The following is a 230686-nucleotide window of genomic DNA, read 5'->3' as shown; positions in this document are numbered from 1 at the left end:
CCGAGCCAGCAGAAGTACCCGTAAGAACGTCGTCGAACAGCCTCGGAGTGACCCGTGATTCCCGGTGGTGGCCAGCCCGATATGCAGCAGCTGCTTCAGCAGGCCCAGAAGATGCAGCAGGATCTAGCCCAGGCTCAGGAGGAGCTGGCGCGGACCGAGGTCGACGGCCAGGCCGGAGGCGGTCTTGTCAAGGCGACCGTCACGGGCTCGGGCGAACTGCGTGGCCTGGCGATCGATCCGAAGGCCGTCGATCCCGAGGACACCGAGACCCTCGCGGATCTGATCGTCGCCGCGGTGCACGCGGCGAACGAGAACGCGTCCGTGCTCCAGCAGCAGAAGCTCGGCCCGCTGGCCCAGGGTCTCGGCGGTATGCCGGGCCTCGGCATGTGACTTTCACGAAGGCGGTGAAGCCCGCAGGGTCTGTGAGCTTCTGAGAGAACCCCGCAGCAACTACCGTGTGTTCCAGAGCAGAACGAGAGGCGTTCCGTGTACGAAGGCGTGGTCCAGGACCTCATCGACGAGTTGGGCAGGCTGCCCGGCGTCGGTCCCAAGAGCGCGCAGCGGATCGCCTTTCACATCCTCCAGGCCGAGCCGACCGACGTCCGCCGCCTCGCGCATGCACTGCTCGAAGTGAAGGACAAGGTCCGGTTCTGCTCGGTGTGCGGCAATGTCGCGCAGGAGGAGCTCTGCGGTATCTGCCGGGACACCCGTCGTGACCAGTCGGTCATCTGTGTCGTCGAGGAGCCGAAGGACGTCGTCGCGGTCGAGCGGACCCGCGAATTCCGCGGCCGTTACCACGTGCTCGGCGGCGCCATCAGCCCTATCGAGGGTGTCGGCCCCGACGACCTCCGGATCCGGGAACTGCTGGCCAGGCTCGCGGACGGCAGCATCACCGAGCTCATCCTGGCGACCGACCCCAATCTGGAGGGTGAGGCCACGGCGACGTACCTCGCTCGCATGATCAAACCGATGGGTTTGAAGGTCACACGACTGGCCAGTGGTCTACCTGTTGGGGGAGACCTGGAATACGCGGACGAGGTCACGCTCGGTCGTGCCTTTGAGGGGAGACGACTACTCGATGTCTGACGCCACGCTCAACGAGGTCAAAGAGGACCCGAACGACTTCACGGTTCAGATCGCCGACCAGGTCGAGTCCTTCATCGTCGCCGTCACCGAGGTGGCGAAGGGCGACGAGCCGGACAGCGCCGTGCCGTTCCTGCTGTTGGAGATCTCTCAGCTGCTTCTCGCGGGTGGCCGCCTCGGCGCGCACGAGGACATTCTCCCGGCCGACCGCTACGAGCCGGACCTGGGCCCCGAGCCCGATGTCGACGATCTGCGGGAACGCTTCGCCGCGCTGCTCGAACCGATCGATGTCTACTCCGAGGTCTTCGACCCCTACGAGCCGCGCAAGGCCCCCGTCGCCTGCCGCATCAGCGACGACCTCGCCGACATCGTCACCGACCTCCGCCACGGCATGGCCCACTACCGTGCGGGCCGCGTCACCGAGGCGATGTGGTGGTGGCAGTTCTCCTACTTCTCCAACTGGGGCTCCACCGCGTCGGCGGCCCTCCGCGCTCTCCAGTCCCTGGTGGCCCATGTCCGCCTCGACCAGCCGCTCCCCGCGCTCGACGGCCTCGACACGGACCAGGACCTGAGCGAGGACGTCCTGGCGGAGGAGGCGGGCCGGGTCATGGCCGAGGAGATCGCCGGACCTCTGGGGCTGGGCAGGGTCCGCGCGGCGGAGCTCTGACGCTCTGAGAGGGCGCCGCCGCGGGCGCCGGGTGATGACGGGTGCGGGTCCCGCGGTAGCACCCTCGTGGAACCCCATGGGCACCCGCGTCGTGCCGTCGTGGATGGGTACCGTCGAACGCGTCGGGCTGCCTCTCCAAGCATCGTGCCGCCGCACAGGCTTGTGCCGTAGTGCCCGCGTCGTGCCGTGACGTCCCGCGCGGGGCCAAGTACCCGCACGCAGGGCCGGGGGCCGTACCTCCGCACGTCACCGCCTGGGCGTCTTTGACCGGGATCACCGGCCGGCACCGGCGCGAGAGCGGCTCGGGTCGGTTGGCCGCGTGCGGTTGAGCGGATCCGCGCCGGTCCCTCACGGCGGGTGCGCCGGTCTGCCCGGCGTCTCTCATGGTCCGGCAACCGGCGCTCCCTGGTAGCCGCACGACCGCCGTCGTCACCCTCTCGGCCCTCCCCGCCGCCCCGCGGGGCCCCCGCGCTCCGCCCCGCAGCGCTGCGTGCTCACGACTTCTTCACGTTTCAGCAAAACCCGAACTCTCCGCAGGCCGTGGGGTGTTACGGCGGGTAAAGGTCGTGGCCGGACGAACTCGCGGGTCATGTCCAAGCGTTAACAAGCTATTGACACGCTCTCGTCAGGAGCGGAACACTCCGATTTGGGAGAGCGCTCTCCCGCCCCTACGTTTCCGCACTGCCGCAGGAAGAGGTCTCCATGCCATGGAGGTCGAGAACCCTCACAGGGCTGCTACCGACTGCCGTAGCCCGCCCGTGGTTCCGGCTCTTTTTTCGAGCTCAGATGAGAGAGCGCTCTCCCAAAAAATCGGTCCTCCACCCCACAGGTGACGTATGAATCCCCCCGCAACTCCCCCCACCCACGGCTTCTCCCGGCGCGCGGCCCTCGGCGGCATCGCGGCCCTGGCCGCCGCTCCCGTCCTGGCCGGCAACGCGGCCGCCGCGGCGCCACGCACCGCACGGCCCGCGACGGCAGCAGAAGCGAACCCCGACCTCGGCCCCAATGTCCTGATCTTCGACCCGTCGATGGCGATCGGCGACATCCAGGCCAAGGTCAGCTCCGTCTTCGGCACCCAGGAGTCGAACCAGTTCGGTACCGAGCGGTTCGCCCTGCTCTTCAAGCCGGGGACCTATCAGGGCCTCGACATCAACGTCGGTTTCTACACCCATGTCGCGGGGCTCGGACTCTCCCCGGACGATGTGGACATCCACGGACTGGTGCATGTCGAGGCCGACTGGATGCAGGGCAACGCCACGCAGAACTTCTGGCGTTCGGCCGAGAACCTCTCGGTGACCCCCAGCGGCGGATCGAACCGCTGGGCGGTCTCGCAGGCGGCACCGCTGCGCCGGGTTCACATCCGCGGCGAGGTCCCGCTGTGGAACGGTTACGACGGCTGGGCCAGCGGCGGCTTCATGGCCGACTGCAAGGTGGACGGCCGTGTCGTGTCCGGCTCGCAGCAGCAGTGGCTCACCCGTAACAGCGAACTGGGTGAGTGGGCCGGTTCCGTCTGGAACATGGTCTTCGTAGGTGTCGACGGAGCTCCCGCGCAGCATTTCCCGGATCCCTCGTACACCGTTGTCGACAACGCGCCCGCCATGCGCGAGAAGCCCTTCCTCCACATCGACGGGTCCGGCGCCTACCAGGTGTTCGTACCGGCCCTGCGGTCAGCGGCCCGTGGCATCACCTGGGGCGGCGGCGCCAAGGGTGAGTCGATACCGCTGAGCGAGTTCCACATCGCCAGGGAGGGCGACTCCGCCGCCTCCATCAACTCCGCGCTCGCCTCGGGCAAACATCTGCTGGTGACACCTGGTGTGTACACGATCGACGACACCATCAGAGTGACCAGGCCGGGCACCGTGGTGCTGGGGCTCGGGATCGCCACGCTCGTCCCGGAAGGCGGTGTCACCGCGATCTCAGTCGCGGATGTCGACGGCGTCAAGATCTCCGGGCTGCTGGTCGACGCCGGCACCACCAACTCCGCGGTACTGGTGGAGGTCGGCCCGCAGGGATCGTCGGCCGATCACTCGTCGGACCCCACCGTCCTCCAGGACGTCTTCGTCCGGATCGGCGGGGTGGTCGCCGGCAAGGCCACCACCAGCGTGGTCGTCAACAGCAACAACGTCATCGGCGACAACCTCTGGCTGTGGCGCGCGGACCACGGTGCCGGTGTCGGCTGGGAGGCCAACACCAGCGACACCGGGCTGATCGTCAACGGCGCCGGCGTCCTGATGTACGGACTGTTCGTCGAGCACCACCAGAAGACCGAGGTGGTCTGGAACGGCAACGGCGGCCGCACGTACTTCTTCCAGAACGAGATGCCCTACGACCCGCCGGGCCAGGCCGCCTGGAAGGACGGTGGCCGCAACGGCTATGCCGCGTACCGGGTCGCGGATGCGGTGACCTCGCACGAGGCCTGGGGGCTCGGCAGTTACTGCCTCTTCCTGGCCGACCCGTCGATCGTCTCGGACTCGGCGATCGTCGCTCCGGAAGCGGCGGGGGTGAAATTCCACGACATGGTCACCGTCTCGCTCGGCAACGACGGAACGATCAGCCATGTCGTCAACGGCACCGGCGATCCGGTGAACAACGACAACACCGGCATCTCCTACCTCGTCAGCTACCCGTGACCGAGCGTTTCCGGAGAGGGCGCTCCCCCACCCTCTCCGGAAACACGGACGTCTCCCCCCCCACCTCGCCGGTACAGCCCGTACAGAAGGAGAGCGACATGCACCATCCCCCCACCCGTAACCGTCTGCGGACGGTGAAACGCGCGGTCGCCCCGTTCGCCGCCGCAGCGCTCGCCGGCGGTGCGCTGGTCGCTCTGGCGCCGGCCGCCCAGGCGGCCGGAAGCGTCGTCAAAGTCACCGGATCGCAGGGCGACTGGGCGCTGACCGTGGACGGTTCGCCGTACACGATCAAGGGTCTGACCTGGGGCCCGTCCGTCGATGACGCGGCCGACGACATGCCGGACGTGGCCTCCATGGGTGTCAACACCATCCGTACCTGGGGCACCGACGCGACCAGCAAGCCGCTCTTCGACGCCGCGGCGGCCAACGGCGTCAAGGTGATCGCGGGGTTCTGGCTTCAGCCGGGCGGCGGGCCGGGGGCCGGCGGCTGTGTCAACTACCTCACGGATACCGACTACAAGAACAACATGCTCGCCGAATTCCCCAAGTGGGTGGAGACCTACAAGGACAACCCCGGCGTGCTGATGTGGAACGTCGGCAACGAGTCGACGCTGGGCCTGCAGAACTGCTACAGCGGCGACGAGCTGGAGAACCAGCGCAACGCCTACACCACCTTCGTCAACGACATCGCCAAGAAGATCCACGCGGTCGACCCCAACCATCCGGTCACCTCGACCGATGCCTGGACCGGCGCCTGGCCCTACTACAAGAGGAACGCTCCCGACCTCGACCTGTACGCGGTCAACGCCTACAACGCGGTCTGCAATGTGAAGTCGGACTGGGAGCAGGGCGGTTACACCAAGCCCTACATCGTCACCGAGACCGGACCTGCCGGTGAGTGGGAGGTGCCGGACGACGCGAACGGCGTCCCCGACGAGCCGACCGACGCGCAGAAGGCGGCCGGCTACACCAGGGCTTGGAACTGCATCACCGGCCACAAGGGCGTCGCACTCGGCGCCACGATGTTCCACTACGGCACCGAGGACGACTTCGGCGGCGTCTGGTTCAACCTGGTACCCGGCGGGCAGAAGCGGCTGTCGTACTACGCGGTCAAGACGGCGTACGGCGCTGACACCTCGGCCGACAACACCCCGCCGGTGATAACCGGCATGACCGTTGAGGGCGCCACCGACGGGGTCGCGGCGGGCAGCGACGTGAAGATCAGCACCAGGACCACCGACCCGGACGGCGACAGGATCACCTACCAGGTGCTCTTCAGCAGCAACTACATCGACCAGAACAAGGCGCTCGTCCCGGCCGACACCACCGACAACGGCGACGGCACACTGACCGCGAAGGCTCCCGACAAGGTCGGCGTCTACAAGGCCTATGTGAAGGCCACCGACGGCAAGGGCAATGCCGGTATCGAGACGAAGTCGGTGCGCGTGGTGCCGCCGAAGGCCGACGGGACCAACGTCTCCCAGGGCAGGGCCGCCACCGCCTCCTCCTTCCAGACCGACCCGACAGGGGGCTGCCCGTGCGGCGCGGCCAACGCGGTGGACGGCAACACCGCAACCCGCTGGGCAAGCGACTGGAGCGACCCGCAGTGGCTCCAGGTGGATCTGGGGGCCAAGACGACGTTCAAGCATGTCCAGTTGATCTGGGACCCGGCGTACGCCAAGGCGTACGACATCCAGACCTCCGACAACGGCACCGACTGGACCACGGTCACGTCGGTCACCGACGGCAACGGCAACATCGACGACATCGACGTCAGCGGCTCGGGCCGCTATGTGCGCATGCGGGGCACGGCACGGGGCTCCGGCTACGGCTATTCCCTCTACGAGTTCGGCGTCTACAGCTGAGAGGAGCCCGGCGCTCATGTTGAACACACGCCTTCAGCAGGCCCAGCCGTACATGCTCGGTCTGTTCCGTATCGTCATCGGGTTCCTCTTCACCTGCCACGGAGTCGCTTCGCTCTTCGGGCTGCTGGGCAGTGAGAGCGTCCCGGCGGGCACCTGGCCCGGCTGGTACGCCGCGGTCATCCAACTGCTCTGCGGTGCGATGGTGCTGCTCGGACTCGGTACGAGAACGGCGGCGCTGCTGGGCTCCGGTTCCATGGCCTTCGCGTACTTCGACATCCATCAGCGCCGGGGGCTGCTCCCGATGGAGAACGGCGGTGAGGCCGCTGTCTTCTTCTGCTGGGCTCTTCTGCTGATCGTCTTCTCCGGTCCGGGCTCGCCGGCCCTCGACCGGTTGCTCACCTCCTGCCGCGCACGGCGCAGGGGAGAGCGGGACAGGCAGAAGCGGCGCATGGCCGTACCCGTCTGAGGGGGCGGGTACGGCGACGGCCCCCGGTTCCGACTCCCCGGGGGCCGTCGCCATATCGCCGCGCAGCCCGTACCGGCCCAGACCGCAGCCGTGGGCCACCCCTGCCGCGGGCGGGACCCACTCCGGCCCCCGATGACCGGGACGGGCCGCTCAGGCCGACTCGCGCACCACCAGCTCGGGTTCGAAGATCACCGATGTGACCGGGAGGCCGGGCTGTTCGATCCGCTCCTGCAGCAGGCGCGCCATCTCGGCTGCCATCTCCTCCACCGGCTGCCGCACCGTAGTCAGGTGGGGCCGGGACGAGCGGGCCACCGAACTGTCGTCGAACCCCACCACCGCGACGTCCTCGGGTACCCGCTTGCCGTGCTCCCGCAGCACCAGACAGGCGCCCTGCGCCATCAGGTCGTTCGCGGCGAACACCCCGTCCAGATCGGGGTGTTCGGCCAGCAGCCGGGCCATCGCCTCCTCGCCGCTGCGCAGTGTGAAGCTGCCCTCGGCGACCGGGATGTACGGGAACCCCCGCCGGGCCATGGCGTCCTGGAACCCCTCGAGCCGCTCGTGCCCGGCCGCCACGTCCCGCGGCCCCGCGATCGTCACCAGGTTGCGGCAGCCGCGGTCCAGCAGATGCGCCGCGGCCAGCTTCGCACCGTCCTGGTGTGCCAGATCGACGTAGCTGATCGGCACCAGTCCGGCCGGCCGGGCGAACAGCACGGCGGGCAGCCCGGCCGCCGCGATCATCGCGGGCAGCGGGTCCTCGGCATGGGTGGACACGATCAGCGCGCCGTCGGCGCTGCCCTGCCGCAGATAGTTCACCACCTGGTCACGGGCGTCGGGTGTCTCGGCGAACATCAGCACCGGGTGCATCGAGCGCGGCCTCAGATAGCCGACCACCCCGGCGGCCACCCGCCCGAAGAAGGGGTCGGCGAAGACACCTGCGGCGAAGGCGTTCTGCTCGGCCTCGGAGGCGTCGCCGGCTCCGGACACCACCAGCGCGATGGTCTCCGCCCGCCGGGTCACCAGCGCCCTGGCCGCCCGGTTCGGTGTGTAACCGGTCGCGGCCACGGCGTCGCGCACCGCGTCCTGGATCGCCGGGTCGACATTGCGGATGCCGTTGATGACCCGCGAGACGGTCGCCCGGGAGACACCCGCGGCGCGTGCCACGTCTTCCAGGGTGGGCATGGCGGCCGGCGCCTCGGTCTCTCTGCTCATAACCGCACTGTAGTAGGGATGACGTTGGCGGAGAGCGCTCTCCTGCGGAGCGCCCGCCGCCCGGGGCGGTCTGCTCCGGCTTGCCCCGGTACGGCGGCCCCATGGCGTCGCGGCTGCACGGACGTTGTCGTGGCTCTACAGGCCGAACAGCCGCGCCGCGTTGTCATGGCAGACCGCTCGCAGCCAGTCCGTGCCCAGGCCCGTCCGCTCCAGTGCGTGCAGCGCGTCGAGGTAGGAGTACGGGATGTTGGGGAAGTCCGTCCCGAGCAGTACGCGTTCCCGGAGGTCTCCCAGCCGGGGGAGCGCCGCGGACGGGAACGGCGCCGCCGTCTCGGCGAACGGGGTGAACGCCATGGTGGTGTCCAGCATGACGTTCCCGTAGCGCTCGGCCAGCCCGATGAAGTCCTCGTACTCGGGCATCCCGAGGTGTGCGACGACCAGCCGCAGCCGGGGGTGCCTGGCAAGCAGCGCGGCGATCGGCCCGGGTCCGGTGAAGGGGCCGGGCACCGGCCCCGACCCGCAGTGCGTCACCACCGGGACTCCGCTCCCGGCCAGCAGCCCCCATACGCCGTCGAGCACCGGGTCGTTGGGGTCGTAACCGCCGACCTGCAGATGGCACTTGAACACTCGCGCGCCTTGGTCGAGCGCCCGGCGTACGTCGTCGACCGCGCCCGGCTCGGCGAAGAAGGTGGCCGTATGCAGACAGTCCGGTACCCGGGCGGCGAAGTCGGCGGCCCAGTCGTTCAGCCAGCGCGCCATCCCCGGCTTGTGCGGATAGAGCATCGCGGTGAACGCCCGTACCCCGAAGCCGCGCAGCAACTCCAGCCGGCGCTCCTCCTCCTCCCGGTAGGTGATCGGCCATGAACGCCCCACCAGCGGACCTGCCGCGTCGAAGTAGTCCCAGACCTTGGCCAGTACCTGGTCCGGCATGAAGTGGGTGTGTACGTCGATGAGCGCTTCCAGCCCCAGCGACCGCCGGAACGCGGCGATCTCGGCTCGTTCGCTCTCCGCGTCGGACGCCGCGCGGCCGACGGCGTTCTGGCCGGGCATCGGCTTTTCCGGCACCGGGGCTCCTCTCGAGGTGTCTGTGCGGGCGCGGCGCAGCCGCCGGGGATCGTGGACCGATGCCCTTCGCCCGAGCTTGAGATCATCCTCCTGCGGGTCGCGAACCACCGGGCCGGGGCCGCCCGCGCCGCCGGTGGGCCCCACGGGTGAGCGCTTCGGCCTCGCCGGCTCACGCAGCTGGGGACCCTCGCTCCCTGTGAGCGCGCCAAGGGTGTCGAAGCGGACGTGTACGGCGCGGTGTGCTTGCCGATTTCTGCTCTGGCAGAGGGGCGGGAAGGGGTACCCATGGCAAATCCGTGAACAGTTCACGCCGATGTGTTCACGGTGCACTCGATTGAGCGAGCAGTGAACACAACGCGGCAATGTGTTCACGCATTTTTACCCCTACAGCCCGCTCCCCGTCCGTGATCAGGTACGAGGCCGGCGGGCTGCCGGAGGAGCCGAACGCGCCCAGGCGGGTCGGCGGGGGCATCGCGCCGGTCCCGGGCAGCTTGTCGCCCGCGCCGAGAACACCGATGTGGTCCTCGCCGACGCCGACGCCGACGCCGACGCGTGCGCTGAGGCCGCGGTCTGCGCCACGCTGCCCGCCGGAACTGCGGTGTCCGCCACGCTGCGCGCCGCGCCGGGCGTGTCGGACGAGTGAGGGGCCGGAGCCCCGACGGGCCTGCCCGTCGGAGGCCACCGGAGTGTGACCCGCCCCACGTTCCCGAGTGGTCCGAGTCCCTGCGGGCAGGCATGCTCATCGAGCGGCCGTGGAGTTCTCCCGGCGATCATTGAGTGAGCGGGACATCTCATGATGTGATACGCCGGGGGAGCCGTGCGGCCGCTCGTTAGACTGAGCCGACCACAACTGACTGGATCGAGGAGCGCACGTGGGCCTTGTCGTGCAGAAGTACGGAGGCTCCTCCGTAGCCGATGCCGAAGGCATCAAGCGGGTCGCCAAGAGAATCGTCGACGCCAAGAAGAGCGGCAACCAGGTGGTTGTCGTGGTGTCAGCGATGGGCGACACGACGGACGAGTTGATCGATCTTGCCGGGCAGGTGTCACCCATCCCTGCCGGGCGGGAATTCGACATGCTGCTGACCGCCGGAGAGCGGATCTCCATGGCTCTGCTGGCCATGGCGATCAAAAACCTGGGCCACGCGGCCCAGTCGTTCACGGGCAGCCAGGCCGGTGTCATCACCGACTCGGTCCACAACAAAGCGCGGATCATCGACGTCACGCCGGGCCGGATTCGTACCGCGCTCGACGAGGGCAACGTGGCGATCGTCGCCGGCTTCCAGGGTGTGTCCCAGGACAAGAAGGACATCACCACCCTCGGCCGCGGCGGCTCGGACACGACTGCGGTCGCGCTCGCGGCCGCACTCGACGCCGAGGTCTGTGAGATCTACACCGATGTGGACGGTGTCTTCACCGCCGACCCCCGGGTCGTCAAGAAGGCCCGGAAGATCGACAAGATCTCCTTCGAGGACATGCTGGAGCTCGCCAGCTCCGGCTCCAAGGTGCTGCTGCACCGCTGCGTCGAGTACGCGCGCCGTTACAACATCCCGATCCATGTCAGGTCCTCGTTCTCGGGGCTGCAGGGCACATGGGTCAGCAACGATGCACAAGGGGACCGCAAGGTGGAGCAGGCCATCATCTCCGGTGTCGCCCACGACACCTCCGAGGCGAAGATCACGGTCGTCGGCGTTCCCGACAAGCCCGGTGAGGCCGCGGCGATCTTCCGCGCGATCGCGGACAGCCAGGTCAACATCGACATGGTGGTGCAGAACGTCTCCGCCGCGACGACCGGTCTGACCGACATCTCCTTCACGCTTCCCAAGGACGAGGGCCGCAAGGCCGTCGACGCGCTGGAGAAGTCCAAGTCGGTCGTCGGCTTCGAATCGCTGCGCTACGACGACCAGATCGCCAAGATCTCGCTGGTCGGCGCCGGTATGAAGACCAACCCGGGTGTGACGGCGACCTTCTTCGAGGCGCTCTCCGACGCGGGTGTCAACATCGAGCTGATCTCGACGTCCGAGATCCGTATCTCCGTGGTCACCCGGGCCGACGAGGTCAACGAGGCGGTGCGCGCCGTGCACACCGCCTTCGGCCTCGACAGCGACTCCGACGAGGCAGTCGTCTATGGGGGCACCGGTCGATGACCGGTAAGCCGACGCTCGCGGTCGTCGGAGCGACCGGGGCCGTCGGTGCGGTTCTGCTCCAGATGCTGTCGCAGCACGCTGATGTCTGGGGCGACATCAAGCTGATCGCCTCGCCGCGCAGGACCGGCCGCAAGCTGGTCGTGCGCGGCGAGGAGACCGAAGTCCTCCCCCTCACCGAGGAGGCCTTCGACGGCGTCCAGGTGGCCCTCCTCGCCGTGCCCGACGAGGTGGCGGCCCAGTGGGCGCCGATCGCCGCGTCCAAGGGCGTGGTGGTCGTGGACAGTTCGGCCGCCTTCCGCATGGATCCGGATGTGCCCCTTGTGGTCCCCGAGGTCAATCCGCACGCCGTACGGCTCCGGCCGCGGGGAATCATCGCGTCCCCGCACTGCACCACCCTGGCCATGATCGTGGCCCTCGGTGCCCTGCACGCCGAGTTCGGACTGCGTGAGCTGATCGTCTCGACCTACCAGGCGGTGAGCGGCGAGGGAAACCCCGGTATCGAGTCGCTGCGCGCGCAGACCGAGCTGGTCGCCGGCACCGAACTGGGCACCCGCCCCGGTGACGTGCGAAGGGCCGTGGGCGACGGCACGGGTCCCTTCCCGGCTCCCATCGCACTGAACGTCATTCCCTGGTCCGGGTCGGTCGGCCCGGACGGCTGGTCGTCGGAGGAACTGATGATCCGCGACGAGACCCGCAAGGTCCTCGACCGGCCGGCCCTCCCGGTGGTGGCCACCTGTGTGCGTGTCCCGGTCGTCACCACCCACTCGTTGTCCGTGCACGCGCGGTTCGAGAACGACCTCACCATCGCCCGGGCTCACGAGATCCTGGCGACCGCGCCCGGTGTGGTGCTCTTCGACGACCCCGGGTCGGGGGACTTCCCGACACCGGCCGACGCGGTCGGGACCGATCCGGCCTGGGTCGGGCGGGTGCGGCGATCGATGGATGACCCGCAGGCGCTGGAATTCTTCGTCTGTGCGGACAATCTACGCAAAGGCGCCGCATTGAACGCTGCCCAGATCGCCGAGGCCGTGGCCGCGGAATTCCTGGCCCCCGATTCTTTGTAGGATTTATGTGTGCCCGGTGATGAAGATGTTGGTCTGAGCCTCTTGAACTGCGGCGCGTGCCTGTTACACGATTCACTGCCCCGGGTATCTGCGGTCTTCTGCAACCGCAACTGCCCGGGGGAGCGTCTTTGGGTTCGCTCCTTTCCGTTCCCGATGCCGTAGGTGGCATCTCCACAGGAAAAGGGGCATTGGGGGAGATCGGGTACGCATGAGGGCATTGGCCGCATCGTCAAAAACGATGCCATTCGCGTACAACCCTGGCGGGGGGAAGCGTGTCCAACTGGCGTGGCAGAGGTTCTCGATATTGCAGCGGTGTCCGGACGCGGCGGAGTGGTTCGCCCACTCCGGCGCCCTCGCGCACCCGGTGGCATGCCGGTGATCACCCCCGCGCCGGCCACCCGGCCCACCAGGATTCCGTCCCAGAACGGCGAGGGCGCTGACGACGCCATGACCGCGGGCACCACCGTTGATCACCTCACCGAGACCTACCGCGCCCATTACCGGTCGCTGCTCGGACTCGCCGCACTTCTGCTGGACGACACGGCCTCCTGCGAGGACGTCGTGCAGGAGGCGTTCATCCGCGTGCACTCGGCACGCAAACGGGTCAGGGACCCCGAGAAGACACTCGCCTATCTGCGCCAGACCGTGGTCAACCTGTCCCGGTCCGCTCTGCGCCGCCGCATCCTCGGACTGAAGCTTCTCTCCAAGCCGATGCCGGACATGGCGAGCGCCGAGGAAGGTGCGTACGACCTGCTGGAGCGCGACGCGCTGAAGAGCGCCATGCGCAACCTCCAGCGGCGGCAGCGCGAGGTGCTGGTGCTCCGCTATTTCGCCGACATGACCGAGGCGCAGGTCGCCGAGACACTCGGCATATCGCTGGGCTCGGTGAAGGCATACGGTTCGCGCGGAATCGCCGCGCTGCGGGTGGCCATGGAGGCCCCGGCATGAGCAAGGACAGGGACAAGCGGGACGAGCGGTACGGGGGGCCTTCGCGGTCCCTGAACCACCAGGCTGGGAACGAAATGCCGAACGAAGGGCCGGACAGCTCGGTCGACGGCCTCGACGAGAACGAGCTCGCGCTTCGCCGGCTGATGCACGGTGCCGTGCGCGACCTGAGGCCGTCCGACGACGCGCTCGACCATCTGCACAAGGCCGTGCCCGCCCGCCGGGCCCGGCGGCGCCAGGTCGTGGTCGGCGCGGCTGCGGCCGCGCTGCTTGTCGGCACCGCGATCCCGGCCTTCCTGCACGTCGCAGGGGCCGGTGGTGGCGTCAAGGACAACCCCGTCGCGGTGGGACACGGCCCGCGTACCCACAACGGGACCGGTGCGGCCGACGGGGCAGGCAACGGCAAGCAGGGCACGAACTCACCGTCCGGCGGGGGCGGCGCGACGGGCAAGGACGGAGTCAAGGACAAGCCGTCCGGCACCGGCAAGGGCAATCAGGGCGGTGCGGCGGGCGGTGGCTCGGGCGCGTCCGACAAGGCGGTCAAAGGCCTGCCGATGTGCAGCGCCCAGCAACTGGGCGTCACCTCGGCATCGACGGATCCGGCCACCGCGGACGGCACCGTCTACGGCACCTTCCGGGTCTCCAACGTCTCCGGCAGCCAGTGCGCCATCAGGGACGCGGGCACGATGAACTTCCAGGCACTGGGCGCCGCCGACCCGGCCCGGATCACCGTGGTCGACCACACGGCGGGCGACGCGGCAGGCGGGCTGCCCGACCCGTCACAGGAGACCACCGGCCTCGTGCTGGAACCGGCCAAGGCCTACGAGGTGAAGTTCGCCTGGGTTCCGTCGGACACCTGCCCCACCACGGACCCGTCGCCCGACCCGACACCGTCGGGCGGCTCCGAAGGGGCGAGCGGCACCGGCGACGGCGGGACTCCGCCCGACGCCGCCCACACCGATCCGCAGATGCAGTACGCCGACGGGGACACGTCGGACGGCAGCGTGGCGGTGGTCCACGAGGCGGAGCCGGGTGTGCCGGCCGCCGAGGCGACCATCCCCAACGCCTGCGCGGGCACCATCTACCGCACGGGAGTGCTGGACACTTCCTGATCGCTGTCCCGCGACTGTGTCCGGTCCTGCGCCGCGTCCGCAGGTCCCTCCTCGGGCACGAGTCCGAGCGCCAGGTCCCTGGCGGCCTCGGCCTCGCGCCGGATCAGCCGGAACCACATGAAGACGACGAACCCGGCGAAGACGAACCACTCGCCGGTGTAACCGAGATTCTGGAACGACTTGAGGTCCAGCCCACTGTTCTGCGGTGCTGCGGCGGGCACCGGGGTCAGCCCGGCTGAGGCGTGCGGCAGCGTGATCCAGGCGTCGTACACCGGATAGGGCACCAGGTTCACCAGCGACGCGGCACTGATGATCCCGATCTGGCCGCTGGGCAGCCCGCCCGCCGTGTTCGCCCCGTCGGTTCCGCTGTCCTCGGACGCCTGAAGGGATCCGGTGACCGTGACGTCGCCCTTCGGTGCAGACGGCGCCTTCGCCCCTGTGGGCAGCCACCCGCGCACCACCGGCAGCGCCTTGCCGCCCTTCGTCCGGAGCAGGGTGAGTACGTACGACCCCTGCTTGCCGTCCACGACCCGGTCCGGTACCAGGAACTGCTCCGCGTAGTGTCCGGTGGCCGTGGCCTGGCGCCCCGAGGTGTCAAGCCCCACCGGCAGCAGCGTGTCCAGCGGCGCGGAAGCCTGGTGCGCGGGATCGGGCCTGTGTTCGTCGGACTGGTGCGTGGCCACGCGTGCCTCGAACCTGCTCAGCTGCCATGACCCCATGAAGATGCAGAAGGGGATGGCGAGCAGGACGAACACATTGATCCCCCACCAGCGGGGCGTCAGCAGGAACCGGTACACGCCTCTTACCGTACGTGGCGGGTCCGGGGGGCTCTGCCCCGGACCCCGCGTCCCCACGCGCGGTACGCGGCCCGCCCCCCTCCCGGTGACCGCCGGGGGAGGGGACGGCCGAGGTCACGCCATGTGCCGTGCCACGAAGTCCAGCTCGAGCCCCACCTGCTTGACCCGTTCGTCCACCACAAGTGACCCGTGCCCCGCCTCGTACCGGTACACCTCGTGCACCGCCCCGCGAGCGGCCAGCCGCGCCACGTAGTTCTCGACCTGCCGGATCGGGCACCGGGGGTCGTTGACCCCGGCCGAGATGAAGACCGGTGCCCGCACCGCGTCCACATACGTCAGCGGCGACGACGCCGCGTACCGGTCCGGTACGGACTCCGGTGTGCCTCCGAGCAGGGTCCGGTCCATCGCCTTGAGGGTCTCCATCTCGTCGTGGTACGCGGTGACGTAGTCCGCGACCGGCACGGCGGCAAGACCCGCCGCCCAGACGTCCGGCTGGGTGCCGAGGCCGAGCAGCGTGAGATAACCGCCCCACGACCCGCCGGCGAGAACCAGCTTCGCAGGGTCGGCGAGGCCCGACGAGACGGCCCACTCCCGCACAGCGGCGATGTCCTCCAGCTCGATGAGACCGACCCGGTGCTTGAGCGCGTCGGTCCACTCCCGGCCGTAGCCGGTCGAGCCGCGGTAGTTGATCCGGACGACCGCACAGCCGTGATCGATCCATGCCGCCGGCCCGGAAGCGAAGGCGTCGCTGTCGTGCCAGGTCGGCCCGCCGTGCACGTCGAACACGGTCGGGAAGGGTCCGGGCCCCGCCGGCTGCTGCACCAGCGCGTGGATACGGCCGCCGGGACCCTCCACCCAGACATCGCGCACCTCCACCGAGGCCGGTGCCGTCATCCCGGGCGGGTCCAGCACGACCGTCCCGGACGTGGACCGTACGGCGGGCGGGAGCGCGGCCGACGACCAGAGGTATTCGACCGTGCCGTCGGGGCGTGCGGTGGCCCCGGACACCGTGCCAGGGGGTGTCTCGATGCGCACCGGGCGGTGTCCGGCGAGTTCGTAGCGCCACAGTTCGCTGCGCGCCTCGAAGCTGTGCACGATCAGCAGTGCCGATCCGTCCGGATACCACTCGGCGCTCACATCGCCGGGCAGATCGATGTCGAGCGCCGTCTCGGTACCGGTCGCCACGTCCCACACCATCGGCTCCCAGCGGCCCCGCCGCTGATGCCCGACCAGCAGCCGGGTGTCCCCTGCGACCGGTGGGAATCCGAGAACCTCCAGGCCGAGCTCCTTGGTGCCCCCCTTGGTGTCGTCGAGCTCGGCGACCGCGGTGCCGTCCAGCCGCACCACCCGCAGCGCGGCATGCATCGCGTCGCCGTGTTCGGTGTGCTCGATGGCGATGAGTGTCCCGTCGTGCGAGAGGTCGCCGACTCCGGCCGACTCGGGGTGCCGGTAGATCTCCACGGGGGCCGCGCCGGGCCGTACGACATGCACGGTGGACCCGTCCTCGTCGGTCGACCGGCCGACCACAGCGGTCCCGTCCCGCCCGATACCCAGTCCACCGGGGTACGCGGGGGCGAGTCCGGGCGTCGCGGGTTCGTCGGGGCCGCCGTGGAAGGCCTGGCGCATCCAGACGCCGAACTCGTCACCGTCGGTGTCGGCGAACCACCACAGCCACTCGCCGTCGGGCGAGAGCACCCCCTCGGTGGTTCCGTTGGGCCGCTCGGTGGCCTGCCGCTGTTTGCCGCTCGCGCGGTCCCAGGCGTACAGCTCGAATGTTCCGGTCGCGTTGGAGACGAAGAGCGAGCGGTCCGGTGCGTCCTGCGCCCATTCGGGCAGCCCGACCCGCGGAGCCCTGAAGCGCTTTTCCCAGTCCGGCATGGCGTGTGCGTCAGTCATCCGCCCATTGTGGCGGCGCGGCTGTGACGTCAGGGGCCGGGGCGGCCCCATCCCGAGCCGACCGGCATGGCTCCGGGCACCCGGATGCATGGGGCACCTTTCTGTGTGGTCCCGTGGAACGCGGTGCGTTCGCCCGTAAACACCGGGCTCCGGAGGGTGGGGCCGGATGCCTGTTCGCTGGTCCATCACTTCGAGGGAAGCCTGATTCCGTAACCGAACTCGGGGCGCGAGCGTTCCGAAGAAGACTGCAAGAGAAGCCGCAGCCAAGGCGGCCTCCGGTAAGTGTTCTAGGAAAGGCTTGTGTTCATGTCTCGTATCGTTCGGGTGACCGCCCTGTCTGCCATCGCTGCTGCCACGGTGATGGGCGCCGCTTCGGCCGCCTCCGCGGACGCGGGTGCGCACGGCAAGGCCATCGGGTCGCCCGGTGTGCTCTCCGGCAACCTGGTCCAGGCCCCGGTCCACGTTCCGGTCAACGCCTGCGGCAACACCGTGAACCTCGTCGGTGCGCTGAACCCGGCGTTCGGCAACACCTGCGTCAACGCCTGACGGTGAGCTCTCTGTGCCCCGGCAGGTCATGCCTGCCGGGGCACAGTGCTGTCGCCTGCGAGGCTGCGCGGGGGAGCTCCCGTGCGGCTACCAGTGCGTGATCACTGACTCACATTGACGGCGAACCAGTCCACGCTCATATCCGCGCCCGAGCTGATGTCGGCCGAGGGCGACGTGCAGCCGCAGACCTTGTTGGGGTACGAGCCGCCGATCGCGACATCGAAGATCGCGAAGAATCCGTGGTCGACCGCGGCCTTCCAGGTGGCGTCCGACACCTCGTTCTGACTGACCGCGAAGGTCTGGGCGCCGTCGAGGTAGAAGCGCAGCTGCTCGGCGGCCGCATTGCTGCGGTCCACGATCACGGAGTACGTGTGATAGCCGCTCTGGCACCCTGCGCATGCCTGGAGTCCGCTGCTGATGCCGTCCGGGTCGTGGCACTCGCCCGCCCACTGGCCGCAGTGGAAGGTCGTCGAGTGCTGGCTCAGCGCATTGACGTCCTCCATGATGTCCAGCTCACCGATGCTGGGCCAGTTGGTCGCGCCGACCGGGCGGGCGTCGGCGCCCATCGCCCAGAAGGCCGGCCAGTAGCCGAGGCCGCTTGCCGGGTCGGGCTGCTTCAGGGAGGCGCTGATCTCCAGTTGCCCGCCGGCCGGTGCGGCGAAGTCGGTGCGCTGGGTCTCCACCCGGCCCGAAGTCCAGTTCCCCGAAGCGTCCTTGATCGGTTTGATCACCATATGGCCGTCGCCGTCCTGGTAGACGTTGGCGGTCGAGTCGGTAGACGTCTCGATTTCGCCGGTGCCCCAGTTCGCGGCCCCGCCGCCATAGCTGGTGCCCTTGTCGTAGAGCCAGTCCGCAGTGTTGAGGCCGGTGCCGGAAGCTCCGTTGAAGTCATCCTTGAACACGGTGGTCCAGGCGGCTTCGGCGGTTGCCGCCGGTTCGCTCGCCGCTGCGGCACCGGTCGACGCGGTGAGGCCGACGAGACCGGTAACGGGCAGCGAAAGCGCGGCGAGCACGGTCAGCAGCCGCCGACGGGGGCGGCGCCCGGTTTTCGCTGGTCCTGCTGAGAAAGCGATCCTGTACATGGGGGAGGCTGCTTTCTGTTGTGGGGGTTTCGGTCAAAGGCGCGGGCGCGGGGCCGTCGGGCCCGGCCACGGCTGGGGGACCCAGCAGGTGGGGTGGACGGGCGCACGGCGGCCGGGGAGCACCGGATTGCTGAGAGTGTTCTGAGAGCGCTCTCATCTGGCATCGACTGTCAGGCACCTTGCGGTGGCCGGTCAAGAGGCGTGTCAAGTTCACTAGTTGAACCCGTGAGTTGGTCTCCGGGCGTGAACCCGGGGTTTCGGCCCGAGGGGTGAACCCGAGGCTGCAAGCCCGCAGGCTGAACCCCAAGGGGTGTGTCCCCCAACGGACTTGCCGGCGCGGGCGGGATACCGAGGCCGGGGCAGCTCTCGCGGCGGGGCGCCCTCGTCACTACCTGAACAGTCCGTGCCGAAGTGCCCGGCGTGTGCCCGACCACCCTCGCGACGCGCGTGATCCGGCGTGCCGCCCACGCTCTTCCGCACTCCGGGCTGTCCTCAGCCTGCCGTGCGGTCCCTGGTGGACACCGGCCCGGCGGACCGGGTGTCCGGCGGGGAACTCCTCCGTAGGATTGACGTATGACGGCCGATGATCCGGAACGTACCGCTCGCCGCGGGATCCGCGTGTCCGACGCCGAGCGCGAAGCAGTCGTGGAACAGCTGCGGGACGCGGCCGCCGAGGGCCGTATCGATCTCGGCGAGCTGGACACCAGGCTGGCCCTGGCCCTGACCGCCAGGACCTACGGCGACCTGGCGCCGCTGACCGTCGACCTGCCGCCGGTGGTGGCCCCGGTCCTGGCCCCGCCGATCGTGCTCAAGGGCGGGATGCACGGCGCTTCGCGCTCGGGGCGCTGGGAGGTGCCCGTCCGGATCACCCTGCACGGCGGTGTGGGCGGCGCGAAGCTCGACTTCACCCGCACGGACTGCCGGCTGCCCGAGGTGGAGATCGAGGTGCACGGAGAGATGGCCGGGGTGACCATCGTGATCCCCGACGGGTGGGTGGCCGAAACCGATGGGGTCGACCCCGGCATCGGCGGCATGAAGGACCGGACCACCGCCGACCGGCTCCCGGGTACCCCGGTGATCCGCCTGACCGGGGACGGCGGGATGGCGGGCGTGGTGATCCGCCATCCCAACTTCCGCGAACGGCGCAAGCTGAACCGCACAGGCACCGGGCAGTAGATCCCGTACCCGCCGTCGCGCGGCCCGGCCGCCGCGGCGCCCCGCGCCCCGGCAGCCGGCCCGTCCTCAGAGGCCGAACGCGGCGGGATCGCCCGCCAGACCCCTGAAGCGCTCACGCGGATCGTTGATGAGCTTGCGCAGCTTGAGGTCCAGCAGCCCACCGACCGCCGTCACCTCCGCCGAGACGGTGCCGTCGGCCTTCCGGACCGTCTGTTCGATCCGGAATGTCTTGCCCTCGCCCCATACGAAGGCGCAGCTGACGTCGACCTCATCACCGGCCAGCAGCTCACGCTTGTAGCGGATGGTCGTCTCCAGGGCCACCGGGCCGACGCCGCTCGCCAGCAGATCGCTCTGGCTGATGCCGCCGTGCCGGAGCAGCGACCACCGGGCATGCTCGGCGTACTGGAGGTACACGCTCTGGTTGAGATGGCCCTGCGTGTCGGTCTCGTACCCGCGGACACCGATGCGTACGGAAAACGGATCTGCCACGACTTCCCTCTCTGCTTCGCCCGGCCCAGTGGACGCCGACGCGATTGACTGGGTGAAACGTGCCTCAGGCGCCCGAGGCGGTCAGCTCACGTTCCCTCTGTGCCTCGCGGGCGGCGAAGGGACACTGCCAGTCGGCCGGTTTTGGCCGACCGGAGTAGCGGCGGGCCTCGGACAGCTGCTCGTACTCGTGGAGATTGGGATTGATATCGCCCTGCAGCTTGATGTCCTGCTTGCGTATCTTGTCCGCCAGCCGGTCCCACATCCCGGCGCCCTTGATCCGGTCGAACTGCTCATGCGAATTGAAGGCCAGCATCGGATAGGGCGGCCGGCGGCCCCACCGCTGGTGGGTCTCGTGCAGACCGATCACGAAGAAGGGATGGCCGGCCACGCTGAACGCGAACGCTCCGGACTGAGGGTCCGACGAGTAGCCATCGGCCCAGCGATGGGACTCCGCGTCCTGTTCATGGAGCAGCTGCAACTGCTGCCACAGAAGCTCCTCGAACCGCAGCTCATCCACACCACGCGGCTGCGCGAAGGTCGCGACGAAGCTGGTGAACGTCCGGGCGCTCCAGTCCGCCGATCCCACGAATTCCGCGAGATCGAGTGCCATCAGCCGCGCGGACTCCTCGCTCCCCAGCAGGTCGTAGTGCCGATGTGCGATGCCACCCCGGCGCCAGGCGGAGCGGCCCGCCAGGCAGGAGAACCGTTCCCCCAGGATGAACTCCTCGACCTCACCACGCGCATCTGCCGCCATGGCCAGCCTTCCTTCCAAGTACGTGCCTCCTCACTGGGAGATCATTTTTCTTTTGGATCCGGGTGCGCCCACCCCATGCCTGCGGGCTTCCGGCCGCACGCGGAGTCGCGGCCGTCGTGGCCGCACGCGGGCAGGACCGGGTCCGCGGAAAAAGACGGGGGGAGGTCGTCAGGCGATTGTGACGGTAGGAGCCGATCTGCGAAAGCCCGGATTCGCCCCGTCACCAAAGGGTCACGTACTGGGGTGGATCTCGCGCCCGGAACCGGCGTGGTGCACGGGTGGACCCGCGTCCCTGCCGAAAGCTGAGAGTGAACAGTCCATCACTCACCGTAAGGAACCCTGCATATGATTCGCCGTCTCACCGCCGTTGTCGCCGGCGCCCTCGTGGCCGGTGTCCTCGCCGCCGGAGCCGCCTCGGCGGCCCCCGCGCCCACCGACAACGCCACCGGCCTCACCCCGAAGGAGCAGGTCGGCCTGCACTTCGCCAACGAGTTGGTCGGCACCCTGCTGGGTCAGGCGCCGCTCGACAGTGGCCGCTGAGCTTTCACAGCGGGCTTCCGGCGGCTTCCGCCGCTGACACATCAGGGCCGGACTCCTCTGACCGGGGCCGGCCCTGATGCATGCCCGGCCCCGGGAAGAGCCGCCTGTGGTGTCGTTCCACCGGCGCTGTGCGGCAGCAGGAGGTGCGCAAAATGTCGAACAGAATCGTTGACCATCTTGTTGGCTTAGATTTGGGTTCGACAGGCACTCGCTCAGGGAGGGCAACCATGCCGAAGCAAGCCGGCCCGGCCGGTGGTGAGCAGGGCAGGCAGCTGGCGCTGGCTCAATTGCGGCAGGCGATTCTGCGCGGAGAGATGGCGCCCGCCCAGCGGCTGGTGGAGAACGAACTCGCCGAGCAGTTCGAGGTGACGCGGGGCAGTGTCCGAGCCGCGCTGATCGAGCTGGAGTCGGAAGGGCTGGTCGAGCGGATCCGCAACCGCGGGTCGCGGGTGCGGGTGGTGAGTGTTGAGGAAGCTGTCGCCATCACCGAATGCCGGATGGCGCTCGAGGGGCTGTGCGCGGCCAAGGCGGCCGTCGCGGCCAGTGACGAGCAGTTGAACCGGCTCACCGGTGTCGGTGAGGCGATGTCCAGGGCGGTCGCCGGCGGCGAGCCGATGGTCTATTCCGAGCTGAACCACGAACTGCACGCCCTCGTACGGGAGTTCTCCGGCCAGCAGACAGCCGTTTCGCTCCTGGAGCGGCTCAACGGCCAGTTGGTGCGTCACCGGTTCCAGCTCGCGCTGCGACCGGGGCGCCCCCAGCAGTCCCTGAGGGAACACCTGGCCATGATCGAGGCGATCAGGGCCCGGGAACCACAGGCAGCCGAGGCGGCCGTCCGCTCCCATCTGGCGAGCGTGATCGACGCACTGCGTGATTGACACCTGCTGACCAAAGCCCTGGCCGTGGCAGGGCGTTGAGGGCGTACGGGCCCTCAGCGCCCGGGCCCTCCGCGCTACGGTTCGGGTGGCACCCTGCGGAAAGGCGATCGGATGAGGGACACGAGTTCAGAGGCGCTGGTCACCCTCGGACGCTGGTACCTGCGTGATGCCCCTGGTTCTCTCGGCAAGGAGTGGCTGGCCGCCCAGTACCTGAATGCCCACCTGCGTGACCACCCTCGACGGCGGGTTTCCGAGGCCCGGTTCGGCGCCCGGTTCGCTGTCGACACCCAGGACCTGATCCAGCGCTACCTGTACATGTTCGGCGGATGGGAACCGAACATGACCCACTGGCTGAAGAACAGGCTGCGTCCCGGGGACACGTTCGTCGACGTCGGTGCCAATATCGGCTACTTCAGCGTGCTGGCTTCGCGTCTTGTCGGCAGCACGGGCCAGGTGGCGGCCATCGAGGCCTCTCCCGCGTTCCACCGCAGGCTGCTGCAGAATGCCCGGCTCAACGAGTGCGACAACATTCGTGCGGTCAACACGGCCGTTGCCGACACCCGGAAGCTGCTGACCTTCGTCCTCGCCAGCTCCAGCAACATGGGTGCGAACAGCATCGTCCCCTACGAAGGGACCGCGGAATCCACCTTCGAAACCGAGGCCCTTCCACTGGCGGAGGTTCTGCGGACGGAGGAGATCACGACGGCGAGAGTGATCAAAATCGATGTCGAGGGGGCGGAGGGCAGCGCCATCCGGGGCCTGCTGCCTGTCATCGACCAGCTGCGACCTGATGCCGAGATCACCACTGAGGTCACTCCCCACCGGATGACGCAGCTCGGGGACTCTGTCGACGAGCTTCTGGGCGCGATGAAGCGGCGCGGCTTCCACGTGTACCGAATGGCCAACGACTACACCCCGCAGAGCTACGTCGCGGCGCGGCGCCGCCCTCCGCCGGCTCCTGTCCGGTGGCGCGGACCGATCACCGGTGAGAGTGACCTCGTCTTCTCGCGCACCGACGCCGAACTGCTGCCCTGAGACGCTGTCGCCCGGCCTCCCGGGGCCGGGCCAGCGGCATCACGCGTATCTACGAGGTCCCCGTCAGCGGGGACTGACCGGACAGTGCCTGGAAGCGCTCCAGCGCACGCGACCTGGCTTCCACGACTGCCATACGCGTATCGCGCTCGGCCGTATCGGTGTGCGTCGCCTGGCTCGTCACCTGACCTGGCCACTTGCGGTACAGGAGGCCGACGTCGGACGAGAACCAGCCCCGGCTGACCGCGTTCATCGCGAGCAGCAGTCCGGTGTCCTCCGAGGCCGGCAGCGCCATCCAGCCGCCGAGGGCGAAGAGCAGGTCGCGGCGGACGAAGAGCGTCGCGGGGTGGACCTGCGCGCGGTAGTTGTTCGCCTTCCAGTACGCGAGTACCGCTCCGCGCTCGATCGGGCCGTTGTCGGGGTCACCTTCGAAGCCGGCGGTGGAACCATCGGGGAGCAGGTCGAGCACGCGCGACGTCGCCCAGCCCAGGCTCGGGTTCTCTTCGAGGGCGGCGAGGTCGCGAGCCAGTGCGCCCGGCGCCAACTGGTCGTCGGCGTCCAGGACCTTGACGTAGTCGCCGTTCGCGTGGGCGAGAGCCATGGTCCGGGCTACCCCCGGCCCCCCGGCCCGCCCTTGCCGGAATGTCACCCGCTCGTCAGCCGGCACATGCGGAGCGACGTCCGAACCCCTCCCGTCCTCCTGGATCACCCAGTGCCAGTCCCAGCCCTCGGGCAGCTCCTGTATGCAGAGTGATGTGTAGGCGTCCGGCAGGAACGGGGCTGACGGGGCGTGGACGGCGGTAACGATGATGATGCGCCGGCGCACGGCACTCACCACCTTTCCAGATGAGTGGTGAAGTGCTGTGAAGTGCATGGCCGTGCGCTGGCCGGGCAGCGTGATCTACGACCTCTCCACAGCGCGGTCGTCGGTGTCGGACGACGTCCTGCGGAGGGCTGTGAGGGACGAGATGTGAGGCGGCGAGATTGAACGGCGCGCGCCCGGCGCTGAATCGCGTCCGGTAGGAGCGCTCGATGAGCGCGGTGCCCTCTGCGACCCTCATGAGCTCCGCGATGTCGACCGCTCCCTCGATATGACGTCCTCACCATACGACTCCTCAGGAGGCCCTGATGAGTGGGGGAGGTGTGGTCACAATCCCCGCAACTCACGCGGAGTTCGGAACAGGTCTCTTCAGGAGCCGTCGACGGAAAGCCTGCTGATGGCCCGTCGACGGAAGGGCGCGAGAAGGGCCGCCATCGCCGAGAAGACCCGCCGGTATTTCTGGTGTATCGAGATGGTCACGCCCATTTCCCCCGGCGGGAAGCCGGGGGAGGGCAAGGGGTCCATTGCCCTGAATGCGGACCAGCTGCGCCGCTGTGAATCGAGGAGTTCACGCCATTGGATGTCCGGCATCCCCAGGTCGTGGAAGAGCCCGACCGCTGGCGACGGGGGATGCGCCAGCGATCGGGCTGTTTCCCACAGTAACAAGGCTGGTTGGGTGACGGGAGAACTGCTCAGCCGTAAGGAGGGGTTGTGATCGAGATCACGCGACACGCCCAGGCGTGTGGTCCGCACCTGTTACTGACCGCATGGCGGGTCGTACGGCAGGCGTGGCAGATAGTCGTGCCATTTCTTCGGTGTCAGGACACCCCGGGTGACCGAGCAAATACGGCTGATTGCCCTGTCGGCATCCAGGTTCCACAACCGGACGGTATCGGCGCCGCTGGACACTCCGAGCAGGTGGCTGTTCGGGCTGAACGACAAGAAGTTGCCGGTCTTGGCATTAGGGCTCAGTGACTGGCCGATAGGAGTGGCCTTCGACGGGTGGGTGACATTCCAGAGCCGGACCGTGTCGTCGTTGCCGCCGCTCGCCAGCGTGCGCCCGTTCCTGCTGAATGTGAGTGATACGACCGCTTCGGTGTGGCCGGTGAGGGTGGAGCCAAGTTGGGCTGCGTGGAGAGGTTCGGTGACGTTCCAGAGTCGGACCGTGCCGTCGTCGCTTCCGCTGGCCAGAGTTCGACCGTCCGGACTGTAGGCGAGTGCGTTGACGGGGCCCAGGTGGCCCTTGAGAGGTGCGCCGAGTCGGGCGGCGTGGCGTGGGTCGGTCACGTTCCAGAGCTGGATGGCGCCGTCCGCGCTGCCGCCGGCCAGGGTCCGGCCGTCCGGGCTGAAGACGAAGGCGTTGACGTAGCCCTTCTGGCCGGCGAGTGGCGCACCGAGCGAAACGAGGTGAGATGGGTCGCTGACGTCCCACAACCGGATGGTGCGGTCGTCGAGGGCGGTTGCCAGCGTGTGTCCGTCCGGGCTGAAGGCCAGCGCGTCGGGGCCCGCGAATCGTGTCCTCAGCGCGACGGGCGGGCCGTAGGGGACAGGCCGGGTCGGGTCGGTGACGTTCCACAACTGCACCGCGCGGCTTCCGGTCAGCACCGCAAGGGTGCGGCCGTCGGGGGAGAAGAGCAGCGAACGCGCGTCCCCCTTCCCGGGCATGAACGGTTTGCCGAGCAATGCGGGCCGGCTGGGGGACCTCACGTTCCACAGCCGCACCTTCTCGTCGCGTGCGGCGGTGGCGAGCACCCGGCCGTCCGCGCGGAACGCTCCGATTCTGCCCGTCATGTCCGACGCCGGGATCGACCAGAGGCGGGCCTTGTTGTCACCACTCCCGGTGGCGAGGGTCCGGCCGTCAGGACTGAAGCCGACGGCGTACATCTCGCCGCTGCTGCCGGCAAGAGGCTCGCCGACCTGCGCCGGGTATGCGGGATTGCTGACGTTCCACAGGCTCGCCGTGCTGTCGGCACTGCCGGCGGCGAGCATCGTGCCGTCGGGGCTGAAGGCCACCGACCATATGGGGCCGGTGTGACCGGTCAGAGGTGTGCCGAGTTGGGCGGCGTGGCGTGGGTCGGTCACCTTCCAGAGCCGGATGGTGTCGTCCGCGCCGCCGCTGGCGAGCGTGCGGCCGTCGGGGCTGAAGGCCACGGAGTGCACCGTGCCCGTGTGGCCGGTCAGTATCCGGCCGATCGGGCCGGGGTGACGCGGATCAGCCATGTTCCACAGCCGGACCGTGCCGTCGTCGCCGCCGGCTGCCAGCGTCCGTCCGTCGGGACTGAACGCCACCGAGCGCACCGCCGCGGTGTGTCCGGTCAGGGCGCCGATGGCCTTCGGCCGGCTCGGTTCAGCCGTGTCCCACAGCCGCACGGTGTGATCTTCGCTTGCAGCGGCCAGCGTGTGCCCGTCGGGGCTGAAGGCGAGGAGGTACTCCGTGCCCCCATCGCCGGCCAGGGGAGCACCGAGCGGCTGAGGGTGGCTGGGATCCCGAACGTTCCACATACGGATCGTGCCGTCGTCCGATGCGCTGGCGAGGGTGCGCCCGTCCGGACTGAAGACCGCGCTGCTGACCCAACTCCTGTGGCCGGTCAGGGGCTTGCCCAACCGTTTGGGATGAGTGGGGTCTGTCACGTCCCACAGCCGAATGGTCCGGTCGTAGCTCGCCGTGGCCAGAATCCGCCCGTTCGGGCTGAACGAGGTGAGGTAGACGGCGCCGGTGTGGCCGAGGAGCGGGGTGGCCAGCGGCGCGTTGACGATCGAGATCAGCCGATTGCTGGTGGCCTCGTCGCCCGGCCGCAAACGGTGGGCCACGAGATCGAGTTGTGCGGCCAGTGACGGGTCCGTGTACTGGACGCGATCGGCTTCGGCGACCACCTGCTCGAACACGGCGTCGTCCCGCTGCTGCCACGCGATCACCGCCGAACCGACCGCCAGCATCGCCAGGACGACGAGCGCCGACACCGCCCCACGACTGAGCCAGACTGTGCGTCTGCGCAGTCTGGCCGAAGCGGCCAGGAAGTCCACCGCGCTCCGGGTCAGGAACGTGTCACCTGCTGACTTCGCCCAGCTGCGGGTCTGCTCCAGACGGGACCCCCGGTAGAGCATGGACGTGTCGCGATGTGCGGCCTCCCAGGCCCTGCCGTCCTCCTCCAGCTGCTGGCGGAGCAGGTTGTCGTTCCTGTCCTCGTCGATCCAGTCACGCAGGCGGGGCCAGGCGTGCAGCAGAGCTTCATGGGTGATCTCCACGGTCTCCGCGTCGAGAGTCACCAACCGGGCGTGGACCAGCGCTTCGAGCGATTCCTCCGTCCTGTCCGGGTCCGTGGATTCCTCCGCCAGCTGGCGCCGCGTCTCCCGCCTCCGGGTCGCCTGGGTGTCCTCACCCAGCCGGACCAGTCTGAGCAGGAGCAGCCTCGCGGCCGTGCGGGCCGCCGGACCGAGGCTGGACCAGGCGCGCTCCGCGGTCGCCGCGACCGCCCCCTGGATCCCGCCCGCCGCGCCGTAGCCGGCCAGGGTCAGCCTGCCCGCCGTCCGCCGCTGCCAGGTGGCGAGCAGGGCGTGGGAGAGGAGCGGCAGCACCCCCGCGTGTGTCCCGCGGGGGCCGTCGGCGCTCACTTCCCGGACGATCAGCTCCGCCAGCCCCGGTTCGAGTTCCAGACCCACCGCTCTGGCCGGACTCGTCACGGCTTCGCGCAACTCCGCGGTGGTCAGCGGTCCGAGAACCATGTGCCGGTGTTGCAGGGCGTCGGCCAGTTCGGGATATCCGAGGCATTGCTCGTAGAAGTCGGCGCGTATGCCGAGGACCACGAGCACGGGGGCGGGGCCGTCCGGGCCGGTGGCCGTGCACGCGGCATGGAGGAGCTGGACGAAGGCGCGCCTGTTCGCCTCGTCGGAGCAGAGCGTGAACGCCTCCTCGAACTGGTCCACGATGACGACCGGGCGAGCGGAGGAGCACGTTTCACGGTCAGTCCATGCCGAGACGGCTTCCCTCGCCGCGTGGGCGAATCGGCGCGTACCGGGTTCATCCGATGCGAGTTCCCGTTCCGCCGGTTCTTCCGCTGTCGGGAGGACGTGTGCCAGTTCAGGAATCCGGCGCGTCAGCTCTGCGAGGGGATCGCTTCCCGGTACCAGCTGGAGCACCTTCCGCGCCCGGCTGTCACCGTCACCGAGGGCGCCGTTCTGCAATGCGGGCACCACTCCGGCGTTCAGGAGGGAGGATTTTCCCGACCCCGACGCGCCCACGAGCATGACCAGGCCGCCTGTCGTCTCCGCTGCCCGGAGCTGAGCGACGAGGGCGTCCGTGCATCGCTCCCGGCCGAAGAACCACCGGGCGTCCTGCTCGCGGTACGGAGCCAGCCCCCGGTAGGGGCACACACCACCGGGAACGTTCACGGCCTCGCCGGACAGCCGTTGCCTGTCCTCCGCAGACGCCGCGGAGCGGTCACCGACCGGGTCGGCCACCGCCCGCTCCCACAGGCGCTGCCACTGGGCCAGGTCGTACAGTCCTGCGGACACCGGCGCGGTCTGCGCGCGCCGCGCTTGGGGGATCAAAACCTGCAACACCGCTGCGAGGGCGACGAACTGGGCAGGCACGTTCCTGGACCGTCGCCAGTCGCTGATCCGCTGGGCGGACACCCGCACGGCCCGCCCGCGTTCGTCGACCCGCTGGAGCCTGACGACTGCCTCGGACACGCTCTTGAGCGGAGGGTTGCCGGCCTCCCTGTACAGCAGCGCGAGACGTTCCGCCAAGGCTGTGCGTGCGCCGGAGTCGGAACTCAAGGTCTCCACCCTCTGATTCCACCACCCTGGACGTCCGGACCGGAAAACTCAGCCTATCTGCCTGACCTGCGGTTAGCGGTTCGTCCGGGCCCCGGATCCCCCTCACCGGGAGCCATAGCTGGCAGGATCACGACGTAGCAGCGCAGCACCCGGGCGGCGCCCGGATCGGCCACCAGCTCAGCGCTCGGAGAGACACATCATGACGCCGCATGTTCTCGGTCAACTTCCACCGTAGCCACCAGCAGCCACCAGCAGCCACCGGCTGTCTCACCGGCTGAGCCTGCGAGATCCGTGAAGCGGTCCCAACCGGACTGCCGTCGTATCGACCACGGGTCCGCCTTTTCTCGATCCATGCCGGTCCACGGACACGGCGCGGATCGATGCCGCCGCGTTCGGTACCGGTCCCCACGAGGGGAGGGACCGGTACCGAACGGTGCGGCGTATCCCCATGAGGTGGCGGTTCTCCCGCGCCATGCCGCCTTCGTGGACCGGTCTGCGGCCGGTGCGGAGGCGGCCCGCGACCCGGGCAGCTCCTGACCACCGCAGCCCTCCGGACATGGGTCGCCATCAGCAACGATGACGTGGCGCGAGCGCCGGTCTCATCCAGCGGATCTCGTCTGTCGGGTACGCCGGTGGAGTGTTAGCTTGCCCGCGTAACGCGATCATGCGGAGAGCGTCGCCCGGTGCGGGCGGCCGCAACGCTCCGTGTCCAGGGGGGACTTCAGTGGGTCGTCAAGCCGCGGCGCAGCAGCTCCGTGCTGCCACGCCGGAGATCATCGAGGCGTACCGGGCGGCGTTGGGACGGCTCGGCAGTCCGCTCGTCTCCCGTGAGGACATCTGGCGGCAGTGCCGTCACCAGGCGCAGAGCATCGTGGCCGAGTGCGCGCAGGCACTGGAGGCCGGCAAGCACGCGGAGCCCCGGGGGGTCGGGGAGTACTCGCGGCTGCTGGGGGCCCACCGCGTCGTCCAGCAGGTTCCGGTGTCCGAATCGGTGCGGGCGGTGGAGGTGCTCTGGCAGGCCATGCACGGCGCGGTCACGGAGGCCGTCGACCGGGTGCGGGCGGAGGAGCGCCTGGCGGCGACCCAGACGGTGAGCACCGCATTCAGGGACGCGACCGGCAGCCGCCTGTACCAGGGGATCCGGGGATACGAGGAGGCCAATAGGCCGCTCGCTCCCGAGGCGCGGGAGCGAGCCCCAGGAGCGTCTGCGGACGCCGCGCACGCGCCGGTCCTCGACCTGCTGACGCTGCGGGAGCGGCAGATCCTCGAGGCGGTGCGCGACGGCCTGACGAACCGCCTGATAGGCCGGCGGCTCGACATCAGCGAGGCGACCGTCAAGCGCCATCTGCACAACGCGTACCGCAAGCTCGGAACCAGCTCCCGGGTGCAGGCCCTCAACAAGGCCTTCCCCGGTCAGGGCTGATCGCGCGGCGGCGAGCCCGGCCATGGCTCACGCGGCGGCGAGCACACCCAGCGCGACCAGGTTCGCGGTGTACTGCGTGACCATGAACGCCCGGTACGCGTCCCGTCGTTGCTGCCGGTCGGCGCTCGCCCGGCGGGTGTCGCGCACCACCCGGGCGACCACCCACACCGCCCCGGCCGCCAACGGCACCGTACCCACCAGGGCGAGCGGGGCCCACAGGGCCGCCGCCACCGGGCCGGCCACGCCGACCAGTACGGCCCCGGCCGCGGCCAGCGCCCGCGCCGCAGCCATGCCGTGGACGACGGCGACGGTGCGCCGGCCACCGGCCGCATCTCCGCCCGCGTCGCCCAAGTCCTTGACCACGGAGCCGACCAGGGCCATCCATGCGGCCATCACGCAGCCGAACACCACGCCCGTCGCGCTCCACCCGGAGCCGGCCGCCGCGACTCCTGCGGCGTACGAGGTCGCGCCGAGGCCGAACACCACGATCGCGCAGCGCACGCTCGACTGCTTCGCCCGCACCGGGGGAGCCGAGTAGGCACAGCCCAGCAGCAGGAAGCCGGCCACCCACCCGAGCACTCCGTTTCCCGCCAGCACGCCGAGCGTCAGCGCGGCACCGGCCAGCAGGGCCGTGACGGCTCCAGCGGTGCGGACCGGCAGGTCTCCCCGGGCGATCGGCCGCCGGGAGCCGTTGGCCCGGTCCTCCCGCACGTCCGTCACGCCGTTGAGCAGATACGCGCAGGACACGGCACACCACCACGCCGCCATGCCGAGCAGGGTCCGCCAGGGAGCCTGCTGGAGCTGAGCGGTGGACACCGCGCCCACCGCGAACCGCAGAAGAAACACGATCTGCACCGACGGGCGCGCCTCCGACCAGCACAGACGTGCCGTTTCTGCCATGGTGCGCCGGCGCAGATCCAGCACGGGAGCCGGACTGGGAATTCTCGGACAAACCCCGGAATCGATCACGGCCGCAGCCTATGAGCGGCCTCGGATACATCGCCATACAACCATCGGCGTACGGGTGTACATCGGTGTACACCCTCACTGGGCTTTAGGGCGCAATACGTTGTGAGGGCCTGAATTCCTGGGGCAGGATGAGCGGCGCCGCGAATCGGAGAAATGATCCGGATACCGCAGCGCATACGAATGGCAGGCCTACAGGCATGAACAGAAAACGAACCACACAGTATTTCCGGAACTCTCCACGTGGGTTTTCACATGAGAACTGATGAGCGGTCCGAGGCTGCGAAGAACATGGCAGCGATCGGCTCCAGCGGGCATTACGACGGAAAACTCGCCCCGTACGACATCACTGTTTCGCAGGCGCACGTCGCCATGCTCCTGAAGCAGGAGATCCTTCCCGCGGACGCCGCCGCGGAACTCCAGCGCGCTCTGGAGGAGCTCAAGCAGCGGATTCTGGCCGGAGCCGACCTGCTGGACCCCGATGCCGAGGACGTCCACACGGCGATAGAGCAGTATCTGGAGACGCAGATCGGCGCCGACGCGGGCTGGCTGGGAACCGCACGTGCTCGGAACGATCTCGCGGTGACCGCGCTCCGGCTGTGGATCCGCGATCAGGTCATCTCGCTGAGGACGAAGATCCTGGCGTTGACCGAGGCGATGCTCGCGCAGGCCGAGAAGCATGCGGCGACCATCATGCCGGGCTTCTCGCACCTCCAGATCGCGCAACCGATGACCTTCGGTCATGTCTGTCTCGCGTATGCCGAGACATTTCTGCGCGATGCCGAGCGGATCTCCTTCGTACTCACTCTGCAGGACGAGTGCCCCATGGGATCCGCGGCACTGGCCGGCACCGGATTCCCGATCGACCGGGTCACCGTCGCGCGGAGTCTGGGCTTCCGTCAGCCGACGGCGAACTCCCTGGAGAGCGTCGGGGACCGGGGGTTCGCTCTCGATTTCCTGAGCGCCGGCGCATCGGTGGCCCTCAACCTCTCCCGCTTCAGCGCGGAGATCGTCTTCTGGTCGTCGCAGCTCGTCGGCCTCATCACGCTGCCGGACGAACTGGTCAGTGCTTCATCGGCCATGCCGCACAAGCGGAACCCCGACGCGGCGGAGCTCATCCGTGGCAAGAGCGGCAGGGTTCTGGGGAATCTCCACGCGCTGCAGACCGTGGTCAAGGGTCTGCCCCTGAGCTACTTCAGGGATCTGCAGGAGGACAAGGAACCGCTGTTCGACACCGCGGAAACGCTGGCGCTGTCCCTGGACGCCGCTGTCACGCTCGCGACCCTCATGCAGCCGAACACGGACGCGATGCGCTCGGCCACCGATATCGACTTCGTGACCTCGGGCGATCTGGCGGACTGGCTGACGCGTGAGCGCGGTGTGCCGTTCCGCGAAGCGCATCACCTCGTCACTGAGCTGGTGCGTCTGTCCGAGAAGCGGAAGTGCCCGCTCAGCGCATTGCCCCTCGAAGCGCGACGCGATATCGACCCCCGCCTGGCACTGGCCGAATGGCCGGACATATCCATTGAAACCTCGGTCGACTCGCGCGACAGCCAAGGCGGCACATCACCCAAGCGTGTCGCCGAGGCCGCCGCACAACTGCGTTCCCGGCTCGCCGAATTCATCGAGTTCGAAACAGACTTTTCCGACCAGGAAATCATCAAGCAAGAAGGAGAGGTCAAGCGATGACCGCCACCCTGCTGGAGACCCCGGAGCAGCGGCTGCCCGCCATCGACCCGGTCGAAGCAAAGAAGCAGTACTGGCAGGACGGCTACACCATCCTCCGTGGTCTTTATTCGCATGCGGAGATAGAGGCTTACCGGAACGAGGTCAACCGGCTCTGGAGCCTCGACGGCCTGGACGACGACCTCAATCTGCGTACGGAGTTCCGGCGCGGGCCCGACGGCCGCTACACCTTCGACCGCCTCGACCCGGTCCTCGACATTTCGTCGGGGATGACGGACGCCGCGAAGCACCCGGCGCTGCTCTCCGCACTGGAGACCATCCTCGACGGCTCCCCCGAGGTACTCAAGTGCAAGCTGATCCGCAAGGAGCCGGGCACGAACGGCTACATCCCGCACCAGGACTTCCTGTACTGGCGGTGGCTCAACGAGGAACCGGACAAGCTGTGCACGGCGGTGATCAACCTGTACCCGAGCGATGCACGCTCAGGCGGGCTCGGCTTCTATCGCGGCACCCACCACGACCTCCTCCCGGGGCCCGCGGACAACCCCGAGGCGGACTGCGACCCGACGGCGCTGAACGCGTCGGCCATCGACGTCCCCGCGCTGGAAGCCGGTGACGTCCTGGTGTTCCACTCGCTCGCCGTGCACTTCAGCGGTCGCAACGCCGGCGATGTCCCGCGGACCGTGCTGCTGCCGTCGTACTGCGCCACCAACGACACGGGCCTGTACCGGAAGTACTACCAGCGCGAGGTCGCGCGGCGCTGCCAGGAAATGGTCGGCTTCGAGCGCTACTTCGAGCGCAACGGGGACATCTGAGGCCTCGCAGGAATGCGCGGACCTTCTCGACCAGGGCTTCCGGACATGCGGAAGCCCTGGTCCCGTGACCGACTTCCCGCTCGACGCGTTCAAAGGGTGCCTAATCATGCATATTCTTCTGCTTCACCCGGTTTCCCAGTGGTCGCTGAACCGCATCGCGGACATCTGCAGCCGTGAAAGCTGGCCGCTGACGATTCTGACGATCGAAAGCTCGACTGTCGGGGACGGCACTCCGGGGCTGCACGAGTGGATCAGAGTGCCCGAGTTGACGAACTCCGCCGAGGACCTGCTGTCGCAGATCGGGTCACGCCGATTCGGCGCGGTGGTCGCCGGCAACGAATTCGCAGTGATCGCGGCGGACGTACTGGCGCAGGAACTCGGCCTGTTCCACAACGATGTCGACAGGATCCGGGCCTCGCGTGACAAGTCGCTCATGCGGGAGGTCTTCGCCCAGTACGACGTGCCGCAACCACAGGTGATCACCCGGCTCTCCTCGATCGGGGAAAGCCGTGCGTTCGACTGGGAGAACGTGGCCTTTCCGGTGATCGTGAAGCCGATCGACATGGCCATGAGCCTCTTCGTGCGCAAGTGCTCCTCGCAGGACGAGGTGGAGGCCACGCTGGCCAAGATGCTGGACTTCAAGCGGTCGCGGCTCACCAACCTCGCCTACACGCCTGGTGCACTCGTCGAAGAGTTCGCAGACGGCCCGGAGTTCAGCCTTGAGTGCGTCGTGCAGGACGAGAAGATCGTCGCGCACGCACTGACCCAGAAGTTCGTGTCAGCGCCTCCGATATGCCACGAGGTCGGCCATATTTCCGGCAGCGGCATACCCGTGCAGCATCAGGAGGGACTCCTGGGAGCCGCCGAGCGCATCGCGTCGGGCTGGGGCATGGCCCAGGGTGTGATGCACATCGAGTTCAAGATGGATGCCGAGCGGATCAGCGTCATCGAGGCCGCCGCTCGCCCCGTCGGGGGCCATGTGCCGGAGATCGTGGAACTCCAGCACGGGCTGCACCTCGAGGAGGCCTATCTGTACGCCCGGGCCGGCCGTGACTGGAAGGCGCCCGAGCGTGAACCCCGGGGAATCTGGCACGGGATTCGATTCCACTTCGACGAACGTTCCGAAGTGGCAAGGCCCGAGAGCGTCGATGTCGTACGGGACGTCCGCAGCGACGACAACATCGTGCCCGGCGCAGAACATTTCTCGGTGAACCGGCGTGCCGGTCACGCGGTACTCCGCAGCGAATCGTTGCAGGACCTGGACGCATACATCCGCACGCTGTAGGCAGCTCCGCGGCCCGTTCTGATCTCCCAGTGAAAGGTGTGCTCCGGCCATGGAATCCCCCAAGCAGGTAATCGTCGTGGGCGGTGGTCCCGGGCTCTGTGACCGTCTGCGCTCGTCCGGCGCGGACATCACGCTGGTCGACACCCCGACGCGCTACGACGCTGCGCTGATTCCGGTCTCCAGGCGCAGTGTGCTGACCGAGTACGACGATCCGACGCTGATCCCGGTGTTGCAGGCGATCCACCGTGACACCCCGTTCAGCGCGGTGCTCTCGCTGACGGAGCAGGGGTTGCTGCCTGCGGCACGGATCGCCGAGGCGCTCGGCATTCCTGGCATGTCGTCAGAAGTCGTCTCGCGTACGCGGGACAAGTTCGCCATGCGGACCTGGCTTCGGGACAAGGCGTTCTCCACGGTCCCCTGCCAGGTCGTACGGGACGCCGACGGCATTCGGAACTTCGCGGCCGAACACGGGTATCCGGTGATCGTCAAACCGCGGCACGGACAGGGAAGCGAGAGCGTGGCGTGCTTCCGCCGGGCCGGTGACGTGGTGATGCCCCCTGAGACCCTGGACGAGTACATCGCCGAGCCGTTCCTGCCCGGCGCGGAATTCTCGGTCGAAGCGTTCAGCTGCGCCGGCGAGCACCATGCACTGGCAATCACCGGCAAGTTCACCCACGACGACGATCCGGCGAACCCCTTCGTGGAGGTCGGACACGTCGTCCCCGCGCCGCTGGAACCCGGTGCCGCGGCCGCGATCAGGGAGTACGTCGCCGAATTCCTCGACGTCATGGGCATCACCGACGGCTGCAGCCACACAGAACTGCGCCTGACGCCTTCGGGCCCCGAGGTCATCGAGACGCACACCCGGGTCGGCGGAGACTCCATCGCCACGCTCGTCCGGCAGGCCACCGGACACGACCTGCTCGACCTCGCTGTGCGATGGGCCCTCGACCGGGTCGGGCCGCACGAGACGGATCACACGGCCCCCGGTGCCGCGGCCATCCGTTTCTTCACGCCGCCGCCGGGGCGGGTAGCCAAGGTCACCGGAGTGCAACGCTGGCAGGGGCTCCCAGGCATCCTGAAGTTGCATCTCCCCGTGCAGGCAGGGGACCGGATCCACCCAATCCGCAACTCCGGAACACGGGTTGGCTATGTGCTGGCCGCAGCCTCGACCGCTGCACAGGCGATGGAGAAATGCCGGAAAGTCATGGCAGGGGTCCGGATCGATGTCAGCCCGGATCCATCGCATTGAAGTTGATGCGGGAATTCCGACGGCCGGCAGGCGGCTGATCGCGGTGGGCGACGTCCCGCTCGAACTGGCGTACTCGCCCGGCTCGCCCGAAGCGGCCGGTGGCCGTCGCACCCGGTGGCCACGTCGGCAGGGATCGCCCGCATCCGGGCGCCCAGTCGGGCCCGGCAGACGGTCTGTCGCATGCCCTCGAATGACCGAGCCGGCGTAACCCACCCCTCCGTCTCATTAATCGAGAACGCTTGTACTCCGGGATCAAGGGTCAGATACTATGCCTCGGATTCATCGTGTCATTTCCTCTTCGAAGAAAGTCGGCATAGCGCATGCAAGGCGATGCAAGTAAGGGCAGCGGGTTGATTCGGGGCCGTTTCGATGAGGGACTGGACGAGGTGATGGAGCAGATCAATGCTTCCATCGGGTTCGATCGAAAAATGGCGGCGCAGGACATCAAAGGATCGCTCGCCCATGTCGCCATGCTGTGCGAGCAGGACATCATTTCCCAGGCGGACGCTACGGCCATCAAAGACGGCCTGGAGGTAATTCGGGCTGAAATCGCTACCGGGGCATTTGCATACTCGGTTGAGCTCGAAGATATTCACATGAATATCGAGTCCCGCCTTCGTGAGCTCATCGGTGCCACGGCTGGGCGGCTGCACACGGCCCGTAGCCGCAACGACCAGGTCGCCACAAGCTTCCGTCTCTGGGTGCGCGATGCGCACGATCGTACGTCGCAGCTGATCCTGCAGCTCGTCGAGTCCCTGGCCGCGCAGGCCGGGCAGCACGCGGAAACCATCATGCCCGGCTTCACGCACATGCAGAGCGCGCAGCCGATCTCATTCGGTCACCACCTGATGGCGTATGTCGAGATGTTCGGGCGCGATCACGGCCGCTTTCGGGACTCTCGTGAACGCATGAACGAGTCCCCGCTCGGAGCGGCGGCGCTGGCGGGGACCTCGTTCCCGATCGACCGTGGACGCACCGCGGAATTGCTGGGCTTTGCGCGACCGATGCGCAATTCTCTCGATGCTGTATCCGATCGGGATTTCGCCATCGAGTATCTTTCTTCCGCATCCCTCTGCATGACGCATCTCTCACGACTGGCCGAGGAGATCGTGCTGTGGATGTCGCCGCAGTTCGGATTCATTGAGCTTTCGGATGCCTGGACGACCGGCTCCTCCATCATGCCGCAGAAGCGGAATCCAGACGCAGCCGAACTGGTCCGCGGCAAGACCGGTCGCGTCCACGGCGCCCTCATTGGCCTCTTGACGGTGATGAAGGCACTGCCGCTGACGTTTTCCAAGGACATGCAGGAAGACAAGGAAACGACATTCGATGCCGTGGAGACGTTGGAACTGTGCCTGAAGGCCATGATCGGCATGATGGGGGACATGAAGCCGCGAGTGAGTGAGATGCGGGCGGCGGCCGGCACCGCCCACGCGACGGCGACGGACCTGGCCGACTGGTTGACACGTGAGCTGGGCATGCCGTTCCGCGAGGCCCACCACATCACAGGGCGCCTGGTGCGGCTGGCCGATGAACGCAAGTCCAGCCTCGATGAGTTGTCGCTCCAGGAGATGCAGGAAGTCGACCCCCGCATCACTGCGGATGTGTTCACGGTTCTCGGGGTGGAGGACTCCGTGACCTCACGCCGCAGTGTCGGCGGGACCTCACCGGAGCGGGTGGCTCAGGAAGTTGAGGAGTGGCGGTCCCGCCTGGATCGTCTGCGCGCCAAGTGACCACCTATCGCGAAATTTTCGGGATCCGGGAGTTCCGAGTCCTCTTCGTCGTCCGTCTGTTCACGATGACCGGAGTCGTCGTCTCCGGCCTGGCACTCGGCACGGTGATGTACCACGAGACGAGGTCACCATTCCTGACGGCGATCTCCCTCTTCGGGGGACCGCTGGTGCAACTCGTCACCGCGCGCTATCTGCTGGCCTCAGCGGATCTGTTCCGCCCGCGCACCGCGATGATCTGCATGGCGGTCATCGCGACGTCGACTGCCGCGTTGCAGATGCTCCCCGGCCTGAGCTGGTGGATGCGCTTCCTGATTCTCGCCGGCGGTTACGTGGCGATGGCCGCCACGTCCGGCACCGTCGTCGCCCTGTTGTCGGACATCGTGCCGAAGGACGCGTACGTACTGGCCCGCGCGACGATGAACATCACGGTCGGGGGAATGCAGATCGTCGGCAATGCGGCGGGCGCCCTGCTGCTCGCCGTGGTGTCGCCCACGTGGCTGTTCGGGATCGCCGCAACGGTGAGCGTCACCGCGGGTGTCACAGCGAGGATCGGGCTCTTCGACCGTCCGCCACGGGCGGTGGGGAAAGTCGTCGAACGCAGCCGCCGTATCAACCGCGAACTGCTGACGTCGTCCGTTGTCCGGCCCCTCTACCTGATGATGTGGGTGCCCAACGGCCTGGTGGTGGGGTGCGAGGCGTTGTTCATCCCGTATTCCACCGGCCATGCCGGATACCTGCTGGCAGCCGGCGCGGTCGGCATGCTCTGCGGCGACATCGTGGTGGGACGGTTCGTTCCCGAAGCTGTGCGCGACAGGCTGATCCTGCCGCTGCGGGTGCTGCTGGCGGTGCCGTTCCTGGCGTTCCCGCTGTCACTGCCGGTGCCGGTCGCGGCGACGCTGGTCGGGGTCTCCGCCTTCGGCTATTCGGCATCGTTGCCACTGCAGGAGCGGCTGGTCCGGCATACCCGCGAGGACGTGCGGGGTCAGGCGTTCGGTCTCTCCGGAACCGGTGTGATGGTGGGTCAGGCCCTGGGCGCGTTGCTGGCCGGCGGCACCGCCCAGTTGCTCGGTGCGGCGGGCTCGGTGGGATGGGCGATGGCCATGATGGCTGTGCTGTCCCTGCTGGTCACCTGGCTGCTGCGAAAAGGCCTGCGCGATCGAGTGGCCGGCAGTGACCGCGTTGATCAGTGCACCGTGGGCCAGGAAGGTGAGCACGAGGTTGCCGTTCCGGCACACGACGTGGGCGGCCAGGTATCGGCGTGACGCAGACCGGACCGTGTGTGGCGATCACGGACCAGCGCATGGGCCACATGCCACATCGACGGCCCCGCGTTCGGCGGGCCGCCCTCCCGTCACCCCTTGGGCTGCGCGAACGCCTCATGGCCGGACTGACGGTACCGGGAATCCCTGGTTCGGCCGGGCCGTGAACAGGCCTCCACCGCACAGCGCGGCAGGACGCGGGATCTCCGGACTGTGCCTGCGCGTCATCGCTCTGCGGATGCGGATGAGGAGTTGAGGCGCACCACGTCGCGGCCCTTAATATGAGGACCGCCTCGGCCGTACGGGACTAGCTTGGCCGCCTGTCCCGGACGGCCGAGTGCGTTGTCGATCGGGCGTGTCCGAGGGATAAACGGCTCGTGGGGAAGTGACCCGGGTGCCATACGATTGCGGCGGTTCGCAGTTCCGGATCTCATCCGCGTGACCCGGCTGAGCGACCTGAGTGGTCGCGCCCGCTGCACCCTCCCGACCTGGGCCCGCCGTGGCTACGCCACCGGGCGCCGTACGTACGAAATGGAGCATCCAAGGATGGCTCGACACCTGGTAACCAGCGCGCTTCCCTACATCAACGGGATCAAGCACCTGGGCAACATGGTCGGGTCGATGCTTCCGGCGGACGTGTACTCCCGGTACCTCCGCCAGCGCGGTCACGACGTCCTGTACATCTGCGCCACCGATGAGCACGGGACACCGGCCGAGCTGGCGGCCAAGGCGGCCGGGCTGTCGGTGGGGGAATTCTGCGCGCAGGCCCATGACGACCAGAAGGCCGTGTACGACGGTTTCCAGCTGGCCTTCGACTACTTCGGCCGCAGCTCCTCGCGGCAGAACGGCGAGATCACCCAGCACTTCGCGCGGAAGCTGCAGGAGAACGGCTTCATCGAGGAGCGGGCCATCCGCCAGGTGTACTCGCCGGCCGACGGCCGTTTCCTCCCGGACCGGTACGTCGAGGGCACCTGCCCGCACTGCGGCTACGACAAGGCCCGCGGTGACCAGTGCGAGAACTGCACCCGGGTCCTGGACCCGACCGACCTGATCGACCCGCGCTCGGCGATCAGCGGCTCCACGGAGCTGGAGGTCCGCGAGACGAAGCACCTGTTCCTGCTCCAGTCGAAGCTCCAGCACGAGGTCGAGGCGTGGGTGGCGCTCCACGAGGAGCAGTGGCCGCAGCTGTCGTCCTCGATCGCCCGCAAATGGCTGACCGAGGGCCTGAACGACCGGGCCATCACCCGCGATCTGGACTGGGGTGTCCCGGTCCCGGCGGACACCTGGCCGGAGCTCGCGGCCGAGGGCAAGGTCTTCTACGTCTGGTTCGACGCCCCGATCGAGTACATCGGCGCGACGAAGGAGTGGGCGGACGCAGCCCCTGACGGTGAGACGCGGGACTGGAAGTCGTGGTGGTACGAGGCCGACGACACCGTGCGCTACACCCAGTTCATGGCCAAGGACAACGTCCCGTTCCACACGGTGATGTTCCCGGCCACCGAGCTCGGTGTCCGCGAGCCGTGGAAGAAGGTCGACGTCGTCAAGGGCTTCAACTGGCTGACGTACTACGGCGGAAAGTTCTCCACGTCGCAGAAGCGGGGCATCTTCACGGACGCCGCGCTGGAGACGCTGCCGGCCGACTACTGGCGCTACTTCCTGATCGCCAACGCCCCGGAGTCCGACGATTCCTCCTTCACCTGGGAGCACTTCGCCGCCACGGTCAACAAGGATCTGGCCGACACCCTCGGCAACTTCGTCAACCGGGTGCTGTCCTTCTCCCGCAAGCGCTTCGGCGACGATGTCCCCGCGGGGAGCCCGGCGGGCGAGGCGGAGACGCGACTCGGCGAGGAGATCGCACGCCTCCTTGCCGAGTACGAGGAGCACATGGAGACCCTCCAGTACCGCAAGGCCGGATCCGCGCTGCGCGCCCTGTGGTCGGCGGGCAACTCCTACCTGGAGGAGAAGGCCCCCTGGCTGGAGATCAAGACCGACCCCGAGGGCGCGGCTCTGACCCTGCGTACGGCGATGAACCTCATCCACCTGTACGCGGTCGTCTCCGAGCCGTTCATCCCGGCCTCGGCCGCCGCGATGCGCGGTGCCTTCGCCCTGGAGAGCGACACCGTGACCTGGGTGACCCCCGAGCAGGCGACGTCCCTGGACGCCGTCCCGGCCGGTACGGCCTTCACCGTGCCGCCGGTGCTCTTCGCGAAGATCTCGGAGGACGACCTGGAGTCCTACCGTGCGCGCTTCGGCGGAGCTGACGCCTGACGGCGCCTTCCGCGCCCGTCCCGTCTGCGGCTCCGTCCGTCGGCCAAGGGCGCGGAAGTGCCCAGCCGCTTCGGCGGGCGCCGCGTCCCCGAGAGGTTTGATGCCCGTACTCGTTGGCATCGGCCCACAGCACGTATCCGAACCCGGATACTCGCTCGGAGCCGACACCAACCGGCGCCGATCCCCGCATGCGGGGATCGGCACGATCTGCGGGATACGCACAGGGACGGCGCGGCTCCCACCCTCGCTCGTACGCGGGCGAATGGATGCCGTGAACGCGGAGGAGTGGACGCCGCGCGAGCTGCGGCACAGCTTCGTCTCCCCGCTGTCCGACAAGGGCATCCCGCTGGCAGATCTCGCGGCTGGTCGGGTACTCCGGTACGGCCGTCACGGAGGAGGTCTACCGCAAGCGGATCGGGCCGGTGATCCAGACCGGAGCGGTCGCGATGGAGACATCTTCAAGATCGATCCGGGACGGTGGACACTCGGTTAGGCACTCAACACAAAACAGGCCCGGTACTGATCTCTCAGTACCGGGCCTGACCTGCAATTCAGCTGTCGGGGTGGCGGGATTTGAACCCACGACCTCTTCGTCCCGAACGAAGCGCGCTGCCAAGCTGCGCTACACCCCGATTGTCGCTCGCGTGGCGGCGACATCGTTTACTTTAGCGGACCTGCGGCCTGAGACGAAATCCGGTTTCGGGCTCGGGCCCAGTGGCCCGTCAGTGCTGGGGCGTGAGCGTCAGCAGTGTCGCCTCGGGCGCGCAGGCGAACCGGACCGGGGTGTAGCGGTTGGTGCCGCAGCCGGCGGATACGTGCAGGTAGGAGCGATTGCCGCCGAACTCGTGGGCGGAGAGGCCCTTGACCCGGTCGGTGTCCAGGTCGCAGTTGGTGACCAGAGCGCCGTAGAAGGGGATGCACAGCTGCCCGCCGTGGGTGTGCCCCGCGAGGATCAGGGGGTAGCCGTCCGCGGTGAACGCGTCGAGGGCACGGATGTAGGGAGCGTGGACGACTGCGAGGGAGAGGTCGGCGCCCGCCTCGGGGCCGCCCGCGACCTGGGCGTAGCGGTCCCGTTTGATGTGCGGGTCGTCGAGGCCGGTGAAGGCGATCTCCAGACCGTCGAGCTTCAGGCGGCCGCGGGTGTTGGTGAGGTTCACCCAGCCCGCCGCGTCGAAGCCGTCCCGGATGTCCTCCCACGGGTTGCGGACGACGTTGACCGCCGCGTCCTTGCCGTTCAGCCCGTGCTTGCCCTGCACCTTCTCGAGGAGATAGCGGGCCGGGTTACGGAACGAGGGGCCGTAGTAGTCGTTCGAGCCGAAGACGTAGACCCCGGGGAACTCGAGCAGCGGCCCAAGGGCGTCGAGGACCTCGGGGACACCCTCCGGGTCGGAGAGGTTGTCCCCGGTGTTGACCACGAAATCGGGGCGCAGGCCCGCCAGGGACTGCAGCCAGCGCTGCTTCTTGCGCTGCCCCCCGACCATGTGGATGTCGGAGACCTGGAGGACACGCAGCGGCCTCGCGCCCGGTGGGAGCACCGGAACGGTCACCCGCCTCAGACGATACGAGCGGGCCTCGAAGCCGGCGGCATAGGCGATGCCGGCCGCGCCAACGGCCGTGATTCCTGCGGTGACTTTGAGGGGGATCCCATAGCGTGCGCGCATGCGTCCATCGTCGCAGACGGCGGGCCGCGGCAAAATCCGTGGGCGGCTGCGGTCCGGTACCTGCGACACTGGGCCGCATGACCACGCTCAAGTCCAAGCTGCACGCAGAACTCACCGAGGCCATCAGGGCCCGCGACGAGCTGCGCTCATCGACGCTCCGGCTCACCCTCTCCGCGATCACCAACGAAGAGGTCTCGGGCAAGACGGCGCGGGAGCTCTCCGACGACGAGGTGATCAAGGTGATCGCCAAGGAGGCGAAGAAGCGCCGTGAGGCTGCCGAGGCTTTCGAGCAGGGCGGTCGTCACGAGAGCGCCGAACGGGAGAAGGCCGAGGGCGAGCTGCTCGCCACCTACCTGCCGAAGCAGCTGAGCGACGACGAGCTGGGCGAGATCGTCGCGCAGGCCGTCGACGAGGCGAAGGCGGCGGGCGCCGAGGGGCCGCGGGCGATGGGCGCCGTCATGAAGATCGTGAATCCGAAGGTCGCGGGCCTGGCCGAGGGCGGCCGGGTGGCCGCCGAGGTGAAGAAGCGGCTTGCGGGCTGAGGCCCTGGCCGGCTGAGCCGACACGGAAGGGGCGCCCCGGTTCGACCGGGGCGCCCCTCCGCGTACCGCCACGCCGCTCAGCCGCGGCCGGCCCGGTTATCTCCTCGGAGTGCCGTTGTTGCCGCCGATGAAGCCGGGCGGGAAGTAGATGCCGCCGGTGTCGCCGTTGTTGTCACCGCCCGGGTTGTCGCCGCCCCCATTGCCGCCGTTGCCGTTGCCGCCGTTGTCGTTTCCGCCGGTCCCGTTGTTGCCGCCGCCGTGGCGCTTGTGCTTGCCGGAACCGGTGTTGCCGCGCGGGACGTCGACGGCGTTGAAGGACGGTGCGTCGGATCCCAGCGCGCCGGTCATCGCGGTCCGCCAGATGGGGCCGGGGAGGCAGCCACCGCAGACCTTGTCGTAGTACTGCCCTCCGATGCGGATGTTGGACATCGGGATCTGCCTCGAGCCGTCGCTGCCGACCCAGACCGCGGTCGACAGGTTGGGGGTGTAACCGACGAACCAGGCGTTCTTGCGCTCGTCGGTGGTACCGGTCTTCCCCGCGTTGTCACGGTCGCTGAGCCCGGCCGCCTTGCCGGTGCCGTCCTCGACGACACCCTTGAGCATCTGGTTGACGGTGTCCGCGGTGTGCTCGCTCATCGCCTTGTTGCAGGTCGTCTTCGGTACGTTCAGCGTCTTGCCGCCGGGCGCCGTGACCGACTCGATGGCGACCGGGGAGCAGTAGGTCCCGCGGTTGGCGAAGGTCGCGTAGACCGAGGCCATGGACAGCGGGGTGGACTCCTGACCGCCGAGCGTGGTGGCGGCGACGTTCTGCAGCGGCTTGTCGTCGCCGCGGGTGTAGCCGACCTTCTTCGCCATGGTCAGGGTCTCGCAGAGGCCGGTCTTCTGCTCCAGCTTCGCGAAGTAGGTGTTGATCGACTTGCCCAGCGCACTGGACATGTCGAAGGTGCCCTTCTCCGTGGGGAGCTCGTTCTCCACGGACCAGGGCTTGTCGTCCGCGGGCCGGTTGCTGCAGCTGCGGAAACTGTCGCCCGGCAGTGAGATCTGCGAGCCCGTGGTGAAGGACTGGGCCGGGCTGATGCCCTTCTCCAGCGCGGCCGACGCGGTGATGGGCTTGAACGTCGACCCCACCTGGAAGCCGGCGTAGGTGCCGCCCATCCTGTTGTCGACGGAGAGGTTGAGCACGGTCTGGTGCTTGCTGAGGTCCAGGCCGTACGGGCGGGACTGCGCCATCGCCAGGATCTTGCCGGTGCCCGGCTGGACCTGCACCACCGCGTCCGCGATCTTGTCGTCCTTGTTGACCTTGGACGTGGCGGCCTGGTTGGAGGCCGTCTGCGACTTGGGGTCGAGCGTGGTCCTTATGGTGAGGCCGCCAACCGCCCAGAGCTTCTTCCGCTCCGCCTCGGTCTTGCCGAAGGCCGGGTCGGAGAGGAACACCTTCCGCACGTAGTCACAGAAGAAACCCGACCCTGCGACGGCGGTGATGCAGCCGCTCCTGGGCTTGGTGACCTTCAGCTTGATCGGTGTGGCCTTGGCCTTGTCGGCCTCGGCCTGCGAGATGTCGTGGAGGTCGGCCATCCGCTGCAGCACCGTGTCGCGGCGCTTGGTGGCCTCCTCCATGTCGTTCACCGGGTCGTAGCGGGTCGGTGACTGGACCATGCCGCCGAGCAGGGCGGACTCGCTGAGGGTGAGGTCCTTCGCGGACTTGGAGAAGTAGCGGTGGGCGGCGGCCTCGATGCCGTACGCCTGCTCGCCGAAGAAGGTGATGTTGAGATAGTTCTCGAGGATCTTCTTCTTGCCGAGTGTCTCCTCGACCTGGATCGCGTACTTGAGCTCACGGACCTTGCGGCCGAGGCTCTTCTGCTGCGCTTCGGCGACCTTGGTCGGGTCGTCGCCCGCCTCCTCGACGAAGACGTTCTTCACGTACTGCTGGGTGAGGGTCGACGCACCCTGGGCCGCGCCGCCCTCCTGCGCGTTGCGGTTCAGCGCGCGCAGCACACCCTTGAGGTCGATGGCCCCGTGCTCGTAGAAGCGTGCGTCCTCGATGTCGACGATCGCCTTCTGCATGTACGGCGAGATGTCCCTGAGCTTCACGACCGTGCGGTCGCGCTCATAGACCGTGGCGATCTGGCCGCCCTTGGAGTCGAGGATCGAGGTGCGCTGGCTCAGCGGCGGAGTCCTGAGGCTGGCCGGGATGTCGTCGAACCCCTGCACCGTGCCCTTGGCCGCCAGGCCGAACACTCCGGCTGCCGGCAGCGCGATGCCTGCCAGCACAGCTCCGGAGAGCGCGGCGACACCGAGGAATTTGGCGGCCTGCTGGGTCGTGGTGAGACCCCCGCCGGAGCGCTTCTTTGGCATGAGAGGCAGCCTAATCCGTTGGCTGTGGCATTCCGACGGAGCGGGGGCCTCTCGGGATGTTCGAGTACCAAGCCGTGACATCGCACGAAGCGTTCGACGAGCCATCGGCGCGCTCCGGGCCGTCCCTGCGGGCGCTTCGGTGGTCTGACCTGGCGTGTCGCCCTCCGGGCCGCACGGGTGGCGGGATGGCGGGACGGTGGGTTGGCCGGCTGTTCGACGGAGCCGACGTGACGAACCGGCGCCGTGAGGCTGTCCACGTCACTGCCCGCGGGCGTCGATGCGATGGTCGATGCCGATGGTCGTTTCCGATCAGCGTCACTGCCGGGGGAGCGGCATGACCGGCGCGTCGGCGGGGCCGGTGAGCCTCGCCAACCGTCCGGCGGCGTGGTCGTTCGGCGGCGTGGCCGAAGCCCCCACGAGCAGCCCCATTCGCCGGACAGGCGTATATGCCTTGGCCTAAGCTGCACTCAACTGTCACAGCAGTACAGCTCCTGATCAAGCCCCCGGCACCACTTCACCCCTCCCGAATAGGGCGAACTCCTGCCGGTAAATGCCCCGTTGTGTCATCTCGCGCCCCTTGTGGCGCAATAGATCTGCCCAGGTTTGCCAGGCTTGTCACGTATGTCCTTGGCTCACTCCGTTGGGTGATCTGCCGCGTACGCATAGTCCGTTCGGGCCATTCAAGATTGGGCCCACCGGGGGTGTTGCGCTGTGCCCACCTTCCGTAACGTCCTCAACTGGCAGCGGTGAATATGCCGCTGCCGCCGTGGGGGAGCCTCGATTCGGGAGAGGACGGCGCCGGCATGGGCTGGGTAACTGACTGGAGTGCGCAGGCGGCCTGCCGCACTACCGATCCGGACGAACTGTTTGTACAAGGGGCGGCGCAGAACAGGGCCAAGGCGGTGTGCACCGGATGTCCGGTGCGTACGGAGTGCCTGGCGGATGCGCTGGACAACCGCGTCGAGTTCGGCGTGTGGGGTGGTATGACCGAGCGGGAGCGGCGCGCATTGCTGCGCAGACGTCCCACTGTCACCTCATGGCGCCGGCTGCTCGAGACAGCGCGGACCGAGTACGAGCGGAGCACGGGCATTCTGCCCGCGATCGTCTCGGACGACGAAGCATTCGAGGAGACGTACGCCGCGGTGGGGTAGACCGCGTGCAGAACCCGACGAACTCAGGCCGAAGGACCACCGGTCGCGAGGCGATCGCCGATGGTCCGGAGCCCGGCGAGATCGTGCACATCGCCGGGTAGGGCGGCCACTTCCGCCACCGGGACTTCGGGGTGGAGCGCGGTGAATCGGTCGCGGGTGCGCTGTTCGCGTGCGAGCACCTGCATGCGTTCGGCGTGCAGGCGCAGGAGATCGGCGGTGAGGGTGTCGACAGTGGGTTCTGCGGTGCTGGATCCGGTGGGTTCGGGAGGGGTGACCGTGTCGTCACGATCTCCTTTCTTCCCGGCCTCCTGATCCACAATGCGACCGTCTTCAAGATTTTCTGCGGCGGCCAGTGCCCGCTCGGCCGAGAGCCGGGCGGCGCCGCTGCCGTGCACCCGGTTGAGCACCAGACCGGCCAGCGGCATCTCCTCGGCGGCCAGCCGCTCCACGAAGTACGCGGCCTCGCGCAACGCGTCCCGCTCCGGCGCCGCGACCACCAGAAAGGCCGTACCGGGCGCCTGCAACAGCCGGTACGTCGCGTCCGCACGCGTGCGGAATCCGCCGAACATGGTGTCCATCGCGGCCACGAACGTCTGCACATCGCGCAGGAACTGGCCCCCCAGCAGCTTTCCGAGGGTGCCGGTCATCATCGACATGCCGACGTTGAGGAACTTCATGCCGGCCCGGCCCCCGGCCTTCGCAGGGGCCATCAGCAGCCGGATGAATTTCCCGTCGAGGAACGACCCCAGCCGCTTCGGCGCGTCCAGGAAGTCCAGCGCGGAGCGCGAAGGTGGGGTGTCCACGATGATCAGGTCCCACTCGTCCCGCGAGCGGAGCTGACCGAGCTTCTCCATCGCCATGTACTCCTGGGTACCGGCGAACCCGGCGGACAGCGACTGGTAGAAGGGGTTGTCCAGGATTGCTCGGGCCCGCTCACCGTCCGCATGCGCCTCGACGATCTCGTCGAAGGTGCGCTTCATGTCCAGCATCATGGCGTGCAGTTCGCCGTCGCCGGTGGCCTTGATGCCCTCCACCCGCCGCGGGATGTTGTCCAGCGAGTCGATGCCCATCGACTGGGCCAGCCTGCGGGCCGGGTCGATGGTGAGGACGACCGCCCGGCGACCGCGCTCGGCCGCCCGCACACCCAGCGCGGCGGCGGTCGTGGTCTTGCCCACGCCGCCGGAGCCGCAGCACACGATGATGCGGGTCGCCGGGTCGTCGAGCAGCGGGTCGATGTCGAGCGACGGCACCTGGTCCAGGGTCATGTGGTCGTATGCCTCCGCAGTTCCGTCGCGAGCCGGTACAGGCCGGCCAGGTCCATTCCCTCACCCAATAGCGGGAGTTCGTAGGTGGGGAGCTCCAACTCAGCTAGCAGGGAACGCTGTTCGCGCTCGAGCTCCACCCGCTCCGCGTGGTCCGCGGCCTCGGCGAGCAGCGGCGTGACAAGCTTCGCCGATCCGCTCACGCCGGCCCGGGTGAGCGCCTTGGCGACCTCCCTGCGGCGGTCGCCCGACACCGTGCGCACGTCCTTTCCGTCCAGCAGCGCGGGGCGGACCATGTTCACGATGACCTGGCCCACCGGAAGGCCGGCGGAGCGCAGTTCGGCGATGCCGTCGGCGGTCTCCTGCACCGGCATCTCCTCGAGCAGGGTCACCAGGTGGACCGCTGTCTCGGGGGACTTGAGCACCCGCATCACGGCCTGCGCCTGATTGTGTATCGGGCCGATCCTGGCCAGCCCCGCCACCTCGTCGTTGACGTTGAGGAAGCGGGTGATGCGGCCGGTGGGCGGAGCGTCCATCACCACGTGGTCGTAGGCGTACCGCCCGCTCTTGTCCTTGCGTCGTACGGCTTCGCAGGCCTTGCCCGTCAGCAGTACGTCCCGCACTCCGGGTGCGATGGTGGTGGCGAAGTCGATCGCGCCGAGCTTCTTCAGGGCCCGGCCCGCGCTGCCCAGCTTGTAGAACATCTGGAGGTAGTCGAGCAGCGCGCGTTCCGCGTCGATCGCCAGGGCGTACACCTCCCCGCCGCCCGGCGCCACGGCGATCTTCCGCTCCTCGTACGGAAACGCTTCCGTCTCGAAGAGCTGGGCGATGCCCTGTCTGCCCTCGACCTCGACGAGGAGCGTGCGTTTGCCCTCCGTCGCTAGGGCGAGCGCGAGTGCGGCGGCGACCGTGGTCTTTCCGGTCCCGCCCTTGCCGCTCACGACCTGAAGCCTGCTCACGTATTCGAGCCTAACCAGTCAGGCGCGGTACTACTCCGGAGGCCGTGGGTGACAGCGGCTACAGTCGCCGTATGGCCAAATGGGAATACGCGACTGTGCCGCTTCTGGTGCACGCGACAAAGCAGATTCTGGACACCTGGGGCGAAGACGGCTGGGAGCTCGTCCAGGTGGTGCCGGGACCGAACAACCCCGAGCAGCTGGTGGCGTACCTCAAGCGGGAGAAGGGCGCGTGAGCGGGGCCGTCGACGCACGCCTCGCCGAACTGGGACTGACCCTGCCGGCGGTCGTGCCGCCGCTGGCCTCGTATCAGCCGGCCGTGCGGTCGGGCGTGTACGTCTACACATCGGGCCAGCTCCCGATGGTGGACGGCAAGCTTTCGATGGTCGGGAAGGTCGGCGCGGAGGTCACCGCCGATGAGGCCAAGGACCTGGCGCGCACCTGTGCGCTGAACGCGCTGGCCGCTGTGAAGTCGGTCATCGGCGACCTGGACCGGGTGGAGCGGGTCGTGAAGGTCGTGGGCTTCGTGGCGTCGGCTCCGGACTTCACCGGACAGCCGGGCGTCGTCAACGGGGCGAGCGAACTGCTCGGCGAGGTGCTGGGAGAGCGTGGAGTGCACGCGCGCAGCGCGGTGGGTGTGGCGGTGCTGCCGCTGGACGCGCCGGTCGAGGTGGAGATCCAGATCGAGCTCCGGGCAGGCTGAGCGCACCGGGGCCGCCGGTCCACGCCGGCGCCACTGCCCGGGGAAGGCTCCGGGCAGTGGCCCGAGCGATCACCCCTCGAACATCGGCGCGAGACCGGTTAGCCTCCGCGCATGTCCAATGGTCAGTGGTACCCACCGGAATGGCCCGGCCGCATCCGTGCTCTGGCAGCCGGCGACCTCACGCCCGTCCAGCCCCGCAGGGCCGCCACCGTCATGCTGCTCCGCGATGACACCGGCGCAGTCCCCGGTCCCGCCGTGCACATGCTCCGCCGCCGCACCTCCATGGCCTTCGCCGGGGGCGCCTACGCCTATCCGGGCGGTGGGGTGGACCCGCGTGACGACGACCGGGCGGTCGCCTGGGCAGGGCCCAGCAGGGAAGCCTGGGGCACCCGGCTCGGAGTGGACGCGGCCGCCGCGCAGGCGATCGTGTGCGCGGCCGTACGGGAGACCTATGAGGAGGCCGGGGTACTGCTCGCCGGTCCCACCCCGGGCAGCGTGGTCAGCGACCTCTCAGGGGACGACTGGGAGGCGGACCGGGCTGCGCTGGTCGCCCGAGATCTCTCGTTCGCCGACTTCCTGGAGCGCCGCGGCCTGGTACTGCGCTCCGACCTGCTCGGTGCCTGGGCGCGCTGGATCACGCCGGAGTTCGAGCCCAAGCGGTACGACACGTGGTTCTTCGCCGCCGCCCTGCCGAGCGGCCAGCGCACCCGGAACGCTTCGACGGAGGCGGACCGTACCGTGTGGATCCGGCCTGCTGAGGCTGCCGCCGGTTACGACAGGGGAGAGCTGCTGATGATGCCGCCGACGATCTCGACGCTGCGCTCCCTCGAGCCGTACGCGACCGTGGCCGACGCGCTGGCCGGTGCGGACGACCAGGATCTCGAGCCGGTGCTGGCCCGGGCCCGCCTGGAGGCGGGTGAGCTGGTGCTGAGCTGGCCGGGGCACGACGAGTTCACCCGGCGCCTGCCCACGGCCGGAGACCCGGCATGAGTGAAGCAGCGGCCCTCCCAGGCCAGCCCAGGGGCAGTGTCGTCTCGGGGCCTGCATCGCCGCGGGCGGTGAACGTACTCGCGCCCAACGCGTCGGCGATGACGCTCGACGGCACCAATACCTGGATCGTGTGCGAGCCAGGCTCGGAACTGGCGGTCGTCATCGACCCCGGCCCGCTCGACGACGTACACCTCCGGGCCGTGATCGCCACCGCGGAACGGGCGGGCAAGCGGGTCGCCACGACGCTGCTGACCCATGGCCATCCGGACCACGCGGAGGGTGCGGCACGGTTCGCCGAGCTGACGCGGAGCCCGGTCAGAGCCCTGGACCCGGCGCTGCGGCTCGGCGACGAAGGGCTCGCGGCGGGCGACGTCATCACGACGGGCGGTCTGGAACTGCGCGTCGTACCGACCCCGGGGCACACCGAGGATTCCCTCTGCTTCCATCTCCCCGCCGACCGGGCGGTCCTGACGGGTGACACGGTCCTCGGGCGCGGTACGACGGTGGTGGCGCACCCCGAAGGGCGGCTCGGCGACTATCTCGACTCGCTGCGGCGGCTGCGGTCCCTGACCGTGGACGACGGTGTGCACACGGTCCTGCCGGGGCACGGGCCGGTTCTCGAGGACGCCCAGGGAGTGGTCGAGTTCTATCTCGCACACCGGGCGCATCGCCTCGCCCAGGTGGAAACGGCGGCCGAAGGCGGCCTGACCTCGGCACCGGAGATCGTGGCGCAGGTGTATGCGGACGTCGACCGTTCCCTCTGGCCCGCCGCGGAACTCTCGGTGCGGGCGCAGCTGGAGTATCTGCGGGAGCACGGGCTGATCTGAGCCCGGAGGCGGAAACGTGTGAGGGGCGGCCCGCTCGGCGGGCCGCCCCTCACGTGAGCCAGGGTGCTAGCGGGAACGCTTGGCCAGGCGCTCCACGTCCAGCAGGATGACCGCGCGGGCCTCCAGCCGCAGCCAGCCGCGGCCGGCGAAGTCGGCCAGGGCCTTGTTGACCGTCTCCCGTGAGGCGCCGACCAGCTGGGCCAGCTCTTCCTGGGTGAGGTCGTGGACGACGTGAATGCCCTCCTCCGACTGCACGCCGAAGCGGCGGGACAGGTCGAGGAGCGCTCGGGCGACACGGCCCGGGACGTCCGAGAAGACCAGGTCGGACATCTGGTCGTTGGTCTTGCGCAGTCGGCGTGCCACCGCACGCAGCAACGCCGTGGCCACCTCGGGGCGGACGTTCAGCCAGGGCTGGAGGTCGCCGTGGCCCAGGCCGAGGAGCTTGACCTCGGTGAGCGCGGAAGCCGTGGCGGTGCGCGGGCCCGGGTCGAAGAGGGACAGCTCGCCGATCAGCTCGCCGGGACCCAGGACCGCCAGCATGTTCTCGCGGCCGTCGGGGGAAGTGCGGTGCAGCTTTACCTTGCCCTCGGTGACCACATACAGGCGGTCGCCGGGGTCGCCCTCGTGGAAGAGGGCGTCGCCACGGGCGAGCGTCACCTCACTCATCGAGGCGCGCAGCTCAGCGGCCTGCTCGTCATCGAGCGCCGCGAAGAGCGGGGCGCGCCGCAGAACGTCGTCCACGAGTTCTCTCCTTGTCGACCTGCTCAGGGGACCGGCTGACCCCATCATGCCGGACGGGTCAATCAGTGTGATCAGTCACAAGTTTGACGTACCGCCTTTCCGGCTTGTGCGGGAGGGGGCCGATTGGGTTGGTGATTGGCTGTGACCGGGGCGGATGTCGGTGGCTGGCTCTAGTCTGGCCGGGTGTCCAAAACGCCGTGAGAGTACGGGTCAAGGGGGGCTGAACGGGTGCCGGCGAGCAATAATTCTGCTGTGGGCGAACAGTCGCCCACCCGGGCGAAGAAAGCCGTAAACGCGGCCAAACCGGTGAAGGGGCCCTAGATGGCTGAGACGGCTGAGCCATCAGAGGGAGACAAGGGAGCGGAGGGCCACGTGCCTGCGGAGAAGGCCGAACAGAAGCGGAAGCCCGCGAAGAAGGCGGCTGCGCCGCGCACGAGCGCGAAGACGGCGAAGTCCGGTGAGTCTGCCGAGGCGGCGGTCGGCGACGCCGCAGGTGCGCCTGTGCGAGCAGAGTCGTCGAGGGTGCCCGCTAAGACTGCGAAGACATCTGCGAAGTCCTCCAAGGCGCCCGCAAAGGCTGCGAAGGCGCCCGCAAAGTCCGCGAAGACGCCCGTGAAGGCCGCGAAGACGCCCGTGAAGTCCGAACGGGCGGTGAAAGCCGTCAGAATTCCCGCGTCCGAATCCCGCACGGCTCTGGTCCGCCGGGCGCGTCGGATCAACCGGGAGCTCGCCGACGTCTATCCGTACGCCCACCCCGAGCTCGATTTCGAGAACCCCTTCCAGCTGCTGCTGGCCACGGTCCTCTCCGCTCAGACCACCGACCTGCGGGTCAACCAGACGACGCCCGCGCTCTTCGCGGCTTACCCGACGCCCGAGGACATGGCGGCCGCCGACCCCGAGAAGCTGGAACAGATTCTCCGGCCGACCGGCTTCTTCCGGGCGAAGACCAGATCCGTCCTGGGCCTCTCCACGGCGCTGCGGGACAACTTCGGGGGAGAGGTGCCGGGCCGCCTGGAGGATCTGGTGACGCTCCCGGGTGTCGGGCGCAAGACGGCCAACGTGGTGCTGGGGAATGCCTTCGGCGTGCCGGGGATCACGGTGGACACCCACTTCGGACGGCTGGTGCGCCGCTGGAAGTGGACGGCCCAGGAGGATCCGGAGAAGGTCGAGGCGGAGATCTGTGCGCTCTTCCCCAAGAGCGACTGGACGATGCTCTCGCACCGCGTCGTCTTCCACGGCCGCCGGATCTGCCACGCCCGTAAGCCGGCCTGCGGCGCCTGCCCGATCGCACCGCTGTGCCCCTCGTACGGCGAGGGTGAGACCGACCCCGAGAAGGCGCAGAAGCTCCTGAAGTATGAGAAGGGCGGCTATCCCGGTCAGCGGCTGAAGCCCCCGGCCGGCTATCCGGGGCAGCCTGCTCCCCCGCTGGCGGCCGGGTGACAGCGGGACGGAACGATCGGACCGGCCGCAGGCGTTGGGAAAGGCGGGGGTGCCGATGAAGCGCGCTGGAGATACCCACACAGGCCGGGCCCAGGAGGGCCCGGTCGTCGTGACGGACCGCGGCCTGCCCGGATGGCTGGCGCCTGTGGTGAAGGCAGCCGGGACCGTCCAGCCCGAGCAGCTCAGCAGGTTCCTGCCGCCGGAGAGCGGCAGCGGACGGCAGTCCGCCGTGCTGATCCTCTTCGGCGAGGGCGGATCCGGGCCGGAGCTGCTGCTGATGGAGCGAGCCGGCAGCCTGCGGTCGCACGCCGGACAGCCCTCCTTCCCGGGCGGCTCCCTCGACCCGGAGGACGGTGACCCGGAGACCACCGGGCCGCTGCGGGCTGCCCTGCGCGAGGCCGAGGAGGAGACCGGACTCGATCCGTCGGGTGTCCAGCTCTTCGGCGTGCTGCCCCGGCTCTACATCCCGGTCAGCGGTTTCGTCGTGACGCCGGTGCTCGGGTGGTGGCGTGAGCCCACACCGGTGCGGGCCGTGGACAGCGGGGAGACCGCCCGGGTCTTCACGGTCCCCGTGGCGGATCTCACGGACCCCGCCAACCGGGTGACAACCGTCCATCCCAGCGGTCACCGGGGCCCCGCATTTCTGGTCGAATCCGCCCTGGTCTGGGGATTCACCGCCGGAGTGATCGACCGAATCCTGCACTTCTCCGGCTGGGAGCGTCCATGGGACCGCACCAAGCAGGTCCCGCTCGACTGGCGCTCATGACAGGCTGGCCGACGTACTGCGCCACCTGGGGGACGCCGCGAACCGTCGCGGCCCTCCCGGGGACCGCACCACAGGCCGGATGATCGTGACCGGCGACGAAAAGCGAGGCTCACGACGGTGAACGTGCTGGATATCCTGCTGCTGCTGGCCGCCGTGTGGTTCGCGGTCATCGGCTACCGACAGGGTTTCGTCGTCGGCATCCTGTCGGTGATCGGCTTCCTCGGCGGCGGCCTGATCGCCGTCTATCTGCTGCCGATCATCTGGGATCAGCTCACGGAGAAGTCCGACGTCTCCACGGCGGCGACCGTCATCGCCGTCGTTGTCGTGATCGTGTGTGCGTCCGTCGGACAGGCCTTCACCACACATCTGGGCAACAGACTCCGCCGCTTCATCACCTGGTCTCCGGCGCGCGCCCTGGACGCCACCGGCGGCGCGCTGGTCAATGTGTTCGCGATGCTGGCGGTCGCCTGGCTGATCGGATCGGCCTTGGCGGGCACCACGCTGCCCACCCTGGGCAAGGAGGTCCGAAGCTCCAAGGTGCTTCTCGGTGTCTCCCGGGTGGCGCCGCCCCAAGCCAACAACTGGTTCGCCGACTTCTCGTCGGTGCTCGCCCAGAACGGCTTTCCCGAAGTCTTCAGCCCCTTCGCCAACGAACCGATCACCGAGGTCAGCCCGCCCGACCCCGCCCTTGCCAACAGCCCGGTCGTGGAGACCGCGCGGAGGTCCGTCGTCAAGGTCGTCGGCACCGCGCAGAGCTGCAGCAAGGTACTGGAGGGCTCGGGCTTCGTCGTCGCGAACCGCCGGGTGGTCACCAACGCCCACGTGGTCGGCGGTGTCGACGAGCCGACGGTGCAGATCGGCGGCGAGGGCAAGCTGTACGACGCGAAGGTCGTGCTCTACGACTGGGCTCGCGACATCGCCGTGCTGGACGTGCCGGACCTGAACGCCCCCGTGCTGCGGTTCACCGACACCAACCACGACGCCCGCAGCGGCGACAGCGCGATCGTCGCCGGCTTCCCGGAGAACGGCTCGTACGACGTCCGCTCCGCCCGTGTCCGCGGCCGCATCAACGCCAGCGGCCCGGACATCTACCACCGCGGCACGGTGACCCGGGACGTCTACTCACTCTTCACCACCGTCCGCCAGGGGAACTCCGGCGGCCCGCTGCTGACACCCGACGGCCGGGTCTACGGGGTGGTCTTCGCCAAGTCGCTGGACGACACCCATACCGGCTACGCCCTGTCGGCCGACGAGATCCGCCAGGACATCGCCCAGGGCCGCTCGGCGAACCAGCAGGTCGACACCCAGGGATGCGCACTGTGAGGCTCACCGTCATCGGCGGCGGAGGTTTCCGCGTACCGCTGGTGTACGGCGCGCTGCTGCGCGACCACGCGGCCGGCCGGGTCACCCATGTCACGCTGCACGACGTGGACCCGGCCCGGCTGACCGCGGTCGCGCGGGTGCTCGCCGACCAGGCGGCGGGTATGCCGGATGCGCCGGAGGTCCGTACCACCACTGACCTCGACGACGCCCTGCGCGGCGCCGACTTCGTGTTCTCGGCGATCCGGGTCGGCGGTCTCGCGGGCCGTGCCGCCGACGAACGGGTGGCCCTGGCAGAGGGCGTGCTGGGTCAGGAGACCGTCGGCGCGGGCGGGATCGCCTACGGACTGCGGACGGTTCCGGTCGCCGTGGACATCGCCGAACGCGTCGCCAGGATCGCTCCGGACGCCTGGGTCATCAACTTCACCAATCCGGCAGGTCTGGTGACCGAGGCGATGGCCGCGCAGCTCGGCAGCCGGGTCATCGGCATCTGCGACTCACCGGTGGGGCTCGGGCGCAGGGTCGCCCGCACGCTGGGGACCGACCCCGATCGCGCCCGGTTCGACTACGTCGGTCTCAACCATCTGGGATGGCTGCGCGGGCTGTACGCCGGCGTGGCGGACGGCGAGGACGGCGCCGAGCGGAATCTGCTGCCGGCGCTGTTCGAGGACGAGGCGCTGCTGACCTCCTTCGAGGAGGGCAAGCTCTTCGGCGCGGAGTGGCTGCGCACCATCCGCTCGGTGCCCAACGAGTATCTGCACTACTACTACTTCAACCGCGAGACGGTCGCCTCCTACCGGCAGGCCGAACAGACCCGCGGCGCATTCCTCCACGACCAGCAAGCGCGGTTCTACGACCGGATGGCGCACTCCGCGACGCCGGCCTGGCAGGCCTGGGACAGCACGCGCGCCGAGCGTGAGGCGACCTACATGGCGGAGAACCGCGAGACCGCGGGAGCGGGCGAGCGGGCCGCCGACGACCTGGAGTCCGGTGGGTACGAAAAGGTCGCGCTCGCCCTGATGAGGGCCATCGCCAGGGGCGAGGAAACCACGCTCATCCTCAACGTCCCCAACCGCGGCACCCTCGGTGTCCTCGACGCGACAGCCGTCATCGAGGTCCCGTGCAGGGTCGACGCGAACGGTCCGCGGCCGTTGCCGGTCACGCAGCTGGCGGGCCACGAGGCCGGTCTTGTGACCGCCGTGAAGGCCGTCGAACGCTGCGTACTGGAAGCGGCGGAGAGCGGATCGGCGCGGGCGGCAGTGCAGGCGTTCGCACTGCACCCGCTGGTCGATTCCGTGAATGTGGCGAGGCGGCTGCTCGATGGTTACCGGGGTGTCCACCCGGGCCTCGACTACCTCAGGATGCGCTGAACCTCAGAGCGGCCGGTCAAGGCCTGGAATGCCGCAGCCGGGCCGAGACCCAGCGAGCCCGGCGGCGGATTATGCGCGGAATACCGAGACGGGAATCGAGCGCCCGGATACGCGGGCCGCCCCTCTCGTGGGTGCTCGGACCTGTGGTCGAGCGGCGGTTGCGTGCTGCGTCACCGTAGTCGTGCGTCCAGCCCATACCCCGACGTTTGCCCGTGCCTCAAGGTCGGTAATCGCGCCTCGGGGGGCCAATTGGCGTATGCGCCAGGCATTTGGCTGTTCGTAGGACAAGCGTTCCCACGTGGTTGCCGGGTGGTCTACGGCCGGGTCACGAGCACGGGCCGCATCAGGCCCCCGGGAAGGTCTGGTCGGGCCGGGTGCCAGAGCCGCCGTCAGGTCTCCTGCGAAGTCCCGCCGGGCATCCGTTGGGCACCCGTCGTCGCCGCCGGGGCCCACGGTCAGGCGACCGGTTGTCGGATCACCGGTCGGGTCAGCGGTCGTCGGGTCACCGGTCGTCGGGTCACCGGTCGGGCCCTGGCCGGGTCACCGGTCGTCGGGTCACTGGTCAGGTCTGGTCGGGTCACCGGTCAGGTTCCGGATCCCTGAGCCAGTTGATGAGCTCTGCCGAGAAGGCGGCGGGGTCCTCCTCCTGCGGGAAGTGCCCCAGGCCGTCGAACAGCCGCCAGCGATACGGCGCTTCGACGTACTGCCCCGACCCTGCCGCACTGCGGGTGCGCATCACCGGGTCGAGCGATCCGTGCAGATGCAGCGTCGGAACCCGGACCGGGCGCTTCATCCGCCGGTTGAACTGGATGCCGTCGGGACGCGCCAGCGAGCGCACCATCCACCGGTACGGCTCGATCGAACAATGGGCCGTCGAAGGGATCGACATCGCCCGCCGGTACATGTCCACCGCGTTGTCATCGGGCCGCGCGGGCCCCGACCACTCACGTACCAGGCGGCCCACCAGAGCCGCGTCGTCGGCGGTGAGCTGACGCTCCGGCAGCCAGGGCCGCTGGAACCCCCAGATGTAGGACCCGGACCTGCTCTGGCCGAAGTCCGACAGCATCGCGGAGCGCCAGCGCCGCGGGTGGGGCATCGAGGCCACGGCCAGTCGGCGCACCAGCTTCGGCCGCATCACGGCAGCCGTCCATGCCAGATAGCCGCCCAGATCGTGCCCGACCAGCGCGGCATCGGGCTCGCCGAGGGAACGGATCACCCCGGTGATGTCGAGAGCGAGGTTGGCGGGGTCGTATCCCCGGGGCGTACGGTCGCTGCCGCCCACACCCCGCAGATCCATGGCCACCGCACGGAATCCGGCGTCGGCGAGCGCCGTCAGCTGATGCCGCCAGGTCCACCAGAACTGCGGGAACCCGTGCAGGAGCAGTACGAGCGGTCCGTCACCGGCCTCCGTGATGTGAAAGCGGGCACCATTGGCCGCGACATCGCGGTGGATCCAGGGCCCGTCGAGACGTACGACGGAGCCCGATTCGGCAGAAGCGGTCATGCAGACGAGCGTGCCACAGCCGCAGCCCTGTCGGTTACCGCCGGGGTGGCGTTCGCGTTTCCGTTCGGACCGCCGTCCACGATTGCCCTCTCCAGGGCGGGGCGGGGATGCGGCTTGACTCCCTGGAGCACGGCCGCCGTCTCCTTGGCCGACGCGATGGTCTTCTCCGGCGGCTTGACCTTCTTGAACCTGTTGACGGCGAGCAGCGAGAGGATTCCGGCAAGCAGCAGGAACGCTCCGCCCACGATCAGGAACGACCAGGCAAGGCCCATGCCCAGATTGTGGATGCCGTACGCGGCGGCGAAGCTCAGTACCGGCAGGGAGAACAGTGCGAACACTCCTGCTACGGAGATCGCGGCTCCGCCGGTGGCTCCCCGCTTGACGTCCTGGCGCAGTTCGGCCTTGGCCAAGGCGATTTCATCGTGCATCAGGGCGGACATCTCGGCGGTCGCCGATGCGACCAACTGGCCGAGACTGCGCTCGGCGGTGCCGACAGGGCGGCTGGGGTGGCTCATCGCTGAATCCCTCTTCTCTTCCGCGGCGTCTTGCGGCTGCTTCTTGAGCTGTCGTCTGATGTCTTCGTCGTACTGCTTCGTCTTCTCGAACGTTCCGTTCCGCATGCGTGTCTGCACAGGTTCTGTTCCGAGGGTCCGATGTCAGATCATGCCCGACTGGCCCCGTCCCCGCTTGCTGCACCCGTCCGACGGGCGATGTCACGTTCCACCGGGGGGTTCTGACGAGGCGTCTGGAGCGTGCTCCGACCGGAGCTCATCCGACTGTGCTGCCTCGTGCCCCGCCGGGCCTTCCGTGAGACGTTCCGTGGGGTGTGCCGCCGGGGGCTCAGGGGGGAGGCGCTGCGGGGTGCCGCCCCGCCGGAGGTTCTGCGGGTTCGCCCTCACTGTCGTGGAGTGCGCGGTACCGGCGGTTACGCAATCTCAGCAGTACGGAAGAGAACACGGCAGCGATCAGCGAACCCAGCAGCACGGACGCCTTGACCTCACCGGTCAGGGTGCTGTTTCCGGCGAAGGCGAGTTCTCCGATGAGCAGCGAGACGGTGAATCCGATCCCGGCGAGTGCCGACACGGCGAACACATCGGGCCAGGCCAGCTCCTTGTTGAGCTCTGCCCTCGTGAAACGCGCGGTCAGCCAGGTACCGCCGAAGATGCCGACGGTCTTGCCGACGACCAGCCCCAGCACCACGCCCAGGGTCTCCGGACTGCTGAACACATCGACGAGCGCGCTGCCCGAGACGGGTACCCCGGCGGCGAACAGCGCGAACAGAGGTACTGCGATCGCGGCCGAGAACGGGCGGACCAGATGTTCGATGTACTCACCGGGAGAACGAGTCTCGCCTTCGCGGCGGGTGCAGCGGAGCATCAGACCCATGGCGACGCCGGCGACGGTGGCGTGTACTCCGCTGTTGTACATCAGACCCCAGATGATCAGGGCGAGCGGGACGTAGATGTACCAGCCGTGCACGTTCATACGGAGCAGCAGCCAGAAAGCGGCCAGGGCGAGTGCGGCGCCGCCGAGTGCGGCGAGATCGATGTCTTCGGTGAAGAACACCGCGATGATCAGGATGGCGAACAGATCGTCGACGACGGCAAGCGTCAGCAGAAACGCGCGCAACGCCGACGGCAGCGACGTTCCGATCACTGCGAGGACGGCGAGCGCGAACGCGATATCGGTTGCAGTCGGCACCGCCCAGCCGTCCATCGAACCCTCACCGATGGTGTTGACCAGCGCATACACGAGGGCTGGCGTGACCATCCCACAGAGCGCCGCGATGACGGGCAGTGCGGCCCGCCTGGGATCCCGTAGCTCACCCGCGACCAGTTCGCGTTTGAGTTCGATCCCGGCAACGAAAAAGAAGATCGCGATCAGCCCGTCGGCTGCCCAGTGCTCCACGGAGAGATGCAGCCCCAGCTCAACGGGGCCGATATGGAAGGCACCGACCGATCGATAGCTGTCACTCAAAGGGGTGTTGGCCCAGATCAGGGCAACGACCGCAGCGATCAGCAGCAGCACGCCACCGACGGTTTCGGTGCGCAGCGCTTCCGCGAGATAGGTCCGTTCGGGGAGCGGGAGGCGACCGAGGAATGTCCGGCTGGAGCTGGAGCTGGAGCTGGAGCTGGAGCTGGGGTCTGGGCTCGAGCTCGGTTTCGGGTCGGGCGCGGCCACGAGGGGTCCTCCGGTCAGTTGGACAGCACAGAACACATGCCGACCAGACTTCCCGGCGCACCATCGATCTCCGCTACACCGTACTGGGCTGCACCGGGAAGTATCCGATGAGCATCACCCTATGCGGCGACGCCGGTCCGGCACGGCATGTGCGAGGTGCGTCAACCCGGGCCGGACAACCTGCGCCGCCGGGCATTCCCCGCCGTCGGCCGGCGCTCAGCACGCGAACGCTGTGGGGTGGCCGACCCGGGGCGGCCACCGCGGATGGGTGCCACCCCGGGTGGCCTCCCGGACGATGCCCCCCGGTTGACCTCTCCGGACGTTCTCACGCGTGGCTGCCGGCCATCCGGTTGCGGCCACCTGGGAGGGCATCCCCGCTGCCGAGGGCATGGCCGTCATGCTCGGTCACGCACGGCCGGACGTTCACGCGGGACGGCCTGCGGCGCTCGGCCGTCCCGCCTTCGCAGCAGCGATTCACCGCCATGCGGATGGTCGCAGCAGGTCCGAGGATCGACAGCGTCCCAGCGTCCCGAACCTCCGACGATGCAATGTCAGATGGTTCTGTCCCCGGACGCCCGGCTGCTGCAGCCTCGGATGATCCGCTTTCCGGATGCCTCGGCTGCTGCGGCCCCGACGATCCCGCCGCTGCAGCCCCGGCTCAGTCCTCGCTGGACGCGCTGGGCAGCTTCGTCTGGATCAGATCCATCACCGTGGAGTCCGTGAGCGTGGTGACATCGCCCAGTTCACGGTTCTCTGCGACATCCCGCAGCAGGCGCCGCATGATCTTCCCGGACCGTGTCTTGGGCAGTTCGGCCACCGGCAGAACCCGCTTGGGCTTGGCGATCGGCCCGAGCACCGCACCCACGTGATTGCGGAGCTCCGTGGACAGATCGTCGGATTCCGCAGCCGTACCCCGCAGGATCACGAAGCCCACGATCGCCTGTCCCGTGGTCTCGTCGGCGGCGCCGACGACCGCCGCCTCTGCGACTGCCGGGTGCGAGACGAGCGCGGACTCGACCTCGGTGGTCGAGATGTTGTGTCCGGACACCAGCATCACGTCGTCGACCCGGCCCAGCAGCCAGAGGTCGCCGTCGGTGTCCTTCTTGGCGCCGTCGCCTGCGAAGTACTTGCCCTCGAAGCGTGACCAGTACGTGTCGAGGAAGCGCTGGTCGTCGCCCCAGATGGTGCGGAGCATCGACGGCCATGGCTCGGTCAGTACGAGATAGCCACCACCACCGTCCGGTACTTCGCGGGCCTCGTCATCGACGACGGTGGCGGAGATGCCGGGCAGCGCGCGCTGAGCCGATCCGGGCTTGGTGGCCGTCACGCCCGGCAGCGGCGAGATCATCATCGCCCCGGTCTCGGTCTGCCACCAGGTGTCCACGATGGGGCACTTGTCGGCGCCGATGTTCTTCCGGTACCACATCCAGGCCTCGGGGTTGATCGGCTCACCGACCGACCCGAGGACCCGCAGCGACGACAGGTCGAACTTGGCGGGGATGTCGTCTCCCCACTTCATGAACGTACGGATCGCGGTCGGCGCGGTGTAGAGGATCGAGACACCGTACTTCTGGACGATCTCCCAGAACCGGCCCTGGTGCGGGGTGTCCGGGGTGCCCTCGTAGATGACCTGGGTCGCACCGTTGGCGAGCGGCCCGTACACGATGTACGAGTGGCCGGTCACCCAGCCGATGTCGGCCGTGCACCAGTAGACATCGGTCTCCGGCTTCAGGTCGAAGACCGCATGGTGGGTGTACGCGGTCTGGGTCAGATAGCCGCCTGAGGTGTGCAGAATCCCCTTCGGCTTCCCCGTCGTGCCCGAGGTGTAGAGGATGAACAGCGGGTGCTCCGCCTCGAATGCCTCCGGGGTGTGCTCGGTGGACTGACGCGCCACGAACTCGTCCCACCACACGTCCCGGCCCTCGGTCCACGTGGTGTCCTGGCCGGTGCGCCGGACCACGAGCACATGCTCGACCTGCGGGCACTTCGCGACCGCCTCGTCGATCGCCGGCTTCAGCGCGGAAGGCTTCCCGCGCCGGTAGCCGCCGTCGGATGTGATGACCAGTTTGGCGTCGGCGTCCTGGATGCGGGAGGCGACGGCGTCGGCGGAGAAGCCGCCGAAGACCACCGAGTGCGCGGCACCGATACGGGCGCAGGCGAGCATCGCCACAACGGCTTCCGGGATCATCGGCAGATAGACCGCGACCCGGTCACCCTTGGCGATCCCCAGCTCGACGAGAGCATTCGCGGCCTGCGACACCTCGTCCTTGAGCTGCGCGTAGGTGATCGACCGGCTGTCGCCGGGCTCACCCTCGAAGTGGATGGCGACACGGTCGCCGTTGCCGGCCTCGACGTGCCGGTCGACGCAGTTGTAGGCGACGTTGAGCTCACCGTCGGCGAACCACTTCGCGAACGGCGGGTTGGACCAGTCGAGCGTCTCGGTGGGCTCGGTGGCCCAGCTCAGCCGCCTGGCCTGATCAGCCCAGAAACCCAGCCGGTCCGCTGCTGCCTGCTCGTACGCCGCCGCGGTCACGTTGGCGTTCGCGGCCAGCTCGGTGGGCGGCATGAAGCGCCGCTCCTCCTTGAGCAGGTTGGCCAAGCTTTCGTTGCTCACGAGATCGCCCTTTCGATAATGCCTTTATGTCCCAGGCCATAGCTCATCAGCCCGTAGGTCACTCTGACAAGGGCCAGCCATGAGAAATTGGTTTAGACCTATGCTCGGCGACGGTGGTTGAGGTCCGCTCCTTCCTGGCTGCGACCGCCCGAGCGGCGGACTGCTTCGCCTCAGGCGGGAGCCACCTGGGCGAAGACCCCGTCCAGTTCATGGGGATCGGCGAGCAGATACGCCTGGGCCTCACCGACGTGGAAGTACATACCGTGCAGCTCCAGTTTGCCCTCCGTGAGCCGTCTTGCCACCGACTCGTGAGCCCTCAGATGTTCCAGCTGCTGGATGATGTTGGTCAGGCAGAGTTGCTCGATCTCGTCGTCCGGCATCCGCCCGGAGATCCGTGCCCAGGAGTGACCCCGGTTCAGCATCCGCTCGAGGCTGGGACGTCCGTGCCTCAGCCAGCGTTGCAACGGTGTCTGCGGCACATCCGGCGAGGTGTTCAACAGGGCTGTCATCGCTCCACAGCCGGAGTGTCCGCATACGGTGATGGACTCGACACCCAGGATGTCCACCGCGTACTCGATCGCCGCCGCCACCGAGTCGTCGGAGGCCTCTTCTCCGGGCAGTGGTACGAAATTCCCCACATTGCGCACAGTGAACAGATCGCCGGGGCCACTCGATGTGATCATGCTGGTGACCAGCCTGGAGTCGGCGCAGGTGAGAAACAGCTGCGAGGGCCGCTGCCCCTCGCGGGCGAGCCGGGCCAGCTCCTCTCTCACCAGTGGAGCCGTGTTGCGCTGGAATGAACTGAGCCCACTGGTGAGCCGAAGGCTCCCCGGTCCTTTGAGCGCTGTGATGTCAGGTGCGCTGTCCGCCGCCGGAGCCGGCTGCGCGGCGTGGTCGTCGCAGTGGTGATTGCGCCATGGCGTCCAGGGTCTGCAGCAGTTGTGCGCGGCAGACGGGGGCTCGGCGATCCGTGTCCCGGCCCGGCCGGTGACCTCCACCCGGCCGCCCTGCGCGACATGGGTCTCCTGCCAGTGCTGCAGGGTCTCGAAAGCGGCATGGTCCATGAACGAACCGTCCAGCTCCACCACCGCGTGCGCGCCATGTGGCACCTGGCTGAGCGTCCGGCTCAGCCGTGGCACCGCCAAGAAGGTCAACTGGCCACGCGCCCGCAGACGGTGAACGCTGTTTCTCTCCTCCAAGGTGATCCGGGTCCTGGCCAGGCGGTGCAGTGCCAGTCCGACCGCGACCGCGATTCCGATCGCCACCCCTTCCATCACGCCGGCGAGCAGCACCCCGCCAACGGTGGCGACGTACACCAGGAACTCACGGTGCTTGTGAACATTGCGGATGTGCGCGTAGCTCACCATCTGGACGCCGACGACCATCACCAGGGCGGCCAGCGCCGCAAGCGGCACGCACTCCAGGGCGATGGCCAGAAGTCCCGCGGCGAGCAACATCCACAGGCCGTGCAGCACGGTGGAGGCGCGGCCGGTCGCGCCGGCCCGTACATTCGCCGTGCCGCGCACCGCTCCACCGGAGACCGGCATCCCGCCCAGTAGCCCGGATACGGCGTTGGCGATCCCCTGCCCTCGCAACTCACGGTCAAGATCGGTACGGCTGACGGTGTTTCCGGGGCGGTCCGCCGTCAGCTTGTCCACCGCCACTGCCGAGAGAAGTGACTCGAGGCTCGCCACCAGCATCACCGTGAATGTGGCGGTGATCAGTCCGAGTGCCGGGCCGTGCGGCATTTCGGGCAGCAGGTGTGCCGACCAGGAAGGCAGATCCACTCGGGCGATGTCAGGGGCCGCGACCGCGGCCACTGCGGTAGCCGCGGCGACCGAGGTGAGTGCGGCGGGGATCTTGCGCAGTGCCCTGCCCGGGCGGCCGGGGATTCGTGGCCACAGGACCAGTACCGCGATGGTGAGTCCGCCGACCAGCGGTGCGCCCGGGCTGACACGGCTCAACTGCCCGGGTAATGCCAGTGCGTTGGCAACCGCCGAACTCTGCGGCGTACCGCCGAGCACGATATGCAGTTGCGCGAGTGCGATGGCCACGCCGATGCCGGCGAGCGTGCCGTGCACGATGGCGGGGGACACGGCCAGTGCGCCGCGGGCCATCCGCAGGGAACCCAGCAGCAGCTGGAGAAGCCCGGCACCGACGGTGATGGCACAGGTGGTGCGCCAGCCGTAGGACTGGATCAGCCCGGCGGTGACCACGGTCAGACCGGCGGAGGGTCCACTGACCAGCAGCGCGGATCCGCCGAGCAGACCGGCGACGATGCCGCCCACGGCGGCCGCAAGCAGTCCTGCTTCCAGCGGGGCGCCGATGGCGACAGCCAGCCCCAGGGACATGGGGACGGCAATCAGGAAGACCGTGATCGAGGCGGACAGATTGGCTCCCGTGATGCGGAATCGGGGCCTGTGGTCAGGGCGGTTCGAGACGCAGGTAGTCATGGTTCCCGTCTCCTCCGGGGCGGCGCGGTCGCGGAAAAGGGCGACGTGGCCGCAGGTCACGGCTAGCAGTGGCGGGGAGTATCAATTCTTGGTAAATGGATCGTAATCCAAAGCAAAGGATGAATGTGAACATACGGTGCAAATGGTCGATGACTTCACTCGATCCGGTGATCGAATCGCGTGTCTCGACTGAAGTGGCGGAAAGGGGGCGCGGGCAGGGTGCGGCGGAAATGCCCGGAGGGCTGGGTGTCAGCTGACACCCAGCCCTCCGAGGCGCCCGGGCGGGCGCCGACGCACCGTCAAGAAGCGGAAGCCGCCTCGGCATAGCGTTCACCGAGGACGAAGGTGGGATCGACTTGGGCGGCTAGATCGGCACCTGTCTTCTCGTTCCCCCAGCTCTCCGCGTTCCGCAGATGGAAGTGCACCATCTGACGGGTGTAGCGCTCCCAGTCGCGGTCGGCGTAGCTGTCCTCGGCTGCATCCTGCAGAGCCTGGAGGGCCAGCCGGTTACCGGCTTCGAGCAACTCGAAGCGAGGCGGGCGGCCCTTCTCCATCGCCCGGACCCAGTCCGAGTGGCCGAGGGTGACGAGCAGGTCCTCGCCGATCTCGGTGCGCAGGAATTCCAGGTCATCGGCGTCCCGCACCTTGTTCCCGACAACCTTGAGCCCGACGCCGAAGTCGCGCGCGTACTCCTTGTACTGGCGGTACACGGAGACACCCTTCCTGGTGGGCTCGGCCACCAGGAAGGTCAGGTCGAAACGCGTGAACATACCGGAGGCGAACGAGTCCGAACCGGCGGTCATGTCGATGACCACGAACTCCTCGGGCCCGTCAACGAGATGGTTGAGGCAGAGCTCGACCGCGCCGACCTTGGAGTGGTAGCAGGCCACGCCCAGATCGGCCTCGGTGAAAGGCCCCGTCGCCATCAGTTTGATCTCACCGTCGTCAAGCGAGACCGGGCGTGCACAGGCGTCGTACACCGGATTGTCCTCACAGACCCGGAGCAACCGCGACCCCTCGCCGGGTGGCGTGGTTTTGATCATCGTTTCTGCTGAGGTGATACGGGGGTTGGTGCCGCGCAGATAGTCCTTGATCAGCGGCAGGTGTGCCCCCATCGCCGGCAGCGCGGCGGACGCCTGGTCTTCGAGCCCGAGGGCGGCACCCAGATGCTGATTGATATCCGCATCCACGGCGAGGACGGGCGCCTCGTTGGCGGTCAGGTGGCGGATGAAGAGAGAGGACAGCGTGGTCTTGCCGCTGCCGCCCTTCCCTACGAAAGCGATCTTCATGTTCACGAAGAGTAGTTGAGTGAACGCATTGAGTGGGGCAGGTAAGTGAAGAAGACCACTCCAAGGTGGGGTCGCTGCCCGGGACGCGTAGCCTCGCTTGCTATGACTGCGTTCTCCCGGAGGGCAGCCGCCGGATCCCAGGCGACTCCTCCCGATGCTTCAGATCCTCTCGCCGCACTGGGCCAGCTGCCTGGTGTCGGTGACGCCGTGGACTCCGTGCGCAAGGCCGTGGACCAGGTGTACGGGCACAGAGTCATGCGGCGGCGCAGTAGTGAGGTGACGGCGGAAGCGGCTCTGCGTGGGTCGCGCGGCTCAGCAGCCCTGGCTGGAGCGGACTGGGCGCTCGAAGAGGTACGCAGGCGCACTGACTTCAGCGGCGAGCCCGAGGCGCGTACCGTCGGCGCCGCTCTGCGGTTGTCTGCCGAGGCGGGGCAGCTGCTGTCCATCTGGCGCCAGTCCCCGCTGCGCGTGCTGGCGCGGCTGCACCTGGTGGCCGCGGCCGATTCCGGCGACACGGTGGGCCGCCCGCGGCTGGCGGGAGAAAAGGCGGACGAGCCGCTGATTGAGCTCCCTCTCCCCGGCGCCGAAGAAGTGGCTGTAAGGCTGGAGGGTCTGTCTCAACTGGTCATCCGCGGAAGTTCGGCCCCGGCGTTGGTGACGGCGGCCGTCGTGCACGGCGAACTGCTGGCTCTGCGGCCCTTCGGGTCGTGCAACGGCCTGGTCGCGAGGGGAGCCGAGCGGATCGTGCTGATCGGCAGCGGCCTGGATCCCAAGTCGATCTGTCCTGCGGAGGTCGGCCACGCGGAACTCGGACGGGCGGCCTACGTCGCGGCGCTGGACGGTTACGTGTCGGGAACGCCAGAGGGTATGGCGGCGTGGATCGTGCACTGCGGACGCGCGGTGGAACTGGGGGTCCGGGAGTCCACTGCCGTGTGTGAGGCGATGCAGCGCGGCGCGGCGTAGGCCCGCCATCACGCCATTTCGGCCGGATCCTCGGCTGCGGTGTCCGGCATCGTCACGGGCTGGGAGTCCTGCTCCGGTCCGGCGCTGAGACTCAAAGATAAAAAAGGGCGGCGGTACCGATCGGTACCGCCGCTGTCATGTCCGCCGAGTTACCAAGCGTCCTCGTAAATTTGCCCATCAGGTCGGGAACGTGGCCCGTCACCTGGTGCGGCTGGCCCGTAATCGACGGGTCGACGTCGCGTGGGTGCTCGGTTTTCATGCGCGGTCCGTGGGGCCTTCATGCGGTTTCAGGTCATCCTCTCGGACGTCCTTGGTCTCGCGGGCCGTTGAATCCTTTCTACTCCTGTCGCCGAGCAAGGGGAAGCCCCCGCAACAGTTCTTTACTTTCTGGTTCAAATGCGGGCAAAGCTGCCACGTCGCCGACCTGCTCGGCTGCCTCTGTTCGCGTACCAGACAAGGCCGGCGGTAGCCGCTGCCGCGCCGACGGCGGCCGCGGCGACCAGCGCGGGGCGAGTCGGCATCCGCAGTGCCGGCAGCCGCTGCTTCAGCCTGACCGGACGGTTGAAGACGAGAATCGGCCAATCCCTCGACATCGCTTCCCTGCGTAGCGCCCGGTCGGGGTTGACAGCGTGGGGGTGGCCCACCGACTCGAGCATCGGGACATCGGTCGCCGAGTCGCTGTACGCGTAGCAGCGTGACAGGTCGTACCCCTCGGACTCGGCGAGCTCTTTGACGGCCTCGGCTTTGGTCGGGCCATACGCGTAATACTCCACTTCACCCGTGAAGCAGCCGTCCGTGCCCACCACCATCCGGGTGGCGACGACGCGGTCCGCGCCGAGGAGTTCTCCGATGGGCTCGACCACCTCCGCGCCCGAAGTGGAGACGATCACCACATCCCGGCCGGCGGTGTGATGCTCCTCGATGAGCGAGGCGGCTTCGTCGTAGATGATCGGGTCGATCAGATCGTGCAGTGTCTCGGCCACGATCTCCTTGACCTGCTGGACGTTCCAGCCCTTGCAGAGGGCGGAGAGATACGCACGCATCCGCTCCATCTGGTCATGATCCGCGCCACCGGCGAGGAATACGAACTGGGCGTAGGCAGTGCGCAGTACGGCACGGCGGTTGATCAGCCCGCCCTGGTAGAACGACTTGCTGAAGGTCAGCGTCGACGACTTGGCGATGACCGTCTTGTCGAGGTCAAAGAAGGCGGCTGTGCGAGGCGACGAGTGGTTTTCCACAACGCCGAGCATAGGTGCCCGCCATTCGGCTTACGCTGTGGCGCGTGGGTTTGCCTGAGAAGGCCTTCGGGTACACCATGGAAGTCACGGATCGTTCGCGACCGTGCTATCCCCGTCCGGCTCCTCCCCCCCCCGAGTCGGACGTGGGGACGACCCCAGCTCTCCCCCCCGGCTGGGGTCGTCGCATGTCCGGACGCGTTTTCGCCGTGACGTCCGGCCTCGATCGCCTTTCGAGGGTCATGTGGGACACCCTCCTCCGCTGGTCTGAAGCGCCCTCCCCGCCTTGATACCCGTCACTGACAGTAGTCGCCAGGGTGCTCTCCGGATGTCACCGATAAGAGCGACGGACATATTCACAACTGTTGAGTCGTCCACAGTTTTCGAGCAAGATCCACTCAATTTCACGGATCCCTGCACGGTGAATCCCGTCGTGAAGTCCGCAGCTCGTTCGCGGCAGCTTCACGGCTCGAAGGAATCAATGTGAGAGGGGGCGGAAGATCGTGACTGGATCCATCACACCTGACCGGCGGCCGGCCACCGATGGACGGCCCGGCGGGCCGCTGATCGTCACCGAGGACGCGGCTCTCCTGGACGATCTCCTGCGGCTGTGCGCGGCAGCGGGAGCGGAACCAGAAGTTCACCACGGAGTTCCGGAGCGAAGGGGCGGGTGGGACAGCGCCCCCCTGATCCTCGTGGGCGACGACGCGGCTGCCCGGGTGCGGGGCAGCACCCGCAGATCGGGGGTGTACCTCGTGGGGAGGGACCAGGACGACCCCGAAGTCTGGCGGCGGGCTGTGGAGATCGGCGCCGACCACGTGCTGCGGCTGCCCGACGCCGAGAACTGGCTCGTCGAGCGCATCGCCGACGTGGCCGAAGGGGTTGGCCACCAGGCGCTGACCGTCGGGGTGATCGGCGGGCGGGGCGGGGCCGGCGCATCAACACTGGCGTGCGCTCTGGCGGTCACAGCGGTCCGGAGCGGCCAGCGCACCGTGCTCATCGACGGGGACCCACTGGGTGGCGGACTCGATGTGCTCCTCGGCGGTGAACACACGGAAGGCAGACGATGGCCGGATTTCGCCCGCTCCAAAGGGCGGGTCGGCGGAAGTGCGCTCGAGGAATCCCTGCCGGAAGTGCACGGTCTGCGGATCCTCAGCTGGGACAGGACGGACTCGGTGACGATCGCACCCGAGGCGATGCGCGCCGTCCTGGCAGCGGCGCGCCGAGGCGGAGGGGTGGTGGTCGTGGATCTGCCGCGGCGTGTCGACGAAGGTGTCGCAGAGGCTCTGGCCCAGCTGGACCTCGGGCTGCTGGTGGTTCCGGGAGAGCTCAGGGCGGTTGCGGCGGCGGCCCGGGTGGCGTCGATGGTGGGCATGGTCCTGCAGGATCTGCGGGCCGTGGTGCGGGGGCCCTACGCATCGGGTCTAGACGAGGAGTGGGTGGCCCGAGCACTTGAGCTCCCTCTCGTCGGCGAACTCCCCGTCGAGGAAGGGCTGCTCGGCACGGAGCACGGCGCCCCACCGGGCAGCCGGGCACGGGGGCCGCTGGCCAGGTTCTGCACAGCGTTCTGGGAGCAGGCCCTGGCCGGGGGAACCGTCTCATGAGCGGGGGTACGACCGCCGGGGGGACATCGTTCACCGGCGGCACACCGCCCCTGCTGGACGCCGTGAGGCAGCGGCTGGCGGAGAGTGGTGCCGAACCCACTCCGGCTCGGGTAGCTGCGGCGCTGAGGGCCCAGGGGCGGCTGCTCGGCGATACCGAAGTCCTCGGAGCAGCCCGGGAAGTGCGCTCCGAGCTCGTCGGCTCGGGCCCCCTCGAGACGCTGCTCGCCGATCCGACGGTTACCGATGTGCTGGTTGCCGCTCCCGATCGGGTGTGGGTGGACCGGGGTGGTGGACTCGAACTGACAGATGTCGCCTTCCCGGACGCTGCCGCGGTGCGCAGGCTGGCGCAGCGGCTCGCAGCCGTGGCCGGGCGAAGGCTCGACGACGCCAGGCCGTGGGTGGACGCCCGGTTGCCGGACGGCACCCGTATGCATGCCGTGCTGGAACCAGTGGCTATCGGATCGACATGTCTCTCTCTGCGGGTGGTGCGGCCGAAGGCCTTCTCGCTGGCGGAGCTCGTGGCGGCGGGGACGGTCCCGCCGGGCGGTGACCGGGTGCTGAGGGCGCTGATCGACGCCCGGATGTCCTTTCTGGTCAGTGGGGGGACCGGTTCGGGAAAGACAACGCTTCTCTCCTCACTGCTGGGCCTGGTGGGCCCTGCGGAGCGGATTGTGCTCACCGAGGACTCCGCTGAGCTGCGCCCCGACCACCCGCATGTGGTGCGGCTGGAGTCCCGGCCCCCGAACCAGGAGGGCGCGGGCAGGGTGACTCTGCGGGATCTGGTTCGCCAGGCGCTGCGAATGCGGCCCGACCGCCTGGTCGTGGGTGAGGTGCGCGGAGCCGAGGTCACTGAACTGCTCGCCGCTCTGAACACCGGTCACGAGGGCGGCTGCGGGACCGTGCATGCCAACGCCGCCGTCGATGTCCCGGCACGTCTCGAAGCGCTGGGGACGGCTGCCGGGCTGGACCGCGCGGCACTGCACAGTCAGCTGGCATCCGCGCTGGCCGTGGTCGTCCATCTTGTTCGGGACCGGAGTGGACGGCGCAGAGTCGCGGAAGTGCATGTGCTGGAGCGGGACAGCGGCGGGCTTGTCGTGACTGTGCCGGCACTGGTGTGGGGTGCCGATGCCTTCGTCCCCGGGCCGGGCTGGGCGCGCCTGCGATCGATGATCGCAGGCGCGCTGTGACCGCCCTCGCCACGGTGGCGATGCTGTGTGCGGTCTCGGTGCTCAGATTGCTGGCCGTGCGGGAGCGCGGGCTTCGCAGGGCGAGGCTGCTCTTCGCTGGGGGCGCCCACGGCTCGGGCTTGGACGATCCGGGATGGTTCGGCCCGCTCCGGAGCCGGGTGCGCGGGCGGCTGCGGAGAGAGTGGCTGTGCCTGCCGGTGGCAGGGGCGATCGCCGTGTTGGGCGGATCGGTGCTGCCATTGCTTGCAGGGGCACTGGCGGTGCCTCTGCTGGGACGCAAGCTGCGGGGAGCTGCTGAGCTGCGGGAACAGTTGCGGCGAACCGACGCGGTGATCGCGCTCTGCGTGGCGGTGGCGGGTGAGCTGAGGGCTGGCCGGCAGCCGGGGGAGGCGCTGCTCACCGCCGGACGCGGTGCCGGCGCATTGGGGGCGGCGGAAGCCGCGGTACTGGCGGCGGCGCGCTTCGGCGGGGATGTGTCCGAGGCGCTGCGACGGGCGGCGCGAGAACCGGGAGCGGGCGGCCTGGTCGGCGTGGCCGCCTGCTGGCGAGTGTCCGTGGACGGTGGTGCCGGGCTCGCGTCCGGGCTTGACGGGTTGGGGGGCGCTTTACGGGCAGAGCGTGATCAGCGGGCGGACCTCCGGGCCGAGCTGGCCGGCGCCCGCTCGACGGTGGTGGTCCTCGCGCTCCTGCCGATAGGCGGTCTTCTGCTCGGCACTGCTCTGGGCGCGCACCCGCTGTGGACCCTTCTGCACACCCCGGCGGGTTGGTGCTGCCTGCTCGCGGGCGGGGTGCTGGAGGCGGCAGGGCTGTTCTGGGCGGGGCGGATCGTACGGGCAGGGGAGGACGCATGAGCGGGGGAGCCATGGCGGATGGGGTGATTCATGGACTTGGGGGCGCGCTCTGCGCGGTAGGCGCGGTGTCCCAGCTCAGCTACGCGTGGGCGGGACGAAGACGCCGGAGAGCGCTGCTCAGGCGGGCCTCCGCGCTGCTGACAGTGGAGCCCGGACGGCCGAGGCCACGACCGGACTACGGAGCCTGGGTGATGCGCGTGGGGCCGCCGCTCGGCGCGATAGCCGGCGGATACGTACTCGTCGGCGGACTGGCCGGGTTCGTGATCGGCCTTGTCGCTGGTTACGGCGTGTGGCGCTGGCAGCGCGGGCGTAAGCCGTCCGGGCCCGAGGAGGCGCTGACGAAGGCCGCTGCCCGCGAAATGCCGCTTGCTGCAGAGCTCTTGGCAGCCTGTGTCACGGCGGGCGCCGGCCCTCGGGAGGCCGCGGAGGTAGTCGGTGAGTCGCTGGGCGGGCCGGTCGGCAACGCGCTGTCCCGCACTGCGGCAGAGCTTCGCCTCGGCGGGGAACCGGGCGCCGCCTGGGGGCGGTTCGGTTCGATACCGGGTGCCGCGGGTCTGGCCCGCTGTCTGGAGCGGGCGGCCTCAACGGGGGCGCCTGCGGCCGACCCGGTGACCCGACTCGCCGCAGAGCTCAGGGCGGATCGGGCAAGAGCGGCCAAGGGCCGGGCAGGGCGGGCGAGCGTGCTGATCACCGGGCCGGTGGGCCTCTGCTTCCTGCCCGCCTTTCTGGCGGTCGGGGTGGTGCCGGTGGTCATCGGGCTGGCAGACGACCTGCTCAAAGGTCACTGACAGACACGACAGGAGCCAACGATCCAGCCGACGTCCATCGAACGCGGACGTCCCTTCACCACAGATGCCCATTCAACGTATGCGTCCACCGAACGCATACGTCCACCGCACCCACTGGGCCCCGAATCGCGTGGGCCCAGCGATCGGATAGGCCCGATCGGATCACCTGAGTCCGGTGAACTCACCTGCCCGCAGGCCATATAGGCCTTCACATCGGTGCGACACAGGCTTGTGAGCTCGCGCACCGCGTACGTCGCCAGCCATACAGATCACATGAGACACACGGGGGTTGAGATGCAGAACATGCACAGCTTGTGGATCGAGCAGAGCGTACGGAACGCGCGCGACTGGGCGCGTGCCCGGATGCAGTTGCTGCGACCGGGGCCCGGAAGCGACGCCGGGATGTCCACGTCCGAGTACGCGGTGGGAACGATCGCGGCATGTGCCTTCGCGGCGGTGCTTTACAAGGTCGTCACCAGTGCACCGGTTGCCGCCGCACTGCAATCGGTGGTCGAGAAGGCACTGAATGCCAAATTCTGAGGGAGGTGAATCCGATGGGGGAAATCGCCGGGCCGGGAGAGTGCCCCAGGCAGGGAGAGGAGCGGAGAGAGGATCTGTGTCGGCCGAAGCGGCCATGGTGATCCCTGCTCTTGTCTTGTTCACGATGGCGTTGGTCTGGGCGCTGACTGCCGCCTCCGCGCAGATCGAATGCGTGGACGCGGCCCGCGCGGGTGCCCGGGCAGCTGCCAGATCGGAACCGCAGTCAGCTGCGATCGCAGCTGCCCGTTCCGCGGCCCCGCGAGGTGCGCGGATCGCGTTGAGCCGAGCGGGCGAGATATGGCGGGTCCGAGTAGCGGCGACGATGCCGGGCCCGGGTCCTCTCGCCCTGACGCTCGACGCGGAAGCCGTGGCGCTCGCCGAGGACGAGGTGGGCTCCGGCACAGGATCTGAGGCCGATGGGAGGAAGGCCGATGGCAAGACGGACGACCTTGGGAGGGGCGGTGGGACACAGGATGGGAAGGGCAGTCGCAGCGGTGCCTCCACCCGCGACGGGGCTCGGGCTGCACCGAGGGCAGCGGCTCCGGAGAGCGCCGAGTCAGCGGAACGGACCGGAGCCGGCACGGGTCCCGAAACGAAGGAGACGGCGTGAGAGACGCTGGGCAGGGGCAGGGGCAGGGGCAGGGGCAGGGGCAGGGGCAGGCGACAGGGGATTCGCGACCATTTGGGCCACCATGGCCATGACCTCTCTCTGCGTAGTGTTCGCGGCGCTGCTCGCCATGGGCCAGGGGGTGGCTGCCCGTCACCGGGCGGGAGGTGCAGCAGACTTGGCGGCGCTCTCTGCGGCAGACCGGGCGCTGCTCGGACGGGAAGCGGCATGTGGCGCTGCGGCGAAGGTGGCCGGGGCGCAGGGGGCACACATCGTGCGCTGCACCGTGAGCGGCGATATCGCCGACGTCACGGCGCAGGCGGGCTTCGGTCCCTATAGACCGGAGGTCAGGGCGCGGGCCGGTCCGCCTGATGCGGCGGATTCAGCAGGTTCGCCGAGCCGGGAGACGACGGCGGGTCAGGGTTCTCCGGGGTCGTCAGAGCCTCGCCAGGCCCGGCCGTAACGCCACCGGGAGCTTCGCGAAGAAGCTCACCGAGCAGCCGGACGGCGCCCCGTTTGTGGAGCGGGTCGTTGCCGTTGCCGCACTTCGGGGACTGGATGCATGAGGGACAACCCGCATCGCACTCGCAGGAGGCAATGGCCTCGCGGGTCGCGGTGAGCCACTCACGGGCCGTACGGAAGGCCCGCTCGGCGAAGCCGGCCCCGCCGGGGTGGCCGTCGTACACGAAAACGGTGGGCAGCAGGGTGTCCGGGTGCAGTGGGACGGAGACGCCGCCGATGTCCCACCGGTCGCAGGTCGCGAAGAGCGGCAGCATCCCGATGGAGGCGTGCTCGGCCGCGTGCAGGGCACCGGCCAGCTGCTCGGGGTTCACTCGGGCCGCGTCCAGCTGGTCCTCGGTGACCGTCCACCACACCGCCCGGGTACGGAGGGTGCGCGGTGGCAGGTCCAGTTTGGACTCGCCCAGCACCTCGCCGGTGATGAGCCTGCGGCGCAGGAAGGAGACCACCTGATTGGTGACCTCGACCGAGCCGTAGCAGAGCCGCCCGGAACCCCACGGAATCTCGGTATCGGTCTCCAGGACCGAGATGGCTGTGGTGTCCCGTGCCGTCGTCGAATACGGGGGGCTTGCCGCCTCAACGAGGGCGACGGAGTCCTCCAGGTCCAGATGTTCAACCAGATAGCTGCGGCCCTGATGGAGATGGACGGCGCCATCGTGGACGGCAGTGTGGGCCGAGGCTTCGTCGACGGTGCCGAGCAGCCGTCCGGTCCCCGCTTCGACGATTTGGACGGGACTGCCTCCTCCGCCCCGGATGTCTGTGAGATCCGCGGCCCGCTCCCGACGGGTCCAGTACCAGGACTGCCCGCGTCGCCGCAGCAGCTTCGCGGACTCCAGCTGCGGCATGAGACCCGCGGCGGCTGGGCCGAAGAGGTCCATATCGGTCGCGGTGAGAGGGAGTTCCGCAGCAGCCGCACACAGATGGGGAGCCAGGACGTATGGGTTGTCAGGGTCCAGCACGGTGGACTCCACCGGCTGCCGGAACAGCGCTTCGGGGTGGTGGACGAGGTAGGTATCCAGCGGGTCGTCGCGGGCCACCAGGACCGCGAGGGCGCCCTGCCCCGAACGTCCGGCACGGCCTGCCTGCTGCCACAGGGACGCCCTGGTGCCCGGATAGCCCGCGATGACCACGGCGTCGAGGCCGGAGACGTCGATTCCGAGCTCAAGGGCGGTGGTGGCTGCCAGGCCGAGGAGCTCCCCCGAGTGCAGGGCGGACTCGAGGGCCCGGCGCTCCTCCGGTAGATAGCCGCCCCGGTAAGCCGCGACCCGGTGGGCCAGCGAGCGGTCGACCTCTGCAAGGCGTTCCTGGGCGATGACAGCGATGAGTTCGGCGCCACGCCGCGAGCGCACGAAGGCGACCGAGCGGACACCCTGCACGGTCAGATCAGTGAGCAGGTCGGCGGTTTCGGCCGTGGCGGTGCGGCGTACCGGTGCACCCTGCTCACCGTGGAGGTCGGTGAGCGGTGGCTCCCAGAGGGCGAAGACCAGCTCGCCCCGTGGGGAGGCGTCGTCGTCGACCTCATGGACCGGGAGCCCGGTGAGGCGTTCCGCGGACACCCCGGGGTCGGCAGCGGTCGCAGAGGCCAGGAGGAAGACCGGGTCGGCGCCGTAGCGGGCGCACAAACGGCGCAGTCTGCGCACCACCTGGGCGACATGCGAGCCGAAGACGCCCCGGTAGGTGTGGCACTCGTCGATCACGACGAAGCGCAAGGCGCGCAGGAAGGAGGCCCAGCGGGGATGTGAGGGCAGGATCCCGCGGTGCAGCATGTCCGGATTCGTGAGCACGTAGTTGGCGTACTGACGCACCCATTCGCGTTCTTCCACAGGCGTGTCGCCGTCGTAGACCGCGGGCCTGATGCCCGGGCCGAGCGGGGCGGCGAGCTCCCTGAACGTGCGGCGCTGATCGGCGGCGAGGGCCTTGGTCGGCGCGAGATAGAGGGCTGTGGAGCCGCGGCCGTTCGGAGCCTCCGAGCCGTCGAGGAGGGTGGAGAGCACCGGCGCGAGGTAGGCGAGCGACTTGCCGGAAGCGGTGCCCGTGGCGATGATCACGGAGTCGCCGTCGAGCGCGTGCTCAGCAGCTGTGGCTTGATGTACCCATGGATGTTCGATGCCGCGTTCTTGGATGGCAGCGATCACTTCTGGCCGGATGCGGTCCGGCCAGATGGCATGACGTCCCGCACGCGGGGGCAAGTGCTCCGTATGAGTGATGCGCGAAGCCCGGCTCTGCCCTGTGGAGAGACGGTCGAGGACGTCCTGAGGACCGGGTCGCACGCCCGTGTCGTCGGTGGGTCGCCTGAAGCGGTGATTCTTGGCCATCGGCACCGAGTGTGTCACTGGCATGACGGACAATGGACCGAAGGCGTCGTGCATGGCTGCTGGTAAGTGATTGAATGCCATGGCGGCCGGCGATCCGTTCTCTGGCTCCGCCGGGGAGACCACAGGGGGCGGCCGCTCGATAGCAAGGTGCTGGAGGATCCGTGGACCTGTCCCTGTCGACTCGCAATGTGTCCGGACCTGGTGGCGACCGTACGGTCGTCGAGGTCGGTGGCGAGATTGATGTATATACCGCGCCCAAGCTGCGCGAGCAGTTGGTCGAGTTGGTGAACGACGGCAGTTACCACCTGGTCGTCGACATGGAGGGCGTGGACTTCCTCGACTCCACCGGACTCGGCGTGCTCGTAGGCGGCCTGAAGCGTGTGCGTGCCCATGAGGGCTCGCTGCGCCTGGTCTGCAACCAGGAGCGCATTCTCAAGATCTTCCGTATCACCGGTCTGACCAAGGTGTTCCCGATCCACACCACGGTCGACGAAGCCGTCGCGGCAACGGACTGACGGCTCCGGAGGAAGAACAAACAGGGGTGCCGGGCTCTCAGCCCGGTCCCCCTGAGAAGCACGCCCGTACGTCTGAGGGGGATCGCATGGCCACCGTTGAACTCCGTTTCAGCGCCCAGCCCGAACATGTCAGAACGGCCCGTCTGGTGGCGGCCGCTGTGGCGCGCAGGGCCGGGGTCGATGAGGCAGTGCTCGACGAGGTCAGGCTCGCGGTCGGCGAGGCGTGCTCCCGTGCGGTGGGTCTGCACCGCAGCCACGGGATCGTGGCTCCGGTGCGTGTCGCCCTGAACGAGGAGGAGAAGTCGTTCTCCATCGAGGTCGGGGACGAGGTGCCGGGTACGGGCAGTGTTGCTTCCGCGGTTCCCGGGGTGCGCAGCGTCCCGGGCCCGGGAGGCGCCGAACCGTCGTCCGACGCGTCCGCCGACGGCGAGGACGAGATGGGCCTCGCGGTCATCAGTGGTCTTGTCGACGATGTGGAAGTGACATCGAGCGAGTCCGGGGGAGTCATCCGGATGAGCTGGCCGACGGCATCTGCGACGGTCCTTCCGTGATCGTCAATTCCTGGTGTTCCTCTTGATCTATTCTCCTTGATCTCTCTTAAGGCCCTGCTGAGCAGGGCCTTTCGTTTATGTTGGATCTTTATCGCCGATCTTTATCATCAATCAATGCCTTTGCCCCATTACCGGCGCCGAGTGGTTTATTCGGGCGAAGTTCGATTTCGTTTTCCCGTGCCCTGTTTTGATCGGGAACTGCTCCCTACAATCCGTCCACATCTTGAGCTCTGAGCATCAAGGAGGACGAATGGCGGGGATCTTCCACCCACAGCAGTCCGAACACATCACTCCACTCGCGGCCGCGGTACTCACCGACGGCAACAGGATCATCGTCATCGTCATCGCCGTGGTGGCGCTGGCGGCCCTTCTCGTCGCCCAACTGCTCGTGCGCCAAGTGCTGGCGGCCGGCGAGGGCACCGAATCCATGAAACAGATCGCCGCGGCCGTCCAGGAGGGTGCCAACGCCTATCTGGGCAGGCAGTTGCGCACACTCGGCAGCTTCGCAGCCGTTGTGTTCTTCCTGCTTCTCCTGCTTCCGGCCGACGACTGGTCGCAACGCGCCGGGCGTTCCGCGTTCTTCCTGGTCGGTGCGGGATTCTCGGCCGCCACCGGATACATAGGAATGCGTCTCGCGGTGCGGGCGAATGTGCGCGTCGCGGCGGCCGCACGTGAGGCGACTCCAGCCGCCGGTGAGCCGGAAAAGGATCTCACGGCCGTTTCGCACAGAGCCATGAAGATCGCTTTTCGCACGGGCGGTGTGGTCGGCATGTTCACAGTGGGCCTCGGCCTGTTCGGCGCCTCCTGTGTTGTCCTCGTCTACGCCGCCGACGCACCGAAGGTGCTGGAGGGATTCGGTCTGGGCGCCGCCCTCATAGCCATGTTCATGCGTGTCGGCGGCGGTATCTTCACCAAGGCGGCCGATGTCGGCGCCGACCTCGTGGGCAAGGTGGAGCAGGGGATTCCGGAGGACGACCCGCGCAATGCCGCGACCATCGCCGACAACGTCGGTGACAACGTCGGTGACTGCGCAGGCATGGCGGCCGACCTCTTCGAGTCCTACGCCGTGACGCTCGTCGCCGCCCTCATCCTCGGAAAGGCGGCCTTCGGGGACCTCGGCCTCGTCTTTCCACTGATCGTCCCGGCGATCGGTGTGGTCACCGCGATGGCCGGTATCTTCGCGGTCGCTCCTCGGCACACCGACCGCAGCGGCATGTCCGCGATCAACCGCGGATTCTTCCTCTCCGCGGTGATATCCCTGGTCCTGGTGGCCGTCGCGGTCTACGTCTGTCTGCCGTCCTCGTACGACGGCCTGGACGGGGTCACCGACAGCGCCATCAGGGGGCACGGAGGCGACCCCAGGATCCTGGCACTGGTCGCCGTGGCGATCGGTATCGTGCTCGCCGCCCTCATCCAGCAGTTGACCGGATACTTCACCGAGACCAGCCGCCGTCCGGTCCGGGACATCGGCAGGTCCTCGCTGACCGGCGCCGCGACCGTCGTGCTGGCCGGGGTCTCCATCGGGCTGGAATCCGCCGTCTACACCGCCTTCCTCATCGGGCTGGGCGTGTACGGGGCCTTCCTGCTCGGCGGTACGTCGATCATGCTGGCCCTCTTCGCGGTCGCCCTTGCCGGAACAGGGCTGCTCACCACCGTCGGTGTCATCGTCGCCATGGACACCTTCGGCCCGGTGTCCGACAACGCCCAGGGGATCGCCGAGATGTCCGGTGATGTCGAAGGGGCCGGCGCTCAGGTGCTCACCGACCTGGACGCGGTCGGCAACACCACCAAGGCCATCACCAAGGGGATCGCCATCGCCACTGCGGTGCTCGCGGCGTCCGCGCTCTTCGGCTCCTACCGCGACGCGATCGCCACCGCGGTCGATGACGTCCACGCAAAGGCCGGCGAACTGGGTCTCAGCATGGACATCTCGCAGCCCAACAACCTGGTGGGCCTGATGTTCGGCGCCGCGGTGGTGTTTCTCTTCTCGGGACTGGCGGTCAACGCGGTGGCCCGTTCGGCCGGCGCTGTGGTCCACGAGGTGCGGCGGCAGTTCCGCGACCATCCCGGGATCATGGACCGCACCGAGAAACCCGAGTACGGCCGGGTCGTGGACATCTGTACCAAGGACGCGTTGCGGGAACTCACCACTCCGGGCCTGCTCGCGGTGATGGCGCCGATCGCGGTCGGCTTCACCCTCGGCGTGGGCGCGCTCGGATCGTTCCTCGCGGGGGCGATCGGGGCAGGCACCCTGATGGCGGTCTTCCTGGCCAATTCCGGTGGCGCCTGGGACAACGCCAAGAAACTCGTCGAGGACGGCCATCACGGCGGCAAGGGGAGCGACGCCCATGCCGCGACGGTCATCGGCGACACCATCGGTGACCCGTTCAAGGACACCGCGGGCCCGGCTATCAACCCCCTGCTCAAGGTGATGAACCTGGTGGCGCTGCTGATCGCGCCTGCGGTGGTGAAGTTCAGCTACGGCGACGACTCCAGTGCCGCGGTCCGGGCGGTGGTGGCCACGATCGCAGTCGCCGTGATCGCCGGCGCGGTCTACGTGTCCAAACGACGAGGCATCTCGGTGGGCGACGACGGCACGGATGACGAGCCCGGACGAGTCGGCGGACAGCCGGGCCCGGCGGTGGCCTCGTGAGCGTGCGATAACGCCTCATCAGTGCCACAGGCCATCAGGCGCGGGGCGGACAGCGTGAACTGACACGCTGTCCGCCCCGCGCCGTGCGCCTGCGCTGCTTCGGTGCGCCCGTGAGCCTTGTCTCGTCACCCCCTCTTGGTGCAAATGGCTGCAATAACCCCCAGACCGGGCGCACGACACGCGAAGGTCGCCCACTTGGCGTGTATGTTCCGGGGCCGAGAGCCTTGGAAGGGACCAATCCGGTGAACAAGAAGCTTGCAGCCGCACTGTCCGGCGGCGCGGTACTGGTACTGGCCTTGTCGGGCTGCAGTGACGACAGCAGCGACAAGACGAACGACTGGGCCAAGTCGCTCTGTGGTGACATCGGGCCTCAGCTGAAAAAGATCAACAAGGCCAACCAGCAGATCACCGCCGTAGCGGCGGACGGCAAGCCCGCGGACATCCAGAAGGCCGACTCGGCCGCGTTCCAGGATCTGTCCGAGGCGGACGCCGCGATCGCCGCCGACCTCAAGAAGGCGGGGCCTCCGCCCGTTGACAACGGCAAGACGATCCAGCAGGACGCCATCACCGAGCTGACCACCAACTCGAAGGCGTACGCGGACCTGAAGAAGCAGGTCGACGCGTTGAACGTGAAGGACCAGCAGAAGTTCTCCGAGGGCCTGAAGAGCATCGGCGACAACATGAAGAAGATCAACGAGACCGCCTACAAGAGGCTGTTCTCCGGTGACACGGGCAAGGCCCTGCTCAATCAGGACGACTGCAAGGTCGCCACGGTGTCGCCCTCACCCACGGCCACGCCCACCAAGGCGTAACGGCCCGCAGCAGCGGACGCCGGCCAGGCGAACGCCGGGTGAGCGGCCCGGCATCCCACGGATGCCGGGCCGCTCTGCTGCTGATCTCGGTGCGAGCAGCCACAATGGGCGGGTGAGTACGACCAGTCTTCCCGCGCCCGACCGTTCGCCCCTCCTCCGCGACGCGCTGCTCGCCGCCGACTTCACGGTCGACGGACTGCTCGACCTGCTCGGCGCGCCCGCGTACGCCGCGCTGGCCCGAAGCGAGACGGTGCCCGCGCTGCGGGCCACCCGCGGTGCGACACCACTGGAGACAGTGGTGCGGCTCTTCCTGCTGCAGCGGCCGGTGCCCGCCGAAGAGGCCGCCGCTGTGCTGCCGCTCGCGGAATGTGCCGCCGACGGCTGGGTGGTGCAGCAGGGCGAAAGCGTCCGCGCGACGGTGGATGTCCGCCCCTACGGCGGTCCGGAGGGCCAGGACTGGTTCATCGTGTCGGACCTCGGGTGCGCGGTCGGCGGCGCGGGCGGTATCGCCAGCCACGACGAAGGGGTGGTGCTCGGGGTCGGCGGTGCGTCCACCACGCTCGCCGGAATCACCGTTCGCACGCCCGTCGCAAGGGCGCTGGACATCGGCACCGGTTCCGGGATCCAGGCGCTGCACGCCGTCCAGTACGCCACCGGTGTGACGGCCACCGACCTCAACCCCCGGGCGCTGGGATTCACACGGCTCACCCTTGCGCTCTCCGGTGCCCCGGCGGCGGACCTGCGCGAGGGGTCGCTCTTCGCGCCGGTCGATGGCGAAACCTACGATCTGATCGTCTCCAACCCGCCGTTCGTCATCTCTCCCGGTGCCCGCCTCACCTACCGGGACGGCGGAATGGGCGGCGACGACCTCTGCCGCTCACTGGTGCAGGGGGCCGGCGAGCACCTGAACCCCGGGGGCTACGCCCAGTTCCTCGCCAACTGGCAGCATGTGGAGGGCGAGGAATGGCAGGACCGGCTGAGGTCCTGGGTGCCCCGGGGATGTGACGCGTGGATCGTGCAGCGCGAGGTGCAGGACATCACCCAGTACGCCGAGTTGTGGCTGCGTGACAGCGGCGACCACCGCACCGACCCCGATGCCTACGCCGCACGCTACGAGGCGTGGCTGGACGAGTTCGACTCCCGCAGGACCAAGGCCGTCGGCTTCGGCTGGATCACGCTGCACAAGTCGGGTTCGGACCGGCCGTCGATCGTGGCGGAGGAGTGGCCGCACCCGGTTGAGCAGCCGCTCGGCGAGACCGTACGAGCTCACTTCGAGCGCGTGGACCATCTTCGGGCGCATGACGACGCCGCACTGCTGACCGGCCGCTTCAAGCTGGCCGACGAGGTGGTGCAGGAGCAGGTCGGCATGGCGGGCGCGGAGGATCCCGAGCACGTGATCCTCCGCCAGAACCGCGGTATGCGGCGTGCCACCAAGGTGGACACGGTGGGCGCGGGCTTCGCCGGTGCCTGTGACGGAAGGCTCACCGCCGGGCAGATCCTCGACGCCATCGCCCAGTTGCTCGGCGAGGACCCGGTGGTGCTCAGGGACCGCACCCCGCAGTCCATCAGGCTGCTGGTGCAGGAAGGCTTTCTGGAACCCGTCGCACCGGCTGTCTGACCTGAGCCCGTTCCTCTGACCTACGGCGCAGGGCGCGCAGCCCTGATCCGGTCGGGGCCCGCCCGGTCGGCAGCGCGATTCCCGCCATCGGCGTGGTCGCCTCTCCGCTTGGGCGGGAGTCGCGCCACGCTCGGCCCGATGTGAGAAAGGAAGCACTGCCGGGGAGTACCTGGCACGGGGTGGCGTTCCGGTGTTCACCCACAGTTCGCGCCGGTGTCGCCCCGGGGTGCCAGCCTCACCATCCTGGAACTCGGGGACGGGGTGGTACGGACATGGAGAGCGCGCCTGCGGTCTTCGCCGGAACGGTATTCGCACTGTTCGGAGGCGCACTGCTGCTGTGGACGGGGGCCTGCGCGCTCCGTCGCACGCCGGTCGCTCTGGGGTCGGACCCGGTCCGTTCGGCGGCCGTCGCCGCCCTGTGCGGTGTGGTGTTTCTGGGCCTCGGGGTGTGGTGCTTCACCCGGATCTGAGAGGCCAGGATCTGCGGAGAGTCGATGGTTCGGGCACGGAGTGTCACAGGCGCGGAGGGGGTGTGGCGGGAGGGCGGCAGGGGAGCAGTGGGCCGATCCGGGCGGCAGAAAAGGCGGTAGTCGGGTTACCGTTCCAGTGGCCGCTGCGGGCTTTCGCCGTTTGACACGGGGACGGGATGTACCGTCACACTCCGCAGCGAGCATGACCACGAGAGCCGACCGGAGAGAAGAGCGACGTTGTCCCCGACCAGCGAGACCGCACACGGCGGCCGCCGACTCGTCATTGTCGAGTCGCCCGCCAAGGCGAAGACGATCAAGGGCTACCTCGGCCCGGGTTACATCGTCGAAGCGAGCGTCGGGCACATCCGCGACCTCCCGAGCGGTGCCGCCGAGGTGCCGGACAAGTACACCGGTGAGGTGCGCCGCCTCGGGGTGGATGTGGAGAACGACTTCCAGCCGATCTATGTCGTCAACGCGGACAAGAAGGCCCAGGTCAGGAAGTTGAAGGAGCTCCTCGCGGAGTCCGACGAACTCTTCCTCGCCACCGATGAGGACCGCGAGGGCGAAGCCATCGCGTGGCACCTCCAGGAAGTGCTGAAACCCAAGGTCCCGGTCCACCGGATGGTCTTCCACGAGATCACGAAGGAAGCGATCCAGGCCGCAGTCGCCAACCCGCGCGAGCTGAACAAGCGCATGGTCGACGCCCAGGAAACCCGCCGGATCCTCGACCGCCTCTACGGCTACGAGGTCTCGCCGGTCCTGTGGAAGAAGGTCATGCCGCGCCTTTCGGCCGGCCGCGTTCAGTCCGTCGCCACCCGCCTGGTGGTCGAGCGTGAGCGTGAGCGCATCGCGTTCCGCTCCGCCGAGTACTGGGATCTCACCGGAACCTTCTCCACCGGCCGCCAGGGCGATGCGTCCGACCCGTCGACCCTGCTCGCCCGGCTGAATTCGGTGGACGGCCGCCGCGTCGCCCAGGGCCGTGACTTCAATTCGACGGGTCAGCTCAAGAGCGATGTGCTGCATCTCGACGAGGCGAGGGCCAGGGAGCTGGCGGCAGCGCTCGCCGAGACGGCGTTCGCGGTCCGCTCGGTCGAGTCGAAGCCGTACCGCCGCTCTCCGTACGCCCCGTTCCGCACGACGACGCTCCAGCAGGAGGCCAGCCGCAAGCTGGGATTCGGCGCGAAGTCGACCATGCAGGTGGCCCAGAAGCTGTACGAGAACGGCTTCATCACCTATATGCGTACGGACTCCACGACGCTCTCGGACACCGCGATCACCGCGGCCCGCGCCCAGGTCACGCAGCTGTACGGCAGTGACTATCTGCCGGACAAGCCGCGGACCTATGCGGGCAAGGTCAAGAACGCGCAGGAGGCGCACGAGGCGATCCGTCCCTCGGGCGACCGGTTCCGCACGCCCGCCGAGACCGGGCTCACCGGCGACCAGTTCCGGCTCTACGAGCTGATCTGGAAGCGGACCGTTGCCTCCCAGATGAAGGATGCGGTCGGTAACTCGGTCACCGTCAGGATCGCGGGCACCTCGTCGGACGGACGGGTTGCCGAGTTCTCCGCGTCCGGCAAGACGATCACCTTCCACGGCTTCATGAAGGCGTACGTCGAAGGCGCCGACGATCCCAACGCCGAGCTCGACGACCGCGAGCGCAGGCTGCCGCAGGTCGCCGAGGGCGACGCGCTCTCCGCCGAGGAGATCTCCGTCGACGGCCACGCCACCAAGCCGCCGGCCCGTTACACCGAGGCATCCCTGGTCAAGGAGCTGGAAGAACGGGAGATCGGCCGCCCGTCGACCTACGCCTCGATCATCGGCACCATCCTCGACCGCGGCTACGTCTTCAAGAAGGGGACCGCACTCGTCCCCTCGTTCCTCTCCTTCGCCGTGGTCAACCTGCTCGAGAAGCACTTCGGGCACCTCGTCGACTATGACTTCACGGCGCGGATGGAGGACGACCTCGACCGCATCGCACGAGGCGAGGCGCAGTCCGTTCCGTGGCTGAAGCGCTTCTACTTCGGCGAGGGCGACGATGTCGGTGCAGCGTCGGAGGGCGGTGACGGCGATCATCTCGGCGGGCTCAAGGAACTCGTCACCGACCTCGGGGCCATCGACGCCAGGGAGATCTCGTCGTTCCCGGTCGGTGACGGCATCCTGCTGCGCGTCGGCCGCTACGGCCCCTACATCGAGCGCGGTGAGAAGGACTCCGAGAACCACCAGCGGGCGGATGTCCCCGACGACATGGCCCCCGACGAGCTGACGGTCGAGTACGCCGAGGAACTGCTCGCCAAGCCGAGCGGTGATTTCGAGCTGGGCGCCGACCCTGAGTCCGGCCACCAGATCGTGGCGAAGGACGGCAGGTACGGCCCGTATGTCACGGAGATCCTGCCCGAGGGCACCCCGAAGACCGGCAAGAACGCGGTCAAGCCCCGTACCGCCTCGCTCTTCAAGTCGATGAGCCTGGACACCGTGACGCTCGCCGACGCGCTCAAGCTGATGTCGCTGCCCCGGGTCGTCGGCGCGGACGCCGAGGGTGTGGAGATCACCGCGCAGAACGGCCGGTACGGCCCCTATCTGAAGAAGGGCGCCGACTCGCGCTCGCTGGAGACCGAGGACCAGCTCTTCGGCATCACTCTCGAAGAGGCGCTGGCGATCTACGCCCAGCCCAAGCAGCGCGGGCGTGCCGCCGCCAAGCCGCCGCTCAAGGAACTGGGCACCGACCCGGTCAGCGAGCGCCCGGTGGTCGTCAAGGACGGCCGGTTCGGCGCGTATGTCACCGACGGCGAGACCAACGCGACGCTGCGGACCGACGACAGCGTCGAGGACATCACCCCGGAGCGCGGGTACGAGCTGCTCGCCGAGAAGCGCGCCAAGGGACCGGCGAAGAAGACCGCCAAGAAGACCGTCAAGAAGACGGCGAAGAAGGCGCCGGCCAAGAAGGCCACGGCAGCGAAGAAGACCACGACCGCCAAGAAGGCGACCGCTGCCAAGAAGACGACTGCCGCGAAGTCGACGGCCAAGAAGGCAGCGACGAAGAAGTCCGCCGCCGGCGCGACCGCCGACGAGTAGGACGAGCGGGCGGCACAGGGCGGACGGCCGGTGCACGGCGTGTGAAACACGCGCCGTGCACCGGCTCGTTCGCGTTCGGGCGGGCCACGGCGGCCCGCCGGTGACGTTCGATCGGTGCACGCACACAATCGGCCCGCCCAAATGTTCGGGGGGACCGGCGGGGATTTGACCCTTCCGGATAGGCTGGTCGGATGACGCGAGCCGAGCAGCCAACGGTCGTGAGCCCCACCTCCGACGAACTAGCCGCAGACTCACGCGAGCGTGCCGTCCGAGCCCTGTTGCGTATCCCTCCGCTCCGGCGGCTGTGGAGCGCGCAGCTCGTCGGCTCTATCGGCGATTCCCTCGCCCTTCTCGTGCTTCTGCTGCTGTCGTTGCAGGCGGCGGTCTCGCAAGAATCCTTCGGGGGCGGGTACCGCGGTGCCGCCTTCTCCGTAGCAGCCGTCTTCGGCGCGCGGGCCCTGGCCACCCTGCTCTTCGGTGCGGTACTGCTCGGCCCGGTGGCCGCGCTGACCGCGCCGGGCGGGCCACTCGACCGCCGCTGGACCATGATCGGCGCGGACGGTCTCCGGGTCGCGCTGCTGATCATCGCGCCGCTGTGGATCAACTGGACCCCGGACAAGGCACCTGCCGTCCTGCTGGTCACCGTCTTCGTCGCCGGCGTCGCCGAGCGTCTGTGGACGGTCGCCAAGGACAGTGCGATGCCCGCGCTGCTGCCGCCGCCTCCTCCGGAAGGCGCGACGATCCGCCCGCTGCCCGACCACCTCGGAGCCCTGCGCAGCCTCTCGCTCCGCACGGGTTTCGTGGCCGTCCCGGCCGCCGCCGCGACCCTGCTCGCAGCCACGCTCGTCAGTAATCTGCTGGGCGCCGGCATCGACTGGTTCTCGTTGCACCAGGCGGGCCTCGGCTCCTATGTGGCCGCGGGACTGTTCGCCGCTTCCGTGTCGACGCTGTACTTCCTCGAACTCCCCGACGGCCAGGCGCCCCGTGTCCGGTCCCCGCTGGAGGGCCTGCGCCGTCCGACTGCCGGCACAGGTCCCGACAAGGGCCGCACGGGTGCCGTGCCGCTGCTGGTGCTGACCTCGGCCGCGGTGGCCGGAGCCATTGCCTCCGCCGCCGCTGTCGCCGTTCTGCACGCCAAGGACCTCGGCGGCGGCCCGGTCGCCTTCGCTCTGCTGATCCTGGTACTGACCGGGGGCACCGTCCTCGGGATCCGTACCGCCCCCAGGACGCTGCCCGGACTCTCCCGCCGTCGGCTGCTGGCCCTCGCTGTCGGGCTGACAGGTGTGGCGCTGCTGGTGATGGGGCTGGTCCCGGACACGGCCACGGTGCTGCTCATCGCCGCGCTGGCCGGCTGGTCGGCCGGTGTCGCCGCGAACATCGCACACACCCTGGTCGACCTGGAGGCCGAGGACGCCAGGCGGGCCAGGACCACGGACCACCTCCAGGCCGTCGTGCGCGTCGCGATCGCATTCGGTTCCATCGCGGCGCCGCTGGTGGCGGCCGCCATCGGCCCGCACCACCTCGCCAACGGCACCTTCGTCTTCGCGCACGGTGGTGCCGCCTTTACCCTGATGCTGGTCGGCGCGCTGCTGCTGCCGGTGGCCGCGCTGGTGCTCACCAGGGCCGACGACCGTTCGGGCGTATCGCTGCGCCGCGATCTGCGCGATGCGCTGCGCGGTGGCGCCGATCCGCTGCAGTCACCTTCGGCGACCGGCTTCTTCCTCGCTCTCGAGGGCGGCGACGGAGCAGGGAAGTCCACCCAGGTCGAGGCTCTCGCCGACTGGATCCGCGCCAAGGGCCATGAGGTCGTGGTCACCCGTGAGCCGGGCGCGACACCGGTCGGCAAGCGCCTGCGGTCGATCCTGCTCGACGTCTCGTCAGCGGGCCTCTCCCACCGTGCGGAGGCGCTGCTGTACGCCGCCGACCGCGCGGAGCACGTCGACTCGGTCGTCCGCCCCGCGCTGGAGCGAGGCGCCATCGTCATCTCGGACCGGTACATCGACTCGTCGGTGGCCTACCAGGGCGCGGGCCGTGACCTGGCCCCGACCGAGATCGCCCGCATCAACCGCTGGGCCACGGGCGGACTCGTACCGCAATTGACCGTGCTGCTCGACGTCTCTCCGGAGGCCGCACGCGAGCGCTTCACGGAGGCGCCGGACCGGCTGGAGTCGGAGCCCGCGGAATTCCACCAGCGGGTGAGGACCGGGTTCCTCACCCTGGCCTCGGCCGACCCCGCGCGCTACCTGGTGGTGGACGGCGCTCAGGAACCCGAGGAGATCACCACCGTCGTACGCCACCGCCTCGATCAGCTGCTGCCGCTCTCCGATGCGGAGATCACGGCGAGGGAAGAGGCACGGAAGGCCGCTGAGGCGGAAGCCCGCAGGAAGGCCGAGGAGGAAGCGGCCCGCAAGGCGGAGGAGGAGCGCCTGGAGAAGGAGCGCCAGGCACAGCTCGCGAAGCTGCGTGCCGAGGAGGAGGAGCGCAAGCGCCTCGAACTCGAGGAGGCACGGCGTCGCGAGGAGGAGCGGCAGGCCGAGGAGGCCCGCCGGCAGGCCGAGGAGGCCAGGCGCCTCGCCGAGGAGGAGCGGGCCCGCCGCGCCGCCGAGGAACAGGTGCGCGAGCAGGAGCAGGAGCGGCTGCGCCGCCAGAAGGCGGAAGAGGACCGGCTGCGCGCCGAGGCCGAGGAACGCCGCCAGGAGAAGCAGCGCAAGGCGGAAGCGGCGTTGCTGAGGGCCGAGGAAGCACGTCGTGCCGCGGAGGCGGAGGCCACCGCTTCGGCGGCGGCGGCGGAGCGCGCACGGGTGGAGGCTGCGGAGGCCGCCGAAGCCGCCAGGCAGGCGGACAGCGAAACGACTCTGCAGACACCGGCCCCCGGTGCGAACGAGGTGACCCAGCCGGTACCGGAGGTCCGTCCCGAACCGTCCCGCCCGGACACCGGCGCGGAGGCCGACGAGACGACGGTGATCCCGAAGATCGCCGATCCGGACGAGACGAGGGTCATCCCGAGGGCTGCCGATCCGGACGAGACGACGGTACTTCCGCCGGTGCGGGATGCGGCGCCGGAGGACCGGCTGCCGCCGGGTTTCTTCCGCGACGAGGCTCAGAACACTCCTGCGGAGAACCCGAACGAGCGCACCCGCGAGCTCCCGCAGATCGATCCGGACCGGCCTCGGCGCCGTTCGGACTGGGCGGAGGAGACTCCGCTCGACGATCTGCCCTCCCTGGCGGACGAGTTGCTGGGCTCGGACCACGACGAGGACGACCGCCGAGGCCGAGGCCGACGCTGACCCGACCCGGGAGCCCTCCGTTCCCGGGCCCGGTCCGTTTCGCACGGACGGGCTGGTGTGCCGATTCCGGCATCACCAGCCCGTCCGGCGTTCGGGGACAGACGTGATCGCTGCTCCTGACCGGCAGTCCGGGCCACGGTGTGGACCGTACTGTCAGACCGCTGCGCCACAATGAGACGCACAGCGCACAGGAGACACCGAACGGGCGAGACCGCTCACACAGCCCGCATACAGGGACCGCACACAAGGGGGCGAACACATGGCCGTATGGGACGACCTCGTAGGCCAGGACCGCGTGCGGACTCAGCTCGCCGCCGCTGCCCGGGACGCCGACGCGCTGGTCACCGCCAATGCCGCGCGCGCTTCCACCGACGGCATGTCGAAGTCGACCATGACGCATGCGTGGCTGTTCACCGGGCCTCCCGGCTCGGGGCGCTCCACGGCTGCCCGTGCCTTCGCCGCCGCCCTGCAATGCGTCAGCCCCGACCGCGCGCTCGGCGGCGTACCTGGCTGCGGATTCTGCGACGGCTGCCACACGGCCCTGGTCGGTACCCACGCGGATGTCGAGATCGTCCGCACCGAGGGGCTCTCCATCGGTGTGAAGGAGACCAGGGAGCTGGTCCGCCGCGCCCAGCTCTCCCCGGCGGTCGGCCGCTGGCAGGTCATCGTGCTCGAGGACGCCGACCGCCTCACCGAAGGCGCGGGAAACGTCCTGCTGAAAGCTGTCGAGGAACCGGCGCCCCGGACCGTCTGGCTGCTCTGCGCGCCGTCCCTCGAGGATGTGCTGCCGACCATCCGTTCCCGCTGCCGCAATCTCACGCTCGGCACCCCGCCCGTCGACGCCGTCGCCGATCTGCTGGTCAGACGGGACGGAATCGACCCCCAGGCAGCGATGGCGGCGGCCCGTGCCACACAGGGCCACATCGGCCGGGCCCGTCGTCTCGCCACCGATGAACGCGCCCGGGCCCGGCGGGCGACCGTCCTCACGATGCCCTTGCGGGTCGACGACATCGGTGGCTGCCTGAAAGCGGCCCAGGAGCTGGTCGACGCGGCGACGGCGGATGCCAAGGAGGTCGCCGAGGGGGCAGACACCCAGGAGACCGAGGACCTCAGGGCGGCGCTCGGCGGATCGGCCGGCGGTCGGATGCCGCGCGGTACGGCCGGCGCGATGAAGGAGCTGGCCGACCGTCAGAAGCGGCGCTCGACCCGCACCCAGCGCGACAGTCTTGACCTCGCGCTGACCGATCTGACCGGCTTCTACCGCGATGTGCTGGCACTGCAACTGCGCTCCTCGGTGGCCATCGCCAACGAGGACGTGCGCGACGCACTCGACCGGATCGCGCTCAGCTCCAGCCCCGAGCGCACCCTGCGCCGTATCGAGGCGATCAGCGCCTGCCGCCAGGCGCTGGACCGCAACGTCGCGCCCCTGCTCGCGGTCGAGGCGATGGCGGTGTCCCTGCGGGCGGGCTGACCGGGTGGGAGAAGCCGCACTCACTCGTACGAGCGCTCAAGGGGACCTACCGGCAGTGCCCGACTACGCTCCGAGAATGGACTTCAGGCGTCTGCTCTCCGCTTCCACCACCGTGCTGGCCATGGCCGGCCTGCTTGTCTCGGGCTGCTCATCCGGCAAGTCGGCCTCCAGTGCCTCGGCCTCCGCATCCCAGGCGTCCCAGGTGCCGAAGGCCGCTCCTTCCCCGGCCCTGGCTTCGTACTACGGGCAGAAGCTGAAGTGGCAGCCCTGTGGAGCCTCCGGATTCGAGTGCTCCTCCATGAAGGCGCCGCTCGACTACCGGAAGCCCGCGGACGGCGACATCAAACTCGCGGTCTCGCGCAAGAAGGCAACCGGTCCCGGGAAGCGGATCGGCTCCCTCCTGGTCAACCCGGGAGGCCCCGGCGGCTCGGCGATCCAGTACCTCCAGGCTTACGCGGGCATCGGTTATCCCGCGGCGGTCCGCGCCCGCTACGACATGGTGGCCGTCGACCCGCGGGGAGTCGCCCACAGCCAGCCCGTCGAGTGTCTGTCCGGTAAGCAGATGGACGCCTACACCCAGGTCGACCAGACCCCCGACGACACGGCCGAGACCAAGAAGCTCACCACGTCGTATGAGGGCTTCGCCCAGGGCTGCGAGAAGCGGTCCGCCAAGATCCTTCCGCATGTCTCCACGGCGGACGCGGCCCGCGACATGGACATCCTGCGGGCGAATCTCGGCGACAAGAAGCTGAACTACGTCGGCGCCTCGTACGGAACCTTCCTCGGCGCGACCTATGCCGGGCTCTTCCCCAGCCGAGTGGGACGGATGGTCCTCGACGGTGCGATGGACCCGTCGTTGTCGTCGCTGGCGATGAACCGCGACCAGACCGCCGGTTTCGAGACCGCCTTCAAGTCCTTCGCCAAAAACTGCATCACCCACAAGGACTGCCCGCTCGGCACGAAGTCCGCCGCAGACGCCTCGCGCCGCCTCGAGTCCTTCTTCTCCCGCCTCGACGCCAAGCCGGTCCCCACCGGGCAGCGCCGCAAGCTGACCGAGTCGCTCGGCACCATCGGCGTCATCTCCGCCATGTACGACGAAGCCTCCTGGCCCGAGCTGCGTACCGCCCTGACGCATGCGATGGCCGGTGACGGTGCCGGGCTGCTCGCCCTGTCGGACTCGTACTACGAGCGCAGCAGCGATGGTAAGTACGCCAACCTGATGGCCGCCAACGCGGCGGTGAACTGCCTGGACCTGCCCCCCGCCTTCTCGGACCCGGCGGCGGTGAAGGCAGCCCTGCCCTCCTTCGAGAAGGCCTCCCCGGTCTTCGGCGAGGGCTTCGCCTGGGCCGCCCTGAACTGCGCCTACTGGCCCGCCCACGCCACCGGTACCCCCCACCGCATCATCGCGAAGGGCGCGGCCCCGATCGTCGTGGTCGGCACCACCCGGGACCCGGCGACGCCGTACAAATGGGCGAAGTCCCTCGCCTCCCAGCTCGCCTCCGGCACGCTCCTCACCTACGACGGCGACGGTCACACGGCGTACGGCCGGGGCAGCGACTGCATCGACACCGCGATCAACACCTATCTCCTCGAAGGCACCCCGCCCAAGAACGGTGAGAAGTGCTCCTGAAACCCCTCTGACCTGCGTGAACGGGCGCCTGTGGGGGGTGTCGGGAGCACCCCCGGAAACTGTGTAGACTTGGCGTCGCTGCTGACCGCACCATGGTGCGTACGGCATGCCGCCTTAGCTCAGTTGGCCAGAGCAACGCACTCGTAATGCGTAGGTCTCGGGTTCGAATCCCGAAGGCGGCTCCGTGAAAGCCCCAGGACTCACTCGCCGTGACCTGGGGCTTTCGCTTTTTCGTGACCCGGTAGCCCGCAGGGCTGTGGCCTCGGTTGGCGCGTCTCTGGTGGCCGAGCGGCGGCCGAACGAGTGGCGGCCGAGGCAGGTGCGGTCCGGGCAAGGGATGCCCGGCCCGGACGGCTGAGCGCGGGGCCTTCGCGCGTTTGTTCCATTCCTGTCAGGCCCTCTGAGCATCCTTCCGCGTGCGGACCACGAGCGGTTCCCCTGCCGACCGTCATCCCAGGGCCGGCCCGCTGAGCATTCAGTACCCGAACATCGCCGCCGCACCCGTGCCCGCCCGGACGTCCACGCGATTCGCGGCCGTGGGGTCCTTGAACCCCGGGGCCGTGCGGACGTCGGCGTGCGGGGCCTTCGCCGTGACGCGGTAACGGGCACCGGCCGGGACCGTGATCTTCACAGCGCCGGTGGCGAGCGTCACTGAGATGCTCCGTGGTGCCGTGCTGAACCCCATGCTCGCCGATCCCTTTCCGACGGTCGTGGTGACGGTCGGCGACGCAAGGCCGCTCGCCCGGATCGCCCCGCGAGTCGTACGGACGCGCAGCGGGCCGCGGGAGTCCGAGACCTTGAGCCTCGCGGTCTCGCCGCTCAGGTCCAACGGGCCTGCCAGATCTCGCAGATCGGCCAGGCCCGAGGTGAGCCGGGCGGTGACCGGTGTGTTGACCGGGATGTGCAGTTCGACCACGACAGCGGGCGCGAGTCCCTCCGACCAGCCCTGCGAGGGTTCGGTGATCCGCACGTGCAGCGTGTCGCCCTCCCACCTGCGGTCCACGTGCGGTGCCTGCCGCGTCCACGAGCGCGTACTGCGCAGCGACACCTCGCCGGCGGGTCCGGGCCGCACCAGTACCGAGCCACCCGCCCCGTCGATCCGCACCGCCTCGACCCGATGCCGCATCCGTATCTCGTCCGCGCGGGTCGTCGGGCGCAGTAAGGACCAGCTCCAGGCCGCCAACGGCGTCAGCAGGACGAAGGCTGTGAGTACGGACACCGTCCGCCATGTGCGACGCCGCGTCAGCCAGGCGGGGACGTCCGGTGGCAGGCGGTCGACGGGCATGCGCACGAGGATAGCCATGCCGGCCGGGCAGCGGGGCACAGGGCCAGGTCAGGCCCACGGTGAAGCTAGTACCACCACCAAGTCGGATAGCCGAGTTGAGGTGTGGCGCCGCTGCGAAGGCCATCCTCGAATACGTGTTTAGGAGTGAGCAGAAGCTCGACCACCGCACCAGCAGTGACCGAACGAGGGAGCCGGCTGTCATGACCCGTATGGAGCAGATCGCGCTCGCCGCCACGGGGTCGGCCGACGGATTTGCGATGCCCTCCCGTCCGTCCGGCCGGCCGTGCCCCCGAGGCGCGTCCCCTTCCGGCCCGGCCACCAACTCCCGGCGCGGGGCGTCCCCCGTCGTCCCGCGCTGGGTCGGTCCGCTGTTCGCCGGGCTCGGCCTGGCGATGATCCCGTGGGTGGTCTACCTGCACACCAGTCTGGCGGCTACCGCCCACGCCTCCCACTGGGCGTGGACCTGGACCGGGTTGGATGCGCTCGAAGCGCTCGGGCTCGTGTCGACGGGGTTGCTGCTGCGCCGGTGGGACGCGCGTATGTCGCTGACGGCGATGGCCACCTCCGCTCTGCTGGTCGTCGACGCCTGGTTCGACACAATGACGGCTGCGCCCGGAGCGGACCTGCTCTCGGCGATCGCCATGGCCGTGTGCGCGGAGCTTCCCCTCGCGGCGGCGTGCGCCCTGGTCGCCTGGCGGGGTTTCCCGCGCGTGCGGTGAACCGGACACAGCCCGCTGCGGCCCGGCACCCGAGGGGTGCCGGGCCGCAGCGGGCTGTGCGGAGCGGCCGGTGGTCCGTGACGCGGATCAGCGGATCGTGACCGGGATCTCCGAGTACGAGCGGAAGTTGAATTCGGGGCTCAGTTCCGGGGCGCCTGCCAGTGCCAGGTTCGGGAAGCGCTCGGTCAGGGCGCGGAAGACCACGGCGCCCTCGAGGCGGGCGAGGGCCGAACCGAGGCAGAAGTGGACGCCACCGCCGAAGCTGGTGCTCTTCGCTCCGGCGCGCGTGATGTCGAAGGTGTCCGGGTCCGGGAAGCGGAGCGGATCCCGGTTGGCGGCCGCGAGGAACGGGTTGATCTTCATGCCGGCCGGGATCTCCACGCCACCGATCACCACATCCCGGGACGGTGCCCGCGACACCGCCTGCACAGGCGTGTCGTACCGCAGAGCCTCCTCGACCACGGCGGGTCCGAGGGATGGATCGCCCTGGAGCAGAGCCAGTTGACCGGGGTTGCGCAGCAGTGCGAGGGAGCCGTTGGTGATCAGCCCGACCGTGGTGGAGAAGCCTGCCGCGTAGATCAGGATGATCGTCGGGACGAGTTCGTCCTCGGTGAGCCGCTCTTCGCCGTCGCGGGCCGTGACCAGCGCCGAGATCAGGTCCTCGCGGGGCTCCTTGCGGCGGGCCGCGGCCAGTTCCCCGAAGTAGGGCAGCAGCACGCGTGCCGCGTCGTCGGCCCTGTCGAGCGCCACCTCGGGGACGCTCAGGTCGAGCGCGGGCACGATGTCGGCCATCGGGTTGTCCAGCCACGCCCAGTCCGACTCGGGGATGCCGAGCAGCGTGCCGATCACCGCGGACGGCAACGGGAACGCCAGCAGGTTCCGCAGGTTGACCGGACTGCCGTCCGACCCGGCGTCGGCCATGTTGTCGAGGCAGGAGGCAACCAACCTCTCCACTTCGGGGCCGAGTTCCATCACGCGGCGCGGCGAGAAAGCACTGGACACCAGGCGGCGTAGCCGGGTGTGCTCCGGCGGGTTGCGCACGAGCATGGACTCGCCCAGCGTGCGGGTCGCGGGCCGCTCCCGCCAGCCGGGCAGCCCCGGATTCTGCGGGTCGCCGTCGGGAGTCCGCATCACCGGGTCGCGCAGCACGGCCACGCAGTCGTCGTACCCGGTGAGGATCGCGGATCCGGAGCCGGTGATGTGCACGGGCGCGATCGCGCGCAGCCGGGCGTATCGGGAGTAGGGGTCGCGGCGGCCTTCGGGGGTGTACAGGTCCTGGAGGATCGCGTCGCAGGCGGCGCGATCCTCGGATGCCGACGGTTCGGTGCCGGTTCCGCTGGCCACGTCCATGCCGTGGTTCCTTCCTTGTGTGGCCTCGCGGCCGTGAACGGTCCGGGAGTTCCGGTCGATGCCGGTGTCCCGGTGAGTGCGGTGCCGCGCGGGCCATGAAGGAAGAAGAGCCCGCGCGGCACCTCGGGGGGTCACACCGAGGCCTGCTCCATGCGGCGGCGCAGGCTCAGCGGACGCATGTCGGTCCAGACCTGTTCGATGTGGGCGAGGCACTGCTCGCGGGGGCCCTGTGTGCCCTCTGCCCGCCAGCCGGCCGGGAGTTCACGGTTTGCCCACCAGATCGAGTACTGCTCCTCGTCATTGAGGACCACGCGATAGGTTGCGTCGTCGGAGAGATCGTCGGCCATGAGGGCTCCTCGGATTCGGGTCTATTCGCGAAGAGACCATCGAGCAGGCCGCTATACCTTCTCTATCCCTTTGGGCCTCGTCTTCCCGTCTCTCGTCGATATCGGCGGAATATAGCCGCCCCTCCTAGCGTGCCGACGGCGCCGATTCGCGTGCCCGTACGCCGCGGATTACTCAGCCCCTTGACGGAGTACCCGACGCAGGAGGAGACGATCCCGATGGAGAATTCCCGGGCTGCCTGGAAGCCGCTGGAGATCACCCCCGAGGAGGCGGAGACCACGGCGGACGCCGACGGTCTCGCCGCGTACCTGAGCACCCTCGACGACCTGGAGGGTCTGCTCGCCGAGAAGAAGGCTCTGGTCCTCCGGGGGTTCGGTGTCGCGGAGGCCGAACTCGACCCGGTCATGGACCACCTTCTGCCGAACCGGCTCGCGTATGTGCACGGCAACTCGCCGCGCACCAAGGTCGGCAACAACGTCTACACCTCGACCGAGTACCCGGCCGAGTACGTCATCTCCATGCACAACGAGCTGTCGTACGCACACGCCTGGCCCACCCGGTTGCTGTTCACCTGTGTGGTGGCGCCCGCGAGCGGCGGGGCGACGCCCGTCGTCGACGGCACGCTGTGGCTGGCGTCGCTGGATGACGAGGTGCGTGAGGCGTTCGCCGACGGCGTGCGCTACACCCAGAACCTGCACGGCGGCCGTGGGCTCGGCAAGAGCTGGCAGGACACCTTCGAGACCGAGGGCCGCGAAGACGTCGAGGCCTTCCTGCAGGAGACCGAGGCCAGCTGGACGTGGCTGCGCGACGGCGGGCTGCGTGTGTCGCAGGACCGGCCCTCGACAACACGGCACCCGCTGACCGGCGACGAGGTCTGGTTCAACCAGGCCGACCAGTGGCACCCGGCCGGCCTGGGCGACGAGACCGCTGCCGCCCTCGCCAAGGTGCTGCCCGCCGACGAGCTCCCGCAGAACGTGACGTTCGCCGACGGCTCCCCGATCCCCACGCAGTACGTCACGCAGATCCGCGACCGCGGTCTGGAATTCGCCGTGGACGTCGACTGGCACCAGGGCGACCTGCTGCTCATCGACAACGTTCTCGTCGGCCACGGCCGTCGCTCCTACGCCGGGGACCGCCGCATCCTCGTGGCGATGTGCAACTGAGGACGCGAGCAGGACAGGAGGGGAGACCGAGGTGACCCAAGAGAGCGCGACTGAAGCGTCCCTGACCCATCAGACCCTGGAGGTGCTCCTCCGTATCCACCGCGAGGTCCTGGACACCGAACAGGTCCGGGGCGCCGACAACTTCTTCGATCGCGGCGGCAACAGCCTCCTCGGTATCCAGGTCACCCGCCGCATCCGCAGCGAGTTCGGTGTCCGCGTGCCCGCCAAAGCCGTGTTCGCGGCCGCCTCGCTCCAGGACCTCGCCGCCGTCGTCGCGGCGGCCCGCGTCGAAGGAGCCAGGCCGTGAGCGGGCTCATCCACACAGCGGTCACCGCGCAGGCCGAGACTCGGCCCGACGCGGTCGCACTGATCGACGGGGATGTACGCGTCGACTACCGCACGCTCGACGCGGTCGCCGAGACGTACGCGGCGCACCTGGCCGGCCTGGGCATCGGCCCCGGTGATCTGGTTCCCGTGCTGCTGCCGCGTTCGGCGCGGTTTGTCGCCGCGGTCCTGGCCGTGCTCAAGTGCGGGGCCGCCTACGCGGCGCTGGACCGACGCTGGCCGACCGACCGGATCCGCGGCGCGATCCAGACACTGGACGCCCGGGTTGTGGTCACCGAAGGCGACTCCGGCGCGGGTCTCGGCGTGCCGGAGTGGACGCCGCCGGACTTCGCGGACATCGTCCCCGACCCGCGCGGCCGCACCCGCGTCGCGGTCCCGGACTCTGCCGTCGCCATGGTGTTTCTCACGTCCGGCACCACCGGGGAGCCCAAGGGCGTGCTGTCGCCGCACCGGGCGACGACCCGGCTGTTCGGCCCGGGCACGTTCGCCGAGTTCGGGCCCGGCCGGGTGATCCCGCTGGCCGCGCCTGTTCCGTGGGACGCGTTCGCGATGGAGCTGTGGGGGTCTCTCACCACCGGTGGCACGGCCGTCGTGGTCCGCGAGGACGTGCTGTTCCCCGACGATCTGCGCGCCCTCATCGCCGGCCCGGGCGTCGACACGATGTGGCTCACCGCCTCGATGTTCAACCTGTTCGTCGAGGAGGACCCGGACTGCTTCGCCGGTATGCGCCAGGTGCTGACCGGCGGCGAACGTCTGTCACCGCCGCATGTACGGGAGTTCCTCGACGCCCACCCGGAGATCACCCTCATCAACGGGTACGGGCCGGTCGAGAGCTGTGTCTTCGTCACCACGCGAACCGTGCGCCCCGAGGACTGCGATCGGCCGGGCGGGGTGCCGATCGGCTTGCCCGTGCCCCGCACCGACATCCATCTGCTGCAGGGCGGCACGCCTGTGCCGGACGGCACATCGGGGGAGATCTGTGTCTCCGGCGAGGGGCTGGCGGCCGGGTATCTGGCCCGTCCGGAGGCAACTGAGGCCGCGTTCGTCACCGTCGACCTCGACGGGCAGACCCTGCGGCTCTACCGCACCGGTGACCTCGGCGTCCGGGACGCGGACGGCGTCCTGCACTTCCTCGGCCGCGCCGACCGGCAGATCAAGATCTTCGGCCACCGTGTGGAACCCACCGAGATCGAGTCCGTGGCCGCCCGCGTGCCGGGCGTCCGAGCGGCCCACGTGGTCCCGGTGCGCGGCGCCGACGGGTCGTACGAACGGCTCGCCCTCTTCTGTACCGCACTCGGCGACTGGCCCGACCCCGACCCCGCGATCATCCGCAAGGCGCTCGCGGGGGCCCTCCCGCACTACATGGTGCCCGCCACCGTGCGTCTGGTGGACGCCTTCCCCACGACCGCCAACGGAAAGCTCGATCAGGCTGCCCTGCTCGCCCGGTTCACCGCAACGGGCCGCTGAGCGGGCGGCCCGCCCGACCCGAACCCTCCTGACTGACCCCTCACTCAGTGGCCCGGCGACGGGGCGCGATTCCTCATGTCCTGGAGACGCTTCATGTCCAGTTTCCCTACGGGTACCCAGACTGGTACGCACACCCACAAGATCGCCGTGTTCTGCGGTTCCCGTCCCGGCTTGGGCGCCGAACACGTGGCTCTCGCCCACGATTTCGGTGCGGCGATGGCCGCGCGCGGTGCCGGCCTGGTCTACGGCGCGGGCGGCAGCGGCGTCATGCACGCGGTGGCCACCGCCGTGCTGGCCGGCGGTGCCGGTGTCACTGGCATCGTCCCGCACGACCTGCGCGAGCGCGAGAAGTCCACCGGCGTGCACGGCGAGGTCTTCGTCGTCCGCAACATGCACGAACGGAAGGCGCTGATGTACCGGCTGTCCGATGCGTTCGCGGTGCTGCCCGGCGGCATCGGCACCCTTGACGAGGTGATGGAGGTGGCCACCTGGAACCAGCTCGGCTTCCACGCCAAGCCCCTCGTGCTGGTCAACCGTGACGGCTTCTACGATCCGCTGATCCGTCTCCTCGACCACCTCGTCGAGCAGGGCTTCCTCGCTCCCGGCGAGCGCGCTCTCGTCCATGACACGGACGATCTGCGGCACGCGCTGGACCTGCTCGGCTGCCGTCGGGTCCCGGTGCCCGCGCTCACCGACTGATCTGTGCCGCGCGTACGGGAGTGGCCGCACGGTCCCGGACCGTGCGGCCACTCCCGTACGCGCGGCACAGATCAACTGGCGGTGGCCGCATCGTCGATGCGCCGGCGCAGCAGTACACTGATCGCCACGATCGTGGGGTGGTCCCATGCCATGGTGGCCGGGACCTCGATGCCGTACTCGTCCTCGATCTCGCCGGAGAAGGTCAGCGCGGCGAGCGAGTCCATGCCGTAGTCGGTCAGCCGGACATCGATGCGGATCTGTTCGACCGGGATGTTCACATAGTGCGACACGCGTGCACGCAGCCAGGTCTGGATGCCTTCGGTGGTCGTCAGGGGCGCGGCGGAGGAGGTCATGCGGGGTTTCCTTTCCACAAACAGGTGGACGTGTCGGTAGGGGCTGCGCCGGGTGCTCATCGCAGGCTCCGGCCCACGAGGTCGAATGCGCGTAGCGCGTCGTGCCGGGACAGCAGCTCACGGAACAGCGCGTCGGTGACGGCGGTATCGTCGGCGCCCGGCGCGACTGGGTGTCCGAGCCGGGCGGTGAGCCGGCGCAGGGCCGCTGTCAGCCAGGTGTCGTCCGTGAGGAACGGGTCCGCGCGGTGCCGGTTGTGCCACCACACGCCCAGGCAGGCAGCGGCGGCCAGCAGCAGCGCGTACCGCTCGGCGAGCCGGAAGCCGGCGGGGCCGGTCAGCGGGCTGCGTTCGCGGGGCGGCAGTGCGGCGCATGCGTCGCGCAGCGCGGCCAGCTCGGCGCGCAGCACCCGGCAGAGCGGGCCCAGCCGCAGGTCGCCGTTGAGCTCGTCGGCAACGGCGAGGAGGGTGCCGATGAGCCGGTCGTCGGCGGCCGCCGTCATGTCCAGGCGCCCGAGGTCCGCGTCCGGCAGCGGTGTCCCGTACCGGAACAGCTCGGTGGGTGCAGGCCCGGAGACGAACCAGCTGCGCTTGGCCAGCCGCGGCAGTTGCGGGATCAGCATTGCCTGGCAGGGTGTCGCGCCCATGTGCGCCAGCGAGGCCACCGGTAGGTCCCGTGCGTGCTTCTGGAACGTGCCGTAGGGTCCGTCGCGCAGGAACGAGCGGGCGCCGAGGACGACGGACAAGTCGTCGGAGGCGTCCTGGACGAGCTCCGGCACAAGGTACTTGGTGGCGGCAGCGTACGCGCCGGTCTGCCGGGGCAGCAGATGCAACGCCCTGCACGCGGTCGTGGCGAGGCAATCCGAGATCAGCAATTCGGTGAAGGCACTCGTGAGTTGCGACCTGACCAGGGGCAACTCGCCGATCGACGCCCCGTACAGCCGCCGTTCGCGAACGAAACCGGTGACGACGCGGAGTTGGCTGTCGAGGCAGCCCAGCATGGCTGATGTGAGAACGGACTTCGTGACCTGGAAGGCGCGCAGCACCGTCTCCAATGCGGTGCCGGGCTCGCCGACCATCGCCGAGGCGGGGACCGGGCAGTCGCGGAAGTCGACGCCGCTCAGGTGCATCGCGCGGAGGCCGGACGTGCGGAAGCGGGGCAGGAACGCGACGCTGTCGCGCGCCACCGCGTCCATGTCCAGCAGGAACAGCGAATGGTCCCGGCTGCCCGTGCCGTCGCCGGTGCGGGCGAGCACGGTGACCGTGTGCGCCCGGGACACGTTGTTGATGACTTCCTTGCGGCCGGACAGAAGGAAGCCGTTGCCCGACGCGGTCGCCCGGACCCGGGAGCGGACCAGGTCGTGGCCGGTGGCCAGTTCGGTGTAGGCGCCGGCGGACTGGCCGCCGTTCAGCAGGACGTTCGCGAGGTGTCCGCGCTGCGCTTCGGAGCCCGCAGTCCAGACCGGGGCGGCCGCGATCAGGTTGATGCCGCCGAGGCCCAGCGCCAGCGCGCCGTCCCGCCCGAACAGCGGACGCAGCAGCCGCGCCAGAGCGTCCATCTCGCCGAGAGCGCCACCGAGTTCGCGGGGCACGAAAGCGGCCCCGAGCCCGCACGCCTCCAGGGCCGCACGACCGGCGTGCGGCAGCTCGCCGCGCTCGTCGGCGGCGAGAAACGCCTCGTGGCCGAGCGGGTTGGCGCGGTCGCCCGGGTCGCCGAGGAGGGCGTCCAGCGATTCGACAGTCGCGGTCATCGAGTGTTCTCCGTACGCGAGTAGGGCAGCAGCGACGGCAGCAGGCCGTCCTCCGCCTGTGTCAGCAGCACCTGGACCAGCCGCTCCGCCACGTCGTCCGGGCAGGGCTCCTGGAGCTGCGGTGCGAGCCGGTGCAGCAGACCGCTCAGGGCTGCCTCCAGCCACAGCCCCGACTCCCACAGCGCGGCGGTCGCCGTGTCGGGGCGGTCAGCGCCGCGGTTGCGCAGCCACAGCTGGAGCGCGGCGGATGCGGCGACACACCCCGCGTACCGCTCGGCCAGAGCAAACGCCTCCGCGGGCACCCCGGACGCGGCGGGCCGGTGGTCGGCGAGCCGGTCGGTCAGCTCTTCGGTGAACTCCTGCCAGTGCGTCGCCACCTTGGCCAGGGATTCCGGTACGTCGCCCGCGTCCGCCAGCCCGCGCAGTTCGCGGACCGCGTCCGGCAGGGCCTGCACCGGGCTGCACCCAGCGCGCGACAGCAACTCCAGCCGCTCCCGGTCGAACTCGGGCAGTTCCGCCCGCAGGTCGACCGCCGCGAGCAGCCCGGCTGTGTCGGTCCTGCCGCGCCGGTAGCCGCGCGCCAGTACCGGGAAGTGCGCGATCAGTGCCTGGAGGTTGACAACCGTAGAGCCGTCGAAGATGCCGACGATCCGGTGGTCGCGCTGCACCTTCTGGAACCGCCCGTGCCGGTGCGTGTCCCCGGCCAGCAGCGACCGCGACCCCATCACCTTGGCCAGCCGACGGATCAGCCGGTCCACGAGGGTCGGCAGGAGGAACTTCGCGGCAGCGGAGAGGACAGCCAGCTCACCGGGGAGCGCGTGGAGGGAGCGGGCCGTCACGAGCGCCATCGCCTCGGCGAGCAGTAGCTCGGCGTACGAGTCGGCGACCAGACGGCGGGTCTGCGGCAGATCGATCAGCAGGCGGCCGAAGTTGTGCCGCTCGACGGTGTACTCGATGGCCATGCCGAGGGCCTGGTCGGCGGCGCCCAGCGACAGCGACGAGCACAGCGTGCGGGTGAGCTGGAGGCTCTTGAGCACCGTCTCGATGCCGTCACCCTCGCGGCCGACCAGGGCAGCCGCCGGCACTTCGGCACCGTCGAAGGCGATGCCGCTGATGTCGGCGCCGCGGATGCCGTGCAGCGGCGGCGCGGGCAGTGGCCGGTAACGGTCGTGAGGCAGCTCCCGCTTGTCCACGAGCAGCACGCTGAACCCGCGCGCGCCGCCCTTGGCCGAGGTGCGCGCCAGGACGCACAGCAGCCGGCCCCGGGTGGCGTTGTTGATCAGCCACTTCTCGCCGGACAGCCGGTAGCCACCGCCTTCTGTGGGCTCGGCGACCACCTCGCCGGCCAGCAGGTCGCTGCCATGGAGGCGTTCGGTCAGCGCCCATGCCACGACTGCTCCCTCCGCGACGAGTTCACCGAGGCGGCGCGCCTGATCCGGGTCGCCCGCGACCCAGACGCAGACCGAACCGAGGAACGTCTTGCCGTGCGCGATCGCCACGGTCAGGTCGCGGCGGGCGATCACCCGCATCAGGTGCAGTGCCTCGTCGTAGCCGTTGAGGGCGCCGCCGTGCGCCACGGGGACGTAGTGCCGGGGCAGCCCCAGCGCGTCCAACTCCCGGCAGATCTCCAGCGGGAACGTCTCGGCGTCGTCGAGGGCGGCGCTGCGGGCGTACGAGAAGGTGCGGTCCGGGTTCTCCGGGTCACCGAGCAGCCGGTCGAGTGCGGCCCCGGGGCCGGCCGGACCCGGGTCGGTCAGGAGGGGGTGGGTCATGCCGTCGCGCTCCTGGTGTCGTCGGTCCCCGGGTCCCCCGCGCACGCGGTCGCCGTCGGGGTGGCGGCCCGGTGGCGGCGGGCGACCTCCGGGGAGAGGTCCTCGTACACCGTCTTCAGCTCGCCCGCGATGAACAGGTCCCGCATCAGCGAACGGCGCACCTTGCCGCTGGTGGTGCGCCGCACTTGCCCCGGCCGCAGGAAGACGACGTTGGGCACGCGTACGCCGAACTTCTCGCTCAGCTCGCCGCGGACCGTGCGGGCCAGCGCGGGCAGGTCCGCGCGCGGGGTACCGGAGGGCCGGAACTCCTGCATCACGACGATCTGTTCCTCGTCGAACGGCAGCGCGCAAACGCTCCCCTTCAGTCCCTGGAACCCCACGTGCAGGTCACCGACATGGCGCTCGAGGTCGTGCGCGTACAGATTCCGTCCGCGCACCACGAGCACATCCTTGCTGCGCCCGGTCACGTACAGCTCGCCGTCGTGCAGCACGCCGAGGTCGCCGGTGCGCAGGAAGCCCTCCTCGCCTGAGGCGGTGACCGCGTCGAAGGAGCGGGCGTTGTCGTCGGGCCGGTTCCAGTAGCCCGGCGTGACGCTGCCGCCGCGCACCCAGATCTCACCGATGGAGCCGGCGGGCTGTTCGGCCAGTGCGTCGGGGTCGATGATCCGCAGGTCCAGATCGAGCACGCGCCCGCTGCTGACCAGCTGCTGTGCGCCCTCGCCCGCCGTGGAGGTCCGGAAGTTGTGCTGTGCGAGGGCGGCTGGATCGACGGGTGTGACGCGTGGGCCGCGCCCGGTGGGGGTGCCCGCGACGAAGAGGGTCGCCTCGGCAAGGCCGTAGCACGGCAGCAACGCCCCGGACCGGAAGCCGGCCGGCGCGAACCGCTCCTGGAAGCGGGCGAGGGTCGCCGCGTCCAGCGGCTCCGCGCCGTTCAGGGCCCAGCGCACCGACGACAGGTCCAGCTGGGCGAGCTGCTCGTCGGAGAGCTGTCGCACCATCAGGTCGTAGGCGAAGTTCGGCGCCGTGATGAATGTGGAGCGGTGCTCCTGGATCAGGTCGAACCAGGTGTGCGGGCGGCGGATGAAGTCGGTGGGCGCGAACAGCACCACCTCGCAGCCCAGGTACAGCACGGCGAGCAGCATCCCGATGAGGCCCATGTCGTGGTACAGCGGCAGCCAGCTGCACACCCGGGTTCCCTCGTCGACGCCGAGCCAGCCCTCAATGGAGCGCAGATTGTGCATCAGCGCGCCGTGCGTGAGCATCACGCCCTTCGGCTCGCTGGTGGAGCCGGAGGTGTACTGGAGGACCGCGATCGTGTCGTCGGTGAACTGCGGGACCGGGGGGTCGTCGACGGGCCGGCCCGGGCCCGGGTCGATCGCGTCGACGGCGTAGCAGGGCAGGGCGTCGGCGCCCGCCTCGCCCAGCCAGGCCTGCACATCGGTGAGGTGGTGCGCGTCGGTCACCGCGAGCCGGGCACCCGAGTCCTTGGCGATACCCGCCGACCGGGCGCCCTTGGGATCGCCGATGCCCGGCGGCGGTGCGGGCACGGCCACCAGGCCCGCGTGATGGCAGCCGATGAGCGCGGTCACGAAGTCAAGGCCGGTCGGCAGCAGCAGCAGGACCCGGTCGCCGGGCTCGCAGCGCTCCTTGAGCCAGCGGCCGAGGCGCCGCGCCGTGCGGTCCAGGTCGCCGTAGGTGAGCCGTTGCTCGGTCCGGTCGTCCTTCCGGCCGCGTACGAAGATCACGGCGTCCTTGGACGGCTGCCTCCGTGCGTGTGCCGCGATGTGGTCCAGCAGGTTGTCGGCCACGGCCGGCTCCCTTCTCGGGCGGTGTCGATGGGTGTGGGGTCAGCGGCGTACGGACTCCGCAGGTGACCGCTGCGCCGGAGCCCCCCACAGGCGCGCCCGCGCGATGGGGGTGTCCGGGGACGTCGTCGCGATGTCCACGGCGCGCAGGAAGTGGGCGGCCAGCCGGGCGATGCTGTCCGGGTCGAACAGCCAGTCGTCGTAGCGGAAGTCGACGGTCAGGCCGTTGTCCCCGAGCAGGACGTCGACGCCGAGGTCCAGCTGGCCTTCCTGCTGCGGCAGCGGGTACGGCGCCAGCGTCAGGCCGGCGTACGAGGTCGTCGTGTCGGCGTGCGCGGTGTCGAGGAGCGGCCGCAGCGCCTCGTCGAGGCCGCCCGTGGCCAGCAGGTTGAACGTGATGCCGTACACCCGGGGCGACCCGGCCCCCGGCGACCTGCCGGCCCCGCGGGCTACGTGCGCGAACGGATACTCCAGGCCTTGCACCGCCGAACGGACCTGCGCGTGCACGGCCTGCGCGGCATCGCCGAACGTCGTCGTCGGTGTGAACCGTGCCCGCAGTACGACTGTGTTGATGAAGTTGCCGACCATCTCGCGGGTGGCCGGGCGCAGCCGGGTCGTCACCGGGCAGCCGAGCAGGAAGTCCCGCTGCCGGGTCGTCCGGTGCAGCACGCCCTGGAACGCGCCGAGTAGCACCGCGAAGGGCGTGACCCCGGCGGCGCGCGCGGCCCCCGTCAGCAGCTCGGCGGACTCCTTCGGCACGGTCACCCGGCAGGTCGCGCCGGAAAACGACTGCTCGGGCCTGCGCGGCCGGTCCGTCGGCAGCTGCGCGGCGACGGAACCCTCGCAGACCCGCCGCCACTGCTCGGCGAGCCGGGTACCGCGCGCTGATCCGAGCAACGCCTTCTCGCGCTCGACGAGTTCGTCGTGGTGCGCGCGCAGCACCGGCAGTCCGGCCGGGACCCCGGTGACCCGCTCCTCGTAGAGCTTCAGCACATCGCGAAGCAGCAGCGCGTCGGACAGGGCGTCCGTAGCGATGTGATGCCCGGCGACGAGCAACACCGCGTCGTGCGGGTCACGGGTGAGCAGCACGAACCGGAACGCGCCTTGCTCGGCCGGCCGGAACGGGTCGCGGAGTGCTCGCGAGACCGCCTCCGCCAGCTCGTCCTCCGTGGCGCCCGACAGAGGCCGACGATCCAGCCGGGGCGCATGCGCGTCGTCGACGATCCGCACCGGTGCGCCGTCCACCTCGGTGAACAGCGACCGCAGCATCTCGTGCCGCCGCCCCAGTGCGCGCACCGCGTCCCCGAGGGCCGGCACATCGACGGCGGACCGGATTCGTACGGCGATGCCCGTGTGGTACGCGGCGCTGTGCGGCGCAAGCCGGTGCAGGAAGAGCTGGGCCTGTTGTCCGTACGACAAGGGGTGCGCGTCACGCATGGGCGCCGCCTCCCGGCGCGGATGCCGGGGGCCGGGCCGCGGCCCGCGCACTCAGCAGTCGCAGATCGTCGGTGAGGTGCCCGGACATGTCTGCCAGCAACTCCGCCTCGCAGTGTTCCGGATAGAAGTGGTGGCCGGGAAAGAGGCGGCGTTCGAAACGGGACGTGGTCAGATCGGCCCAGGACCTCATCGCCTCAGGGCCCGACTCCTCCTTGTCCTGGGCGCCCGCGTAGCCGACGAGCGGGCAGCTCAACGGTTCGGGCCGCGGCCGCCAGTACGCGCACACCAGGCGCAGGTCGGCGCGGAGCGACGGCATCACCACCTCGGCCAGCGCCGGGTCGTCCAGTGCGGCCATCGCGGAGCTGCCGAGCAGCCGCAGCTCCGCCAGCATCGCCGCGTCGTCCGTCGGCTGCGCCAGCGGCCGGCGCCGGTGCGGGGCGCGGAACGCGGACGCGAACAGGCGCACCGGGCCGAGGCGGTGCCGGGTCTCCAGGCGGTGGGCCACCTCGTAGGCGACGCCCGCGCCCATGCTGTGTCCGAAGAAGGCCAGCGGTACGTCGTCCTCGGCGTACGGCACCAGCGCGTCCGTCACTTGGTCGGCCAGGACGTCCATGGTGTCCACCGGCGCGTCGAGCAGCCGGTGCTGCCGCGCCGGGTAGCAGACGGCGAGCACCTCGACGCCCGCCGGAAGCCGGCGGTGCCAGGGGTGGAAGAAGGCCGGGGTGCCGCCCGCGTGCGGAAAGCACACGAGCCGCAGGGCGGGCCGGGAAGAGCCGCCGCTCCGGTGGAACCAGACGCTGTCCGCTTGGGTCATGGCGGTCATGCTCGAAGGCGCGGCTATATTCCTGCGATATCGCGGATGGCACCCGCACGAAATTCCCTACTGAACCGCCGGATTACGCAAATCGCCGGTGCATTCCCGTTCACGGTCGCCGCTTCCATATAGGCGGGTGATAGGCGACCTCCGCAGTCTGTTTCCCCATCCGGGTTTTCCCCGGACCGATCACCGTCGACGCGCGGGGGAACATCTGTGACGCGGCAACCGCTTCTCCACCACCTTTTCGCGCTGCATGCGCGCCGCTCTCCGGACGCGGTCGCGGTCATCGACGGCGCGACCGTCACCACGGCAGCCCACCTCGACGAGCGGGCCGACCGATGGGCACGGCTGCTGCGTCACCGGGGCGCCGCTCCCGGCACCCGGGTCGGCCTGCGCCTCTCGGCGGGCGCCGACCTGCCGGCCGCGCTGCTCGGCGTCTGGCGCTCGGGCGGCGCGGTGACCCTGCTCGGTCCTGCGGACGCGGGACGGGAAACCGCCTGCGACCTCGTACTGACCGAAGCGGATGGGAACGCGGGGCCGGTGGAGGACGCGGCCGAGGCCCCGGCGACCGCCGGCGAGGCGCTGCTCCACACCGCCGCCGACGGCATCATGCAATCGGTCACCCACGCCACCGCCGTCCGCCAGGCGCAGTGGCTCCTGGACCACGGTGTGGTGACCTCCGACGACCGGCTCGCGCTGCCGCCGACCGGCGAACTCGACGGTCGGCTCTGGACTCTGGGCGCCGCCCTCGTCTGCGGAGCCCCCCTCGTCGTCCTGCCGGCCGGTGCCTGGACCGACGGAGCGGCGCTCACCGAGGCGATGCGCGACAACGGCATCACCGTGCACGCCTGGGACGTGAACGCCCCGCAGGCGCCGTACGGGAAAGCCGCCGCTCTGCGCGCCGTGGTGATCGACGGAATCCCCCATGACAGCGAGCCGTGGTCGTTCCCTGCCGCCACCGCCGTCTGGCGCACGTACGGTACCGGACTCCTGGGCGCCGCCGTCACCGCCCGCAGCGGGACGGGCGGCGGCCCCGGAATCGGCACCCCCCTCGACCCGGAGGGGGTGGTCGTGATCGACGAGTACGGTGAGCCCGTTCCGCCAGGCATCCCGGGCGAGTTGACGGTCCGCACGGCCGTGGCGGCCGGAGCCGAGCGGCTGCTGCCCGACCCGTACAGGCCCGAGGACGGTTGGCTCCACCCGACCGGGCTGCTCGTGCGGCAGCGCGGCGACGACTCGTTCGACCTGCTCGGGCCTGTCGAGGGTGACGCGGCGTCCGATGGCCTGCTCCTTGCGGATGCCGACCGGCCCGCGTACGTCGAGCCGCGCACCGCCGAGGAGCGGCTGGTCGCCGGGGTCTGGGCGGAACTGCTGGAGATGGACGGCATCGGCGTCGACGACGACTTCTTCCAGCTCGGCGGCTACTCCCTCCAACTGGCCGAGCTCGCAGGGCGCCTCGGCCGGGAGACCGGCCGGTCCCTGGAGCTGTCCGACCTGTACGCCGCCGTGACCGTGGAGGCGCAGGCCGCGCTGCTGACCGTGCCCGCCGACGACACGCCGCCCATCGTGGCCGTGGAGCGGGGCGCACCCCTGCCGCTGTCGTTCGGGCAGCGCCGCCTCTGGTTCCTGGACCGGATGCACCCCGAGAGCCCGGAATGGGTCGTCCCGCTGATCCTGCGCGTCCCGGCGAACCTCGCTGAGGGGACCGTACGGTCGGCGCTCGACCTGCTCGCCGTACGCCACACGTCGTTGCGTACCCGCTACCTGAGCCAGGGCAGCGAGCCCGTCCAGATCGTGGAGGAGCCCACCCCCGTTGACCTCCGGATCGTGGACTGCCCGCCGGACGACGCACACGAGGAGGTCGCCCGCGCCTTCGACACCGGCTTCGACCTGGCATCCGGGAAGCTGTGGCGGGCGCTGCTGGTACGGCGCCACGACGATGCCGAGGCGACGCTGTTGGTGACGATCCATCACATCGCATGCGACGGCTGGTCGGCGACTCTTCTGGAACGCGAATTCCGCGCTGTGTGTGCCGTGTTGGAGGCGGGTGAGGAGCCGGAAGCGGCCGCAACCTCGCCGCAGTACGCCGACTTCGCCGTATGGCAGCGGCAGTGGCGTGACAAGGACCGCCTCGCCCCGCAGCTGGACTACTGGCGCCGCGAGCTCGGGGGCGTCGGCGCCCTCGAACTCCCCACGGACCGGCCGCGCCCGGCCGAGCGCGACCCGCGCGGCGGCCTGGTGCCCATCCGGGTGCCCGCGTCGGTCGCGAAGGCCGTCGCGGCGCTGGGCCGGACCCACCAGGCGACCCCGTTCATGACCCTCCTCACGGCCTATGCCACGCTGCTCGCCCGGCACAGCGGGCAGTGGGACATCGCGGTCGGCGTGCCGGTCGCCGGGCGCACGCGCCCCGAGACGGACCGGATGATCGGGTTCTTCCTCAACTCGCTCGTGCTTCGCTGCCGCCTCGACGCCGGAGTGCCGTTCGCCGAGTCCCTCGACCGGGTGCGGCGGACCACTCTGGACGGCTTCGCCCACCAGGACGTCTCCTTCGAGCACCTGGTGGAGGAGTTGCGGCCCGAGCGCGACCTGTCGCGTACGCCGCTCTACCAGGTCGCCTTCAACTTCAACGACGAAGAGGTCGGCGGCGGCATGCCCGGCGACGTCGACAGCGAGCTGCTGCTGCGGCACCGCCGGGTCGCCAAGACCGACCTCACGCTGTACCTGCGGCGCGAGGCCGACGGGGAGCTGACCGGTGTCCTCGAATACGCGACCCAGCTGTTCGAGCACGAGACCGTCGAGAGGCTGGCCGGTCACTTCGGGCGGCTCCTGGAGTCGATCGCCGACGATCCGGGCGCCCGGCTCGGCGAGCTGGACCTGCTGTCCGAGGACGAGCACGCCGCGCTGGACGTCCACCGGACCGGGGCGGCGCGGGACTGGGACGACGCGTCGTTGCTCGACCTGTTCGAGGCGCGGGCGGCCAAGACGCCGGACGCGCTCGCCGTGGTCAGCGGCGAGCAGCGGCTGACGTTCCGCGAGCTGGACGTGCGAGGCAACCGCATCGGGCACCAGCTGGCCGCGGCCGGGGTGGGGCCCGACACGGTCGTCGGGGTGCTGCTGGAGCGTGGACCCGAACTGGTCCCCGCGCTGCTCGGCGTGTGGAAGGCGGGTGCCGCCTATCTGCCGCTCGACCCTGCGGGCCCGGCCGAACGGCTGGCGCACGCGCTGCGCGACAGCGGCGCCGATGTCCTGCTCACCGACACGGCCGCGCAGGGAGCGGCTTGTGACTTCGCCGGCGAGCGGGTCCTGCTGGACCGTGACCGGGACGCCCTCGCGTCCCGTCCCGAGACCTGCCCGCCCCGGGTGTCCGACCCGGAACTCCTGGCCTACGTCATCTACACCTCCGGTTCCACCGGCACCCCCAAGGGCGTGATGGTGACCCGCGGAGGGCTCGCCAATCACCTGCGGTGGGCCGAGGAGGACCTGATCGGGTCCGAGGGCGGGGCGCCGCTGTTCTCCTCGGTGGCCTTCGACCTGCCCGCGACCAACGTGTTCGGGCCTCTGATCGCCGGGCGTCCGGTGCACGTGCTGCCCGCCGGTGACCTGACGGGGCTCGGTGCGGCGCTCGTGGACGGCGGCCCGTACGCCTTCATCAAGCTGACACCGGGGCATCTGGAGATCCTCGGCGACCAGCTCGGTGACGCGGAGGCCGCGGCGCTCGCCGGGACGGTCGTCGTGGCCGGCGAGGAGCTGCCCGGCCGGCTCGCCGAGCGCTGGTCCGAACTCCTCGGTCCCGGACGGCTGCTCAATGAGTACGGGCCTACGGAGACCTCCATCGGCACGCTTGTGCACCCGGTGAACGAGAGGCACACCGGCACGGTCCCCCTGGGTCTGCCACTGCCCCGCACCACGGCGGTGATCCTCGACGTGTCAGGGCACCCGGTCCCGGTCGGCGTCACTGGCGAGCTGTACATCGGCGGCGCGGGCGTCGCCCGCGGCTACCTCGGCCGCCCCGCCCTCACCGCCGACCGCTTCGTGCCCGACCCGTACGGCGCGCCCGGCGGCCGCCTCTACCGCACCGGCGACCTCGCACGCCGCCGCGCCGATGGCGCGGTCGAGTTCCTGGGCCGCGCCGACCAGCAGGTCAAGATTCGCGGATACCGCGTGGAACTGGGCGAGATCGAGGCCCGGTTGCGCGAGCTGCCGGGGGTGCGGGACGCGGTGGTCGTGGTGCACGAACCGAGGCAGGGAGAGCGGGGCCTGGCGGCGTACGTGGTGCCCGGGGAGCCCGACCGGGCCCCCGAACCCGGCACCCTGCGCGAACTGCTTGCCGCCCTGCTGCCCGACTACATGGTGCCCGCCACCTTCACCGCCCTCGACTCCGTGCCGCTCACCGCCAACGGCAAGCTTGACCGGGACGCGTTGCCCACGCCGGACGCGGAGGCCGGCGACGCCGCGTACACGCCGCCGACCGGTGTCGCCGAGGAGCGCATCGCGGCCATGTTCGGCGATCTCCTCGGCGTCGAACGAATCGGCGCAGACGCACACTTCTTCCACCTCGGCGGCCACTCCCTACTCGTCATCCGGCTCGCCGCGCGCCTCCAGGACGAGTTTGACCTCGAACTGTCCGTGCGGACCGTTTTCGAGTCACCGACCGTGCGGCAGCTCGCCGAGGCCGTCGAGGACGCCGTCCGTGCCGAGATCGAGCAGATGTCCGACGCGGAGCTGCTGGCTGCACCGGACACGGCAGGAGACATCGACGCATGAGCATCGCCCTCACCGGATCGTCGGCCACGGCCGCGCCGCCCGTGGACCGCTTCGCGCAGCTCTCCCGCGCCGACCGGCGCGGCCTGCCCAACGGACTCGTCGACGCCTACCCGCTCGCCGAGGCACAGGCCGACGCGCTGGCCCGCGTCCTGACCGCCCCGGCCCCCGCGACCGGCAACCTGATCGCGGTGCGGCGCCAGGTGCTCGGCCGCCCGTTCGCGCTGCATGACCTGCGGCGCGCCCTCCATGCACTGACGGCGGCGCACGACACGCTGCGCACCTCGTTCGCCGTCGAACGCCATCGCGTGCCGCTGCAACTCGTCCACGCCGAAGCGGAGATCCCACTGTCCGTGCACGACCTGCGTGCCCTCGACGAGCCGCGCCGCGCCGCTGTCTTCGGTGCGCACGAGGTCGTCGAGCGCGAGGTCCCGCTGCCGACAGCTCCCCCGCTGCGGCTCGCCGCCCAGCTCGAGACCGACACGGCGCTGCGCCTTGTCCTCACCTACAGCCCGGCCCTGCTCGACGCGGGCAGTGCCGAACGACTGTTGGGCGAGCTGGCGGCGGTGTACGAGAAAGAGGCGTACGAGAAGGAGGCGTTCGGGAGCGGGGGCGTCGCGCCCGCTGTGCCGTACGCCGCGTACGTGGCCGCCGAGCGCGCCGCCCTCGACGACCCGGCCCCGCGCGCCCACTGGCGCCGCGTCGCGGACACCTGTGCGCCGCTGCTTCTGCCCGAGGGCTGGGGCACGCCGGACCACCGTGGGCGACGGCACACCGTGCGGGTTCCGTTCGGTGATCTGTCGGAGGAGCTGCGCACCCTCGGCGACCGGGCCGGCACGCCACTGGGCGCGGTCCTGCTCGCGGCGCACCTGCGGGCACTGGGGTCGCTGACGCCGGACGCGGCCTTCCACACCGCGGTCCGGAACGACGGACGTCCGGAGCAGTCCGGCACGGGGACGGCAAGCGCCGCCGGCCTCCCCGTCCTCTCGGACACGGCGTTCACCACCACCGGAATCCCGAACCGTTCCGGCGCCGTGGCGCTCGCCCCTCTCGCCCTCGGCTCGTACCGCAACACGGTCCCCTTTCCCCACCGCCAAGCAACGGGCACCTGGCGAGAGCTCGTCGCCGCCACCGAGCGCCGAGCGTCGGACACCGAGCCGTACCGCCACTACCCGTGGGCCGCCGTCCGCCGCGCGGCCCGTACCCCCGGCCGGCTTGCCGACGTCCTCTTCGATCCGGATCCCGCTGCCGGCCCCGACCACGACGGCACGGAGTTCCCGCTCGTCGTCCGGGTCTTCAAGGACGCGCTCGTGCTGGACGCGGCGTACGACGCCCTCGACGAAACGCACGCGGAGCTGCTGGCCGGGATCTACCGGGAGGTGCTCGTCGCGATGGCCGATGACCCGGACGGGGATGCCGCCATGAGCCGGATGCCCGGCCCACTCGCCCGGAACGTGCTCGCCGCGGGCGGCCCCCACCGGGCCGGCCACTGTGAGCCGCTCGTTCCGGAGCTGATCGCGGTCCGGGCCGCCGAGAGCCCGGACGCTGTGGCGGTCATTGCGGGGGAGACCACCCTCGACTACCGCACCCTCGGCGCCCACGCCAACCGCATCGCCCACCGACTCCGCGGACTCGGCGCCGGACGGGGCGACTTGGTCGGCGTACTCCTGAATCGCGGGCCCGCGCTGCTCCCCGCGCTGCTCGGTGTTCTCCGCTCAGGTGCCGCCTATGTTCCGCTCGACCCGAGCGTGCCCGACGAGCGGCTCGCCCACATCCTCTCGGTCACCGACGCGCCGCTCATCCTCACCGAGTCGGCGCTCACGTCGCGTATCCCGGCCGTGTACGCGGAGAGGGCCGTCGTCCTCGACTCCACCGCCGAACTCGGTGCCGTCGAACGGCAACCCTCCGACGCGCCCGCCGCCCACCACGGCCCCGACGACCTCGCGTACGTCATCTTCACCTCCGGTTCCACGGGCACCCCCAAGGGCGTCATGCTTCCGCACGGTGCGCTCGCGCAGCTGCTGCACTCCTTCGCCGAGCCGGAGTACACGGGTGACTGGCTCGCCGCGACCTCCGTGTCCTTCGACATCTCCGGGCTGGAGCTGTACCTGCCGTTGATCACCGGCGGCCGCGTGGTTCTCGCGGACGACACGCAGGCCAAGGACCCTGCGGCGCTGCTGCGGCTCGTCGACGAGCACCGGGTGACGCATGTGCAGGCCACCCCGTCCGGCTGGCGGCTGCTGCTGGCCGTCGGGTTCGACCGGCCCACCGTCACCGCGCTCGCCGGGGGCGAGGAATTGCCCGCCCGGCTCGCCGGGGAGTTGCGCTCCAGGGTCAAGGCCCTCACCAATGTCTACGGGCCGACGGAGACGGCCATCTGGTCCGCCTCCTGGCAGGTGGGTCCGCAGGTGACGGCTCAGGCACAGGCCGGAGCAACGGCAGGCATGGCGCTCGGGCAGCCGCTGAACGGTGAGTCCCTCCATGTGCTGGACCAGGCGCTGGAGCCGGTTGTGCCGGGCGTCGCGGGAGAGCTGTGCATCGGTGGTTCCGGGCTTGCCCGCGGCTATCACGGTCGCCCGGCACTCACCGCCGACCGCTTCGTGCCCGACCCGCACGGCACCCCCGGCGCCCGCCTGTACCGCACTGGCGACCTGGCGCGTCGGTACGCCGACGGCACCGTCGAGTTCCTGGGCCGGATCGACACCCAGGTGAAGATCAGCGGCCACCGCATTGAACTCGGCGAGGTCCGCGCGGTGTTGACCGAGCATCCGGCGATCCGGGACGCAGTGATCGTGGTCCGCGAATCGAGCCCCGGCACCAAACGGCTCATCGCCTATGTGGTCGCCGCGGGCCGGACCGACGTGTCGGCGCTGCGCCGCCACCTCGCGGCCAAGCTGCCCGGATACATGATCCCGGCCGCGTTCGTGGCCATCCCGCGGGTGCCGCTGAGCGTCAGCGGCAAGGTCGACCTCGGTGCCCTCCCGGCGCCGGGCGCCGAACAGGGGGCGGCCCGTCGCCCCAGCAATCCCACGGAGGCCCGCGTGGCCGCGCTCTGCGCCGAGGTGCTCGGGCTGCGCGGTCTCGGCCCCGACGACAACGTGTCGCAGCACGGCGCACGGTCCCTGTCGGTCGTCCGGATGCTCATGCGGATCCGCCGCGAGTTCGCGATCGACCTGCCCGTGTCCGCGCTCTTCGAACGACTGACGATCAGCGGTCTCGCCGCGGCGGTTCTCGCCGCGGACCGGGCCGTACCGGGCCCGGACACCGACACCCGCACCGGGCCCCCATTCGACGACGGCTGCACAGCGGCGAGGGAGTACAAGGCATGAGCGTCGACAGCACGCACACAGGCCGGGACGGCCGACAGGAGACCGACTCGCTGCGTGACGAACTGCTGCGCCGCCGGCTCGCCGGCCAGCGCGGCAACCGCAGGTCGGCCATTCGACCCGTTGACCGCAACGGACCGCTCCCGCTGTCCTTCGGGCAGCAGCAGATGTGGTTTCTCAGCCAACTCGCCCCGGACAGCGGCGAATACCTGGTGCCCGTGGTGCTGCGGCTGCGCGGCACCCTTGACACGGACGCGCTCGTCGACGCGTGGGAGCGGCTGCTCGCCCGGCACGAGATCCTCCGTACCCGCTACGAGCTCGCCCCCGGCACCGAGGCCGGGGCACGGCAGGTGATCGACGCGCCGTGTGCCGCCGGGCTGCCCGTCACCGACCTCGGCGCCTTCGACGGTGACGAGCGGGTGCGGCGGCTGCGCGGGCTCGTCGACGAGGAGATCGCGCGACCCGTCGACCTCGGCCGTGAATGGCCCGCCCGGGCCCGGTTGTTCCGGCTCGCCGACGACGAGCACCTGCTCACCGTTACTTTCCACCACATCGCCTGCGATGCCTGGTCGGTCGGCGTGTTCGCCGATGAACTGAGCACGCTCTACCGGTCCGCCACTGTCGGGCCCGTCGAAGAGCTGCCCGAACTCTCCGTCCAGTACGCCGACTTCGCCACCTGGCAGCGGAAGGAGATGAGCGGCGGCACGCTGGAGAAGGAGCTCGGCCACTGGCGTGACCGGCTCGCGGAGCTGAAGCCGCTGGAGCTGCCCACCGACCGGCCACGGCCCGCCGTGCGCGCCTGGTCCGGTGACTCCGTCGCCTTCGACATCCCCGCCGAGGTCGCGGACCGGGCCCAGGAGCTCGCCCGCACGCACGACACCACGCTCTTCACCGTGCTCCTGGCCGCGTTCCAGGGGCTGCTGTCCCGGCACGCCGACCGCACCGACATCCCCGTCGGCATCGTCGTGTCCGGCCGCGCCAGGCCTGAGCTGCAGCGGCTTTTCGGCTACGGCATCAACACGCTCGTCGCGCGCGCCCGCTGGGACGGCGACCCCACGTTCACCGGGCTGCTGGCCCACGTACGCGACACCGTCCTCGACGCCTTCGATCACCAGGCGGTGCCGTTCGCGCAGGTGGTCGACGAGCTGGAGCCCGCGCGCGACCTGTCGCGTACGCCGCTGTTCCAGACCGCGTTCGTGCTGCACGAGAGCCGGGATGCCGCCTTCGACCTGCCGGGTCTTGACACCACGTCGCTGATGGACGACCGGGTCGCCCGGTTCGACCTCACCCTGAACGTGGAGCAGGCGGCGACGGGCCCTCTCCGGGCCCGGCTTTCGTACTCCACCTCGCTCTACGACGGCGCGACCGTCGAGCGCATGGCCGCCCACTTCGCACGGCTGCTCGACGCGGTCACCGCCGACCCGGAGACCCTGGTCACGGCCGTCGACCTGCTGCCCGCGGCTGAGCGCGAGCGGCTCGCCGTCTGGAACGACGCAGCCCGTGCAGCCGACGACATCCGCGCCGTCCTCGACACGTTCACCGGCGCCCTGCCGGAGCGTCTGACGGTCCGGGTGCTCGACGGCCGCGGCGACCTCGCCCCGACAGGCGTGCCCGGAGACGTCTACCTGGGGCCGGTCACCTGCGTCGACGGCCTGCGCGCCCGTTACCTCGCCGACGGCACCCTGGAGATCGTCGACCGTCCCCGGGCCACCCGTCCGAAGAAGGGCGCCGCGCACGTCGCGCCGCGCACGCCGCTGGAGGAGCGCGTCGCCGCCGTGTGGGCGACCACGCTGGGCCGCGACACCGTCGGCGTCGAGGACAACTTCTTCGACCTCGGCGGGGACTCCATGCGTGCCGTGCGGCTCGCGGGCGCGCTGCGCGAGGCCGGGTTCGACGTCAGCATCCGCTCCATCTTCGAAGCCGGCACGGTCGCCGGGCTCGCAGAGTCGCTCGCCGGGCAGGAGCCGGACGCCACCCTCGTCCGCACCGTCGCCGCGTACGAACTGATCGGCGCCGAGGACCGCGACCGGCTCCCGGAGGGCGTCCTCGACGCGTATCCGCTGTCGCAGGTGCAGACCGGCATGATCGTCGAGATGCTCAACCATGCCGAGCGGAACGCCTACCATTCGGTGTCCAACTTCCGGATCCCCGATGAGCGCCCGTTCTCCCCGGGCGCGCTGCGCGGCGCGCTCGACATCGTCGCAGGGCGGCACGAGATCCTGAGGACGTCGGTCGCGCTGACCGAGTTCTCCCAGCCTCTCCAGCTGGTGCACGCCCACGCGGAGATCCCGCTCGCGCTGCACGACCTGCGTGGCCTCGACGAGGAGAGGCTGCGCAAGGCCGGGCTCGACTTCATCGACGAGGAGCGCGGCAGGCCGTTCGACCTGGCGGATGCGCCGCTGCTGCGGGTCACCGTGCACGTGGAGTCGGATGAGGCGTGGCGGATCACGTTCACCCAGTGCCACGCCATCACCGACGGCTGGAGCCTCAACTCCCTGCTGATGGAGCTGCTGAAGACCTACCGGTTCATACGGGACGGCGAGCCATTGCCTGCGTACGATGCCCCGTCGGTGCGGTATGCGGACTACGTCGCCGCCGAGCTCGAGGCGCTGGACAGTGCCGAGGACCTGGAGTTCTGGCAGCGCACCACCTCCGACCACGCGCCGTTCACGCTGCCTGCCGCATGGGGTCAACCCGGCACCAAGGGCGAGCCCTACCGGCTGCAGGTCTCCTTCCACGACCTGGAGGAGCGGCTGCGGCGCCTCGCCGTCGGCTGCGGTGCATCGCTCAAGTCGGTGCTTCTCGCGGCCCACTTGAAGGTGCTGAGCTCCCTGACGGCCGAACCGTCCTTCCACACAGGTCTGGTCACCCACAGCCGTCTCGAGGCGCCCGGTGCCGATCGTGTGCTGGGCATGCACCTCAACAGCGTGCCGTTCCCGGCCGACGGCTCGGCGCGCACCTGGCGCGAGCTGGTCACGCGTACCTTCGCGCGGGAGACCGAGACCTGGGGGCACCGCCGCTACCCGCTGCCGGCGATCCAGCGCGGCGCGAGCCCGGCCGGCACCGGCGACCGGCTGCTGTCCGTCGTCTTCGAGTACCTGGACTTCCACCAGGTCGACTCGGACTCCGTCGACAGCAAGGCCAGCGCGGGCGGCGCCGCCAACGAGTTCGACCTGACCGTCGTCGCCAGCGGCGGATACGTCAACCTGTCCAGCCACACCGACCTGATCAGCCCCGACAACGCCGAGCGCCTCGTCGACATGTACCGGCAGGTCCTCGTCGCGATGGCCGGCGGTCCCGACGGCGACGCCACCGTCGCCTTCCTGCCCGCGACGGAACGCCACCGGCTCCTCGTCGAGCTGGGCGCCACGCCGGGCACCGCGCCCGAACTGCCGGTGTACCGGCTCATCGAGGAGCAGGCCACGGCGACCCCGGACGCGGTCGCCGTCAGCCACCGCGACGGCAAGCTCACCTACGCCGAGCTCGACCAACGGGCCAACCGCATCGCCCACCGGCTGCGCGCTCTCGGCGCGGGCCCCGAAACCCTCGTCGGCGTCCGCCTCGACCGTGGCGTCGACCTGGTGCCCACGCTGCTCGGCGTCTGGAAGTCCGGCGCCGGCTACCTGCCACTCGACCCGTCCGTGCACGGGGCGCGGCTGCGCTACATGCTCGACGACACAGGCGCCCGCCTCGTCGTCACCAGCGGCCCGTACGCCACCGAGCTGGCGGATGTCCACGACGGCACCCTCCTGGTCCTCGACCGCGAGGCCGACCGCGCCGCCGTAGAGGCGCAGCCGGACACCCGGCCCGCCCCACTCTGCGACGGGGACAGCCTCGCGTACGTTATGTACACGTCGGGCTCGACCGGCTCACCCAAGGGCGTCCTGGTACCGCACATCGGTGTCGCCAACTACCTGCTGTGGACCTCCGAGGCGTACGGGGCACACGGCACCGGCGGCGCCCCCGTCTTCTCGTCGATCTCCTTCGACCTGGGCCTGCCCGACCTGTTCGCGCCGCTGCTGCTCGGTCAGACCGTGCATCTGTTGCCGCAGGACATGCCGTCCGATGAGCTCGGCCGGGAACTCGCCGCGGCCGGACCATTCTCGTTCATCAAGCTCACGCCTGGCCATATCGATCTGCTCACCCACCAGTTGACCGGCGAGCAGGCGGCCTCGCTCGCCGGTCTGGTGATCGGCGCCGGCGACAGCTTCAGCTCCCGCCTCGCGCTCCGCTGGCGCGAACTCGCCGGATCTCAGGGCACTCCGCTGGCCGCCGAGTACGGCCCCACCGAGGCATCCGTCGGCAACTCCGGCACCCCGCTGCCCGAGATCCCCGAGCTGGACCTCATGCCCCTGGGCACGCCGGTGCCGAACAGCTCCATGTACGTCTTGGACCGGTGGATGGAGCCGGTGCCGGTCGGGGTGCCCGGCGAGGTGTACATCGGCGGGATCGTCCTGGCCCGCGGCTACCTCGGCAGGCCCGGCCTCTCCGCCGAACGCTTCGTGCCCGACCCGTACGGCGAGAGCGGCTCCCGGCTCTACCGCACCGGCGACCTCGCGCAGTTCCGCGCCGACGGGGCGCTGGAGTTCCTCGGCCGGATCGACCACCAGGTGAAGATCCGCGGTTACCGCGTCGAACTTGGCGAGATCCAGCACGTCCTCGGTCAGCACCCGGCCGTTCAGGAGACCGTCGTCGTGCTGCACGGCACCGGCGGCGACGGCGCGCTCGCCGCGTACGTCGTCGGCACGGACGGACCCGAGGTCGACACGGCCGCACTCCGTGCCCACCTGGACGAGCGGCTGCCCGAGTACATGGTCCCCGCGTCCTTCACGGTCCTCGACCGCATCCCGCTCACCAGCAACGGCAAGCTCGACCGCAGGGCGCTGCCCGCCCCGGACCGCGACGCGTTCGCACACACCGAGCACACCGCGCCGCGCACCCCGCTGGAGCGGCAGCTCGCCGGCGTCTGGGCCGGCATCCTCGGCATCGACGACATCGGCGTCCACGACCGCTTCTTCGACCTCGGCGGGGACTCGATGCGTGCCGTGCGCATGGCGGGCGTGTTGCGCGAGGCCGGGTTCGACGTCGGCATCCGCGAGATCTTCGAGGCCGGCACGGTGGCCCGCCTCGCGGAGGGGCTCGCCGGGCAGGACACAGGCCGGGACCTGACGCGCACCACCGCGCCGTACGAGCTGATCACCGCTGCGGACCGGGCCGCGCTGCCCGACGACGTCCTCGACGCGTATCCGCTGTCGCAGGTGCAGACCGGCATGATCGTCGAGATGCTCAACCACACCGAGCGGAACGCCTACCACTCGGTGACCGGCTTCCGTATCCCCGACGAGCGCCCCTTCTCGTTCCCGGCCCTGCGCAAGGCTCTCGACACGGTCGTCGCACGGCACGAGATCCTGCGAACGTCCATCGCGCTGACGGACTACGCGCAGCCCCTCCAGCTCGTGCACGCCCGCGCGGAGATCCCGCTCGCGCTGCACGACCTGCGCGGCCTCGACGAGCAGCAACAGCAGCAGGCCGGGCTCGACTTCATCGCGGACGAGCGGGGCAGGCCGTTCGATCTGGCGGCGGCACCACTGATGCGCGTGAACGTCCACCTGGAGTCCGACCGGGCCTGGCGGATCACCTTCACGCAGTGCCACGCCATCACCGACGGCTGGAGCTACCACACGCTGCTCATGCAGCTCCTCGAGGTCTACCGGCACATCCGCGACGGCGAACCGGTGCCCCCTTACGACCTGCCGGCCGTGCGGTACGCCGATGTCGTAGCCGCCGAGTTGGAGGCGCTGGAAGACGGCAAGCACCAGACGTACTGGCAGGACGTCGTCAGCCGGCACACCCCCTTCGCGCTGCCGGACGGCTGGGGCCAGGACGGGCCCGACGAGGTATTCCACGTCCGCGTGCCCTTCCACGACCTGGAGGAGCCGCTGCGGAAGCTGGCCAACGAGTGCGGTGCTTCCCTCAAGACGGTCGTCCTGGCCGCCCACCTGAAGGTCCTGAGCAGCCTCACGCCTGAGCCGTTCTTCCACGCCGGCCTGGTCACCCACGCCCGTCTGGAGGCGTCGGGCGGCGACCGGGTACTCGGCATGCACCTCAACAGCGTCCCGTTCCCGGCGGACCGTTCGGCGCGTACGTGGCGTGAGCTGGTGGCGCGTACGTTCGCGCGGGAGACCCGGACCTGGGGGCACCGGCGGTATCCACTGCCCGCGATCCAGCGGCTCGTCGGCAGCGGTGACCGGCTGGTCTCCGTGACGTTCAACTTCCTGGACTTCCACCAGGTCGACGAGTCCGTGGACATGGCCGGAGGGTTCGGTGTCGGCGGCAACGAGTTCGCGATGAGCGTCTTCGCAATCCACGGCCACCTCGTCCTCGGCTCCCGCTCGCAGAACATCAGCCGGGCGAACGCCGAGCGCATGGCGGCCATGTACCGGCAGGTCTTCGAGGCCATCGCGGAGAATCCGGACGGTGACGCGACCGCCTCGTTCCTCCCCGAGCCGGAGCGCACGCGACTACTGACCGAGTGGAACGACACAGGCGTCGACTGGCCGGCCGGCTCGGTCGTCGACGTGATCGAGGAGGCCGCCGAACGGACCCCGGACGCGCCCGCAGTCATCAGCGGCGACCGGCGCCTGACCTTCCGCGAGCTGGACGAGCGGGCCAACCGCATTGCTCACCGGCTCATCGCGCTCGGTGTCGGCGCCGACACCCTCGTCGGCGTCCACCTGGACCGAGGGCCCGATCTGGTCCCCGCGCTGCTCGGCGTGTGGAAGGCGGGCGCCGCCTATCTGCCGCTCGACCCCGCAAACCCGGCGGACCGGCTCGCCCACATGCTCGCCGACAGCGGCGTCCGTGTCCTGGTCGCCCAGTCCACGCTCGCGGGTGCGGCCGGGGGCCACGACACCGTCCGCCTCGATCTCGACCTGGCCCAGGACGCCATCGCCGCCGAGTCCGCGGCCCGGCCGGCCCGTACGAGCGACCCCGACCACCTGGCATACGTCATCTACACGTCCGGGTCCACCGGCCTCCCCAAGGGCGTCATGGTGACCCAGCGCGGCCTGGCCAACCATCTGCGGTGGGCGGCCCGGGACCTGACCGCGGACGAGGGCGGCGCCCCGCTGTTCTCCTCCATCGCATTCGACCTGCCCGCCACCAACCTCTACGTGCCGCTGATGACGGGCCGACCGGTCACCGTGCTGCCCGCCTCCACGGCCCCCGGCGACCTGGGCCGCGAGCTGGTGCAGGCCGGACCGTACGGCTTCATCAAGCTGACGCCCGGCCACCTGGATCTGCTCACGCACCAGCTCGGCTCCGACGAACTGCCGAAGCTGGCCCGGCGCATCCTGGTCGCGGGCGAGGCCCTCCAGCCCCGCACCGCCAACCATTACGTCGCCGCGCTCGGCGCCGGACGGCTCATCAACGAGTACGGCCCGACCGAGACGTCCATCGGCGCGACCGTTCACCCGGTGGACGAAAAGCAGTCCGGCACCGCGCCCCTGGGCCACGCGCTGCCCAACACCTCCACCCATGTGCTGAACGCGTGGCTGGAGCCGGTGCCCGTCGGGGTCCCCGGCGAGGTGTTCATCGGCGGCGTGGGCCTGGCCCGCGGATACCTCGGCCGGGCGGCTCTGACCGCCGAGCGGTTCGTGCCCGACCCGTACGGTGAGAACGGGTCCCGGCTCTACCGCACCGGCGACCTGGGGCGGTTCCGCACGGACGGGGCGTTGGAGTTCCTCGGCCGGATCGACGACCAGGTGAAGATCCGCGGCTATCGCGTCGAACTCGGCGAAATCCAGCACGTGTTGGAGAATCATCCGGCCGTCCGGGAGGCCGTCGTGGTCCTGCACCGCAACGACGACGGCGACGCCTCCCTGGCCGCGTACCTCGTTGCCACGGACAGCACCGCGGCAACCGCGGACACCACCAGGGCGACCGTGGACACGGCCGCACTGCGGGAGCACCTCGCCGGGCGGCTGCCCGAGTACATGGTCCCGGCGTCGTACACCGTCCTCGAGCAGATCCCGCTCACCAGTAACGGCAAGCTCGACCGCCGGGCGCTGCCCGAGCCCGACCGGGGCGCGACTTCACGCACCGAGCACACCGCGCCGCGCACCCCGACCGAGAAGCGGCTCGCCGCGGTCTGGGCCGATGTGCTCGGCCTCGGCACCATCGGCGCCGACGACAACTTCTTCGACCTCGGCGGCCACTCCATCCTGGCCGTACGGATGCTCGCCGCGGCCCGCGAGGCCGGGGTGCCGCTCGCGGTCTGGATGATCTACCAGGCGGGTTCGCTTGCCGAGATGGCGGCACTCGCGGACCGGACCGAGGGGCCTGCGGTGGAGGAGCCGGGGGCCGGCGTGGGCGGTTCCGCGGGGACCGCGGCCGCGGGTCAGACGGAGGCCGGGACGGACGACGCCGAGCTGCTGCAGCTGCTCCCCGTCCAGCTCAGGACCGACGACGAGGCACCCGCCGACCGTACGCTGCGGCTCACGCTGGGCCGACGCCCTGACGCCGACCTGTTGGCCCAGGCGCTGGCGGCGGTCGTAGCGCATCACGATGCGCTGCGGCTGCGGCTGGACCTCCACCCCGGGCGCCGGGGCGGCACGGTCGCCCCGGACGAGTCTGCGTCGCTGCTCGATGCCGTCTCGCTCGCCCATGTCGCGGCCGATGAGCGGTCCGCCGCCCTCACCGCGGCCGTGGCCGATGCGCGTCGCCGCCTCGACCCGGTGGCCGGGCCTGTCGTGCAGGCGGTCCTGTTCGATGTGGGTGAGGACCGGCTTCTCGACACCGAGGTGCTGGCCGAGCTGTGGATCGTGGTTCACGGCACGGCGGCCGACGAGGCATCGCTGACCGTCCTCACCGAAGACCTCAACATCGCGTACGAGCGGCTGGTGTCCGGCAAAACGGTCGAACTGCCGACCGTCGCAACGCCGTTGCGGCAGTGGGCTCGTCGGCTCGCCGCCGAGGCCGTGTCGCCGGAGGTTCTCGACCAGGCCTCCGCCTGGCTGAACCGCAGGCCGGGCGCAGCCCTGCCGCGCGACCGCGCCGAGGCCCGTACCGCCACCGCCCACACGGTGACCACCATGCTCCCGGGCGGCCCGACTGCCGCTCTGCTGGCCGGGCAGGACCCCGAGGCGGCCGTACTGGCCGCGCTCGGCCGGGTGCTCGGCCGCTGGGCCGGCAGTGACCGGCTCGACATCGCCCTGCGCCACGACCCGCGCCAGGACGACACCGCGCTCGCCCGCACGGTGGGTCCGCTCACCGACAGCGTGCCGGTCGGCCTCTGGCTGCCGCGCGGACGTGAACTGCCGCAGCTGCTGCGCTCGGTGGCCCGGCAGCTCACCGCGCTGCCCATGCCCCGCTACGGCTACGGGCTGCTCCGGGACGGCGTCGCCGACCCGGACGCGGCGGCCGAGCTGCGCTCCCAGCCGCACCCCGAGGTCGGGTTCGCCCTCACCCACGTACCGGACCGGCAAGCCGGGGAGACGTTCCTCGCGCACGCCGCGGGCGGCGTCAGCGACGACACCGGCCGTCTGCTGGACGTCGAAGCGATCGTGTCCGGCGGTCAGTTGTATGTCCGCTGGACCCACCGCGGCGACGTCCACGACCCGGTGACGGTACGGCGGCTCGCCGATGAGCACCTGGCCGAGCTGACCGAGCTCGTGGGTGACGGTGACGACGACGGCGGTGCCGGCGGTGGGACTGGAGGCGGGAGCGACGGACCGGGCGGCGGCTCCGGCGGCGGCCGGGGCGCCCCGGGCGGCTCGAACACTCCGGCCGTCAGGCAGCCCGCGGCATCGGGGGTGTCCGAGGTGATGGCCGAGCACGGTATCCCCGGCGCGACCGTCGCCGTGATCCGCGGCGGTGAGCTGGTGTCCGTGGAGAGCCACGGCGTCCTCGACGCGCGGGGGCGGCAGCCGGTGACGCCTGACACGCTGTTCGCGGCGGCGTCCATCACCAAGCACCTCACGACCTTCACGCTGCTGCGACTGATCGCCGAGCGGGGCCTGGACCTCGACGACGACGTCAACCGGCATCTCGTGAACTGGCGCGTTCCGGCGGGCGGTCGGCCTGTGACTCTCCGCCACCTGGTTTCCAACCTGGCCGGCTTCGCCGAGCCCTCACCGGCCCGGCGCTCCGGCTACGACACCGACGAGCCCTGGCCGACCGTCCTCGACATCCTGCACGGGCGCGCCCCGGCGGAGGGGGGGCCGGCGCGGCGGGAGTTCGCGCCGGGTGCCAGATTCCGGCTGAACAACGTCCATTACCTGATCCTTCAGCAGGCCATGGAGGACCTCACCGGGGAGACCTTCCCCGAGGTCGTGCGGCGACTGGTCTTCGCACCGCTCGGTATGCGTGACAGCGGTGTGACCCCGGACCACCCGGAGACCTCCGGCAAGCCGGTCGCGCACGGCCACGACTTGAAGGGAGACCCGTTGCCCGGCGGGCGCCGGGTCTACCCCGAGTCCGCGGCACGCGGGCTGTGGACCACGGCCGCGGACCTGGCGAAGCTCGTCCTTGCGGTACGCGACAGCGCGATCGGACGTGAAGGGGCCTTGGTGTCACAGAATTTGGTGCAGCAGATGCTCACGCCGCACTCCGACCGTCCGTACGGCTGGGGCACGATCATCGACGACACCGGTGTCGACCTCGAGTTCGGACACGGCGGGCAGGCCACCGGCTATCAGGCCATGTTCGGGATCCGGGCGAACGCCGGCGACGGCACCGTCGTCCTCACGAACTCCGTGCACGGCCGATCCCTGGTCACCCATCTGATGGCCAACGGGTGGACCGACTCCGGGCGACTCGCGGGCTTCTGGCAGCGGGCGATGGGCGAGGCGGAGGCCCGCGAGCAGCGGCAGGAAGGCGCCCGCCGGTCATGACGCGCCGCACGCCCTCCGCGGCCGCCGCTCCGCCGGCGGCCGCGGATGCCGGCGCTCCCGTTCCGCTGCGCAGAAACCGCGACTTCATGCGGCTGTGGATGGGCGCGAGCGTCTCGCAGTTCGGTTCACGGGTGGGCCTCACCGCCTTCCCCCTGCTGATCCTTTACCACACCGGATCAGCCTTCCAGTCCGGTCTGGTCGGGTTCGCTGCCGCCCTGCCCAACCTGACCGTGCAGCTCCCGGCGGGTGCGCTCGTCGACCGCTGGGACCGTCGCCGGATCATGCTGTGGTGCAACGTCCTCGGCACGCTCGCCATGACGAGCGTGGCCCTGGCCGTGCTGTCAGGACACATCTGGCTCACGCATCTGATGCTGGCCGCTTTCGTCGACGGCAGCCGCGGCATCTTCGTCGACCTGGCCGAGCGCGCCACCGTCCGCACGGTCGTCACGCGCGACCAACTGCCCGTCGCGCTCTCGCAGAACGAGGCGCGACGGCAGGCCATGGGACTCGCGGGCCAGCCGAGCGGCGGCTTCCTGCTCACCCTCTCGAGTTCGCTGCCCTTCGCGTGCACGGCCGTCGCCGACGCGGTGGCGACGCTCTGCTTCCTGCGGATCAAGGGGAAGCTGAAGGGTGCCCCGCAGGGCCCGGCCCGGCCACTGCTCGCCGATATCAAGGAGGGCATCGGCCGACTGTGGCAGGCCAGGTTCGCGCGCGTCCTGGTCGGCCTGATCGCCGGGTCCAACCTGGTCTTCCAGGCCCTCGTACTCACCGTGATGGTGGTCCTCAAGAACGGCGGTCACTCCCCGTCCACGGTGTCCCTCGTCACCGCGTGCGGGGGCGTCGGCGGGCTGCTCGGCGCGCTGTCCACGCCGGTCGCCCGGCGCAGCAGCATGCGCGCCACGCTGCTGCTGGGTTGCGCCGTGTGGACGCTGCTCGTGCCGCTCACCGCGTATGTCCGCGGGCCGGTCGCGCTGGCGCTGCTGCTGGCCGCCGTCTCCTTCATCTGCGGTCTGCTCAACGTCGCCGCCGGGGTCTACCAGACCCGGAACACCCCCGACGAACTCCAGGGACGCGTCCAGGGCACCGCCCGCTTCCTCGGTTCCGGCGCCAACTCCCTCGGCTCCCTCACCGGCGGCTACCTCCTCGGCGCGGTGGGCATCGCCACCACCGGGCTCTGGATGGGCGCGGTCATGCTGCTGCTCACGCTCCTCGTCCTGGTCCTGCCGGCCGCCCGCGCGGAACGGGATCCATTCCCCGCCGGACCCGGCTCCTCCGTCCTGAAACAGAACGACGACAACACCCGAGGTGATCAACCGTGACCCACCCCTCGCATCCCGCGGGCGTGTTGCCCGACGCCCCGGTGCCGCGGATCAATCGTGGACGGCTGCTGCGTGACCTGGACGTCTTCGCGACGTTCGGGGGACGGGCCGACGGCGGGGTCGACCGGGTCGCCGGGTCCCCGGCGGACGTGGCGGCGCGGGCCTGGCTGATGCGCCGGATCGAGGACGCCGGGCTGCTGACGGACACCGACGAGATCGGCAACGTCTTCGCCCGCTCTCCCGGCGGGACCGGTCCCGCGCTGCTGCTCGGCTCACACACCGACAGCGTGCCCGCGGGTGGCCGGCTCGACGGCTCGTACGGAGTCATCGCCGCCCTGGAGACCCTTCGCACCCTGCGTGAGGCGGGCCACCCGGCTGCCGACCGGGTGCGGATCGCCGGGTTCTGGGACGAGGAGGGCGCCCGGCCCGACTCGGCCGGCGGGCTCACCGGCTCCACCGCGTTCGTCTCCGGCGACGGGCTCCGCGACATCGCCGCGTTCTACGAACTCCACATCGAGCAGGGCCCCCGTATGGAGGCGGCCGGTACTGATCTGACCGTCGTCGAGGGCATCGTCGGCATCGAGCGGCATGAGATCAACGTCTTCGGCGTGCCGAACCATGCGGGCACCACGCCCATGGCCGATCGGGCCGACGCGGGCAGAGCCGCCGCCCGGCTGTTGGCGGGGCTGACGCCGAAACTCGCCGCGATCGACCCGGCGATGGTCTTCAACGTCGGATTCATCGAGTTCCTGCCGGGCGCCCCCAATGTCGTACCCGGACAGGCCCGGCTCACCGTCGAATGGCGCTCCGGACGAGCGTCCGCGCTGCGCCGCGCCTGCGACGAGCTGACCGGGGCCGTGCATGCCGCAGCGGCCGAGGAGAACTGCACGGCGAGCGTCGAGCTCCTCTCGCACAAGGCGATCACCGGCTTCGACAGCGAGGCGGTCAAGGTCCTTCAGGACGCCTGCCTCAAGACCGGCGGTGTCTTCGGTGGCTCACTGCTGAGCTTCGCGGGCCACGACGCGAGCGTGCTGAGCGCGCACGTGCCGACGGCGATGCTGTTCGTCCCGAGTACCGGCGGCATCAGCCACTCCCCGCTGGAGTCCACCCCGGACCGACAACTGGCGCTCGGCTGTCAGGGGTTGCTCCGTTCCGTCGTGGACTGGTACGGCCACCACGCCTGACCGCCGCCCACCGGCCCGCGCGCGCGGAACGGAGCTCCCCACCGAGGCTGGGCTTCCAGGAGTCGTTGCACCACCACAGTTCGGCGCATCGACTTCGAGATCCGTGAGGACCGGCGAAGCCTCAGGGGCTCCAAGAAGCGCACGAGGGAGCGGGAGGCATACTCCCGAGCTCATGCGGCAGGGCCTGAGCAACGGGGAAGCGTGCCGGATCGTCGGGACCGACGAACGGACCGGCCAGAAAATGGCGCAACAGGCGCCCCGCATACGCAAACCGGAAGGCGCTGCCGCCGATCAGCGCAGTGGCAGCGCCCTGCGGGCCGCCCGGTCGGCCCGCGTCCTGCGGACCGGCCGCGCCCGGAAGCCCGCCCCCAGGCCCAGCAGTACGAGCCGCGCTACGCCACCCCCGTGATCCCCGCAGGGATCAACGGCCGCCCGCGCAAAACGCTCGACCGGAGAACCCCGGCCGAGCGCCTGCGTGGACTGCTCGCGGCCTGATGACGCGGCCACGTAGTGCGACGGCTCCTCGAAACCGCCAGGTGGGGGGAGCCCCTTCCGTGTGAGGGGTCGATTGGTCAGGGGCCCCAGGTGTTGTCCACGTGTGTCTCTTCGAATGCGGAGGCACGGAGGGTGTGCGACCCGCCCCCGTTCGGCTCGGGGGTCGCGTGTGCCGCGGCGCTGATGCCGAGAGCACTGGTCATAGAGAGCAAGCAGACCACCAGAGCCCTGATGGAGCGCGCTGACCTTTGCATGCAAATCTCCAGCGGTATGACATCGATACATCGTTCTGCCGGTTGTTCCGGCCTCTCAAGCTTGCCCAGCTCCTGGCTGGTTCGGGACCATTCCTGCTGTCAAGACACTGCAACCGCAGGATGTTGCCAACGTACGCACCCGTTACGTGGACAGATAACGACGTGATTACAAAAGATCTTGCTTGATCGCTATTGGCTCATGAATGATTACCTGCACCATGCGGCGCACGGGGGCGCCGAGGGGGGAGTAGTCGTGGCATTGGATCAGCTCGGCCTCATGCCAGAGGTGGAGGCCCTGTATCGGGCCATGCTTCAGCATCCAGGGCTCGGACTCGACGGTTTGAACGAGCTTTTGGGATGGTCACAGCATCGAACAACTTCTGCCATGGACGAGTTAGCCCGCCTCGCGCTGGTCCGGCCGTCCGCCGTGGTTCCGGGCGAGTTCCGGACCATTCACCCGGAGTTTGGCCTGAATATGCTTCTCCTTCGGCAGCAGCTCGACCTGCAGGATCATCAGCGCCGCGTCGACGACAGCAAGCGCGCCGTGCTCGTTCTCCTCGACCAGGTGGGCGGACTCGGTACGGCGATCGGTGAACCGCAACTGCTGCGGTTGCACGACCTCGACAGCATCCAGCAGCACATCGAGCAGCTCGCCCACGCCTGCACCACGGAGGTCGCGGTCTTCGCGACCGGTGGAGCCCAGACCGGCGAGAGTCTGGAGGCGGCGCGCCCGCTCGACGAGGACGTGCTCGCCCGGGGCGTACGCGTGCGGAACCTCTACCTGGACTCCGCGCGCAACGACCCGCCGACCGTGGACTACGCACACTGGCTCGTCTCCGAGGGCGGCCAGGCCCGCACCACCCCTCACCTGCCGCTGCGCATGGTCATCTACGACCGCCAGTACGCGGTGCTGCCCACCGACCCCGAGGCCGCCGACGCCGGGGCGATCGTGCTCGAGAGCCCCGGCGTGGTCGCCGCGCTGCAGAGCCTGTTCGAGCAGACGTGGCGTCGCTCCACCCCGTTCGACCGGGAGCCGCGGCGCGACGAGGAGGGCCTGTCCGAGCGGGAGCGCGCACTCCTCATTCTGCTGGCGGAGGGAGATACCGACGAGACCGTCGCCAACAAGCTCGCCGTCTCCGTGCGCACCGTCCGCCGCATCACCGCGGAGCTGCTGAAACGACTCGGCGCCCGCTCCCGCTTCCAGGCCGGTGCACTGGCTGCCGAGCGGGGTTGGTTGGATGCGGTCACGCCCGGGAGCTGCTGACCCGCCGCACGGTGTGTGAGCGAGTGACGACACCAAGTAAGAGAAGTTCTATAGGTCCACCCCGGACACTGCACCATGTTCATGGTCCATGCCCGCATCGAGCCGGGTCCTCGCAGTACACGGACACACTCCGTGGACGCCGTCGCCCTGCACCGCCACGTCCTGGCGAGAGCCTCCACGGACGACCTGCTCCAACACGTGTACGTCAGCGTCCATGCCGACGGGGGCGACCTGGTGCTCTTCGTGGCTCAACCCACGCTGCTGGCCTCCGAGTCGGTGGCCAGCCGGCTCACCCTGGCATGTCTGGGCGACAGCCCCGCCACGTCCGGCTGGACCCTCGCCCACTGCGGCGGCACCCTCCCTGGCTCCCTTGCCAGGCGGCTGCTGCTCGGCGAAGGCAGAATACTGCCACTGCAGCCACCTGACGTCGAGGGATACTGACCGACGCCTTCCGCCCCGCACAGAATGTCAACGCCGGACGCATCACGTCCGGTGCCCGGCGTACGGGCAACACGGGGGAACAGGTGAGGACGTCGATGGAGTTCAGGATCCTCGGACCGATAGAGGCATCGAGGAACGGTGACCGAATCGCGCTGTCGGGAATGAAGGCCCAGACCGTTCTGGCGGCACTGCTGCTGGCCCGGGGCCGAGTGGTTTCCGATGCGCGGCTCAGCACCCTGTTGTGGGGCTGGAATCCGCCGGCCACCATGAGCGCGCAGATCTACACATACGTCTCCCGGCTGCGCAAGCGCCTCGGGCCCGAGGTCGACCTGGTGCGGCAGCCGCCCGGTTATCTGATCCTCACGAACGACGCGCGCGTGGACGCCGTCGAGTTCGAACGACTGGACACCGAGGGCCGCCGCGCCCACGCGGAGCGGCGCTTCGACCGGGCCGCCGCTCTGCTGCGGTCCGCGCTGGACCTGTGGCGCGGGCCCGCCCTCGCCAACGTCACCGAGCATCTGGCCGAGGCGGAGCTGCCCCGCCTGGAGGAGGCCTGGACGGCCACGCTGGAACATCGCATCGACGCCGACCTGGCAATCGGCAGGCACCACGATCTGGTGCCCGAACTCGCCGGCCTGGTGGCCCGCTTTCCGGTCCGGGAGTCGCTGCGCGCCCAGTTCATGACCGCCCTGTCCCATTCGGGTCGCCAGTCCGACGCCCTGAACACCTACCACCAGGGCCGCAGACTCCTGGCGGACGAGCTGGGAGTGGACCCCGGCCCCGAACTCACCCGCGCCTACTACGCGGTACTGGAGGGCGACCTCGAACATCCGGCTCAGGCGCGGCTCGTGGCGGTACCTCCCCGGCCCCCGCAGAGCGAGCCCTCCCAGGTGCTCCCGCTCGCTCCGTCGCCGGCAACGATGCCTTCCGCGGGCATCGACCTGGTCGGCCGCGAAGAGGTGTTGGCCGCACTGCGAAGCAGGCTGACGGAGAACATGCCACCCCCGGATCAGCGCGCCCCCGACCCCGGCCGGACCCCACGCCGTGTGCTGCTCACCGGCATGCCGGGCAGCGGAAAGACGGCGCTGGCCCTGAGCGCCGCGACGTCGCTCGCCGCCCAGTACCCGGACGGCCGGCTCTACGCGGACCTCACCCGCCTCGACGGCACTCCCGCGGACGTGCGCCAGGTTCTGCTACGCCTCCTGCGCACGCTCGACCCCGAGGGCGCCCCGCTCGACGAGGGGGGCGAAACCCTCGACGACCTGATCCACCGCTACCGCACCCGCACCGTGGCGCGTCGCATCCTCGTCGTCCTCGATGGAGCCGTCGGCGACCGCCAGATCCAACCCCTGCTCCCAGCGGGCCCCGACGCGGCCGTACTCCTGACCGCCCGCCGCCCGCTCGCCACGGTCCCGCCCACCGGCACGGTGCACATCGGCGCCCTGCCCCGCACGGACTCGCTGTCCTTGCTCGCCGCACTTGTGGGCGCCGACCGCGTCGCCGCCGACCCGGACGCCGCCGAGGAGATCGCCGGTCACTGCGCGGGCCTCCCGCTGGCCCTGCGCATTGCGGGCGCCCGCCTGGCCGCCCGCCCGCACTGGCCGCTGGCCCGGCTCGCGCAGCGTCTCGCACCGTCGTCGACCCGGCTGCGCGAACTCCGGTACGGCGACCTGGACCTGACCCGTGACTTCGCCTCCTGCCTGCCGGGCATCGACGCGCACGACCACGGTCGGCTGGCCCGGCTCTCGGCCGTCACGTCCGGGCCGTTCCGAGCGGGCGCGGGCGCCCGGGCCATGGGCCTGCCGGTGCAGCGGGCGGAGGACTTCTTGGAGGACCTGGTCGACGCGGCCCTCCTGGAGACCGCGGGCCTCGACCGCAAGAGGCGACCGCTCTACCGCTTCCATCCGCTGGTCAGGCTGTTCGCCGCCGCGCTCCCCGACGAGAGCGCGGAAGCCTTCGACGACGCCGTGGCCTGACCGCGCTCCGCTCTTGCCGCGCGCCCGCAGAGCCTGTGACACAAGCTCTCAGCCGCGTACCGCGAACAGCATGTGCCGGTCCGTTCCGGCCAGTTCCTGCGCCTGCTCCGTGACGACCCGGAACCCGCGCCGCCGCAGCCGTCCGACCATGGTGTCGAGCCGGCCCTCGGTGCGGGTACCGGGCTCATCGTGGACCTCCACCGCGATCTGCCGGACCAACTCCCAGTGCCGTTCCTCAAGACCTCGCAGGACATCCGCCTCGGCGCGCTGTACATCGATCTTCAGCAGGTCGATGCGCTCGACGCCTTGTTCGTCGATGACGTCGGACATCCGCCGCACTACGCACTCGTGGGTCACTTCGCGAAGCCGGAAGTCGAGCATCTCGTCGAGGAAGGCGTCGAGCCCGTCGCCGGTCGCTGCTCCTGCCTGCACCATCGACCGGCGCACCAGGGCCCGGTCGGCCGCGGTGTCGGCGTACGAGCGCTGTACGGACATCGTGGAGAAGCCCGGGTAAAAGGTGAAGGGAAGCCGACGTTCCGTGTCGGACAAGCCGTACTCGAAGAGTTTCACGTGCGCGCCGAGCCCGGCGACATTCAGCCGGAGCTTCTCGAAAATCGGGGGCATCGGCTCGAAGGCATACACGGTGGTGTCCGGGCAGATCGAGGCGGCAAAAAGGGAGAACATTCCGATATTGGCGCCCACGTCGAAGATTACGGGGTCTGCGGTGTCCAGCCGTATGCCGCCCGACAGATAGGAGCGATGAATGAATATCTCTTGGTACAACTGTGAAGTTTCATCGCGGTTAAGTCCTGCGATCATGGCCGGATTCTTCATCTCGATGCGTTCCCTCCGCACTCGACTGCTTAGGCAGGGGAGGACCCCACGCCATTCAGACTCGTCCATACACGCCCCGAGGTCATGACCATTGGTATCCGTGGCGAGGTGGTACTGGCTTCACCGCGGAACTACCGAAAGTGCCGCTGCCCGGCCCGCCATGATCACCTATCGTGGGCTCATGCGACCTACCGCCGGCCTACGGCGCCGACTTGGGGGGATCCGGCAGCGCACCGCCTTCCTGACCGCGGGCATTCCGCTGCAGTGCGCGGCGTTCTGTCTCGCGCTCGCGGTGCTGCCGGTGCCGGTGCTCACCGCTGTGCAGCGGCACCGGTTCCGGGCCATGCTCGACATCGTCGTGCCGCCCGCGACGACCGAAGCGATCGCGTCGCGCGGACTGCGTGACCGGCTCGCATCGCCCGTCGTCCGGCGCCAGCTGGGCTACCACCTCTTCGCCGGACCGCTGGTGGCGCTCGGCGCGGTGGGCACACTCGTGCTGGGGGCGCTGGGCGTCGCGGCCGTCACCGTTCTGCTGTGGATCTGGGCCCTGCCCGCCGAGTGGCGCATCGACCACCGCGGCTACCTGAACACCTCCGCGTACATATCGGTGGGCGGGCTGCTGGTCCTGCTCGCCGCGGTCCGGCTGACCGGCGCTCTTGTCCGTGCCGACGGCTACGCCGCCTCGCAGTTGCTCGGTCCGAGCCGCACCGAACAGATGCGGCGCCGCATCGAGAACCTCTCCGAGAGCCGTGCCGGCGTCGTCGACGCCGCCGACCTCGAACGCCGCCGTATCGAACGCGACTTGCACGATGGCGCCCAGCAGCGCCTGGTGTCCCTCGCAGTCAACCTCGGTGTAGCCAGAGCCACGTTGAAGGACCTGCCGCCGGACGTGCGGAAGGTCATCGACGAGGCGCACCGGGAGGCGAAGGAGGCCATCACCGAACTGCAGGACCTGGTACGCGGCCTGCACCCGGCGGTGCTGGAGGACCGCGGCCTGGACGCGGCTCTCACCGGGCTCGCCGCGCGCGTACCTGTTCCGGTGCGTCTGACGGTGGCGGTGGACCCGCGCCCGTCGCCGACCGTGGAGGCGGTCGCCTACTACGTCGTCTCCGAGACGCTGACCAATGTCGTCAAGCACGCTCAGGCCTCCCAAGTGGTCGTGCATGTCGAAAGGAAGAGGGGGACCATGTCCGTGACCGTTGTCGACGACGGGGTAGGGGGCGCCGACCCGTCCGGCGGGACCGGTCTGACCGGGCTCGTGAAGCGGGTCGCGTCCGTGGACGGCTCGCTGGCCATCGACAGCCCCGTCGGCGGGCCCACCACCGTCACCGTGGAGTTGCCGTGCGCGCAGTAGTGGCAGAGGACTCCGTCCTGCTGCGGGTCGGACTCGTCAAGGTCCTGGAAATGGCCGGCTTCGAGGTGGTCGCCGAGGCGGGAGACGAGCGGGGTCTGCTCGCCGCGGTCGAGGAACACCGCCCCGACATCGCGGTCACGGACGTACGGATGCCGCCTACCTACACTTCCGAGGGTGTGCGGGCCGCTCTCGTCATCCGCAAACAGTGGCCGGAGACGGCGGTGCTGCTCCTTTCCCAGTACGTCGAGGAGCAGTACGCCGCCGATCTGCTCGCCAGTGACACGGCCCGCGTCGGCTATCTGCTCAAGCAACGTGTCGCCGATGTCGAGGAGTTCGTGGAGGCGCTGCGCCGGGTCGCCGCGGGCGGCACCGCCCTGGACCCGCAGGTCGTCTCGCAGCTCCTGCTGCGCCGACGCAGCGATCCCCTGGACCGGCTGACGGCGCGCGAGCGCGAGGTGCTGGAGCTGATGGCCGGTGGGCGCTCCAACCTGGGCATCGCCGAGCAGTTGGTGGTGAGCGAGAGCACGGTCGCCAAACACATCAACAACATTCTGGCGAAACTCGACCTGCCCACCGCGGACGCGGACCACCGCCGGGTGCTGGCGGTGCTCCGCTTCCTCGGAATCGCACAGTGAGCGCCGGCCTCATGCGCCGGCGACCCGTGTGGCGATGAGCTGCAGCAGCGGTTTCGGGGCCCCGGCGAGGTACATGTGCTCGCCGGGCAGCTCCACGGTCTCGAAGCCGCGGCCGGCCACCTCGTCCCAGCTCCCGATGGAGTCGAGAGAGACCAGCGTGTCGTTCCGCCCGCGGATCGCGGTGACCGGAACCGGCAGCGGCTTCCGCTCCCGCGGTTCGTACGTCTCGTGCATCCGTACGTCGGCCCGCAGCGCCGGCATCAGCAACTCCCGCATCTCGGAGTCCGCGAACGCCTCGTGCTGGTAACCCGCGAACTCCTTCACCCGCTCCAGGAACACCTCGTCGTCCTCGATGCCGGTGGCCTGCCGCTCCGGCGGGGTCAGCGGCACGATCGGGGTGCCGCTGACGAAGAGGCGCACCACCCGCAGCCCGTCGGTCTCGAGCAGCCGCCGGGTCAGCTCATGGGCGACGAGGGCGCCCAGGCAGTGCCCGAACAGCGTGACGGGGCCGCCGTCCGGCAGCAGGTCCAGCACCTGGGGTACCAGCCCGTCGGCGGCCTCGTGGACATCGGTGTACGGGTCCTCGACGATGCGGCGCTCCCGGCCGGGCAGCAGCAGCGGCAGGACGTCGATGCCGGGGACGCCGAGGTCCTGCCAGGGAGCGTAGAAACTGGCGCCGGCTCCGGCGAAGGGCAGGCAGAGCAGGGGTGTGGCCATGGGGGTCAGCCTTTGCGTGGGGTGGGAGGGAGTGGGCTCGGGGCGCTCATGGCGGTCGACGGCGGGCTCATGGGAGCCGTACGACCTGCGCGGCCCAGGACAGGCCCGCGCCGAAGCCGACGAGGAGTGTGCGGCCGCCGCGGGACACGGCACCGATCTCCCGCAGCCGGTCGATGGCGAGGGGCACGGACGCGGCGGAGGTGTTGCCCGCGTACTGCACATCCCGCGCGATGGCCACATCCGGCGACAGCGCGAGACGGGCGGCGAGCGCATCGGTGATCCGCAGATTGGCCTGATGAGGCACGAACGCGTCCAGCTCGGCGGCGGTGATCCCGGCCGCGGACAGCGCCTTCTCGGCGACGGCAGGGATCTCGCCGACCGCCCAGCGGAACACCTCGGTGCCCGCCATCCGCATGGTCGGCCATGGCAGTTCCGGCTGGTCGCGATGGTCGACCCAGGTCGCAGAGTGTGCGATCAGGTGTCGCTGCCCGCCGTCCGAGCCCCACACGACGGGGCCGATCTCGGCGCGGTCGCCTGGGCCGACGACCATGGCTCCGGCTCCATCGGCGAAGAGGAACGCGGCGGACGAGTCGTACGGGTCGACGATGTCGCTCATCTTGTCCGAGCCGATGAGGAGGACGTGGTCGGCGGTACCACTGCGGACGAGCCCGTCGGCGAGGCCGAGCCCGTAGCAGAATCCGGCGCATGCGGCGTTGAGGTCGAGCGCTGCGGACCCGGTGCCGAGCCGGTGCGCGATCTCGGGAGCGCCGCCCGGGCTCTGTCGGACGTTGGACATGCTGGTGAGCAACACCATGTCCACGCGGTCGGGGGCGACGCCCGCATCGGCGAGCGCCTTGTGGGCCGCCTCGACGGCCATGTCCATCACGGTCTCGCCGGGCTCGGCCCAGCGGCGTTCGACGATGCCGGTACGGCGCCGTATCCAGGCGTCGGAGCGGCCTGTACGGGCCTCCAGTTCATCGTTGCCGACGATCCGTCGTGGCCGATAGGCCCCGATGCCTAGGATCCGGGCACCTCTGCCGGGCCGTTGCTTCATCATGCCGCTCGAGTGTGGGAGCCGCCCCTATCGTGCCCCTATACGCTCCAGCGCTCGACGCCACCATCGCAGCGGGTGACCGCGACGCGGCTGAACCTCCCTTGCGAGACGCACAACCAGAAGGAGCCGCCGATCACGGCTGCCTGGGTCTCCCGGCTCCTGACCCACCACCCCTTCGGCGTGAAGACCACCCGCGGCGCCGCCGCCCGGCCTGGTTCGAGCACGCCCCAGGCCAGCACCTGCCGGCCGCTGTCGGTCACACCGACGCAGGCGCCCCGCAGTAATCGGGTGTCCAGTGACGTGGCCACCAGAACGTCCAGCACGTCATCCCCGGCGTACAACTCCAAGGCGGCCCGCCCCCCGGAGGCGCGGGCCATCCGCACCGACCAGGGGGTGCCCGGAAGCCGAACGGGCGGGACCCCGGCAAGTCTCGACGTCGACAGCGTGTACTCCACTGTGCCCTCTCTCCCGATCCCGATCCCGATCCCGTCATCTCGGACGGGACCCAGTCTTGCCAGGACTGGCGCGCGGGTCTTCAGCGCAGGTAGGTGCATTCACGGTGGTGCTGTCTTCACCACGGCGCTCATCCGGAGGAGCACGGCCAGGAGCCATCGGCGGGGCTTCGGGTGTATCCAGTACCACCACGCTTCTGGGTACCGGCGCTGAGGACAGCAGCCTGTGCCTCCGGAGAGGGTGGGAATGGCAGGGGCGCGCCCACGGAGGACGTCTGCTGACGTGTGCGGCCCGGGGCTTGAACGACGACGCCTCCCGCTACGGGCCGCCCGTCCGACGAGCATCCCGAGAAGGAGACCGCCGACCGTGAAAGCACTGGCGCCCGTCACCCCGAGCACATCCAGGAAGAACCTGTGGCGAGTGGCGGCCGGCGTGTCCGCCACAGCGGCGCTCACCGCTTGGTGGGTCACCGACTCCGCCCCCTACCCGTATGCCCAGCGCTGGCTGCTGGACCTTCCGCTGCCGTTCCTCACGCTGCGTCGTCTCGAACGGATGCTGCGCCCGCAGCCCGGCATGCGGGTGCTCGAGATCGGGCCGGGTACGGGACTCCAGTCACTGCACGTAGCGCCTCGACTCGGTGACGAGGGACGGCTGGACATCGTGGACATCCAGCAGCAGATGCTCGACCACGTGATGGGGAGGGCTTCCGAGAGCGGCATCTCCAATATCGCGCCCACCTTGGCTGATGCCCACGAGCTGCCGTTTCCCGATGCCTGCTTCGATGCCGCCTACCTGGTGACCGCGATCGGCGAGATCCCGGATCCCACGGTGACACTCGGCGAACTGCGCAGGGTACTGAAGCCCGGCGGGCGGCTGATCGTCGGCGAGTTCTTCGACCGCCATCAGATCCGCCCGGCCCAGCTCATCGACCACGCGACCACCGCCGGCCTCCACGTCACCAAGGTCATGGGCCCGCCCTTCGCGTACTACGCACTGCTGCGCCCGTGTGCGGGTGCCCTCTGAGCAGCAAAAAGGCCCTCCCACAGAGAGGGGTGGGGAGAGGCGCCCCCGGTGGGGGACACGGAACCGTACGGCGCCGGAATGCTCGGCCCTCCGCCGGGACCACGGCGTGCACCTTCGTCCCGGCATGCACCCGATGGGGCGCGGGGCGGAAGGCCCGCAGGCGGTGGGGCGGCCCGGGTGCCGGATCGCCGTGCCGAGCGGGATCAGGACGAGCCGGAGCGCCGGCGTCCGGTCTCGGCAGCTCGTGGTGCCACCACTGCTGACAACATTGCTACTGGCAAGTAGGGTCATGGGCCCCAGGAACGGAGCCGTCATGACCCGTACGTTCACCGTGGCCCGCAGCATCCTGATCGAGGCCCCAGCGTCGTCGGTCTACGAGCAGATCAGCAGGCCCGCGCAGATGGGCCGCTGGAGCCCGGAGAACCTCGGGGCGACCGTGCCGGGCGAGGACGAGCCGGCCGGGCTGGGGGTGGTCTTCGACGGGCGGAACAAGCGCGGCCCGTTCCGCTGGACGACCCGTTGCACGGTGACCGTCGCCGAGCCCGGGCGCCACTTCGCCTTCCGTGTCCACGCGATCGGGCTCGGCCGTCCCCTGCTGAGCGCCCCCATCGCCACGTGGGCATACCGCTTCGAGGACGCGGGAAACGGAACGAAGGTGACCGAGACCTGGACGGACGACCGGCGCTCGTGGCCCACCTTCGTGGCCAACACCTTCGACCGGATAGCGACCGGGGGGCGCACCTTCGCCGCGTTCCAGGTCCGCAACATCGAGAGGACCCTGGCCAACCTGAAGCGGGAGCTCGAGGCGGCGCCCCGTTCCTGACGCACGCCCCAGCCGATGAGCGGATGAGCCGCCAGTTATTGAGAGGGCGGGTGCGGACCGGCCCCTCCCGGTAGCCGTACCGCCCGCCGTGGTGACCCTCACTGTGGCGAACCAGCCGCCTACGACCCCGAGTGCGCTTCGGCCCGGGCTTCCACGTCCGGCCGGTGCGTCTTCGCCGCTGCTGCTGCCGCCGCGCCGATCAGCCCGGCGTCCAGGGCGAGCAGGGAGGGCACGATCCGCACCTGCCGGGTGAAGTCGAGCTTCGCGTACCGCGCGAAGTGGCGTCGCAGCGGGCCGAAAAGGAGATCGCCGGCCTGGGCGACCCCGCCGCCGATCACCACCAGGTCCAACTCGACCAGAGCGGCCGTCGCGGCGATTCCGGCCGCCAGCGCTTGCCCCGCACGGTCATAGGCCGCGGTGGCGCGAAGGTCGCCGGTCCGGGCAGCCGCCGCCACCGACTCCGCCGAAGCGGCCGTGCCAGGAGGCGGCGTCCAGCCCGCGTCGAGGGCATGCCGGGTGATCGCCGCGCCGCTGGACAGGCCCTCGACGCAGCCGCGGGCACCACAGGGGCACGGTGCTCCGTCCAGGGCGACACTGATGTGACCGATGTGGCCGGCGTTGCCGGTGGGGCCCTGGTGGAGGGCGCCGTTGAGGATCAGGCCGCCGCCGACGCCGGTGGAGACCACCATGCAGAGCGCGTTGTCGACACCGCGGGCAGCTCCGAGCCAGTGCTCGGCCGCGGCCATGGCGACCGCGTCACCGATCAGCACCGGGCTGACCGACGCGGGCAGGCCCGAGTGTGACCGCACCTCGTCCACCAGCGGAAAGCCACGCCAGGCCGCGATGTTCACCGGGCTCACCGTGCCGGCCGCAGCATCGACGGGACCCGCGCTGCCGATGCCAAGGCAGCTGAGCGAAGCCCAGCGCGGATCGCGCGCCAGCTCGTCGAGGACGGCGGTGACAGCGCCCATCAGCACGGCGGCCGGCTCCCGTGCGGGTGTCGGCCGCTGGGCCCGCAGCAGGACCCGGCCCTCCGTGTCGATCAGCGCACCGGCGATCTTCGTGCCGCCGATGTCGAGTGCCCCGTACACGTGGCTGCCCCCTTCTGCCCGGCTTCCGGCAGGACCCGTCTGCCAGCATGGGCCGAGTCGCTCGACGGGACACTTTGCATGTGTCTGGACAACGTTGTCTAATCGCACCGCGAATGTCACAGTATTTTTAGTAAAAGTTAGGTCATGTAAGGGAGTTGAGGTCATTCATGCTGACCGGGAAAACTGGACCGGTTCAGGATGACGCCTCGCTGTGAAGCATCCGGATGGAGCTGCCCGTATGAAGGACGTCACCCCCCTGACCGAAGGCTGGGCCCTGCGGCACGACTCGTCCCGGGTGCCCGCGCAGGTTCCGGGCTGCGTCCATACCGATCTGCTCACCGCAGGGCTGATACCCGACCCCTTCCTCTCCCGCAACGAGAACGACGTGGGGTGGGTGGGCCGCCGGGACTGGCGGTACGACACCGTGCTAGCTCCGCGCGACAGTGACCATGAGCGCACCGATCTGGTCTTCGACGGGCTCGACACCGCCGCCGCGGTCGTCATCGGCGGCGAAGTGATCGGCCGCACGCGCAACATGCACCGCGGATACCGCTTCGACATCACCGGAAAGCTCGACGCAGAGGACCCGGAGACCGCGGAGACCGCCGGGACCGGACTCTCGGTGCTCTTCACCTCCGCCTACACCGAGGCCGAAGCGGTCCGCGCGCAGCTGGGGGAGCGCCCCAACTCCTATCCGGAGCCCTTTCAGTACATCCGCAAGATGGCTTGTTCGTTCGGCTGGGACTGGGGCCCGACCCTGGTCACCGCAGGTATCTGGAAGCCTGCCAGGCTCGAGCACTGGTCGACGGCCCGTCTCGCCGGGGTACGCCCACTGGTCACCGTCGACGCAGGCACCGGCCGGGTCGAGGTGCGTATCGAGGTCGAACGCACGGCGTCGGGCGCCGGACAGCAGCTCACCGCGGATCTCCGCGTCGGCGACCGGCCGATGGCGTCCGTACGCTTCGACGGCCCGCAGGCCACGGTGACGTCGGAGGTCGCCGGCCCTGCTCTGTGGTGGCCGCGCGGATACGGCGAGCAGCCGTTGTACGACTGCGAGGTGATCCTCAGGGACGGGAGCGGTGCCCCCCTCGACAGCTGGTCGCGCCGCATCGGCTTCCGTACCGTCACCCTCGACACCTCCACCGATGAGCACGGCACCGGCTTCACCCTGGTGGTCAACGGCGAGCGGATCTTCGCCCGCGGGGTCAACTGGATTCCCGACGACGTCTTTCCCTCCCGGATCACCGCCGAGCGTTACCGCGCCCGCCTCACCCAGGCCGCCGAAGCCGGGGTGGACCTGATCAGGGTGTGGGGCGGCGGAATCTACGAGTCCGGCACCTTCTACGAGCTCTGCGACGAACTCGGTCTGATGGTCTGGCAGGACTTTCTCTTCGCCTGCGCCGCCTACCCGGAGGAGCAGCCGCTGCGCTCCGAGGTGGAGGCGGAGGCGAGGGAGAACGTCACCCGGCTCATGCCGCACCCCTCTCTCGTGCTCTGGAACGGCAACAACGAGAATCTCTGGGGCTTTCGCGACTGGCAGTGGGAGGAGGGCCTCGCGGGGAACTCCTGGGGTGAGGGGTACTACCTCGGCCTGCTGCCGCGCATCGTCGCCGAGACCGACCCCACCCGGCCCTACTGGGCGGGCAGTCCCTGGTCGGGCTCCTGGGACCGTCATCCCAACGATCCGGCACATGGCACCTCGCACTCGTGGGAGGTCTGGAACCGCACCGACTACACCGACTATCTCGACCAGTTCCCGCGCTTCGCGGCGGAGTTCGGCTGGCAGGCGCCACCGGCCTACGCCACCCTGCGCCGTGCGCTGCCGGATGAGGTGCCGGCCGCCGACTCGCCCGGCATGCTGCACCACCAGAAGGCGGCCGGCGGCAACGGCAAACTCGACCGGGGCCTGGCCAGGCACTTCGCCGTCCCCGCGGACTTCGACCGCTGGCACTACCTGACCCAGGTCAACCAGGCCCGCGCGGTGGCCACCGGCATCGAGCACTGGCGCGCGCAATGGCCGCTCTGTGCGGGGACCGTCGTCTGGCAGCTCAACGACTGCTGGCCGGTGACCTCCTGGGCCGCCATCGACGGCGACGGACGCGCCAAGCCGCTCCTCCACGAGCTCCGGCGGGTCTACGCGGACCGGCTGCTGACCCTTCAGATACGCGACGGCGGCCTCGCCGCGGTCGCGGTCAACCAGTCGGCAGCGCCGTGGCGACCCGAGGTGAGGCTGCGGCGGATGAGGGCAGACGGCCAGGTGCTCGCCGATGCGGTCCTGGAACCGGCGGCCGGGGCCCGTGCGGTCGCGGCCGCGCCGGTGCCCGCCGGGCTGATCCCGGACGCCGGATCGGCCGATGAGTTCCTGGTGGCCGACGCGAAGGGCCTGCGCGCTGTGCACTTCCCGGTGCGCGACCTTCTGTTCGCCTATCCGGTACCGGATTTCGATGTGGCGCTGGAGCACCACGAGGACCGGGTCGATGTGCGGGTCACGGCCCGGACGCTGGTGCGCGATCTGCTGCTCCAGGCCGACCGTCTCGCCCTCGCGGCCACCGCCGACCGGGGCCTGCTGACGCTGCTGCCAGGGGAAAGCGCCACCATCGGGGTGCGCGGCTGGGACACCCCGGACGCCGGAGCGGCGAGAGCTGCTCTGTTCGCGGTGGAGCCGGCATGAACCGGCCCCGCCCGACGATCAAGGACGTCGCGGCGCAGGCCGGAGTGTCCAAGGCGGCGGTCTCTCTGGCCTTCAACAACAAGCCGGGAGTCTCGGAGACCACCCGCGCGCGCATCATCGAGACGGCGCGGGCGATGGGCTGGGAACCGCACCTCTCCGCACGCTCTCTCACCACGGGCAGTGGGGCCGTGGGTCTCGCCATCCGCCGTCCGTCCCGGCAACTCGGCCTGGAGCCGTTCTACATGGAGTTCATCTCCGGGATGGAGAGCGTCCTCACCGAGCGTGGAGGGGCGCTGCTGCTGCGGCTGGTCCGTGATGCGGACGAGGAGATACGGCTCCAGCGGCACTGGTGGAAGTCGGGGCAGATCGCCGGGTCGGTCCTGGTCGACTTCCAGCAGGACGACCCGCGCGTCCCGGAGCTCGCCCGTATCGGGCTGCCGGCCGTCGCGGTCGCCCATCCGTCGCTGGCCGGACCGTTCGCCGCGCTGTGGACCGACGACGGCACCGCCGTCGGCGACGCGGTCCGCTATCTGGCCGCGCTGGGCCATCGGACCATCGCCAGGGTCGGCGGTTCGGCCCGCCTGGGGCACAGCGTCATCCGCAGTACGGCGTTCGCCACGGCCGTCGCCGGTCTCGGTCTGCCGGAAGGCCGTCAGATGGCGACCGACTTCTCCGGCGCTGCCGGCGCCCGGGCCACCCGTACCCTGCTGGCGTCGGCGGTCCGGCCGACGGCGGTCATCTACGACAACGACCTGATGGCCGTCGCCGGGCTCTCCGTCGCGGCCGAGATGGGCCTGCGCGTCCCCGCGGACGTCTCGCTGCTGGCCTGGGACGACTCTCAGCTCTGCAGGCTGACCCACCCCACGCTGTCCGCGATGAGCCATGACATCCACGCCTTCGGCTCCGACGCGGCCCGTGCGCTGTACGCCGTCCTGGGCGGTGCGCGCGCCGTGTCGCACCAGGCCGCCACGCCGGTGCTCACCCCGCGCGGGTCGACGGCACCGCCCGCGCGCTGACGGCGGGCACGGCCCCCGTCGCCCCGGCGGATGCGGCGGGGCACCGGGCGGCCGACTATGGAAGCAGGACACGTCCCAGGAGGTCGTTTTGTCCGCCGAAGTGGAGGATGCCCTGCCGTACGACGCGGCAGCTCTCACCGCGCTGGTCGGCTCCACCCTCGCGGCGGTCGGCGTGCTCGACCCAGGTCTGCGCTACCTCTATGTCAATCCGGCACTCGCACGGCTCAACGGCATCCCCGCCGCGGATCATCTGGGCCGGACCATCGCCGAGGTCGTTCCCGACGTCGACGCGCACGAGGACATGTTGCGCAGGGTGATCGCGGACGGCCGGCCGAGGGAGGTCACCGCCAGTGGCCGCACCTCCGCCACCGGCTCCGGCGGCACCCGCTACTGGCACGGGGTCTACCACCGGCTGGAACGTCATGGCCGGGTGGTGGGTCTGGTGGGCATCCTGCTGGAGGTCACCGCATCCGTGCAGCAGCAGGAGCGACTGGAGCAGGCCAGGCGGCATCTGGCCCTGCTGGACACCGCGGCCACCAGTATCGGCACCACGCTGGACATGAACACCACCTGCCGGGAGCTCGCCGAGTTCGTGGTGCCCGACCTCGCGGATGCCGCGAGCGTCGAGATCTTCCCGCCCGAGGTCGGCCAGTCCGTACGGCCTGCGCCACCCGGCGTGACCCGGCTGCGCAGGGCGGGGATGGCCGCCCTGCCGCGGCTGAAGAGGGCGGTGCAGCGGTTCGGCGGGCCGGGGGAGTACGTCGACTACCAGGAGGGCGGGGCCATTCCCCGCTGCATCGCGACGAACCAGCCGGTGCTGATCAACATGTACAGCGACGAGCAGATCCTCGTGTCCGCCCCCAACCGCGAGCGGGTCGCCGCCTACCGCGCCCTCGGTTTCCACTCGTCCTGTGTGGTGCCGCTCACCGCCCGGGGGATGCCGCTGGGCACCATGACGCTCGTGCGGGCCGGGGAGTCGCCCGCCTTCACCGAGGACGACGTGGTGGTGGCACGGGAGCTGGCCGGCCGGGCCGCCGTCGATCTGGACCATGCCAGCCGCTATACGCGTGAGCGGGGCATCGCGCTGGAACTGCAGCGCTCACTGCTCTCCGAGCCGTACGAGCCGCACCCGCACGTCGAGGTCGCCACCCGCTATCTGGCTTCGGGTCCCGGTGCGATGGTCGGCGGCGACTGGTTCGACGTGCTGCCGCTGTCCGACGCCCGTCACCTCAAGGCGATCGGCGATGTGATGGGTCACGGGGTCGAGGCGGCCGTCGCCATGAGCCACTACCGTTCGATGCTGCGGATACTGGCCGTCGACGAGCTGCCCCCGCACCGCATCCTGGAGCAGCTGGACCGGATGGTGGAGAAGTCGGGCTTCGACCGCGCCGCCACCTGTCTGCTGGCGATCGTCGACCGGATCCACGGGGTGTGCCAGGTGGCGAGCGCGGGCCATCTGCCGCCGGTTTTCATCGACCCGGGTGCCGGAGCCAGGATCATCGACGTGCCGGTCGGCCCGCCGCTCGGCACCGGGGTCGGCGGGTACGAGTCCGCGATCGTGCCGTGCGGTCCCGGGTCCGTGCTGTTCATCTACACGGACGGCCTGGTGGAGCGGCGGGGCGAGGACATCGATGTGTCCGTGGCGCGGCTGGCCGGCCTCAGGATGCCGGCCAGCGGGCTCCTCAACGATCTGCTGGACGAGGTGCTGGAACGCTTCGGACAGGATGCCGAGGACGACATCGCCGTCCTCGCCTCCCGGATCCGGCAGGGCGCGGATCCGCTGCTTGTCCAGTTGCCTCTGGATCAGGAGTGATTCTCCGCCTGGAACATCCAGCGCTGCTTCTCGAACTCGGCGGTGAGCCCGATCAGCAGATCCTGGGAGACCGGGTCGGGCTTGTCGGTCGCCTCGATCCGCTCCCGCATCCGGGTGATCACGCCGCCCAGCGCATTCACCATCAGGGCGACGACGTCGTCGTCGGAAATCCAGCCGGTGGCCGGCTCGGGCAGCTCGCTCGTCTTGCCCAGCGCGGTGACGCGTCCGTCCGGCGGGACACCGATGGCGGAGCAGCGCTCGGCCACCGTGTCGGCGTAGTCGCGGGCGGCGGTCACCACCTCGTCGAGTTGCAGGTGGACGGAGCGGAATCGCGGGCCCACCACGTTCCAGTGCGCCTGCTTGGCGAGAAGTGAGAGGCCGAGCAGATCCACCAGAGCGCCCTGCAGGGCGTCCCCGGTGGTGTCGCGCGAGTCGGCGGGCAGTGTGCTCTTCACGGTGGCGGTCATCGGTGCGTGCTCCTTACGTGTGTGCTCTTGGCGGTCGGGCCGGCCGGTGCTACCGGCCGGGGGGTTCCGGCCGGCCGGCTGTGTTGCCGTGGCCCTTGAGCTGATGGGGGGTCAGTCGCTCGTCGCTCCTGGGCAGCTCGTTCGACTCCGGATGGTCCAGGACCTCGCCGGGCGGCCCCGCCTCCGGCGGGCGCCGCGGCTGTTCGTCGGGGCGGGGCGGGGCCGGTTCCCTCGACCGGATCCGGATGCCCCACCAGACAGCTGTGATCAGCACGCCGGCGATAACGAGACCGGCGAGGAACGGCGCTGCGCCGGCGAGTCCCATGCTCAGTTCGTACATGGTTCTCCGGCTACCCCGGGATCCGGCGGGCACGCATGAGCCGGCTCCGAGCTCCCGCACACTCCGCTGGACGGCGATGAAACATTTGAGCCGGTCCGGCGCGTCAGTGAGGTGTAAGGACGCACAGGGGGGCGAAGCAACGCATGAGGCAGTCCCGTACGGACGATTTCCGCGAGTTCGCGGTCGGCCGCGCGACTCACCTTTTCCGTTCGGCCTGTCTGCTGACCAGCGGCGACACCCATCTGGCCGAGGATCTGGTGCAGGAGACGCTGGGCCGGATGTACGGGCTGTGGGGCCGGGTGGCGCGGATAGACAATCCGGCCGGCTACGCCCAGACCGTTCTGGTCCGCACGTTCCTGACACACCAGAGGCGGCGGTCGTCGGCCGAGCGCCCCGTGGACGAGGTGCCCGAAGGGCCGGTGTACGGCGGTGAGGACCTGGCCCTGCGGGTCGCGCTGCTCGACGCGCTGAGCCGGCTCGCGCCCAAGGACCGGGCGGTCGTGGTGCTGCGGTACTGGGAGGACCGCAGCATCGAGGAGACCGCCGACGCGCTGCACCTCAGCTCGGCCGCGGTGCGGACCCGTTCCGTACGGGCTCTGGCACGGTTGCGTGAACAACTGGGCGGGAGCCTGACCGAGTTCGCCACCCGCTGAACGCCGCACTCCGGAGACTCTCCTGGATCGCACCACCATGAAGGGGTGGGTTTGTTATGCCTGTTGAAGAATTCGAGGACGGACTGGGCCCGGCTCTGCACCGCGCGGCGGACACCTTCACGCCCGGTGACCGGCCCGCGCTGGTGGAGGACGGGATACGGCGCGGCCGTCGCAGGATGGTGCGCCGCCGCGCCGCGGTGACCGGCAGCGTGCTGGCGCTCGCGCTGATCGGCTCGGCCGGTGCCTGTGCGAGCGGGCTCTTCGCCGACGGCACGCGGACCGGCCGGACCGCGTCGGTTGCGGCCCCGCCGAAGCCGGACACGCGACCGGGCAAGGTATCCGGGCAGCAGATGGTCGCGCTGCTCAAGAACCTCCTCCCGAAAGGCACGTTCAGTGAAGAGGAGGGGCGCGGCACCGACGCCGCGACCGGACCGCTGGCATACGCGGTCTATGACGACGGCCGGGGCAAGTCGGCGATCTCGCTGTCCCTGAGCAGGACCGCGCTGCCCGGATCGTCACCCGCCGGCGACGAGCGGGTCACCTGCCCGGACCGGGCGCTCAGCCGCTACGACGCGTGCACCAGCGAAAAGGTGGGGGGCGGCGCGCAGTTGAGGATCCTCCAGGGCTACGAGTATCCCGATCGTCGGGAGGACACCAAGGACTGGACGGCGACTCTGCTCACTCCCGGCGGCTATCTGGTCGAGGCCAGTGAGTGGAACGCGGCGGCGGAGAAGGGCGCCGAGGTCAGCAGGAAGCTGCCACCGCTGTCTCCCGCCCAGCTGAGGAAACTGGTGACGGCGCAGGCCTGGCGTCCCGCGCTGAAGGCCCTTCCCGCGCCGCAGAAGGAGCAGCCGACCGCCGAAGCGCGGCGGGCGGAGGTCAGCAGCAAGAAGATCCGTGCCCTGCTCACCTCGCTGCTGCCGGACGGGGTGCGGGTGGCCGCCGAGGGAGGGCAGGGGACCGAGTGGGCCTGGATGACCCTCGACGACAAACGCGGCAGGACCTTCCTTGAGATCAACGTGCAGTCCCTGATGACCGATGTCGCGGAGGACTTGGCACGCCGGGCCCAGCATGTCGGGACCCTCGCCGACGGTACCGAGGTCATGACGTCCCAGGGACCCGCGGAGAAGGGCGGCGCGGGGGTCGTGCAGTGGACCGCCGACACGATCCGCCCCGACGGATACCGCGTCGTCCTCCTCGAGATGAACACCGGTTCGCTGCAGGGCGGCTCGGTCACCCGTTCCACCCCGGTGATCACCATGAAGCAGCTGCGGGCCGTCGCGAGCAGCGACAAGTGGCTCGCGCTCCGACCGGGCGCCTAGGCCGGGCCCCGGGACCAGGGCAGGGCGGGCACCCGGCACCGGGGCGGGCGCCTCGCACCGGGGCGGGCACCTGGCATCGGCCCTGCCCGCCGGGCCCGTCGGTCACTTCGCGTCGGCGTAGCACTCCACCACGGCCGTGGTGAACGGAAACCGCACCGGTGTCTCGCCGAAGGCGGTCCGTCCGGCCAGATCACCTGCCGCGCGGATCGCCTCCACCACCTGCTGCGCCTCCTGCTGCGGACAGTGCACGATCACCTCGTCGTGCTGGAAGAAGACCAGCTCGGCCCGGAGGCCTGCGGTGTGCAGGGCCTGCCGCAGCGCGGCAAGCATCAGCAGCGCCCAGTCCGCCGCACTGCCCTGGACCACGAAGTTCCGGGTGAACCGGCCCCAGGCCCTGGCGTCCGACGAAGCGCGCCCCTGCGCCGGATCGTCCCCTCCCTCCTGCGGGATTCCCGCTTCCCCCTCGTCGTCCGACCCGGCGGCCCGCGGGCTGGTGCGGCCGAGCCAGGTGCGGACGAGCCGCCCCTCCTCACCCGCCCTGGCCGCGTCGTCGACGTACGCCACAGCCGCGGGGAATCTGCGCCGCAGTGCGGCGAGATTCTTCAGGCCGTCACCGGAGGTCTGCCCGTAGATCGCGCCGAGCAGTGCGATCTTGGCGTGGTCGCGGTCACCGCTGAAGGCCCACCGGGAGAGCGCGCTGTAGAGGTCCCCTTCGTGGCCCGCCACCTCCATCAGTCCCCGGTCGCGGGAGATCGCCGCGAGCACCCGGGGCTCCATCTGGTCGGCGTCGGCCACCACCAGCCGCCAGCCCTCGTCCGCCACGACGGCGCGCCGGATCACCTTCGGGATCTGCAGCGCCCCGCCGCCGTTGGTCGTCCACCGCCCGGAGACCGTCCCGCCCGGCTGGTACTCCGGTCGGAACCGCCCGTCGCGCACCCAGTCCTGGAGCCACCCCCAGCCGTGCGCCGTCCAGATGCGGTAGAGCTTCTTGTACTGGATCAGCGGCTGCACCGCCGGATGGCCGATCCCCTCGATCTCCCAGCGTCGCGTCGACTTCACCCGGATTCCGGCCTGGGCGAAGGCCTTGATGACATCGGCCGCCAGCTCCGGTCTGACCCGCCGTCCGAACGCGGCGGACACCTCGTCGGCCAGTTCCGCCATCCGGCGCGGCTCCCCGCCGCCCGCATACCTCTCGCCGAGCAACTCGTCGAGTACCGCCCGGTGCACATCGGCCCGCCAGGGCAGCCCGTGGCGGTTCATCTCGGCGGCCACCAGCATGCCCGCCGACTCCGAAGCGGTCAGCAGCCGCATCCGGCCCGGGTGTTCGGCGGTGTCGTGCCGCCGCAGCTGATCCGCGTACACCTCGACCAGGGCCTCGAAGGGGACCTGTGTGGGCGACGGCTCGAAGAGCGAGGACTGGGAGCCCGGCTCGGCGGACCTCGGCCGGGGATCGGGCGGTACTGGGGCGTTGTGCAGCCGCGCCCAGGCGGCCGCCGCGGAGCGCGGCTCGCCGTACCGTCCGGCATGGCCGAGCAGCAGCAGTTCCGCGTCCTCGATGTCGTAACACCGCTCGACGCGCACCCCGGCGGCCAGCAGCCGCGGATAGATCTCGGCCGTCGAGCGCCACACCCACCGCCCGGTCTCCGGCCTCGACCTGACGGACTGGGCCAGATCGGGCTCCCGCAGCACCTCTCCCACCGGCAGGCCGTCGGGACCGAGCCGCGCCAGCTGTGCCCCGCCGCCCTCCACCGCCGCCAGCGCCCACCGCTCGATCATGGGATCGAGTCTCCCAGCCGGCACTGACATCGGGCCGGAGATCCGGCGGGCAGCGGCCGCTCAGGCCACGGCGCGGAACCTGGCTGCCGCCTCGCCGCGGGATCCGACCCCGAGCTTGGTGAGGATGTTGGTGACGTGGAACTTCACCGTCGACTCGCTGATGTGCAGCTCGTCGGCTATGGCACGGTTGCGCTGCCCGAGCGCCAGATGGCCGAGTACCTCGAGCTCCCGGCCGCCGAGCGCGGCCAGCGGATCGGCCGACGGAATCTCCGGTGTACCGAGCGGCACGGTCGCGGTGACCGTCGTCCCCCAGCCGGGCACCGCATCGACCGTGACGCTGCCTCCCACCGCGTCAAGCCGCTCGCTGACCCGGTGCACGGCAAGTGAGCACCGGGTCAGCTCGCCGGGCCCGTCGTCCCGCACGGTCGCGCGCAGTTCACCGCCCGCCAGCTGCCAGCCGACGTGGATCCGGCGCAGCGGAGTCTGTTCCAGTACGGACAGCACGACCGCCCTGACCGCCGCGCGCATCGCATGGGCGGCATTGGCGGGCAACGGCCGGCTGCTGCCGGGCGGCGCGAGTTCGAGCCGGACCTCGCTGTGCCGGAACATCGGTCCCAGCGAACCGGCCAGTGCGGTGAACGCCTCCTCGGCCGGTTCCTCGGTCAGTGCCTGGTCCCGCTCGGCCTCGGCCCGCTGTTCGAGGAGCGCGGTCACCGCGAAATCGGTGGCCCGCGCCCGGGCGGCCGCGTCGTCGAGACCGCGGCTGCGGAGCACCCCGAGCAGTCCGGTCAGCGCGGCTTCGTGCGCGTCCCCGAGTTCGGCGATGATCCGCGCCCGCTCGGCGGCGGTGGCCCGCGACTGCGCCATCGCGCCCGGCACGGCCTCCACGGCCATCCGGTCCGTGTGGCTGGTCAGCAGATCCCAGAGCGCCTGCACGGTCGAGACCGCGTCGTCGCCGAGCACCGCCCCGTCGGTCCTCACGAGCACCAGCAGCGCCCCCTTGGGGGTCGCCGCGCTGCGTACGGCAAGCACCGGCCGGGCTTTCCCGCCGATCCTGGCCTGCCCCTGCCGGGCGGTCCCCGGCGTCACCTCCCCGGACAGCCGGTCCAGCTCGGCCAGGGTGATCCGCCCGGTGACGTCCCGCTCCCCGCACGACTTGAAGGGGGAGTGGGCACACTGCCCCGAGAGTTCGGCCGCCGCGCTGTGCGGTGCGAGGGAGGCCAGTGCGGCGGAGAGCCGCGGCAGGATCTCGGGCAGTGGTCCCCGGACGATCTCGGTCGCGGCGGCCAGTGCGGGGGCCGCGGATCCGGTGAGCTCCATGCCGCTCAGCGTACGGCGGGCACGCTGTCCCGGAGGCTGTACCGAAGGACAGGTGGAACTGTCCGAAAGGCGGGCGGACCGGAGTGCGGCGACGATCAATTCTGGAGCAGGAGATCCACTCGGCCGACAATGGAGGAAGCGTCATGAAAGCGATTGTTTTCGAGGAGTTCGGCGGCCCCGAGGTTCTTGCGTTCACCGACGCGGAGACACCGGACGCGGGCCCGGGGCAGGTCAGGGTGGAGGTGGCAGTGGCCGGGGTGAACGCGCTCGACTACAAGATCCGCCGCGGTTACATGGAGGCCGTCCGGCCCACTCCGCTTCCCGCGATCCCGGGACTCGAGGTGGCCGGGATCGTGGACCAGCTGGGTGAGGGTGTCACCGGACTCGCGGTGGGTGACGAGGTCGTCGGCTGGAGCGCCACCGGGGCGTACGCGCAGTACGCACTCGCCGATGCCGATGCCTTGGTCCGCAAGCCGGCCGGACTCGACTGGGAGACCGCGGTCGCGCTCCCGGTGGCCGGTGAGACCTCGCAGCGGGTGCTCGATCTGCTGGATCTGGCGGAGGGCGAGACCCTGCTGCTGCACGGCGGAGCCGGTGCGGTCGGCTCGATCGCCATCCAGCTGGCGGTATCGCGCGGGGCGACGGTGGTCGCCACCGCTTCCGCGGCCAACCACGACTATCTGCGGGTGCTCGGGGCGATCCCGGTCACCTACGGAGACGGTCTGGCCGAACGGGTGCGGGAGGCCGCACCGCAGGGCGTCGACGCGGTCTTCGACGTGGCGGGCAAGGGCGCCCTGCCCGACTCGATCGAATTGCGCGGGGGCTCGAAGGACCGCATCGTCACCATCGCCGACCCGAAGGCCGCGGAACTGGGTGTGCTGTTCTCGGGCGGCGGTACGGCCCGTCCGCAGGATGGGCTGGCGGAACAGGTCCGGCTCGCCGCGGACGGGGAGCTGCGGGTGGAGGTCGCCCGGGTGTTCGCTCTCGCCGAGGCGAGCGACGGGCAGCGGGTGAGTGAGGAGGGGCACACCCGGGGGAAGCTGGTGCTGAAGGTGTGATCCCGGCCGGGTGTCCGCGGCGGACCGGCCGGCGGGCGGCGGGCCGGCCGGTCACGGACATCCGCGCGGCACGTCCGGCGGGTGTCCGTGGCGCCGTCCCCCGCAGCCCCGGCGGGCGCACGGCGCAGAAGCGGGCTGTCGCCGCCCGTGCGGCGACAGCCCGCGGCACACCCGATGGGCGCCTACGCGCCCATCTTGATCAGCTCGAACGCCGTTCTGCCGTCGAGCGACTCCCGGATGACGTCGGCGTGGCCCGCGTGCCGGGCCGTCTCCCTGATCAGCGTCAGAAGCAGCCATCGCATGGACACCGCTTCCTCGTCCGGGAACCACGGCTGATCGGGCAGCGGAAACGTGTCGTCCAGACTCGGCAGCCCGAGCACGAACTCCTCGGTCCTGGCAGCCACCTTGTCCCAGTAGGCGAGTGTCGACTCGACGGTCTCGTCCCCGACCAGACGGAAGCTATCTCCCCAGGTGCTCTCGTCCCGCTCGGTGTCGGGCGCGACCTGCTGGGCCCGGGCCACCCAGCTCTGCTCGACCTCGGCGACGTGTTTCACCAGCCCCGAGAGCGACAGCTCGCTGGCGCTTGGCTTCGCGGCGGCCTGGGCTTCGGTCAGTCCGTACAGCGCGCGCCTGAGGCCTCCGCGCTCGGCCGTCAGGAAGGACAGCAGCGCGCCGCGCTCGTCGCCGGGTGCCTCTGCGTTGACGTGGGAGACCATGGGGTCCGCCTCTCTCTCGGTACGCAGAACACTACGAACCGTTGCGGACACCTTCTGTCCGCAATGAGAGGCGGGCCGGGAGATCTCAGAACGGGAAGTCCGTCCGGCCGTGCTGCACGGAGATCCACTTCTGGGTGGTGAACGCCTCCACCGTGGAGTCGCCGTTCAGCCGCCCCAGGCCCGAGTACTTCTCGCCGCCGAACGCGACCATCGGCTCGTCCTGGATCGTCGAGTCGTTCACATGCATCATCCCGGTGACGATCCGCTTGGCGAAGCGCACACCCCGCTCGACGTTCCCGGTGTGCACGGCACCACTCAGCCCGAAGGGGGTGTCGTTGGCCAGCCGTACGGCTTCGTCCTCACCGTCGAAGGTGACCAGCAGCACCACGGGTCCGAAGATCTCCTGCCGGTGCAGCGGAGAGCCGGCCGGCAGCCCGGCCAGGACCGTGGGCTCCACCAGGTTGCCCCGGGTGGTGCCGCGGACCAGGGCGGTGGCGCCTTCCGCGAGAGCCTGGTCCACCAGCCCGGTCAGTGCCTCGGCCTGGAAGCTGTTGATCACCGGGCCGATGTCCGTCTCCGGATCGGCGGGGTCGCCGGTCCTCAGTGCCGCGATCCGGGCGGTGAACTTCTCGGTGAACTCATCGGCCACCGCGCTGTCCACCAGGACCCGGTTGGCGGCCGTGCATACCTGGCCCTGATAGGCGAAGCGGCTGAAGACCGCGGCGTCCACCGCGTAGTCGAGATCCGCGTCGTCCAGCACCACCAGGGCGCTGTTGCCGCTGAGTTCGAGGACGGCCCGTTTGAAGTGGCTGCCCGCGACGGCGCCGACATGCCGTCCGACCCGGTCGGAGCCTGCGAAGGAGATCACCTTGGGTACCGGGTGCTCGATGAGCGCGTCACCGATCTCCGCGATATCGGTGACCAGGACATTCAGCAGACCGGCGGGCAGGCCGGCGTCCTCGAAGATCTTGGCGATCAGGCCGCCGCCGACCACCGGCGCGTGCTGGTTCGGCTTGACCACGACCGCGTTGCCCAGCGCCAGCGCCGGCGCGACCGACTTGAGTGTCACCAGGAAGGGGAAGTTGAAGGGACTGATCACACCGATGACACCGACCGGCAGCCGGTAGACCCGGTTCTCCCTGCCGTCCACCGTGGAGGGCAGGATCCGGCCCTCGGGGCGCGGCGCGAGCTGTATCGCCTCGCGCAGGAACTCCATCGCCAGCCGGACTTCGAGCCCGGCCTTCACCCGGGTGCCGCCGAGTTCCTCGGTGATGGCCTCGGCGATCGCGTCCGTGCGCTCCTCGACGATCCTCAGCGCCCGCTCGAGGACCAGCCGGCGGGTGTACGGATTGGTCTCTCCCCAGGACCGCTGCGCGCGCTCGGCGGCTCGGTAGGCCTGATCGACCTCCTCGACGGTCGCCACGGTGATCGCGGCCAGCTTCTCCCCGTTGTAGGGGTTGAAGTCGATGATGTCCCACGAGCCGTTGCCGGTCCGCCACTCGCCGTCGATGTACTGGTGGGCCAGCTCGGTGAAGAAGGACATGTCATCCCCTACTACTGCTGCTACTGCGGGTACAGACCGCTGATGAGAAGTCATCGTACTGACGCATCAGGTGAGTTGGAGCAGACCGCGGAGAACGTCCCGGCTTCCCGGTCCGTCGGGGCTCTCGCCCTGGAGCTCTCTCATCACGGTCTCGTACTGCGCGACCTCTTCGGCTTTGTCCAGATACAGCGCACTGGTCAGCTGCTCGAGATAGACAAGGTCGGACAGATCGGACTCGGGGAAGCGCAGCAGCGTGAAGGCTCCGCTCTCCCCGGCATGACCGCCGAAGTCGAACGGCATCACCTGAAGCGTGACGTTCGGCTGCTCGGATACCTCGATGAGGTGCTGGAGCTGCCCGCGCATCACGGAGCGGTCGCCGTACGGCCTGCGCAGCGCCGCCTCGTCGAGCACCGCGTGGAGCTGGGGCGCGTTCTCCGAGACCAGGACCTTCTGGCGCTCCAGGCGCAGGGCGACCCGGCGGTCGATCTCGGCCGGCGACGCCTTGGGGTTGCCGCGGGTGACGACGGCGTGGGCGTACGCCTCGGTCTGCAGCAGGCCGTGCACGAACTGCACTTCGTAGACCCGGATGAGTGAGGCGGCGCCCTCGAGGCCCACATATGTCTGGAACCAGCCCGGCAGGACATCGCCGTAACTGTGCCACCACCCGGCCAAGTTGGCCTCCCGTGCGAGCCCGAGCAGTGACTCGCGCTCCGCGTCGTCGGCCACTCCGTAGAGCGTGAGCAGATCCTCGACGTCCCTGGCCTTGAAACTCACCCGGCCCAACTCCATGCGGCTGATCTTGGATTCGGACGCGCGGATCGAGTAGCCGGCCGCCTCGCGGGTGATGCCACGCGATTCACGCAGGCGCCGCAGCTGGGACCCCAGCAGAATGCGCCGAACAACAGAACCTCCACCGGGGCTCAACGTCTGGGACGAACCCCAGGACTCGCCTGCTGACACTTTTTCAACCCTCCCCGGTCGCGATATGGGCCGCAGTCTGCCACCAAAACGCTTCAGCCTGTACTCATTCGATTACGGAAAGAGCAAAGCTACAAAATCAGCCGAAGGAAGAAATGGGCAAGAAACGGCATGGGGCCGCGCAAGTCCGGCGCGTGCACGTGCATCTGCCCTTGCATCTGCCCTGCGCATTCGGAACCATGGTCCCCGCGCACCTGCGTTCTCGTACCACCGCACGCTGGCCACGGCCGCGAAACCGGGGAGTGCCTCGCATGGGGACGAATGGATCGACCATGCTCGAGCCGTTAAGGCAGGGCCTTCCTCCCATCGACCCCGCAGCCGTGTCCAGTTCCGCATCCTGCGCGCTGCCGCCGCGGTTCGAAGCCGTCCGGGGCGCACGGCACTTCACCAAGTCCACGCTCGCCGGCTGGGGTCTGGGTGAACGCTTCGACGATGTCGCTCTCGTCGTCTCCGAACTCGTCACCAACGCGCTGCGGCATGCCCTGCCCGCTGACGCCCCGCGCACCGAGGACGCCCCGGTCCGCTTGCATCTGATGCGGTGGACCTCACGGCTGGTGTGTGCGGTGCGCGATCCCAGCCAGGAGAGCCCCGTTGCGGGGAACTCCGGGGATTTCGCGGCGGAGTCGGGTCGTGGCCTGTTTCTGGTGGATTCCTTCGCCGACAGCTGGGGCTGGCACCCGCTGGCGGGGACGCTGCGCGGCAAGGTGGTGTGGGCGCTGTTCCGGCTGCACGCAGCCGACTGAGAACCATCCCGCAATCCTCCGTGGCCCCGCAGTCCCGGTGGTCCCGATGACCCCCGGTGGACGGGTGCCTCGCGCCCCGGGGCCCTCAGCTCTGCTCCGCCGCCAAGTGGTCGAACTCCCCGGCCTTGGCGCCGTGCAGCATCGCTGCTATTTCGGCCCGCGTGTAGACGAGAGCGGGTCCTTCGGGGTGGCGTGAATTGCGTACCGCCACCTCTCCGCCGGGCAGGCTGGCGAACTCCACGCAGGATCCCTGGGAGTTGCTCTGCTCGCTCTTCTGCCAGACGACCCCGTGCAGTTCTGTTGCCGCCATGCCGTTGTACGGGTGGTGCACAGGTAGCTCCCGGGAAGGACAGAAGTGCGGAAGTACAGATGTCAACTGTGCTGGATCATAGCTGTGTTCATATGCAGATGCATGAGCAAATGCACGTGCACGGGCGGTGTTCGTCCCGCTACAGCTTCGCCCAGAACCTGTGCTCACTCATCTAGACGTACGAAAGCCCGATCCGGCTCCCTGGTAGCTTGGCGCGTTCCGTCTTTCGAACGAAGGGGAAGCAGTGCACAGGCTCGTACGTACCACCACCTTCGCGGCAGCCGGCCTGATGGCCGCCCTGGTGATCAGCGGCTGTTCCAGCAGTGACGACAACGATTCCGCCCCCGCCCGCGACAGCGGTACCAGTGCCCCCACGCCGTCCGCGACCTCCGGCGGGGGCAGCGCCGGTGCGGACGCCGGAGGTGCCGGCGGTACCGGTGGCGCCAAGGCGGCGGACGTCGAGGGCAGCTGGGTCGCCACCACCGCCGGCAAGTCCACGGTGATGGTGATCCAGGGCCGGAAGGCCGTGCTGCTCGGCGGGGCGGTGTGCTCGGGTACCATCACCGACGCTGCGAAGCTGTCGCTCAAGTGCCCCGACGGAAACACCGACCGCACGGCGGGCTCGGTCGAATCCGCTGACGGCAAGACACTGTCCGTGTCGTGGAACTCGGGTGTCAAGGACACCTTCAGGAAGACCGACGGGAAGAAGATTCCTGGCGATCCGTCAGGTTCCTGAGGGGTGCGCCGGAAACGGTCCTGGCCGGCCGCCTCGCTCCCGGATCACGGGGCGGGGCGGATGCGGGAGAGACCCGGCCCGGCGGAGTCCCGCCCTTCCACCCGGGCCTCGTCCGCCGCGGCGGTGCCTCCCACCCACCCGGCCTCGTCCGCGACCGATCCGCCCCGGACCCGGCTGACCGTCGTCCGCGGGAACATCCGCTCAGCCTCGGACACCACCGCCACGTCCCGTGCCGCCAGCACGGGAAGCAGGCTGGGCTCCTCGGCCGCCACCTGCCCGGTGGCCTCGGCCAGACGGTGGCCGAGCCTGCTCGCGTAGGCCATCAGGAAGGACTGGCGGAAGGTTTTCGTGCGGCGCCTTCCTCCCGCCCGCTGGGCCGCCTCGGCCCGGGTCATCGCCGCGGTTCCCTGCACCAGCAGTGAGGTGTACAGCAGCTCGACGACCTCCAGGTCCGGTTCGAAGCCGACAACCGTGGAGAAGGCGAAGGCGCCGTTCCAGACGGCGCGGCAGCGGTTGGCGGTGGCGACGGCGTCGAGAAGGACCGCCTTCGCGGTCTCATAGGGGGCGTCGACCCCGATCCGGCAGGCCGCCGGGGCGCCCTCCGGCCGGCCGTCCGCCGCCGGCCTGGCCTCGTCGATGCTGTGCCGCGCCATGAGCTCCTGGGCTTTCGCGCTCAGTGCCTCGGCCTCCGCCGGGTAGCCCGTCGCCTCGGCCTTGGCGAGCAGCGCGCGGATCCGGGTGAGCGCGCGTGGCTCGGCGTGGTGCGGCGGTGGTACCGCGCCGCACGTGCCGGGGGCCGCCCCCACCGGCTCGATCGACGGAAGCCGGAGCAGCAGCCGGTACAGCTCGAGAGCGACGGTGGCCTGTGCGAAACGGTCCGGCCTGCGGTCCCGTGCGGCCGATCCGCCCGGCCCTTCCAGTTCGTCCAGCTGGATTTGCCAGCGCGGCGGCAGCACGTCGTACGCCCGTACCTCGGAGAGGATCAGGGACGACAGCAGCTCGACGTGCGGTTCGGTCAGATCGCGGCGGACGACCCTGACGACGTCGGACGGCTGCCAGCCTCGCTGCCAGGCCCGGCGCAGGAAGTCCTCGCCGCGGCGGGTGAGCTCCGCGTCGGCCCGGGGGTCGGCGGCCAGCAGCGACGCCCCGGTGTCCAGGCCGTCGTCCGCCTCGGTGTAGAGCGCCGCGGCGAACGCCCGGTCGGTCACCGTGTCCATAGGTCTTCCATACGGCAAGGGTAGGTCTGGCCCTGCCCCGGGAACGCCCGCCGGTGGTCGTGATCGCAGCCGCCGGAGACGGTCAACGCTGGGTGCGGACACAACTGCCGTAAGCCTCACCGCAGTCCGGCGCGTCCACCGCGATGTCGCCGCCCTCGGCGGGGTCGATCCGGGTTCCGGGCCGGTACGTTCACCGCCGTTATGGACCGGGCCGGGGAAGTCGCCGTCACCGTGGGACGGCGCTCCGAGCGGATTCCTTGTCCACAGCCTGTGGACAGAGATCTGCCAGGGAAACGGAGATCCGGGGCGAGGGCGATGAGGGCTGCCGGGCCCGGCGGCCCCTCAGTGGTGGAAGGCCGTCGCCTCCGCCGCGCTCCGCTCCGCGGGCCCCGACTGCCTCCGCAGTTCCGGCAGCAACGATTCCAGGTCCCCCATCAGCAGGTCCCCCAGATCCTCCGAGAAGCCGTTGCGGCAGACCACCCGCAGCACCGACAGATCCGTCCGGTTCTCCGGGAAGGTGTACGCGGGCACGAGCCATCCCCGCTCGCGCAGCCGGCGGGACACGTCGAAGACGTCGAAGCTCGACACGCCGGGCGCGGTGGTGAAGGCGAACACCGGTAGCTCGTTGCCCCGGGTGAGAAGCCGGAAGTCACCCAGTTCCTCGATGCGTTCGCCCAGCCGCATGGCCACATCCCGGGTGGTCTGCTGGACGGCTCTGAAGCCCTCCCGGCCAAGGCGCAGGAAGGTGTAGTACTGCGCGACGACCTGCGCCCCCGGCCGGGAGAAGTTGAGGGCGAAGGTCGGCATGTCGCCGCCCAGGTAGTTGACCCGGAAGACCAGTTCCTCGGGCAGTTCGGCGGATGAGCGCCACAGGGCCCAGCCGACGCCCGGGTACACCAGGCCGTACTTGTGGCCCGAGGTGTTGATGGAGGAGACCCTGGGCTGCCGGAAGTCCCAGGCCAGGTCCGTGTCCAGGAAGGGGGCGACCATCGCGCCCGACGCCCCGTCGACATGGACCGGGATGTCCAGGCCTGTGCGTTCCTGGAGGGCGTCCAGTGCCGCGCAGAGCTCGGCGACCGGCTCGTAGCTGCCGTCGAAGGTGGAGCCCAGTACGGCCACCACCCCGATGGTGTTCTCGTCGCACAGATCGGCCGCTGCCTGCGGGTCCAGATGGAAGCGATCGCCTTCCATGGGGACCTGGCGTGCCTCGACCTCCCAGAAGTTGCAGAACTTCTCCCAGCAGACCTGGACATTCACGCCCATCACGAGGTTGGGCCGGGCGGCGCCGGGATAGCGGCTGCCTTCCTGCCGCTTCGAGGCCCGCTGCGACCAGCGGCGCTTGAGCGCCATCCCGGCGAGCATGCACGCCTCGCTGGAGCCGGTGGTCGAACAGCCGACGACGGCGGACGGGTCGGGCGCGTTCCAGAGATCGGCGAGCATCGAGACGCAGCGGCGCTCCAGCTCCGCGGTCCGCGGGTACTCGTCCTTGTCGATCATGTTCTTGTCCCGGCACTCGGCCAGCAGTACTCCCGCCTGTGGCTCCATCCAGGTGGTGACGAAGGTGGCGAGATTGAGCCGGGAGTTGCCGTCCAGCATCAGCTCGTCATGGACCAGCTGGAAGGCGGTCGACGGCGGCAGGGGGGTCTCCGCGAGCCGGTGCTTCGGCGGGGCGGTGTCCATGCCCGCGACCGGATTGGCCTCGCCGAAGAAGGGGTTGACGGCGACCTTGCGCTCTCCGTCGGAATCCTGGGACCGGTGTGCGCCTCGGTGCAGTGCCATCGTTGGGGCTCACCTTCCTCGGAGGGGCAGGGCATCGATGTGACGATACGTAACCGGTCGGGCACCCGCACGCGGAGCGGGTCCAGACGGCGGGCAGCAGGCGCACCCGGTCGTGGCGGTGGCGGGCCGCCGCTCGGCGGCGCGGGCGCCCGGGAGCGGTGCGGGCCGGGGGAGCCGGCCCGCACGGCCCCGCGTCACTGCCGGCTGATCACGACCGCGGTGCCGTAGGCGCACACCTCGGTCCCGATGTCGGCCGCCTCCGTCACGTCGAAGCGCATGGCGAGCACCGCATTGGCCCCCCGGGCCCTGGCCTGCTCGATCAGCCGGTCCATGGCCTGGTTCCGGGTCTCCACCAGGGTCTTCGTCAGTCCCTTGAGCTCGCCGCCGATCATGGACTTCAGCCCGGCCCCGATCTGGCTGCCCAGATGCCGCGAGCGGACCGTGAGCCCGAAGATCTCGCCGATCACCTGCTGTACCGCGTAACCCGGGATGTCGTTCGTCGTGACCACCAGAACGTCGGACTGTGGGGTCTGCCCGCCGCCGTAATCCTCGATGCTCATCGGCATCCACCTCCTGCCGATCACCATTGCCGGTAAATGCTCATATCGCACCTTCACGGGGGCCCTGGAACCAGGAAACGCTCATAGGCGTTGATAACTTTGGCCAGCCAATCCCGCATGGCACCCATGCCGACTGACCCCAGGAGCCCGGAACCCGTGACCACTCTCGCGCTCGGACCGAGCTGGCTGGACCCGGACTATCTGATCAGTACGTTCGGTGTTGCCGGTCTGCTGGCGATCGTCTTCGCCGAGTCCGGCCTGCTGATCGGTTTCTTCCTGCCCGGTGACTCGCTCCTCTTCACCACAGGTCTGCTGGTCACCACGGACAAGCTCGGCACTCCGCTGTGGCTGGTGTGTGTCCTGGTGGCGATCGCCGCGGCAGCCGGCGACCAGGTCGGATACCTCTTCGGCCGCAAGGTCGGCCCCTCGCTCTTCAAGCGCCCCGATTCCAGGCTCTTCAAGCAGGAGAACGTCGAGAAGGCACACGAGTTCTTCGAGCGGTACGGCCCGAAGTCGCTGGTGCTGGCGCGATTCGTGCCGATCGTGCGGACCTTCACGCCGATCATCGCGGGCGTCAGCAGGATGAACTACCGCTCGTTCGCGATCTACAACGTCATCGGCGGCACGCTCTGGGGCGTGGGTGTCACGCTGCTGGGAGCGGCGCTCGGCAAGGTCGCCTTCGTCAACGCGCACATCGAGCTGATCCTGGTCGCGGTCGTGCTGGTCTCCGTCGTGCCGATCGCGATCGAGTTCCTGCGGGCCCGTTCCAAGGCGAAGAAGGACGGCGGTACGGAGCGGACCCAGGAGGGCGAGGCGTCGCCCGCCGCTCAGCGGGGACGCCACGCCAGGCGGTGACGGCCCCGCACGCCGGGGAGAACGGGCCGCTCCGCCCGCGCACGGCCCTAGAAGCCGCGGGTCCGCTTCGCGGCCCTGCGCTGGCCGCCCACCACGCCGGGCGCCCACATGAACAGCCGTGAGATCTCGCCGCCGAGATTGACCCCCACGGCGATCGCCAGGGCCAGCGCCGCCGCCTTGATCAGCGAGGCCAGTCCCTTGTCGAGATCGTTGTGCGCGATGTACAGCATTCCGAAGTACGACGCGGAACCGGGCAGCAGCGGCCCGATCGCCGCGGTCACATAGGGCAGCGCGGATGCGTAGCGGTAGCGCGAGAACAGCTGCCCGAACAGCCCCACCAGGCCCGCGGCGACGGCCGTCGACGGCACCGCAGACAGGTTCGCCGCGTAGTGCAGCCCTCCGTAGATCACCCAGGCCACACCTCCGTTGAGCGTCACCACCAGCACCGTGGAGCGGTCCTGCTGGAGCAGGATCGCGAAGGCGAAGGTCAGCAGCATCGAGGCGAGGATCTGCACCACGGGCCGGTCGACGGTGTGCAGCGCCGCCTCCGCGTCCAGCTGGTCGGCGCCGAGTTCGAGACCCAGGTAGATCACGATCAGCACACCGATGACGATCGAGATGAAGAAGTAGATGACCTCCAGCAGACGCGCCGACGCGGTGATGTAGTAACCGGTCAGACCGTCCTGCACCCCGGCGACCAGCGCCCTTCCCGGCAGCAGGGCGAACAGCCCACCGGTGATGACCGCCGATGCGCGGAGATTGGGCACATGGGCGAGCGTGAGCGCCACCGCCACCGCCGCGGGGGGCATCGCGGCCACCGCGAACTGGTAGAACTCCGGCAGCCCGCGCCCGGCGAGCAGCCAGGCGAGCCGGTCGCCCATCATGGCGCCCACCATGGCCGCCAGGAAGACCAGTGCGCCACCACCGACCAGTACCGATGCCGCACCGGCCAGCAGGCCGTTGGCGACGGTCAGCGCCCAGCCGGGGTAGGGGTGGCGGTTACGGCGGATCACGGCCAGGCCGCGGTATGCCTCTTCCAGTGACACATCGACGTCCTCGGACGTGATGTCGTCGATCAGGTGGTAGACGGCGGCCAGTCGGGTGTAGTCGGTGCCCCGGCGGCGCACCGTCCGGCTCGCCGTGACCGGATCGTCGACCAGCGAGGGCTGGTGGGAGATCGACAGCAGCGTGAAGGTGACCGTCGGCTCGCAGCGCTGGAGCCCGTACGCCTGGGTGACGGCGAACATCGCCGCCTCCACGTCCTCGGCTCCCTCACCGCCGGCGAGCAGCAGCTCGCCGATACGCAGCGTCAGGTCCAGCACACGGGGGACGGCGGGCCCCGAGTCCTCCTCGTGCTTCTGCGCGGCCTCCAGGGCGGGCCGTTCGTGGACCGGCATCCGCAGCATGGTGCGCATCCGGTCCTGCCAGGGCGCCTCCTTGGCCAGCCTGATCATGGGAATGCCATGGGCGGGGGTGAAGGCGGGCGGCGAGTTCTGGGCGCTGTAGGTCTGCGGCGTGGTGAAGGCGGAGCCTTCGGGTTCGGCCGCGGCCTCTGCGGAGAAGCCCGCGGGTACGGAGAATTCCGAGGTGGTCGACCCGTCCTCGGGAGTGACCGCGGGGGAGGAGCCCGTGCCCGCCGGCGGTACGAACGCGCTCCGTACCTCGTCCGACTGCGGCTTGTGGCCCTCCGGACCTTCCGACTCAGCGACCACTCGCTCCGCTCCGACCTCTTCCGTGTGTGTGTGCCTGCCGCCTGCCCAGTATGGACACGGATACGGTTCCCGCCGCCCGGGGACGCACTGAGGGCGGTGCACCCGGAAGAGTGCACCGCCCGCAGCAGGCAGTTCAGTGGCGCCTCAGCACCGGGGCCGCACCGGGATCAGTGCGAGCCGCCCTGCGCCTGAAGGCGCTTGTACGAGGCCTCGACCTCGGCCTCGGCGTCGCTGCGGCCGACCCAGTCGGCGCCCTCGACGGACTTGCCGGGCTCCAGGTCCTTGTAGACCTCGAAGAAGTGCTGGATCTCCAGGCGGTCGAACTCCGACACATGGTGGATGTCGCGCAGGTGCTCGACGCGCGGGTCGGAGGCCGGCACGCAGAGCAGCTTGTCGTCGCCGCCCGCCTCGTCGGTCATCCGGAACATCCCGATGGCGCGGCACTTGATGACACAGCCGGGGAAGGTGGGCTCGTCCAGCAGGACCAGGGCGTCCAGCGGGTCGCCGTCCTCGCCGAGGGTGTTCTCGACGAATCCGTAGTCCGCGGGGTAGCTGGTAGAGGTGAAGAGCCGACGGTCCAGACGGATCCGCCCGGTCTCGTGGTCCACCTCGTACTTGTTCCGCGAACCCTTCGGGATCTCGATGGTGACGTCGAACTCCACGGGTGGCTCCTCCATGATCAACACTGACTTCGAGTGGTGCTGCGTCCTGCCGAGCCCGCCGGGTGCCGTGCTCGCAGCAAACGCAGTGGTTAAGTGTCCCCCACGACGATGTGTGATCGCGAAAGGGGCTGCTCCGAGGTGCCGATGCCGAAGGTGACGATGCCTGGACCGGCGATGCCGAAGGTGACGACATGGCAGCTCGCGGCGGCCTCCGCCGTGATCGGTCTGGCGCTCGCGGCCGGGCTGATCGTGGCGTCCGGACCCTGGGACTCAGGTCAGCGTAAGGCCGAGCGGGACTGGGCGGCCGCCAGGGGCCGGACAGGTGGCGCAGATCACGGACACCCCGCGCGTCCCAGTGCCCCGGCGGCCGCCCCGAGCGCCCCGGCGGTGCTGGCCGCGCTCGGCCGTGCGGCGACACCCACCGGGAAGGGGCTCGGCAAGGTGCTCGGCCCGCTGATGGACGATCCGGCACTCGGTCCGGTCCGCAGCGGAGTCGTGATCGACACCGCCACCGGCGAACGGCTCTTCGGGTCGAAGCCGGACCGGGCCATGACCCCGGCGTCCACGGTCAAGCTGGCGACCATGGCCGCCGGTCTCTCGGCGCTCGGCCCCGGCCACCGGATCGCCACCACGGTCTCCGCGAGCCCGGACGGCAAGCGGCTGACCCTGGAGGGCGGTGGCGACCCGACGCTGGACCGGGACCGGTTGCGCGCACTCGCCGACGAGACCGTCCGGGTCCTGCGCGACCGGGGCGTCACGTCGGTACGTCTCGGCTACGACACCTCGCTGTACTCGGGACCCGCGCAGCACCCCATCGGCCCCAACGACAACATCGCCCCGGTCAGCGCGCTGATGACGGACGAGGGGCGGCTGGAAACGAGCGACCACGGGCCCGCCCCGCGCAGCGGCGACCCGGCCGGCGACGCGGCCCGTGCCTTCGCCGGGCTGCTGGCCGACCGGCACGTCGGCTCCTCGCGTGCCCCGGCCCACGGCGAGGCCCCGCCGCACTCCGAGCCGGTCGCGAGGACGTACTCCGCGCCCCTTTCCGACCTCGTCGAGAGAGCCCTCACCAACAGCGACAACGACATCGCGGAAGCCGTCGCCCGGCAGACCGCGCTGGCCACCGGCAGGCCGGCGAGCTTCGAGGGCGCGGGGCGGGCGGTGGCGGCGCAGCTCAAGAAGCTCGGCATGCCGCTGGACGGGGCCCGATTCGCCGACGGCAGCGGTCTCGACCGGCACGACAAGGTCTCGGCGGGGTTGCTGGCCACCCTGCTGAGCCGGTCCGGTGAACCGGCGCACCCGGAACTGCGCCCGGTGCTGACCGGTCTCCCGGTCGCGGGGTTCAGCGGCACACTCGGGGCGCGCTACACCGACGCCTCCCGCGCCACCGGTCTGCTGCACGGCAAGACCGGCACGCTGACTGGTGTGAACACCCTGGCCGGCACCGTGGTGGACGACAGGGGCAGGCTGCTCGCCTTCGCCTTCATGGCGTCCGGTACGGCCTCAGCGGCGGAGGCGGAGTCGGCCTTGGACCGCCTCGGCACGGCGGTCGCCTCCTGCGGCTGTGCGCAATAGCCGCGCAGAGCCCGCGCACCGGCGGCCCCGACACCTCACCGTGCGCGCAGCCCAGCACGTACGGTTGACGCATGACGCGCATCGGTGGTGCCGAGATGGTCGACTGGAACCTCGCCATGGCGACCGCGACCCGCTTCGCGAAGCAGGGTCCGGACGTCAGCAGGGACGAAGCCCGGGCGGTGGTCGCTGAACTGCGGCGGCACGCCAAGTCCGCCGAGGAGCATGTCCGGGCCTTCACCCGGATGATCCCGGAGGACACGGACCTGGCGGACACCCCGGTGCTCGTGGTGGACCGGGCAGGCTGGGTGAAGGCCAATGTGGCCGGCTTCCGGGAAATCCTGAAGCCGCTGATGGAGAAGATGCAGAACCGCCGGGCAAACACGCCGGGCGGAGCCGTGTTCGGTGCGGTCGGCGGCAAGGTGACAGGCGTCGAACTGGGCATGCTGCTGTCCTTCCTCTCCTCCCGGGTACTCGGCCAGTACGAGACCTTCGCCCCGGCCGGCCGCGACATGCCGGCGGGCGGAGGCGGACGCCTGCTGCTGGTCGCCCCGAACATCGTCCATGTCGAGCGCGAGCTCGAAGTCGAGCCGCACGACTTCCGCCTCTGGGTCTGCTTGCACGAGGAGACCCACCGCACCCAGTTCACCGCCGTGCCCTGGCTGCGCGACCATCTCGAGGGCGAAATTCAGTCGTTCCTCAGTGAGACGGACATCGACCCGATGACGGTGCTCGAACGACTGCGGGAAGCGGCCCAGTCACTCGCGGGCGGTCGCCCCGAGGGCGAGGAGGACGAGAGCGGCGGTTCACTCGTCGAGCTGGTGCAGACCCCGGCCCAGCGCGAGATCCTCAGCCGGCTCACCGCCGTGATGTCCCTGCTCGAAGGGCACGCCGATTACGTGATGGACGGCGTCGGCCCCGAGGTGGTGCCCTCCGTCAACGAGATCCGCGAGAAGTTCCAGCAGCGCAGGGCCCGCGGGGCGGGCAGGCTCGACCAGGCGCTGCGCAAGCTTCTGGGCCTCGACGCCAAGCTCCGGCAGTACCGGGACGGCGAGCGGTTCGTGCGGACGGTCGTCGACGAGGTCGGCATGGACGGCTTCAACCGCGTCTGGACCTCACCGAACACGCTTCCCACCAAAGCGGAAATCGCCGCTCCGGCGGAGTGGATCGCGCGGGTGCACCGTAAGGGAGACTCTGCATCCTGATCAGGCCTGCGGCAGAAGGACGCCGTGCTATTCACCCGTCCGAGGGACCGTAGGCGGGGGGTTGGCGTGCAATGCTCGGGGAACGGCCCGGTTCTGTCACCATCTATGCACTCTGTGTGACTTGGCCATCTTCCCCCGATGCACCCCCCAACTCCAGCGAAGGGCACCGGACATGGGTCCCCATCCAGCGGTCGCGGCGATACGCCTCGCGGTTCGCCGCGTACTCCACGACGTACTGAACGAGCACTCCGCACTTCTCGCGAGCAGTAGCCATCCCCCCCGATCCTCCGGCGGTACCGGCCCGGGCGGCACCCCGTACGAGCAGCGACAGCCACTGGTGCTGGTCGCGTGCTCCGGTGGTGCCGATTCCATGGCGCTCGCCTCCGCCCTGGCCTTCGAGGCCGGAAAGCTCGCCGTCCGCGCCGGCGGCGTCACAGTGGACCACGGCCTCCAGGCCGGCTCGGACCTCCGCGCCGCCGAGGTCGTCTCCCGCCTGGCCGGGCTCGGCCTCGACCCCGTCGAGTCCGTCGCTGTCGCCGTCGGCAAGGCAGGCGGACCCGAAGCAGCCGCCAGGGACGCCAGATACGCCGCGCTCGACGCCGTGGCCGAGCGCCACGGGGCCGCGGCCGTCCTGCTCGGCCACACCCGTGACGACCAGGCTGAGACCGTCCTGCTCGGTCTCGCCCGCGGCTCCGGTATCCGCTCACTCTCCGGGATGGCGGCCGTCTCGGGGACGGCCGGACGCTACCGGCGCCCCTTCCTCCAGCTCGACCGGCAGACGGCCCGCAAGGCCTGTCTGATTCAGCACATCCCGGTCTGGGACGACCCGCACAACACCGACCGCGCGTACACCCGCTCCCGGTTGCGCCACGAGGGTCTCCCCGCACTGGAGAAGTCGCTCGGCAAAGGTGTGGTGGAGGCCCTGGCCCGTACGGCCCGCCTCTCCCGCGACGACGCCGACGCCCTGGACGCCTGGGCGGCGGACGCCGAGGCCGCCGTCAGGGACGAGGCGGGCCGGCTGGTGTGCGGCAAGCTCCAGGCCCTGCCGCCTGCCGTCCGCCGCCGCGTGCTGCGGCGCACGGCCATCGCGGCGGGCGCCCCCGCAGGTTCTCTCTTCGCCCGCCACATCGAGGAGATCGACCGGCTGATCACCGGCTGGCGGGGGCAGGGAGCCATCAACCTCCCCGGCCGGGTCGAGGCCCAACGGCAGGGTGGCAGACTGGTCATCCGGCCAGGCGGTCCGAAACCGAGCTGAGCCTGAAGCTGAAGCACAAGCAACCGAAAGTGGCCCGGGTGAACGAGAAAGACATGGGCACCGACCTCGCGTCGGTGCTCATCACCAAGGAAGAGATCGACGCCAAGCTGGCGGAACTGGCCGCGAAGATCGACGCGGAGTACGCGGGCAAGGACGTCCTGCTCGTGGGCGTTCTCAAGGGTGCCGTGATGGTGATGGCGGACCTCGCCCGCGCACTGTCCTCATCGGTCACGATGGACTGGATGGCGGTGTCCTCGTACGGCGCGGGTACCCAGTCCTCGGGCGTCGTGCGGATCCTCAAGGACCTCGACACCGACATCAAGGGCAAGCACGTCCTGATCGTCGAGGACATCATCGACTCGGGTCTCACGCTCTCCTGGCTGCTCTCGAACCTCGGATCCCGCGAGCCCGAGTCGCTCGAGGTCTGCACCCTGCTGCGCAAGCCGGACGCGGCGAAGGTCTCTCTCGACGTGAAGTGGGTCGGGTTCGACATCCCGAACGAGTTCGTCATCGGGTACGGCCTCGACTACGCCGAGAAGTACCGCAACCTGCCCTTCGTCGGCACCCTGGCACCGCACGTCTACGGCGGCTGAGGCCGTCCGGTTCCGCCGGACGGCCCCACGGGTTCAGCCGTGAGCCGAACGGGAACCCTCACCTGGTTCCCGCCGTTGGAGCAGGGGAAGACAGGATCGTCAGTGGTCCTGTGCGGTCACCGGCTCCGATGCTGGGGTACCGTCCGAAGAACAGTCTTTACTCACAGCAGCATTTACCTACGGGCAGGAGGGACGGGGCGTAGTTCCGCCCCGTATGGATGGACGTGAAGCGATACTTCCGTGGGCCGGTCATGTGGATCGTGCTGGCCGTCCTCGCCGTGGTCGTGTTGATGCAGGTCGTCGGCTCGTCGGGCGGCTACAAGTCAGTGGACACCTCTAAGGTCGTCCAGGCGATCGACAAGAACCAGGTCGAGCAGGCCAAGGTCACGACGGGTGACGAGAACGTCATCAAGGTCGAACTGAAGGACGGCCAGAAGCTCGCCGGCGAGTCCGGCAGCAAGTTCCAGTCGAACTACATCGGCGATGCGCAGGGCACTGCCCTCGCCGCCAAGCTGCAGAGCAAGGTCGACAGCGGCGACATCGCGAAGGGCTACACGGTCTCGCCGTCGAAGCAGAATCCGTTCGTCGGAATTCTGCTCTCGCTGCTGCCCTTCGTGCTCATCGTCGTGGTCTTCCTCTTCCTGATGAACCAGATGCAGGGCGGCGGCTCCCGCGTCATGCAGTTCGGGAAGTCCAAGGCCAAACTGATCACCAAGGACACCCCCAAGACGACCTTCTCCGATGTGGCGGGGTCCGACGAGGCGGTCGAGGAACTCCACGAGATCAAGGAGTTCCTGCAGGAGCCGGCGAAGTTCCAGGCCGTCGGCGCCAAGATCCCCAAGGGTGTCCTGCTGTACGGCCCGCCGGGTACGGGCAAGACGCTGCTCGCACGCGCCGTCGCGGGTGAGGCCGGCGTCCCGTTCTACTCGATCTCCGGTTCCGACTTCGTCGAGATGTTCGTCGGTGTCGGTGCGTCCCGGGTGCGTGACCTCTTCGAGCAGGCCAAGGCGAACGCTCCCGCGATCGTCTTCGTCGACGAGATCGACGCCGTCGGCCGGCACCGTGGTGCGGGTCTCGGCGGTGGTCACGACGAGCGCGAGCAGACGCTCAACCAGCTGCTCGTCGAGATGGACGGCTTCGACGTGAAGGGCGGCGTCATTCTGATCGCCGCCACGAACCGTCCGGACATCCTCGACCCGGCGCTGCTGCGTCCCGGCCGTTTCGACCGGCAGATCGCGGTCGACCGTCCGGACATGCAGGGCCGTCTGGAGATCCTCAAGGTCCACCAGAAGGGCAAGCCGGTCGCCCCGGATGTCGACCTGGGTGCCGTTGCCCGCCGTACGCCCGGCTTCACCGGTGCCGACCTGGCGAACGTGCTGAACGAGGCCGCGCTGCTCACCGCGCGCGGCAATCACAAGCTCGTCGACAACGACTCACTGGACGAAGCGATCGACCGCGTCGTGGCGGGCCCGCAGAAGCGGACCCGGATCATGTCCGACAAGGAGAAGAAGATCACCGCGTACCACGAGGGCGGACACGCCCTGGTCGCGGCGGCATCTCCCAACTCGGACCCGGTCCACAAGATCACGATCTTGTCCCGAGGCAGAGCCCTGGGTTACACCATGGTCCTGCCCGACGAGGACAAGTACTCGACCACGCGCAACGAGATGCTCGACCAGCTGGCGTACATGCTGGGCGGGCGCGCGGCCGAGGAACTGGTCTTCCACGACCCGACCACCGGCGCCGCCAACGACATCGAGAAGGCCACGGCCACCGCTCGCGCGATGGTCACGCAGTACGGCATGACCGAGCGTCTCGGCGCGATCAAGTTCGGTGGCGACAACTCCGAACCCTTCCTCGGGCGGGAGATGGGTCATCAGCGCGACTACTCGGAAGAGGTCGCCGCGCTGGTCGACGAAGAGGTCAAGAAGCTCATCGAGACCGCGCACAACGAGGCCTGGGAAATCCTCGTCGAGAACCGCGACGTTCTCGACAATCTGGTCCTGCAGCTTCTCGAGAAGGAGACGCTGAACAAGGAGCAGATCGCCGAGGTCTTCTCCGGCATCGTGAAGCGCCCGGCCCGCCCCGCGTGGACCGGCTCCACCCGGCGTACGCCGTCGACCAGGCCCCCGGTGCTCTCGCCGAGGGAATTGGCGCTCACCAACGGCGCGGTCGGTGCGGTCACCAACGGCGCCACCCCGGTGGACAACGCCATCGAGTCGGTGCCCGAGGACAGGCCGGAGAGCTGATCGCACGCCGGTCGTGAGCCGTCTCCGTCCCGGTAGCCCCGGAATGCATGCCGCGTCCCCCAGGTTCTAGCCTGGGGGACGCGGCATTTTTCTTTCACGGAGCGAGGCACAGATGACCGACCCGATAACGCTGGACAGCGCGAGCCCCGTCCGTGAATTCGACGAGAAGCGGGCCGAGAACGCCGTGCGTGAGCTTCTCATCGCCGTCGGAGAGGATCCGGACCGCGAGGGCCTGCTGGAGACCCCGGCCCGGGTGGCGCGCGCGTACAAGGAGATCTTCGCCGGCCTGCACCAGCGCCCCGAGGATGTCCTGACGACCACATTCGACCTGGGCCACGACGAAATGGTCCTGGTGAAGGACATCGAGGTGCAGAGCCACTGCGAGCACCACCTGGTGCCGTTCACCGGTGTCGCGCACGTCGGGTACATCCCGTCCACCGACGGAAAGATCACCGGCCTTTCGAAGCTGGCCAGGCTCGTCGACGTCTACGCCCGGCGCCCGCAGGTCCAGGAGCGCCTCACCACACAGGTGGCCGAGTCGCTGATGTCGATACTGGAGCCGCGCGGAGTGATCGTGGTCATCGAGTGCGAGCACATGTGCATGACGATGCGCGGAGTCCGCAAGCCCGGTGCGAAGACCATCACTTCCGCGGTACGCGGTCAGCTGCGCGACCCCGCCACCCGGGCCGAGGCGATGAGCCTGATCATCGCGCACTGACCTGTCGGTGACCGGGGGGCGCCGCGCCGTTCGTGACCCTCGCAGCGGCCGCCGGCCCGGTCCGGGCTGCGGCCGGCCCGACACCCGGGAGGCGGGGCCTGCCGGGTGTCAGGCCGCCGCGCCCTGCCCGTTCTCGTCCTCGTCGTCGGGCAGCTTGCACACCCGTTCCAGGAAGAACGCGGCGGCGACCACGCCCACCCCTGCCAACACCGAGAAGCCCGCGTAGATGGCCTGGTCTCGACGTGCCGGATCGTCCAGGGAGCCGAGCAGACAGACCCCGGTGCCGCCGTACATTCCGCAGACCAGTGCCGCGACCAGCGCGCTGGCCTGGGCGAAGACCACCGCACGGGCGGCCATCAGCGGGTCCACGCCCTTCGCTCCGGGACGCCGCTCGCGCTGGGCGCGCAGGCGGGACCGGAGGGAGAGCGCGGTCGCCAGCAGCACCACCGCGATGGCCGCCAGCACGATGGGGGCGGCCAGCGGCACGCCGGGCAGGGTGCCCAGCGTGTCCCAGAGCCGGGCACCGGCCCAGGACAGCACTCCGGCAACGATGAACAGGCCGGCCAGCACACCGAGCCGAAGTTGCTTCACGTAACTCTGCTTCCCAGGAGACCGACCGTCGCACCTCACAGGCTAACGACTAGTCGGGCAGGCAGAGTTCCAGGTCGGCGCGCGGGAAGACGCCCTCGCTGCCGACCGCGGCGAGCAGCTCGGCGACCGGTCCACGGCCCGGCACCTCGGCCTGGGGATCGAGGTCGTGCCACGGCACCAGGACGAAGGCGCGCTGATGGGCGCGGGGGTGCGGGAGAGTGAGCAGCGGGTCGTCGGAGACCACATCGGCGTACGCCAGGATGTCCACGTCGATGGTGCGCGGTCCCCAGCGCTCTTCGCGGACCCGGTCGAAGGCCTCCTCGATGGCCTGGCCGCGTTCCAGCAGGGACGACGGCGGGAGCGTGGTCTTCACCAGCACCACCGCGTTGAAGTACGAGGGCTGGGAGCCGGGGTCGACGCCCCAGGGCTCGGTCTCGTAGACCGGGGACACGGCCTTGACCCGCAGACCCGGGGTGTCCTCCAGGGCATCGATGGCGCCCTGGAGGGTCTCCAGCCGGTTGCCCAGGTTGGCGCCGAGGGAGATCACGGCGCGTTTCGGATTGGACAGGGTCACATCGGCTGCATCGACCTGGGCGACCACGGAGGCCGGTACCGGCTGCACGGTCGGGTCGCTCTGCGGCCCGCTGGGATACACGGTCATACTCGGCTCCGGATGATGGTGATGGTCACGTCGTCGAAGGGCACGGTGATCGGGGCATCCGGCTTGTGCACGACCACCTCGACCTCCTGAACCCCTTCGTGTTTGAGGCACTGCTGGGCGATCCGTTCGGCAAGAGTCTCGATCAGGTCGACCGGCTCGCCCTTGACCACATCGACGACCTCCTCGGCGACCACGCCGTAGTGCACGGTCTTCGCCAGGTCGTCCTCGGCGGCCGCAGGGCGGGTGTCCAGGCTGAGCACCAGATCCACGATGAAGGTCTGGCCCTCCTCGCGTTCCCGGGGGAAGACGCCATGGTGCCCACGGGCCTTGAGGCCGCGCAGCGCGACACGATCCACGCGAATCACTCCTGCTCTTCGTCGGTAGGGCGGCCCGCGCCGAGTGCGGTCGGCGCAGCCACTCACCCGAATCTACCTGCGGGTGCTGACAGCGCCCGTCCATGGGGGCTATGGACAGAACCAGAGGCGGGTGGTACTCGCCCCTACCCGCAGCCCGGGGTGGCGAACCCTGTGACGGCGACTCCCACTCAGGCGGGCGACTCGTCGTCGTCGCCCTCGTCCTCACCGGACTCGGCGAGGACGGGCGACCCGTGGTGGGACCAGAGCTTCCAGCCGTCGGGGGTTCTGCGGAACACGTTGGTGGCCACCACCAGTTGCCCGACCAGCGGGCCCAGCTCGCCGCCCTCCTCGGCGGGGCCGCCGCTGAGGATGTTCTCGGTGCAGGTCACCAGAGCTGTGTCGGCCATCACATTGACCTTCACATCGGTCAGGAAGAACTGGATGTAGTCGGTGTTGGCCATGATGAGCGCATACGACCTGAGCACCTCCCCGCGCCCGGAGAGAACCGGCCAGCCGGGGTGGACGCAGGAGATCTCGTCCTCCAGCCAGAGCCCGGAGAGCTCGTCGAAGTCGCCCCGCTCCATCGTTTCGTAGAAGGCGGTGTTGGCGAGCTCGATCTCTTCGATGTCGGTGCCCGCGGTCATCTGGCTCCCTCGACGGCACGGGCCACCCGGACGGCGTCGGCGCTCGCGCGCACCTCGTGGACCCGTACGGCCCAGGCGCCCTCGTGGGCGGCCAGCGCGGAGACGGCGGCCGTGGCGGCGTCCCGCTCGCGTGCGGGCGGCGGTCCCGCGCCCTCCCGGGCCAGCACCCGGCCCAGGAAGCGTTTGCGGGAGGCGGCGACCAGCAGCGGGTGCCCCAGTGCGCGGAGCTCACCGAGGTGTGCGACGAGGGCGAGATCGTGCTCGGCCTCCTTGGCGAAGCCGAGGCCTGGGTCGACGACGATCCGCTCCGGTGCGATACCGCCCGCGACCGCGGCGGCCACCCGCTCCCGCAGCTCGGTCACGACCTCGCCGACCACGTCCCGGTACACCGCGCGGGCGGACATCGACTCGCTGAATCCGCGCCAGTGCATCACGACGAAGGGTGCCCCCGCGGCGGCGACCGCCGGGATCATGGCGGGGTCGGCGAGCCCTCCGCTGACGTCGTTGACGAGTTTCGCGCCGGCCTCGACGGCCTGTTCGGCGACGGCTGCCCGCATGGTGTCCACGGAGACGGTGACACCTTCGGAGACAAGACCGCGCACCACAGGTACGACCCGCCGGAGCTCCTCGTCGGCGTCGACCCGGCTGGCGCCGGGGCGGGTGGACTCACCGCCCACGTCCACCAGGTCGGCGCCCGCTGTGACGAGATCGAGGCCGTGCTTGACGGCGGCAGTGGTGTCGAACCAGCGGCCGCCGTCGGAGAAGGAGTCGGGCGTCACATTCACGACGCCCATGACCGCGCAGCGGTCCCACTCGGGGAGCCCTGCGACGTGGCCCCGGCCGTCCAACGTACTCATGCCCCCAGCCTAGGCGGTGTGTGAGCAGTAGCGGTGTCCGCCCGAAGGGCGGGCCATGCGGCGTCCGGTGCGTGCCATCGCACGTCGGAGGATTGTCCGTGTACGGGGGGCGTGCTCAGCCGACTCCGACAACGCGGCGAGTGTGCGTGCCAGGCGTCGCGGGGCGGCCGGGGCTTCGCATGCACGGCTCAGGCCTGCGGACCGGGCCGGAAACTCCACGGGCGGCAGGGGAGAAACAACCGCGGCGCCGCTCTCCGCCCCGTCATACCGTCCGCGCCCCGCTCTCCCGACCCACCAGATGCGGGCAGGGCCGGCCTGCCACCCGGCTCCGCCGCGCCAGTGGCCAGGGCAGACCCAGGTTCACGAATCCCTCCGCCTGCATCGCGGCGAGTCCGATCCGCGGCAGATCGCTTGTGTTGCGGAACACCACGAACCTCGGCTCCCAGCGCGGCCGGAACTTCGCGTTGAACTTGTACAGGGACTCGATCTGGAACCAGCGGGAGAGGAAGACGAGCAGCGCCCGCCACCCCCGCAGCACAGGTCCCGCGCCGAGCTTCTCGCCACGCGCCAGTGCGGAGCGGAACATCGCGAAGTTGAGGGAGACCCGCTCGATGCCGAGCCGGGGGGCGGCTTCCAGAGAGGCCACGATCAGCAGTTCGTTCATCCCGGGGTCGGCGGCGCGGTCGCGGCGCATCAGTTCCAGGGACATCCCGTCGCTGCCCCACGGGACGAAGTGGATGACGGCCTTCAGGTCGCCGAAGGGGGATTCGGGGCCGCCGGACCGGTGTGCGGTGGCGATCACGCAGTCGCCGTCGCCGGGGTCCCCGATCCGTCCGAGCGCCATCGAGAAGCCGCGCTCGGTGTCGGTTCCGCGCCAGGCCGCCGCGGCCGCCCTGATGCGCTCCAGTTCGGCCTCGCCGAGATCATGGACCCGCCGGACCCGGGTCTCGTAACCGCCCCGCTCGATGCGCTTCACCATCTGGCGTACGTTGCGCATCGCCCGCCCGGCGAGCGAGAAATCCACGACATCCACCACCGCCTCGTCGCCGAGTTCCAGTGCGTCCAGGCCGGTCTCACGGGTCCAGACCTCGCCACCGGTCTCGCTGCAGCCCATCACGGCGGGGGTCCAGGAGTGCGCCTTGGCCTCGTCCATGAAGCGCTCGATGGCCCCAGGCCAGGCCTCCACGTCGCCGATGGGATCGCCGCTGGCGAGCATCACGCCGGACACCACTCGATAACAGACGGCGGCCTTCCCGCTGGGCGAGAAGACGACGCCCTTGTCGCGCCGGAGTGCGAAGTGGCCGAGTGAATCGCGTCCGCCGTGCTTCGCGAGCAGGGCGCGCAGCTGCGCCTCGTCCTCGTCGGTGAGGCTCGCGGCCGGATGTTCCGGCCGGAAGGCCAGGTAGATCGTGCTGACCGCGGTGAGCAGTCCGAGCGAGCCGAGTGAGTAGGCGACGGTCCAGGAGGTGTCGCCCGCATACTCGACGGGCCCTTCGAACCCGACGAGTCCGTACAGCACGTGCTGGAGCCGGTCGGCGATGCTGGGGCTGCCGACGACCAGGCCCGGATGAACGCTGACGATGACCAGGCCGAGGCCCAGCGAACCGGCTCCGAGCAGAACGAAGTTCGCCAGCGCCCGCCATCGGCTGCGGGGATCGGGCAGCGCGGCGAACTCGCTGCGGTGGCGTACGAGCAGGGTCAGCAGCACCAGGGAGATCAGCACCCCGATGACCGAGTGGCGGTAGACGAACTGCGACACCGCGCCGGCGGGCAGCAGCACGACCGCGGCCCGCCAGGCCCTGCGTTTACGGCGTTTGAGGCCGTGTGCGAGCAGGAAGAGCACCACGCCCGAGCAGAGCGCGAGGGCCGCGGTGAACGGGCCGAGCGTGCCGGGGAGTACTTCGGCCACCGCGTGCATGCGGCTGTGCCTGAAGCGGGGGAAGATCCCGCCCGCCGCGTCGAGCAGGCCGACGACCGTACAGGCCGTCCCGATCAGTGCGGGCACCGATTCGGGACGGGGTCCGCGAAGGATCCGCCGGACGTGATCAGGAACCATTACCGACTTATCCCCATCTACCGGCACAGACATCGCTTCCCACGGCTCCACAACAGGTTCTGTGTCCGGCCGCCGCGCACTCGGCGAGGCATCCGGACATTTTGTGCCCTCTAGGACGGCGCAACGGGGAGGCGGGTTCATCCGCCCCAGGGAAAATCTCACGGCAGAAAGCTCGGCAAACCATGGGTCTCACCAGTCACAAGGTTCTGGCGCTGGCCGCCGCGCTGGCCGTCGTCTTCTTCACCCTCACCGTCTGGCTCTGGCCGCGCCTTGCCCGCCGCAGCATACGGGCGATAGCCGGCCGGATAGGTCTGCTGCTCGCCACTCAGCTCACGGTCTTCCTCACTGTCGGGCTGATGGCCAACAACTCCTTTCTCTTCTACGCCTCCTGGGCCGACCTCATCGGCCGGGAGCAGACGCCCGGCGTGGTCGTCGACCACGCGGCGGGGGTCCGGGTGGTGGCGGAACGGCAGGTGGACGTACCGGGAGGTGCCCGGCCCGCCGTCGGAGGCCGCATACAGCAGGTCGTGATCCAGGGTCGCACGTCGAAGATAGCCAGTTCGGCCTATGTCTATCTGCCTCCGGAGTACTTCCAGAAGGCGTACGCCGAACGAACTTTTCCGGCAGCGGTCGTGCTCACCGGCTACCCCGGCACGGCGGAGAACCTCATTCACGGGCTGCGCTTCCCGAAGACCGCCTACGACCTGGTCAAAGCCGGGAGGATGCGGCCGATGGTGCTGGTGATGCTGCGCCCGACGGTGGCGCCGCCGCGCGACACCGAGTGCGTGAACATCCCGGGCGGACCGCAGACCGAGACATTCTTCGCCGACGATGTGCCGGGCGCGGTCCGCGCCGCGTACCGGATCGGCCCCGGCCCGCGGAACTGGGGGTCCATCGGGGACTCGACCGGCGGCTACTGCGCGCTGAAGCTGGCGGTGCATCACCCGGACATGTACGGAGCCGCGGCAGGGCTCTCCGCCTACTACCGGGCGGCCGAGGACCCGACGACCGGCGACCTCTTCCGGGGCAGTGCACGGGAGAAGCAGCGCGCCGATCTGCTGTGGACCCTCGCGCACGGGCCGGCCCCGCGGACTTCGCTGCTGGTCACCACCAGCAGGCACGGCGAGAAGAACTACCGGGGCACCAGGCGGTTCCTGGCCATGGTGCGGGCGCCCGCCAGGGTCTCGTCGATCACGCTGGAGAGCGGCGGGCACAACTTCAACACCTGGCGCCGTGAGATCCCCCCGAGCCTGGTGTGGCTGAGCGGAAGGCTCAACGGCCGCTGACGGTCTCCAGTTCCACTTCGTCGCGCGGGATGTCCTGTGCGTCGGCCGCGGTGGATCGGCGCAGTGCCTCGTGCAGCCGGGCGGGGGTCAGCACGCCGAGGAAGCGCCCGTTGTCCGCCTCGTCGGTCACCGCGATCCAGCCCGCGTCGTACTGGAGCATGGTGGCGAAGGCCTGCTTGAGCGAGGCGCCGACGGGCAGCCGGGCGTCCATCCGGTGGGCGTGTTCGCCCACCGTGCCTCTGGCCAGGGAGGCTTGCTCTGCGGAGATCCAGCCGTGCGGCCTTCCTCCGGGGTCCAGCACGACGGCCCAGTGGGTGAGACCGGATGGCAGCGGGTCGTCGGTGTGCACCACCGGCGGCTGCTCCAGATCCCCCGGCTCGACGGGGGTGACGGAGAGCCGCTTGAGTCCGCGGTCGGAGCCGACGAAATCGGCGACATACGGAGTGGCCGGGGCGCCGAGCACTACGGCCGGGGCGTCGAACTGTTCGATGGAACCCTGGCCGTAGACGGCGATGCGATCGCCGAGCCGCACCGCTTCCTCCAGGTCGTGGGTGACGAACAGAACGGTCTTCCGCAGCGACTTCTGCAGCGTCAGGAACTCGTTCTGCAACCGCTCACGCACCACAGGGTCGACCGCGCCGAACGGCTCGTCCATCAGCAGCACGGGCGGGTCCGCGGCCAGCGCCCTGGCTACGCCCACCCGCTGGCGCTGGCCGCCGGAGAGCTGTTCGGGGTAGCGGCCGCCGTACACGGCCGGGTCCAGGCCTACCAGGTCGAGGAGTTCCGCGGCGCGGGCGCGCGCGGTGGCGCGCTTGACGCCCAGCAGGTGCGGGACGGTCGCGGTGTTGTCGAGGACCGTCCGGTGCGGGAAGAGGCCGACCTGCTGGATCACATAGCCGATCCGGCGGCGCAGCTCGACGGGGTCGACGGCTGATATGTCGTCCCCGCCGAGGAATATCCGGCCGGCGGTCGGCTCGATGAGCCGGTTCACCATCTTCATGGTGGTGGTCTTGCCGCAGCCGGACGGCCCGACGAGCGTGACCAGTTCGCCGTCGGCGACTTCGAAGGAGAGGTTGTCGACGGCGGTCGTGCCGTCCTCGTACTTCTTGGTGACGTGCTCGAACCGGATCATGATTCCCCATTGTGACGCGCCGATTGTGAAAGCCATGTTGCCGCCGTGCGACGCCTCTCGGCATTGTCAGTGGTCAGGGTTAGGCTCCCCGGACAGCAGGACGAACAGGGTTTCGACGGACGCCCGAGGCCGGGGGAGGGGTGGCATGGCAGGCACGGACTGTGTGGTGGCCAATGACTGGGTCTGCTGGCGGTATGTCACCTCCCGCAGCCAGGAGCTGACCGACGCCACCGTCCAGCATGTCTGGATCACCGCGGTGTCGGTGGCGATCGGTCTCGTGGTGGCACTCCCGCTGGCGCTGCTCGCGCGTCGCGGCCGGGGTTTCGCGGGGCCGGTGCTCGGGCTGACCACCGTGCTCTACACCGTGCCTTCGCTGGCGATGTTCTCGCTGCTGCTGCCGCTCTTCGGTCTCTCGGCCGCTCTGGTGATCACCGGACTCGTCCTCTATTCGCTGACCATCCTGGTGCGGAACATCATGGCCGGGCTCGCCGCGGTGCCCGAGGACGCCCGGGAGGCCGCCCGCGGGATGGGGTACGGCCCCGGCAGGCTGCTCTGGGAGGTCGAACTGCCGCTGGCGCTGCCCGCGCTGCTCGCCGGGGTGCGGATCGCCACGGTCTCCACCGTCGCGCTGACCACGGTCGGTTCCATCGTGGGCAAGGGCGGTCTCGGCAACCTCATCGAGGACGCACTGCCGACCTTGTTCAAGGCGCAGGTGCTCACCGCATCGGTGCTCTGTGTGCTGCTGGCCGTGGTGGCCGACCTGCTGCTGCTCGGCGTACAGCGCCTGCTGACGCCCTGGACCCGAATACGGACGCCCCGAGCGGCTCGTACGGATGGGACGGGCTGATCATGGGCGAGTTGACCGAGGCCCTGACCTGGCTCACGACGGGGTCGAACTGGAGCGGAGAGAGCGGCGCGGGACGCCGGCTCACCGAACATCTGACGGTGAGCGGGATCGCGTTCGCGCTGGCCTGTCTCATCGCCCTGCCGGTCGCCCTGTACCTCGGTCACATCGGCAGGGGCGGGACCCTGGCGGTGAACATCTCCAATATCGGCCGTGCGGTGCCCACCTTCGCGGTGCTCGCACTGCTGCTGCTGACCCCCCTGCGCACCCGGGGCGATCTGCCCACGGTGATCGCCCTGGTCCTCTTCGCGGTGCCGCCACTGCTGACCAACGCGTACACGGGCATGCGCGAGGTGGACCGGTCGGTGGTGGAGGCGGCGCGTGGGATGGGGATGTCCGGGCGGCAGCTGTTCGTGCGGGTCGAGCTGCCGCTGGCGTACCCCCTGGTCATGACCGGGCTCAGGTCGGCGGCGGTGCAGGTCATCGCCACCGCGACGCTCGCCGCGATGACGGGCGGCGGTGGTCTCGGCCGGATCATCACGGCCGGTTTCAACACCTACGACACCGCCGAGGTGGTGGCGGGCGCGCTGCTGGTCGCAGCACTCGCCCTCGTGGTCGAGGGCCTGTTGGTGACGGCGGACCGGCTGCTCGACCCCCGCCGGAGGGCACCCTGACGTCCGCCGCGCCTCCGGTCACGCACTTCGTCGAGCCTCGGACACCGGCTTCCGGCCGCTGTCGCCACCCCTATCCCCCCAGCCCATATCTGTCACTTGGAGCGGACCTCATGAGCAAGACCTCGCGCATAGCCGGCGCGGTACTCGGTGTGGTGGCCCTGGCGGGCTCCCTCGCGGCGTGCGGCGGAGACAGCCTGGAGAAGGACAAGGGCGGCGGCGCGGGCTCCGCGCAGGGCGGCGGGGGCAAGAAGGGGTCGCTGGTCGTCGGCGCGGCCGGCTTCACCGAGTCCAAGGTGCTCGCGGAGCTCTACAGCCAGGTGCTCCGTCAGGCCGGCTACAAGACCTCGGTCACCACGGTGAACAATCGTGAGCTGTACGAACCCTCCCTGGAGAAGGGGCAGATCGACGTCGTACCGGAATACGCGGCGACGCTCGCGGAATTCCTCAACGCCAAGGTGAACGGTGCGAAGGCGGCCGAGAAGAAGCCGGTCGCATCGGGCGATGTCGCCGCGACCGTCGCCGCCCTGAAGAAGCTCGCGGAGCCGCGCGGACTGAAAGTGCTGCCGGCCGGCGCCGCCGTCGACCAGAACGCCTTCGCCGTGACCAAGGAATTCGCCGCGAAGAACAAGCTCAAGTCCCTTTCGGACCTGGGTGCTTCAAAGACCGAGGTCAGGATTGCCGCAGGTGACGAATGCACCGTGCGGCCGTTCTGCGCGCCCGGCCTGAAGTCGAAGTACGGCATCGGTGTGACCGGCATCGACCCCAAGGGTGTCGGCACCCCGCAGGCCAAGCAGGCGGTCAAGGACGGCACGGACCAGCTGGTGCTGACCACCACCACCGACGCGACCCTGGACACATACGGACTTGTCCTGCTCCAGGACGACAAGAAACTGCAGAACGCGGACAACGTACTGCCGGTGGTGAATGCCGGGGACGCCGGCGGTGCGGACATAGCTGCCGCTCTCGGCAAGCTCACCACCGCGCTGACGACCGGTGATCTGGTGCAGCTGAACCGCAAGGTCGACTCCGAGCGGGCCAAGCCGGCCGATGTCGCGAAGGACTATCTGAAGACCAAGGGCCTGATCGGCTAGGGGCGCGTGGGGGGGAATGGAGGTAACCGCTGGGGAACAAATCCCAGTGCGGCCATCCATTCTGGTCGTACGCACGGTAAATTTCACGCCATGCCACGTGGACGCCACCGCCATTCCCCACCCCTGCACCGGGTTCTGCAGCCCTCGGCCGTAGCCGGTGCCTCGCTCCTCCTTGCCGTCGGGGCCTGGCTGTTCGCGGATCCGCTGGTACTCCGCTGTCTGGTCGCGGTCGCCGCCGCGGCGGCCGTCACCGGTGCGGTGCTGATGCGCAGCTGGGACCGGGTCGCCGGGCGCCGGGTCGCTGACCTGATCCGTGCGCGCGCGAGCGACGAGTGGAAGTCCGAGGAGCGGCTGGCCGAACTGGAGGGTGACCTCGAGGAGTCGCGCGAACTGCGCGCCAAGCTGGAGGCGAAACTCCGTTCCAAGCGGATCGAACTGGCCGGGCTGCGCGGGGAGCATGCCGCGCTGCTGCGGCGCTACGCGAACGCCGAGACCGAGCGGGCGAGCGCACTCGAGGGTCGCAGGCTCCTCGCGATCGAGGCAGCGGCTCCGCCGAGGGCCGCACTGCCCGTGGCGGGTTCCACTCCCACACCTGCCGCGTACGCCAAGGCGGCCCACGCCCTGGAGGCACTCACCCGCAACGCGGCCTTCCAGCAGGAACAGCGGGAACGGCAGCGGCAGCAGGAAAAGCTGGAACAGCTGAAGCAGTCACAGCAGAAGAACGGCCGGCAGGGCAACGGCCGGCGGAGCATCGAGTCGCGGTCCGGGCAGGATCAGGGGCAGCAGGAGGCGGCGGAGCCGGAGGGGAAGCCCAAGGCGGCCGCAGGCGAGCACACCCGCCCGTCGTCCGCCCTTCCCGCCCCCCGCAACGTCCCAGCGACGGCCGTCGTGCCGTACACCGCGCAGCAGGTCAGGACCCGGCGACCGCAGGGCCGGTTCGATTTCTTCGGTATGCAGAAGGCGTCCGCGGCTCCGGAGCCCGCGCAGTTGGAGGCGGTGCAGAACGAGGACCTCGCGGACGTGGTGGGCGCCGAGGCGATCGAGGCGCACAGGGCCGAGACCGAAAGCGATGGCACAGCGGAGAGCGGCGGCGGCAAGGTCATCGATCTGACCGCGCACGACGAGACGGAGCAGATCGACGTGGCGGGGCTTCGCAGCGCGATCTCGTGACGGCGGTTCCACTCACGGCCGCGGGCCCGAACCCTCGGGGGGTTCGGGCCCGCGGCCATGCCGGGACGGTGGCCGGTCCGGCCGTCACTTGTCGATGTCGCCCACGACGAAGAAGAGCGAACCCAGGATCGCCACCATGTCGGCGACCAGTGTGCCGGGCAGCAGTTCGGTCAGCGCCTGGATGTTGTTGAACGACGCCGAGCGCAGTTTCAGGCGGTAGGGCGTCTTCTCGCCCTTGGACACGAGGTAGTAGCCGTTGATCCCGAGCGGGTTCTCCGTCCAGGCGTAGGTGTGGCCCTCGGGGGCCTTGAGTACCTTCGGCAGCCGCTGGTTGACCGGTCCGGGAGCGAGAGCGGCCAGCCGGTCCAGACAGGCGTCGGCCAGGTCGAGCGCGTTGTGCGTCTGACCGAGCAGCACCTCGAAGCGGGCCAGGCAGTCGCCCTCGGAGCGGGTGATCACCCGCAGGGTGTCCTGGAGCTCGCCGTAGGCGAGGTACGGCTCGTCGCGACGCAGGTCGAAGTCGACGCCTGAGCCGCGGGCAATGGGGCCGCTGACGCCGTAGGCGTGGACCGTCTCCCGGGACAGCACGCCCACCCCGCGGGTACGGCCACGGAAGATCTCGTTGCCGAGGACCAGATCGTCGTACACATCCATCCGGGAGCGGACATCGGCGACGGCGTCCCGCGCCCGGCCGAGCCAGCCGGCGGGAAGATCCTCCTTGAGACCGCCCACCCGGTTGAACATGTAGTGCATCCGGCCGCCCGAGACCTCCTCCATCACGGCCTGGATCTCCTCCCGCTCGCGGAAGGCGTGGAACACCGGGGTGATTCCGCCCAGTTCGAGGGGGTAGGACCCGAGGAACATCAGGTGATTGAGCACCCGGTTCAGCTCGGCGAGCAGCGTACGGGTCCAGACGGCCCGCTCGGGGACCTCCATGCCGAGCATCCGCTCGACCGCCATCACGACACCCAGCTCGTTCGAGAAGGCGGAGAGCCAGTCGTGGCGGTTGGCGAGCATGATGATCTGGCGGTAGTCGCGCGCCTCGAAGAGTTTCTCGGCGCCGCGGTGCATGTAGCCGATGACCGGCTCGGCGTGCTGGATGCGTTCGCCGTCCAGTACGAGTCGGAGGCGGAGTACGCCGTGGGTGGAGGGATGCTGGGGGCCGATGTTCAGCACCATGTCGGTGCTCTCCGCGGCACCGCCGATGCCTACCGTGGTCTCCGTCATGGAGCCAGTATCCCCCGGCCGGGGGTGCCGGCCGCGGCGGGCCCGTCCCCGCAGCCGACCGGACCCACGGCACGGCTTGGGCGCCTCCCGCTCAAGGGAAGCCCGCCCCCTGCACCAGCCAGCCGAAGTCGCCGAGCCCGCCCCGCCCGGTCAGCTCGGCCGCCTCCCCCGCATCGGCCAGGCGGCGTACGTAGGCGAGCGGATCGGTCGATGCCAGGGACAGCGGAGGGCGCTTTCCGCTCACGCCCAGCCGGCCCAGCGCTTCGCGCTGGCTGAGAAGTTCCGCCCCGGGCAGTGCGCATGCGTCCAGGGCCACATGGGCGGTGATGTCGCAGCTCCCGTCCGGTACCGGACGGACCTCCCGGCCGGCCCGGAAGCCGGCGAGGGTGCCGAAGGGCGGCCGGCTCTCACGGGTGTGGGCGTAGTCGACGGCCACCGCGAGACCCGAATCGAGGGTGCCGACCGCCGCCGCCCACGCCTCGTCGCGGGGCCGGCCGATCTCGGCCCGCTCGCCGGGCCCGGCCGGCGGCCACCAGCGTTCGAGCCACGATGCGTCCGGGCCGGTCACCGGATCGCCGAGCCGCTCCGCGCCGTCGGATGTCCGAACCTGTACGTAGCGCACCGTCCCGTCCGCGTCCGCCTCCGCGACATCGACCGGCACGTTGTCCAGCCACTCGTTGGCGAAGAGCAGCCCCCGCACGCCGGCCGGCGGCTCCGCGCACCAGACGATCCGCTCGTCGAGACCGGCCGGCCTGGCCGCACGCTCGACGGCGTAGGCCCGCACCGGGAAGGAGGAGGGAAGCGCCGCGAGTACCCCGGTGAGCAGCTCCCCGCGGCCCGCTCCCATGTCGACCAGGGCAGGCTCGGGGACCGCCAGCCCGGTCAGCAGGCGGGCGACCGCCGACGCGAAGGCCGGGGAGGCGTGCACCGAGGTACGGAAGTGGCCCGCGGGGCCTTCCGGCCGCAGATAGAAGCCGTCCTCGCCGTACAGCGCGGCCTCGGCCGCCTCGCGCCACCCGCGCCACTCATCAGTCACGGGGTCAAGTCTCCACCTTGGGGAGTACGCCCAGGGTGACCGGATCGCCCCTTCGGTTGACCCGGGCACCTGTCCGCCTTGCCTACGCTGGGTCACGTGCAGCGCCTCTACGACTTCATCCGCAGACACCCGACGTGGGTCGACAGCTTCTGGGCCGTCATCCTCCTCGGGATCTCGGGTGCGCAGTACGCGGCCGGGGACATCCACGGGCATGAGGGCATCGCGGGCATCCCGATCTTCGTCGGGCTGTGCACCGCGGTCGCGCTGCGCCGCCGGTGGCCCGAGAAGATGCTGCTTCTCGTCGCCGTGATGGGCGTCGCCCAGCTGATCTTCGACGTCCATCAGGCGCCGGCCGATTTCGCGATGCTGGTGCTGATCTACACGGTCGCCGCCGACGGAGAGCGCTGGGCCTCGCGGTTCGCGTTGACCGGCGGAGTGTGCGCGGGCACGCTTTCGCAGCTTCGCTGGCCGTCGGACGGCACCCACGGGTGGCTGCAGCATGTGTTCGTCGTGGTCGTACTGACCGTGCCGTTCGTCCTCGCGTGGGTGCTGGGCGACTCCATGAGCACCCGCCGGGCCTATCTCGCCCAGCTCGAGGAGCGGGCCGCGCGTCTGGAGAAGGAGCGCGAGGCCCAGTCGAAGGTGGCCGTAGCGGGCGAGCGGGCCCGTATCGCCCGCGAGCTGCACGATGTGGTGGCGCACAACGTCTCGGTGATGGTCGTGCAGGCGGACGGCGCCGCCTATGTCCTGGACGCCTCTCCGGATCAGGCCAAGCAGGCGCTCGAGACCATCTCGTCCACCGGTCGTCAGGCACTGGCGGAGATGCGCAGGCTGCTCGGCGTGCTGCGGACCGGCGACGCGCGGGAGAGCGGCGAATATGTGCCGCAGCCCGACGTGGAGCAGATCCAGGAACTGGTCGACCAGGTCAGGACGGCCGGGCTGACCGTGAACTTCCAGGTCGAGGGGACACCGCGTCCGCTGCCCAGTGGCGTCGAGCTCACCGCGTACCGCATTGTGCAGGAAGCACTCACCAATACGCGCAAGCACGGCGGTCCGGATGTCGGTGCCAGCGTGCGTCTCGTGTACTTCGACGACGGGCTCGGCCTGCTCGTGGAGGACGACGGCCGTGGAGCCGCCCACGAGATGTATGAGGACGGCGGCGCGGACGGCCAGGGACACGGCCTGATCGGGATGCGGGAGCGTATCGGGATGGTCGGCGGGACCCTGGACGCGGGACCCCGGCCCGGCGGTGGATTCCGGATCAGCGCCCTCCTCCCGCTCAAGCCCGCCCACTAGCCTGCCTCCGGGCCGGTCACCAGAAGGGACATGTACACGATGGCGATCCGCGTGATGCTCGTCGACGACCAGGTGCTGCTCCGCACCGGTTTCCGGATGGTGCTTGCCGCCCAGCCGGACATGGAGGTCGTCGCCGAGGCGGGCGACGGCGCGGAGGCCATCGACATCCTCCGGGCGACGAAGGTCGATGTGGTGCTGATGGACGTACGGATGCCGAGGCTCGACGGTGTCGAGGCGACCCGGCAGATCTGCGCGCAGTCCGACCCGCCCAAGGTCCTGATCCTCACCACCTTCGATCTGGACGAATACGCCTTCTCAGGACTGAAGGCGGGCGCCAGCGGCTTCATGCTCAAGGACGTGCCGCCGGGGGAACTGCTCGGGGCGATCCGCTCGGTGCACAGCGGTGACGCGGTCGTCGCGCCGTCCACCACACGGCGGTTGCTCGACCGCTTCTCGCCGATGCTGCCCAGCACGGTCGCCGATCCGGCGCACAAGGACATCGAGCGGCTCACCGACCGGGAACGTGAGGTGATGCTGCTCGTCGCGCACGGCATGTCCAACGGCGAGATCGCCGCCCACCTGGTGCTCTCCGAAGCCACCGTGAAGACCCATGTCGGCAGGATCCTCACCAAGCTGGAGCTGCGTGACCGGGTGCAGGTGGTGGTCCTCGCCTACGAGACGGGCCTGGTCCGGGCCGGCGGCTCCGGAGGGCGCTGAGGCCCTTGCTGCTGTGGATCAGCGGCCCCGTCAGGGGCAGCAGCGGGCCGCGTGCCCGCCCCGCGCGCCGAAGACCCGCGCCAGCGCCCTGCGCAGCTGCCCGGGCCGCACCTTCCGCGCTGGACGATGGTGTTCCCGTGCCGCCCGCACCACTTCCCAGTCGTGGCGGCCGGGCAACGGGGGCGCGATCTCGCCCCGCTGGGCCGCACGGTACGCATCGATCATGTGCTGCTGATTCGCGTTCATGCCGTAACCCTGTGCGCGGCCGCCCCACGGAGGCGCACCGTTTGACGAGGCCCGTCAATCGACGGGCCCGCTGTCGGTGGGGACGGGCACGATGGGGCCCATGAGCGTGGACATCGACATCACCGGGCTTCCGCCTGAGCGCATCGTCTTCGGCCTTTCCCCGCTGGCCGAGCTGGGTAATGCGCTGCATGTGCTCTGCGAGCCGGGCCACCACCCGGGGCTGCACGGCTGGGCCACGGCGACGGCCGCCTCGCTCAAGCCGGACCTGGCGGACCGGCTGCACGAGGCGGACTTCCTCTGGCTCACCACGTTCTCCGACATCCTGCTGCCGTTCGCGGGGGTGCGGAGCGGCGGCGGCGCCGGGCCGGGCGGGACGCTCGCCGAGGACCTGGATCTGCTCGATCTGCTGCCGGACGACGAATTCGTCTCCGTGGCGCTTGAGTTCACCTGCTCGGCCTCCTACGACAAGGGCGGGCTCTCCCCGCTCACCGACGCACCGGCCCGTGCGCGTGCCCTCGACCTCGCGGCGGCCCGTGGTCCCAGGCAACTGGACTTCACCGAGCGGCTGCTGAACGAACCGGTCTCCGTCAGGGCCTGGATCCGGCGGCTGTTCGAGGACTGCGAGCAGGCGTTCTTCGGCGATACCTGGCGCCGGGTGCGGGTTCAGCTGGCCGCCGACGCCCGGCACAAGACCGAGATCCTGCGGCACAAGGGTCTCGGTGACGCCATGACGGCGGTCTCCGCGGCGCTTTCGCTGGACGAGACCGGCACGCGCGTCCGGGTCGACAAGCTCGCCGAAGGCCGTTCGCAGGCGATGGGTTCGCCCGCGGGCGACGGGCTCACGTTCATCCCCACGAGCTTCGGCTGGCCGCACCTGCAGGTGCTGCACCGCCCGGACTGGCGCCCGGTGATCCACTATCCGGTGGCCGCCCCCGAGCTGCCGTCGCCCGCCTCGGTCGAACTGCTGAAGCTGCGACTGGAGGCGCTGGCGCATCCGCTGCGGATGCGGCTGTGCCGGAGTCTGGCCCGCTCCGCACAGACCACCGGTGAACTGGCCGACACCTACGGCATATCCGCACCGGAGGTCTCCCGGCATCTGGCCGTGCTGAAGCGGGCCGGGCTGCTGACCACCAGGCGCCGCGGACGGTATGTGCTGCACCAGCTGGACCTCACCGTGGTGGCCCGGCTGGGCAGCGACTTCCTCGAGGGGGTGCTGCGGTAGCGGACCCGGCGGCCGTCCGGTCTCCGGGGCCGCCCGCGGTCATCCCGCTCTGCGGACGAACTCCGCCACCGCCTCCACGACGTCCTGCGCGGTCCAGTCCAGTGCGGGTCCGGCCACCGTCACCTCGGTGAACGACACCCCGGGGGCCCCGCCGCCCGGCGCGGGGTGGAACCGGTGGAACAGTCCCACCCCCGTCTCCTCCGCCTGGGCGACGGCGGCCTCCGACAGCGCATCCGCCCCGTACGGCAGCCACACCTGGAACTGATGGGTGTGCGGAACCTCCGGACCGACCCGGAACCACGGCACGCCGGCCGCCCTGAACCCCTCGGCCATCGCTGTCGCGACGACCTTCGCATGGGCCACGTAGGACGCGAGACGCGGCAGCTCCCGCTCGATGCCGAGCAGCGCGGAGAGCGCGGCCGGGTACTGCTGGTAGACCTGGCCCCCGTACCGGTGCCGCCAGGTCCTCGCCTCGTCGATCAGTGACGACGGGCCCGCGAGAACCGCCCCGGACATGCCGTCCAGCGACTTGTAGAAGGAAACGTAGACACTGTCCGCGAGACCCGCGATCTCCGCGAGACCGCGGCCGAAGTGGGGGGCGCACTCCCACAGTCGCGCGCCGTCGAAGTGCACCACCGCATCACGTTCCCTCGCGGCGCCGACGACGGCGGTCAGCTGGTCCCAGTCCGGCAGGACGAAGCCGGCGTCACGCAGCGGCAGCTCGAGCATCAGAGTGCCGAAGGGCTCGTCGAAATCGCGCACTTCGCCGGCGGTGGGCAGCCGGGGCGCGGTCGTCGGATGGACCGTACGGAGCCCGCTCAGCGCCCCGAAGGCTCCCCGCTCGTGCACCTCGGGGTGCGCCAGCGGATGCAGCGCCACCGTGGAGTTGCCGGTGCGTCCGGCCCAGCACCGCATGGCGACCTGCTGGGCCATCGTGCCGGTCGGGAAGAAGGCGGCGGCGGGGAAGCCGAGTAGCGCGGCCACCCTGCGCTCCAGCTCGGCGACAACTCCGTCACCGTAGATGTCGGCGGGAGTGTCCAGGTCGTACACCGAGCCGGCGTCCGCGGCCAGTGCTGTCAGCCGCTCGCCGAGCGGGACGACCGAGGACGGGCGGGACAGCACCCGTCCGGCCTTGCGCAGCGCCGCCGACCTGCGCCGGCGTTCGTCCTCCTCGCTTCGGGTGCCGTCCGGGGTCATCGCCGTTTCGTATGCCATGGTCCGATCATCACCCACAGCCTGTGGACGGTTCTGTGGTCCCCCGAATCCTGGGCGTAGCATGACGGTGAAATCGTCCGGTACCCCTCGCGGACTGGAACGGAAGGCCGTCTCCACGTGAACGCACCCGCAGAAAACCGCCCCGCGCGGCTCACCGTCGGCGTTGTCGGCGCCGGTCGGGTGGGCCCGGCGCTCGCCGCTTCGCTGCAGCTCGCAGGTCATCGCCCGGTCGCCGCGTCCGGCGTCTCCGACGCCTCCGTGCGCAGGGCCGCCGTGCTGCTCCCGGATGTCCCGCTGGTCACACCCGCCGAGGTGCTGGCCCGTGCCGACCTGGTCCTGCTGACCGTCCCGGACGACGCGCTGCCCGCACTGGTCGAAGGCCTGGCGGAGACCGGCGCGGTCCGCCCGGGACAATTGCTGGTGCACACCTCGGGCCGCTTCGGGACCGGGGTGCTCGATCCCGCCCTGCGGGCCGGCGCCCTGCCGCTCGCACTGCACCCCGCCATGACCTTCACCGGCACATCCGTGGACGTCCAGCGGCTGGCCGGCTGCTCGTTCGGGGTGACCGCGCCCGAGGAGCTGCGGCTCGCCGCCGAGGCTCTGGTCATCGAGATGGGCGGCGAACCCGAGTGGATCGCCGAGGAGTCCCGCCCGCTCTACCACGCGGCGCTCGCCCTGGGCGCGAACCACCTGGTCACCCTGGTGGCGCAGTCCATGGAGCTGCTGCGTACGGCAGGGGTCGCGGCCCCCGACCGGATGCTCGGCCCGCTGCTCGGTGCGGCCCTCGACAACGCCCTCAGATCCGGTGACGCGGCGCTCACCGGACCGGTCGCCCGCGGCGACGCGGGCACCGTCGCCGCTCACGTCGACGAGCTGCGGAAACACGCGCCCCGGGCCCTCGCCGGTTATCTGGCGATGGCCAGGACGACAGCGGACCGCGCCCTCGCACACGGCTTGCTCAAGCCGGAGGCGGCCGAGGACCTGCTGGGCGTCCTGGCGGACGGAGAACACCGGTGACCACCCTGCTGCACACAGCTGCCGCACTGCACGCACTGCCCCGCGCAGGACGCCGGGCCGTCGTCATGACGATGGGCGCCCTCCACGAGGGCCACGCCACCCTGATCCGTACGGCGAGGGACCTGGCAGGCGAGAGCGGCCAGGTCGTCGTCACGGTCTTCGTCAACCCGCTCCAGTTCGGCGCGGGTGAAGATCTCGACCGTTATCCCCGCACCCTGGAAGCCGACATCGCCGTCGCCGAGCTCGCCGGTGCGGACGCCGTCTTCGCGCCGGCCGCCGACGAGGTGTATCCGGGCGGCGAACCCCAGGTGCGCGTCACCGCGGGCCCGATGGGGGAGCGCTACGAAGGCTCGGCGCGCCCCGGGCACTTCGACGGCATGCTCACCGTCGTCGCCAAACTTCTGCACCTCACCCGCCCCGACCTCGCGCTGTACGGGCAGAAGGACGCCCAGCAGCTCGCCCTGGTCCGGCGGATGGCACGCGATCTGAACTTCCCTGTCGAGATCGTCGGTGTACCGACCGTCCGGGAGCCGGACGGTCTGGCGCTCTCCAGCCGGAACCGGTTCCTCTCCACCGATGACCGCGCCACCGCGCTGGCACTCTCCCGCGCCCTCTTCGCGGGCCGGGACGCCCGCCCTGCCACCCCCGCCGCCGTACGCGCAGCGGCTCTGGCCGTGCTCGAAGCGGTCCCGCTTCCGCACGACTACCTCGCTCTGATCGACCCCTCAGACTTCACCGACGCGGCCGACGGCTTCCACGGCGAGGCGATCCTCGCGGTCGCCGCCAGGGTCGGCGCGGTACGTCTGATCGACAACATCCCGCTGACCTTCGGGGAAAACCAGTGACCGGAACCGGAATACGCCTGCACGCCCCCGCCCCCGGCTGGGCCGTCGAAGCCGACGTGGTGATCGTCGGGTCCGGCGTGGCCGGGCTCACCACCGCGCTGCGCTGCACAGCGGCGGGGCTTCGCACCGTCGTCGTCACCAAGGCCCGCCTCGACGACGGATCGACCCGCTGGGCCCAGGGCGGTATCGCCGCGGCGCTCGGCGAGGGCGACACCCCCGAGCAGCACCTCGACGACACACTCGTCGCGGGCGCCGGGCTCTGCGACGAGAGGGCGGTCCGCACACTGGTCACCGAGGGCCCCGACGCCGTGCGCAGGCTCATCGCGACCGGTGCGCATTTCGACACCGACGGCTCAGGGGGCATCGCGCTCACCCGCGAGGGCGGCCACCACCGCCGCCGTATCGTCCATGCGGGCGGGGACGCCACCGGCGCGGAGATCTCCCGTGCGCTGGTCGAGGCGGTCCGGGCGGCAGCCCTGCGGACCGTGGAGAACGCCCTGGTCCTGGATCTGCTCACGGACGCCGAAGGCCGTACGGCCGGTGTCACCCTGCACGTCATGGGGGAGGGCCAGCACGACGGTGTCGGCGCCGTCCGTGCCCCCGCGGTGGTCCTTGCCACCGGCGGCATGGGGCAGGTCTTCTCGGCGACCACCAACCCGCCCGTCTCCACCGGCGACGGCGTCGCCCTGGCGCTGCGTGCGGGCGCGGAGATCTCGGATCTCGAATTCGTCCAGTTCCACCCCACGGTGCTCTTCCTCGGCGCGGACGCCGAGGGTCAGCAGCCGCTGGTCTCCGAAGCGGTACGGGGCGAGGGAGCGCATCTCGTCGACGCGGACGGGGTCCGCTTCATGCTCGGGCAGCACGAACTGGCCGAGCTGGCCCCGCGGGACATCGTGGCGAAGGCCATCACCCGCCGGATGCACGAGCAGGGCGCCGAGCACATGTATCTGGACGCCAGGCACTTCGGCGCCGGGATGTGGGAACGGCGCTTCCCGACGATCCTCGCGGCCTGCCGGAGCCATGGCATCGACCCGGTCACCGAGCCGATTCCGGTGGCCCCGGCCGCCCACCACGCATCGGGCGGCGTCCGCACCGATCTGCGCGGCCGCACCACGGTCCCCGGCCTGTACGCCTGCGGCGAGGTCGCCTGCACCGGCGTGCACGGCGCCAACCGTCTCGCCTCCAACTCGCTGCTGGAAGGCCTGGTCTTCGCCGAGCGCATCGCGGAGGACATCGCCGCCACCACGGGTGAGCCCGCCGAACCGGTCGAACCCGCGCAGCCCGTCACGCTCCCCCTGCTGGCGCCGGAGGCCCGCCTCCGTATCCAGCGGATCATGACGGCGGGAGCCGGGGTGCTGCGGTCGGCCGGCAGTCTCACCGAGGCCGGCGCACAGCTGGACGGCATCCGCCGGCACGCGGACGCCCGGGCGGAGACCTCCGAGCCCGAGCTCAAGCCCGCCGAGCCCGGCGTCGAGGCCTGGGAGGCCACCAACCTCCTGTGTGTCGCCCGGGTCCTGGTCGCCGCCGCGCTGCGCAGGGCGGAGACCCGTGGCTGCCACTGGCGCGAGGACCACGCCGACCGCGACGACACCGACTGGCGGCGCCACCTCGTCGTACAGCTGCAACCCGACCGCTCGCTCGCCGTGCACACCACGGACAGCACGGACTTCCCCCCGACCGTCCCTCAGCTTTCCCAGGAGCAGTGACCGTGACCACGCCCGACCTCCCCCTGATCCAGACCGGCGACGATGGCCCCGGTCCCGACGCCCCGGGCGGCTGCGGCGACGGCTGCGGCTGCGGCGCCGGGGCATCCGGGGCCGACGACATGGAGTGCGGGCTCGACCCCGGCCTCGCCCGCTTGCTGCTCGAATCGGGCCTCGACCCCGTGCTGGTCGAGGACATCGCGCACCTCGCACTGGCGGAGGACCTCGACCACGGTGTGGACGTGACCACGGTGGCGACCGTCCCCGCCGACGCCGTCGCCACCGCCGACTTCACCGCCCGGGAGAGCGGCACGGTCGCCGGGCTGCGCATCGCAGAGGCGGTCCTGTCGATCGTGGCCACGGACACCTTCGAGGTCGAACGCCATGTCGAGGACGGCGCACGGGTCGCCGCCGGCGAGAAGCTGCTCTCGGTGACCACCCGCACCCGTGACCTCCTGACTGCCGAGCGCAGCGCGCTCAATCTCCTGTGCCGCCTGTCCGGCATCGCGACCGCCACCCGGTCCTGGTCGGACGTTCTCGAAGGCACCGGCGCCAGGGTCCGCGACACCCGCAAGACGACCCCGGGGCTGCGCGCCCTGGAGAAGTACGCGGTGCGCTGCGGCGATGGCGTCAACCACCGGATGTCGCTCTCGGACGCGGCCCTGGTCAAGGACAACCACGTGGTCGCCGCCGGCGGCGTGGCAGAGGCGTTCAGGCTGGTCCGCGCGGAGCTCGCGGAGATGGGGACCCCCGATCTGGCGATCGAGGTCGAGGTGGACACCCTGGCCCAGGTCGGCGAGGTGCTCGAAGCAGGCGCGGATCTGATCCTGCTGGACAACTTCACCCCTGCGCAGACCGCCGAAGCGGTGGCGCTCGTCGGGGGCCGGGCCGCCCTCGAGTCCTCGGGCCGGCTCACCCTGGACGTCGCGCGCGCGTACGCCGAGACGGGTGTCGACTACCTCGCGGTCGGCGCGCTCACGCACTCGGCTCCGGTCCTCGACATCGGACTCGACCTGCGCGAGGCGAAGTAACCCATGCTGCTCACCATCGACGTCGGCAACACCCACACCGTTCTCGGCCTGTTCGACGGCGAGGACATCGTGGAGCACTGGCGGATCTCCACGGACGCCCGCCGCACCGCCGACGAACTCGCCGTCCTGCTCCAGGGCCTGATGGGAATGCACCCGCTGCTCGGCGACGAACTCGGCGACGGCATCGAAGGCATCGCGATCTGCTCCACGGTGCCCTCCGTGCTGCATGAGCTGCGCGAGGTGACCCGCCGCTACTACGGCGACGTCCCCGCCGTTCTGGTCGAGCCCGGCATCAAGACGGGTGTCCCGATCCTCATGGACAACCCGAAGGAGGTCGGTGCGGACCGCATCATCAACGCGGTCGCAGCGGTCGAGCTCTACGGCGGGCCCGCGGTCGTCGTCGACTTCGGCACCGCGACCACCTTCGACGCGGTCTCCGCACGCGGCGAGTACACCGGTGGCGTGATCGCCCCCGGCATCGAGATCTCGGTCGAGGCGCTCGGCGTGAAGGGCGCCCAGCTGCGCAAGATCGAGCTGGCCCGCCCGCGCAGCGTGATCGGCAAGAACACCGTGGAGGCCATGCAGTCCGGCATCATCTACGGCTTCGCGGGCCAGGTCGACGGCGTGGTGACCCGGATGGCCCGGGAGCTCGCCGACGACCCCGAGGACGTCACGGTCATCGCCACCGGCGGCCTCGCACCCATGGTGCTCAACGAGGCCACGGTCATCGACGAGCACGAGCCCTGGCTGACGCTGATCGGCCTGCGCCTGGTGTACGAGCGGAACATCGCCCGTCTGTGATCCGGGTGATCGCCGCCCGGACCGGCGGCACGGCGGGGGCCGCACCTCCACCGTGCCGCCACCGCTCGCCGTGCCGTCGCGGGTCGCCGCGCCGCCACCGGTCGATTAAGCACATATTGCCCAATTAGTACGTATCGTCAGTGCATGCCCACGCCCTACGGATCACGAAGCGGTATGGCGTTCAGCGCAGATGAGCTGCGTGTGCTCCGACGCGCCCTCGCCATCGCCCTCAACCCGACCACCGTCGCCGAAACGGACGTCCGGGACTGTCTGCGTCTCGCGGAGTCCGTGGACGAGGCCATCGAGGAGGCCGGAAGGCTGCGCGCCTTCCTCGTCACGGACCTCGCCCGCTACCGCGCCGCGCTGCCCGGGGCGGCCCGCGGATACACCGAGCTGCTTCAGGACGCCCTGGCCGCCGGCTACGACCCCCGGCCGGACGATCTCGCCGCGCTGCGCACCCTGCGCGGCACACCGACGGGCGATGTCCTGCTGCGGCGCTGTCTGGCCCTCGCGGACCAGTCGCTGCGCGCCCGCATCGCCGGCCGTGCCACCACGCCCCGCCAGCGCACCCGGCTGCTCGCCCTGCCCGGCGGCCGCTCGGCGGACCGTCCTTCAGGCCCGAAGCGGCCGGCCCCGGGCGGGAAGCCGGCCCCGCCCCAGCCGGTGCCCAAACCGTCCGAGGTGTTTCCGCCGCGCCGCAGGCCGGTACCGCCCCCGGCTCAGCGCTCCGCCGTGAGCTAGCTACTCTGTCGGTATGGACTATGTTTCCGCGCTTGTGCCCCCCGTGGTGATGGCCGTCTTCTTCACCGTCGTAGTGAGGGCGATCATCAAGTCCCAGGGCGGCCCGAACAAGGCCAAGGAAGACGCGGCGGTGGACGAGGTGCTCGCCCGCGCCGAGTCCGCGACCCAGGCCCCGCACGGCAGCGGCGCCTGACCGCAGCAGCGCAGTATCCGAAGGGCGTACAGCTTATTTCAAGCTGTACGCCCTTTTTCTGTGTTAATCGCCAGCCATTCATGACATCTCGCACTATGGTGCTGGTGTGCCCCGTCAATTGGGAGAGCTGGAAGACGCCGTCATGACACGCGTCTGGGAGTGGAACCGCCCGGTCACGGTCCGGGAAGTCCTGGAAGACCTCGAACGGGAACGTTCCATCGCCTACACGACCGTCATGACCGTAATGGACAATCTCCATCAGAAGGGCTGGGTACGCAGGGAAGTGGACGGACGGGCCTATCGATATAGGGCCGTCTCCACCCGTGCCGCATACTCGGCCGCACTGATGAACGAAGCCTGGTCCACCAGTGACAACTCGGCCGCCGCTCTTGTCGCCTTCTTCGGCATGATGTCGCCCGAGCAGCGTGATGCACTCCGTGATGCTTTGCGCATCGTTCAGGGCGATGCGGACCGCGACGACCGTGACCCGGAGGCGGGGCGATAGCGTCGCGGGTATGCCAGCAAAAGCTCTCACCGTCCGCCGGGCGAGGACCAGTGATGTGCCCGCAGTACGCCGCCTCCTGGATGCGTACGTACAGGGGCGGATCCTGCTCGACAAAGCAACAGTGACCCTTTACGAGGACATCCAGGAGTTCTGGGTCGCGGAACGCGATGAGGACGCCAGGGTCGTGGGGTGCGGCGCTCTGCATGTGATGTGGGAAGACCTCGCGGAGGTGCGCACTCTCGCCGTGGACAGCACCTTCAAGGGATCCGGTGTGGGGCACCAGGTGCTCGACAAGCTGTTGGAGACCGCGCGGTGGATCGGTGTCCGCCGGGTATTCTGTCTGACCTTCGAAGTCGACTTCTTCGCGAAGCACGGCTTCACCGAGATCGGTGAGACTCCGGTGGACGGAGATGTCTACACCGAGCTGCTTCGTTCCTATGACGAGGGCGTCGCTGAGTTCCTCGGTCTCGAACGAGTGAAGCCGAACACCTTGGGCAACAGCCGGATGCTTCTGCACCTGTGACCGGCAGAAGCGGCCGGATCCCTATGTCCGAATCGCGCATGTTTCCCGCGTTCTTGCTCTACTGAACCTCTGCCGGGGGTTTGTGTTTTCCAGAGAAAAGCGGTTTCCTTTCCGCGTACTGAATTTTTCGATGAAAGGAAATCCGGTGGCACAGAAGGTTCAGGTCCTTCTTGTCGATGACCTCGACGGTGGCGAGGCGGACGAGACCGTGACGTTCGCTCTGGATGGCAAGACTTACGAGATCGACCTCACCACCGCCAACGCGGACAAGCTCCGCGGGCTGCTCGACCCGTACGCCAAGGGCGGTCGCCGCACCGGTGGCCGGTCCGCGGGCGGTCGCGGTAAGGCCCGTATCGCCGCCGGCGGCAACAAGGACACTGCGGAGATCCGTAAGTGGGCCAAGGAGAACGGCTACAACGTGAATGACCGCGGTCGCGTGCCGGCGGACATTCGTGAGGCCTACGAGAAGGCCAACGGCTGATTTCGTTGGTTTCCGGGGGGCGCTCCCTGGAAAGCCGCAGCGATACGCGCCATCCGGGCCCGGTGGCATTCGGTTGCCGCCACGTCCAGAAGCCGCACCAGATCGGGAGCGCCGCCGGCCTTCCCGACCCCGCTGAACACGGGCAGGGCAGGTTCGACCTCGTGCCCCGGCTCGGGGGGTCGCAGCCAGCCGGCGGCCCCCTGTGTGAGAAGCGGGCCGGGGGGCGCGGGGGCAGTGATCCTGCCGTGCGCGCCGATGGCGGTCAGATCGAGCGTGATCCCGCCCCACTCCAGCCAGTCGAGCAGTCCGGGCAGCTCATCCGCGCTGCCCGCGGCCACCAGCAGCTGCATCCGGCTCCCGGCGACGGCTACCGGGCCGGTGCGGGGCACCCGTCGCAGCACCGCGAATCCGGCGTCCACGGGGAGCTCCAGCACGTCGAAGCGGAGCCCGGTCGGCAACGCCACCGGAGGCCCGGGCACCGCGGCCCAGCCGAGTTCGGATGCGTACCACTGCACGACGCTGTCGAGCGGTGCCCGCGGGGACGGAACGGTGAAGGCCATGTCCGGAGCAACTCCCGGTGAGCGTGAGAGTTACGCAGAGTCTCCTATGATTGCTTTCTGTTGATGTCCGGGGGGCGCGAAGAAGCATTCGGAGGCGCAACGATGTTCGCCCGTAGCTGAGGGAAATGGCACGCGCCGCATGGACTGCCGGTGCTTGCGGGTAAGACATACCTAGTGGGGACGGGCGAGATGCGGTTCGGACGGTCTCGCGTTCGCCATCGGCGTAGTGGAGACAGGGGTATCTGCCTGGCCTGCGGGAACATCGTCTCGCACCATCGGGTTGGAGCAGTTGTCGGCTGTTCGGGCCGGAGGTCATGGACGGGTGTCGGCAGTTGGAATGAGCTGTCCCGCCCCGCGGGACTAGCATGCGGAAGGACTGGGAGGGGACCGACCCCTCACTGCCCGACCGCTCTGAGGAGCGATTAACGATGTTCGAGAGGTTCACCGACCGCGCGCGGCGGGTTGTCGTCCTGGCTCAGGAAGAAGCCCGGATGCTCAACCACAACTACATCGGCACCGAGCACATCCTCCTGGGCCTTATCCACGAGGGTGAGGGTGTCGCCGCTAAGGCCCTGGAGAGCCTCGGGATTTCGCTCGAGGCGGTCCGCCAGCAGGTGGAGGAGATCATCGGCCAGGGCCAGCAGGCCCCGTCCGGTCACATTCCCTTCACCCCTCGTGCCAAGAAGGTCCTGGAGCTGTCGCTCCGGGAGGCTCTTCAGCTCGGCCACAACTACATCGGTACGGAGCACATCCTGCTCGGCCTGATCCGCGAGGGCGAGGGCGTCGCAGCCCAGGTCCTCGTGAAGCTGGGTGCGGATCTGAACCGGGTGCGGCAGCAGGTCATCCAGCTGCTCTCCGGTTACCAGGGCAAGGAGACCGCCGCAGCAGGCGGTCCCGCCGAGGGCACGCCCTCGACCTCGCTCGTCCTGGACCAGTTCGGCCGCAACCTCACCCAGGCTGCCCGCGAATCCAAGCTCGACCCGGTCATCGGGCGCGAGAAGGAGATCGAGCGGGTCATGCAGGTGCTGTCGCGCCGTACCAAGAACAACCCGGTTCTCATCGGCGAGCCCGGCGTCGGAAAGACGGCGGTCGTCGAAGGACTGGCGCAGGCCATCGTCAAGGGCGAGGTGCCCGAGACCCTCAAGGACAAGCACCTCTACACCCTCGACCTCGGTGCGCTGGTCGCAGGTTCCCGCTACCGCGGTGACTTCGAGGAGCGGCTGAAGAAGGTCCTCAAGGAGATCCGCACCCGCGGCGACATCATCCTGTTCATCGACGAGCTCCACACCCTGGTGGGTGCGGGCGCCGCCGAGGGCGCGATCGATGCGGCTTCGATCCTGAAGCCGATGCTCGCCCGTGGTGAGCTCCAGACCATCGGCGCCACCACGCTCGACGAGTACCGCAAGCACCTCGAGAAGGACGCGGCCCTCGAGCGCCGCTTCCAGCCGATCCAGGTGGCGGAGCCTTCCCTCCCGCACACCATCGAGATCCTCAAGGGCCTGCGGGACCGTTACGAGGCCCACCACCGTGTCTCCATCACGGACGAGGCCCTGGTGCAGGCAGCCACCCTCGCGGACCGGTACATCTCGGACCGCTTCCTGCCGGACAAGGCGATCGACCTTATCGACGAGGCCGGTTCCCGGATGCGTATCCGCCGGATGACCGCGCCGCCGGACCTCCGTGAGTTCGACGAGAAGATCGCGAACGTCCGCCGCGACAAGGAGTCGGCGATCGACTCCCAGGACTTCGAGAAGGCAGCTTCGCTCCGCGACAAGGAGAAGCAGCTGCTGGCGGCGAAGGCCAAGCGGGAGAAGGAGTGGAAGGCCGGCGACATGGATGTCGTCGCCGAGGTCGACGGCGAGCTGATCGCCGAGGTGCTGGCCACGGCCACGGGCATCCCGGTCTTCAAGCTCACCGAGGAGGAGTCCTCGCGGCTGCTCCGCATGGAGGACGAGCTGCACAAGCGCGTCATCGGCCAGAAGGACGCCATCAAGGCCCTGTCGCAGGCCATCCGCCGTACGCGGGCCGGCCTCAAGGACCCGAAGCGTCCCGGTGGCTCGTTCATCTTCGCCGGCCCGTCCGGTGTCGGTAAGACCGAGCTTTCCAAGACGCTCGCCGAATTCCTCTTCGGCGACGAGGACGCACTGATCTCCCTCGACATGTCGGAGTTCAGTGAGAAGCACACGGTTTCCCGCCTCTTCGGTTCTCCCCCCGGCTACGTGGGTTACGAAGAGGGCGGCCAGCTCACCGAGAAGGTGCGCAGGAAGCCGTTCTCCGTCGTTCTCTTCGACGAGGTCGAGAAGGCCCACCCGGATATCTTCAATTCCCTGCTCCAGATTCTGGAAGACGGTCGGCTGACCGACTCCCAGGGCCGGGTCGTGGACTTCAAGAACACGGTCATCATCATGACGACCAACCTCGGGACCCGGGACATCTCCAAGGGCTTCAACCTGGGCTTCGCGGCGGTGGGCGACGTCAAGACCGGTTATGAGCGGATGAAGGCCAAGGTCAATGAGGAGCTGAAGCAGCACTTCCGCCCCGAGTTCCTGAACCGTGTCGATGACACGGTGGTCTTCCACCAGCTGACCGAGGAAGACATCATCCAGATCGTCGACCTCATGCTCAACAAGGTGGACGAGCGGCTGAAGGACCGCGACATGGGCATCGAGCTGAGCTCGGAGGCCAAGTCGCTGCTCGCCAAGAAGGGTTACGACCCCGTGATGGGCGCCCGGCCGCTGCGCCGGACGATCCAGCGCGAGATCGAGGACATCCTCTCCGAGAAGATCCTCTTCGGTGAGCTGCGCCCCGGTCACATCGTGGTCGTCGGTACCGAGGGCGAGGGGGACGCCAAGGCGTTCACCTTCCGCGGTGAGGAGAAGTCGGCACTGCCCGACGTTCCGCCGATCGAGCAGGCAGCGGGCGGAGCGGGCCCGAACATGTCGAAGGAGGCCTGACGCCCACGCGTCGGGCGGCCTGAGCGGCTGTACGCAGAGAAGGGCGGCCCCGGAACCGGTACATCGGTTCCGGGGCCGCCCTGCTGTGTGCCGAGAGCCGTCAGCGGCTCATGAAGTCCCGCAGATCGCCGGTGAGCCGATCCGCGTGGGTGGCGAAGAGCCCATGGCCTCCGTCCTCGTACACATGGAACACGCTGCCCGGCAGCGCCGCTGCCGACCGCCGGCCCGTGAGCTCGATGGGGGCCGATACATCGTGTGTGCCGTGCACGACCAGGGCGGGCACATCGATCTTCGCCATCTCGGGGACGAGGTTCAGGCCGGTCAGGAGGTCTCCCATGGCGGTGGCCGCGCGTGCGGTGGCGCCGGCGCACCGGTCGACCATGTACTGCACATACGCAGCGGAGAGCTCGATACCGGGACGCTGAAGGGCGAAGAACGCCTCGGCCCCGTCCGCGAAGAATGCGAGCCGGTCCTTGCGGAAGGCCGCATTGGCCCCCTCGACGACCGCCGGGTCCAGCCCATCGGCGTGGTCGGCCGAGCGGGCAGGCCCCGGGGCCATCCCCGCCACCAGCGCGATACGCGCCACCCGTCCGCTGCCGTGCCGGGTCAGCATCCGCACGATCTCGGCGGAGCCGAGTGAGTGCCCGACCAGAGTGACCCCGGTCAGATCCAGGTGGTCCAGGAGCGCGGCGACATCATCGGCGAGTGTGTCGAGGTCGAACCCGTCCCACACATCGTCGGATCTGCCGTGGCCACGCCGGTCCAGACCCACGCAGCGGAACCCGTCGGCCGCCAGCGGCAGCATCTGGTACTCCCACATCTCGGTGCCGAAGTAGGAACTGTTGACGAAGACGATGGTCCGCTCGGCCGTGGTCCCGGGGTCGCCGTAGTCGATGTAGTGGAGACGTGTGCCATCGGTGGGGGTCGCGAAGTACGGCATGGCAGTGGGTCCTTCCGGCGAGCGAGGAGTGTGCGGTGGGTACGGGGCTCATCCTGTTCTGCCGCATACCGGCCGTCGATTACCTCTGAGGGAAGTGAGCCGCACCACTTCGAGGGGCTCGAAGGCGCGTTGAGGGGGCTCGGCGCCACCCGGGAGAGCCGAGGCCGAAGGTCCCGAAACGGGCAGGCGGAGGTCCCTCGCCGGTGACAAGGCACACAGGGGGTTCGCGGCCTACTAGCCGGAGTAGGGGTTCCCGCGGTGGAGGTGCCCGGGCCCTTCGCAGGGGGCGGCAGGGACTTTGGACCCGGGGGGCGGAAAACCCCGTTCTGTCCCTTTCTCGCCGCATTCAACTGCGACTGAACGCCCCGCGGCGGATTGCTCCGGCGGGTTTCCGATTCCTGGCAAGAGGCGTATTTCCCTGACTCTCGCTACGACGTGATGTCGTAGATGGGCGTTTTGAGTGTTTGGTGCCGACTGGGTTACCAATGTGTGGTCAGCCCGGCCTGCACGGCTGGGTCCTCTTATGTCCGGAGTTGTTGCACGTATGCAGAAGCAGATCACTTCCCTCGTTTCCCGCCGCTCCCCGCTTCGTACTCGCGCTGCGGTCATCACCGCCGGGTTCGGCGTGTCGGTGGCGCTGGGCGCCGGGGTCGCGGTTGCTGCCGACGCACACCCGGCCTCCGTTGAAGCGGGGACCTCGTCCGTCGCCAGCGCGCTCACCCACCAGGCCACCGCTCAGAAGCAGGCCGCCGCCCACGCCGCCAAGACGGCGAAGGCCGAGCAGGCCGCCAAGGCCGCGAAGGCCAAGAAGGCGGCGAACGCCTGGGTCAAGCCGGTCGACCACATCGTGATCGGCGAGCCCTTCGGTGAGGCGGGCCACATGTGGTCCCACAAGCACTCGGGCCAGGACTTCGTGGTGCCGACCGGCACCACCGTGAAGGCCGTGCACGCCGGCACCGTGGTCAAGGCCGGCCCGAACGGCGGCGGCGACGGCCCCGCGTACGGCAACGCCGTCGTGATCAAGCACTCCGACGGCAAGTACTCGCAGTACGCGCACCTGTCGCGGATCGACGTCCAGATCGGCCAGCACGTGAACACGGGCCAGGCGATAGCGAAGTCCGGCGCCACCGGTAACACGACCGGTCCGCACCTGCACTTCGAGATCCGTACGACCCCTGACTACGGCTCGGGCTTCAACCCGGTGCCGTTCCTGAAGGCCCACGACGTCAAGCTCTGACGGACGGCGCCCTGACGGACATCATGCGGCGGGATCCGCCGTGACGGACATCAAGGGGCGGCGGCTCCCCTGACCGCGTCCAGATGGGCCTGGGTCATCAGTTCGGTGGCGACCTCGAGGACAGCCTTGCGCTTGTCCTCGAGGTCGCCTTCGACGTCTTTGAGCGCGAACATCCCCGCATGCATCGTGAACAGTGCGGTGAAGCAGCGCACCTGATCGGTCATGGACGCCTCCGGCGACCTGACCAGGTCGAGCAGGACCAGCATCCGGTCCTTGAAGTTCTCGCCCACGCTGAGCTCGCGCACGGTCCCCTGGTTCTCCTGCATGAAGCGGAAGAGTGGGGTGGCGCCGCTGAGTGCTTCGCTGTAGCGGCGCAGGACTTCCTTCTTCGTCTCCAGCGAGCGCGGCTGGCTCTGCCCCCAGGCGATCACTTCGTCGATGGGCGCCGACAGATCGCGGAAGAGACTGATGAGGATGTCTTCCTTGGTCTTGAAGTGGTAGTACAGCGCAGCCTTGGTGACGTCGAGTCTCTCGGCGATCTCACGCAGCGATGTCTTCTCGTACCCCTGCTCGGCGAAGAGCTCCAGCGCCACATCCTGGATGCGCTGGCGGGTGTTGCCTCTGCTGCCCATACGGTGCTCTCCCGAGGAACTTACTTGACGCCCGGCTAGTTACAGCCTACCTTTCCCTAGTGTAGTCAACTAGCCGGGCGACAAGTAAGTACACCGTCGGCGCCGGGTAAGTGCCAGGGGAGCGTGGGGAAACGTGTCGGAAGCCGGAGAAGTGGCGCAGGCCGGGGTGGCGGCAAAGGCCGAGCCACGGCCGCGCAGCGTCCGGGTGGTGCTGTTCGCGTTGATGATCGCGATGCTGCTCGCGATGCTCGACAACATGATCGTCAACACCGCGATGCCGACGATCGTCGGCGAGCTGGGCGGGCTGAAACATCTGTCCTGGGTGGTGACGGCCTACACGCTCGCGACCGCGGCCTCGACCCCGATCTGGGGCAAGGTCGGGGACATGTACGGGCGCAAGGGCGCCTTCCTCACGTCCATCGTCGTTTTCCTGGTCGGCTCCGCGCTGAGCGGCATGGCGCAGGACATGAGCCAGCTGATCGGCTTCAGGGCCATCCAGGGGCTGGGCGCCGGCGGCCTGATGGTCGGCGTCATGGCGATCATCGGCGACCTGATTCCGCCGCGTGAGCGTGGCAAGTACCAGGGCATGATGGCCGGCGTCATGGCGGTCGCGATGATCGGCGGACCGCTGGTCGGCGGCGCCATCACCGACCACCTCGGCTGGCGCTGGACCTTCTACATAAACCTCCCGCTGGGCGCGGTCGCGCTCGCCATGGTCACCGCCGTGCTGCACCTGCCGAAGAAGCGGGCGCGGGGACGGATCGACTATCTGGGCACCGCGCTGCTCACCGTCGGCATCGTCTCGATCGTGCTGGTCACCACCTGGGGCGGTACGCAGTACGACTGGGACTCCGCGATCATCCTCGAGCTGATGTTCGTCGGCGTGGTCGCCCTGATCGGATTCGTCTTCTGGGAGACCAAGGCGGCCGAGCCGATCGTGCCCCTGCACATCTTCCGGAGCCGCAACTTCTCGCTGATGTCGATCATCGGCTTCCTGACCGGCTTCGTGATGTTCGGCGCGATGCTGTTCCTGCCGCTGTTCCAGCAGTCCGTGCAGGGTGCGTCGGCGACCAACTCGGGGCTGCTGCTGATGCCCATGCTGCTGGCGATGATGGCCGTCTCGCTGGTCGCGGGCCGTGTCACCACCAACACCGGCAAGTACAAGGTCTTCCCCATCGCGGGTGGCGTACTGATGGTCGCCGGGCTGTATCTGCTGTCCACGATGGACGTCCACACGACCCGGCTGACCACCGGCCTGTACATGGCCGTGGTCGGCGCCGGCATGGGCTTCCTGATGCAGATCACCATGCTGGTCGCGCAGAACAGCGTCGAGATGAAGGACATGGGCGTCGCCTCCTCGTCGACGACCCTGTTCCGTACGCTCGGTTCCTCCTTCGGTGTCTCGATCATGGGGGCGCTCTTCACCAGCAAGGTCCAGGACGTGATGGACCAGCGGATGGGCAAGGGCATCTCACTGCCCTCGGCGCAGCTGGACGCGGCGAGCCTGGCCAAGCTGCCGAAGAACGTCAGCGAGGCCTACAAGTACGCGGTCGCCGCGGGTACCCACGGCGGGTTCCTGCTCGGGGCCGGCGCCGGTCTTGCCGTCATCGTCGCCGCGTTCTTCGTCAAGGAGGTGGCCCTGCGGGGCGCCGCGGCGCCCGCCCCGGCCGCGAAGGACGAGCCCAGGGCGGTCGAGACCGTCTGACGCGCGAAGCGCTGAAAGCGCGGTGGGCCCCGGGTGTACCCGGGGCCCACCGCGCTTTCAGCGTTCCGCCGGTCTGGTCAGCGGCGGGAAGCTGCCCGTGTTCGTCGGGGCGTGCTCCGGGAGCCACAGGACCGCGATCGCGCCCCCGGTCTTCCTCGAGCCCTCCGGAGCCGCGTTGCGGAAGGTCAGACGGGCGCCCAGGACCTTGGCCTGGCCGGCCGCGATCGTCAGGCCCAGACCGTGTCCGACCCCGGCACGGTCACTGCTGCCGGTACGGAAGCGGCTCGGGCCCTCGCGCAGCAGCGCATCCGGGAATCCCGGCCCGTGATCGCGTACCCGCACCACCCGGCCCTCGACCGTGACCTCCACAGGTGTGCCGCCGTGCTGGGCCGCGTTGCCCAGCAGATTGCCGATGATCCGCTCCAGACGCCGGGGATCGGTGTTCACCCAGGACTCGTGGACCACCCGTACCGTCGCGTCCGGCGCCATGATCGTCACTCGCCTGGCGACGAACTCGCCCAGCGCGATCTCCTGCAGTTCGGCACGTTCGGACGCGCTGTCCAGCCGCGCCACCTCGAGTACGTCCTCGACCAGCGTCCGCAGCGCCTGCGCCCGGTTGCGCACCAGTTCGGTGGGCCGCCCCGGCGGCAGCAGCTCGGCAGCGGTCAGCAGCCCGGTCACCGGTGTACGGAGCTCATGCGCGATGTCCGCGGTGACCCGGCGCTCCGCCTCGACCCGCTCCTGCAGGGTGTCGGTCATGGCGTCCACCGCGCGGGCGAGCTCATCGGTCTCGTCGCGCACCACACCGCCGATGGCATCCCTGACCCGGACGTCGGTCTCGCCCTGGGCGACCTTGGTGGCGGCGGCCGCCGCCTTGCGCAGCCGGCGGGAGAGCTGTCCGCCGATCAGCACGCCCAGCGCGCTGCCGCCCAGGACCACCGAAACCGAGCCGATGATCAGGGCCCGGTCGAGGTCCTGCATCACGGACGCGCTGCCGTTGTACCGGCTGCGCAGGGAGAGCACATCGCCGCCCGCGAGCGGGGCGGCCGCCCATACCTCGGGTACTTCGCCGTCGTGCTCGACGACCAGGGTGGAGAGCCGGTTCTCGGACGCCCGGCGGCGCAGCTCCCTGGGCAGGGCCGGGTCGTTGACCTTGGAGCCGAACTGCGGCTGCTGCTGTTTCTTCGACTCGAAGACCCGCAGCGCGAGCTGAAGTCGCACGATCTGGGTGTCACGGGCGTTGTCGAGCATCGAGACCCGTGCCGCGTTGTGCACCACCAGGCTCAGTGCGATCGCGATCAGCGCGCCGACAGCGGCGATCGCGATGCTGATCTTCCAGCGGACCCCGGTGCGCAGGGCGAAGTGCTTCATGCCTTGAGCTTGTAGCCGAAGCCGCGGACCGTTTCGATCCGGTCCTGGCCGATCTTGGTGCGCAGCCGCTGCACATGAACGTCCACCACCCTGGTGTCACCACCCCAGCCGTAGTCCCAGACCCGTTCGAGAAGCTTGTCGCGGGACAGCACCGTGCCGGGCGCCGTGGAGAACTCGAGCAGCAGCCGCATCTCGGTCGGCGTGAGAGCCACATGCTCGCCGCCCCGGTGCACCTCCATGCCCTCGGTGTCGACCTCGACGTCGCCGAAGGACAGCACCCCGCGCTCGTCAGGCCGCCCGTCGCGGTCCCCCGAGGCGCCTGTCGCGTGTCCGAAGCGCCGCAGTACCGCGCGGATCCGGGCCACCAGGACCGCGCCGTCGAAGGGTTTGGTCACGTAGTCGTCGGCCCCTGCCTCCAGGCCCAGCACCACGTCGATCGAATCGGCGCGTGCCGACAGCATGATCACCGGGACGGTCGACTCGTCACGGATCCGGCGGCACAGGGATACCCCGTCCAGGCCCGGCACCATCACATCGAGCAGCGCGATGTCCGGCTGGTTGGTACGGAACGCCTCCAGGCCGGACAGCCCGTCGGGCATGGCGGTGACGCGGAAACCGTCCCGCTCGAGTGCGAGCTGGGTCGCCTCGCGGATCACATCGTCGTCCTCGACGAAGAGGACATGGGTCTCGGCCATGCGGCTGCTCTCTCAGTTGTCCGTGGGGCCGGTGGTCCCGGAGACGTCGCCGCTGCTGTCCCCGTCCCCGACCGCCTTGCTGAAATCGGTGTGCACGGAGTCGCTCTCGGTGAACTTGTCGTCCGCCCAGTGGTACGTGACCACGTCCTCGCTCGAGGCGTAGGACACCGAGTCGCCCTTCACGTACTGCTGCTTGGTGACCACCAGATCACCCCGGTCGATCTCGGAGTAGACCGGGGCCGCCTCCGCGGCGAAGACGTTCCGGTAGGCGTTGTTCTGCGCGCGGTAGACGTAGGTGGCGACACCCACCGCGTCCTGGCAGGTCATCACGTTCACCACGACATCGGGGTCGTTGTTGCCGGTCAGATGCCCGTAGGAGACATCGAGCGGGTAGTCGTGCCCGGAGCAGGGCTTCAGATCGTGCTTGACCGCCGAGCTGACCTTCGGATCCTGTTTGAGCAGCTGCGCCGCGTCGACGCGCGCACCGGGCCGGGTGGCCGCCGCGGTGCCCGACCCCGCGCTGGGCGTGACCGAACCTGCCGCGGGGACCGAATGGGCCGCGCCCTCGTCGCGTGCCCCCGTTCCCCCGGTGTCGCAGCCGGCCGCGAGCAGCCCGACAGCGGCGAGCCCGGCCATCGCCGTGCTGCCCGCCGCCCGTCTGCCGCCGGTTCTGCGCCGGCCTCTGTCCAGGTCGTCGCCCGCGCCGTTCTTCAGGCCGCGCACCGCTCCCGCCCCATCTCTACAGGTTCCCCACGGATCAGTGCCCGGGCGTCGATCTCGCGGCTCTCCAGCTCCTGCCGGAGCCGGGCCAGTGCCCGGTGCAGCGTGCTCTTCACCGTACCCGCCGACATCCCGAGCGCGGCAGCCGTCTCCTCGGTGCTCATCTGCTCCCAGTGTCGCAGCACGACCACACTGCGCTGCTTGGGTGCCAGCACCTTCAGGATGTCCATCAGCAGCGCGCGGTCGGCGTGCTGGTCCGTGCCGTCGTCGACGGAAGCGTCGGGGAGCTGCTCGGTCGGAACCTCCTCCAGCTTGCGGGCGCGCCACCACTCGGTGCGCGTGTTGATCATGACCCGGCGGAGGTAGGCGTCGGCCAGGCTCTTGTCGGCGATGCCCTCCCAGCGGCGGTACGTACGGGCCAGGGCGGTCTGCAGCAGGTCCTGGGCGTCGACGGGGTCGGGCACCAGCCGGCGGGCACTGCGCAGCAGCGCCTCCTGCCTGGTGCGTACGTACTCCTCGAATTCGAGCACCTCACCGTGCGCCATGCCCAACCGCCTCCGTCGTCCCCGTTGTTCACGCTGTTCTGTGGTCTGTGCATGAAGCTACGGAGGCGTTGTCACGGAGCTGTGCGCGCCAGCCGTCTGCGGACGCACAGCTGTCCATCGGTTGTGTAACGACGGGACGGCTCGGAGGGGTTCTCAACCTGCAGGTGCGATCGGTCAGGTGAGCGGGAGCCGGTACACCCCGTCCGCCAGCGGCTCCACCAGACCGTCGGCGACCAGCCCGTCCAGCGCCCTGGCCCGTTGCACCGGTTCGTGCCACACCGCGTCGAGTTCCGACTGCGGTACCGGAGACGCCGCGTCCCGCAGTACGGCGAGCAGCTTGCCGCGGACCTGGCGGTCCGTTCCGGCGTAGGTCTGACCGCGTCGCGCCGGGCCGACATGGGCGGGCTTGCCCGCGAGCCGCCAGGCGCACTGTCCGGCGACAGGACAGCTTCCGCAGTCCGGGTTCTTCGCCGTGCAGACCAGGGCGCCGAGCTCCATCGATGCCGCGGCCCAGCGCGCAGCCGTGGCGTCGTCGTCGGGGAGCAGCGCGCGGGCGAGTCTGCGCTCCGCGGCGGTGGTCGCGTTCGGCGGGTACTCGACGCCGGTGACCGTACGCGCGAAGACCCGCCGGACGTTGGTGTCCAGCACCGCGTGCCGCTGCCCGTGGGCGAAGGAGGCCACGGCCGCTGCGGTGTACTCGCCGATTCCGGGCAGCGCGAGCAGCTGGGAGTGCTCGGACGGTACGTCCCCGCCGTGCCGCTCCGTTATGGCCTGCGCCGCGCCGTGCAGCCGCAGCGCGCGGCGCGGATAGCCGAGCCGGCCCCAGGCGCGGACCGCTTCGCCGGGGGCGTCGGCAGCCAGATCGGCCGGTCGGGGCCAGCGGGCCAGCCACTGTTCGTACACCGGGAGCACCCGGGCGACCGGGGTCTGCTGCAGCATGAACTCGCTGACCATCACCCCCCAGGCACCGGCTTCGGGGCGGCGCCAGGGCAGGTCGCGGGCGTTCGCGTCGAACCAGCTGATGACGGGGGAGTGGAGGGCGGTGGCGGTGGCGGAATCGACGTGTGACGTCTCAGTCGTTGAAGTCATGGCACCACCGATCCTCTCAGCTCTCGGTCCCCGGCCCGGCGAACCAGGCCGCCACGCCGATGTCGCTGCGGCGCATGGCCTCCACGAGTCTGCGCACCGGACGGGTCAGCACCTCGATCACCAGCAGTGCGATCAGCGCACCGAGGATCAGGCCCACGATCACGTCGTGCGGGTAGTGCACGCCGACGAAGACCCGGGAGAACGCCATCAGCAGGGCCACCGGGACGGTGAGCCACACCAGCCGCATCACCGCGATCGACAGACCGACGGCCGCGGCCGCCGCGATGATCGAGTGGTTGCTGGGGAAGGACCAGTCGCCGTGCGGGGGACAGTCGATGAGCGGGGACATCGCGCCGGACACCGCCCGGCAGGGGCGTTCCTCGTGGATCACCGACTTCAGCAGTTCGCTGATGACATACGCGACGGCCGTCGCCAGCGGCGCGATCAGTGCCAGCGCCATCGTCTGGGACGGGGCCCTGCGCCCTCGCCACCACACCACGACGAACAGGAGGGCGAAGAGCAGCAGCCCCGCCTCTGTCCACAGCTCCATCAGGTGTTGCACCCAGGAGGGGGTGGAGTGCGCGAATTCGACGATATTTCGGTAGAGCTCGGAAGAACTGTCCATGGTGACGCACAGTATGGATCATCCGGAGTCGGGGGCCACGGGCGATCGATATGTCCGGACCCGACCGGAGTGGGAGGTCGGCGGCCCGGGCTACGAAATGATGATCCGTAAAAGTTGTACGGACGGCGGCGGGTGGGGCCTGAGTTGGGTCTGATCTCTCGTACAGTTTGCGCCGTGGGATCTATGCGCAATCCGGTCGGGCCGCTTCCCTCCTCCATCTACTGGCGACGGAGGGCAGTAGCGGCATCTCTGGTTGCGCTGCTCGCCCTGCTGGTGGTGTGGATCGTCACGTCGGGCGGTGGCGGAAACCACGGAGGTTCCGGATCCGACGGGGCGCACCCCGCCCCATCGATCACACCCGGGCCCTCCGGATCGGGTCCCGCGATCAGCCAGGTGCCCGGCGGCCGTGACGGGTCCGGCGGTTCGGGCAGCACGGGCGGTTCCGGCAGCACGGGCGGTTCCGGCTCGGACGGTTCCGATGACGCGGGCAGCGGTTCCGCCGGCTCGGACACCTCCGGCTCGGACGCCGGCGCCAACACAGCGGGTGGCAGCACCGGTTCGGGCTCCGCCGGTACCGGCGGTGACGCCGGCCGGCAGATCCCGGCCGGCTCCGGCCTCCCCGACTGCGCGGCGGGCGCCGTTCAGTTGACGCTGCACATTCCCAGGAACACCTACGCGCCCGATGAGAAGCCGAAGTTCGAACTGATCGCCAAGAACACCTCGTCGGCCAACTGCAAGCTGGACTTCGGGCCGAAGAGCACCGTGCTGACGATCACGTCCACCGCGACCGACAAGGTCATCTGGACCTCGAAGGACTGTCCCGATGACGGAGCGGCGCAGCTCTTCCAGGTGACGGCCAACTCCTCCGTCATCCACATCGTGCAGTGGAACCGCAGGACCTCGTCGGCCAAGTGCTCCGCCGCCACGCACGCGGCGGCGGCCGGAACCTATCTGGTGGAGGCGAAGGCGCCGGGGCTGCCGCTGAAGCGGACGTCGATCGTCCTGACGAAGGACTGAGCGGGCCGGCCCCCCGGTTTCGGCAGGGAGGGGCCGGACACCCGCGGGGCGGCCGCTGTGCCGGTGGCCGGGGCCCGCGGAGCAGCCCTCAGACGTACCTTTCCAGGATCGAGGACTCGGCCAGCCGGGAAAGTCCCTCCCGTACGCTCCGGGCGCGGGCCTCGCCCACTCCGTCCACGGTCTGCAGATCGTCGACGCTCGCGGCGAGCAGCTTCTGCAGCCCCCCGAAGTGCTCGACAAGCCGCTCGATGATCGCCCCGGGCAGCCGCGGCACCTTCGCCAGCAGCCGGTACCCCCGCGGCGACACCGCGGAGTCGAGTGTCTCGGGCGACCCGCTGTATCCCAGTGCCCGTGCCACCACCGGCAGTTCGAGCAGCTCGGTGTGGCTCAGCGTGTTCAGTTCGACCAGTGCCTCGGCGACGGTGCGCGAACGCTTCGCGGTGGGCTCGGGTACGTAGTCCCGGATGACGAGCTCGCGCTCCGGCTCCACCCCGGCGATCAACTCGTCGAGCTGGAGGGAGAGGAGGCGGCCGTCGGTGCCCAGCTCCACCACGTACTCGGCGATCTCGGTGGCGATCCGCCGCACCATCTCGAGCCGCTGCGCCACCGCGGTGACATCGCGGACCGTCACCAGGTCCTCGATCTCCAGAGCGGAGAGCGTGCCCGCGACCTCGTCGAGCCGGAGCTTGTACCGCTCCAGGGTGGCCAGAGCCTGATTCGCGCGGGACAGGATCGCCGCGGACTCCTCGAGGACCCGGCGCTCCCCGTCGACGTACAGCGCGATCAGATGCATCGACTGCGATACGGAGACGACCGGGAAGCCGCACTGTTTGGAGACCCGGTCCGCGGTGCGGTGGCGGGTGCCGGTCTCCTCGGTGGGGATGGACGCGTCGGGGACCAGCTGGACACCGGCCCGGAGGATCTTGCTGATGTCCTTGTCGAGGATCAGCGCGCCGTCGAGTTTGCACAGCTCACGCAGGCGCGTGGCGGCGAACTCGACATCCATGACGAAACCGCCGGTGCACATCGACTCGACCGTCTTGTCCATGCCGAGGACGATCAGCCCGCCGGTGTTGCCGCGCAGGATGCGTTCGAGGCCGTCGCGCAGCGCAGTACCGGGCGCGACGGCGCTCAGTGTGGCGCGCATCAGCGCTTCGGTGCCGGATGAGCTCCCGCCGGATTTTCCGGATGCTGCCCGGTCATTGGCTGCCACTGCACTCCTCCGGCTCGTACGGACGGGCGAGACCAGGGCAAAGTCTACCGGCGCACTCACTCCTCCCGGGGCGCCTGGGTCCTCGACCGGCGCGGAAGGACCCGCAGGGCCTCTCCCATGTCGGCCACCTCGATGACGTTCATACCGGCGGGGACCTTCCCCGGATCGCTCGGGACCAGTGCGTGGGTGAAGCCGAGACGGTGCGCCTCGGCGAGCCTGCGCTGGACTCCGGTCACCCTCCTGACCTCACCGGCCAGGCCCACTTCACCGATCGCGACCAGGTTCTTCGGCAGCGGCACGTCGCTCGCCGCGGATGCCAGGGCCAGCGCGACCGCGAGGTCGGCGGCCGGTTCGGTGAGCTTCACACCGCCGACCGTCGCGGTGTAGATGTCGCGCTTGCCGAGTGCGCTGATCCGGCCGCGCTGCTCGAGCACCGCGAGCATCATCGAGACCCGGGAGGTCTCAAGACCGGATGTGGTGCGCCTGGGCGAGGGGATCTGGGTGTCGACGGTGAGCGCCTGGACCTCCGCGACCAGCGGACGCTTTCCCTCGAGAGTGACCGTCAGACAGGTACCGGGAACCGGTTCGTCACGGCGTGTCAGGAACAGCCCGCTCGGATCCGCGAGACCTGTGATGCCCTCGTCGTGAAGCTCGAAGCAGCCGACCTCGTCGGTCGCGCCGTAGCGGTTCTTGACGCCGCGGACGAGCCTGAGCCGGGCATGCCGGTCACCCTCGAAGGACAGCACCACGTCCACCAGATGCTCCAGGAGCCGGGGCCCCGCGATGGCCCCGTCCTTCGTCACATGGCCGACCAGCAGGGTGGACATCCCGCGCTCCTTGGAGGCCCGGATCAGCGCACCGGCCACCTCGCGCACCTGGGCCATCCCGCCGGGGGCCCCGTCGAGTTCGGGTGACGCGACCGTCTGTACGGAGTCCAGCACCAGCAGCGAGGGCTTGACGGCGTCGAGATGGCCGAGCACCGCGGAGAGGTCGGTCTCGGCGGCCAGGAACAGATGGTCGTTGATCGCATGGATACGGTCCGCCCGGAGTCTCACCTGACTCGCCGACTCCTCGGCCGTCACATAGAGCGTGCGGTGGTCCTCGGTCGCTGCCTTCGCCGCGACATCGAGCAGCAGGGTGGACTTCCCGACGCCGGGCTCACCCGCGAGCAGCACCACAGCGCCGGGCACCAGACCGCCGCCGAGCACCCGGTCGAGCTCGTCCACGCCGGTCGGACGGGCGGTGGCCGTCCGGCTGTCGACCTGGCCGATCGGCAGGGCCGCGGTGCTGACCCGGCCGGCCGCGGTGGTCCGCACGGCGGGCGCGCCGCCGAACTCCTCCACCGTGCCCCAGGTCTGGCACTCGGGGCAGCGGCCGAGCCACTTAGCTGTCGTCCAGCCGCACTCGGTGCAGCGGTAGGACGGTTTGACGGACTTCGCACGGGTGGCCATGGCGCCACCGTAACGGCAGGGACCGACAGTGGAATCCGGCGAAGGCTACCGGCCGGAACGGGGGGCGGAATCTTCGATTCCTGTCCCCTTTCGAGGGATACATTCACCCGTAAGGATTAAATGCCCTGAAGAGGTGCTAAGAGCGGGCCGCCCCCGGCCTACCGTCGGCGGGTGACGAGCAGCAGCGTGGAGAACCACCCGCACCACACCCGCACACACCGGGCGCAGCGGCATACGTCCCGCCCGGCGGAGCGGCGGCCTCCGGCGCGGTACGAGGCATATTTGGATGGTCTTTTCACCTACGGGCTCTCCGTCCTGTGCGACCACGAGGCCGCGAACGCGGTCCTGGGTGAGGTACTCTCCGTCGCCGACCGGCAGTTCGGCCGCTGTCCCTCCGACGAACGCGGCCGCCGGGCCTGGCTCTACGCACTCGCCCGATGGGCCTGTCTGCGCAAGCTCGCCGAGCAGAAGCGGCTGCGGCCCGGCGCCCACACCGGCCGTACGCAGACGAGCGCACCGGCCGTCCCCGCGGATGCCGCCGAACGGCAGCGCCGCGATCTCGCCACCCTCGCGTGGCCGGAAGCCGCGGGCACCACCCCCGAGCAGCGTGAGGCGCTGGAGCTGGCGGTGCGCCACCGGCTCGCCCCGCCGGAAGTCGCCGCCGTACTCGGTATGGAGCACACCGCGGCCCGCGAACTGCTGGCCGCCGCGGCCTGCGAGGTGGAGCGGACCAGGGCGGCGCTCGCCGTGGTCGAGACCGGCAACTGCCCCAGCGTCGCCCGCCTCACCGGCGACAACCGGGTTCTGCTCTCCAGCGCACTGCGCCGCGAACTGGTCCGGCACGTGGATGACTGCCCACGCTGCCGCCAGGTCGCCGAGCGGGCCGGAGCGGCCGGTCCCTGGCCCGGATCCAGCGTCACCCCTGCCACCCCCGCCGCACTCCCGATGGTCGCGGCGGAACGATCCGCCGCCCACGCGGCAATGCTGCACGCCCAGCGGGGCAGCGCCCCGCGGTTCGGCCGCGACGGCTTCCCGCTGGACCCGAAGGACCGCGCGGCCCGCCGCGACCGCCTCAGGGCGCGCGCGGTGACGACGACGGTGGTGGCCACCGTCGTGGCTGCGCCGGTACTGGCTCTCTGGGCCGCGTACCGCAACGCGCCGTCAACAGGCGAGGGACGCGGCGGTTCGGTGACCGCCCGCCAGGCGGACGGCCACGGCGGCCTGGGCGCCGGCACCTACGACCACTACGAGAACGCGGGCAACGCCCGCACCGATCACACCGACCGCACCCCCTTCGCCGGCGGCAGTGGCTCGCCCGACGTGTCGGTCGAGGTCATCAGCCCCGGGGCCGGACAGAAAACGCCCGCCGGCCGTTCGCCCGACGGCGGCCGCTCGCCGGCCGGCCGGCCGATCGCCCCCGGTTCGCTCACCGTGGCGGCTCGCTCGGCGGGCGGACACACCGTGATCACCCTGACGTCGGGGGCGGACCGGCCGGTCTCCTGGTCGGCCTGGACGACCGCCGGGTGGATCCACCTCAGCAGCTCGTCCGGCGTCCTGCGGCCGGGCGGGTCGGTCACGCTCCGGGTCCTTGTCGATCACCGGGCCGAGCCGTCCGGCTTCTGGTCGGCCCGGATCGGCATCAACCCGTCGGGTGCGGTGGTCCGTCTGCGGGGCCACGGCCGCGGAGACAGCAGCCATGGCCACCAGGGGCACGGCCACGAAGGCCATGGCCACCATCACGGCCACCCGACCCCGACGCGGCCGCCCACCGGCGACCCGACACCGGTCCCCTCGGAGCCCACGCCCACCCCTGCGGATCCGACGCCCACCCCGACACCGCCGCCTTCGGACCCGCCGGCGTCGCCGCCCCCCGAGGACCCGACGGTGCCCTCAGCCATGGAGTGACGGCGGTCGCGCTCAGGCGGGGTCGGCCGGATGCGGTGCCATCGGCAGCAGCGCCGAGAGGCGCTCCTCGCACAGCACCACCAGACGGTCGTACGCCGCCTTGCCCATCAGCTCGATGAGTTCCGGCCGGTACGAGACATAGACCGGGTCCCCGGCCCCGTGCGCGGACGTCGCCGAGGTGCACCACCAGTGCAGGTCATGGCCGCCCGGGCCCCAGCCGCGCCGGTCGTACTCGCCGATCGAGATCTGCAGCACCCGGGAGTCGTCGGGCCGGTCGATCCAGTCGTACGTCCGGCGCACCGGCAGCTGCCAGCAGACGTCCGGCTTGGTCTCCAGCGGCTCCTTGCCCTCCTTCAGGGCCAGGATGTGCAACGAGCACCCGGCACCGCCCGCGAAGCCCGGCCGGTTCTGGAAGATGCACGAACCGTCCCAGCGCCGGGTCTGGCGCTCGCCGTCCTCGTCGAGCTGCACCCAGCCCGACTCCGTACCCACGTCGTGGAACTGCCACAGATCAGGAGTGAGCCGGGCCACATGACCGGCCACCCGCTGCTCGTCCTCCTCGTCGGAGAAATGCGCCCCGAGCGTGCAGCAGCCGTCGTCGGCCCGGCCTGCCTGGATGCCCTGGCAGCCACTGCCGAAAATGCAGTTCCACCGTGAGGTCAGCCAGGTCAGGTCGCAGCGGAAGACCTGTTCGTCGTCGGCGGGGTCCGGAAACTCGACCCAGGCACGGGCGAAGTCCAGACCCTGCTCGTCGTTCGCCGGCCCGGACTGCTTCACGGCTTTGCCCGGCTTCGCCTTTTTCGTCTTTGGCACAGGTCCAGCGTACGGGCGCGGCGACCGGATCCGGGCTGGCGACCATCCGCTCGCCCATCCGCAGTAGCGTTCCGCGTATGAGACTCGGAGTCCTCGACGTGGGTTCGAACACGGTGCACCTGCTGGTGGTCGACGCCCACCCCGGCGCACGTCCGCTGCCCGCCCACTCGCACAAGGCCGAGCTGCGCCTCGCCGAACTGCTCGACACCGAGGGCGCGATCGGCCCGGAGGGCATCGACCGCCTGGTCTCCACCATCAACGACGCCTTGCAGGCCGCCGAGGACAAGGGCGCCGAGGAGGTGCTGCCGTTCGCGACCTCCGCCGTGCGTGAGGCCAGCAACGCCGACCAGGTGCTGACCCGGGTGCGTGACGAGACCGGGGTCGACCTCCAGGTGCTCTCCGGCGAGGACGAGGCCCGGCTGACCTTCCTGGCGGCCCGGCGCTGGTTCGGCTGGTCCGCAGGACGGCTGCTGCTGCTCGACATCGGCGGCGGTTCGCTGGAGATCGCGTACGGCATCGACGAACAGCCGGACGCCGCGGTGTCGCTGCCGCTCGGCGCCGGCCGCCTCACCAACGCCTGGCTGCCGGGCGATCCTCCGGACCCGCAGGACGTCAGGGCGCTGCGCCGTCATGTCCGCGCGGAGATCGCCCGCACGGCCGGGGAGTTCACCCGCTTCGGCCGGCCGGATCATGTGGTGGCCACGTCGAAGACCTTCCGGCAGCTCTCCAGGATCGCGGGCGCGGCGCGCTCCAGCGAAGGGCCGTACGTCCATCGGGGACTGAGTCGTACGTCACTCGAGGAGTGGGTGCCGAAACTCTCCGCCATGACCGCCGCTGAGCGGGCCAGGCTGCCCGGCGTCTCGGACGAGCGGGCACCGCAACTGCTGGCAGGAGCGCTGGTCGCGGAGGGTGCGATGGACCTGCTCGGGGTGGAGGAGCTGGAAGTCTGCCCCTGGGCCCTGCGCGAAGGCGTCATCCTGCGCCGCATCGACCACCTCCCGGCCCGGTAGCGCAGGCCCGTACCCTGTCTCCGTGGCAGAACCAGTGGTGCGCATCCCGGATGCGAAGGTCGCGCTGTCCACGGCGTCCGTGTATCCGGAGTCGACGGCGACGGCCTTCGAGATCGCCGCGCGCCTCGGCTACGACGGGGTCGAGGTGATGGTGTGGACCGACCCCGTCAGCCAGGACATCGAAGCGCTGCGGGGTCTCTCCGACTATCACCGGGTGCCGATCCTCGCGGTGCACGCGCCCTGTCTGCTGATCACCCAGCGGGTGTGGTCGACGGACCCGTGGACAAAGCTCCAGCGGGCCCGCGCCGCCGCCGAGAAGCTCGGGGCCTCCACCGTGGTGGTGCATCCGCCCTTCCGCTGGCAACGGAACTACGCCCGTGACTTCGTGAGCGGTATCTGGCGGATGGCCGACGAGACGGATGTCCGCTTCGCCGTCGAGAACATGTATCCCTGGCGCTACCGTGACCGCGAGATGCTGGCCTACGCCCCGGACTGGGACGTCACCAAGGACGACTACCGCCACTTCACGGTCGACCTCTCACACACCGCGACGGCCCGCACGGACGCCATGGCGATGATCGACCGGATGGGCTCGCGACTGGCCCATGTCCATCTCGCGGACGGCCGGGGCTCCGGCAAGGACGAACATCTGGTGCCGGGCCGCGGCACCCAGCCCTGCGCCGAGCTTCTCGAAGGGCTGGCGAGCACCGGCTTCGACGGCCATGTCGTCATCGAGGTCAACACCCGCCGGGCCATGTCGGCGGCCGAACGCGAAGCGGATCTGGCGGAGGCGCTCGCCTTCACGCGCCTCCACCTCGCCAGCAGGGCCCACCGACCGTGACCGAGCCGACCCCGGCCCGCCGCCGCAGAGGCAGACCGCCCAGCAACCCGGCCGCCGACGGCCCCGGCGCCCGGGAGCGGATCCTGGAGTCCGCCCGTACGGAATTCTCGGAGCGGGGGTACGACAAGACGTCCGTCCGCGGTATCGCCAAGAGGGCCGGTGTGGACCCGGCGCTCGTCCACCACTACTTCGGCACCAAGGACGAGGTGTTCGCGGCGGCGATCGAAGTGACGATGGACCCGTCCCAGCTCGTTCCCGCACTGATCGGCGCCGGCCCCGAGGGCATCGGCGAACGCCTGGCCCGCCACTTCCTCGGTATCTGGGAGAACCCGAGCAGCCGCGCCCCGCTCCTCGCGATCGTCCGTTCCGCTCTGACCCACGAGGCGGCGGCGAAGGTGCTGCGGGGCTTTGTGCTGCAGCGGGTCCTGGAACGAGTCGCGGCGGACCTGAAGGTGCCCAAACCGCAGTTCCGGGCGGAGCTGGCCGCCTCGCACATGATCGGGATCGCGATGCTGAGGTATGTGATCGAGGTGGAGCCGATGGCCTCGGCGGACGTCGATGAGATCGTCGCGATGGTGGCGCCGACGCTCCAGAGGTACCTGACGGAGCCGGACCCGGCGTGACATCGGCGGGCCGGCGTCCGCACAGCGCACACCCTCGTCCCGCGATCCGGACAGCGTGTCCGGATCCTGGAAGCAGGCGTACCCTCGACAGCAGTCCATTCTGCCAAAGGAGCGAGCCACGATGCCCGAGCTGAGGTCCCGCACAGTCACCCACGGCCGCAACATGGCGGGCGCACGCGCCCTTATGCGGGCTTCGGGCGTAGCAAGCGCGGACATCGGCAAGCCGATCATCGCGGTGGCCAACTCGTTCACCGAGTTCGTGCCCGGACACACCCACCTCCAGCCGGTGGGCCGGATCGTCTCCGAGGCGATCAAGGCGGCGGGTGCCGTGCCCCGCGAGTTCAACACCATCGCCGTGGACGACGGCATCGCGATGGGACACGGCGGCATGCTCTACAGCCTGCCGTCCCGCGATCTCATCGCCGACAGCGTCGAATACATGGTCGAGGCCCACTGCGCGGACGCCCTGATCTGCATCTCCAACTGCGACAAGATCACCCCTGGCATGCTGATGGCCGCGATGCGCCTCAACATCCCCACCGTCTTTGTCTCCGGCGGTCCGATGGAGGCCGGCAAGGCCACCCTCGTCGACGGCACGGTCCGCAAGCTCGACCTGATCAACGCGATCAGTGACGCGGTGAACGAGAACGTCTCCGACGAGGACATCCTCCGTATCGAGGAGAACGCCTGCCCCACCTGCGGCAGCTGCTCCGGCATGTTCACCGCGAACTCGATGAACTGCCTGACGGAAGCCCTGGGCCTGTCGCTGCCCGGCAACGGCTCGGTCCTGGCCACCCACACCGCGCGCAAGGCGCTGTACGAGGACGCCGGCCGGACCGTCGTGGACATCGCCAAGCGCTACTACGAGCAGGACGACGAGACCGTACTGCCCCGCGCCATCGGTACCCGCGCCGCTTTCGACAACGCCATGGCGCTGGACATCTCCATGGGCGGCTCGACCAACACCATCCTGCATCTGCTCGCCGCGGCGCAGGAGGCGGAGCTCGCCTACGGCCTCGACGACATGGACGCGGTCTCCCGGCGGGTGCCCTGTCTCTCCAAGGTCGCCCCGAACGTCGCCCCGGGCGGCACGTACTACATGGAGGACGTGCACCGGGCCGGCGGCATCCCCGCCATCCTCGGCGAGCTGTACCGCGGCGGCATGCTGAACGAGGACGTCCACTCCGTGCACTCCCCGACGCTCGCCGACTGGCTGAAGACCTGGGACGTGCGCGGCGGCTCCCCTACGCCGGAGGCCGTCGAGCTGTGGCACGCCGCCCCCGGCTGCGTCCGCTCCGCCACGGCCTTCTCGCAGTCCGAGCGCTGGGCCGACCTCGACCTGGACGCGGCGGGCGGCTGCATCCGCGACGTGGAGCACGCGTACTCCGCGGACGGTGGCCTCGCGGTCCTCAAGGGCAACCTCGCGGTGGACGGCTGTGTCGTGAAGACGGCCGGCGTCGACGAGTCGATCTGGACCTTCGAGGGGCCCGCCGTGGTCTGCGAGTCGCAGGAGGAGGCCGTCGACAAGATCCTCCGCAAGGAGATCAAGGAGGGTGACGTCGTCGTCATCCGCTACGAGGGTCCCAAGGGCGGCCCCGGTATGCAGGAAATGCTCTACCCCACGTCCTTTCTCAAGGGACGTGGGCTCGGCAAGGCCTGCGCGCTGGTGACCGACGGCCGTTTCTCCGGTGGCACATCGGGTCTCTCCATCGGTCACGCGTCGCCGGAGGCCGCATCCGGCGGCACCATCGCGCTCGTCGAGGACGGCGACCGGATCCGTATCGACATCCCCGGCCGCACCATCGAACTCCTGGTCCCCGACGAGGACCTCGCCGCCCGGCGAACCGCGCTGAACGGCGTGTACGCCCCGGCCGGCCGCGAGCGCAAGGTGTCCCAGGCGCTGAAGGCGTACGCGGCGATGGCCACCAGCGCCGACCGCGGTGCCGTCCGGGACAGCTCGAAGCTCGGCTGAGACCCGCTGCTCCGGGACCGGCCCGCGGCCCGTGCGACCACGGGCCGCGGGCCGGTCCCATGGGTGACGGGCATCCGGATCCGGGGGGATGGCGGCAGGGGATAATCGACGCTGTGAGTGAGAACAGCGAGAGCGCCACCCCCGGTGGGCCGCAGCCCGAGTCCATGCGTTTCTTCGGTACGACCTGGGTCGGCCACGACGGCCGGTACGGGCTGCGACGCGCCGGTGTCGCCTGCGGTTCTCTGATCGCCGCCGCCGCCTCCTGCCTGGTGATGCGATTCGCCTACCAGGGCGTACGGATCGCCGACGTCGGCAGCTTCGTCGCGGTCCTCTTCGTCGTCGTCTTCGCGGTCTGCAGCGCCCTCGCCTTCGCCCGCACCTGGGACGGCTTCCGCCGCCGCCCCGCCGACCCGGCCCGTGAGGAATCCCTGCGCAGCCTCAAGGCGATCGGCTTCATCGGCTCGCTCCTCGCCTACTTCTTGCGCTCCCTCACGGAGGCTCCGGGGGAACAGCTGCTCCGCAGTGAGTACGAGAGCGCCCTCGCGCAGTACGAAAAGCGGCGGGGCGCTCGCGCCGGGAATCCGGCAGCCCGCGGAAAGCCGGGGCGGAAGCGGTGAACAATCGGCAGGAGGGCTCTGGTCCCCGAGGCTCTCGGCCGGGAGGATGTCTGACATGACGGAACTCGCACTGTCCTCCGACTCGGGCGCCGCACGGTACGCGGCGGCACGTCCCGGGTACCCGCCGGCGCTCTTCGACGCGGTCGAGGAAATGGCCCACCGTGCGTTCAGGGGGGCCTACGTCATCGATGTCGGTGCGGGCACCGGGATAGCCACCGGCCTGATGCGGGACCGCGGCGCCGAGGTCCTGGCGGTCGAACCGGGGCCCGGTATGGCCGCGCAACTGCGCACCACCCACCCGGACATCCCGCTGGTCCGGGGCGAGGGGGACGCGCTGCCCGTCGCCTCGGGCAGCGCCGACTTCGTCACCTACGCCCAGTCCTGGCACTGGACCGAACCGACCCGCTCGGTCCCCGAAGCCCTGCGCGTGCTCAGACCACGGGGTGTCCTGGCCCTGTGGTGGAACTCTCCCGACCCGGCCGCGACCTGGGCCACGGAACAAGAGGCGCGCCTGTGCGAACGCCTCCCCGACTTCCGGCGGTACAGCTCGTCCCCCAAGGCCCCGGTCGTCATCAATTCGCTGTACGACGGCCTGGCCCCCGCCTTTCGCCGTCTCCACTGGAGCCGCGAAGTCACCGTCGACACCCACATCGCCCGGCTGGGCAGCCGGTCCCAGCTCGCCGCGGACGAAGAGAAGGCGGCCCCGGTACTGGCGGACGAGCGCTCCGAACTCCTGCGGACCTTCCCTGACGGAATGGTGAAGGAGGAATACATCATCAACCTCACCGCGGTCCGCAAGCCTGCTGGCTGAGGGCCGTCCCACCGTTGACCGGGAGGTCGCAGGCGCCGCGAGCCGTTAACCGGGAGGTCGCAGGCGCCGCGAGCCGCGCGTCTGACATCCCTCAGCCGCGCCGCCCACCGCCGTAACGCCCCACCAGCCCCACCACGCCGCCGACGACGATCCCGCGCCAGATGCCGTCGCCGACACTCGAGAAGAACCCTTCGGAGCTCAGCAACTGCCGGACCAGCACGTCCGACACGGCCATCAGCACGGCCGGGACCGCCGCGACCCGCCAGGAGTGTGCCACCGCCCACCGCCGGATCCTCCGGTCGGCCGCCGCGGCGGACCGTCCGCCCATCGCGGCTCCCGCTCCGCCCACCAGGAAGAACAGCGTCAGGGCGACGGAGACGGCCGTGGCCGCCGCGTGCGCGCCCATCCCCTCCGCGATCGTGGAGACCCCGAGGGCCACCCCGCCGCCCAGCGCGCCGACCGCCGCCGCGGCCCGCCACGGCCCGAGCGTCGCGGAGGCGAGAGCGAGACTGCGCTGCTCGGACTTGGACATCTCATCGTTCTGCGTCATACCGCCACGGTCCGCCCGGCGCCCCGCCGCACACCATCGGGGATGACCCTGACCCACCCCTGAACATCGGGGCGAAGCCCCGCCCCGTGGGCAGGATGACCGGTATGACGAGCACCTCACGCGCGCACTCCTTCAACGCGGCGGCCGCCGCCTACGCCGCCAACCGCCCCTCCTACCCGCAGGCCCTCCTCGACGGGATCGAGGACATCGCGGGCCGCCCGCTCGCCGGCGCGGCGGTCGCCGACATCGGCGCCGGAACCGGCATAGCGACGGCCCTGCTGCACGGACGCGGCGCCCGGGTCGTCGCCGTCGAGCCGGGCGACGGCATGACCGAAGAGTTCCGCCGCACCCTTCCCGGCGTACCGATCGTGCGGGGCGACGGAAACCACCTCCCGCTCGCCGGTGCGTCGGCCGACTTCCTCACGTACGCCCAGTCCTGGCACTGGACAGACCCGGCCCGGTCAGCGCCCGAGGCGATGCGCGTGCTGCGCCCCGGCGGTGCGCTCGCCCTGTGGTGGAACATCTCGGACCACGAGGTGCGGTGGATCGCCGAACAGGACCTCCGGGTCCGCCGGTTCTTCGGTGCCGCCGCCCCCGCCGGTGGTGACGCGGGCGCGCACGGCAGCTCCGACCGGAGCCGGGCCATGTCGGGCGGCCTTGACTTCGTCCGGCGGAGCGTGCGCTGGAGCCGCCGTGTCCCGCTCGACACGCATCTCGCCAATCTGGCGAGTCACTCGGCGTTCCTGGTGCTCGGCAGTGAGGCCACCGCCGGCTTCATCGCGCGGGAGCGCGCCGTGCTGAGGGAGCTCTTCCCGGGCGGCACGGTCGACGAGGCGTATGTCGTGGATCTCAGCGTCGCACTCAACTGACCGCCGCCCTTGACGCATCGGCCCCTCAGGAAGATTATTCATCACATGATGAATTCCCAGGGGGCTGCCGTCGCCGCCCAGAACCTCACCGTCGTACGGGGCGCCCGAACCGTCCTGCACGATCTGCACTTCACCGTGCCGCGAGGCCGGATCACCGGCCTGCTCGGGCCTTCCGGCTGCGGCAAGTCCACGCTGATGCGCTCGGTGGTAGGCACCCAGGCAAAGGTCACCGGCGCGCTCACCGTCCTCGACCGGCCCGCCGGCTCCGCCCCGCTGCGCCGGCGCATCGGATACGTCACCCAGGCCCCATCGGTCTACGACGACCTCACCGTCCGCCAGAACCTGGACTACTTCGCCGCGATCCTCGGCGTCCGCGACGACGTCTCCCGCGCCATCGGCCGGGTCGACCTGACCACCCAAGCCGACTCCCTGGCAGGCAATCTCTCGGGCGGCCAGCGGAGCAGGGTCTCGCTGGCGGTTGCCCTGCTCGGCGCCCCGGAACTCCTGGTACTCGACGAGCCGACGGTCGGCCTCGACCCGGTCCTGCGCAGAGACCTCTGGGAGCTGTTCCACAGCCTCGCCGGGACCGGAACCACCCTCCTGGTCTCCTCGCACGTCATGGACGAGGCCGAACGCTGCCACCGGCTGCTGCTGATGCGCGAGGGAGAAATCCTGGCGGACGGCACCCCCGACGAACTGCGCACCCGTACCGGCTCTCCGACCGTCGAGGAAGCCTTCCTCCACCTGGTGGACGCAGCCCGGGCGACCCAGGAGATGTCCCGATGACGCTGAACCACACCCTCGCCACCGCCGCCCGGGTCCTGCGGCAGCTGCGCCACGACCCCCGCACGATCGCACTGCTGCTGGTGATCCCCGCTGTGATGATCGTCCTGCTGCGCTATGTGTTCGACGCTTCGCCCCGGACCTTCGACTCGATCGGCGCCTCGCTGCTCGGCATCTTCCCGCTGGTCACCATGTTCCTCGTGACGTCCATCGCGACCTTGCGTGAACGCACGTCGGGCACCCTGGAACGCCTGCTCTCCCTGCCCATCGGCAAATCCGACATCATCGCCGGTTACGCCCTGGCCTTCGGTCTCCTGGCAGTCGTCCAGTCGGCCGTCGCCACGGCCCTGTCGGTGTGGCTGCTCGACCTGGACGTCACAGGTTCCCCGTGGCTGCTGCTCCTGGTGGCCCTCCTGGACGCCCTCCTCGGCACCGCGCTCGGACTCTTCGTCTCGGCCTTCGCCGCTACGGAATTCCAGGCGGTCCAGTTCATGCCGGCCGTGATCTTCCCGCAGCTTCTCCTGTGCGGCCTGTTCACTCCACGCGGCCGGATGCAGCCCGTCCTCGAGGGCATCTCCAATGTCCTGCCGATGTCGTACGCGGTCGACGCGATGAACGAAGTACTGCGCCACGAGAGCGCCACAGCTGTGTTCTTCCGTGACGCGGTGATCGTCGGAGGGGTGGCTCTGCTGGTGCTCGCCCTGGGTGCGGCCACCCTGCGACGGCGTACTGCGTGAAAGGAGGCGCGGCCGGCCCGGCGCGGGGGCCCATCCCTCGGACACCAGCCGCGCCCCGGACCGCCCGGTGAAAGGATGACCACGCACGGAAAAGATCCCCACCGGCGAGGTGAACAGAGCCATGGCCCAGACAGTCGCAGTCCTAGGCACGGGCAAGATCGGCGAAGCCCTCCTCAGCGGAATGATCCGCGGCGGCTGGCCCCCGGCCCATCTCCTGGTCACCGCCCGCCGCCCCGCCCGAGCGGAAGAACTCCGCAGCAGGTACGGCGTGGAGGCGGTCACCAACGCCGAAGCGGCGAAACGCGCCGGCATCCTCATCCTCACCGTCAAGCCACAGGACATGGGCACGCTGCTCGACGAGCTTGCCCCGCACGTCCCCGCCGACCGCCTGATCATCAGCGGCGCGGCGGGTATCCCCACCTCCTACTTCGAGGAGCGGCTCGCGGCGGGCACCCCGGTGGTCCGGGTCATGACCAACACCCCGGCCCTGGTCGACGAGGCCATGTCCGTCATCTCGCCGGGCAGTCACGCAACCGAGGTGCACCTCACCCATGCCGAGGAGATCTTCGGCGGAGTGGGGAAGACCGTGCGGGTGCCCGAGAGCCGGCAGGACGCGGCCACCGCCCTGTCCGGCTCGGGTCCTGCGTACTTCTACTACCTGGTC

Annotated in this window: 195 protein-coding genes, 2 tRNA genes and 1 pseudogene (1 of these 198 cut by a window edge); 119 read left to right on the top strand and 79 right to left on the bottom strand. The window is 70.0% G+C overall.

All coding sequences use genetic code 11. From position 1 onward, the window contains the following. Nucleotides 1–54 precede the first annotated feature (54 nt). The 6 genes from OHS16_RS14250 (at nt 55) to OHS16_RS14225 (ending at nt 6711) form a co-directional block, all read left to right on the top strand. On the top strand, nt 55–390 hold the full coding sequence (locus OHS16_RS14250; protein ID WP_328537568.1) for a YbaB/EbfC family nucleoid-associated protein: 336 nt from the start codon (nt 55–57) through the stop codon (nt 388–390). A gap of 96 nt (nt 391–486) precedes the next feature. After that, complete coding sequence (recR, locus tag OHS16_RS14245) at nt 487–1086, top strand: recombination mediator RecR (protein ID WP_328537567.1); 600 nt, start codon at nt 487–489, stop codon at nt 1084–1086. Further along, nucleotides 1079–1750 carry a DUF5063 domain-containing protein gene (locus OHS16_RS14240; protein WP_328537566.1) on the top strand — a complete coding sequence of 224 codons (672 nt, stop codon included), beginning with the start codon at nt 1079–1081 and terminating at the stop codon, nt 1748–1750. Before recR ends, OHS16_RS14240 begins: the two co-directional genes overlap by 8 nt. A gap of 836 nt (nt 1751–2586) precedes the next feature. Continuing rightward, nucleotides 2587–4380 carry an adenylyl cyclase gene (locus OHS16_RS14235; protein WP_328537565.1) on the top strand — a complete coding sequence of 598 codons (1794 nt, stop codon included), beginning with the start codon at nt 2587–2589 and terminating at the stop codon, nt 4378–4380. 98 nt (nt 4381–4478) lie between these two features. After that, a complete protein-coding gene (locus OHS16_RS14230) occupies nt 4479–6245 on the top strand; it encodes a discoidin domain-containing protein (RefSeq protein ID WP_328537564.1) in 1767 nt (588 codons plus the stop codon). A 16-nt stretch (nt 6246–6261) separates the two neighbouring features. Then, on the top strand, nt 6262–6711 hold the full coding sequence (locus OHS16_RS14225) for a DoxX family protein (RefSeq protein ID WP_443042614.1): 450 nt from the start codon (nt 6262–6264) through the stop codon (nt 6709–6711). A 150-nt stretch (nt 6712–6861) separates the two neighbouring features. On the opposite strand, the gene OHS16_RS14220 is transcribed toward OHS16_RS14225, so the two are convergent. Together OHS16_RS14220 and OHS16_RS14215 are read right to left on the bottom strand one after the other, a co-directional pair. Beyond that, nucleotides 6862–7920 (bottom strand): LacI family DNA-binding transcriptional regulator, encoded by a 1059-nt coding sequence (locus tag OHS16_RS14220; RefSeq protein WP_328537563.1) that lies wholly within the window; start codon nt 7918–7920, stop codon nt 6862–6864. Between the two features lie 135 nt (nt 7921–8055). Further along, on the bottom strand, nt 8056–8970 hold the full coding sequence (locus tag OHS16_RS14215) for an amidohydrolase family protein (protein WP_328540841.1): 915 nt from the start codon (nt 8968–8970) through the stop codon (nt 8056–8058). A gap of 379 nt (nt 8971–9349) precedes the next feature. Between OHS16_RS14215 and OHS16_RS14210 the strand changes: the two genes are divergently transcribed. From OHS16_RS14210 to OHS16_RS14190, 5 genes are all read left to right on the top strand, one after another. Then, the gene (locus OHS16_RS14210; RefSeq protein WP_328537562.1) at nt 9350–9628 is read left to right on the top strand and encodes a hypothetical protein; all 279 of its coding nucleotides are present in this window, start codon (nt 9350–9352) and stop codon (nt 9626–9628) included. Between the two features lie 229 nt (nt 9629–9857). Beyond that, nucleotides 9858–11129, top strand: coding sequence for an aspartate kinase (locus OHS16_RS14205; protein ID WP_328537561.1), 1272 nt, complete (start codon nt 9858–9860; stop codon nt 11127–11129). Continuing rightward, entirely contained in the window at nt 11126–12193 is a 1068-nt protein-coding gene (locus tag OHS16_RS14200; RefSeq protein ID WP_328537560.1) for an aspartate-semialdehyde dehydrogenase, read from the top strand. The genes OHS16_RS14205 and OHS16_RS14200 overlap by 4 nt, the downstream gene beginning before the upstream one ends. 285 nt (nt 12194–12478) lie before the next feature. After that, nucleotides 12479–13141, top strand: coding sequence for a SigE family RNA polymerase sigma factor (locus OHS16_RS14195; RefSeq protein WP_328537559.1), 663 nt, complete (start codon nt 12479–12481; stop codon nt 13139–13141). Beyond that, a complete protein-coding gene (locus OHS16_RS14190; RefSeq protein WP_328537558.1) occupies nt 13138–14250 on the top strand; it encodes a hypothetical protein in 1113 nt (370 codons plus the stop codon). The genes OHS16_RS14195 and OHS16_RS14190 overlap by 4 nt, the downstream gene beginning before the upstream one ends. Here the strand turns inward: OHS16_RS14190 and OHS16_RS14185 are convergent. Both OHS16_RS14185 and OHS16_RS14180 read right to left on the bottom strand, forming a co-directional pair. Then, entirely contained in the window at nt 14220–15047 is an 828-nt protein-coding gene (locus OHS16_RS14185; RefSeq protein WP_328537557.1) for an SURF1 family protein, read from the bottom strand. The two genes, OHS16_RS14190 and OHS16_RS14185, sit on opposite strands and share 31 nt — an antisense overlap. Before the next feature lie 114 nt (nt 15048–15161). Next, nucleotides 15162–16943, bottom strand: coding sequence for a S9 family peptidase (locus tag OHS16_RS14180; protein ID WP_328537556.1), 1782 nt, complete (start codon nt 16941–16943; stop codon nt 15162–15164). Nucleotides 16944–17249: 306 nt separating this feature from the next. On the opposite strand from OHS16_RS14180, the gene OHS16_RS14175 reads away from it, so the two are divergent. Continuing rightward, entirely contained in the window at nt 17250–17489 is a 240-nt protein-coding gene (locus OHS16_RS14175) for a chaplin (RefSeq protein WP_328537555.1), read from the top strand. Between the two features lie 101 nt (nt 17490–17590). Here the strand turns inward: OHS16_RS14175 and OHS16_RS14170 are convergent, their stop codons facing one another. Beyond that, nucleotides 17591–18571 carry a glycoside hydrolase family 16 protein gene (locus OHS16_RS14170; protein WP_328537554.1) on the bottom strand — a complete coding sequence of 327 codons (981 nt, stop codon included), beginning with the start codon at nt 18569–18571 and terminating at the stop codon, nt 17591–17593. A gap of 573 nt (nt 18572–19144) precedes the next feature. Here OHS16_RS14170 and OHS16_RS14165 point away from each other — a divergent pair. Further along, complete coding sequence (locus tag OHS16_RS14165) at nt 19145–19747, top strand: DUF1707 SHOCT-like domain-containing protein (RefSeq protein WP_328537553.1); 603 nt, start codon at nt 19145–19147, stop codon at nt 19745–19747. A 66-nt stretch (nt 19748–19813) separates the two neighbouring features. On the opposite strand, the gene OHS16_RS14160 is transcribed toward OHS16_RS14165, so the two are convergent. Then, nucleotides 19814–20236, bottom strand: coding sequence for an acyl-CoA thioesterase (locus OHS16_RS14160; protein WP_328537552.1), 423 nt, complete (start codon nt 20234–20236; stop codon nt 19814–19816). Nucleotides 20237–20300: 64 nt separating this feature from the next. After that, complete coding sequence (gene gntA / locus OHS16_RS14155; protein WP_328537551.1) at nt 20301–20990, bottom strand: guanitoxin biosynthesis heme-dependent pre-guanitoxin N-hydroxylase GntA; 690 nt, start codon at nt 20988–20990, stop codon at nt 20301–20303. A 345-nt stretch (nt 20991–21335) separates the two neighbouring features. Here gntA and OHS16_RS14150 point away from each other — a divergent pair, with 345 nt between their 5' ends. The 3 genes from OHS16_RS14150 to OHS16_RS14140 all read left to right on the top strand — a co-directional run bounded on the left by OHS16_RS14150 (nt 21336) and on the right by OHS16_RS14140 (nt 23443). Beyond that, on the top strand, nt 21336–21530 hold the full coding sequence (locus tag OHS16_RS14150; RefSeq protein ID WP_328537550.1) for a hypothetical protein: 195 nt from the start codon (nt 21336–21338) through the stop codon (nt 21528–21530). Between the two features lie 227 nt (nt 21531–21757). Next, the gene (locus OHS16_RS14145; protein ID WP_328537549.1) at nt 21758–22408 is read left to right on the top strand and encodes a GntR family transcriptional regulator; all 651 of its coding nucleotides are present in this window, start codon (nt 21758–21760) and stop codon (nt 22406–22408) included. A gap of 111 nt (nt 22409–22519) precedes the next feature. Further along, entirely contained in the window at nt 22520–23443 is a 924-nt protein-coding gene (locus OHS16_RS14140; RefSeq protein WP_328537548.1) for an FkbM family methyltransferase, read from the top strand. 49 nt (nt 23444–23492) lie between these two features. On the opposite strand, the gene OHS16_RS14135 is transcribed toward OHS16_RS14140, so the two are convergent. Beyond that, on the bottom strand, nt 23493–24266 hold the full coding sequence (locus OHS16_RS14135; RefSeq protein WP_328537547.1) for a glycosyltransferase family 2 protein: 774 nt from the start codon (nt 24264–24266) through the stop codon (nt 23493–23495). Between the two features lie 750 nt (nt 24267–25016). Then, nucleotides 25017–29045 carry an nSTAND1 domain-containing NTPase gene (locus OHS16_RS14130; RefSeq protein ID WP_328537546.1) on the bottom strand — a complete coding sequence of 1343 codons (4029 nt, stop codon included), beginning with the start codon at nt 29043–29045 and terminating at the stop codon, nt 25017–25019. Between the two features lie 715 nt (nt 29046–29760). Between OHS16_RS14130 and OHS16_RS14125 the strand changes: the two genes are divergently transcribed. Then, a complete protein-coding gene (locus OHS16_RS14125) occupies nt 29761–30459 on the top strand; it encodes a helix-turn-helix transcriptional regulator (RefSeq protein WP_328537545.1) in 699 nt (232 codons plus the stop codon). A gap of 27 nt (nt 30460–30486) precedes the next feature. Here OHS16_RS14125 and OHS16_RS14120 read toward each other — a convergent pair whose 3' ends face one another. Next, nucleotides 30487–31383 (bottom strand): UbiA family prenyltransferase, encoded by an 897-nt coding sequence (locus OHS16_RS14120; protein ID WP_328537544.1) that lies wholly within the window; start codon nt 31381–31383, stop codon nt 30487–30489. A gap of 297 nt (nt 31384–31680) precedes the next feature. Here OHS16_RS14120 and argH (OHS16_RS14115) point away from each other — a divergent pair, with 297 nt between their 5' ends. The 8 genes and pseudogenes from argH (OHS16_RS14115) to OHS16_RS14080 form a co-directional block, all read left to right on the top strand. Continuing rightward, nucleotides 31681–33114, top strand: coding sequence for an argininosuccinate lyase (gene argH / locus OHS16_RS14115; RefSeq protein WP_328537543.1), 1434 nt, complete (start codon nt 31681–31683; stop codon nt 33112–33114). Then, complete coding sequence (locus tag OHS16_RS14110; RefSeq protein WP_328537542.1) at nt 33111–33926, top strand: phytanoyl-CoA dioxygenase family protein; 816 nt, start codon at nt 33111–33113, stop codon at nt 33924–33926. Before argH (OHS16_RS14115) ends, OHS16_RS14110 begins: the two co-directional genes overlap by 4 nt. Before the next feature lie 106 nt (nt 33927–34032). Continuing rightward, a complete protein-coding gene (locus OHS16_RS14105; RefSeq protein ID WP_328537541.1) occupies nt 34033–35211 on the top strand; it encodes an ATP-grasp domain-containing protein in 1179 nt (392 codons plus the stop codon). Between the two features lie 49 nt (nt 35212–35260). Further along, nucleotides 35261–36463 (top strand): ATP-grasp domain-containing protein, encoded by a 1203-nt coding sequence (locus OHS16_RS14100; protein WP_328537540.1) that lies wholly within the window; start codon nt 35261–35263, stop codon nt 36461–36463. Between the two features lie 320 nt (nt 36464–36783). Further along, the gene (gene argH / locus OHS16_RS14095; RefSeq protein ID WP_328537539.1) at nt 36784–38196 is read left to right on the top strand and encodes an argininosuccinate lyase; all 1413 of its coding nucleotides are present in this window, start codon (nt 36784–36786) and stop codon (nt 38194–38196) included. Continuing rightward, nucleotides 38193–39458 (top strand): MFS transporter, encoded by a 1266-nt coding sequence (locus tag OHS16_RS14090; RefSeq protein WP_328537538.1) that lies wholly within the window; start codon nt 38193–38195, stop codon nt 39456–39458. The genes argH (OHS16_RS14095) and OHS16_RS14090 overlap by 4 nt, the downstream gene beginning before the upstream one ends. Before the next feature lie 543 nt (nt 39459–40001). After that, nucleotides 40002–41723, top strand: a complete 1722-nt coding sequence (metG, locus tag OHS16_RS14085) for a methionine--tRNA ligase (RefSeq protein ID WP_328537537.1) — start codon at nt 40002–40004, stop codon at nt 41721–41723. A gap of 262 nt (nt 41724–41985) precedes the next feature. Beyond that, nucleotides 41986–42216, top strand: a pseudogene (locus tag OHS16_RS14080) (site-specific integrase); the annotation flags it as partial. Nucleotides 42217–42281: 65 nt separating this feature from the next. Here the strand turns inward: OHS16_RS14080 and OHS16_RS14075 are convergent. Both OHS16_RS14075 and OHS16_RS14070 read right to left on the bottom strand, forming a co-directional pair. Continuing rightward, a tRNA-Pro gene (locus OHS16_RS14075) sits at nt 42282–42355 on the bottom strand. 90 nt (nt 42356–42445) lie between these two features. Next, complete coding sequence (locus tag OHS16_RS14070) at nt 42446–43384, bottom strand: metallophosphoesterase (protein WP_328537536.1); 939 nt, start codon at nt 43382–43384, stop codon at nt 42446–42448. Between the two features lie 77 nt (nt 43385–43461). Between OHS16_RS14070 and OHS16_RS14065 the strand changes: the two genes are divergently transcribed. Next, nucleotides 43462–43926, top strand: coding sequence for a GatB/YqeY domain-containing protein (locus OHS16_RS14065; protein WP_328537535.1), 465 nt, complete (start codon nt 43462–43464; stop codon nt 43924–43926). Between the two features lie 96 nt (nt 43927–44022). Here the strand turns inward: OHS16_RS14065 and OHS16_RS14060 are convergent, their stop codons facing one another. Next, nucleotides 44023–46281 carry a transglycosylase domain-containing protein gene (locus OHS16_RS14060; protein ID WP_328537534.1) on the bottom strand — a complete coding sequence of 753 codons (2259 nt, stop codon included), beginning with the start codon at nt 46279–46281 and terminating at the stop codon, nt 44023–44025. An 803-nt stretch (nt 46282–47084) separates the two neighbouring features. On the opposite strand from OHS16_RS14060, the gene OHS16_RS14055 reads away from it, so the two are divergent. Continuing rightward, entirely contained in the window at nt 47085–47432 is a 348-nt protein-coding gene (locus OHS16_RS14055) for a WhiB family transcriptional regulator (RefSeq protein ID WP_328537533.1), read from the top strand. A gap of 23 nt (nt 47433–47455) precedes the next feature. Here the strand turns inward: OHS16_RS14055 and OHS16_RS14050 are convergent, their stop codons facing one another. Together OHS16_RS14050 and OHS16_RS14045 are read right to left on the bottom strand one after the other, a co-directional pair. Further along, on the bottom strand, nt 47456–48697 hold the full coding sequence (locus OHS16_RS14050; RefSeq protein WP_328537532.1) for an ArsA family ATPase: 1242 nt from the start codon (nt 48695–48697) through the stop codon (nt 47456–47458). Further along, nucleotides 48694–49653: an ArsA family ATPase gene (locus tag OHS16_RS14045; protein ID WP_328537531.1), complete on the bottom strand. Its 960-nt coding sequence runs from the start codon at nt 49651–49653 to the stop codon at nt 48694–48696. The genes OHS16_RS14050 and OHS16_RS14045 overlap by 4 nt, the downstream gene beginning before the upstream one ends. Before the next feature lie 71 nt (nt 49654–49724). Between OHS16_RS14045 and OHS16_RS14040 the strand changes: the two genes are divergently transcribed. The 4 genes from OHS16_RS14040 (at nt 49725) to OHS16_RS14025 (ending at nt 52170) form a co-directional block, all read left to right on the top strand. Next, complete coding sequence (locus OHS16_RS14040; RefSeq protein WP_328537530.1) at nt 49725–49886, top strand: DUF4177 domain-containing protein; 162 nt, start codon at nt 49725–49727, stop codon at nt 49884–49886. After that, a complete protein-coding gene (locus tag OHS16_RS14035) occupies nt 49883–50353 on the top strand; it encodes a RidA family protein (protein ID WP_328537529.1) in 471 nt (156 codons plus the stop codon). Before OHS16_RS14040 ends, OHS16_RS14035 begins: the two co-directional genes overlap by 4 nt. A 111-nt stretch (nt 50354–50464) precedes the next feature. Beyond that, on the top strand, nt 50465–51343 hold the full coding sequence (locus OHS16_RS14030) for an NUDIX hydrolase (protein WP_328537528.1): 879 nt from the start codon (nt 50465–50467) through the stop codon (nt 51341–51343). Then, nucleotides 51340–52170 (top strand): MBL fold metallo-hydrolase, encoded by an 831-nt coding sequence (locus OHS16_RS14025; protein ID WP_328537527.1) that lies wholly within the window; start codon nt 51340–51342, stop codon nt 52168–52170. Before OHS16_RS14030 ends, OHS16_RS14025 begins: the two co-directional genes overlap by 4 nt. A gap of 66 nt (nt 52171–52236) precedes the next feature. Here the strand turns inward: OHS16_RS14025 and OHS16_RS14020 are convergent, their stop codons facing one another. Then, nucleotides 52237–52911 carry a Crp/Fnr family transcriptional regulator gene (locus tag OHS16_RS14020; protein ID WP_164258843.1) on the bottom strand — a complete coding sequence of 225 codons (675 nt, stop codon included), beginning with the start codon at nt 52909–52911 and terminating at the stop codon, nt 52237–52239. A gap of 321 nt (nt 52912–53232) precedes the next feature. On the opposite strand from OHS16_RS14020, the gene nth reads away from it, so the two are divergent. The 4 genes from nth (at nt 53233) to OHS16_RS14000 (ending at nt 57807) form a co-directional block, all read left to right on the top strand. Beyond that, nucleotides 53233–54351, top strand: a complete 1119-nt coding sequence (gene nth / locus OHS16_RS14015; RefSeq protein WP_328537526.1) for an endonuclease III — start codon at nt 53233–53235, stop codon at nt 54349–54351. A 55-nt stretch (nt 54352–54406) separates the two neighbouring features. Next, nucleotides 54407–55117, top strand: coding sequence for an NUDIX hydrolase (locus tag OHS16_RS14010; protein ID WP_328537525.1), 711 nt, complete (start codon nt 54407–54409; stop codon nt 55115–55117). 117 nt (nt 55118–55234) lie between these two features. Continuing rightward, complete coding sequence (locus OHS16_RS14005; protein ID WP_328537524.1) at nt 55235–56440, top strand: MarP family serine protease; 1206 nt, start codon at nt 55235–55237, stop codon at nt 56438–56440. Continuing rightward, entirely contained in the window at nt 56437–57807 is a 1371-nt protein-coding gene (locus OHS16_RS14000) for a 6-phospho-beta-glucosidase (RefSeq protein WP_328540840.1), read from the top strand. Before OHS16_RS14005 ends, OHS16_RS14000 begins: the two co-directional genes overlap by 4 nt. Before the next feature lie 16 nt (nt 57808–57823). Here OHS16_RS14000 and OHS16_RS13995 read toward each other — a convergent pair whose 3' ends face one another. From OHS16_RS13995 to OHS16_RS13965, 7 genes are all read right to left on the bottom strand, one after another. After that, nucleotides 57824–58003 (bottom strand): hypothetical protein, encoded by a 180-nt coding sequence (locus tag OHS16_RS13995; RefSeq protein WP_328537523.1) that lies wholly within the window; start codon nt 58001–58003, stop codon nt 57824–57826. Nucleotides 58004–58384: 381 nt separating this feature from the next. Continuing rightward, nucleotides 58385–59311 carry an alpha/beta fold hydrolase gene (locus OHS16_RS13990; protein WP_328537522.1) on the bottom strand — a complete coding sequence of 309 codons (927 nt, stop codon included), beginning with the start codon at nt 59309–59311 and terminating at the stop codon, nt 58385–58387. Next, entirely contained in the window at nt 59308–59826 is a 519-nt protein-coding gene (locus tag OHS16_RS13985) for a phage holin family protein (protein ID WP_328540839.1), read from the bottom strand. Before OHS16_RS13985 ends, OHS16_RS13990 begins: the two co-directional genes overlap by 4 nt. 325 nt (nt 59827–60151) lie before the next feature. Beyond that, nucleotides 60152–61492, bottom strand: a complete 1341-nt coding sequence (gene nhaA / locus OHS16_RS13980; protein WP_328537521.1) for a Na+/H+ antiporter NhaA — start codon at nt 61490–61492, stop codon at nt 60152–60154. Nucleotides 61493–62150: 658 nt separating this feature from the next. After that, nucleotides 62151–64106 carry an acetate--CoA ligase gene (gene acs / locus OHS16_RS13975; RefSeq protein WP_328537520.1) on the bottom strand — a complete coding sequence of 652 codons (1956 nt, stop codon included), beginning with the start codon at nt 64104–64106 and terminating at the stop codon, nt 62151–62153. A 170-nt stretch (nt 64107–64276) separates the two neighbouring features. Further along, nucleotides 64277–66559: a SulP family inorganic anion transporter gene (locus OHS16_RS13970; RefSeq protein WP_328537519.1), complete on the bottom strand. Its 2283-nt coding sequence runs from the start codon at nt 66557–66559 to the stop codon at nt 64277–64279. 299 nt (nt 66560–66858) lie between these two features. Next, nucleotides 66859–67848, bottom strand: a complete 990-nt coding sequence (locus OHS16_RS13965; protein WP_328537518.1) for an ATP-binding protein — start codon at nt 67846–67848, stop codon at nt 66859–66861. Nucleotides 67849–67950: 102 nt separating this feature from the next. Between OHS16_RS13965 and OHS16_RS13960 the strand changes: the two genes are divergently transcribed. Beyond that, on the top strand, nt 67951–68811 hold the full coding sequence (locus OHS16_RS13960; protein ID WP_328537517.1) for an oxidoreductase: 861 nt from the start codon (nt 67951–67953) through the stop codon (nt 68809–68811). Between the two features lie 91 nt (nt 68812–68902). Here OHS16_RS13960 and OHS16_RS13955 read toward each other — a convergent pair whose 3' ends face one another. Both OHS16_RS13955 and OHS16_RS13950 read right to left on the bottom strand, forming a co-directional pair. After that, nucleotides 68903–69070, bottom strand: coding sequence for a hypothetical protein (locus OHS16_RS13955; RefSeq protein ID WP_328537516.1), 168 nt, complete (start codon nt 69068–69070; stop codon nt 68903–68905). Nucleotides 69071–69203: 133 nt separating this feature from the next. Next, a complete protein-coding gene (locus OHS16_RS13950; RefSeq protein WP_328537515.1) occupies nt 69204–70061 on the bottom strand; it encodes an HAD family hydrolase in 858 nt (285 codons plus the stop codon). Nucleotides 70062–70549: 488 nt separating this feature from the next. Between OHS16_RS13950 and ssd the strand changes: the two genes are divergently transcribed. From ssd to OHS16_RS13915, 7 genes are all read left to right on the top strand, one after another. Then, complete coding sequence (gene ssd / locus OHS16_RS13945; RefSeq protein WP_328537514.1) at nt 70550–71650, top strand: septum site-determining protein Ssd; 1101 nt, start codon at nt 70550–70552, stop codon at nt 71648–71650. After that, the gene (locus OHS16_RS13940) at nt 71647–72837 is read left to right on the top strand and encodes a TadA family conjugal transfer-associated ATPase (protein ID WP_328537513.1); all 1191 of its coding nucleotides are present in this window, start codon (nt 71647–71649) and stop codon (nt 72835–72837) included. Before ssd ends, OHS16_RS13940 begins: the two co-directional genes overlap by 4 nt. Nucleotides 72838–72857: 20 nt before the next feature. Continuing rightward, nucleotides 72858–73688 (top strand): type II secretion system F family protein, encoded by an 831-nt coding sequence (locus tag OHS16_RS13935; RefSeq protein WP_328540838.1) that lies wholly within the window; start codon nt 72858–72860, stop codon nt 73686–73688. A 191-nt stretch (nt 73689–73879) separates the two neighbouring features. Then, the gene (locus tag OHS16_RS13930) at nt 73880–74476 is read left to right on the top strand and encodes a type II secretion system F family protein (protein ID WP_443042613.1); all 597 of its coding nucleotides are present in this window, start codon (nt 73880–73882) and stop codon (nt 74474–74476) included. 363 nt (nt 74477–74839) lie between these two features. Then, nucleotides 74840–75016: a DUF4244 domain-containing protein gene (locus tag OHS16_RS13925; protein WP_328540836.1), complete on the top strand. Its 177-nt coding sequence runs from the start codon at nt 74840–74842 to the stop codon at nt 75014–75016. Beyond that, a complete protein-coding gene (locus OHS16_RS13920) occupies nt 75003–75626 on the top strand; it encodes a TadE family type IV pilus minor pilin (RefSeq protein WP_328537512.1) in 624 nt (207 codons plus the stop codon). The genes OHS16_RS13925 and OHS16_RS13920 overlap by 14 nt, the downstream gene beginning before the upstream one ends. A gap of 82 nt (nt 75627–75708) precedes the next feature. Further along, on the top strand, nt 75709–76086 hold the full coding sequence (locus tag OHS16_RS13915; RefSeq protein WP_443042612.1) for an Rv3654c family TadE-like protein: 378 nt from the start codon (nt 75709–75711) through the stop codon (nt 76084–76086). Here the strand turns inward: OHS16_RS13915 and OHS16_RS13910 are convergent. After that, on the bottom strand, nt 75971–78538 hold the full coding sequence (locus OHS16_RS13910) for a DEAD/DEAH box helicase (RefSeq protein ID WP_328537511.1): 2568 nt from the start codon (nt 78536–78538) through the stop codon (nt 75971–75973). The two genes, OHS16_RS13915 and OHS16_RS13910, sit on opposite strands and share 116 nt — an antisense overlap. 80 nt (nt 78539–78618) lie before the next feature. Between OHS16_RS13910 and OHS16_RS13905 the strand changes: the two genes are divergently transcribed. The 11 genes from OHS16_RS13905 (at nt 78619) to OHS16_RS13855 (ending at nt 94718) form a co-directional block, all read left to right on the top strand. Further along, the gene (locus OHS16_RS13905) at nt 78619–78972 is read left to right on the top strand and encodes an STAS domain-containing protein (protein WP_003967428.1); all 354 of its coding nucleotides are present in this window, start codon (nt 78619–78621) and stop codon (nt 78970–78972) included. Nucleotides 78973–79058: 86 nt separating this feature from the next. Then, on the top strand, nt 79059–79523 hold the full coding sequence (locus tag OHS16_RS13900) for an ATP-binding protein (protein ID WP_328537510.1): 465 nt from the start codon (nt 79059–79061) through the stop codon (nt 79521–79523). A gap of 250 nt (nt 79524–79773) precedes the next feature. Further along, nucleotides 79774–82176 carry a sodium-translocating pyrophosphatase gene (locus OHS16_RS13895; RefSeq protein WP_328537509.1) on the top strand — a complete coding sequence of 801 codons (2403 nt, stop codon included), beginning with the start codon at nt 79774–79776 and terminating at the stop codon, nt 82174–82176. A gap of 242 nt (nt 82177–82418) precedes the next feature. Further along, nucleotides 82419–82988 (top strand): small secreted protein, encoded by a 570-nt coding sequence (locus OHS16_RS13890; protein ID WP_328537508.1) that lies wholly within the window; start codon nt 82419–82421, stop codon nt 82986–82988. Between the two features lie 61 nt (nt 82989–83049). After that, nucleotides 83050–84606, top strand: coding sequence for a DUF7059 domain-containing protein (locus OHS16_RS13885; protein WP_328537507.1), 1557 nt, complete (start codon nt 83050–83052; stop codon nt 84604–84606). A gap of 272 nt (nt 84607–84878) precedes the next feature. Further along, the gene (locus tag OHS16_RS13880; protein WP_328537506.1) at nt 84879–85076 is read left to right on the top strand and encodes a hypothetical protein; all 198 of its coding nucleotides are present in this window, start codon (nt 84879–84881) and stop codon (nt 85074–85076) included. 237 nt (nt 85077–85313) lie between these two features. Beyond that, entirely contained in the window at nt 85314–88148 is a 2835-nt protein-coding gene (topA, locus tag OHS16_RS13875) for a type I DNA topoisomerase (protein WP_328537505.1), read from the top strand. Nucleotides 88149–88339: 191 nt separating this feature from the next. Next, on the top strand, nt 88340–91435 hold the full coding sequence (gene tmk / locus OHS16_RS13870; protein ID WP_328537504.1) for a dTMP kinase: 3096 nt from the start codon (nt 88340–88342) through the stop codon (nt 91433–91435). Between the two features lie 259 nt (nt 91436–91694). Further along, nucleotides 91695–92906 (top strand): DNA polymerase III subunit delta', encoded by a 1212-nt coding sequence (locus OHS16_RS13865; RefSeq protein WP_328537503.1) that lies wholly within the window; start codon nt 91695–91697, stop codon nt 92904–92906. 76 nt (nt 92907–92982) lie between these two features. Next, nucleotides 92983–94536: an alpha/beta hydrolase gene (locus OHS16_RS13860; protein ID WP_328537502.1), complete on the top strand. Its 1554-nt coding sequence runs from the start codon at nt 92983–92985 to the stop codon at nt 94534–94536. 108 nt (nt 94537–94644) lie between these two features. After that, nucleotides 94645–94718: transfer RNA gene (locus OHS16_RS13855), tRNA-Thr, on the top strand. Nucleotides 94719–95011: 293 nt separating this feature from the next. Here OHS16_RS13855 and OHS16_RS13850 read toward each other — a convergent pair. Further along, nucleotides 95012–95821, bottom strand: a complete 810-nt coding sequence (locus tag OHS16_RS13850; protein ID WP_328537501.1) for a hypothetical protein — start codon at nt 95819–95821, stop codon at nt 95012–95014. A gap of 200 nt (nt 95822–96021) precedes the next feature. Here OHS16_RS13850 and OHS16_RS13845 point away from each other — a divergent pair, with 200 nt between their 5' ends. Next, nucleotides 96022–96540 (top strand): hypothetical protein, encoded by a 519-nt coding sequence (locus OHS16_RS13845; RefSeq protein ID WP_328537500.1) that lies wholly within the window; start codon nt 96022–96024, stop codon nt 96538–96540. Between the two features lie 87 nt (nt 96541–96627). On the opposite strand, the gene OHS16_RS13840 is transcribed toward OHS16_RS13845, so the two are convergent. After that, a complete protein-coding gene (locus OHS16_RS13840) occupies nt 96628–97890 on the bottom strand; it encodes a cytochrome P450 (RefSeq protein WP_328537499.1) in 1263 nt (420 codons plus the stop codon). Nucleotides 97891–98021: 131 nt separating this feature from the next. Continuing rightward, a complete protein-coding gene (locus tag OHS16_RS13835) occupies nt 98022–98237 on the bottom strand; it encodes an MbtH family protein (RefSeq protein WP_328537498.1) in 216 nt (71 codons plus the stop codon). Between the two features lie 216 nt (nt 98238–98453). Here OHS16_RS13835 and OHS16_RS13830 point away from each other — a divergent pair, with 216 nt between their 5' ends. The 4 genes from OHS16_RS13830 to OHS16_RS13815 all read left to right on the top strand — a co-directional run bounded on the left by OHS16_RS13830 (nt 98454) and on the right by OHS16_RS13815 (nt 101909). Next, complete coding sequence (locus tag OHS16_RS13830) at nt 98454–99398, top strand: TauD/TfdA family dioxygenase (protein ID WP_328537497.1); 945 nt, start codon at nt 98454–98456, stop codon at nt 99396–99398. Nucleotides 99399–99429: 31 nt separating this feature from the next. Further along, on the top strand, nt 99430–99705 hold the full coding sequence (locus OHS16_RS13825) for a phosphopantetheine-binding protein (protein ID WP_328537496.1): 276 nt from the start codon (nt 99430–99432) through the stop codon (nt 99703–99705). Further along, nucleotides 99702–101210, top strand: coding sequence for an amino acid adenylation domain-containing protein (locus OHS16_RS13820; RefSeq protein ID WP_328537495.1), 1509 nt, complete (start codon nt 99702–99704; stop codon nt 101208–101210). The genes OHS16_RS13825 and OHS16_RS13820 overlap by 4 nt, the downstream gene beginning before the upstream one ends. 93 nt (nt 101211–101303) lie before the next feature. Next, entirely contained in the window at nt 101304–101909 is a 606-nt protein-coding gene (locus OHS16_RS13815; protein WP_328537494.1) for a TIGR00730 family Rossman fold protein, read from the top strand. A 71-nt stretch (nt 101910–101980) separates the two neighbouring features. On the opposite strand, the gene OHS16_RS13810 is transcribed toward OHS16_RS13815, so the two are convergent. From OHS16_RS13810 to OHS16_RS13785, 6 genes are read right to left on the bottom strand one after another with little or no spacing between them, the layout of a single operon-like run. Next, nucleotides 101981–102262 carry an acyl carrier protein gene (locus OHS16_RS13810; protein ID WP_328537493.1) on the bottom strand — a complete coding sequence of 94 codons (282 nt, stop codon included), beginning with the start codon at nt 102260–102262 and terminating at the stop codon, nt 101981–101983. Between the two features lie 56 nt (nt 102263–102318). Further along, nucleotides 102319–104010, bottom strand: a complete 1692-nt coding sequence (locus tag OHS16_RS13805; RefSeq protein ID WP_328537492.1) for an acyl-CoA dehydrogenase — start codon at nt 104008–104010, stop codon at nt 102319–102321. Then, nucleotides 104007–105782 (bottom strand): acyl-CoA dehydrogenase family protein, encoded by a 1776-nt coding sequence (locus tag OHS16_RS13800; RefSeq protein ID WP_328537491.1) that lies wholly within the window; start codon nt 105780–105782, stop codon nt 104007–104009. The genes OHS16_RS13805 and OHS16_RS13800 overlap by 4 nt, the downstream gene beginning before the upstream one ends. After that, nucleotides 105779–107590, bottom strand: a complete 1812-nt coding sequence (locus OHS16_RS13795) for a fatty acyl-AMP ligase (protein ID WP_328537490.1) — start codon at nt 107588–107590, stop codon at nt 105779–105781. Before OHS16_RS13795 ends, OHS16_RS13800 begins: the two co-directional genes overlap by 4 nt. Nucleotides 107591–107629: 39 nt before the next feature. After that, nucleotides 107630–109024 carry a condensation domain-containing protein gene (locus OHS16_RS13790; RefSeq protein ID WP_328537489.1) on the bottom strand — a complete coding sequence of 465 codons (1395 nt, stop codon included), beginning with the start codon at nt 109022–109024 and terminating at the stop codon, nt 107630–107632. Further along, complete coding sequence (locus OHS16_RS13785; protein ID WP_328537488.1) at nt 109017–109838, bottom strand: thioesterase II family protein; 822 nt, start codon at nt 109836–109838, stop codon at nt 109017–109019. Before OHS16_RS13785 ends, OHS16_RS13790 begins: the two co-directional genes overlap by 8 nt. 216 nt (nt 109839–110054) lie before the next feature. On the opposite strand from OHS16_RS13785, the gene OHS16_RS13780 reads away from it, so the two are divergent. From OHS16_RS13780 to OHS16_RS13760, 5 genes are read left to right on the top strand one after another with little or no spacing between them, the layout of a single operon-like run. Then, nucleotides 110055–114605 (top strand): non-ribosomal peptide synthetase, encoded by a 4551-nt coding sequence (locus OHS16_RS13780; RefSeq protein WP_328537487.1) that lies wholly within the window; start codon nt 110055–110057, stop codon nt 114603–114605. Then, on the top strand, nt 114602–117931 hold the full coding sequence (locus tag OHS16_RS13775; RefSeq protein WP_328537486.1) for a non-ribosomal peptide synthetase: 3330 nt from the start codon (nt 114602–114604) through the stop codon (nt 117929–117931). Before OHS16_RS13780 ends, OHS16_RS13775 begins: the two co-directional genes overlap by 4 nt. After that, nucleotides 117928–128820, top strand: a complete 10893-nt coding sequence (locus tag OHS16_RS13770) for a non-ribosomal peptide synthetase (RefSeq protein ID WP_328537485.1) — start codon at nt 117928–117930, stop codon at nt 128818–128820. Before OHS16_RS13775 ends, OHS16_RS13770 begins: the two co-directional genes overlap by 4 nt. Continuing rightward, nucleotides 128817–130139, top strand: a complete 1323-nt coding sequence (locus OHS16_RS13765) for an MFS transporter (protein WP_328537484.1) — start codon at nt 128817–128819, stop codon at nt 130137–130139. The genes OHS16_RS13770 and OHS16_RS13765 overlap by 4 nt, the downstream gene beginning before the upstream one ends. Continuing rightward, nucleotides 130136–131323 carry a M20/M25/M40 family metallo-hydrolase gene (locus OHS16_RS13760; protein ID WP_328537483.1) on the top strand — a complete coding sequence of 396 codons (1188 nt, stop codon included), beginning with the start codon at nt 130136–130138 and terminating at the stop codon, nt 131321–131323. The genes OHS16_RS13765 and OHS16_RS13760 overlap by 4 nt, the downstream gene beginning before the upstream one ends. 291 nt (nt 131324–131614) lie before the next feature. Here OHS16_RS13760 and OHS16_RS13755 read toward each other — a convergent pair whose 3' ends face one another. After that, entirely contained in the window at nt 131615–131830 is a 216-nt protein-coding gene (locus tag OHS16_RS13755; RefSeq protein ID WP_328537482.1) for a hypothetical protein, read from the bottom strand. Nucleotides 131831–131895: 65 nt separating this feature from the next. After that, entirely contained in the window at nt 131896–132072 is a 177-nt protein-coding gene (locus tag OHS16_RS13750; protein ID WP_328537481.1) for a hypothetical protein, read from the bottom strand. A 475-nt stretch (nt 132073–132547) separates the two neighbouring features. Between OHS16_RS13750 and OHS16_RS13745 the strand changes: the two genes are divergently transcribed. The 3 genes from OHS16_RS13745 (at nt 132548) to OHS16_RS13735 (ending at nt 135753) form a co-directional block, all read left to right on the top strand. Beyond that, nucleotides 132548–133336, top strand: coding sequence for a helix-turn-helix transcriptional regulator (locus OHS16_RS13745; protein WP_328537480.1), 789 nt, complete (start codon nt 132548–132550; stop codon nt 133334–133336). Between the two features lie 132 nt (nt 133337–133468). After that, a complete protein-coding gene (locus OHS16_RS13740; RefSeq protein WP_328537479.1) occupies nt 133469–133777 on the top strand; it encodes a hypothetical protein in 309 nt (102 codons plus the stop codon). A 95-nt stretch (nt 133778–133872) separates the two neighbouring features. After that, a complete protein-coding gene (locus tag OHS16_RS13735; RefSeq protein WP_328537478.1) occupies nt 133873–135753 on the top strand; it encodes an AfsR/SARP family transcriptional regulator in 1881 nt (626 codons plus the stop codon). 48 nt (nt 135754–135801) lie between these two features. On the opposite strand, the gene OHS16_RS13730 is transcribed toward OHS16_RS13735, so the two are convergent. After that, the gene (locus tag OHS16_RS13730; protein WP_328537477.1) at nt 135802–136572 is read right to left on the bottom strand and encodes an FkbM family methyltransferase; all 771 of its coding nucleotides are present in this window, start codon (nt 136570–136572) and stop codon (nt 135802–135804) included. A 196-nt stretch (nt 136573–136768) separates the two neighbouring features. On the opposite strand from OHS16_RS13730, the gene OHS16_RS13725 reads away from it, so the two are divergent. Together OHS16_RS13725 and OHS16_RS13720 are read left to right on the top strand one after the other, a co-directional pair. Beyond that, nucleotides 136769–137941 (top strand): sensor histidine kinase, encoded by a 1173-nt coding sequence (locus OHS16_RS13725; protein ID WP_328537476.1) that lies wholly within the window; start codon nt 136769–136771, stop codon nt 137939–137941. Beyond that, on the top strand, nt 137929–138576 hold the full coding sequence (locus tag OHS16_RS13720) for a response regulator transcription factor (RefSeq protein ID WP_328537475.1): 648 nt from the start codon (nt 137929–137931) through the stop codon (nt 138574–138576). The genes OHS16_RS13725 and OHS16_RS13720 overlap by 13 nt, the downstream gene beginning before the upstream one ends. A 9-nt stretch (nt 138577–138585) precedes the next feature. Here the strand turns inward: OHS16_RS13720 and OHS16_RS13715 are convergent, their stop codons facing one another. From OHS16_RS13715 to OHS16_RS13705, 3 genes are all read right to left on the bottom strand, one after another. Then, complete coding sequence (locus tag OHS16_RS13715; RefSeq protein ID WP_328537474.1) at nt 138586–139293, bottom strand: thioesterase II family protein; 708 nt, start codon at nt 139291–139293, stop codon at nt 138586–138588. 67 nt (nt 139294–139360) lie between these two features. Further along, nucleotides 139361–140350, bottom strand: a complete 990-nt coding sequence (locus tag OHS16_RS13710) for a beta-ketoacyl-ACP synthase III (RefSeq protein WP_328537473.1) — start codon at nt 140348–140350, stop codon at nt 139361–139363. 35 nt (nt 140351–140385) lie between these two features. Beyond that, nucleotides 140386–140802, bottom strand: a complete 417-nt coding sequence (locus OHS16_RS13705; RefSeq protein WP_328537472.1) for a hypothetical protein — start codon at nt 140800–140802, stop codon at nt 140386–140388. A 364-nt stretch (nt 140803–141166) separates the two neighbouring features. Here OHS16_RS13705 and OHS16_RS13700 point away from each other — a divergent pair, with 364 nt between their 5' ends. Together OHS16_RS13700 and OHS16_RS13695 are read left to right on the top strand one after the other, a co-directional pair. Continuing rightward, complete coding sequence (locus OHS16_RS13700; RefSeq protein ID WP_328537471.1) at nt 141167–141823, top strand: class I SAM-dependent methyltransferase; 657 nt, start codon at nt 141167–141169, stop codon at nt 141821–141823. 313 nt (nt 141824–142136) lie between these two features. Further along, nucleotides 142137–142646 carry an SRPBCC family protein gene (locus OHS16_RS13695; RefSeq protein WP_328537470.1) on the top strand — a complete coding sequence of 170 codons (510 nt, stop codon included), beginning with the start codon at nt 142137–142139 and terminating at the stop codon, nt 142644–142646. A 119-nt stretch (nt 142647–142765) separates the two neighbouring features. Here the strand turns inward: OHS16_RS13695 and OHS16_RS13690 are convergent, their stop codons facing one another. Further along, a complete protein-coding gene (locus OHS16_RS13690) occupies nt 142766–143737 on the bottom strand; it encodes an ROK family protein (RefSeq protein WP_328537469.1) in 972 nt (323 codons plus the stop codon). Nucleotides 143738–143975: 238 nt separating this feature from the next. Between OHS16_RS13690 and OHS16_RS13685 the strand changes: the two genes are divergently transcribed. From OHS16_RS13685 to OHS16_RS13675, 3 genes are all read left to right on the top strand, one after another. Beyond that, nucleotides 143976–146408 (top strand): glycoside hydrolase family 2 protein, encoded by a 2433-nt coding sequence (locus OHS16_RS13685; protein WP_328537468.1) that lies wholly within the window; start codon nt 143976–143978, stop codon nt 146406–146408. Beyond that, the gene (locus OHS16_RS13680; RefSeq protein ID WP_328537467.1) at nt 146405–147424 is read left to right on the top strand and encodes a LacI family DNA-binding transcriptional regulator; all 1020 of its coding nucleotides are present in this window, start codon (nt 146405–146407) and stop codon (nt 147422–147424) included. The genes OHS16_RS13685 and OHS16_RS13680 overlap by 4 nt, the downstream gene beginning before the upstream one ends. An 88-nt stretch (nt 147425–147512) precedes the next feature. Next, nucleotides 147513–149237 (top strand): SpoIIE family protein phosphatase, encoded by a 1725-nt coding sequence (locus OHS16_RS13675; protein ID WP_328537466.1) that lies wholly within the window; start codon nt 147513–147515, stop codon nt 149235–149237. On the opposite strand, the gene OHS16_RS13670 is transcribed toward OHS16_RS13675, so the two are convergent. Further along, nucleotides 149228–149704: a Dps family protein gene (locus OHS16_RS13670; protein WP_328537465.1), complete on the bottom strand. Its 477-nt coding sequence runs from the start codon at nt 149702–149704 to the stop codon at nt 149228–149230. The two genes, OHS16_RS13675 and OHS16_RS13670, sit on opposite strands and share 10 nt — an antisense overlap. A gap of 49 nt (nt 149705–149753) precedes the next feature. Further along, complete coding sequence (locus OHS16_RS13665; RefSeq protein WP_328537464.1) at nt 149754–150044, bottom strand: DUF6479 family protein; 291 nt, start codon at nt 150042–150044, stop codon at nt 149754–149756. 143 nt (nt 150045–150187) lie between these two features. Between OHS16_RS13665 and OHS16_RS13660 the strand changes: the two genes are divergently transcribed. After that, a complete protein-coding gene (locus OHS16_RS13660; RefSeq protein WP_328537463.1) occupies nt 150188–150697 on the top strand; it encodes a SigE family RNA polymerase sigma factor in 510 nt (169 codons plus the stop codon). 56 nt (nt 150698–150753) lie between these two features. Further along, nucleotides 150754–152019, top strand: a complete 1266-nt coding sequence (locus tag OHS16_RS13655) for a hypothetical protein (protein WP_328537462.1) — start codon at nt 150754–150756, stop codon at nt 152017–152019. 102 nt (nt 152020–152121) lie between these two features. On the opposite strand, the gene OHS16_RS13650 is transcribed toward OHS16_RS13655, so the two are convergent. Next, entirely contained in the window at nt 152122–153795 is a 1674-nt protein-coding gene (locus OHS16_RS13650; protein WP_328537461.1) for a bifunctional 3'-5' exonuclease/DNA polymerase, read from the bottom strand. A gap of 60 nt (nt 153796–153855) precedes the next feature. Then, nucleotides 153856–155115, bottom strand: coding sequence for a helix-turn-helix transcriptional regulator (locus tag OHS16_RS13645; RefSeq protein ID WP_328537460.1), 1260 nt, complete (start codon nt 155113–155115; stop codon nt 153856–153858). A gap of 143 nt (nt 155116–155258) precedes the next feature. Between OHS16_RS13645 and OHS16_RS13640 the strand changes: the two genes are divergently transcribed. Beyond that, the gene (locus OHS16_RS13640) at nt 155259–156173 is read left to right on the top strand and encodes an NADP-dependent oxidoreductase (protein ID WP_328537459.1); all 915 of its coding nucleotides are present in this window, start codon (nt 155259–155261) and stop codon (nt 156171–156173) included. Between the two features lie 182 nt (nt 156174–156355). Here the strand turns inward: OHS16_RS13640 and OHS16_RS13635 are convergent, their stop codons facing one another. From OHS16_RS13635 to OHS16_RS13625, 3 genes are all read right to left on the bottom strand, one after another. Then, nucleotides 156356–156889 (bottom strand): DinB family protein, encoded by a 534-nt coding sequence (locus OHS16_RS13635; protein ID WP_328537458.1) that lies wholly within the window; start codon nt 156887–156889, stop codon nt 156356–156358. An 85-nt stretch (nt 156890–156974) separates the two neighbouring features. Then, nucleotides 156975–158432: an aldehyde dehydrogenase family protein gene (locus OHS16_RS13630; RefSeq protein ID WP_328537457.1), complete on the bottom strand. Its 1458-nt coding sequence runs from the start codon at nt 158430–158432 to the stop codon at nt 156975–156977. 66 nt (nt 158433–158498) lie between these two features. After that, nucleotides 158499–159392: a helix-turn-helix domain-containing protein gene (locus OHS16_RS13625; protein ID WP_328537456.1), complete on the bottom strand. Its 894-nt coding sequence runs from the start codon at nt 159390–159392 to the stop codon at nt 158499–158501. Nucleotides 159393–159661: 269 nt separating this feature from the next. Between OHS16_RS13625 and OHS16_RS13620 the strand changes: the two genes are divergently transcribed. Next, nucleotides 159662–160153 (top strand): ATP-binding protein, encoded by a 492-nt coding sequence (locus tag OHS16_RS13620; protein WP_328537455.1) that lies wholly within the window; start codon nt 159662–159664, stop codon nt 160151–160153. Between the two features lie 85 nt (nt 160154–160238). Here the strand turns inward: OHS16_RS13620 and OHS16_RS13615 are convergent, their stop codons facing one another. After that, on the bottom strand, nt 160239–160484 hold the full coding sequence (locus OHS16_RS13615; protein ID WP_328537454.1) for a DUF397 domain-containing protein: 246 nt from the start codon (nt 160482–160484) through the stop codon (nt 160239–160241). 223 nt (nt 160485–160707) lie between these two features. Between OHS16_RS13615 and OHS16_RS13610 the strand changes: the two genes are divergently transcribed. Continuing rightward, nucleotides 160708–161199 (top strand): hypothetical protein, encoded by a 492-nt coding sequence (locus OHS16_RS13610; protein ID WP_328537453.1) that lies wholly within the window; start codon nt 160708–160710, stop codon nt 161197–161199. Nucleotides 161200–161243: 44 nt separating this feature from the next. On the opposite strand, the gene OHS16_RS13605 is transcribed toward OHS16_RS13610, so the two are convergent. The 3 genes from OHS16_RS13605 to OHS16_RS13595 all read right to left on the bottom strand — a co-directional run bounded on the left by OHS16_RS13605 (nt 161244) and on the right by OHS16_RS13595 (nt 164755). Further along, nucleotides 161244–162416 carry a DUF2786 domain-containing protein gene (locus OHS16_RS13605; RefSeq protein ID WP_328537452.1) on the bottom strand — a complete coding sequence of 391 codons (1173 nt, stop codon included), beginning with the start codon at nt 162414–162416 and terminating at the stop codon, nt 161244–161246. A gap of 342 nt (nt 162417–162758) precedes the next feature. Further along, nucleotides 162759–164195: a glutamate decarboxylase gene (locus OHS16_RS13600; protein WP_328537451.1), complete on the bottom strand. Its 1437-nt coding sequence runs from the start codon at nt 164193–164195 to the stop codon at nt 162759–162761. Nucleotides 164196–164389: 194 nt separating this feature from the next. After that, a complete protein-coding gene (locus OHS16_RS13595; protein ID WP_328537450.1) occupies nt 164390–164755 on the bottom strand; it encodes a YbjQ family protein in 366 nt (121 codons plus the stop codon). A gap of 156 nt (nt 164756–164911) precedes the next feature. Between OHS16_RS13595 and OHS16_RS13590 the strand changes: the two genes are divergently transcribed. Further along, nucleotides 164912–165610: a DedA family protein gene (locus tag OHS16_RS13590; RefSeq protein WP_328537449.1), complete on the top strand. Its 699-nt coding sequence runs from the start codon at nt 164912–164914 to the stop codon at nt 165608–165610. A 47-nt stretch (nt 165611–165657) separates the two neighbouring features. On the opposite strand, the gene OHS16_RS13585 is transcribed toward OHS16_RS13590, so the two are convergent. Next, complete coding sequence (locus tag OHS16_RS13585; protein ID WP_328537448.1) at nt 165658–167322, bottom strand: threonine/serine ThrE exporter family protein; 1665 nt, start codon at nt 167320–167322, stop codon at nt 165658–165660. A gap of 167 nt (nt 167323–167489) precedes the next feature. Then, nucleotides 167490–167984 (bottom strand): inorganic diphosphatase, encoded by a 495-nt coding sequence (locus OHS16_RS13580; RefSeq protein ID WP_328540834.1) that lies wholly within the window; start codon nt 167982–167984, stop codon nt 167490–167492. A 159-nt stretch (nt 167985–168143) separates the two neighbouring features. Between OHS16_RS13580 and dacB the strand changes: the two genes are divergently transcribed. The 6 genes from dacB to folE all read left to right on the top strand — a co-directional run bounded on the left by dacB (nt 168144) and on the right by folE (nt 175576). Further along, a complete protein-coding gene (gene dacB / locus OHS16_RS13575) occupies nt 168144–169559 on the top strand; it encodes a D-alanyl-D-alanine carboxypeptidase/D-alanyl-D-alanine endopeptidase (protein ID WP_328537447.1) in 1416 nt (471 codons plus the stop codon). Between the two features lie 71 nt (nt 169560–169630). Beyond that, nucleotides 169631–170761 (top strand): zinc-dependent metalloprotease, encoded by a 1131-nt coding sequence (locus OHS16_RS13570; RefSeq protein WP_328537446.1) that lies wholly within the window; start codon nt 169631–169633, stop codon nt 170759–170761. A gap of 172 nt (nt 170762–170933) precedes the next feature. Then, nucleotides 170934–172016, top strand: a complete 1083-nt coding sequence (gene tilS, locus OHS16_RS13565; protein ID WP_328537445.1) for a tRNA lysidine(34) synthetase TilS — start codon at nt 170934–170936, stop codon at nt 172014–172016. A 53-nt stretch (nt 172017–172069) separates the two neighbouring features. Continuing rightward, complete coding sequence (hpt, locus tag OHS16_RS13560; protein ID WP_328540833.1) at nt 172070–172609, top strand: hypoxanthine phosphoribosyltransferase; 540 nt, start codon at nt 172070–172072, stop codon at nt 172607–172609. A gap of 218 nt (nt 172610–172827) precedes the next feature. Continuing rightward, on the top strand, nt 172828–174858 hold the full coding sequence (gene ftsH, locus OHS16_RS13555) for an ATP-dependent zinc metalloprotease FtsH (RefSeq protein WP_328537444.1): 2031 nt from the start codon (nt 172828–172830) through the stop codon (nt 174856–174858). 112 nt (nt 174859–174970) lie between these two features. Next, complete coding sequence (folE, locus tag OHS16_RS13550; protein ID WP_328537443.1) at nt 174971–175576, top strand: GTP cyclohydrolase I FolE; 606 nt, start codon at nt 174971–174973, stop codon at nt 175574–175576. Nucleotides 175577–175684: 108 nt separating this feature from the next. Here the strand turns inward: folE and OHS16_RS13545 are convergent, their stop codons facing one another. The 6 genes from OHS16_RS13545 to OHS16_RS13520 all read right to left on the bottom strand — a co-directional run bounded on the left by OHS16_RS13545 (nt 175685) and on the right by OHS16_RS13520 (nt 180774). Continuing rightward, entirely contained in the window at nt 175685–176167 is a 483-nt protein-coding gene (locus OHS16_RS13545; RefSeq protein ID WP_328537442.1) for a DUF3180 domain-containing protein, read from the bottom strand. Nucleotides 176168–176216: 49 nt separating this feature from the next. Beyond that, nucleotides 176217–176828, bottom strand: coding sequence for a 2-amino-4-hydroxy-6-hydroxymethyldihydropteridine diphosphokinase (gene folK, locus OHS16_RS13540; RefSeq protein ID WP_328537441.1), 612 nt, complete (start codon nt 176826–176828; stop codon nt 176217–176219). After that, a complete protein-coding gene (gene folB, locus OHS16_RS13535) occupies nt 176825–177184 on the bottom strand; it encodes a dihydroneopterin aldolase (RefSeq protein WP_328537440.1) in 360 nt (119 codons plus the stop codon). The genes folK and folB overlap by 4 nt, the downstream gene beginning before the upstream one ends. Nucleotides 177185–177372: 188 nt before the next feature. Continuing rightward, complete coding sequence (locus OHS16_RS13530; protein ID WP_328537439.1) at nt 177373–177828, bottom strand: nuclear transport factor 2 family protein; 456 nt, start codon at nt 177826–177828, stop codon at nt 177373–177375. Then, on the bottom strand, nt 177825–178685 hold the full coding sequence (gene folP / locus OHS16_RS13525; RefSeq protein ID WP_328537438.1) for a dihydropteroate synthase: 861 nt from the start codon (nt 178683–178685) through the stop codon (nt 177825–177827). The genes OHS16_RS13530 and folP overlap by 4 nt, the downstream gene beginning before the upstream one ends. A gap of 262 nt (nt 178686–178947) precedes the next feature. Next, entirely contained in the window at nt 178948–180774 is a 1827-nt protein-coding gene (locus OHS16_RS13520) for a phosphatidylglycerol lysyltransferase domain-containing protein (RefSeq protein WP_328537437.1), read from the bottom strand. Nucleotides 180775–180923: 149 nt separating this feature from the next. Here OHS16_RS13520 and OHS16_RS13515 point away from each other — a divergent pair, with 149 nt between their 5' ends. After that, nucleotides 180924–182027: an alpha/beta hydrolase gene (locus tag OHS16_RS13515; protein ID WP_328537436.1), complete on the top strand. Its 1104-nt coding sequence runs from the start codon at nt 180924–180926 to the stop codon at nt 182025–182027. Here the strand turns inward: OHS16_RS13515 and OHS16_RS13510 are convergent. Continuing rightward, on the bottom strand, nt 182014–183159 hold the full coding sequence (locus OHS16_RS13510) for an ABC transporter ATP-binding protein (protein WP_328537435.1): 1146 nt from the start codon (nt 183157–183159) through the stop codon (nt 182014–182016). The genes OHS16_RS13515 and OHS16_RS13510 overlap by 14 nt on opposite strands. A gap of 145 nt (nt 183160–183304) precedes the next feature. Between OHS16_RS13510 and OHS16_RS13505 the strand changes: the two genes are divergently transcribed. The 4 genes from OHS16_RS13505 to OHS16_RS13490 all read left to right on the top strand — a co-directional run bounded on the left by OHS16_RS13505 (nt 183305) and on the right by OHS16_RS13490 (nt 186938). Beyond that, the gene (locus OHS16_RS13505; protein WP_328537434.1) at nt 183305–184006 is read left to right on the top strand and encodes an ABC transporter permease; all 702 of its coding nucleotides are present in this window, start codon (nt 183305–183307) and stop codon (nt 184004–184006) included. Between the two features lie 2 nt (nt 184007–184008). After that, nucleotides 184009–184677, top strand: a complete 669-nt coding sequence (locus OHS16_RS13500) for an ABC transporter permease (RefSeq protein WP_328537433.1) — start codon at nt 184009–184011, stop codon at nt 184675–184677. 110 nt (nt 184678–184787) lie between these two features. After that, a complete protein-coding gene (locus OHS16_RS13495) occupies nt 184788–185768 on the top strand; it encodes an ABC transporter substrate-binding protein (RefSeq protein WP_328537432.1) in 981 nt (326 codons plus the stop codon). A 90-nt stretch (nt 185769–185858) separates the two neighbouring features. Further along, nucleotides 185859–186938: a hypothetical protein gene (locus tag OHS16_RS13490; RefSeq protein WP_328537431.1), complete on the top strand. Its 1080-nt coding sequence runs from the start codon at nt 185859–185861 to the stop codon at nt 186936–186938. Between the two features lie 84 nt (nt 186939–187022). On the opposite strand, the gene OHS16_RS13485 is transcribed toward OHS16_RS13490, so the two are convergent. Then, on the bottom strand, nt 187023–188165 hold the full coding sequence (locus OHS16_RS13485) for an NADH-quinone oxidoreductase subunit D (RefSeq protein WP_328537430.1): 1143 nt from the start codon (nt 188163–188165) through the stop codon (nt 187023–187025). A gap of 91 nt (nt 188166–188256) precedes the next feature. Next, the gene (locus OHS16_RS13480) at nt 188257–189201 is read right to left on the bottom strand and encodes an SAM-dependent methyltransferase (protein WP_328537429.1); all 945 of its coding nucleotides are present in this window, start codon (nt 189199–189201) and stop codon (nt 188257–188259) included. Nucleotides 189202–189297: 96 nt separating this feature from the next. Here OHS16_RS13480 and OHS16_RS13475 point away from each other — a divergent pair, with 96 nt between their 5' ends. Together OHS16_RS13475 and OHS16_RS13470 are read left to right on the top strand one after the other, a co-directional pair. Beyond that, nucleotides 189298–190497, top strand: coding sequence for a sensor histidine kinase (locus OHS16_RS13475; RefSeq protein WP_328537428.1), 1200 nt, complete (start codon nt 189298–189300; stop codon nt 190495–190497). A 39-nt stretch (nt 190498–190536) separates the two neighbouring features. Then, on the top strand, nt 190537–191214 hold the full coding sequence (locus OHS16_RS13470) for a response regulator transcription factor (RefSeq protein ID WP_328537427.1): 678 nt from the start codon (nt 190537–190539) through the stop codon (nt 191212–191214). 30 nt (nt 191215–191244) lie between these two features. Here OHS16_RS13470 and OHS16_RS13465 read toward each other — a convergent pair whose 3' ends face one another. Further along, nucleotides 191245–191460, bottom strand: a complete 216-nt coding sequence (locus OHS16_RS13465; RefSeq protein ID WP_328537426.1) for a hypothetical protein — start codon at nt 191458–191460, stop codon at nt 191245–191247. Nucleotides 191461–191566: 106 nt separating this feature from the next. On the opposite strand from OHS16_RS13465, the gene OHS16_RS13460 reads away from it, so the two are divergent. Beyond that, the gene (locus OHS16_RS13460; protein WP_328540832.1) at nt 191567–192682 is read left to right on the top strand and encodes a DUF5937 family protein; all 1116 of its coding nucleotides are present in this window, start codon (nt 191567–191569) and stop codon (nt 192680–192682) included. A 39-nt stretch (nt 192683–192721) separates the two neighbouring features. Here OHS16_RS13460 and OHS16_RS13455 read toward each other — a convergent pair whose 3' ends face one another. Beyond that, complete coding sequence (locus tag OHS16_RS13455; RefSeq protein ID WP_328537425.1) at nt 192722–193897, bottom strand: threonine aldolase family protein; 1176 nt, start codon at nt 193895–193897, stop codon at nt 192722–192724. Between the two features lie 117 nt (nt 193898–194014). Between OHS16_RS13455 and OHS16_RS13450 the strand changes: the two genes are divergently transcribed. The 10 genes from OHS16_RS13450 to OHS16_RS13405 all read left to right on the top strand — a co-directional run bounded on the left by OHS16_RS13450 (nt 194015) and on the right by OHS16_RS13405 (nt 201737). Then, complete coding sequence (locus tag OHS16_RS13450; RefSeq protein ID WP_328537424.1) at nt 194015–194914, top strand: Rossmann-like and DUF2520 domain-containing protein; 900 nt, start codon at nt 194015–194017, stop codon at nt 194912–194914. Further along, nucleotides 194911–195759 carry a pantoate--beta-alanine ligase gene (panC, locus tag OHS16_RS13445; RefSeq protein WP_328537423.1) on the top strand — a complete coding sequence of 283 codons (849 nt, stop codon included), beginning with the start codon at nt 194911–194913 and terminating at the stop codon, nt 195757–195759. The genes OHS16_RS13450 and panC overlap by 4 nt, the downstream gene beginning before the upstream one ends. Beyond that, a complete protein-coding gene (locus tag OHS16_RS13440) occupies nt 195756–197465 on the top strand; it encodes an L-aspartate oxidase (protein ID WP_328537422.1) in 1710 nt (569 codons plus the stop codon). Before panC ends, OHS16_RS13440 begins: the two co-directional genes overlap by 4 nt. A 2-nt stretch (nt 197466–197467) precedes the next feature. Next, the gene (gene nadC / locus OHS16_RS13435; RefSeq protein ID WP_443042611.1) at nt 197468–198493 is read left to right on the top strand and encodes a carboxylating nicotinate-nucleotide diphosphorylase; all 1026 of its coding nucleotides are present in this window, start codon (nt 197468–197470) and stop codon (nt 198491–198493) included. A 3-nt stretch (nt 198494–198496) separates the two neighbouring features. Then, on the top strand, nt 198497–199294 hold the full coding sequence (locus OHS16_RS13430; RefSeq protein WP_328537421.1) for a type III pantothenate kinase: 798 nt from the start codon (nt 198497–198499) through the stop codon (nt 199292–199294). A gap of 174 nt (nt 199295–199468) precedes the next feature. After that, on the top strand, nt 199469–200035 hold the full coding sequence (locus OHS16_RS13425) for a hypothetical protein (protein ID WP_328540830.1): 567 nt from the start codon (nt 199469–199471) through the stop codon (nt 200033–200035). Between the two features lie 13 nt (nt 200036–200048). Further along, the gene (locus OHS16_RS13420) at nt 200049–200228 is read left to right on the top strand and encodes a hypothetical protein (RefSeq protein ID WP_328537420.1); all 180 of its coding nucleotides are present in this window, start codon (nt 200049–200051) and stop codon (nt 200226–200228) included. 106 nt (nt 200229–200334) lie between these two features. Beyond that, nucleotides 200335–200733: a BlaI/MecI/CopY family transcriptional regulator gene (locus OHS16_RS13415; RefSeq protein WP_328537419.1), complete on the top strand. Its 399-nt coding sequence runs from the start codon at nt 200335–200337 to the stop codon at nt 200731–200733. Between the two features lie 10 nt (nt 200734–200743). Further along, nucleotides 200744–201256 (top strand): amino-acid N-acetyltransferase, encoded by a 513-nt coding sequence (locus tag OHS16_RS13410; protein WP_328537418.1) that lies wholly within the window; start codon nt 200744–200746, stop codon nt 201254–201256. A gap of 145 nt (nt 201257–201401) precedes the next feature. Further along, nucleotides 201402–201737, top strand: a complete 336-nt coding sequence (locus OHS16_RS13405) for a histone-like nucleoid-structuring protein Lsr2 (RefSeq protein WP_328537417.1) — start codon at nt 201402–201404, stop codon at nt 201735–201737. Here OHS16_RS13405 and OHS16_RS13400 read toward each other — a convergent pair. Then, nucleotides 201716–202297, bottom strand: coding sequence for an SCO3374 family protein (locus OHS16_RS13400; RefSeq protein WP_328537416.1), 582 nt, complete (start codon nt 202295–202297; stop codon nt 201716–201718). The two genes, OHS16_RS13405 and OHS16_RS13400, sit on opposite strands and share 22 nt — an antisense overlap. Nucleotides 202298–202725: 428 nt before the next feature. Here OHS16_RS13400 and OHS16_RS13395 point away from each other — a divergent pair, with 428 nt between their 5' ends. Continuing rightward, nucleotides 202726–205251: an ATP-dependent Clp protease ATP-binding subunit gene (locus tag OHS16_RS13395; protein ID WP_328537415.1), complete on the top strand. Its 2526-nt coding sequence runs from the start codon at nt 202726–202728 to the stop codon at nt 205249–205251. A gap of 100 nt (nt 205252–205351) precedes the next feature. Here OHS16_RS13395 and OHS16_RS13390 read toward each other — a convergent pair whose 3' ends face one another. Beyond that, on the bottom strand, nt 205352–206191 hold the full coding sequence (locus OHS16_RS13390) for an alpha/beta fold hydrolase (protein WP_328537414.1): 840 nt from the start codon (nt 206189–206191) through the stop codon (nt 205352–205354). A 544-nt stretch (nt 206192–206735) separates the two neighbouring features. Between OHS16_RS13390 and OHS16_RS13385 the strand changes: the two genes are divergently transcribed. Continuing rightward, the gene (locus tag OHS16_RS13385) at nt 206736–207428 is read left to right on the top strand and encodes a M23 family metallopeptidase (RefSeq protein WP_328537413.1); all 693 of its coding nucleotides are present in this window, start codon (nt 206736–206738) and stop codon (nt 207426–207428) included. 50 nt (nt 207429–207478) lie between these two features. On the opposite strand, the gene OHS16_RS13380 is transcribed toward OHS16_RS13385, so the two are convergent. Beyond that, nucleotides 207479–208060: a TetR/AcrR family transcriptional regulator gene (locus OHS16_RS13380; RefSeq protein ID WP_328537412.1), complete on the bottom strand. Its 582-nt coding sequence runs from the start codon at nt 208058–208060 to the stop codon at nt 207479–207481. Nucleotides 208061–208193: 133 nt separating this feature from the next. Between OHS16_RS13380 and OHS16_RS13375 the strand changes: the two genes are divergently transcribed. After that, a complete protein-coding gene (locus tag OHS16_RS13375) occupies nt 208194–209765 on the top strand; it encodes an MDR family MFS transporter (RefSeq protein ID WP_328537411.1) in 1572 nt (523 codons plus the stop codon). Nucleotides 209766–209822: 57 nt separating this feature from the next. Here OHS16_RS13375 and cseC read toward each other — a convergent pair whose 3' ends face one another. The 6 genes from cseC to OHS16_RS13345 form a co-directional block, all read right to left on the bottom strand. After that, entirely contained in the window at nt 209823–211136 is a 1314-nt protein-coding gene (gene cseC, locus OHS16_RS13370) for a two-component system sensor histidine kinase CseC (RefSeq protein ID WP_328537410.1), read from the bottom strand. Continuing rightward, the gene (gene cseB / locus OHS16_RS13365; RefSeq protein WP_328537409.1) at nt 211133–211831 is read right to left on the bottom strand and encodes a two-component system response regulator CseB; all 699 of its coding nucleotides are present in this window, start codon (nt 211829–211831) and stop codon (nt 211133–211135) included. The genes cseC and cseB overlap by 4 nt, the downstream gene beginning before the upstream one ends. Before the next feature lie 12 nt (nt 211832–211843). Next, on the bottom strand, nt 211844–212554 hold the full coding sequence (locus tag OHS16_RS13360; RefSeq protein ID WP_328537408.1) for a hypothetical protein: 711 nt from the start codon (nt 212552–212554) through the stop codon (nt 211844–211846). Then, a complete protein-coding gene (locus OHS16_RS13355) occupies nt 212542–213096 on the bottom strand; it encodes a SigE family RNA polymerase sigma factor (protein WP_328537407.1) in 555 nt (184 codons plus the stop codon). Before OHS16_RS13355 ends, OHS16_RS13360 begins: the two co-directional genes overlap by 13 nt. A gap of 174 nt (nt 213097–213270) precedes the next feature. After that, a complete protein-coding gene (locus OHS16_RS13350; RefSeq protein ID WP_328537406.1) occupies nt 213271–214185 on the bottom strand; it encodes an A/G-specific adenine glycosylase in 915 nt (304 codons plus the stop codon). 16 nt (nt 214186–214201) lie between these two features. Further along, nucleotides 214202–214810 (bottom strand): phosphatase PAP2 family protein, encoded by a 609-nt coding sequence (locus OHS16_RS13345; RefSeq protein WP_328537405.1) that lies wholly within the window; start codon nt 214808–214810, stop codon nt 214202–214204. 183 nt (nt 214811–214993) lie between these two features. Here OHS16_RS13345 and OHS16_RS13340 point away from each other — a divergent pair, with 183 nt between their 5' ends. Continuing rightward, nucleotides 214994–215827, top strand: a complete 834-nt coding sequence (locus tag OHS16_RS13340) for a hypothetical protein (RefSeq protein WP_328540829.1) — start codon at nt 214994–214996, stop codon at nt 215825–215827. 88 nt (nt 215828–215915) lie between these two features. On the opposite strand, the gene disA is transcribed toward OHS16_RS13340, so the two are convergent. Both disA and radA read right to left on the bottom strand, forming a co-directional pair. Further along, a complete protein-coding gene (gene disA, locus OHS16_RS13335; RefSeq protein WP_328537404.1) occupies nt 215916–217040 on the bottom strand; it encodes a DNA integrity scanning diadenylate cyclase DisA in 1125 nt (374 codons plus the stop codon). A gap of 56 nt (nt 217041–217096) precedes the next feature. Then, nucleotides 217097–218491: a DNA repair protein RadA gene (gene radA, locus OHS16_RS13330; RefSeq protein WP_328537403.1), complete on the bottom strand. Its 1395-nt coding sequence runs from the start codon at nt 218489–218491 to the stop codon at nt 217097–217099. Between the two features lie 171 nt (nt 218492–218662). On the opposite strand from radA, the gene OHS16_RS13325 reads away from it, so the two are divergent. Continuing rightward, nucleotides 218663–220396 (top strand): BACON domain-containing protein, encoded by a 1734-nt coding sequence (locus tag OHS16_RS13325; protein ID WP_328537402.1) that lies wholly within the window; start codon nt 218663–218665, stop codon nt 220394–220396. 12 nt (nt 220397–220408) lie between these two features. Here OHS16_RS13325 and OHS16_RS13320 read toward each other — a convergent pair whose 3' ends face one another. Next, entirely contained in the window at nt 220409–221209 is an 801-nt protein-coding gene (locus tag OHS16_RS13320; protein WP_328537401.1) for a hypothetical protein, read from the bottom strand. 77 nt (nt 221210–221286) lie between these two features. Here OHS16_RS13320 and OHS16_RS13315 point away from each other — a divergent pair, with 77 nt between their 5' ends. From OHS16_RS13315 to OHS16_RS13290, 6 genes are all read left to right on the top strand, one after another. After that, complete coding sequence (locus OHS16_RS13315) at nt 221287–222219, top strand: Ppx/GppA phosphatase family protein (protein ID WP_328537400.1); 933 nt, start codon at nt 221287–221289, stop codon at nt 222217–222219. Between the two features lie 22 nt (nt 222220–222241). Continuing rightward, entirely contained in the window at nt 222242–223060 is an 819-nt protein-coding gene (locus OHS16_RS13310) for a sugar phosphate isomerase/epimerase family protein (protein WP_328537399.1), read from the top strand. After that, nucleotides 223057–223683: a TetR/AcrR family transcriptional regulator gene (locus OHS16_RS13305; RefSeq protein ID WP_328537398.1), complete on the top strand. Its 627-nt coding sequence runs from the start codon at nt 223057–223059 to the stop codon at nt 223681–223683. Before OHS16_RS13310 ends, OHS16_RS13305 begins: the two co-directional genes overlap by 4 nt. A 121-nt stretch (nt 223684–223804) precedes the next feature. After that, nucleotides 223805–225655: a dihydroxy-acid dehydratase gene (gene ilvD, locus OHS16_RS13300; protein WP_328537397.1), complete on the top strand. Its 1851-nt coding sequence runs from the start codon at nt 223805–223807 to the stop codon at nt 225653–225655. A gap of 113 nt (nt 225656–225768) precedes the next feature. Continuing rightward, nucleotides 225769–226272, top strand: coding sequence for a hypothetical protein (locus OHS16_RS13295; RefSeq protein ID WP_443042610.1), 504 nt, complete (start codon nt 225769–225771; stop codon nt 226270–226272). Nucleotides 226273–226327: 55 nt separating this feature from the next. Beyond that, nucleotides 226328–227083, top strand: a complete 756-nt coding sequence (locus OHS16_RS13290) for a class I SAM-dependent methyltransferase (RefSeq protein ID WP_328537396.1) — start codon at nt 226328–226330, stop codon at nt 227081–227083. 91 nt (nt 227084–227174) lie between these two features. Here OHS16_RS13290 and OHS16_RS13285 read toward each other — a convergent pair whose 3' ends face one another. Further along, a complete protein-coding gene (locus OHS16_RS13285) occupies nt 227175–227633 on the bottom strand; it encodes a hypothetical protein (RefSeq protein WP_328537395.1) in 459 nt (152 codons plus the stop codon). 104 nt (nt 227634–227737) lie between these two features. On the opposite strand from OHS16_RS13285, the gene OHS16_RS13280 reads away from it, so the two are divergent. The 4 genes from OHS16_RS13280 to proC all read left to right on the top strand — a co-directional run. Next, nucleotides 227738–228502, top strand: a complete 765-nt coding sequence (locus tag OHS16_RS13280) for a class I SAM-dependent methyltransferase (RefSeq protein WP_328537394.1) — start codon at nt 227738–227740, stop codon at nt 228500–228502. A 45-nt stretch (nt 228503–228547) separates the two neighbouring features. Continuing rightward, the gene (locus OHS16_RS13275) at nt 228548–229288 is read left to right on the top strand and encodes an ABC transporter ATP-binding protein (protein ID WP_328537393.1); all 741 of its coding nucleotides are present in this window, start codon (nt 228548–228550) and stop codon (nt 229286–229288) included. After that, a complete protein-coding gene (locus tag OHS16_RS13270) occupies nt 229285–230022 on the top strand; it encodes an ABC transporter permease (protein WP_328537392.1) in 738 nt (245 codons plus the stop codon). The genes OHS16_RS13275 and OHS16_RS13270 overlap by 4 nt, the downstream gene beginning before the upstream one ends. 121 nt (nt 230023–230143) lie before the next feature. Continuing rightward, on the top strand, nt 230144–230686 hold the 5' portion of the coding sequence (gene proC / locus OHS16_RS13265) for a pyrroline-5-carboxylate reductase (protein ID WP_328537391.1). It continues 267 nt past the right edge of the window; the window shows 543 of its 810 coding nt (coding positions 1–543); its start codon is at nt 230144–230146; the stop codon falls past the right edge of the window.

This window comes from Streptomyces sp. NBC_00344, assembly GCF_036088315.1.
GTDB lineage: Bacteria > Actinomycetota > Actinomycetes > Streptomycetales > Streptomycetaceae > Streptomyces.
Note: the sequence above shows the minus strand (reverse complement) of the source record. Positions and strands in the feature narration are given on the sequence as shown.

Coding starts and splice junctions, on each gene's coding strand:
- OHS16_RS14240 (WP_328537566.1), top strand. CDS start 1,079: ATGTCTGACGCCACGCTCAACGAGGTCAAAGAGGACCCGAACGACTTC.
- OHS16_RS14235 (WP_328537565.1), top strand. CDS start 2,587: ATGAATCCCCCCGCAACTCCCCCCACCCACGGCTTCTCCCGGCGCGCG.
- OHS16_RS14230 (WP_328537564.1), top strand. CDS start 4,479: ATGCACCATCCCCCCACCCGTAACCGTCTGCGGACGGTGAAACGCGCG.
- OHS16_RS14225 (WP_443042614.1), top strand. CDS start 6,262: ATGTTGAACACACGCCTTCAGCAGGCCCAGCCGTACATGCTCGGTCTG.
- OHS16_RS14220 (WP_328537563.1), bottom strand. CDS start 7,920: ATGAGCAGAGAGACCGAGGCGCCGGCCGCCATGCCCACCCTGGAAGAC.
- OHS16_RS14215 (WP_328540841.1), bottom strand. CDS start 8,970: ATGCCCGGCCAGAACGCCGTCGGCCGCGCGGCGTCCGACGCGGAGAGC.
- OHS16_RS14200 (WP_328537560.1), top strand. CDS start 11,126: ATGACCGGTAAGCCGACGCTCGCGGTCGTCGGAGCGACCGGGGCCGTC.
- OHS16_RS14190 (WP_328537558.1), top strand. CDS start 13,138: ATGAGCAAGGACAGGGACAAGCGGGACGAGCGGTACGGGGGGCCTTCG.
- OHS16_RS14180 (WP_328537556.1), bottom strand. CDS start 16,943: ATGACTGACGCACACGCCATGCCGGACTGGGAAAAGCGCTTCAGGGCT.
- OHS16_RS14175 (WP_328537555.1), top strand. CDS start 17,250: ATGTCTCGTATCGTTCGGGTGACCGCCCTGTCTGCCATCGCTGCTGCC.
- OHS16_RS14170 (WP_328537554.1), bottom strand. CDS start 18,571: ATGTACAGGATCGCTTTCTCAGCAGGACCAGCGAAAACCGGGCGCCGC.
- OHS16_RS14165 (WP_328537553.1), top strand. CDS start 19,145: ATGACGGCCGATGATCCGGAACGTACCGCTCGCCGCGGGATCCGCGTG.
- gntA (WP_328537551.1), bottom strand. CDS start 20,990: ATGGCGGCAGATGCGCGTGGTGAGGTCGAGGAGTTCATCCTGGGGGAA.
- OHS16_RS14150 (WP_328537550.1), top strand. CDS start 21,336: ATGATTCGCCGTCTCACCGCCGTTGTCGCCGGCGCCCTCGTGGCCGGT.
- OHS16_RS14145 (WP_328537549.1), top strand. CDS start 21,758: ATGCCGAAGCAAGCCGGCCCGGCCGGTGGTGAGCAGGGCAGGCAGCTG.
- OHS16_RS14140 (WP_328537548.1), top strand. CDS start 22,520: ATGAGGGACACGAGTTCAGAGGCGCTGGTCACCCTCGGACGCTGGTAC.
- argH (WP_328537543.1), top strand. CDS start 31,681: ATGAGAACTGATGAGCGGTCCGAGGCTGCGAAGAACATGGCAGCGATC.
- OHS16_RS14110 (WP_328537542.1), top strand. CDS start 33,111: ATGACCGCCACCCTGCTGGAGACCCCGGAGCAGCGGCTGCCCGCCATC.
- OHS16_RS14105 (WP_328537541.1), top strand. CDS start 34,033: ATGCATATTCTTCTGCTTCACCCGGTTTCCCAGTGGTCGCTGAACCGC.
- OHS16_RS14100 (WP_328537540.1), top strand. CDS start 35,261: ATGGAATCCCCCAAGCAGGTAATCGTCGTGGGCGGTGGTCCCGGGCTC.
- argH (WP_328537539.1), top strand. CDS start 36,784: ATGCAAGGCGATGCAAGTAAGGGCAGCGGGTTGATTCGGGGCCGTTTC.
- metG (WP_328537537.1), top strand. CDS start 40,002: ATGGCTCGACACCTGGTAACCAGCGCGCTTCCCTACATCAACGGGATC.
- OHS16_RS14070 (WP_328537536.1), bottom strand. CDS start 43,384: ATGCGCGCACGCTATGGGATCCCCCTCAAAGTCACCGCAGGAATCACG.
- OHS16_RS14065 (WP_328537535.1), top strand. CDS start 43,462: ATGACCACGCTCAAGTCCAAGCTGCACGCAGAACTCACCGAGGCCATC.
- OHS16_RS14060 (WP_328537534.1), bottom strand. CDS start 46,281: ATGCCAAAGAAGCGCTCCGGCGGGGGTCTCACCACGACCCAGCAGGCC.
- OHS16_RS14055 (WP_328537533.1), top strand. CDS start 47,085: ATGGGCTGGGTAACTGACTGGAGTGCGCAGGCGGCCTGCCGCACTACC.
- OHS16_RS14050 (WP_328537532.1), bottom strand. CDS start 48,697: ATGACCCTGGACCAGGTGCCGTCGCTCGACATCGACCCGCTGCTCGAC.
- OHS16_RS14040 (WP_328537530.1), top strand. CDS start 49,725: ATGGCCAAATGGGAATACGCGACTGTGCCGCTTCTGGTGCACGCGACA.
- OHS16_RS14030 (WP_328537528.1), top strand. CDS start 50,465: ATGTCCAATGGTCAGTGGTACCCACCGGAATGGCCCGGCCGCATCCGT.
- OHS16_RS14025 (WP_328537527.1), top strand. CDS start 51,340: ATGAGTGAAGCAGCGGCCCTCCCAGGCCAGCCCAGGGGCAGTGTCGTC.
- nth (WP_328537526.1), top strand. CDS start 53,233: ATGGCTGAGACGGCTGAGCCATCAGAGGGAGACAAGGGAGCGGAGGGC.
- OHS16_RS14010 (WP_328537525.1), top strand. CDS start 54,407: ATGAAGCGCGCTGGAGATACCCACACAGGCCGGGCCCAGGAGGGCCCG.
- OHS16_RS13995 (WP_328537523.1), bottom strand. CDS start 58,003: ATGGGCTGGACGCACGACTACGGTGACGCAGCACGCAACCGCCGCTCG.
- OHS16_RS13990 (WP_328537522.1), bottom strand. CDS start 59,311: ATGACCGCTTCTGCCGAATCGGGCTCCGTCGTACGTCTCGACGGGCCC.
- OHS16_RS13985 (WP_328540839.1), bottom strand. CDS start 59,826: ATGAGCCACCCCAGCCGCCCTGTCGGCACCGCCGAGCGCAGTCTCGGC.
- OHS16_RS13970 (WP_328537519.1), bottom strand. CDS start 66,559: ATGACTACCTGCGTCTCGAACCGCCCTGACCACAGGCCCCGATTCCGC.
- OHS16_RS13965 (WP_328537518.1), bottom strand. CDS start 67,848: ATGAAGATCGCTTTCGTAGGGAAGGGCGGCAGCGGCAAGACCACGCTG.
- OHS16_RS13960 (WP_328537517.1), top strand. CDS start 67,951: ATGACTGCGTTCTCCCGGAGGGCAGCCGCCGGATCCCAGGCGACTCCT.
- OHS16_RS13955 (WP_328537516.1), bottom strand. CDS start 69,070: ATGAAAACCGAGCACCCACGCGACGTCGACCCGTCGATTACGGGCCAG.
- OHS16_RS13950 (WP_328537515.1), bottom strand. CDS start 70,061: ATGCTCGGCGTTGTGGAAAACCACTCGTCGCCTCGCACAGCCGCCTTC.
- OHS16_RS13940 (WP_328537513.1), top strand. CDS start 71,647: ATGAGCGGGGGTACGACCGCCGGGGGGACATCGTTCACCGGCGGCACA.
- OHS16_RS13935 (WP_328540838.1), top strand. CDS start 72,858: ATGCTGTGTGCGGTCTCGGTGCTCAGATTGCTGGCCGTGCGGGAGCGC.
- OHS16_RS13930 (WP_443042613.1), top strand. CDS start 73,880: ATGCGCGTGGGGCCGCCGCTCGGCGCGATAGCCGGCGGATACGTACTC.
- OHS16_RS13925 (WP_328540836.1), top strand. CDS start 74,840: ATGCAGTTGCTGCGACCGGGGCCCGGAAGCGACGCCGGGATGTCCACG.
- OHS16_RS13920 (WP_328537512.1), top strand. CDS start 75,003: ATGCCAAATTCTGAGGGAGGTGAATCCGATGGGGGAAATCGCCGGGCC.
- OHS16_RS13915 (WP_443042612.1), top strand. CDS start 75,709: ATGGCCATGACCTCTCTCTGCGTAGTGTTCGCGGCGCTGCTCGCCATG.
- OHS16_RS13910 (WP_328537511.1), bottom strand. CDS start 78,538: ATGGCATTCAATCACTTACCAGCAGCCATGCACGACGCCTTCGGTCCA.
- OHS16_RS13900 (WP_328537510.1), top strand. CDS start 79,059: ATGGCCACCGTTGAACTCCGTTTCAGCGCCCAGCCCGAACATGTCAGA.
- OHS16_RS13895 (WP_328537509.1), top strand. CDS start 79,774: ATGGCGGGGATCTTCCACCCACAGCAGTCCGAACACATCACTCCACTC.
- OHS16_RS13885 (WP_328537507.1), top strand. CDS start 83,050: ATGCCGGGCCGCTCTGCTGCTGATCTCGGTGCGAGCAGCCACAATGGG.
- OHS16_RS13880 (WP_328537506.1), top strand. CDS start 84,879: ATGGAGAGCGCGCCTGCGGTCTTCGCCGGAACGGTATTCGCACTGTTC.
- tmk (WP_328537504.1), top strand. CDS start 88,340: ATGACGCGAGCCGAGCAGCCAACGGTCGTGAGCCCCACCTCCGACGAA.
- OHS16_RS13865 (WP_328537503.1), top strand. CDS start 91,695: ATGGCCGTATGGGACGACCTCGTAGGCCAGGACCGCGTGCGGACTCAG.
- OHS16_RS13860 (WP_328537502.1), top strand. CDS start 92,983: ATGGACTTCAGGCGTCTGCTCTCCGCTTCCACCACCGTGCTGGCCATG.
- OHS16_RS13850 (WP_328537501.1), bottom strand. CDS start 95,821: ATGCCCGTCGACCGCCTGCCACCGGACGTCCCCGCCTGGCTGACGCGG.
- OHS16_RS13845 (WP_328537500.1), top strand. CDS start 96,022: ATGACCCGTATGGAGCAGATCGCGCTCGCCGCCACGGGGTCGGCCGAC.
- OHS16_RS13840 (WP_328537499.1), bottom strand. CDS start 97,890: ATGGACGTGGCCAGCGGAACCGGCACCGAACCGTCGGCATCCGAGGAT.
- OHS16_RS13835 (WP_328537498.1), bottom strand. CDS start 98,237: ATGGCCGACGATCTCTCCGACGACGCAACCTATCGCGTGGTCCTCAAT.
- OHS16_RS13830 (WP_328537497.1), top strand. CDS start 98,454: ATGGAGAATTCCCGGGCTGCCTGGAAGCCGCTGGAGATCACCCCCGAG.
- OHS16_RS13815 (WP_328537494.1), top strand. CDS start 101,304: ATGTCCAGTTTCCCTACGGGTACCCAGACTGGTACGCACACCCACAAG.
- OHS16_RS13810 (WP_328537493.1), bottom strand. CDS start 102,262: ATGACCTCCTCCGCCGCGCCCCTGACGACCACCGAAGGCATCCAGACC.
- OHS16_RS13805 (WP_328537492.1), bottom strand. CDS start 104,010: ATGACCGCGACTGTCGAATCGCTGGACGCCCTCCTCGGCGACCCGGGC.
- OHS16_RS13800 (WP_328537491.1), bottom strand. CDS start 105,782: ATGACCCACCCCCTCCTGACCGACCCGGGTCCGGCCGGCCCCGGGGCC.
- OHS16_RS13790 (WP_328537489.1), bottom strand. CDS start 109,024: ATGCGTGACGCGCACCCCTTGTCGTACGGACAACAGGCCCAGCTCTTC.
- OHS16_RS13785 (WP_328537488.1), bottom strand. CDS start 109,838: ATGACCCAAGCGGACAGCGTCTGGTTCCACCGGAGCGGCGGCTCTTCC.
- OHS16_RS13775 (WP_328537486.1), top strand. CDS start 114,602: ATGAGCATCGCCCTCACCGGATCGTCGGCCACGGCCGCGCCGCCCGTG.
- OHS16_RS13770 (WP_328537485.1), top strand. CDS start 117,928: ATGAGCGTCGACAGCACGCACACAGGCCGGGACGGCCGACAGGAGACC.
- OHS16_RS13765 (WP_328537484.1), top strand. CDS start 128,817: ATGACGCGCCGCACGCCCTCCGCGGCCGCCGCTCCGCCGGCGGCCGCG.
- OHS16_RS13750 (WP_328537481.1), bottom strand. CDS start 132,072: ATGCAAAGGTCAGCGCGCTCCATCAGGGCTCTGGTGGTCTGCTTGCTC.
- OHS16_RS13745 (WP_328537480.1), top strand. CDS start 132,548: ATGCTTCTCCTTCGGCAGCAGCTCGACCTGCAGGATCATCAGCGCCGC.
- OHS16_RS13735 (WP_328537478.1), top strand. CDS start 133,873: ATGGAGTTCAGGATCCTCGGACCGATAGAGGCATCGAGGAACGGTGAC.
- OHS16_RS13730 (WP_328537477.1), bottom strand. CDS start 136,572: ATGATCGCAGGACTTAACCGCGATGAAACTTCACAGTTGTACCAAGAG.
- OHS16_RS13725 (WP_328537476.1), top strand. CDS start 136,769: ATGCGACCTACCGCCGGCCTACGGCGCCGACTTGGGGGGATCCGGCAG.
- OHS16_RS13715 (WP_328537474.1), bottom strand. CDS start 139,293: ATGGCCACACCCCTGCTCTGCCTGCCCTTCGCCGGAGCCGGCGCCAGT.
- OHS16_RS13710 (WP_328537473.1), bottom strand. CDS start 140,350: ATGATGAAGCAACGGCCCGGCAGAGGTGCCCGGATCCTAGGCATCGGG.
- OHS16_RS13695 (WP_328537470.1), top strand. CDS start 142,137: ATGACCCGTACGTTCACCGTGGCCCGCAGCATCCTGATCGAGGCCCCA.
- OHS16_RS13685 (WP_328537468.1), top strand. CDS start 143,976: ATGAAGGACGTCACCCCCCTGACCGAAGGCTGGGCCCTGCGGCACGAC.
- OHS16_RS13680 (WP_328537467.1), top strand. CDS start 146,405: ATGAACCGGCCCCGCCCGACGATCAAGGACGTCGCGGCGCAGGCCGGA.
- OHS16_RS13670 (WP_328537465.1), bottom strand. CDS start 149,704: ATGACCGCCACCGTGAAGAGCACACTGCCCGCCGACTCGCGCGACACC.
- OHS16_RS13665 (WP_328537464.1), bottom strand. CDS start 150,044: ATGTACGAACTGAGCATGGGACTCGCCGGCGCAGCGCCGTTCCTCGCC.
- OHS16_RS13660 (WP_328537463.1), top strand. CDS start 150,188: ATGAGGCAGTCCCGTACGGACGATTTCCGCGAGTTCGCGGTCGGCCGC.
- OHS16_RS13655 (WP_328537462.1), top strand. CDS start 150,754: ATGCCTGTTGAAGAATTCGAGGACGGACTGGGCCCGGCTCTGCACCGC.
- OHS16_RS13650 (WP_328537461.1), bottom strand. CDS start 153,795: ATGATCGAGCGGTGGGCGCTGGCGGCGGTGGAGGGCGGCGGGGCACAG.
- OHS16_RS13645 (WP_328537460.1), bottom strand. CDS start 155,115: ATGGAGCTCACCGGATCCGCGGCCCCCGCACTGGCCGCCGCGACCGAG.
- OHS16_RS13640 (WP_328537459.1), top strand. CDS start 155,259: ATGAAAGCGATTGTTTTCGAGGAGTTCGGCGGCCCCGAGGTTCTTGCG.
- OHS16_RS13635 (WP_328537458.1), bottom strand. CDS start 156,889: ATGGTCTCCCACGTCAACGCAGAGGCACCCGGCGACGAGCGCGGCGCG.
- OHS16_RS13630 (WP_328537457.1), bottom strand. CDS start 158,432: ATGTCCTTCTTCACCGAGCTGGCCCACCAGTACATCGACGGCGAGTGG.
- OHS16_RS13620 (WP_328537455.1), top strand. CDS start 159,662: ATGGGGACGAATGGATCGACCATGCTCGAGCCGTTAAGGCAGGGCCTT.
- OHS16_RS13605 (WP_328537452.1), bottom strand. CDS start 162,416: ATGGACACGGTGACCGACCGGGCGTTCGCCGCGGCGCTCTACACCGAG.
- OHS16_RS13600 (WP_328537451.1), bottom strand. CDS start 164,195: ATGGCACTGCACCGAGGCGCACACCGGTCCCAGGATTCCGACGGAGAG.
- OHS16_RS13595 (WP_328537450.1), bottom strand. CDS start 164,755: ATGAGCATCGAGGATTACGGCGGCGGGCAGACCCCACAGTCCGACGTT.
- dacB (WP_328537447.1), top strand. CDS start 168,144: ATGCCTGGACCGGCGATGCCGAAGGTGACGACATGGCAGCTCGCGGCG.
- OHS16_RS13570 (WP_328537446.1), top strand. CDS start 169,631: ATGACGCGCATCGGTGGTGCCGAGATGGTCGACTGGAACCTCGCCATG.
- tilS (WP_328537445.1), top strand. CDS start 170,934: ATGGGTCCCCATCCAGCGGTCGCGGCGATACGCCTCGCGGTTCGCCGC.
- hpt (WP_328540833.1), top strand. CDS start 172,070: ATGGGCACCGACCTCGCGTCGGTGCTCATCACCAAGGAAGAGATCGAC.
- ftsH (WP_328537444.1), top strand. CDS start 172,828: ATGGACGTGAAGCGATACTTCCGTGGGCCGGTCATGTGGATCGTGCTG.
- folE (WP_328537443.1), top strand. CDS start 174,971: ATGACCGACCCGATAACGCTGGACAGCGCGAGCCCCGTCCGTGAATTC.
- folK (WP_328537441.1), bottom strand. CDS start 176,828: ATGACCGTGTATCCCAGCGGGCCGCAGAGCGACCCGACCGTGCAGCCG.
- OHS16_RS13530 (WP_328537439.1), bottom strand. CDS start 177,828: ATGACCGCGGGCACCGACATCGAAGAGATCGAGCTCGCCAACACCGCC.
- folP (WP_328537438.1), bottom strand. CDS start 178,685: ATGAGTACGTTGGACGGCCGGGGCCACGTCGCAGGGCTCCCCGAGTGG.
- OHS16_RS13520 (WP_328537437.1), bottom strand. CDS start 180,774: ATGTCTGTGCCGGTAGATGGGGATAAGTCGGTAATGGTTCCTGATCAC.
- OHS16_RS13515 (WP_328537436.1), top strand. CDS start 180,924: ATGGGTCTCACCAGTCACAAGGTTCTGGCGCTGGCCGCCGCGCTGGCC.
- OHS16_RS13510 (WP_328537435.1), bottom strand. CDS start 183,159: ATGATCCGGTTCGAGCACGTCACCAAGAAGTACGAGGACGGCACGACC.
- OHS16_RS13505 (WP_328537434.1), top strand. CDS start 183,305: ATGGCAGGCACGGACTGTGTGGTGGCCAATGACTGGGTCTGCTGGCGG.
- OHS16_RS13500 (WP_328537433.1), top strand. CDS start 184,009: ATGGGCGAGTTGACCGAGGCCCTGACCTGGCTCACGACGGGGTCGAAC.
- OHS16_RS13495 (WP_328537432.1), top strand. CDS start 184,788: ATGAGCAAGACCTCGCGCATAGCCGGCGCGGTACTCGGTGTGGTGGCC.
- OHS16_RS13490 (WP_328537431.1), top strand. CDS start 185,859: ATGCCACGTGGACGCCACCGCCATTCCCCACCCCTGCACCGGGTTCTG.
- OHS16_RS13485 (WP_328537430.1), bottom strand. CDS start 188,165: ATGACGGAGACCACGGTAGGCATCGGCGGTGCCGCGGAGAGCACCGAC.
- OHS16_RS13470 (WP_328537427.1), top strand. CDS start 190,537: ATGGCGATCCGCGTGATGCTCGTCGACGACCAGGTGCTGCTCCGCACC.
- OHS16_RS13465 (WP_328537426.1), bottom strand. CDS start 191,460: ATGAACGCGAATCAGCAGCACATGATCGATGCGTACCGTGCGGCCCAG.
- OHS16_RS13455 (WP_328537425.1), bottom strand. CDS start 193,897: ATGGCATACGAAACGGCGATGACCCCGGACGGCACCCGAAGCGAGGAG.
- OHS16_RS13430 (WP_328537421.1), top strand. CDS start 198,497: ATGCTGCTCACCATCGACGTCGGCAACACCCACACCGTTCTCGGCCTG.
- OHS16_RS13425 (WP_328540830.1), top strand. CDS start 199,469: ATGGCGTTCAGCGCAGATGAGCTGCGTGTGCTCCGACGCGCCCTCGCC.
- OHS16_RS13420 (WP_328537420.1), top strand. CDS start 200,049: ATGGACTATGTTTCCGCGCTTGTGCCCCCCGTGGTGATGGCCGTCTTC.
- OHS16_RS13410 (WP_328537418.1), top strand. CDS start 200,744: ATGCCAGCAAAAGCTCTCACCGTCCGCCGGGCGAGGACCAGTGATGTG.
- OHS16_RS13400 (WP_328537416.1), bottom strand. CDS start 202,297: ATGGCCTTCACCGTTCCGTCCCCGCGGGCACCGCTCGACAGCGTCGTG.
- OHS16_RS13395 (WP_328537415.1), top strand. CDS start 202,726: ATGTTCGAGAGGTTCACCGACCGCGCGCGGCGGGTTGTCGTCCTGGCT.
- OHS16_RS13390 (WP_328537414.1), bottom strand. CDS start 206,191: ATGCCGTACTTCGCGACCCCCACCGATGGCACACGTCTCCACTACATC.
- OHS16_RS13385 (WP_328537413.1), top strand. CDS start 206,736: ATGCAGAAGCAGATCACTTCCCTCGTTTCCCGCCGCTCCCCGCTTCGT.
- OHS16_RS13380 (WP_328537412.1), bottom strand. CDS start 208,060: ATGGGCAGCAGAGGCAACACCCGCCAGCGCATCCAGGATGTGGCGCTG.
- cseC (WP_328537410.1), bottom strand. CDS start 211,136: ATGAAGCACTTCGCCCTGCGCACCGGGGTCCGCTGGAAGATCAGCATC.
- cseB (WP_328537409.1), bottom strand. CDS start 211,831: ATGGCCGAGACCCATGTCCTCTTCGTCGAGGACGACGATGTGATCCGC.
- OHS16_RS13355 (WP_328537407.1), bottom strand. CDS start 213,096: ATGGCGCACGGTGAGGTGCTCGAATTCGAGGAGTACGTACGCACCAGG.
- OHS16_RS13350 (WP_328537406.1), bottom strand. CDS start 214,185: ATGACTTCAACGACTGAGACGTCACACGTCGATTCCGCCACCGCCACC.
- OHS16_RS13345 (WP_328537405.1), bottom strand. CDS start 214,810: ATGGACAGTTCTTCCGAGCTCTACCGAAATATCGTCGAATTCGCGCAC.
- OHS16_RS13340 (WP_328540829.1), top strand. CDS start 214,994: ATGCGCAATCCGGTCGGGCCGCTTCCCTCCTCCATCTACTGGCGACGG.
- radA (WP_328537403.1), bottom strand. CDS start 218,491: ATGGCCACCCGTGCGAAGTCCGTCAAACCGTCCTACCGCTGCACCGAG.
- OHS16_RS13315 (WP_328537400.1), top strand. CDS start 221,287: ATGAGACTCGGAGTCCTCGACGTGGGTTCGAACACGGTGCACCTGCTG.
- ilvD (WP_328537397.1), top strand. CDS start 223,805: ATGCCCGAGCTGAGGTCCCGCACAGTCACCCACGGCCGCAACATGGCG.
- OHS16_RS13290 (WP_328537396.1), top strand. CDS start 226,328: ATGACGGAACTCGCACTGTCCTCCGACTCGGGCGCCGCACGGTACGCG.
- OHS16_RS13285 (WP_328537395.1), bottom strand. CDS start 227,633: ATGACGCAGAACGATGAGATGTCCAAGTCCGAGCAGCGCAGTCTCGCT.
- OHS16_RS13280 (WP_328537394.1), top strand. CDS start 227,738: ATGACGAGCACCTCACGCGCGCACTCCTTCAACGCGGCGGCCGCCGCC.
- OHS16_RS13275 (WP_328537393.1), top strand. CDS start 228,548: ATGATGAATTCCCAGGGGGCTGCCGTCGCCGCCCAGAACCTCACCGTC.
- OHS16_RS13270 (WP_328537392.1), top strand. CDS start 229,285: ATGACGCTGAACCACACCCTCGCCACCGCCGCCCGGGTCCTGCGGCAG.